The sequence below is a fragment of the Pseudomonas sp. Ors-4-3C genome (assembly GCF_055755035.1).
In genome coordinates this window covers 5,953,130-6,183,815 of sequence record NZ_CM146900.1, presented here as the reverse complement: position 1 = coordinate 6,183,815, position 230,686 = coordinate 5,953,130, and the positions used below count along the sequence as shown (strand labels likewise).

At 61.4% G+C, this 230,686-nt stretch carries 189 protein-coding genes, 2 tRNA genes, 3 pseudogenes and 1 riboswitch (1 of these 195 only partly in view); of the genes and pseudogenes, 85 read left to right on the top strand and 109 right to left on the bottom strand.

Features of this window, described 5'->3' with window-relative positions:
* Window positions 1-99: 99 nt before the first annotated feature.
* The 9 genes from ACVHNU_RS27925 to amaB all read right to left on the bottom strand — a co-directional run bounded on the left by ACVHNU_RS27925 (window position 100) and on the right by amaB (window position 11,252).
* Window positions 100-1,005, bottom strand: a complete 906-nt coding sequence (locus ACVHNU_RS27925; RefSeq protein ID WP_473018691.1) for a cation diffusion facilitator family transporter — start codon at window positions 1,003-1,005, stop codon at window positions 100-102.
* 174 nt (window positions 1,006-1,179) lie between these two features.
* Window positions 1,180-1,944, bottom strand: coding sequence for an SDR family oxidoreductase (locus ACVHNU_RS27920; RefSeq protein WP_226499913.1), 765 nt, complete (start codon window positions 1,942-1,944; stop codon window positions 1,180-1,182).
* 837 nt (window positions 1,945-2,781) lie between these two features.
* Window positions 2,782-3,498 carry an ABC transporter ATP-binding protein gene (locus ACVHNU_RS27915; RefSeq protein ID WP_047600666.1) on the bottom strand — a complete coding sequence of 239 codons (717 nt, stop codon included), beginning with the start codon at window positions 3,496-3,498 and terminating at the stop codon, window positions 2,782-2,784.
* Window positions 3,495-4,367 (bottom strand): ABC transporter ATP-binding protein, encoded by an 873-nt coding sequence (locus ACVHNU_RS27910; protein WP_473018690.1) that lies wholly within the window; start codon window positions 4,365-4,367, stop codon window positions 3,495-3,497. Before ACVHNU_RS27910 ends, ACVHNU_RS27915 begins: the two co-directional genes overlap by 4 nt.
* Entirely contained in the window at window positions 4,364-5,665 is a 1,302-nt protein-coding gene (gene livM, locus ACVHNU_RS27905) for a high-affinity branched-chain amino acid ABC transporter permease LivM (protein ID WP_473018689.1), read from the bottom strand. Before livM ends, ACVHNU_RS27910 begins: the two co-directional genes overlap by 4 nt.
* Before the next feature lie 3 nt (window positions 5,666-5,668).
* The gene (locus ACVHNU_RS27900; protein ID WP_003221160.1) at window positions 5,669-6,583 is read right to left on the bottom strand and encodes an ABC transporter permease subunit; all 915 of its coding nucleotides are present in this window, start codon (window positions 6,581-6,583) and stop codon (window positions 5,669-5,671) included.
* 238 nt (window positions 6,584-6,821) lie between these two features.
* On the bottom strand, window positions 6,822-7,955 hold the full coding sequence (locus ACVHNU_RS27895; RefSeq protein WP_003221158.1) for a branched-chain amino acid ABC transporter substrate-binding protein: 1,134 nt from the start codon (window positions 7,953-7,955) through the stop codon (window positions 6,822-6,824).
* A 368-nt stretch (window positions 7,956-8,323) separates the two neighbouring features.
* Entirely contained in the window at window positions 8,324-9,607 is a 1,284-nt protein-coding gene (gene amaA / locus ACVHNU_RS27890) for an L-pipecolate oxidase (protein ID WP_003221156.1), read from the bottom strand.
* A 154-nt stretch (window positions 9,608-9,761) separates the two neighbouring features.
* The gene (gene amaB, locus ACVHNU_RS27885) at window positions 9,762-11,252 is read right to left on the bottom strand and encodes an L-piperidine-6-carboxylate dehydrogenase (RefSeq protein WP_123589212.1); all 1,491 of its coding nucleotides are present in this window, start codon (window positions 11,250-11,252) and stop codon (window positions 9,762-9,764) included.
* A gap of 165 nt (window positions 11,253-11,417) precedes the next feature.
* Here amaB and ACVHNU_RS27880 point away from each other — a divergent pair, with 165 nt between their 5' ends.
* The 3 genes from ACVHNU_RS27880 (at window position 11,418) to nadE (ending at window position 14,534) form a co-directional block, all read left to right on the top strand.
* Complete coding sequence (locus ACVHNU_RS27880) at window positions 11,418-12,329, top strand: LysR family transcriptional regulator (protein WP_098966954.1); 912 nt, start codon at window positions 11,418-11,420, stop codon at window positions 12,327-12,329.
* 149 nt (window positions 12,330-12,478) lie between these two features.
* A complete protein-coding gene (pncB, locus tag ACVHNU_RS27875) occupies window positions 12,479-13,702 on the top strand; it encodes a nicotinate phosphoribosyltransferase (protein WP_003221154.1) in 1,224 nt (407 codons plus the stop codon).
* 4 nt (window positions 13,703-13,706) lie between these two features.
* Complete coding sequence (gene nadE / locus ACVHNU_RS27870) at window positions 13,707-14,534, top strand: ammonia-dependent NAD(+) synthetase (RefSeq protein ID WP_047290995.1); 828 nt, start codon at window positions 13,707-13,709, stop codon at window positions 14,532-14,534.
* Window positions 14,535-14,732: 198 nt separating this feature from the next.
* On the opposite strand, the gene azu is transcribed toward nadE, so the two are convergent.
* Entirely contained in the window at window positions 14,733-15,179 is a 447-nt protein-coding gene (azu, locus tag ACVHNU_RS27865; RefSeq protein ID WP_098966950.1) for an azurin, read from the bottom strand.
* A 340-nt stretch (window positions 15,180-15,519) separates the two neighbouring features.
* Here azu and ACVHNU_RS27860 point away from each other — a divergent pair, with 340 nt between their 5' ends.
* Together ACVHNU_RS27860 and ACVHNU_RS27855 are read left to right on the top strand one after the other, a co-directional pair.
* Window positions 15,520-16,107, top strand: a complete 588-nt coding sequence (locus ACVHNU_RS27860; protein ID WP_003221147.1) for an LOG family protein — start codon at window positions 15,520-15,522, stop codon at window positions 16,105-16,107.
* A 68-nt stretch (window positions 16,108-16,175) separates the two neighbouring features.
* Window positions 16,176-16,364, top strand: coding sequence for a hypothetical protein (locus tag ACVHNU_RS27855; RefSeq protein ID WP_097089877.1), 189 nt, complete (start codon window positions 16,176-16,178; stop codon window positions 16,362-16,364).
* A 154-nt stretch (window positions 16,365-16,518) separates the two neighbouring features.
* Here the strand turns inward: ACVHNU_RS27855 and ACVHNU_RS27850 are convergent, their stop codons facing one another.
* The 11 genes from ACVHNU_RS27850 to rnr form a co-directional block, all read right to left on the bottom strand.
* On the bottom strand, window positions 16,519-17,409 hold the full coding sequence (locus ACVHNU_RS27850; RefSeq protein WP_045122270.1) for a transglutaminase family protein: 891 nt from the start codon (window positions 17,407-17,409) through the stop codon (window positions 16,519-16,521).
* Complete coding sequence (locus ACVHNU_RS27845) at window positions 17,409-19,895, bottom strand: circularly permuted type 2 ATP-grasp protein (RefSeq protein WP_473018688.1); 2,487 nt, start codon at window positions 19,893-19,895, stop codon at window positions 17,409-17,411. The genes ACVHNU_RS27850 and ACVHNU_RS27845 overlap by 1 nt, the downstream gene beginning before the upstream one ends.
* An 88-nt stretch (window positions 19,896-19,983) precedes the next feature.
* A complete protein-coding gene (locus ACVHNU_RS27840) occupies window positions 19,984-23,259 on the bottom strand; it encodes a transglutaminase family protein (protein ID WP_473018687.1) in 3,276 nt (1,091 codons plus the stop codon).
* 338 nt (window positions 23,260-23,597) lie between these two features.
* Window positions 23,598-25,901 carry a YgiQ family radical SAM protein gene (locus ACVHNU_RS27835; RefSeq protein ID WP_473018686.1) on the bottom strand — a complete coding sequence of 768 codons (2,304 nt, stop codon included), beginning with the start codon at window positions 25,899-25,901 and terminating at the stop codon, window positions 23,598-23,600.
* Between the two features lie 203 nt (window positions 25,902-26,104).
* Window positions 26,105-27,502, bottom strand: coding sequence for a replicative DNA helicase (dnaB, locus tag ACVHNU_RS27830; RefSeq protein ID WP_047600693.1), 1,398 nt, complete (start codon window positions 27,500-27,502; stop codon window positions 26,105-26,107).
* A 120-nt stretch (window positions 27,503-27,622) separates the two neighbouring features.
* Window positions 27,623-28,069 carry a 50S ribosomal protein L9 gene (gene rplI, locus ACVHNU_RS27825; RefSeq protein WP_003221136.1) on the bottom strand — a complete coding sequence of 149 codons (447 nt, stop codon included), beginning with the start codon at window positions 28,067-28,069 and terminating at the stop codon, window positions 27,623-27,625.
* Window positions 28,070-28,088: 19 nt separating this feature from the next.
* Complete coding sequence (locus ACVHNU_RS27820; RefSeq protein ID WP_003221135.1) at window positions 28,089-28,982, bottom strand: hypothetical protein; 894 nt, start codon at window positions 28,980-28,982, stop codon at window positions 28,089-28,091.
* A 36-nt stretch (window positions 28,983-29,018) separates the two neighbouring features.
* The gene (rpsR, locus tag ACVHNU_RS27815; protein WP_002551829.1) at window positions 29,019-29,249 is read right to left on the bottom strand and encodes a 30S ribosomal protein S18; all 231 of its coding nucleotides are present in this window, start codon (window positions 29,247-29,249) and stop codon (window positions 29,019-29,021) included.
* Between the two features lie 28 nt (window positions 29,250-29,277).
* Window positions 29,278-29,700 (bottom strand): 30S ribosomal protein S6, encoded by a 423-nt coding sequence (gene rpsF, locus ACVHNU_RS27810; RefSeq protein ID WP_003221133.1) that lies wholly within the window; start codon window positions 29,698-29,700, stop codon window positions 29,278-29,280.
* Between the two features lie 309 nt (window positions 29,701-30,009).
* Window positions 30,010-30,774, bottom strand: a complete 765-nt coding sequence (gene rlmB / locus ACVHNU_RS27805) for a 23S rRNA (guanosine(2251)-2'-O)-methyltransferase RlmB (RefSeq protein WP_003221131.1) — start codon at window positions 30,772-30,774, stop codon at window positions 30,010-30,012.
* Window positions 30,771-33,404, bottom strand: coding sequence for a ribonuclease R (rnr, locus tag ACVHNU_RS27800; RefSeq protein WP_473018685.1), 2,634 nt, complete (start codon window positions 33,402-33,404; stop codon window positions 30,771-30,773). Before rnr ends, rlmB begins: the two co-directional genes overlap by 4 nt.
* 225 nt (window positions 33,405-33,629) lie before the next feature.
* Here rnr and ACVHNU_RS27795 point away from each other — a divergent pair.
* From ACVHNU_RS27795 to ACVHNU_RS27780, 4 genes are all read left to right on the top strand, one after another.
* Window positions 33,630-33,716, top strand: a tRNA-Leu gene (locus tag ACVHNU_RS27795).
* Between the two features lie 181 nt (window positions 33,717-33,897).
* A tRNA-Leu gene (locus ACVHNU_RS27790) sits at window positions 33,898-33,984 on the top strand.
* 311 nt (window positions 33,985-34,295) lie between these two features.
* Window positions 34,296-35,306 (top strand): iron ABC transporter substrate-binding protein, encoded by a 1,011-nt coding sequence (locus ACVHNU_RS27785; RefSeq protein WP_473018684.1) that lies wholly within the window; start codon window positions 34,296-34,298, stop codon window positions 35,304-35,306.
* Window positions 35,306-36,871, top strand: a complete 1,566-nt coding sequence (locus ACVHNU_RS27780; RefSeq protein ID WP_201135940.1) for an ABC transporter permease — start codon at window positions 35,306-35,308, stop codon at window positions 36,869-36,871. Before ACVHNU_RS27785 ends, ACVHNU_RS27780 begins: the two co-directional genes overlap by 1 nt.
* 100 nt (window positions 36,872-36,971) lie before the next feature.
* On the opposite strand, the gene ACVHNU_RS27775 is transcribed toward ACVHNU_RS27780, so the two are convergent.
* The 12 genes from ACVHNU_RS27775 to ACVHNU_RS27720 form a co-directional block, all read right to left on the bottom strand.
* Window positions 36,972-38,906 carry a methyl-accepting chemotaxis protein gene (locus tag ACVHNU_RS27775; protein ID WP_003221124.1) on the bottom strand — a complete coding sequence of 645 codons (1,935 nt, stop codon included), beginning with the start codon at window positions 38,904-38,906 and terminating at the stop codon, window positions 36,972-36,974.
* Window positions 38,907-39,045: 139 nt separating this feature from the next.
* The gene (locus ACVHNU_RS27770) at window positions 39,046-40,335 is read right to left on the bottom strand and encodes an adenylosuccinate synthase (protein ID WP_003221122.1); all 1,290 of its coding nucleotides are present in this window, start codon (window positions 40,333-40,335) and stop codon (window positions 39,046-39,048) included.
* 54 nt (window positions 40,336-40,389) lie between these two features.
* A complete protein-coding gene (locus ACVHNU_RS27765; protein ID WP_473018683.1) occupies window positions 40,390-41,577 on the bottom strand; it encodes an ATP phosphoribosyltransferase regulatory subunit in 1,188 nt (395 codons plus the stop codon).
* A 312-nt stretch (window positions 41,578-41,889) separates the two neighbouring features.
* Window positions 41,890-42,759 (bottom strand): protease modulator HflC, encoded by an 870-nt coding sequence (gene hflC / locus ACVHNU_RS27760; protein ID WP_003221118.1) that lies wholly within the window; start codon window positions 42,757-42,759, stop codon window positions 41,890-41,892.
* Window positions 42,759-43,934, bottom strand: coding sequence for an FtsH protease activity modulator HflK (gene hflK / locus ACVHNU_RS27755; RefSeq protein WP_003221116.1), 1,176 nt, complete (start codon window positions 43,932-43,934; stop codon window positions 42,759-42,761). Before hflK ends, hflC begins: the two co-directional genes overlap by 1 nt.
* 96 nt (window positions 43,935-44,030) lie before the next feature.
* On the bottom strand, window positions 44,031-45,332 hold the full coding sequence (gene hflX / locus ACVHNU_RS27750; protein WP_003221114.1) for a ribosome rescue GTPase HflX: 1,302 nt from the start codon (window positions 45,330-45,332) through the stop codon (window positions 44,031-44,033).
* 12 nt (window positions 45,333-45,344) lie between these two features.
* Window positions 45,345-45,605: an RNA chaperone Hfq gene (gene hfq / locus ACVHNU_RS27745; RefSeq protein ID WP_003221112.1), complete on the bottom strand. Its 261-nt coding sequence runs from the start codon at window positions 45,603-45,605 to the stop codon at window positions 45,345-45,347.
* 94 nt (window positions 45,606-45,699) lie between these two features.
* Entirely contained in the window at window positions 45,700-46,671 is a 972-nt protein-coding gene (gene miaA / locus ACVHNU_RS27740) for a tRNA (adenosine(37)-N6)-dimethylallyltransferase MiaA (protein ID WP_201135941.1), read from the bottom strand.
* On the bottom strand, window positions 46,671-48,572 hold the full coding sequence (gene mutL, locus ACVHNU_RS27735; protein ID WP_473020107.1) for a DNA mismatch repair endonuclease MutL: 1,902 nt from the start codon (window positions 48,570-48,572) through the stop codon (window positions 46,671-46,673). The genes miaA and mutL overlap by 1 nt, the downstream gene beginning before the upstream one ends.
* 5 nt (window positions 48,573-48,577) lie before the next feature.
* Window positions 48,578-49,957 carry an N-acetylmuramoyl-L-alanine amidase gene (locus ACVHNU_RS27730; protein ID WP_400508169.1) on the bottom strand — a complete coding sequence of 460 codons (1,380 nt, stop codon included), beginning with the start codon at window positions 49,955-49,957 and terminating at the stop codon, window positions 48,578-48,580.
* Window positions 49,958-50,008: 51 nt separating this feature from the next.
* The gene (gene tsaE / locus ACVHNU_RS27725) at window positions 50,009-50,479 is read right to left on the bottom strand and encodes a tRNA (adenosine(37)-N6)-threonylcarbamoyltransferase complex ATPase subunit type 1 TsaE (RefSeq protein ID WP_103485508.1); all 471 of its coding nucleotides are present in this window, start codon (window positions 50,477-50,479) and stop codon (window positions 50,009-50,011) included.
* Window positions 50,467-51,966, bottom strand: a complete 1,500-nt coding sequence (locus tag ACVHNU_RS27720; protein ID WP_473018682.1) for an NAD(P)H-hydrate dehydratase — start codon at window positions 51,964-51,966, stop codon at window positions 50,467-50,469. Before ACVHNU_RS27720 ends, tsaE begins: the two co-directional genes overlap by 13 nt.
* A 63-nt stretch (window positions 51,967-52,029) precedes the next feature.
* Here ACVHNU_RS27720 and queG point away from each other — a divergent pair, with 63 nt between their 5' ends.
* Entirely contained in the window at window positions 52,030-53,100 is a 1,071-nt protein-coding gene (gene queG, locus ACVHNU_RS27715; protein WP_473018681.1) for a tRNA epoxyqueuosine(34) reductase QueG, read from the top strand.
* A gap of 117 nt (window positions 53,101-53,217) precedes the next feature.
* Here the strand turns inward: queG and ACVHNU_RS27710 are convergent, their stop codons facing one another.
* Both ACVHNU_RS27710 and orn read right to left on the bottom strand, forming a co-directional pair.
* A complete protein-coding gene (locus ACVHNU_RS27710; RefSeq protein WP_003221099.1) occupies window positions 53,218-53,829 on the bottom strand; it encodes a trimeric intracellular cation channel family protein in 612 nt (203 codons plus the stop codon).
* Window positions 53,830-54,033: 204 nt separating this feature from the next.
* On the bottom strand, window positions 54,034-54,576 hold the full coding sequence (gene orn / locus ACVHNU_RS27705) for an oligoribonuclease (RefSeq protein ID WP_003221098.1): 543 nt from the start codon (window positions 54,574-54,576) through the stop codon (window positions 54,034-54,036).
* A 107-nt stretch (window positions 54,577-54,683) separates the two neighbouring features.
* Here orn and rsgA point away from each other — a divergent pair, with 107 nt between their 5' ends.
* The 4 genes from rsgA (at window position 54,684) to ACVHNU_RS27685 (ending at window position 57,788) form a co-directional block, all read left to right on the top strand.
* The gene (gene rsgA / locus ACVHNU_RS27700) at window positions 54,684-55,715 is read left to right on the top strand and encodes a small ribosomal subunit biogenesis GTPase RsgA (protein ID WP_003221096.1); all 1,032 of its coding nucleotides are present in this window, start codon (window positions 54,684-54,686) and stop codon (window positions 55,713-55,715) included.
* A 212-nt stretch (window positions 55,716-55,927) separates the two neighbouring features.
* A complete protein-coding gene (locus ACVHNU_RS27695; RefSeq protein ID WP_003221095.1) occupies window positions 55,928-56,335 on the top strand; it encodes a TIR domain-containing protein in 408 nt (135 codons plus the stop codon).
* A 2-nt stretch (window positions 56,336-56,337) separates the two neighbouring features.
* A complete protein-coding gene (locus tag ACVHNU_RS27690) occupies window positions 56,338-57,297 on the top strand; it encodes a caspase family protein (protein ID WP_003221094.1) in 960 nt (319 codons plus the stop codon).
* Complete coding sequence (locus ACVHNU_RS27685; protein ID WP_473018680.1) at window positions 57,297-57,788, top strand: toll/interleukin-1 receptor domain-containing protein; 492 nt, start codon at window positions 57,297-57,299, stop codon at window positions 57,786-57,788. Before ACVHNU_RS27690 ends, ACVHNU_RS27685 begins: the two co-directional genes overlap by 1 nt.
* A 52-nt stretch (window positions 57,789-57,840) precedes the next feature.
* Here ACVHNU_RS27685 and motB read toward each other — a convergent pair whose 3' ends face one another.
* Together motB and motA are read right to left on the bottom strand one after the other, a co-directional pair.
* Window positions 57,841-58,917, bottom strand: a complete 1,077-nt coding sequence (gene motB / locus ACVHNU_RS27680) for a flagellar motor protein MotB (RefSeq protein WP_473018679.1) — start codon at window positions 58,915-58,917, stop codon at window positions 57,841-57,843.
* A 3-nt stretch (window positions 58,918-58,920) separates the two neighbouring features.
* Window positions 58,921-59,772: a flagellar motor stator protein MotA gene (gene motA, locus ACVHNU_RS27675; protein ID WP_007952169.1), complete on the bottom strand. Its 852-nt coding sequence runs from the start codon at window positions 59,770-59,772 to the stop codon at window positions 58,921-58,923.
* A gap of 166 nt (window positions 59,773-59,938) precedes the next feature.
* On the opposite strand from motA, the gene ACVHNU_RS27670 reads away from it, so the two are divergent.
* Genes ACVHNU_RS27670 through asd form a run of 3 tightly spaced genes read left to right on the top strand, consistent with a single transcriptional unit; the run spans window position 59,939 to window position 63,213 of the window.
* Window positions 59,939-61,477: an HDOD domain-containing protein gene (locus tag ACVHNU_RS27670; RefSeq protein WP_473018678.1), complete on the top strand. Its 1,539-nt coding sequence runs from the start codon at window positions 59,939-59,941 to the stop codon at window positions 61,475-61,477.
* Between the two features lie 42 nt (window positions 61,478-61,519).
* A complete protein-coding gene (gene rhdA, locus ACVHNU_RS27665) occupies window positions 61,520-62,353 on the top strand; it encodes a thiosulfate sulfurtransferase (protein WP_103485521.1) in 834 nt (277 codons plus the stop codon).
* The gene (gene asd, locus ACVHNU_RS27660) at window positions 62,353-63,213 is read left to right on the top strand and encodes an archaetidylserine decarboxylase (protein ID WP_003221083.1); all 861 of its coding nucleotides are present in this window, start codon (window positions 62,353-62,355) and stop codon (window positions 63,211-63,213) included. The genes rhdA and asd overlap by 1 nt, the downstream gene beginning before the upstream one ends.
* Before the next feature lie 60 nt (window positions 63,214-63,273).
* Here the strand turns inward: asd and ACVHNU_RS27655 are convergent, their stop codons facing one another.
* The gene (locus ACVHNU_RS27655; RefSeq protein WP_103485522.1) at window positions 63,274-63,675 is read right to left on the bottom strand and encodes a lectin OAA family protein; all 402 of its coding nucleotides are present in this window, start codon (window positions 63,673-63,675) and stop codon (window positions 63,274-63,276) included.
* 220 nt (window positions 63,676-63,895) lie between these two features.
* On the opposite strand from ACVHNU_RS27655, the gene ACVHNU_RS27650 reads away from it, so the two are divergent.
* Window positions 63,896-65,650 (top strand): molecular chaperone, encoded by a 1,755-nt coding sequence (locus tag ACVHNU_RS27650; protein WP_473018677.1) that lies wholly within the window; start codon window positions 63,896-63,898, stop codon window positions 65,648-65,650.
* Window positions 65,651-65,786: 136 nt separating this feature from the next.
* Here the strand turns inward: ACVHNU_RS27650 and serB are convergent, their stop codons facing one another.
* Complete coding sequence (serB, locus tag ACVHNU_RS27645) at window positions 65,787-67,001, bottom strand: phosphoserine phosphatase SerB (RefSeq protein WP_400497650.1); 1,215 nt, start codon at window positions 66,999-67,001, stop codon at window positions 65,787-65,789.
* 134 nt (window positions 67,002-67,135) lie between these two features.
* Between serB and ACVHNU_RS27640 the strand changes: the two genes are divergently transcribed.
* The gene (locus ACVHNU_RS27640) at window positions 67,136-68,653 is read left to right on the top strand and encodes an AhpA/YtjB family protein (protein ID WP_003221078.1); all 1,518 of its coding nucleotides are present in this window, start codon (window positions 67,136-67,138) and stop codon (window positions 68,651-68,653) included.
* A 252-nt stretch (window positions 68,654-68,905) separates the two neighbouring features.
* Here ACVHNU_RS27640 and ACVHNU_RS27635 read toward each other — a convergent pair whose 3' ends face one another.
* From ACVHNU_RS27635 to ACVHNU_RS27595, 9 genes are all read right to left on the bottom strand, one after another.
* A complete protein-coding gene (locus tag ACVHNU_RS27635; protein ID WP_003221076.1) occupies window positions 68,906-69,616 on the bottom strand; it encodes a PqiC family protein in 711 nt (236 codons plus the stop codon).
* 186 nt (window positions 69,617-69,802) lie between these two features.
* Entirely contained in the window at window positions 69,803-72,067 is a 2,265-nt protein-coding gene (gene parC, locus ACVHNU_RS27630) for a DNA topoisomerase IV subunit A (protein ID WP_003221074.1), read from the bottom strand.
* 7 nt (window positions 72,068-72,074) lie between these two features.
* Window positions 72,075-72,599 (bottom strand): retropepsin-like aspartic protease family protein, encoded by a 525-nt coding sequence (locus ACVHNU_RS27625; protein WP_103485526.1) that lies wholly within the window; start codon window positions 72,597-72,599, stop codon window positions 72,075-72,077.
* Entirely contained in the window at window positions 72,596-73,585 is a 990-nt protein-coding gene (locus ACVHNU_RS27620) for an esterase-like activity of phytase family protein (RefSeq protein ID WP_145596081.1), read from the bottom strand. Before ACVHNU_RS27620 ends, ACVHNU_RS27625 begins: the two co-directional genes overlap by 4 nt.
* Window positions 73,585-75,492 (bottom strand): DNA topoisomerase IV subunit B, encoded by a 1,908-nt coding sequence (gene parE, locus ACVHNU_RS27615; protein ID WP_003221068.1) that lies wholly within the window; start codon window positions 75,490-75,492, stop codon window positions 73,585-73,587. The genes ACVHNU_RS27620 and parE overlap by 1 nt, the downstream gene beginning before the upstream one ends.
* Before the next feature lie 42 nt (window positions 75,493-75,534).
* A complete protein-coding gene (locus ACVHNU_RS27610; RefSeq protein WP_003221066.1) occupies window positions 75,535-76,143 on the bottom strand; it encodes a YqiA/YcfP family alpha/beta fold hydrolase in 609 nt (202 codons plus the stop codon).
* Between the two features lie 241 nt (window positions 76,144-76,384).
* Complete coding sequence (gene cpdA / locus ACVHNU_RS27605; RefSeq protein ID WP_473018676.1) at window positions 76,385-77,200, bottom strand: 3',5'-cyclic-AMP phosphodiesterase; 816 nt, start codon at window positions 77,198-77,200, stop codon at window positions 76,385-76,387.
* Window positions 77,201-77,299: 99 nt separating this feature from the next.
* A complete protein-coding gene (locus ACVHNU_RS27600) occupies window positions 77,300-77,752 on the bottom strand; it encodes a DUF1249 domain-containing protein (protein WP_003221062.1) in 453 nt (150 codons plus the stop codon).
* Window positions 77,743-78,360 (bottom strand): NUDIX domain-containing protein, encoded by a 618-nt coding sequence (locus ACVHNU_RS27595; protein ID WP_103485530.1) that lies wholly within the window; start codon window positions 78,358-78,360, stop codon window positions 77,743-77,745. Before ACVHNU_RS27595 ends, ACVHNU_RS27600 begins: the two co-directional genes overlap by 10 nt.
* A gap of 228 nt (window positions 78,361-78,588) precedes the next feature.
* Between ACVHNU_RS27595 and ACVHNU_RS27590 the strand changes: the two genes are divergently transcribed.
* Window positions 78,589-79,335, top strand: coding sequence for an RsiV family protein (locus tag ACVHNU_RS27590; protein ID WP_003221058.1), 747 nt, complete (start codon window positions 78,589-78,591; stop codon window positions 79,333-79,335).
* On the opposite strand, the gene cytX is transcribed toward ACVHNU_RS27590, so the two are convergent.
* Window positions 79,304-80,596, bottom strand: a complete 1,293-nt coding sequence (gene cytX, locus ACVHNU_RS27585) for a putative hydroxymethylpyrimidine transporter CytX (protein ID WP_103485531.1) — start codon at window positions 80,594-80,596, stop codon at window positions 79,304-79,306. The two genes, ACVHNU_RS27590 and cytX, sit on opposite strands and share 32 nt — an antisense overlap.
* Window positions 80,597-80,784: 188 nt before the next feature.
* Window positions 80,785-82,674 carry a phosphomethylpyrimidine synthase ThiC gene (gene thiC, locus ACVHNU_RS27580; RefSeq protein ID WP_003221055.1) on the bottom strand — a complete coding sequence of 630 codons (1,890 nt, stop codon included), beginning with the start codon at window positions 82,672-82,674 and terminating at the stop codon, window positions 80,785-80,787.
* Between the two features lie 145 nt (window positions 82,675-82,819).
* Window positions 82,820-82,925: riboswitch (TPP riboswitch) on the bottom strand.
* 206 nt (window positions 82,926-83,131) lie between these two features.
* On the opposite strand from thiC, the gene ACVHNU_RS27575 reads away from it, so the two are divergent.
* The gene (locus ACVHNU_RS27575) at window positions 83,132-84,565 is read left to right on the top strand and encodes a TolC family outer membrane protein (RefSeq protein ID WP_473018675.1); all 1,434 of its coding nucleotides are present in this window, start codon (window positions 83,132-83,134) and stop codon (window positions 84,563-84,565) included.
* Window positions 84,566-84,712: 147 nt separating this feature from the next.
* On the opposite strand, the gene waaA is transcribed toward ACVHNU_RS27575, so the two are convergent.
* Together waaA and ACVHNU_RS27565 are read right to left on the bottom strand one after the other, a co-directional pair.
* Complete coding sequence (waaA, locus tag ACVHNU_RS27570; RefSeq protein WP_473018674.1) at window positions 84,713-85,987, bottom strand: lipid IV(A) 3-deoxy-D-manno-octulosonic acid transferase; 1,275 nt, start codon at window positions 85,985-85,987, stop codon at window positions 84,713-84,715.
* A gap of 11 nt (window positions 85,988-85,998) precedes the next feature.
* Window positions 85,999-86,901, bottom strand: a complete 903-nt coding sequence (locus ACVHNU_RS27565) for a LysR family transcriptional regulator (protein WP_045122268.1) — start codon at window positions 86,899-86,901, stop codon at window positions 85,999-86,001.
* A gap of 102 nt (window positions 86,902-87,003) precedes the next feature.
* On the opposite strand from ACVHNU_RS27565, the gene ACVHNU_RS27560 reads away from it, so the two are divergent.
* The 4 genes from ACVHNU_RS27560 to ACVHNU_RS27545 all read left to right on the top strand — a co-directional run bounded on the left by ACVHNU_RS27560 (window position 87,004) and on the right by ACVHNU_RS27545 (window position 90,523).
* On the top strand, window positions 87,004-87,336 hold the full coding sequence (locus ACVHNU_RS27560; RefSeq protein WP_003221050.1) for a DMT family transporter: 333 nt from the start codon (window positions 87,004-87,006) through the stop codon (window positions 87,334-87,336).
* Window positions 87,337-87,541: 205 nt separating this feature from the next.
* A complete protein-coding gene (locus ACVHNU_RS27555) occupies window positions 87,542-88,717 on the top strand; it encodes an NAD(P)/FAD-dependent oxidoreductase (protein WP_226499885.1) in 1,176 nt (391 codons plus the stop codon).
* The gene (locus ACVHNU_RS27550) at window positions 88,714-89,526 is read left to right on the top strand and encodes an aldo/keto reductase (RefSeq protein ID WP_473018673.1); all 813 of its coding nucleotides are present in this window, start codon (window positions 88,714-88,716) and stop codon (window positions 89,524-89,526) included. Before ACVHNU_RS27555 ends, ACVHNU_RS27550 begins: the two co-directional genes overlap by 4 nt.
* A 31-nt stretch (window positions 89,527-89,557) precedes the next feature.
* Entirely contained in the window at window positions 89,558-90,523 is a 966-nt protein-coding gene (locus ACVHNU_RS27545) for a metal ABC transporter ATPase (RefSeq protein ID WP_473018672.1), read from the top strand.
* Between the two features lie 3 nt (window positions 90,524-90,526).
* Here ACVHNU_RS27545 and ACVHNU_RS27540 read toward each other — a convergent pair whose 3' ends face one another.
* The 5 genes from ACVHNU_RS27540 to msbA all read right to left on the bottom strand — a co-directional run bounded on the left by ACVHNU_RS27540 (window position 90,527) and on the right by msbA (window position 96,707).
* Window positions 90,527-91,327 carry a hypothetical protein gene (locus tag ACVHNU_RS27540; protein WP_103521892.1) on the bottom strand — a complete coding sequence of 267 codons (801 nt, stop codon included), beginning with the start codon at window positions 91,325-91,327 and terminating at the stop codon, window positions 90,527-90,529.
* A 58-nt stretch (window positions 91,328-91,385) separates the two neighbouring features.
* On the bottom strand, window positions 91,386-92,087 hold the full coding sequence (locus ACVHNU_RS27535) for a hypothetical protein (protein WP_473020106.1): 702 nt from the start codon (window positions 92,085-92,087) through the stop codon (window positions 91,386-91,388).
* Between the two features lie 3 nt (window positions 92,088-92,090).
* The gene (locus ACVHNU_RS27530; protein WP_473018671.1) at window positions 92,091-93,065 is read right to left on the bottom strand and encodes a glycosyltransferase; all 975 of its coding nucleotides are present in this window, start codon (window positions 93,063-93,065) and stop codon (window positions 92,091-92,093) included.
* 127 nt (window positions 93,066-93,192) lie between these two features.
* Window positions 93,193-94,614: a bifunctional D-glycero-beta-D-manno-heptose-7-phosphate kinase/D-glycero-beta-D-manno-heptose 1-phosphate adenylyltransferase HldE gene (gene hldE, locus ACVHNU_RS27525; RefSeq protein WP_473018670.1), complete on the bottom strand. Its 1,422-nt coding sequence runs from the start codon at window positions 94,612-94,614 to the stop codon at window positions 93,193-93,195.
* A gap of 290 nt (window positions 94,615-94,904) precedes the next feature.
* Window positions 94,905-96,707 carry a lipid A export permease/ATP-binding protein MsbA gene (gene msbA, locus ACVHNU_RS27520; protein ID WP_103485539.1) on the bottom strand — a complete coding sequence of 601 codons (1,803 nt, stop codon included), beginning with the start codon at window positions 96,705-96,707 and terminating at the stop codon, window positions 94,905-94,907.
* Window positions 96,708-96,861: 154 nt separating this feature from the next.
* On the opposite strand from msbA, the gene ACVHNU_RS27515 reads away from it, so the two are divergent.
* Window positions 96,862-98,727 (top strand): O-antigen ligase family protein, encoded by a 1,866-nt coding sequence (locus ACVHNU_RS27515; RefSeq protein ID WP_473018669.1) that lies wholly within the window; start codon window positions 96,862-96,864, stop codon window positions 98,725-98,727.
* A 69-nt stretch (window positions 98,728-98,796) separates the two neighbouring features.
* Here the strand turns inward: ACVHNU_RS27515 and ACVHNU_RS27510 are convergent, their stop codons facing one another.
* From ACVHNU_RS27510 to ACVHNU_RS27430, 17 genes and pseudogenes are all read right to left on the bottom strand, one after another.
* Window positions 98,797-99,681, bottom strand: a complete 885-nt coding sequence (locus ACVHNU_RS27510) for a glycosyltransferase (RefSeq protein WP_103485595.1) — start codon at window positions 99,679-99,681, stop codon at window positions 98,797-98,799.
* 14 nt (window positions 99,682-99,695) lie between these two features.
* Window positions 99,696-100,850, bottom strand: a complete 1,155-nt coding sequence (locus ACVHNU_RS27505) for a glycosyltransferase family 4 protein (protein ID WP_103485541.1) — start codon at window positions 100,848-100,850, stop codon at window positions 99,696-99,698.
* Entirely contained in the window at window positions 100,847-102,283 is a 1,437-nt protein-coding gene (locus ACVHNU_RS27500) for a PIG-L deacetylase family protein (RefSeq protein ID WP_473018668.1), read from the bottom strand. The genes ACVHNU_RS27505 and ACVHNU_RS27500 overlap by 4 nt, the downstream gene beginning before the upstream one ends.
* A gap of 8 nt (window positions 102,284-102,291) precedes the next feature.
* Complete coding sequence (locus ACVHNU_RS27495) at window positions 102,292-103,188, bottom strand: antimicrobial resistance protein Mig-14 (RefSeq protein WP_473018667.1); 897 nt, start codon at window positions 103,186-103,188, stop codon at window positions 102,292-102,294.
* Window positions 103,188-104,318: a glycosyltransferase gene (locus ACVHNU_RS27490; RefSeq protein ID WP_473018666.1), complete on the bottom strand. Its 1,131-nt coding sequence runs from the start codon at window positions 104,316-104,318 to the stop codon at window positions 103,188-103,190. The genes ACVHNU_RS27495 and ACVHNU_RS27490 overlap by 1 nt, the downstream gene beginning before the upstream one ends.
* Complete coding sequence (locus ACVHNU_RS27485) at window positions 104,302-106,059, bottom strand: carbamoyltransferase family protein (RefSeq protein ID WP_003221021.1); 1,758 nt, start codon at window positions 106,057-106,059, stop codon at window positions 104,302-104,304. Before ACVHNU_RS27485 ends, ACVHNU_RS27490 begins: the two co-directional genes overlap by 17 nt.
* 225 nt (window positions 106,060-106,284) lie before the next feature.
* Window positions 106,285-106,444, bottom strand: a pseudogene (locus ACVHNU_RS27480) (DUF3800 domain-containing protein); the annotation flags it as partial.
* Window positions 106,445-106,572: 128 nt separating this feature from the next.
* A complete protein-coding gene (locus tag ACVHNU_RS27475) occupies window positions 106,573-106,908 on the bottom strand; it encodes a YceK/YidQ family lipoprotein (protein WP_103485545.1) in 336 nt (111 codons plus the stop codon).
* 213 nt (window positions 106,909-107,121) lie between these two features.
* On the bottom strand, window positions 107,122-108,573 hold the full coding sequence (locus ACVHNU_RS27470) for a lipopolysaccharide kinase InaA family protein (RefSeq protein WP_473018665.1): 1,452 nt from the start codon (window positions 108,571-108,573) through the stop codon (window positions 107,122-107,124).
* The gene (locus ACVHNU_RS27465) at window positions 108,573-109,325 is read right to left on the bottom strand and encodes a lipopolysaccharide kinase InaA family protein (protein ID WP_473018664.1); all 753 of its coding nucleotides are present in this window, start codon (window positions 109,323-109,325) and stop codon (window positions 108,573-108,575) included. The genes ACVHNU_RS27470 and ACVHNU_RS27465 overlap by 1 nt, the downstream gene beginning before the upstream one ends.
* Complete coding sequence (locus ACVHNU_RS27460) at window positions 109,322-110,056, bottom strand: lipopolysaccharide kinase InaA family protein (RefSeq protein ID WP_003221011.1); 735 nt, start codon at window positions 110,054-110,056, stop codon at window positions 109,322-109,324. The genes ACVHNU_RS27465 and ACVHNU_RS27460 overlap by 4 nt, the downstream gene beginning before the upstream one ends.
* Complete coding sequence (rfaP, locus tag ACVHNU_RS27455) at window positions 110,056-110,862, bottom strand: lipopolysaccharide core heptose(I) kinase RfaP (protein WP_003221007.1); 807 nt, start codon at window positions 110,860-110,862, stop codon at window positions 110,056-110,058. Before rfaP ends, ACVHNU_RS27460 begins: the two co-directional genes overlap by 1 nt.
* Window positions 110,863-111,984: a glycosyltransferase family 4 protein gene (locus ACVHNU_RS27450; protein ID WP_473018663.1), complete on the bottom strand. Its 1,122-nt coding sequence runs from the start codon at window positions 111,982-111,984 to the stop codon at window positions 110,863-110,865. It lies immediately after the preceding gene.
* Window positions 111,984-113,045 (bottom strand): lipopolysaccharide heptosyltransferase I, encoded by a 1,062-nt coding sequence (waaC, locus tag ACVHNU_RS27445; RefSeq protein WP_103485549.1) that lies wholly within the window; start codon window positions 113,043-113,045, stop codon window positions 111,984-111,986. The genes ACVHNU_RS27450 and waaC overlap by 1 nt, the downstream gene beginning before the upstream one ends.
* A gap of 1 nt (window position 113,046) precedes the next feature.
* Window positions 113,047-114,081 carry a lipopolysaccharide heptosyltransferase II gene (gene waaF / locus ACVHNU_RS27440; RefSeq protein WP_103485550.1) on the bottom strand — a complete coding sequence of 345 codons (1,035 nt, stop codon included), beginning with the start codon at window positions 114,079-114,081 and terminating at the stop codon, window positions 113,047-113,049.
* Window positions 114,082-114,376: 295 nt separating this feature from the next.
* Entirely contained in the window at window positions 114,377-117,316 is a 2,940-nt protein-coding gene (gene glnE, locus ACVHNU_RS27435) for a bifunctional [glutamate--ammonia ligase]-adenylyl-L-tyrosine phosphorylase/[glutamate--ammonia-ligase] adenylyltransferase (protein WP_473018662.1), read from the bottom strand.
* Entirely contained in the window at window positions 117,313-117,438 is a 126-nt protein-coding gene (locus ACVHNU_RS27430; protein WP_256198919.1) for a hypothetical protein, read from the bottom strand. Before ACVHNU_RS27430 ends, glnE begins: the two co-directional genes overlap by 4 nt.
* Window positions 117,439-117,700: 262 nt before the next feature.
* On the opposite strand from ACVHNU_RS27430, the gene aceE reads away from it, so the two are divergent.
* The 5 genes from aceE to msrA all read left to right on the top strand — a co-directional run bounded on the left by aceE (window position 117,701) and on the right by msrA (window position 127,794).
* On the top strand, window positions 117,701-120,346 hold the full coding sequence (aceE, locus tag ACVHNU_RS27425) for a pyruvate dehydrogenase (acetyl-transferring), homodimeric type (RefSeq protein WP_003220999.1): 2,646 nt from the start codon (window positions 117,701-117,703) through the stop codon (window positions 120,344-120,346).
* A gap of 11 nt (window positions 120,347-120,357) precedes the next feature.
* Complete coding sequence (gene aceF / locus ACVHNU_RS27420; RefSeq protein ID WP_473018661.1) at window positions 120,358-122,316, top strand: dihydrolipoyllysine-residue acetyltransferase; 1,959 nt, start codon at window positions 120,358-120,360, stop codon at window positions 122,314-122,316.
* 273 nt (window positions 122,317-122,589) lie between these two features.
* Entirely contained in the window at window positions 122,590-123,987 is a 1,398-nt protein-coding gene (locus tag ACVHNU_RS27415; RefSeq protein ID WP_473018660.1) for an alkaline phosphatase D family protein, read from the top strand.
* A gap of 239 nt (window positions 123,988-124,226) precedes the next feature.
* Window positions 124,227-126,923 carry a putative bifunctional diguanylate cyclase/phosphodiesterase gene (locus tag ACVHNU_RS27410; protein WP_473018659.1) on the top strand — a complete coding sequence of 899 codons (2,697 nt, stop codon included), beginning with the start codon at window positions 124,227-124,229 and terminating at the stop codon, window positions 126,921-126,923.
* Window positions 126,924-127,128: 205 nt separating this feature from the next.
* Complete coding sequence (msrA, locus tag ACVHNU_RS27405) at window positions 127,129-127,794, top strand: peptide-methionine (S)-S-oxide reductase MsrA (protein WP_003220990.1); 666 nt, start codon at window positions 127,129-127,131, stop codon at window positions 127,792-127,794.
* 126 nt (window positions 127,795-127,920) lie between these two features.
* Here the strand turns inward: msrA and ACVHNU_RS27400 are convergent, their stop codons facing one another.
* Complete coding sequence (locus ACVHNU_RS27400) at window positions 127,921-128,760, bottom strand: 23S rRNA (adenine(2030)-N(6))-methyltransferase RlmJ (RefSeq protein ID WP_003220988.1); 840 nt, start codon at window positions 128,758-128,760, stop codon at window positions 127,921-127,923.
* Between the two features lie 330 nt (window positions 128,761-129,090).
* On the opposite strand from ACVHNU_RS27400, the gene ACVHNU_RS27395 reads away from it, so the two are divergent.
* Window positions 129,091-129,504, top strand: a complete 414-nt coding sequence (locus ACVHNU_RS27395) for a hypothetical protein (protein WP_003220987.1) — start codon at window positions 129,091-129,093, stop codon at window positions 129,502-129,504.
* Between the two features lie 98 nt (window positions 129,505-129,602).
* Here the strand turns inward: ACVHNU_RS27395 and ACVHNU_RS27390 are convergent, their stop codons facing one another.
* The 4 genes from ACVHNU_RS27390 to putP form a co-directional block, all read right to left on the bottom strand.
* Window positions 129,603-129,923, bottom strand: a complete 321-nt coding sequence (locus tag ACVHNU_RS27390; protein ID WP_262141294.1) for a hypothetical protein — start codon at window positions 129,921-129,923, stop codon at window positions 129,603-129,605.
* A 326-nt stretch (window positions 129,924-130,249) separates the two neighbouring features.
* Window positions 130,250-130,954: a DUF4123 domain-containing protein gene (locus tag ACVHNU_RS27385; RefSeq protein ID WP_473018658.1), complete on the bottom strand. Its 705-nt coding sequence runs from the start codon at window positions 130,952-130,954 to the stop codon at window positions 130,250-130,252.
* Window positions 130,944-132,959 carry a type VI secretion system Vgr family protein gene (locus ACVHNU_RS27380; protein ID WP_473018657.1) on the bottom strand — a complete coding sequence of 672 codons (2,016 nt, stop codon included), beginning with the start codon at window positions 132,957-132,959 and terminating at the stop codon, window positions 130,944-130,946. Before ACVHNU_RS27380 ends, ACVHNU_RS27385 begins: the two co-directional genes overlap by 11 nt.
* A gap of 351 nt (window positions 132,960-133,310) precedes the next feature.
* Window positions 133,311-134,795, bottom strand: a complete 1,485-nt coding sequence (gene putP / locus ACVHNU_RS27375; RefSeq protein WP_003220979.1) for a sodium/proline symporter PutP — start codon at window positions 134,793-134,795, stop codon at window positions 133,311-133,313.
* A gap of 456 nt (window positions 134,796-135,251) precedes the next feature.
* Between putP and putA the strand changes: the two genes are divergently transcribed.
* Both putA and ACVHNU_RS27365 read left to right on the top strand, forming a co-directional pair.
* Window positions 135,252-139,205 carry a trifunctional transcriptional regulator/proline dehydrogenase/L-glutamate gamma-semialdehyde dehydrogenase gene (gene putA / locus ACVHNU_RS27370; protein ID WP_473018656.1) on the top strand — a complete coding sequence of 1,318 codons (3,954 nt, stop codon included), beginning with the start codon at window positions 135,252-135,254 and terminating at the stop codon, window positions 139,203-139,205.
* Between the two features lie 260 nt (window positions 139,206-139,465).
* Window positions 139,466-141,268 (top strand): acyl-CoA dehydrogenase, encoded by a 1,803-nt coding sequence (locus ACVHNU_RS27365; RefSeq protein WP_473018655.1) that lies wholly within the window; start codon window positions 139,466-139,468, stop codon window positions 141,266-141,268.
* Window positions 141,269-141,410: 142 nt separating this feature from the next.
* Here the strand turns inward: ACVHNU_RS27365 and ACVHNU_RS27360 are convergent, their stop codons facing one another.
* The 3 genes from ACVHNU_RS27360 to ACVHNU_RS27350 all read right to left on the bottom strand — a co-directional run bounded on the left by ACVHNU_RS27360 (window position 141,411) and on the right by ACVHNU_RS27350 (window position 143,977).
* Window positions 141,411-143,348 (bottom strand): methyl-accepting chemotaxis protein, encoded by a 1,938-nt coding sequence (locus ACVHNU_RS27360; protein ID WP_473018654.1) that lies wholly within the window; start codon window positions 143,346-143,348, stop codon window positions 141,411-141,413.
* Between the two features lie 99 nt (window positions 143,349-143,447).
* Window positions 143,448-143,750, bottom strand: a complete 303-nt coding sequence (locus tag ACVHNU_RS27355) for a cell division protein ZapA (protein ID WP_003220971.1) — start codon at window positions 143,748-143,750, stop codon at window positions 143,448-143,450.
* Window positions 143,747-143,977 carry a hypothetical protein gene (locus ACVHNU_RS27350; RefSeq protein ID WP_003220969.1) on the bottom strand — a complete coding sequence of 77 codons (231 nt, stop codon included), beginning with the start codon at window positions 143,975-143,977 and terminating at the stop codon, window positions 143,747-143,749. The genes ACVHNU_RS27355 and ACVHNU_RS27350 overlap by 4 nt, the downstream gene beginning before the upstream one ends.
* 248 nt (window positions 143,978-144,225) lie before the next feature.
* On the opposite strand from ACVHNU_RS27350, the pseudogene ACVHNU_RS27345 reads away from it, so the two are divergent.
* The 5 genes and pseudogenes from ACVHNU_RS27345 to selO form a co-directional block, all read left to right on the top strand.
* Window positions 144,226-144,978: pseudogene (locus ACVHNU_RS27345) on the top strand (MCP four helix bundle domain-containing protein); the annotation flags it as partial.
* A 30-nt stretch (window positions 144,979-145,008) separates the two neighbouring features.
* The gene (locus ACVHNU_RS27340; RefSeq protein ID WP_371917813.1) at window positions 145,009-145,881 is read left to right on the top strand and encodes a methyl-accepting chemotaxis protein; all 873 of its coding nucleotides are present in this window, start codon (window positions 145,009-145,011) and stop codon (window positions 145,879-145,881) included.
* Window positions 145,882-146,203: 322 nt separating this feature from the next.
* Window positions 146,204-147,946 (top strand): potassium/proton antiporter, encoded by a 1,743-nt coding sequence (locus ACVHNU_RS27335; RefSeq protein ID WP_003220963.1) that lies wholly within the window; start codon window positions 146,204-146,206, stop codon window positions 147,944-147,946.
* 34 nt (window positions 147,947-147,980) lie between these two features.
* Window positions 147,981-151,334 carry a mechanosensitive channel MscK gene (mscK, locus tag ACVHNU_RS27330; RefSeq protein WP_473018653.1) on the top strand — a complete coding sequence of 1,118 codons (3,354 nt, stop codon included), beginning with the start codon at window positions 147,981-147,983 and terminating at the stop codon, window positions 151,332-151,334.
* Between the two features lie 48 nt (window positions 151,335-151,382).
* On the top strand, window positions 151,383-152,846 hold the full coding sequence (selO, locus tag ACVHNU_RS27325; RefSeq protein ID WP_473018652.1) for a protein adenylyltransferase SelO: 1,464 nt from the start codon (window positions 151,383-151,385) through the stop codon (window positions 152,844-152,846).
* Window positions 152,847-152,852: 6 nt separating this feature from the next.
* Here the strand turns inward: selO and ACVHNU_RS27320 are convergent, their stop codons facing one another.
* Window positions 152,853-153,200, bottom strand: a complete 348-nt coding sequence (locus tag ACVHNU_RS27320; protein ID WP_473020105.1) for a helix-turn-helix domain-containing protein — start codon at window positions 153,198-153,200, stop codon at window positions 152,853-152,855.
* 372 nt (window positions 153,201-153,572) lie between these two features.
* Here ACVHNU_RS27320 and trxC point away from each other — a divergent pair, with 372 nt between their 5' ends.
* Window positions 153,573-154,007, top strand: coding sequence for a thioredoxin TrxC (gene trxC / locus ACVHNU_RS27315; RefSeq protein ID WP_473018651.1), 435 nt, complete (start codon window positions 153,573-153,575; stop codon window positions 154,005-154,007).
* Window positions 154,008-154,120: 113 nt separating this feature from the next.
* Here the strand turns inward: trxC and ACVHNU_RS27310 are convergent, their stop codons facing one another.
* Window positions 154,121-154,891: a ParA family protein gene (locus tag ACVHNU_RS27310; protein WP_103485568.1), complete on the bottom strand. Its 771-nt coding sequence runs from the start codon at window positions 154,889-154,891 to the stop codon at window positions 154,121-154,123.
* 351 nt (window positions 154,892-155,242) lie between these two features.
* On the opposite strand from ACVHNU_RS27310, the gene ACVHNU_RS27305 reads away from it, so the two are divergent.
* From ACVHNU_RS27305 to ACVHNU_RS27200, 22 genes are all read left to right on the top strand, one after another.
* Window positions 155,243-155,971 (top strand): beta-ketoacyl synthase chain length factor, encoded by a 729-nt coding sequence (locus ACVHNU_RS27305; protein WP_473018650.1) that lies wholly within the window; start codon window positions 155,243-155,245, stop codon window positions 155,969-155,971.
* Entirely contained in the window at window positions 155,947-156,753 is an 807-nt protein-coding gene (locus tag ACVHNU_RS27300) for a lysophospholipid acyltransferase family protein (RefSeq protein WP_103521131.1), read from the top strand. Before ACVHNU_RS27305 ends, ACVHNU_RS27300 begins: the two co-directional genes overlap by 25 nt.
* Window positions 156,737-157,012 (top strand): phosphopantetheine-binding protein, encoded by a 276-nt coding sequence (locus tag ACVHNU_RS27295; protein ID WP_003220949.1) that lies wholly within the window; start codon window positions 156,737-156,739, stop codon window positions 157,010-157,012. The genes ACVHNU_RS27300 and ACVHNU_RS27295 overlap by 17 nt, the downstream gene beginning before the upstream one ends.
* A gap of 9 nt (window positions 157,013-157,021) precedes the next feature.
* Window positions 157,022-157,276, top strand: a complete 255-nt coding sequence (locus tag ACVHNU_RS27290) for an acyl carrier protein (RefSeq protein ID WP_003220947.1) — start codon at window positions 157,022-157,024, stop codon at window positions 157,274-157,276.
* A complete protein-coding gene (locus ACVHNU_RS27285) occupies window positions 157,273-157,818 on the top strand; it encodes a COG4648 family protein (RefSeq protein WP_473018649.1) in 546 nt (181 codons plus the stop codon). The genes ACVHNU_RS27290 and ACVHNU_RS27285 overlap by 4 nt, the downstream gene beginning before the upstream one ends.
* Window positions 157,815-159,494: an ApeI family dehydratase gene (locus ACVHNU_RS27280; RefSeq protein ID WP_473018648.1), complete on the top strand. Its 1,680-nt coding sequence runs from the start codon at window positions 157,815-157,817 to the stop codon at window positions 159,492-159,494. The genes ACVHNU_RS27285 and ACVHNU_RS27280 overlap by 4 nt, the downstream gene beginning before the upstream one ends.
* A 128-nt stretch (window positions 159,495-159,622) precedes the next feature.
* Entirely contained in the window at window positions 159,623-160,357 is a 735-nt protein-coding gene (locus ACVHNU_RS27275) for a glycosyltransferase family 2 protein (protein WP_226499861.1), read from the top strand.
* Entirely contained in the window at window positions 160,354-161,301 is a 948-nt protein-coding gene (locus tag ACVHNU_RS27270) for an LpxL/LpxP family acyltransferase (protein ID WP_473018647.1), read from the top strand. Before ACVHNU_RS27275 ends, ACVHNU_RS27270 begins: the two co-directional genes overlap by 4 nt.
* Window positions 161,282-162,826, top strand: coding sequence for an HAL/PAL/TAL family ammonia-lyase (locus tag ACVHNU_RS27265; protein ID WP_473018646.1), 1,545 nt, complete (start codon window positions 161,282-161,284; stop codon window positions 162,824-162,826). The genes ACVHNU_RS27270 and ACVHNU_RS27265 overlap by 20 nt, the downstream gene beginning before the upstream one ends.
* Window positions 162,819-163,244 carry an acyl-CoA thioesterase gene (locus ACVHNU_RS27260; protein ID WP_041074875.1) on the top strand — a complete coding sequence of 142 codons (426 nt, stop codon included), beginning with the start codon at window positions 162,819-162,821 and terminating at the stop codon, window positions 163,242-163,244. The genes ACVHNU_RS27265 and ACVHNU_RS27260 overlap by 8 nt, the downstream gene beginning before the upstream one ends.
* Complete coding sequence (locus ACVHNU_RS27255) at window positions 163,241-163,843, top strand: outer membrane lipoprotein carrier protein LolA (RefSeq protein WP_473018645.1); 603 nt, start codon at window positions 163,241-163,243, stop codon at window positions 163,841-163,843. The genes ACVHNU_RS27260 and ACVHNU_RS27255 overlap by 4 nt, the downstream gene beginning before the upstream one ends.
* Window positions 163,827-166,166, top strand: a complete 2,340-nt coding sequence (locus tag ACVHNU_RS27250) for an MMPL family transporter (protein WP_473018644.1) — start codon at window positions 163,827-163,829, stop codon at window positions 166,164-166,166. Before ACVHNU_RS27255 ends, ACVHNU_RS27250 begins: the two co-directional genes overlap by 17 nt.
* Entirely contained in the window at window positions 166,166-167,326 is a 1,161-nt protein-coding gene (locus ACVHNU_RS27245) for a cation:proton antiporter (protein WP_473020104.1), read from the top strand. Before ACVHNU_RS27250 ends, ACVHNU_RS27245 begins: the two co-directional genes overlap by 1 nt.
* Window positions 167,313-168,560, top strand: a complete 1,248-nt coding sequence (locus ACVHNU_RS27240; RefSeq protein ID WP_473018643.1) for an NAD(P)/FAD-dependent oxidoreductase — start codon at window positions 167,313-167,315, stop codon at window positions 168,558-168,560. Before ACVHNU_RS27245 ends, ACVHNU_RS27240 begins: the two co-directional genes overlap by 14 nt.
* Window positions 168,557-169,282 carry a class I SAM-dependent methyltransferase gene (locus tag ACVHNU_RS27235; RefSeq protein WP_262141279.1) on the top strand — a complete coding sequence of 242 codons (726 nt, stop codon included), beginning with the start codon at window positions 168,557-168,559 and terminating at the stop codon, window positions 169,280-169,282. Before ACVHNU_RS27240 ends, ACVHNU_RS27235 begins: the two co-directional genes overlap by 4 nt.
* Complete coding sequence (locus ACVHNU_RS27230; protein WP_473018642.1) at window positions 169,282-169,872, top strand: hypothetical protein; 591 nt, start codon at window positions 169,282-169,284, stop codon at window positions 169,870-169,872. Before ACVHNU_RS27235 ends, ACVHNU_RS27230 begins: the two co-directional genes overlap by 1 nt.
* Window positions 169,869-171,065, top strand: a complete 1,197-nt coding sequence (locus ACVHNU_RS27225; protein ID WP_473018641.1) for a beta-ketoacyl-[acyl-carrier-protein] synthase family protein — start codon at window positions 169,869-169,871, stop codon at window positions 171,063-171,065. Before ACVHNU_RS27230 ends, ACVHNU_RS27225 begins: the two co-directional genes overlap by 4 nt.
* Window positions 171,062-171,526 carry a hotdog family protein gene (locus ACVHNU_RS27220; RefSeq protein ID WP_103485583.1) on the top strand — a complete coding sequence of 155 codons (465 nt, stop codon included), beginning with the start codon at window positions 171,062-171,064 and terminating at the stop codon, window positions 171,524-171,526. The genes ACVHNU_RS27225 and ACVHNU_RS27220 overlap by 4 nt, the downstream gene beginning before the upstream one ends.
* Complete coding sequence (fabG, locus tag ACVHNU_RS27215; RefSeq protein ID WP_473018640.1) at window positions 171,519-172,247, top strand: 3-oxoacyl-ACP reductase FabG; 729 nt, start codon at window positions 171,519-171,521, stop codon at window positions 172,245-172,247. The genes ACVHNU_RS27220 and fabG overlap by 8 nt, the downstream gene beginning before the upstream one ends.
* Window positions 172,247-173,473 (top strand): beta-ketoacyl-ACP synthase, encoded by a 1,227-nt coding sequence (locus ACVHNU_RS27210; RefSeq protein ID WP_473018639.1) that lies wholly within the window; start codon window positions 172,247-172,249, stop codon window positions 173,471-173,473. The genes fabG and ACVHNU_RS27210 overlap by 1 nt, the downstream gene beginning before the upstream one ends.
* Window positions 173,474-173,502: 29 nt before the next feature.
* Window positions 173,503-173,946, top strand: a complete 444-nt coding sequence (locus ACVHNU_RS27205) for an excinuclease (RefSeq protein ID WP_103485585.1) — start codon at window positions 173,503-173,505, stop codon at window positions 173,944-173,946.
* 149 nt (window positions 173,947-174,095) lie between these two features.
* Window positions 174,096-174,533, top strand: coding sequence for a hypothetical protein (locus tag ACVHNU_RS27200; protein ID WP_003220915.1), 438 nt, complete (start codon window positions 174,096-174,098; stop codon window positions 174,531-174,533).
* Window positions 174,534-174,636: 103 nt separating this feature from the next.
* Here the strand turns inward: ACVHNU_RS27200 and ACVHNU_RS27195 are convergent, their stop codons facing one another.
* Complete coding sequence (locus ACVHNU_RS27195; protein WP_473018638.1) at window positions 174,637-175,539, bottom strand: LysR family transcriptional regulator; 903 nt, start codon at window positions 175,537-175,539, stop codon at window positions 174,637-174,639.
* Between the two features lie 139 nt (window positions 175,540-175,678).
* Between ACVHNU_RS27195 and ACVHNU_RS27190 the strand changes: the two genes are divergently transcribed.
* Window positions 175,679-176,932 (top strand): MFS transporter, encoded by a 1,254-nt coding sequence (locus tag ACVHNU_RS27190; protein ID WP_473020103.1) that lies wholly within the window; start codon window positions 175,679-175,681, stop codon window positions 176,930-176,932.
* Between the two features lie 176 nt (window positions 176,933-177,108).
* Here the strand turns inward: ACVHNU_RS27190 and hemE are convergent, their stop codons facing one another.
* From hemE to ACVHNU_RS27135, 11 genes are all read right to left on the bottom strand, one after another.
* On the bottom strand, window positions 177,109-178,176 hold the full coding sequence (hemE, locus tag ACVHNU_RS27185; protein WP_007968321.1) for a uroporphyrinogen decarboxylase: 1,068 nt from the start codon (window positions 178,174-178,176) through the stop codon (window positions 177,109-177,111).
* Between the two features lie 242 nt (window positions 178,177-178,418).
* Window positions 178,419-179,837 (bottom strand): FAD-dependent oxidoreductase, encoded by a 1,419-nt coding sequence (locus tag ACVHNU_RS27180; protein ID WP_003220910.1) that lies wholly within the window; start codon window positions 179,835-179,837, stop codon window positions 178,419-178,421.
* A gap of 33 nt (window positions 179,838-179,870) precedes the next feature.
* The gene (gene gltB / locus ACVHNU_RS27175; protein ID WP_003220908.1) at window positions 179,871-184,316 is read right to left on the bottom strand and encodes a glutamate synthase large subunit; all 4,446 of its coding nucleotides are present in this window, start codon (window positions 184,314-184,316) and stop codon (window positions 179,871-179,873) included.
* Window positions 184,317-184,665: 349 nt separating this feature from the next.
* Window positions 184,666-186,255, bottom strand: a complete 1,590-nt coding sequence (locus tag ACVHNU_RS27170) for an AAA family ATPase (RefSeq protein WP_473018637.1) — start codon at window positions 186,253-186,255, stop codon at window positions 184,666-184,668.
* Between the two features lie 10 nt (window positions 186,256-186,265).
* Window positions 186,266-187,366 carry a 3-dehydroquinate synthase gene (gene aroB / locus ACVHNU_RS27165; RefSeq protein WP_027611317.1) on the bottom strand — a complete coding sequence of 367 codons (1,101 nt, stop codon included), beginning with the start codon at window positions 187,364-187,366 and terminating at the stop codon, window positions 186,266-186,268.
* Between the two features lie 151 nt (window positions 187,367-187,517).
* Window positions 187,518-188,036, bottom strand: coding sequence for a shikimate kinase AroK (gene aroK / locus ACVHNU_RS27160; protein WP_045122260.1), 519 nt, complete (start codon window positions 188,034-188,036; stop codon window positions 187,518-187,520).
* 4 nt (window positions 188,037-188,040) lie between these two features.
* Window positions 188,041-190,113, bottom strand: a complete 2,073-nt coding sequence (locus ACVHNU_RS27155; RefSeq protein ID WP_473018636.1) for a type IV pilus secretin PilQ — start codon at window positions 190,111-190,113, stop codon at window positions 188,041-188,043.
* A gap of 13 nt (window positions 190,114-190,126) precedes the next feature.
* Entirely contained in the window at window positions 190,127-190,654 is a 528-nt protein-coding gene (locus ACVHNU_RS27150) for a pilus assembly protein PilP (protein WP_400509497.1), read from the bottom strand.
* Window positions 190,651-191,274, bottom strand: coding sequence for a type 4a pilus biogenesis protein PilO (gene pilO / locus ACVHNU_RS27145; RefSeq protein WP_473018635.1), 624 nt, complete (start codon window positions 191,272-191,274; stop codon window positions 190,651-190,653). The genes ACVHNU_RS27150 and pilO overlap by 4 nt, the downstream gene beginning before the upstream one ends.
* Window positions 191,271-191,837 (bottom strand): PilN domain-containing protein, encoded by a 567-nt coding sequence (locus tag ACVHNU_RS27140; RefSeq protein ID WP_003220894.1) that lies wholly within the window; start codon window positions 191,835-191,837, stop codon window positions 191,271-191,273. Before ACVHNU_RS27140 ends, pilO begins: the two co-directional genes overlap by 4 nt.
* Window positions 191,837-192,901, bottom strand: coding sequence for a pilus assembly protein PilM (locus ACVHNU_RS27135; RefSeq protein ID WP_003220893.1), 1,065 nt, complete (start codon window positions 192,899-192,901; stop codon window positions 191,837-191,839). The genes ACVHNU_RS27140 and ACVHNU_RS27135 overlap by 1 nt, the downstream gene beginning before the upstream one ends.
* Before the next feature lie 219 nt (window positions 192,902-193,120).
* On the opposite strand from ACVHNU_RS27135, the gene ACVHNU_RS27130 reads away from it, so the two are divergent.
* Window positions 193,121-195,565 carry a penicillin-binding protein 1A gene (locus ACVHNU_RS27130; RefSeq protein ID WP_410017538.1) on the top strand — a complete coding sequence of 815 codons (2,445 nt, stop codon included), beginning with the start codon at window positions 193,121-193,123 and terminating at the stop codon, window positions 195,563-195,565.
* A gap of 262 nt (window positions 195,566-195,827) precedes the next feature.
* Here the strand turns inward: ACVHNU_RS27130 and ACVHNU_RS27125 are convergent, their stop codons facing one another.
* The 3 genes from ACVHNU_RS27125 to rpmE all read right to left on the bottom strand — a co-directional run bounded on the left by ACVHNU_RS27125 (window position 195,828) and on the right by rpmE (window position 198,322).
* A complete protein-coding gene (locus ACVHNU_RS27125) occupies window positions 195,828-197,096 on the bottom strand; it encodes a malic enzyme-like NAD(P)-binding protein (RefSeq protein WP_003220889.1) in 1,269 nt (422 codons plus the stop codon).
* A gap of 183 nt (window positions 197,097-197,279) precedes the next feature.
* Entirely contained in the window at window positions 197,280-198,062 is a 783-nt protein-coding gene (locus tag ACVHNU_RS27120; protein WP_473018634.1) for a thermonuclease family protein, read from the bottom strand.
* 41 nt (window positions 198,063-198,103) lie between these two features.
* Window positions 198,104-198,322, bottom strand: a complete 219-nt coding sequence (rpmE, locus tag ACVHNU_RS27115) for a 50S ribosomal protein L31 (RefSeq protein ID WP_003220885.1) — start codon at window positions 198,320-198,322, stop codon at window positions 198,104-198,106.
* Between the two features lie 225 nt (window positions 198,323-198,547).
* Here rpmE and ACVHNU_RS27110 point away from each other — a divergent pair, with 225 nt between their 5' ends.
* The 10 genes from ACVHNU_RS27110 (at window position 198,548) to ACVHNU_RS27065 (ending at window position 211,649) form a co-directional block, all read left to right on the top strand.
* The gene (locus tag ACVHNU_RS27110) at window positions 198,548-200,767 is read left to right on the top strand and encodes a primosomal protein N' (protein ID WP_400498844.1); all 2,220 of its coding nucleotides are present in this window, start codon (window positions 198,548-198,550) and stop codon (window positions 200,765-200,767) included.
* A 262-nt stretch (window positions 200,768-201,029) separates the two neighbouring features.
* A complete protein-coding gene (gene argS / locus ACVHNU_RS27105; protein WP_003220880.1) occupies window positions 201,030-202,766 on the top strand; it encodes an arginine--tRNA ligase in 1,737 nt (578 codons plus the stop codon).
* Between the two features lies 1 nt (window position 202,767).
* A complete protein-coding gene (locus ACVHNU_RS27100; protein ID WP_473018633.1) occupies window positions 202,768-203,475 on the top strand; it encodes an SPOR domain-containing protein in 708 nt (235 codons plus the stop codon).
* Window positions 203,476-203,779: 304 nt separating this feature from the next.
* Entirely contained in the window at window positions 203,780-204,316 is a 537-nt protein-coding gene (gene hslV / locus ACVHNU_RS27095) for an ATP-dependent protease subunit HslV (RefSeq protein WP_003220875.1), read from the top strand.
* Window positions 204,317-204,365: 49 nt separating this feature from the next.
* Window positions 204,366-205,700, top strand: coding sequence for an ATP-dependent protease ATPase subunit HslU (hslU, locus tag ACVHNU_RS27090; protein ID WP_003220872.1), 1,335 nt, complete (start codon window positions 204,366-204,368; stop codon window positions 205,698-205,700).
* A gap of 153 nt (window positions 205,701-205,853) precedes the next feature.
* Window positions 205,854-206,231 (top strand): gamma-butyrobetaine hydroxylase family protein, encoded by a 378-nt coding sequence (locus ACVHNU_RS27085; protein ID WP_003220870.1) that lies wholly within the window; start codon window positions 205,854-205,856, stop codon window positions 206,229-206,231.
* A gap of 257 nt (window positions 206,232-206,488) precedes the next feature.
* The gene (phaC, locus tag ACVHNU_RS27080) at window positions 206,489-208,168 is read left to right on the top strand and encodes a class II poly(R)-hydroxyalkanoic acid synthase (protein WP_201136004.1); all 1,680 of its coding nucleotides are present in this window, start codon (window positions 206,489-206,491) and stop codon (window positions 208,166-208,168) included.
* Window positions 208,169-208,321: 153 nt separating this feature from the next.
* Window positions 208,322-209,176, top strand: a complete 855-nt coding sequence (gene phaZ / locus ACVHNU_RS27075; RefSeq protein WP_003220867.1) for a poly(3-hydroxyalkanoate) depolymerase — start codon at window positions 208,322-208,324, stop codon at window positions 209,174-209,176.
* 139 nt (window positions 209,177-209,315) lie between these two features.
* Window positions 209,316-210,998 carry a class II poly(R)-hydroxyalkanoic acid synthase gene (phaC, locus tag ACVHNU_RS27070; RefSeq protein ID WP_103486231.1) on the top strand — a complete coding sequence of 561 codons (1,683 nt, stop codon included), beginning with the start codon at window positions 209,316-209,318 and terminating at the stop codon, window positions 210,996-210,998.
* 30 nt (window positions 210,999-211,028) lie between these two features.
* Window positions 211,029-211,649: a TetR/AcrR family transcriptional regulator gene (locus ACVHNU_RS27065; RefSeq protein ID WP_103520650.1), complete on the top strand. Its 621-nt coding sequence runs from the start codon at window positions 211,029-211,031 to the stop codon at window positions 211,647-211,649.
* 255 nt (window positions 211,650-211,904) lie between these two features.
* Here the strand turns inward: ACVHNU_RS27065 and ACVHNU_RS27060 are convergent, their stop codons facing one another.
* From ACVHNU_RS27060 to ACVHNU_RS27050, 3 genes are all read right to left on the bottom strand, one after another.
* Window positions 211,905-212,801 carry a phasin family protein gene (locus ACVHNU_RS27060; RefSeq protein WP_473018632.1) on the bottom strand — a complete coding sequence of 299 codons (897 nt, stop codon included), beginning with the start codon at window positions 212,799-212,801 and terminating at the stop codon, window positions 211,905-211,907.
* Window positions 212,802-212,811: 10 nt separating this feature from the next.
* A complete protein-coding gene (locus ACVHNU_RS27055; protein ID WP_003220861.1) occupies window positions 212,812-213,234 on the bottom strand; it encodes a phasin family protein in 423 nt (140 codons plus the stop codon).
* Between the two features lie 243 nt (window positions 213,235-213,477).
* Complete coding sequence (locus tag ACVHNU_RS27050; protein WP_473018631.1) at window positions 213,478-213,753, bottom strand: polyhydroxyalkanoic acid system family protein; 276 nt, start codon at window positions 213,751-213,753, stop codon at window positions 213,478-213,480.
* 154 nt (window positions 213,754-213,907) lie between these two features.
* On the opposite strand from ACVHNU_RS27050, the gene ubiE reads away from it, so the two are divergent.
* From ubiE to ACVHNU_RS26995, 11 genes and pseudogenes are all read left to right on the top strand, one after another.
* Window positions 213,908-214,678 carry a bifunctional demethylmenaquinone methyltransferase/2-methoxy-6-polyprenyl-1,4-benzoquinol methylase UbiE gene (gene ubiE, locus ACVHNU_RS27045; protein WP_003220857.1) on the top strand — a complete coding sequence of 257 codons (771 nt, stop codon included), beginning with the start codon at window positions 213,908-213,910 and terminating at the stop codon, window positions 214,676-214,678.
* Entirely contained in the window at window positions 214,678-215,301 is a 624-nt protein-coding gene (locus ACVHNU_RS27040) for a ubiquinone biosynthesis accessory factor UbiJ (RefSeq protein WP_003220855.1), read from the top strand. The genes ubiE and ACVHNU_RS27040 overlap by 1 nt, the downstream gene beginning before the upstream one ends.
* Window positions 215,298-216,902: a ubiquinone biosynthesis regulatory protein kinase UbiB gene (gene ubiB, locus ACVHNU_RS27035; RefSeq protein ID WP_134785240.1), complete on the top strand. Its 1,605-nt coding sequence runs from the start codon at window positions 215,298-215,300 to the stop codon at window positions 216,900-216,902. The genes ACVHNU_RS27040 and ubiB overlap by 4 nt, the downstream gene beginning before the upstream one ends.
* Window positions 216,903-216,982: 80 nt before the next feature.
* Window positions 216,983-217,384 (top strand): phosphoribosyl-AMP cyclohydrolase, encoded by a 402-nt coding sequence (gene hisI / locus ACVHNU_RS27030; RefSeq protein ID WP_003220851.1) that lies wholly within the window; start codon window positions 216,983-216,985, stop codon window positions 217,382-217,384.
* Complete coding sequence (locus tag ACVHNU_RS27025) at window positions 217,377-217,709, top strand: phosphoribosyl-ATP diphosphatase (protein ID WP_007909355.1); 333 nt, start codon at window positions 217,377-217,379, stop codon at window positions 217,707-217,709. The genes hisI and ACVHNU_RS27025 overlap by 8 nt, the downstream gene beginning before the upstream one ends.
* Window positions 217,710-217,734: 25 nt before the next feature.
* Window positions 217,735-218,016, top strand: coding sequence for a twin-arginine translocase TatA/TatE family subunit (locus ACVHNU_RS27020; protein ID WP_003220847.1), 282 nt, complete (start codon window positions 217,735-217,737; stop codon window positions 218,014-218,016).
* 9 nt (window positions 218,017-218,025) lie between these two features.
* The gene (tatB, locus tag ACVHNU_RS27015) at window positions 218,026-218,466 is read left to right on the top strand and encodes a Sec-independent protein translocase protein TatB (protein WP_103486605.1); all 441 of its coding nucleotides are present in this window, start codon (window positions 218,026-218,028) and stop codon (window positions 218,464-218,466) included.
* Complete coding sequence (gene tatC / locus ACVHNU_RS27010; RefSeq protein ID WP_003220842.1) at window positions 218,463-219,254, top strand: twin-arginine translocase subunit TatC; 792 nt, start codon at window positions 218,463-218,465, stop codon at window positions 219,252-219,254. The genes tatB and tatC overlap by 4 nt, the downstream gene beginning before the upstream one ends.
* Window positions 219,251-219,958, top strand: coding sequence for a 16S rRNA (uracil(1498)-N(3))-methyltransferase (locus ACVHNU_RS27005; RefSeq protein WP_473018630.1), 708 nt, complete (start codon window positions 219,251-219,253; stop codon window positions 219,956-219,958). The genes tatC and ACVHNU_RS27005 overlap by 4 nt, the downstream gene beginning before the upstream one ends.
* Before the next feature lie 209 nt (window positions 219,959-220,167).
* A pseudogene (locus tag ACVHNU_RS27000) lies at window positions 220,168-221,229 on the top strand (methyl-accepting chemotaxis protein); the annotation flags it as partial.
* The gene (locus ACVHNU_RS26995; protein WP_410017552.1) at window positions 221,212-222,084 is read left to right on the top strand and encodes a methyl-accepting chemotaxis protein; all 873 of its coding nucleotides are present in this window, start codon (window positions 221,212-221,214) and stop codon (window positions 222,082-222,084) included. The pseudogene ACVHNU_RS27000 and the gene ACVHNU_RS26995, both read left to right, overlap by 18 nt.
* A 147-nt stretch (window positions 222,085-222,231) precedes the next feature.
* On the opposite strand, the gene ACVHNU_RS26990 is transcribed toward ACVHNU_RS26995, so the two are convergent.
* The 7 genes from ACVHNU_RS26990 to pip form a co-directional block, all read right to left on the bottom strand.
* Window positions 222,232-222,966, bottom strand: a complete 735-nt coding sequence (locus ACVHNU_RS26990) for an amino acid ABC transporter ATP-binding protein (protein ID WP_103520646.1) — start codon at window positions 222,964-222,966, stop codon at window positions 222,232-222,234.
* Window positions 222,959-223,918, bottom strand: a complete 960-nt coding sequence (locus tag ACVHNU_RS26985) for an amino acid ABC transporter permease (protein ID WP_103485248.1) — start codon at window positions 223,916-223,918, stop codon at window positions 222,959-222,961. Before ACVHNU_RS26985 ends, ACVHNU_RS26990 begins: the two co-directional genes overlap by 8 nt.
* Before the next feature lie 132 nt (window positions 223,919-224,050).
* The gene (locus ACVHNU_RS26980) at window positions 224,051-224,848 is read right to left on the bottom strand and encodes a transporter substrate-binding domain-containing protein (protein ID WP_400508931.1); all 798 of its coding nucleotides are present in this window, start codon (window positions 224,846-224,848) and stop codon (window positions 224,051-224,053) included.
* 173 nt (window positions 224,849-225,021) lie between these two features.
* The gene (gene mdoH, locus ACVHNU_RS26975; RefSeq protein ID WP_473018629.1) at window positions 225,022-227,592 is read right to left on the bottom strand and encodes a glucans biosynthesis glucosyltransferase MdoH; all 2,571 of its coding nucleotides are present in this window, start codon (window positions 227,590-227,592) and stop codon (window positions 225,022-225,024) included.
* Window positions 227,585-229,369: a glucan biosynthesis protein G gene (locus ACVHNU_RS26970; RefSeq protein ID WP_198286788.1), complete on the bottom strand. Its 1,785-nt coding sequence runs from the start codon at window positions 229,367-229,369 to the stop codon at window positions 227,585-227,587. Before ACVHNU_RS26970 ends, mdoH begins: the two co-directional genes overlap by 8 nt.
* 307 nt (window positions 229,370-229,676) lie before the next feature.
* Entirely contained in the window at window positions 229,677-230,114 is a 438-nt protein-coding gene (gene dtd, locus ACVHNU_RS26965; RefSeq protein WP_003220826.1) for a D-aminoacyl-tRNA deacylase, read from the bottom strand.
* Window positions 230,111-230,686: the 3' portion of a prolyl aminopeptidase gene (gene pip, locus ACVHNU_RS26960; protein ID WP_003220824.1), read on the bottom strand. The gene runs 396 nt beyond the window's last position; the window shows 576 of its 972 coding nt (coding positions 397-972); the start codon falls outside the window, past its right edge — the gene reads right to left on this strand; its stop codon occupies window positions 230,111-230,113. The genes dtd and pip overlap by 4 nt, the downstream gene beginning before the upstream one ends.

Genomic DNA, 230,686 nt, shown 5'->3' with positions numbered 1-230,686 from the left:
AGCCCGCTCCCACATGGGAATTTCGCCGAACACATAATCTGTGAACAGCTCGGATCCCTGTGGGAGCGGGCTTGCTCGCGAATAGCCGTTACACGGTCTCTAGGCAATCCACTTCTTGTCGCCCGTGAAGCTGATGGTCAACCAGCGCGCCGCATCCGGCTCGCCGAGCTGCGCCGAGATTTCCTCACGCAACGCATCCAGCTGCCCCACGCTCTGCAGCCGGTAATCCGCCGGCAACACCACATGAATCTCGATGAACCGCGCCCGCCCGTGCTTCTGCACGTAGGTCACGTAATCGTCGAAACCATGCGCAACCTTTGCCGCCTCCATCACTTGGCGCACCTGATCATCCAGGGTGTCCGGGGCAATACCCAGCACATCGCGCAACGCCGGGCCGAGGATCTTGAACGCCGGTGGCAACATGGTCAGCGCCAGGACGATCAGGATCAGCGGGTCGACAAACTTCGCCCACTCGTCAAAGCCCTGGGCCTTGAGCAGCAACGCGGCGAGAAAACTGATCAACAGGCCGACCGAGAGCATCGCGTCCACCAGCCAGCTGATGTTGTCGAACTGGATCAGGCTGGACTTGAGCTTGCGATTGCGCCGACGGACGTAGAAGAAGTAGGCGAACTCGACGACGGTGAACACCGCCGCATAAATGATCACCAGCCCCAGTTCGATCTCGCGGCCGCCGTTGATGATGCCGAACACACCGTTGAGAAAGGCATAGATCGCGATCAACAGCAGAAAACTGCCTTCGATCAGCAGCACCATCGGCTCCAGATGCCAGAAACCGAACTGGAAGCGGTGATTGCTCTCTTTGGCGATCAGCCGGGCGGTGATCAGCATCAGCACTTTGATGAACGTTGCGATCAGCGAGAAAAAACCATCGAAAAGGATGGATTGGGAACCTGAAACAAAACCGGTAGCGATCCCGGCAATCGACACCGCGAACATCAGGATGGTCGATTGTTTGAGCAGTGACTGCTCACCTCGGTTACTCACTTTAACTCCTCGAAAACCTTGAAAACCGCAGGGTGCGGTGGGGTTGTTGCGAGGAGAGTTTACCTTATCGGTATTTATTGCCTGTGACGGCCCCTTCGCGAGCAAGCTCGCTCCCACATGAGACCGCGATCAAATGTGGGAGCGAGCTTGCTCGCGAATGGCCTCAACGCGGTGTCAGGCCTTGTTACGCTCGATCGCAAACCCGGCCCAGGTCTGGCTCACCGGCATCAGCTCCAGGCTGTTGATGTTGATGTGTGCTGGCGCGTTGAGTACCCAGAAGATGGTCTCGGCGATGTCTTGCGGCTGGATCGGCTCGGCCCCGGCGTAGGTCGCGTTGTAGCGTTCCTGGTCACCGGCAAAGCGCACCAGCGAGAACTCGCTTTCGCACAGGCCGGGCTCGATGTTGCTGACGCGCACGCCAGTGCCCTGCAGGTCGCAGCGCAGGTTCAGCGAGAACTGCTTGACGAACGCCTTGGTCGCGCCATACACGTGGCTGCCCGGGTACGGGTAGTTTCCGGCGATGGAGCCAAGGTTGACGATACCGGCGCCACGGCCGTGGGCGATCAACCGTGGCAACAGCAGACGGGTGCTGTACATCAGGCCTTTGACGTTGGTATCGACCATGGTGTCCCAGTCGTCGAGGTCGCATTTGGGCGCCGGATCGACGCCCAGCGCCAGCCCGGCGTTGTTGATCAGGCCACGCAGCTTGGCGAACGACGGCGGCAGATTGGCAATTGCCTCTTCCATCGCCTTGCGGTCACGCACGTCGAGCACCAGACCATGCACTTCGGTCTGCTTCGACAGATCTGCGCACAGCGCATTGAGGCGTTCCTCACGACGACCGGTCAGCACCAGTTTCCAGCCAGCCTCGGCAAAACGACGGGCACAGGCTTCACCAAAACCGGACGTCGCGCCGGTAATAAACAGGGTGTTGGACATCGTGTTCTCCTTGCATCGACCGCCGTGCGGTCATTGGAATGGACAATCAGCAGGCAGCATGCCCGGCCCCGCTTTAACCGGCAACCACCGAATCCTGCTCATTAATTGATCAATGGCCGCCACGCCATATGCACCGTGGCCTGTAGCCATGTGCACGCATGTTATCCACAGCCCCTTCCACAGTTTCCGGGGGCAAGTGAAAAAGCGTAAAGCCGCGCCACACAAGGCTTTGCGGGCGAAATAGAAAGTTTTTTGCTTGACCCTGATCTGGCAGTTGTGCCGGTGATGGCATTCTGCACGACTGCACGGTCACAGCAGTGTTTGCGCGAGGCCAGTAATCACGGTGCTCCGCGCGGTCTTTCCAGAGTTTAATCACAGACTTATCCACAAGCTTGCGCACATGGAATTGCCGATTCTGCAGCGGCCATAAAAAGGTTGACAAAGGCGTCTATCGTTATCGCAAAAGCACCTGATCAAAAAATAATCACCACGCTACAAGCCACGGTTCCAATGGCCTGCAGACAGCTACACCCACGTTATTCACAGCTAGCTCCACAGCAAACGGGGACAAGTCGAAACTGTGGAAAAACAGCCATTTGCAGCGTCTATATGTCGCGCTTTGGCAGGTGTGGGAATTTGTTTTCCACAATTCTGTAAATCGCGCAAAACCCTGTAGGAGTGAGCCTGCTCGCGATAGCGGTGTATCAGCCACCTCGGATGCGGAATGTAGGACCGCTATCGCGAGCAGGCTCACTCCTACAGGGGTTTTGTGCTGGACTTGAGATGTAAAAAGCCCCGGGACTTTCGTCGCGGGGCTTGTGGACAACTCAAGCAGAATCAGTGCCCGCCCAGATAAGCGTTGCGCACCTCCTCATTCACCAGCAGCTCCTTACCAGTGCCAGTCAGGCGAATCTCGCCGTTGACCATTACATACGCCCGATCCGACAGCTTCAACGCATGGTTGGCGTTCTGCTCGACGAGGAAAATGGTCATGCCGGTTTTCGCCAGTTCCCGCAGGGTGGCGAAGATCTGTTTCACCACGATCGGCGCCAGGCCCAGGCTCGGTTCATCGAGCAACAACAGCTTCGGCCGGCTCATCAGCGCACGGGCGATGGCGAGCATTTGCTGCTCGCCGCCGGACATGGTCATCGCCCGCTGAGTGCGGCGTTCTTCGAGCCGTGGGAACAGCTCGAACATGCGCTGCATGTCCTCCTTGGCGTACTTGTCGCCAATCGGGATGGTGCCCATCAGCAGGTTCTCCTCGACGGTCATGTCGGGGAACACCCGCCGCCCTTCCGGCGACTGCGCGATGCCGTTGGAGGCGATGTAGTGCGAGGACTTGTGGGTGATGTCGACGCCTTGATAGAGGATCTGCCCGCCCGCCGCGCGCGGCTGGCCGAAGATCGACATCAGCAGCGTCGATTTACCCGCGCCGTTGGAGCCGATCAGGCTGACGGTCTCGCCTTCGTTGATCTGCAGCGACACGCCTTTGAGGGCTTGGATCGGGCCGTAGAACACGTCCAGGTCTTTCAGTTCGAGGATCGGTTTGCTCATACCAGTTCCTCTTCGTCGGCGCCCAGGTAGGCGGCAATCACTTTTGGATCATGGCGGATCGCGTCAGGCCCGCCTTCGGCGATGACCACGCCGTGATCCAGCACCACGATGTGGTCGGAAATGCTCATGACCATGCCCATGTCGTGTTCGATCAGCACCACGGTCAGATCATGCTCGTCGCGCAGCAGCCGGATCATCGCGCTCAGCGCTTCGGTTTCCTGAGGGTTGAGGCCGGCGGCCGGTTCGTCGAGGCAAATGATCTGCGGCCGCGTGCACATGGCCCGGGCGATTTCCAGACGGCGTTGCTGACCGTAGGACAGTTCACCGGCCAGACGGTTGGCGCAGTCCACCAGATCGACCACTTCCAACCAGTAGAACGCGCAGTCCAGCGCATCGCTTTCGGCCTTGCGGTAACCCTTGGTGTTGAGGATGCCGGCGAGCATGTTGCGGTTGACCCACATGTGCTGCGCCACCAACAGGTTTTCCAGTACCGACATTTCCTTGAACAGGCGAATGTTCTGGAACGTCCGGGCCAGGCCGGCGCGGTTCACCAGGTGCGTACCGCCGAACATCTTGTAGTACAGGCGACTGAGGAAGCTTTTCGGCGACACGAAATCAGTCGGCTTGAACGATTCGCCCAGCAGCCGGATGACGTTGGTCTGCTTGCCGCGCACGTTGAGTTCGATCTTGCCGCCGGAGGCCTTGTAGAACCCGGTCAGGCAGTTGAACACCGTGGTCTTGCCGGCGCCGTTGGGGCCGATCAGGGCGAAGATCGAGTTGCGTTTGACCTTGAGGCTGACATCGCTCAAGGCCTTGATGCCACCGAAGTGCATCATCAGTTTTTCCACAGAGAGTACGACTTCACTCATGGCGCAGTCCTCTCATAGTGAATGGCACCTTTGCGTGGAGTGACCCCGGTACGGCTGATGCGGATCAGCCCGCGTGGTCGCCAGATCATCATCAACACCATCAGGATGCCGAACAGCAGCACGCGGTATTCAGCGAAGCCGCGCAGCAGTTCCGGAGCAACCGTCAACACGAATGCCGCGATCACCACGCCGATGGTCGAACCCATGCCGCCGAGCACGACGATGGCGAGGATCAGTGCCGATTCGAAGAAGGTGAACGAGGTCGGGTTGACGAAGCCCTGGTAGGTGGCGAAAAACACCCCGGCCAGGCCTGCGGTCGATGCACCGATGGTGAACGCCGAGAGCTTGACCAACACGTGGTTCAGGCCCATCGAGCGGCAGGCGATTTCATCTTCGCGCAGGGCTTCCCAGGCGCGGCCCACCGGCATTTTCACCAGACGATGCTTGATATACAGCACGGCCAGTACCACCAGGAACAACACAGCGTAGATGAAGTAATACTTCACGTCCGGGTTGTAGGCGATGCCGAAAAACTCATGGAACGGCACCCCGCCATCCTTGGCCCGTTTGCCAAATTCCAGGCCGAAGAACGTCGGCAGTGGCGCCGGCATCCCGTTCGGACCGCCGGTCAGCGACAGCCAGTTGTTGAGGATCAGGCGGATGATTTCACCGAAGCCCAGGGTCACGATCGCCAGATAGTCACCGTGCAGACGCAACACCGGGAAACCGAGGATGCAGCCGGCCAGGCCCGCGGTGATCGCCGCCAGTGGCAGCACGGTCCAGAAGCCCAGCCCGAGGTATTGATAACCGAGCGCCAGACCGTAGGCGCCGATGGCGTAGAACGCCACGTAACCGAGGTCGAGCAGGCCGGCCAGACCGACCACGATGTTCAGCCCCAGCCCCAGCAGCACGTAGATCAACCCGAGGATGACCACGCCCAGCAGGTACGAGTTGGAGACAAACGGCACGATGACCGCGAGCACAATCAGCAGCGGGATGATCCAGCGCAGCGAGGATTTATGATCGGCAGGCAGCACGTGTACACCGGAACCGGTGCTCTCGAATCCGTCGAGAATCTTCAGGCCCTTGGGCGTCTGCAGAAACAGACTCAAGGCAAAACGGCCGATCATCACAATGCCGATAAGCCACGCGACGCGGGTCGGCTCAAGATTGAAGCTGTAGCCTTCGAGCACGACGCCGACAATCGGGCCGAACACGATCAGGGCAATGAGGCCGGCCAGAATCGCCTCAACCAGACTTTTTTTGATATCGATGGATTTTTGGGTGGTTGAAGACATCGCTTACACCTTCGACACAAGAGGACGGCCCAACAGACCCTGAGGCCGGAAGACCAGAACAAGTACGAGCAGCGAGAAGCTGAACACGTCTTTGTAGTCGGAGTTGACCAGGCCCGAGAACAGCGACTCGGAGATCCCGAGAATGATCCCGCCGAGCATCGCGCCGGGCAGTGAGCCGATCCCGCCAAGCACGGCGGCGGTGAACGCCTTGATGCCGATGACGAAGCCTGCGTAGAAGTCGAACGTGCCGTAGTTCATGGTGATCAGCACGCCGGCCAGGGCCGCCATCGCTGCACCGATGATGAACACGTAGGAAATCACCCGGTCGGTGTTGATCCCGAGAATCGAAGCCATCTTGCGGTCTTGCTGGGTGGCGCGGCACATGCGGCCGAGCTTGGTGTACTTGATCACGTAGGTCAGCAGGCCCATGCCGACGAACGCGGCGACCAGAATGAACACCTTGGTGTAGGTGAGCTGGACGAAACCTGTGCCGACGTCGATGCGCCAGGCACCAGTGAGCAGCGTCGGAACACCCTGTTGGCGGGCGCCCTGGCTGATCTGGGCATAGTTTTGCAGGATCAGGGAGATGCCGATGGCACTGATCAGTGGTGCCAGTCGGGTGGAGTTGCGCAGAGGTTTGTAGGCGACGCGTTCGATTACCCAGCCATAGACGCCGGTGACGACGATGGTGAAAACCAGCGTGCCGAGCATCAACAGCGGGAAGGATTCGATACCGAAGTAAGCCAGCAGAGCCAGACTGATTGCCGCCAGGTAAGCGGAAATCATGTAAACCTCGCCGTGGGCGAAGTTGATCATGCCGATGATGCCGTAGACCATTGTGTAGCCGATGGCGATCAGGCCATAGACCGACCCGAGGGTCAGGCCGTTGACCAGTTGCTGCAGGAAAATACCATCCATAACGCAATCTCACGCAATGAGAACCTGCCCACCTGTGAGCGGGCGGTTCCTCTAGGAAAAATACAGATTTACGTCGGAGCAATGCAGACACGTTCCCCCAACACCATCGCCTCCTGTGGGAGCGGGCTTGCTCGCGAATGCGGTGTATCAGCTACCGTTGATGGCGACTGACACCCCGCATTCGCGAGCAAGCCCGCTCCCACAGGGGTTCATGGTGTTCGGATGATCGCGTCAGCCCTTACTTCTGTTTTTCCAGCTGATGGTATTTGCCGCTCGCGTCCCACTGGTAAACCACGTAGTCGGACACTTTCAGGTCGCCTTTCTTGTCCCAGGACTTCTCGCCCATGACGGTTTTCACCGGGTTGGCCTTCAGCCACTCGGCTGCTTTTTCGCCACTGTTGGACTTGGCGCCATTGAAACCGGCCGCCAGGGCCTGAATCGAAGCGTAGGCGTACAGGGTGTAGCCTTCAGGCTCGGTCCCGGCCTTGCGGAACTGCTCGACCACGGCCTTGCTTTCCGGCAGCAGGCGCGGGTCGGCGCCGAAGGTCATCAGCACGCCGTCAACGTATTGCGGGCCGCCGGCGGTGGTCACCAGTTCGTCGGTGACGATGCCGTCGTCAGACATGAACTTCACATCTTTCAGGCCTTCGGTGCGCAGTTGCTTGACCAGTGGGCCGGCTTCCGGGTGCAGACCGCCGAAGTACACGACGTCGGCGCCAGCGGCGCGGATCTTGGTGACCAGGGCGCTGAAGTCTTTCTCGCCACGGGTCAGGCCTTCGTAGATCACCGGGGTCACGCCGCGCTTGATCAACTGAGCCTTGGTCGCATCGGCCAGACCTTGACCGTAGGTGTCCTTGTCGTGGATCACCGCGACTTTCTTGCCCTTGAGCACGTCGACGATGTAGTCGCCAGCGACAATGCCTTGCTGGTCGTCACGCCCGCACATACGGAACATCGCGCTCAGACCGCGCTCGGTCACCTGCGGGTTGGTGGAACCCGGGGTGATCGCGATAACGCCGGCTTCGTCGTAGATTTCCGAGGCTGGAATGGTGGAGGAAGAGCAGAAGTGACCGACCACGCCGGCGACTTTCTGGTTCACCAGGTCCTTGGCAACCGTCACCGCCTGCTTCGGTTCACAGGCGTCATCGCCCTTGACCAGTACGATTTTCTCGCCGTTGACGCCGCCCGCCGCGTTGACCGCGTCCGCCGCTGCCTGTGCACCCTTCATGTACTGCTCGCCAAATGCCGCGTTGGCGCCAGTCATTGGACCCGCTACACCGATTTTCACATCAGCTTGAGCAAACGCAGAAACACCCAACGCAGTAGCCACTGCGAGGGCCAGAAAGCCTTTCTTGTAAAACGTCTGGGACATGAGGTGGTGCTCCAAGGTTTTTTTTAGTTGGCACTGCGACTTCACTTCACTGAATGCTCTGAGCAAGCGCCGTGCCATCGGTTTTTTATTCTTCAAAAAGTCGCTGCTTTCTTGTTATTTCGACTGTTTCGTTCCCATTTTCATTGGGCGTGCAACCGTCTAAACCGCGGAAGGTGAAACCTTTTTAAATCTGAGGCGCAACCCGCTTGCGCCATCATTGCAACCGCGGCACCAAACGACGTGCAACCAGCCTGTAACAGCTCGCGTCACCGAACTGCACACTGCTGGTGCGGGACTGCTACAACCCGCACCATTACAGGCTAGTCGCTGCATCGAAAAGCGCCGCTTCCGGCAACATATTTCAACACTCAAATCACGATGCGCAGGCACTGGCCCGCGTGATACAGCGAGAACCCGGCCTCGTACAGGCAACTGCGCAGGCCGACACCGGCCAGGGGCTGCATCGGTGCGAAGGGGATCGGCAGGGCTTGAGGATTTCCGTTACACAGGTAGTCGGCGAAGGCTTTGCCGACCACAGTGCCGGTGGTCACGCCACGGCCGTTGTAACCGGTGACGGCCACCAGTCCGGGTGCCGGCTCGAACAGCCGCATCAAATGATCGGGGGTGAAGGCGATGCGCCCGGTCCAGGTGCATTCCCATTCCACCGGTTTCAGGTTGGGGAAGTAGTGTTGCTGCACCCGGTCAGCCCAGGCTTTGAGGAACCACGTCGGTTTCTGATTGCCGTTGCCCAGGCTGCCGAGCAACAACCGGCCATCCTTGTCACGACGGATGCTGCTCAGGACCTGCCGCGTGTCCCACGAGCCCTGCCCGCCGGGGAGAATGTCATGGGCCGCGTCTTCGGTCAGCGGCACCGAAGCGACCTGATAGTAGTAACCGGGGAAGAAATTGCGCTTGAGTTCGGTCCAGTCGCCTTCGGTGTAGGCGTTGGAGGCGATCACCACTTGCTCGGCGAGCACCGAACCGTGCTCGGTCTGCACTGACCATTGCTGGCCCATGCGCTCGAGACGGGTCACTGGCGAGTGATCGAACATCTGCCCGCCCAGCCCCTTCACCGCGTTGGCCAGGCCGGTGACATAGGCCATCGGGTTGAGCGTGCCGGCACGCCGATCGAGCAGCGCCGCAGCAATCTTCTGCGTACCGGTGGCTTGCTCGCAGGCCTTGCCGGTGAGTAGTTCAACCGGCGCCCCGCGGCGCTTCCATTGTTGCTCGCGACTGCGCAGATCCGCTTCGCCCTTGGCGTTGTGCGCCATGTGCAGGGTGCCTTCGCGGCGCAACTGGCAATCGATGTTGTATTTATCCACAAGGCTGAACACCAGCGCTGGCGCCGCCCCGAGCATGCGGTTGAGCTGACTGCCGACCGCTTCGCCGAATCCGGCCTCGATCTCGTCCGGCGGGATCCACATGCCGGCGTTGACCAGCCCGACGTTGCGTCCGGAGCCGCCATGCCCGGCGCGATGCGCTTCGAGCACACAGACGCTTTTGCCCTTCTCCAACAGATGCAGCGCCGCCGACAACCCGGTAAACCCGGCGCCGATCACGCAGACATCGACTTTGACCTCGCCCCGTAGCGCGGTGTTATCCGGGCGCTGAGGCGTGAGTTTTTCCCACAGACATTCTTCGCGTAACGGCATTGCCAGACTCCAACAGAAACCTGCCAAACACACTGCTGATCCTGTGGGAGCGGGCTTGCTCGCGAAAGCGGTGTTTCAGCCAACATCTGTGTCGACTGACCCACCGCTTTCGCGAGCAAGCCCGCTCCCACAGGGGATCTGCTTCATTCCAAACTCAGTCGAAGGTGATGCCCTGCGCCAGCGGCAACTCCAGCGAGTAGTTCACGGTGTTGGTCTGGCGGCGCATGTACGCGCGCCAGGCGTCGGAGCCCGACTCACGACCGCCACCGGTCTCCTTCTCGCCACCAAACGCGCCGCCGATTTCCGCGCCGCTCGGGCCGATGTTGACGTTGGCGATGCCGCAGTCGCTGCCGACCGCCGACATGAACTGCTCCGCCTCGCGCACGTCGGTGGTGAAGATGCACGACGACAGGCCTTGCGGCACCGCATTGTTCAAGCGCAGCGCTTCCTGGAAGTCGCTGTAGCCGACCACGTAGAGGATCGGCGCAAAGGTTTCGCTGCAGACCACGTCGCTCTGCTCCGGCATTTCGACGATGGCCGGCGACACGTAGTAGGCGTTGGGGAACTGCTCTTCCAGCTGACGCTTGCCGCCGAACACCCGGCCACCCTCGCTCAGCGCCTGCTCCAGCGCGTCCTGCATGTTTTCGAAGCTGTGTTTGTCGATCAGCGGGCCGACCAGATTGCCTTCCAGCGGATGGCCGATGCGCACTTTGGCGTACGCGGCCTTGAGGCGGGTGACGATTTCTTCCTTCACCGACTCATGGGCGATCAGGCGACGCAGGGTGGTGCAACGCTGCCCGGCGGTGCCGACCGCACTGAACAGAATGGCGCGCACGGCCATGTCCAGATCGGCGCTCGGGCCGAGGATCATCGCGTTGTTGCCGCCCAGTTCGAGAATGCTGCGGGCGAAACGCGCGGCGACTTTCGGCGCCACTTCGCGGCCCATGCGGGTGCTGCCGGTGGCGCTGATCAGCGCCACACGCGGGTCATCCACCAGCGCTTCGCCGGCATCACGGCCACCGATGATCACCTGGCACAGGTGCGCCGGCGCATCGCTGAAATTCTTCACCACACGGTCGAACAGCGCCTGACAGGCCAGTGCGGTCAGCGGAGTTTTCTCAGACGGTTTCCACACCACCGGGTTGCCGCAGACCAGCGCCAGCGTGGTGTTCCACGCCCACACCGCGACCGGGAAGTTGAACGCACTGATCACACCGACCACGCCCAGCGGATGCCAGGTTTCACGCATGTGGTGGCCCGGACGTTCGGAAGCGATGGTCAAGCCGTACAACTGACGGGACAGACCGACGGCGAAATCGCAGATGTCGATCATCTCCTGCACTTCACCAAGGCCTTCCTGAGTAATCTTGCCCGCCTCCCACGACACCAGTTCGCCGAGATCAGCCTTGTACTCGCGCAGCACTTCGCCGAACTGACGCACCAGCTCGCCGCGGCGCGGCGCCGGCACCTTGCGCCATTGCTCGAAAGCATGATCTGCGCGACTGATGTGCTGCTCGACTTCGGCCGGGCCTTCCCAGTTCACGGCGGCGATGCGGCTGCCGTCGATGGGCGAATGCACCGGCACTTTGCCGTTCTGGTACAGGGCCGGGTTCACACCAAGACGATCAAGCAATGCGGCAACCATGGGTCACTCCTCAAGCGAAAAACTGAATGTGTGCGGACGCATTGTCGCGACCGGGCAGGCCTTTAGTTGTAGCGTCAGTACGGCGAGGCAACAAACGACCTTTACGCGAGATATCATTCCGTTTATTCATGCTGAGCATAGAAAGACAAGAAAAAGGGATCACCCATGCTGAACAAACGCCACTTGCCGTCGATCACCGCGTTGCAGTGCTTCGAAGCCGTGACCCGGCACCTGAGCTTCACCCGGGCCGCCGAAGAACTGAACCTGACCCAGAGCGCCGTCAGCAAACAGGTCGCGCAGCTTGAGGAGTTGTTGCAGCACTTGTTGTTCCGCCGGGTGCGTCGGCGTTTGCAGATGACCCCGGCCGGAGATTTGTACCTGGTGGAAGTCCGAAAAATCCTCACCCAGGTGGAAATGTCCACGCATTACCTGCGTTCCTACGGCGGCGAGACCGAAGTCCTGCGCGTCTCGACGCCTTCGACCTTCGGCGCACGCTGGCTGGTACCGCGCCTGAAAGGCTGGCGTCTGCGCCATCCGTCGATCCATCTCGACTTGTGCAACGAGCAGGAGGCCGACGATTTGCTACAGGGGCGCAGCGATCTGGCGTTCTATTTCGGCCAGGGCTCACGCCCCGGCACCGAGTGCCTGAAGCTGTTCGGCGAAGAGCTGGTGCCGGTCTGCGCACCCGGCAGCCTGCCGGATCAGCCGTTCACCGACCCGACGCAACTGACCGATCTGGTGCTGCTGCAAAATGCCTCGCGCCCACAGGCCTGGCACGACTGGTTCGACAGTCAGGGTTACCACACCGAACACAGCTACCACGGGCCGCGCTTCGAAACCTTTTATATGTGCATCCGCGCTGCTCAGGTCGGCTGCGGCGTCGCGCTGCTGCCACGGTTTCTGGTGGAAGAGGAATTGGCCGACGGCAAACTGGTCATTCCCTGGCAGCATGCAATGCCCAGTTCCGACGCTTACTACCTGGCCTACCCGGAGCATGCGGCGGAAGTGCCGAAGGTGCGGGATTTTGTGAAGTGGATGCTGGAGCAGATTGATAGCCCGGACCTGACGCCGATATAGAGTTTTCAACAACCCTGTGGGAGCAAGCCCGCTCCCACAGGTGATCTCGGCGCTCTTAAAAAATGCTGGCAATCCCCACCGCTGATATGCGCCACTAGCGTCATTGATTGATCCCGCGCATCCGCGCGGTGCACCTGGAGACCCCGTTTATGAGCGAGAGTGTGTTTGCCGATCGCATCGTGCAGAACCTGCTCGACACCGACTTCTACAAACTGACGATGATGCAGGCGGTGCTGCACAACTACCCCAACGTCGAAGTCGAATGGGAGTTTCGTTGCCGTAACAGCGAGGATCTGCGCCCGTATCTGGCCGAGATTCGTTACCAGATCGAGCGCCTGGCCGAACTGAGCCTGAGCGCCGACCAGTTGAGTTTTCTCGAGCGCATCACCTTCCTGAAACCGGATTTCCTGCGCTTTCTCGGCCTGTTCCGCTTCAACCTGCGCTACCTGCACACCGGGATCGAGAACGGCGAACTGTTCATCCGTCTGCGCGGTCCGTGGCTGCACGTGATTCTCTACGAAGTGCCGCTGCTGGCGATCGTCAGCGAAGTGCGCAACCGCTATCGCTACCGGGAAATCGAACTGGTACAGGCGCGCGAACAGCTGTATCGCAAGTTCGACTGGCTCAGCGCCAACGCCTCGGCCGACGAACTGGCGCAATTGCAGGTCGCCGACTTCGGCACCCGCCGGCGCTTTTCGTACCGCGTGCAGGAAGAAGTGGTCAACGTGCTCAAGCACGATTTCCCCGGGCGCTTTGTCGGCACCAGCAACGTGCACCTGTCCCGCGAGCTGGACATGAAACCGCTGGGCACCATGGCCCATGAATGGATCATGGCCCACCAACAACTCGGCCCACGCTTGATCGACAGCCAGATCGCCGCCCTCGACTGCTGGGTGCGCGAGTACCGGGGTTTGCTGGGGATTGCGCTCACCGACTGCATCACCACCGACGCGTTCCTCGGCGATTTCGACCTGTTCTTCGCCAAGCTCTTCGACGGTCTACGCCACGATTCCGGGGATCCGGTGCAGTGGGGCGAAAAATGCATCGCCCACTACCATAAGCTCGGCATCGACCCGATGAGCAAGACCCTGGTGTTCTCCGACAGCCTGACCCTGCCCAAGTCGCTGGAGATCTTCCGCGCGCTGCACGGGCGGATCAACGTCAGCTTTGGCATCGGCACCAACCTGACCTGTGACATTCCGGGTGTCGAACCGATGAGCATCGTGCTTAAAATGACCGCCTGCAACGGCCAGCCGGTGGCGAAGATCTCCGACGAGCCCGGCAAGACCCACTGCAAAGACCCGAATTTCGTCGCCTATTTGCGACATGTGTTCCAGGTTCCTGCCGATTCCAGTCTATCTAGCAAGGAGTGAATTCATGCAAGCCGTACAGCGTGAGATTGCTGAACAGCTCAAGGTGCAACCGCCATTCGCCGGGCATCAGGCCCTCGAAGCGGAAGTCGCCCGGCGCATCACCTTTATCCAGGATTGCCTGGTCAATTCCGGACTCAAGACCCTGGTGCTGGGCATCAGCGGCGGCGTCGATTCGCTGACCGCCGGCCTGCTGGCCCAGCGCGCCATGCGTGAGCTGCGCGAACGCACCGGCGACAACGCCTACAAGTTCATTGCCGTGCGCCTGCCGTACGAAACCCAGTTCGACGAGCACGACGCCCAGGCGTCGGTGGACTTCATCGCTCCGGACGAACGCCACACGGTGAACATCGGCCCGGCGGTCAAATCGCTGGCCAGTGAAGTCGCGGCGTTCGAAGGCAAACACGCGGTGTCGGTAGATTTCGTGCTCGGCAACACCAAGGCGCGGATGCGCATGGTCGCCCAGTACACCATCGCCGGCGCGGCGCACGGTCTGGTGATCGGCACCGACCATGCGGCGGAAGCGGTGATGGGTTTCTTCACCAAGTTCGGTGACGGCGCCTGCGACCTGGCGCCACTCAGCGGTCTGGTGAAAAACCAGGTCCGGGCGATTGCCCGCAGCTTCGGCGCACCGGAATCGCTGGTGGAAAAAGTGCCGACCGCGGATCTGGAAGACCTGTCGCCGGGCAAACCGGACGAAGCCTCCCACGGCGTGACCTACGCCGAGATCGACGCCTTCTTGCACGGCGAGCCGGTGCGTCAGGAAGCGTTCGACATCATCGTCAACACCTACAACAAGACCCATCACAAGCGGGTCATGCCGTTCGCACCTTGATCGGCGACCGAATGAAAAAGCCCGCTGAGGAGCGATCCTCAGCGGGCTTTTCTTTGGCCAGTTCACCTGTCGATGCTGATGGCCTCTTCGCGAGCAAGCCCGCTCCCACAGTGTCCCGGTTGTTCACAGAATGTGTGACCGACACAAACCCTGTGGGAGCGGGCTTGCTCGCGAAGAACGATAACGCGGTGAGCCTGCTTACTTCACAGCAATGGTGCCTTTCATCATCGAGATGTGGCCCGGGAAGGAGCAGAAGAAGCCGTAATCGGTACCGGCAGTCAGCTTCGATACATCAATGGTCAGCGTGTCTTTCTCGCCGGCACCGATGATCTTGGTGTGAGCGATCACGCGCTCGTCGCCGTCTTTCAGGTAGTTCTTGTCGATGCCAGCGGCCAGGCCGTCGGTGGCGATCGGCTGCATGTCAGCGGTTTTGCTGACCACCAGGTTATGACCCATGACGTTCTTCGGCAGGCTGCCGGAGTGAGTCAGTTCGACGGTGAAGGTCTTGCAGCTCTTGTCGATCACGATCTCCTTGGTGTTGAAGGACATCTGGTCGGTGGAATCAACGGTGGTTTTGCACTCGGCAGCCATCAATTGGCTGCTGGCCAGCGCCAGCAGGGATACCGCAACAACTTTGGAAAACATGGTGAATCTCCAAGGCAGGGTTAACAAAAACACTAATGGTGGAAAGACTGCCTGAAATCTTCGCAAGTTCCTATGACTTGAGTCAAAAATTGTATACAACTTTCAGGCTATGACACTCATCGAAACAATCTACCGGCCAGAATCCACGGCCGGGCCTATGATCGGCGCATCTACTGAAACGGAGTGCCTGTCATGTTCTTTAACGGTCTGTTGTGCAGTTTGCTCGCCGCCTACGCCTGTGGCGCCAGCGGTACCTTTGAATCGCCAGAACGCGAAGCTTAGTCCTTGGATCAAGGCGTGCCAGCCATTACCCTGTGACGGATTGACCCAGGAGGAAGGCATGTCTCTCAAATCCGTTTGTGTATTTTGCGGTGCCAACGCCGGCACTGATCCGGCTTACACCGAAGCCGCCCAAGCCCTTGGCCGGGCACTCGCCGAGCGCCAACTGACGCTGGTTTACGGTGGGGGTGCCGTGGGCCTGATGGGCCTGGTGGCGGACGCCGCACTGGCCGCCGGCGGCGAAGTGATCGGGATCATTCCGCAAAGCCTGATGGACAAGGAGATCGGTCACAAAAGCCTGACGCGTCTCGAAGTGGTCGATGGCATGCACGCGCGCAAGGCCCGCATGGCTGAACTGAGCGATGCGTTCATCGCGTTGCCCGGCGGCCTCGGCACGCTGGAAGAGCTGTTCGAAGTCTGGACCTGGGGCCAGCTCGGTTACCACGGCAAGCCGCTGGGGCTGCTTGAGGTGAACGGTTTTTACAGCAAACTCACCGCTTTTCTTGACCATATCGTCGGCGAAGGCTTCGTTCGCGCCCCACACCGTGACATGCTGCAAGTGAGCGAATCAGCACAAACGCTGCTCGACGCCCTGGATAACTGGAAGCCGACCGTCACGCCCAAGTGGGTCGACCAAAAACCCGGCTAACCGCCAGGCACCGATACAGGGCAGAATACGCGCCGCTCAACCTCACCTTCGACCCCAGAGGATCGCCCATGGCCAAACCCAATTACTCCTTCGCCAAACGTCAACGAGACCTGGAAAAGGAAAAGAAGAAAGAGGAAAAGCTTCAGCGCAAGAAACAGCAGGCTGAAGAAGCGGCACTGAACCCTGACGGTGAAGTGGCGACTGACAACGATGATGAAGTTGTTGATGCACCGAAAGACCAGGCGCCTGACGCCTGAGCTGATTGCTGATTCGCTCCCAGAGGGAGCGATCTGTGGCGAGGGAGCTTGCTCCCGCTGGGTTGCGCAGCGACCCCAAATTGTTTTGCAACTGCTTCGCAGTCGAGCGGGAGCAAGCTCCCTCGCCACAAAAGCTCCCCACTCTCGATTGTCTTCATTCCAATGGCATCACCGTGACCCGCACTTCCGGATCATGCGAACCGCCCCCCAGAATCACCCCGCGCAACGGCGACACATCGGAAAAATCCCGGCCCCACGCCAGGGTGATGTGCTCCAGCGCCGGCTGCACGTTGTTGGTCGGATCGAAATCCACCCACCCCAGTACCGGACAAAATACTGACACCCAGGCATGCGACGCATCGGCGCCAATCAGCCGTGGCTGCCCCGGTGGCGGCTGGGTCAGCAGATAACCACTGATGTAACGCGCCGCCAGCCCCCGTGAACGCACGCAGGCAAGCATCAGGTGGGCGAAGTCCTGACACACGCCGCGTCGGCGCTCCAGCACCTCGACCAGCGGCGTCGCCACTTGCGTCGCCTCGGCGTCGAAGGTGAATTCGCTGAAAATCTTCTGCATCAACGCCTGCACGCCCAGCAACAAGGGCCTGCCCGGTGGAAAACAGCTTTCGGAAAACTCGACGAAACTGCGTTTCAAATGCACGTAGGGTGACTGAAAGCGATAGCGACAAGCCTCCAGCATTTCAGCAGACAACGGCAGGCTGCTGTAGGTCAGCGCGTTGCGCGTCTGCTCCCACGCCGGGGACAGATCGAAATCCGCCAGCGGCCGCGCCAGCACCTCAACCGTGAGCCGCGCGTTGACCTGCAATTCATCATGCGGGCGCTCAAAGGCCAGCCGGGTCAGCGGATTGCCGAACACATCCAGTTCATCCCGCCGCGTGGTCGGCTCCGGGCTGATCAGCAATTGCTGCTCGGTGCAGCGCTGCCATGTGCACTCGCGCGGCCACAGGTGCGCCAATTGCTGTGCCAGGGAAACCGGGCTGTCGTAGTGGTAACAGGTGTCGTGAAAGATCTGGTAATGCGCGCTCATCAGACGGACACCGTACGCTGGCTGACATCATCGACATGGGCAAAGTGGCGCAGCGCCAGACGATCGGACACCTGACCGCTGGCCTCGGCAATCTCTTGCAGCAGATCCGCCAGACCATCGAGCGCGGCACGCACGCTGTTCTCCCCGAACAGCGGATTCTCCAGACAGCCCAGATCGAACCGCGCCAGACGCTCGACCAATTGCGGCAACCCCGCCTCGCGAGGCACGCCGAAATCATCATTCAGGCGCTTGAGTGTGCGGGTCACCAGTTTCAACTGGAACAGCACCGCGTGCGGGTTCTGCTCATCCAGCAGCAACAGGTCGAGCACCGGAATCAACTGCGCCACCGCCAGATACCGCGAACGGTAGGTGATGCTGCTGTTGCCCAGTTCCAGCAGCCATTCCAGCCCCGCCTGATCGAACGCCCCGGCGCCGCGCAGAAATGCGGCCAGACTGCGGCTGAGAAACTGCAACCGTTCGATCCGCCGACCGATCATCAGAAAGCGCCAGCCTTCGTCGCGGGTCATGTCGTCGAGCGCGAAACCCGAAAGCGCCGCCAGCGACATCACCAGCCGGTTGAGGAAATCCAGCAACTCGCCGAAGTCCGGCTCCTCGGTGTCCAGTTCCAGCGCCTCGCGTTGCAACTCGACCAACGCCTGCCAGTTCTCCCGCGAGAGCTTGCCGCGCACCTGCGAGGCCGCCCACTGCAGGCGCTGCAGGTTGGAGCGCAGACTGAACGACCAGTCCTCGCCGAGCAGCGCCGCCAGCAGCCGCTCCGGCAACTCACCCTCCTCCGGCAGCAACATCAGCCGCTCGCCCAGCTCCACGGCGGCCTGCAAGGCTTGCGGATCGTCGCCATCGACATAACGCGCGAGCATGATTCGCAGCAGTCGCGCACTGTCGTCGCAACGCTCGCAGTAGCGGCCGAACCAGAACAGGTTCTCCACCACCCGCGAGGGCAGGTAAGGGTCGCGGCGCACCAGATCGTGTACGCCGACGTTGCGCTGGGTTTTCCACTGTTCGCCGCTGGGCGCACGCTCGCCCAGCACCCAGGTGTCCTTGCTCGCTCCGCCACGTTGCATCGACACCACTTCGGCATCGGCCTCGGCGGCGACCCGGGTCAGCCCACCGGGCAATACGCGATAGCCGTCACCACTGGCCACCGCGTACACGCGCATGCCGATCGCTCGCGGTTGCAGTTGACCGTCTTCGGCCTGCCAGATCGGCGCCTGGGACAGCTGCGCCAACTCTTGCGCGACATACGCGTACGGCCGCGCCTGCATGCGCTCGGCAAGTGCCTGGCGCTGTTGTTCACTCAGATCGCGGCCGAATACCGGCGCGAAGCTTTGCGAGGGGAATGCCGGTTTGATCAGCAGCTCGGGAAGCTTTTCCAGCGCCTGCGCCAGCACCGGCGCCTCGCCGCACCACCAGGTGGCGATAGACGGCAGGAGCAGTTCTTCGCCGAACAGGTACTGATTGATCTTCGGTAAAAATCCGAGCAATCCCGGTGATTCCAGCACGCCGCTGCCCAAGGCGTTGGCCACCAGCACCCGGCCCTGACGCACCGCTTCCAGCAGACCAGGCACACCAAGTGCCGAATCGGTGCGCAGCTCCAGCGGATCGCAGAAGTCATCGTCGAGCCGGCGCATGATCGCGTGCACCCGGCGCAGACCACTGAGGGTTTTCAGGTACACCGTGGCATCGCGCACGGTGAGGTCGCCGCCCTCCACCAACGGATAACCGAGCTGGCGTGCCAGATAAAGGTGTTCGAAGTAACTTTCGTTGAAGCGCCCGGGCGTCAGCAACACCACCAGCGGCGCGTCGTCGGCACACGGCGCCTGACGCGCGAGGGTTTCCTGCAGGGTGCGGAAGAAGCCGGCCAGGTGCTGCACTTTCAGATCGCGGTACAACTCGGGAAACGCCCGCGAAACGATGGTGCGGTTTTCCAGCGCATAACCCGCGCCCGACGGCGCCTGGGTACGATCCGCCGTGACCCACCAGCGTCCGTCCGGCGTGCGCGCCAGGTCCACGGCGTACAGATGCAGAAAGGCCCCTTCAGGCGGAGCAATGCCCTGACAGGGCCAGAGAAAATTGTTGTGGCCGAACACCAGCTCCGCCGGTAACAGCCCTTCGCTGATCAACCGCTGCGGCCCGTACAGATCAGCCAGCACCGCATTGAGCAACCGTGCACGCTGGGCAATCCCCGCCGACAGTTGCTGCCACTCATCAGCAGCGATCACGTGCGGCAGCAGGTCCAGCTCCCACGGGCGGTCGGCGCCCTTGGGATCGGCATAGACGTTGTAGGTCACGCCGTTTTCCTGAATCTGCCGGGCCAGCAGCGCCTGCCGCTGCACCAGTTGCGCCGGGGTGCTGCGCTGCAATTGATCGAACAGCCGCCGCCAATGCGGGCGCACTTCCCCGCTGTCATTCAGCAGTTCGTGATAAGTGCCCGCGGTCAGCGGGTAGCGGTCTAGCAGGTCAGGCATGGAAAGCTCGGCAGACAGCAGGGAACGGTCAGACTAACGCAGGCACATGACGTGCGGATATACGAAAAATCCGCATGTCGTGCAGGACTTAGAAACGTCGCAAATCGAGCGTCATCGGCAGCTCGTCGGAGATTGTCAGGTTAGGTATCGGAAGTTTCCCCGGCGTGTGTCCGATGCGGAAAAACCGCGCCATGCGCCGGCTCTCCGCTTCGTTGGCATTGACCGGCAAGGTCTCGTAATTACGCCCGCCCGGGTGTGCAACGTGGTACTGGCAACCGCCCAGCGAACGTTGCATCCAGGTATCGAGCAAATCGAACACCAGCGGCGCGTGCACCGGAATGGTCGGTTGCAGACAGTTGGCCGGTTGCCAGGCCCGAAAGCGCACACCCGCGACGAACTCACCGATGCGCCCGGTCGGTTGCAGCGGCACCGGAATACCGTTGCAGGTCAGCAGATAACGCTGCGGCGGCAGACCGCTGAGTTTGATCTGCAAACGCTCCAGCGACGAATCGACATAACGCACCGTGCCGCCCGCCGTGCCCTCCTCGCCCAGCACATGCCAAGGCTCCAGCGCCTGACGCAGTTCCATCTCGATGCCACTGACCGCGTAATCGCCGACCTTGGGAAAGCGGAACTGCAGATGCGCGGCGAACCACTCGGCGCGCAATGGATAACCGGCGTTGTTCAGTTCGACGATGACGTCGGCAAAATCCTGCTCGATAAAGTGCGGCAGCATGAAGCGGTCGTGTAGCTCGGTGCCCCAGCGCGCCAACTTCGGCGGCGCATACGGCTCACGCCAGAAGCGTGCCACCAGTGCCCGCAACAGCAACTGCTGGGCAAGGCTCATGCGCGCGTGCGGCGGCATTTCGAAAGCGCGCAGCTCCAGCAGGCCGAGACGCCCGGTGGCGCCGTCCGGCGAATACAGTTTGTCGATGCAGAACTCGGCACGATGGGTGTTGCCGGTGACGTCGATCAGCAGATTGCGCAGCAGTCGATCCACCAGCCACGGCGCGCACGCTTCGCCCGGTTCTGGCATCTGCGCAAAGGCGATTTCCAGTTCGTACAAGGCGTCGTTGCGGGCTTCATCGACCCGCGGCGCCTGAGAGGTCGGGCCGATGAACAAGCCGGAAAACAGGTAGGACAGCGACGGATGGTTGTGCCAGTAGCTGATCAGGCTGCGCAGCAGGTCCGGGCGGCGCAGGAACGGTGAGTCCGCCGGGGTCGCGCCACCAAGGACGAAATGGTTGCCGCCGCCGGTGCCGGTGTGGCGGCCGTCGATCATGAATTTCTCGGTGGTCAGCCGCGTCTGTCGCGCCTCTTCATAAAGAAACTCGGTGCGCTCGACCAGTTCGTCCCAGGTCGCGGAAGGCTGCACGTTGACCTCGATCACGCCCGGATCCGGGGTGATGCGGAAATTGCTCAGGCGCGGATCACTCGGCGGCTCGTAACCTTCCAGCAATACCGGGCAATGCAGCTCTTCGGCGGTGGCTTCGATGGCCGCCACCAGCTCCAGATAGTCCTCGACCCGCTCCAGCGGCGGCATGAACAGATACAGACGCCCTTCACGGGCCTCTGCACAGAATGCGGTGCGGGTCAGCCAGTCGGCGGACTCGTCGATCTTCGGCGCACGTTCGGCGGCTGCGGCGGGTTCGGCATGGCTGTTGAGCTGCGCGATATCCGGCAGCTCGGGGAAGTCCTGATTCGGATCGCTGGGATGAATGAACGGGTACTCCGCCGCCTTAACCCACGGCTGCGAGGCGAGCGGCAAGCGGTAACCCAGCGGTGAATCCCCCGGCACCAGTCGGCAATGCTCGTCGCGCAGATACCAGCGCCCGCTCTGCCATTGATCACCCTTGGCGGTACGCGCCAGCGGCAGCACCTGGCCGATCACTTTATCCAGGCCCTGAGCGAAAACCTTGCGCAGTCGCGCACGCTCCAGTGGCTCTTCCAGTCGCGAATCTTCAGCACTGACGTTGCTCGGCAATGCGCCCTCACGCCAGAGGTAATAGAAATGGTCTTCGTAGGCTGGAAACACGAAACGTGCGGGCAGTTTCAGGCGTTCGGCAACACTCGCCAGAAAACGCCCGGCCAGTTCGCCATTGGCGCCATAGTCCTGCTGCTCGTCGGCGATCAGCGCGTTGTTGTGCCAGATCGGCACGCCGTCGCGGCGCCAATAGCAGTTGAGTGACCAGCGCGGCAATGGCTCGCCGGGATACCACTTGCCCTGACCGAAATGCACCAGACCTTTCGGCGCATAGTGCTGGCGCATGCGCTGGAACAGTTCGGCGGAGAGTCGGCGCTTGTCCGGGCCCAGTGCGGCGGTGTTCCATTCGGCACCGTCCGGATCGTCGATGGAGACGAAGGTCGGCTCGCCGCCCATGGTCAGGCGCACATCGCCTTCCAGCAGATCGGCATCGATCTGTCGGCCCAGCGCCTGAATCGCCAGCCACTGCTCATCGGTGTAGGGTTTGGTGACCCGTGGCGCTTCCCAGATCCGCTCCACCGACATTTCGTGGCTGAACTGGCACTCGCACGGTTCCACCAGGCCACTGATCGGCGCCGCCGAGGACGGATCGGGACTGCAGGCCAGCGGGATATGCCCTTCACCGGCGAACAGCCCGGACGTGGCATCCAGACCGATCCAGCCAGCGCCGGGCAAGTACACCTCGCACCACGCGTGCAGATCAGTGAAGTCCACTTCGGTACCGGACGGGCCGTCGAGGCTCTTCACGTCAGCGGTCAGTTGAATCAGATAACCGGAGACGAACCGCGCGGCCAGCCCGAGGTTGCGCAGCAACTGCACCAGCAGCCACGCCGAGTCACGGCAGGAACCGGACGCATGTTCGAGGGTGTGTTCCGGGGTTTGCACGCCCGGTTCCATGCGGATCAGGTAGCGGATGTCTTCGCTGAGACGCTGGTTGAGCATCACCAGGAAATCCACGGCGGGCTGCGGCGTGCGGTCGATCCCGTCCAGATAGGCTTTGAAGGCGGGCGTCAGCGGCAGGGTTTCGAGGTACGGCGCCAGCTCCTTACGCTCATCGGCCGCGTAGGTGAAGGGGATTTTCTCGGCGTAGGGTTCGAGGAAGAAATCGAACGGGTTGAACACCGCCATCTCGGCCAGCAGGTCGACTTCGATGCGCAACTCGTCGGTTTTCTCGGGGAACACCAGACGCGCGAGGTAGTTGCCCTGCGGGTCTTGCTGCCAGTTGATGAAATGCTGCTCGGGCGAGACCTTCAGCGCATACGAGAGGATCCGCGTGCGGCTGTGGGCGGCCGGGCGCAGGCGAACGATCTGCGGGCCGAGTTCGACAGCGCGGTCGTAGCGGTAATGCGTGACGTGATGCAATGCGACATGAATCGACACGGCGTGCCTCCTGCGAGCCTAAGCGTATTCGAAAGCGCGCAAGACTTATGCCATGCAGAGGCTTGGGCGCTTTCCCGGAATGCTCAGGGCAGTACAGCACCAAAATCGGGCGATGCGGGGAAATGGATTGAGGAAGTTGCGCCGAAATGTGGCGGCAGTGGTAGATGCGGCGCCTGAGATGACGCCTTCGCGAGCAAGCCCGCTCCCACAGGAGACCGCATTCCAACTGTGGGAGCGGGCTTGCTCGCGAAGGGGCCAGTCGATTCAGCGCACTTCCTGAGCCCTGAAATGCAAAACGCCAACCCGAAGGTTGGCGTTCTGTTGAAACAAAAAGCGACTTAGCGCGGAACGACGGGCTTGCGAGCCGGCTTCGGCCCCTTGCCCTTGGCCGCTTCCTTGCGTTCCTTGGCCGCCTGCTGGTTGCGGGCGAACGCCGCAGCCTTGGCTTGTTCACGCTTGTCCCAAGGATTGCCACCGTCGCTGGCACGCGGCGGCAGGCCGTTGTGCTGGGTGAGAATCTTGGTGGTCTTCTCTTTCGCGACCTTGTGGCTGCCGGCCGGCGTCGAGTTCTTGCGACGGGCGCTCTGGTAGCTGTCGGTAGCCGGTTGATGCAGCGGAATCAACTGATCCTTGCCCGGACCGATCAGATCACCACGGCCCATGCGGATCAGCGCTTCACGCAGCATCGGCCAGCCTTTAGGGTCGTGATAACGCAAGAACGCCTTGTGCAGACGACGCTGCTCTTCGCTCTTGACGATGGTCACACCGTCGCTCTTGTAGGTGACCTTGCGCAGCGGGTTCTTGCCCGAGTGGTACATCGCGGTGGCGGTGGCCATCGGCGACGGGTAGAACGCCTGCACCTGGTCGGCACGGAAGCCGTTGCCCTTGAGCCACAGCGCCAGGTTCATCATGTCTTCGTCGGTAGTGCCCGGGTGCGCGGCGATGAAGTACGGGATCAGGTACTGCTCTTTGCCTGCTTCCTTGGTGTACTTCTCGAACATGCGCTTGAACTTGTCATAGCTGCCAATGCCCGGTTTCATCATCTGGTTGAGCGGACCTTCCTCGGTGTGTTCCGGGGCGATCTTCAGGTAGCCACCGACGTGGTGGGTCACCAGCTCTTTGACGTACTCCGGCGACTCGACCGCGAGGTCGTAACGCAGGCCGGAGGCGATCAGGATCTTCTTCACACCCGGCAAGGCACGGGCACTGCGGTACAGCTGAATCAGCGACGAGTGGTCGGTGTTCAGGTTCGGGCAGATGCCCGGGAACACGCAGGACGGCTTGCGGCACGCGGATTCGATTTCCGGGCTCTTGCAGGCGATGCGGTACATGTTCGCGGTCGGGCCGCCGAGGTCGGAGATGACGCCAGTGAAGCCCGGGACCTTGTCGCGGATCTCTTCGATTTCGCGAATGATCGACTCTTCGGATCGGTTCTGGATGATCCGGCCTTCGTGCTCGGTGATCGAGCAGAAGGTGCAACCGCCGAAGCAGCCGCGCATGATGTTCACCGAGAAACGGATCATGTCGTAGGCCGGGATCTTCTCCTTGCCGTACGCCGGGTGCGGAACCCGGGCATAAGGCATGCCGAACACGTAGTCCATTTCTTCAGTGGTCATCGGAATCGGTGGCGGGTTAAACCAGACGTCGACCTCGCCATGCTTCTGCACCAGCGCGCGGGCGTTACCCGGGTTGGTTTCCAGATGCAGCACGCGGTTGGCGTGGGCGTACAGGACCGGGTCGTTACGCACCTTTTCCATCGACGGCAGGCGGATCACGGTCTTGTCGCGGGTCATGCGCGGGCTGGCCAGGATCTGTACGACCTTGGCTTCCTCGGGATCATCCACCGGTCCCTTTTCTTGCTCGATGGCGCAAGCCTGGGTGTCCTGGGTGTTGACGTACGGGTTGATGATCTTGTCGACCTTGCCCGGACGGTCGATGCGCGTGGAATCGACTTCGTACCAGCCCTGCGGCGTGTCACGACGGATGAATGCGGTGCCGCGCACGTCGGTGATGTCTTCGATCTTGTGCCCGTAGGACAGACGCTGGGCCACTTCGACGATGGCGCGCTCGGCGTTGCCGTACAGCAGAATGTCGGCGCTGGCGTCGATCAGGATCGAGTTGCGTACACGATCCTGCCAGTAGTCGTAGTGGGCGATGCGGCGCAGCGAAGCTTCGATGCCGCCGAGGACGATCGGCACGTGCTTGTAGGCTTCCTTGCAGCGCTGGCTGTAGACCAGGCTCGCGCGATCCGGACGTTTGCCCGCCATGCCACCCGGGGTGTAGGCGTCGTCGGAACGGATTTTCTTGTCCGCGGTGTAGCGGTTGATCATCGAGTCCATGTTGCCGGCCGCGACGCCGAAGAACAGGTTCGGCTCACCGAGCTTCATGAAGTCGTCTTTGGACTGCCAGTTCGGCTGGGCAATGATCCCGACGCGGAAGCCCTGGGACTCCAGCAGCCGGCCGATGATCGCCATGCCGAACGACGGGTGATCGACGTAGGCATCACCAGTGACGATGATGATGTCGCAGGAATCCCAGCCGAGCTGATCCATCTCCTCCCTGCTCATCGGCAGGAATGGCGCTGGCCCGAAACATTCGGCCCAGTACTTTGGATAGTCAAATAACGGCTTGGCTGCGTGCATGTCGATAACCGGTGTTGGCTTTCATTGAATTTCGCGGGCGCGGAATATAGCACAAATTTTGACCAATTCCGACGGCTGTGGTCGGAAATTGTGCTTTACCTGTGGCGAGGGAACTTGCTCCCGATCGGCTGCGCAGCAGTCGAATTTTGGGGGCTGCTGCGCAACCCGGCGGGAGCAAGCTCCCTCGCCACAAGTGCTCGACGTTACTCGTCGTCGTCGAAGTTGTAACTGCCCGGCGCGAGGTTTTCGAAGCGGGTGTACTTACCGATAAAGGCCAGGCGGATAAAGCCGATCGGGCCGTTCCGCTGCTTGCCGATGATGATTTCGGCGATGCCCTTGTGCTCGGTCTCCGGGTGATACACCTCGTCTCGGTACACGAACATGATGACGTCGGCGTCCTGCTCGATCGCTCCGGATTCCCGCAAGTCGGAGTTCACCGGACGCTTGTTGGGACGTTGTTCTAGGGAACGGTTGAGCTGCGACAGCGCCACCACCGGGCAGTTGAATTCCTTGGCCAGGGCTTTCAGGGATCGGGAGATCTCAGAAATCTCGTTGGTCCGGTTGTCACCGCTGGAACCCGGAATCTGCATCAACTGCAGGTAGTCGATCATGATCAGGCCGACGTCGCCGTGCTCGCGCACCAGACGTCGGGTTCGCGCACGCATTTCCGACGGGCTGATGCCGGCCGTGTCATCGATGAACAGCTTGCGGTCGTTGAGCAGGTTGACCGCCGAGGTCAGGCGCGGCCAGTCGTCGTCTTCCAGTTGGCCGGAACGCACCTTGGTCTGGTCGATCCGGCCCAGGGACGAGAGCATACGCATGATCAGCGATTCGCCTGGCATCTCGAGGGAGTACACCAGTACGGCCTTGTCGCTGCGCAGTACGGCGTTTTCCACCAGGTTCATGGCGAAGGTGGTTTTACCCATAGACGGACGGCCGGCGACGATGATCAGGTCGGACGGCTGCAGGCCGCTGGTCTTCTCGTCGAGGTCGGTATAACCGGTGGACAGGCCGGTGATCGCGTCGGCGGTGTTGAACAGGGTGTCGATGCGGTCGATGGCCTTGGTCAACAGTTCGTTGACCCCCACCGGGCCGCCGGTCTTCGGCCGCGCCTCGGCAATCTGGAAGATCTGCCGTTCGGCCTCGTCAAGGATCTCTTCGGCGGTACGGCCTTCGGGGTTGAACGCGGCGTCGGCAATTTCGGTGCTGATACCGATCAACTGGCGCAACGTCGCGCGCTGGCGAACGATCTGCGCATAGGCCTTGATGTTGGCGACGGACGGCGTGTTTTTTGCCAGTTCGCCGAGGTAACCGAGGCCGCCGACCTGGGACGTCTGACCTTCCTTGTCCAGTTGCTCGGCAAGGGTCACGACGTCGATCGGCATGTTCTGATCGGCCAGTTTGGCGATCGCACGGAAGATCAGACGGTGGTCATGTCGGTAGAAATCGCCGTCGGAGACTTGATCGAGCACGCGTTCCCAGGCGTTGTTGTCCAGCATCAGACCACCGAGTACGGCCTGTTCGGCCTCGATGGAATGCGGCGGCACTTTCAGCGCGGCGGTTTGCAGATCGTATTGCTCGGGAGCGGTGATTTCGTTCATGGCCACTTGGAGTCAGGTTTGAAAACGGGATTACCAGAAAGACAAAGGGCACGACCTGTAAACAGGATCGTGCCCGATGTTACCGGCAAGCACCCGAGGGTGCCAGCCGACAAGTATTGCTTAAGCTGCTACCACGACAACGCGTACGGTGGCTTCAACTTCGGCGTGCAGGTGCACAGCCACGTCGAATTCACCCACGTTGCGGATGGTGCCGTTCGGCAGACGAACTTCGCTCTTCTGCACTTCAACGCCGGAAGCGGTCAGTGCGTCAGCGATGTCGTGAGTACCGATCGAACCGAACAGCTTGCCTTCGTCGCCAGCGGTGGCAGTGATGGTCACTTCCAGCTCGGCCAGTTGGGCAGCACGGCTTTCAGCCGATGCTTTACGGTCTGCGGCAGCTTTTTCCAGCTCAGCACGACGCTCTTCGAACGCAGCCAGGTTGGCAGCGGTCGCAGCGGTAGCTTTGCCGAAAGGCAGCAGGTAGTTACGGCCGTAACCGGCCTTAACGTTTACTTTGTCGCCCAGGTTGCCCAGGTTGGCGATTTTTTCCAGAAGGATCAGTTGCATGTGGAAATCCTCTTAACTTTTAACCTTCACCGTTCGCGTTATCGGTGTCTTTCGACACGTGACGACCGCGAAAATCAATCAGGCTGTCGACAATGGCCAGAACCACGAGCAACGGATAGAGCAGCTGCATGAACAACAGCAGCGTGACGTACAACCCCACCAGCCAGAAACCGGCCAGTCGCTTCTGCCCGACCAGCCCGTGAATCAGGGCGAGTCCGGCGAACACCAGCGGTACACTGCACAACGGCGTCAACATGGCCATCTGTGCACCGAGATTCGGGCCCAGAAGCATCAACGCCAGCAGCAACATCGCCGGCCCCAGCGGGATCCGGATGGCGCGAAACTCGCGACCAAAACCACCCGGGTTGTACAACAACGCCTGCCAATGCCGCCCGACAATCAGGCTCAGCACGCTGACGATCTGCAACAGAGCCGCAATCAGTCCGGTCAGGACTGGTGCAATCAGGGACGCGAAGCGCGCTTGCTCATCGACCGACAATTGCTTGTAGGTTTCACCAAGAAGCGCCGGCATGACCTTTATCAAGGCCTGCGCGAGCATCTCGATCTGGGCCGCAAACGCTGCCCCGAGCACCACTGAAAACACCACTCCAATCACTACGCTGACCAGCAGCGTGCGGACCCAGGATTCGCTTGCGCGCAACACCAACGCAAGCCCCGAAGACCCTAGCAGCACCAGAAGTGCCCGTGGATCATCGGCATACAGCCACCAGATCAATGCCGGCAGCAGCCCCAGGGACAGAACGCCAATGGCGTCCGTCAGTCCGCGCCGCAGAAGCACCAGGCTCCCGGCGGCAGCACCCAACCAATACAACAACGGCAATGTTGCACACCCGGCCACTACGAGAGTGGCCTGCATGCGGCCGCGCATGATGAACTCAGCTATGGCACGCATGCATTCAATCCTTTGCTACTTGTCGACTGCCCGGTCTCAGCGGCCGTGGCTGTCGGTGTAGGCCAGCAGGGCCAGGAAGCGGGCGCGCTTGATAGCGGTGGCCAGCTGACGCTGATAACGAGCTTTGGTACCGGTGATGCGGCTTGGAACGATTTTGCCGGTCTCGGATACGTAGGCTTTCAGAGTGTTGAGATCTTTGTAATCGATCTCTTTCACGTCTTCAGCGGTGAAGCGGCAGAATTTACGACGACGGAAGAAACGTGCCATTTGATAGGCTCCTTAAAAGGTCCGTGGATTACTCGTCAGCGTTATCGCTGTTGTCGCTGTCATCACCCTCAACGCCATCAGCGTCGGAGTGCTCAGGACGGTCGCGACGCTCACGGCGCTCACTGCGGTTTTCTTCAGCCTTGAGCATCTCGGACTGGCCGGTAACGGCTTCGTCGCGACGGATGACCAGGTTACGGATCACTGCATCGTTGTAGCGGAAGTTGTCTTCCAGCTCGGCCAGGGCCTTGCCAGTGCACTCAACGTTCAGCATCACGTAGTGAGCCTTGTGAACATTGTTGATTGCGTAGGCCAGTTGACGACGGCCCCAGTCTTCCAGACGGTGGATTTTGCCGCCGTCTTCTTCGATCAGCTTGGTGTAACGCTCAACCATGCCGCCGACTTGCTCGCTCTGGTCAGGGTGGACCAGAAAGATGATTTCGTAATGACGCATGAATGCTCCTTACGGGTTGTAGCCTGCCGCTCAAAAACGGTCAGACAAGGAGTGAATGACACTTATGGACTTGCTGGCGCGGGGCACATGCGTGCCTGCCGTCACAGCAAGGGGCGCAATTGTAGAGAAGGGACTGCAGAGGTGCAAGGCAATTGGTGATTATTTGAACAATCACCATTTCTTCGCCTTCGCACAAAACACTGTGGGAGTGGGCTTGCTCGCGAATGCGTTTCATCAGGCAACATTATTGTTGTCTGACACACCGCTTTCGCGAGCAAGCCCGCTCCCACTGTTTGTTTGCGTACAGCCTTATTTCTTGGCTGCAGCCTTGGCCTTGGCACCGCGTTGACGCTGCGCTTCGAACAGGCACACGCCGGTCGCCACGGACACGTTGAGGCTGCTGACGCTACCGGCCATTGGCAGGTTTACCAGATAGTCGCAGTGCTCGCGGGTCAGGCGACGCATGCCCTTGCCTTCGGCGCCCATGATCAAGATGGTCGGGCCGGTCAGGTCCTGGTCATAAATGCTGACCTCGGCCTCACCCGCCGTGCCGACCACCCACAGACCGCGTTGCTGAAGCTTTTCCAGGGTGCGCGCGAGGTTGGTCACCGCCACCAGCGGAATCACTTCCGCCGCGCCGCAGGCCACTTTACGCACCACCGGCGTCAGGGTTGCCGACTTGTCCTTGGGCACGATCACCGCCAGCGCGCCGGCAGCATCCGCCGAACGCAGGCAGGCACCGAGGTTGTGCGGGTCGGTCACGCCGTCGAGCACCAGCAACAGCGGTGCGCCTTCGGTGCGGTCGAGCAGCTCGTCGAGCATCGCCTCGCCCCAGACCTGACTCGGACTGACGTCCGCCACCACGCCCTGGTGCACGCCTTCAACCCAGGCGTCCATTTCGCGGCGCTCGGCCTGACCGATCTGCACACGATTTTCGTTGGCCAGTTCGATCAGGGTCTGCACACGCGGATCGTTGCGGCTTTCAGCCAGCCAGATCTGCTTGACGCGTTTCGGGTGGTGACGCAACAACGCTTCTACCGCGTGAACGCCGTAGATTTTTTCCAACTGACTCATGACTTCGCCTTCGGTTTACGCGACCCGCCACTTTTGGCTGGAGCCGAACCCGCTTTCGGCGGGCCTTTACGGTGTTTGCTCGGTTTGGCTGGCTTGCCGCCGACAGCCTTGTCAGGCGCCGACCGTCCGGTCTTTCCCCCAGACGCCGCTTTACCACCGCTTTTGGCGTCGGCCAGCAAGGCCTTCTTCATTTCACGGCTTTTGCGCAGCTCGGCGTTTTTCGCCACGGCATCGCTCGGGCGATAAGCCTCGGCAGCCTTTTCCTTGGCTGGACGACGGCTGGCGGTTTTCGCCGGAGCCTTCTCTTCCACAGCCTTGGTCGCTGCCGGAGCGGTGCTTTCGCTGCCGCGCATCTTGCGACCAATCGGTGCGCTGATGGTTTTTTCAGCCATCTCGAAGTCGATCTTGCGCTCGTCGAGGTCGACGCGCATCACGCGCACTTCAACGGTATCGCCGAGACGGAAGCTGCGACCGGTGCGCTCGCCCGCCAGGCGGTGATGCACAGGATCGAAGTGGTAGTAATCGCCCGGCAGCGCGGTGACGTGCACCAGGCCTTCGACGTAGATGTCGGTCAGCTCGACGAACAGGCCAAAACCGGTCACCGCAGTGATCACGCCCGGGAACGACTCGCCGACGCGATCCTTCATGAACTCGCACTTGAGCCAGTTCACCACGTCGCGGGTGGCTTCGTCGGCACGGCGCTCGCTCATCGAGCACTGCTCGCCGAGTTGTTCCAGCGCCGCTTCGTCGTACGGATAGATGCGCGCCTTCGGAATGGTCATCGCCCCGGCACGACGAACGTGCGGAGTGTCCTGTTTCGAATGGATCACGCTGCGGATGGCGCGGTGCGTGAGCAGGTCCGGGTAACGACGGATCGGCGAAGTGAAGTGGGTATAGGCTTCGTAGTTCAGGCCGAAGTGGCCTTCGTTCTGGGCGCTGTACACCGCCTGACTCAGGGAGCGCAGCATCACGGTCTGGATCAGATGGAAATCCGGACGGTCCTTGATGCTCGCCAACAGGGCCTGATAGTCCTTCGGCGACGGGCCATCCTTGCCTTTGTGCAGAGACAGGCCGAGTTCGCCGAGGAACGCGCGCAGTTTTTCCAGACGCTCCGGTGGCGGGCCGTCGTGGACGCGGTACAGCGCAGGGATTTCGTGCTTCTTGAGGAATTCGGCGGTGGCCACGTTGGCCGCCAGCATGCATTCCTCGATCAGCTTGTGCGCATCGTTACGGGTGGTCGGACGGATTTCGGCAATCTTGCGCTCGGAACCGAAGATGATTCGGGTTTCCTGCGTTTCGAAATCGATCGCGCCACGCACGTGACGGGCAGCCAGCAACACTTTGTACAGCGCATAGAGCTGCTTGAGGTGCGGCACCACGTCGGTGTATTCGCCGCGAAGCTTGCGCGCTTCGGTGGCTTTCGGGGTTTCCAGCATCGCGCTGACCTTGTTGTAGGTCAGGCGGGCGTGGGAGTGAATGACCGCTTCATAGAAGCAGTAGTCGGTCATTTCGCCGGACTTGGAGATGGTCATCTCGCAAACCATGGCCAGACGATCGACGTGCGGGTTCAGCGAGCACAGTCCGTTGGACAGCTGCTCAGGCAGCATCGGCACCACGCGCTCGGGGAAATACACCGAGTTGCCGCGCACCTGGGCTTCGTTGTCCAGCGCCGAACCGATCTTCACGTAGCTGGAAACGTCGGCAATCGCCACGTACAACTTCCAGCCACCGGAGAACAGGCGCAGCTTGCCGGGCTTGGCTTCGCAGTAGACCGCGTCGTCAAAGTCGCGGGCATCTTCGCCGTCGATGGTGACAAACGGCAGATGGCGCAGGTCGACACGCTTCTCTTTGTCTTTTTCTTCGACTTCAGGCTTGAGCTTGGCGGCTTCTTTCAGCACGGCTTCAGGCCAGACGTGCGGAATGTCGTAGGTACGCAGCGCGACATCGATTTCCATGCCCGGCGCCATGTAGTTGCCGACCACTTCGACCACATCGCCTTGCGGCTGGAAGCGCGGCGTCGGCCAGTGGGTGATCTTCACCTCGACGAACTGACCGATCTGCGCGTTGGCGTTGCGGCCCGGGGTGACCAGCACTTCCTGCTGGATCTTCGGGTTGTCGGCAACGACGAAACCGATACCGCCCTCTTCGAAGTAGCGACCGACGATCGTTTCGTGGGCACGGGACACCACCTCGACGATAACGCCTTCACGGCGCCCGCGACGATCAAGACCGGAAACACGGGCCAGCGCGCGGTCACCATCGAACACCAGACGCATCTGCGCCGGGCTCATGAACAGGTCATCGCTACCGTCGTCCGGCACCAGGAAACCGAAACCGTCACGGTGACCGCTGATGCGGCCGAGGATCAGGTCGAGCTTATCCACTGGCGCATAGGTGCCACGGCGGGTGTAGATCAATTGAGCGTCGCGCTCCATGGCGCGCAGACGGCGGCGCAGGGCTTCGATCTGGTCTTCGGTGGTCAGACCAAACTCTTCGACCAGTTGCTCACGGGCAGCAGGCGAACCCCGATCAGCAAGGTGCTGAAGGATCAGTTCGCGGCTGGGAATAGGGTTTTCATATTTTTCCGCTTCACGAGCGGCCTCGGGATCGAGGGACTGCCAATCGGCCATTAGAGAGTTTTCACCTTGTCTATATGCGGGTTAGTTTGGCATAGGCGCCATCAAACGGGAAATTTCCGACTCTATAAGGCCCTTCTATAGGCTTGTATCGACGCCTGAAAGCCCTTTTGAACACCGCCGGTAAAAAAATTCATTTTTTTTGCTGACAGGGGTTTACAGTTAAAAAGGCGCTCCGTATAGTGCGCGCCATCGACGACGTACACACGTTGACGAGATGCCCAGGTGGTGAAATTGGTAGACACGCCAGCTTCAGGTGCTGGTGACCTTACGGTCGTGGAAGTTCGAGTCTTCTCCTGGGCACCAATTTCGAGTTTGAGACTAGATCAGTTTCAAGGCTCACACAAAAACCCGCGAAAGCGGGTTTTTTGCATTCTAAGCAACCGATTTGTTAAAACCGATTAACTAAAATTAAATCAGGGGTTTACAGATCAAAAAGCGCTCCGTATAGTGCGCCACATCAACAGCGGCAACGCTCGCGATGAATGCCCAGATGGTGAAATTGGTAGACACGCCAGCTTCAGGTGCTGGTGACCTTACGGTCGTGGAAGTTCGAGTCTTCTTCTGGGCACCAATTCAAACTCAAGGTCACGATCTTGAGTTTCCCAAAAACCCGCGAAAGCGGGTTTTTGCGTTTCTGCCTTCCAGAAATTCTAAACGCCTCACTCGACATTCGATTGCACCTGTGTAGGAGCTGCCGAAGGCTGCGATCTTTGCTTTTGCTTTAAAAAACAAGATCAAAAGATCGCAGCCTTCGGCAGCTCCTACAAGGGCATTCAATCCGCACTTATCAGAGCCTGCCGCAGCCCGCAAGGCGCACTTGAGAAACAATATCGTTTATCATTGTTGCAAGTTTTTGCAATGCGACAGTGAGGAACCCTGCGAATGATGTTTCGAAATACCCTGCGCCGCGGCTTGACCTTAACCCTGCTCGGCCTGGCACTCGCCACTCCCCTCACCCAGGCAGCCGATGCGGTTTCCCTGACGCTCTACAACGGTCAACACAAGGAAGTCGGCGATGCGATCGCCAAGGCCTTCGAGGCCAAGACCGGTATCCACGTCAATGTACGCAAGGGCAGCAGCAACCAGCTCGCCAGCCAGGTCATCGAAGAAGGCGACCGCTCCCCCGCCGACGTGATCTACACCGAAGAATCCCCGCCACTGAACAACCTCGGCGAGCAAGGTCTGCTGGCCAAGACCGACGACGCCACGCTGGCCGTGCTACCCAAGCAATACGTCGCCGGCAACGGCACCTGGATCGGTGTCACCGCCCGGGTTCGTGTAGTCGCCTACAACCCGAAACTGGTCGATGAGAAAGACCTGCCGAAGTCGGTGATGGAATTCTCCGATCCGAAATGGCAAGGCAAAGTCGGTTTCGTACCAACCAGCGGCGCCTTCCAGGAACAGGCTGTGGCGATCATCAAGATGCACGGTCGCGACGCCGCTGAGGAATGGCTGACCGGCCTGCGCGCTTTCGGCAAGACCTACAGCAACAACATGGTCGCCCTCAAAGCCGTGGAAAACGGCGAAGTCGCCACGGTGCTGGTGAACAACTATTACTGGTTCGCCCTGCAACGCGAGAAAGGCAAACTCGACTCGAAACTGCATTACTTCACCGGCGGCGACGTCGGCGGGCTGATCACTGTTTCCAGCGCTGCCGTCCTCAAATCCAGCAAACATCCAAAAGAAGCTCAGCAATTCCTCGCCTACATGGCCAGCGAGGAAGGCCAGCGCGTGATCACCCAGACCACCGCCGAATACCCACTGCACAAAGGCATGGAATCGGATCGCGGGCTCAAGCCGTTCAGCGAACTGCAAGCGCCGAACGTGACCCCGGCCGATCTGGGCAACGCCGAAGAAGCCTTGGACCTGGAACGTGAAGTTGGCCTGAACTGATGGCCACATCGTTATCCGCCCCCGCCGCGCGCGGGGGTTATGTGCCACGACGCAAGCGGCCGTCGATCTGGCTGGTGCTGCCGGTTTTATTGCTGGTGGTCATGAGCCTGTTGCCTCTGGCCTATGTCGGCCTGAAAGCCTGGCAGGCCGGTTGGGCCGAAGCGCTGCACCTGTTGTGGCGCCCTTACGTGTTCGGTCTGCTGCGCAACACCTTGGCGCTGATGGTCGGCGTAACGCTGACTTGCGGCGTGATCGGCCTGTCACTGGCATGGCTGCTGGAGCGCAGCAATCTACCGGGACGACGCCTGTGGGGGGTGATTCTGTGCTTGCCATTCGCGGTGCCGGCGTTCGTCAGCAGCTTCACCTGGGTGTCGTTGAGCGCGCAGTTCGAAGGTCTTGGCGGGGCGATTCTGGTGATGAGCCTGTCGAAGTACCCGCTGATCTTTCTGCCGGTCGCGGCGACTCTTCGCAACCTTGATCCGTCCCTTGAAGAATCGGCCCGCACCTTGGGACAGAATCGCTGGGGCGTGTTTTTCCGCGTCACCCTGCCGCTGCTCTGGCCGTCGCTGCTGGCCGGCTCGCTGTTGATTGCCCTGCACATGCTGGTCGAGTTCGGCGCGCTGTCGATCATCGGCCTGCAAACCTTCACCACGGCGATCTACCAGCAATTCGAACTGGAATTTAGCAACGCCAACGCCGCGATGCTCTCGGCGGTTTTGCTCGCGCTGTGCCTGATGCTGTTGTGGCTGGAGCTGCGGGTGCGCGGCAAGGGTCGGCATGTGCGCACAGGCCAAGGCGCGGCGCGTCAGGCCGAACAAGTGCGTCTCGGGCCATGGGCCGTTGTCGGTCAGCTGTATTGTCTGCTGCTGGCGATCGTCGGCAGCGGGATTCCGCTGGGCATGCTCGCGTACTGGCTGGCGGTTGGCTCATCGGCGGCCTTCCCGGTCGCAGCGATCACCGAGGCCCTGCTGTCTTCGCTAGCCTTGTCGCTCGGTGGCGCAGCGCTGTGCTTGCTGCTGGCGGTGCCGGTCGGGCTGCTGGTGGTGCGCTACAAGGGTCGACTGGCGATCTGGGCCGAGCGCTTGCCGTATCTGCTCCACGCCTTGCCGGGTCTGGTGATTGCACTGACGCTGGTGTATTTCGCCCTGCATTACGTGCCGGCGCTGTACCAGACCTCGGCATTACTGCTGATCGCTTATGCGTTGCTGTTTCTGCCGTTGGCGCAGGCACCGATTCGTACGGCACTGAACAAGGCTGCGCCGCAGCTGGAAGAAGCGGCACGCACGCTGGGGGCGTCGTCGTTCACCGCGTTTTGCCGAGTGACCCTGCCGATCATCTTCCCGGCACTGGGTGCGGCGTTTGCGCTGGTGTTTCTGGACGCAATGAAGGAACTGACGGCGACGTTGCTACTGAGCCCGACCGGGCTTAACACGCTGGCGACCGAAGTCTGGGCGCATACCGCGAACGTCGAGTTTGCGGCGGCAGCGCCTTATGCGGCGTTGTTGATCGTGGTGTCCGGGTTGCCGGTGTATCTGCTGACGACGCGGATGTATCTGAGCCGCTGACACCGCTTTCGCGAGCAGGTTCGCTCCCACATTTTGACCGAGTCCCACCAGAGGAATGCGATCGAATGTGGGAGCGAGCCTGCTCGCGAAGGGGGCAACATCAGGCCCTGAACTGCCCCAGACTCGCCTTCAACTGCGCCGCCAAACCATCCAGCACCTTGCCACTGGCCGTGGTTTCCACCACCGCCTGCGCCGCTTTCTCGGCCTGGGCATGAATCGTTTCGACCCGCCCACGCACTGCCTGCGCGCCCTGCGCCTGATGCGCCGCCGCCTGCGTCGCCAGACCAATCGCCGCATGCACCTGCTCGACCGAGGCCTGCACCGACTGCTGCAGCCGCGCACTGTCGCGCAACACCAGCAAACCCTCGCTGGCCTGACGCCCGGCCTGTCCGATCGCTTCAACCGCCTCACGCGCGCCCTGCTGCAACGCGACGATGTGCGCCTGAATGTCGCCGGTCGAGCTTTGTGTCTTGCTCGCCAAGGCGCGCACTTCATCCGCGACCACGGCAAAACCGCGCCCGGTCTCGCCGGCCCGCGCCGCCTCGATCGCCGCGTTAAGCGCCAGCAGGTTGGTCTGTTCGGCGATGCCGTGAATCACCGTCAGTACCACTTCGATCTGTTCGCTCTGCTGCGCCAGTCGCTCGATGACTTTCGCCCCGGTATCGACCTGTCCGGCCAGCGCCTCGATCAGGCTGCCGACTTTCGCCGAGGTACGAGTGTTTTCATCGGTGGCCTGGCGAATATCCACCACCTGTTTCAACGCCGCCTGCATGGCATGGCTTTCCGATTGCGCTTCGTCAGCCATTTGCGACAGCGCGCGCAGGCTTTCCGCCACTTCATCACGCTGCATCCCCGCCGCCGCATCGGCACCGGCATTGCGCAGGGTCATGGCGCCGATTTCCACGCCGGTACGCTGGGCCACGTCGCCCGCCTCACGCACAATCGGCTGCAACTTATCCACAAAGCGATTGACCGCCGAGGCCATGTCGCCGATCTCGTCTTTGCTGTTGATCTGCACGCGCTTGGTCAGATCGCCCTCGCCCGCCGCCAGATCATCCATCGCCGCGTTGAGCATCTTCAGGCGGTTGACTACCCGATGACCGAGCACCACCGCCAGCAACAGCAGTACGCCAAATCCAACCAGCGCCAGGCCCATGCCGATCCGCCAGCGTAGCGTCCCCGCGGCATCCTGCACGGTGCTCGCGGTATTAGCCTTCATCTCGGCAGCCGTGGACTGCGCCGACTGCAGGCGGGCGCGCATGGCCGTGGCGCTGTCAGCAGCCGCCCCCTTCAGGCTGTCGCCAACCAGTTGATCACTGCTGGCAATCAGCGCCGAGAAACGTTTGTCGAGCGCCGCCAGATCAGTTTCCACCGACGCCGTCGAGACGCCCATCAGCACCTTGCCGATTTCCACACCATTGGGGTTGATCGAGGCCTCGAGATAGTAGACCGACGGATCGTTCTTCGCCGCATCCAGCACTTTATCGAGCGCACGCTCGCCCTGGCCTTTTTCCAGCAAGGCCTTGTTGATCGGGTTTTCGCGATTGAGATAACGCGTCAGGTGCTGACCGGTGGCGTCGTCGTAGACCACGAACAGCACGTTGGGATTGCGCTGGGCGCGCCGGGCGAACTCGGAGAGGGTCGGTACGTCGTTATCCCACATGGCACGGGGCGCGACCGAGGCGAGCAACTGGGCCATGTCGTTGGCCGAGTCCTTGAGGTCTTTTTCCAGAGTCGTACGCAGCTGCGCCTGCTCCTCTTCCAGACGCGAAGACAGACCCGCAGTAAGTCGCTGACGAGTACTGGCGGACAAGGCGTCGAGGCTCGACGTGACTTCACGCCCTGCCTGCTCCAGCTCACCCGAAAGCTTCTGGCTGTCTGCGCCCAGGCGAGTGCCGAGATCGGCTTCCAGCGCCGTGACGGTGCTTCGTGTCAGGGCGACCGCCACCAGCACTTGCACCAAAAGGGCGATACCAAGGGTAACGAACACGGGCCGCAACAAACGGCTTTGTAACAGTGAGAGAACGGCCGACACTGTGAATCCCTCTACTTCTGACGCCATTAATTTGATGGCACTCTTGTAGGAAGATTTACAGCAAAGGTCATGCCGTCCAACAGGCATAAACGACAAAGGCCCCGATTAAGGGGCCTTTGTTTTTTACATCAACGACTTATCAAGCGAACGGATGACGCAGAACGATGGTTTCGTTGCGATCCGGGCCCGTCGAAATAATGTCGATCGGCGCGCCGATCAGCTCTTCAACGCGTTTGATGTAGGCACGAGCGTTAGCTGGCAGCTCTTCCAGGGTTTTGGCACCCACGGTCGATTCGGTCCAGCCCGGCACTTCTTCGTACACAGGCTGCAGGCCCACGTAGCTGTCAGCGTCGGTCGGCGCCACGGCGTTGCCTTGCGCGTCCTTGTAGCCGGTGCAGATGTTGATGGTTTCCAGGCCATCGAGGACGTCCAGCTTGGTCAGGCAGATGCCCGAGATGCTGTTCACATCGATAGCGCGACGCAGGATAACGGCGTCGAACCAGCCGCAACGACGGGCACGGCCGGTGGTAGCGCCGAACTCGTGACCTTGCTTGGCCAGGTGCGCACCCACGTCGTCGAACAGCTCAGTCGGGAATGGCCCCGAACCGACGCGAGTGGTGTAAGCCTTGGTGATGCCCAGGATGTAGTCCAGGAACATCGGGCCAACGCCCGAACCGGTGGCCACGCCACCTGCGGTGGTGTTGGAGCTGGTCACGTACGGGTAGGTACCGTGGTCGATGTCGAGCAACGAACCCTGGGCGCCTTCGAACATGATGTCTTTGCCGGCGCGACGCAGGTCGTGCAGCTCGGCAGTCACGTCCAGCATCAGCGGCTTGAGCAGCTCGGCGTATTCCTTGCACTCGGCCAAGGTCTTTTCGAACTCGATGGCCGGCTCTTTGTAGTAACCCACCAGCATGAAGTTGTGGTAATCCACCAGTTCACGCAGCTTGTCTTCGAAGCGCGGCATGTTGAGCAGGTCGCCCACGCGCAGGCCACGACGTGCAACCTTGTCTTCGTAAGCCGGGCCGATGCCGCGACCGGTGGTACCGATCTTCAGCTCGCCACGGGCTTTTTCACGGGCCTGGTCCAGCGCCACGTGGAAGGACAGGATCAGCGGGCAGGACGGGCTGATACGCAGGCGCTCGCGCACCGGTACGCCTTTCTCTTCCAGCTTGGTGATCTCACGCAGCAGGGCGTCAGGTGCAACCACCACGCCGTTGCCGATCAGGCACTGCACGCCCTCGCGCAGCACGCCCGACGGGATCAGGTGCAAGACGGTTTTTTCGCCGTCGATCACCAGGGTGTGGCCAGCGTTGTGGCCACCTTGGTAGCGCACTACGGCGGCAGCATGTTCGGTCAGCAGATCAACGATCTTGCCTTTGCCCTCATCACCCCATTGGGTGCCCAGGACTACGACATTCTTACCCATAACACTTGTCCTCATTCGCGCAAACTTGGTGCCGGCGATGGCCGGCAGGAAAACTCAAGAAGCCAGTGGCGATACTTGCCAAAGCCCGTTCTGCTGAATCAATTGCCGGTCGCAGTCCGCATCACGGGCGGCGGCCAAAGGCTGTCCAGGCAACGCCTGAACGACACGCTGACCCTCACTGCGCAACTGGCAAACCTGCTGCCAGAGTGCCGCATCCGTACTGTCAGGCATCCAGATACCGCCAGACGGTAGCTCGATCTCAGCACGCCCCAGGGTCACCAGGGTTTTCAAATCGGTAGAGAAGCCGGTCGCCGGACGGGCACGACCGAAGTCGGCGCCGATGTCGTCGTAACGACCGCCCTGAGCGATGGACTGGCCCACGCCCGGGACAAACACCGCGAACACCACACCGGTGTGGTAGTGGTAGCCGCGCAGCTCGCCCAGGTCGAAGTACAGCGGCAGCTCCGGGAAACGCGTCGCCAGACGATTGGCGATCTCCAGCAAATCTTCCAGCGCGGCCAGCACCGGAGCCGGCGCATTGGCCAGACGCTCACGGGCGGCAGTCAGCACTTCACGGCCGCCACACAGATCGACCAGCGCCCGCAGCATGCCGGACAGATCGGCCGGCAGGCCTTCGGTCAAGGTAATGACCTCGTCGATGGCCTTGCGTTGCAGCGCATCGAACAACTGCTGCTCGACTTCACCGGACAGACCGGCGGCACGCGCCAGGCCACGATAGATGCCGACATGACCAAGGTCCATGTGCACGTCCGGCACATCGGCCAGTTGCAGCATGGCCAGCATCAGGCTGATCACTTCAACGTCGCTGCTCGGGCTGGCATCGCCGTACAGCTCGGCACCCAATTGGATCGGGCTGCGCGAGGACGACAGTGCACGCGGCTGGGCATGCAGCACGCTGCCGGCATAGCACAGACGGCTCGGGCCTTCGCGACGCAGGGTGTGCGCATCGATGCGCGCCACCTGCGGCGTGATGTCGGCACGGAAACCCATCTGCCGGCCCGACTGCGGGTCGATGACCTTGAAGGTACGCAGATCCAGATCCTGGCCCGCACCGGTCAGCAGGGATTCCAGGTACTCGATATGGGGAGTCACGACAAACTCGTAACCCCAGCTCTGGAACAGATCCAACACCTGACGACGCGCGACTTCAATGCGCGCAGCTTCCGGTGGCAGTACTTCTTCGATGCCATCTGGCAGCAGCCAGCGGTCTACCGTTGCCATTACGCCATTCCCCTTTGATCCGGGCGGCCAGCCTGCGGGCGAGCCTTGAGTGAAGCAGAAAATGACCGACTCGTTCAAAACGCACGCGCATGAACGACGCGGCGAAAGGCCTGTTACCGGCTTCGCCCATCACCTTCCTCGAAATACTCTCGGGCCATTCAACCCGATGCCTGCAAAAAAAACAGCAATCAAACGTGCAGACGCAAAAAAGCCGGGAATTTCCCGGCTGCCGCATCATACACACGTTTTCCCAAAGGATCACCCCGCCCGAGGTTTTAGCCGCCGGGCGGAGTGATTCAGGTCAACGTCGTATCAAGGCTTGGACTTTTCCAGATAACGGAAGAAGTCGCTGCTTGGGTCGAGAACCATGACGTCGGTTTTGTTCGCGAAGCTTTCACGGTAGGCACGCAGGCTACGGTAGAAACCGTAGAACTCCTGATCCTGACCGTAGGCCTTGGAGTAGATCGCAGCGGCCTGGGCATCGCCATCACCGCGAATCTCTTCGGATTCACGATAGGCTTCAGCCAGCAGCACGCGGCGTTGACGATCGGCGTCGGCACGGATGCCTTCGGCCAGCTCGTTACCCTTGGCGCGGTGCTCGCGAGCTTCACGCTCACGCTCGGTGCTCATACGTTCGAACACGCTGCGGTTCACTTCCTTCGGCAGATCGATGGCCTTGACCCGGACATCGACCACTTCGATACCCAGCTCTTTTTCTGCCATCGAGTTCAGCGACGCGGTGATGTCAGCCATCAACGCATCACGCTCACCCGACACCACTTCGTGCAGGGTGCGCTTGCCGAACTGGTCACGCAAGCCCGATTCCAGGCGACGGGACAGACGCTCATCGGCGATTTGCTTGAGGCCGGAAGTCGCGGTGTAGAAGCGCTCGGCATCTTTCACGCGCCACTTGGCGTAGGCATCGACCATCACGGCTTTCTTTTCCAGGGTCAGGAAGCGCTGTGTCGGTGCATCCAGCGTCATCAGACGTGCGTCGAATTTACGCACCTGGTTAACGTAAGGCACCTTCACATGCAGACCTGGCTGAACATCGGCCTGAACCACACGACCAAATTGCAGCAACACCGCACGCTCGGTCTGAGCCACGATGTAGAAGCAGTTCCAGCCCACCAGCACCACAACAACGCCAACGATCAGGGCGATCAGCGATTTATTGCTCATCAGCGGGTCTCCCTTGTGCGTGTCTGCGGCAGATCAGTGACATGCGGCGCGACATCCGTGTTGTTGCTGGCAGCGGCCGAACCGGTCACCGGTGCATTGCTGCCCGAACTGTTCTGAATCATTTTGTCCAGCGGCAGATAAAGCAAGTTGCTCTGGCCGTTCTTGTTGCCGGTCACGAGTACCTTGCTGGTGTTGCTGAAGACTTCCTGCATGGTGTCCAGGTACAGACGCTGGCGGGTGACTTCAGGTGCCTTGCGATACTCGGCCACCAGTTTGGTGAAGCGGTCAGCCTCACCCTTGGCGCGCGAGACTGTCTCGTCGCGGTAACCGTTGGCATCCTCGAGGATGCGCTGGGCCTGACCACGGGCTTCCGGCACGACGCCGTTGGCGTAGGTTTCAGCCTGGTTGCGCGAACGCTGCTCGTCTTCACGGGCGCGGATCACGTCGTCGAAGGCTTCCTGCACTTCACGCGGGGCTGCCGCGTTCTGTACGTTGACCTGAGTGACGGTGATACCGGTGCGATAGGTATCGAGGAAGCGTTGCAGACGCTCCTTGATTTCGCTGGCCATCAATTCACGACCTTCGGTGAGCACCTGGTCCATGGCGGTCGAACCCACCACGTGACGCAGGGCGCTGTCGGTCGCATGCTGCAGGCTGATTTCCGGCTGATCGACGTTCAGCACGAAGTCCTGCAGGTTGCTGATCTTGTACTGCACGGTCAGCGGCACTTCGACGATGTTCTCGTCTTCGGTCAGCATCTGGCCCTGCTTGGTGTAGGCACGCTCACGCGTGACGTTCTCCATGTACTTCTTGTCGATCGGCGGGAAGTAGATGTTCAGGCCGGGGCCGACCGTCTCGTAGTACTTGCCGAAGCGCAGCACCACGGCTTGCTCCTGCTCGTCGACCACATAGACCGCGCTGTACAGCCAGACAGCCGCCAGCACGACGAGGCCGATGCCGAGCAGACCGCCGAAGCCGCCACCACTCCTGCCCGAACCACCGCCGTCATCACCACCGCGTTTCTTACCACCACCGAACAACCCGTTCAGGCTTTCCTGCAGCTTTCGGAAGGCCTCGTCGAGATCCGGTGGCCCCTTGCGGTCGCCGTTATTGCGGCGCTTGCCACCCCAAGGATCCTGATTATTCGAGTTGCCACCCGGCTCATTCCAAGCCATAGCGCTCTCCATCTGATAAAGCAAAGACGCACCCACGGCGCGCCGACCAATGCTACAGAATGCCTGCCGTCGCGGCACAACCGCTTTGCCAGGCTTTTATTGCAAAGTGTGTTGCTCGATAAATTCCATCGGCTGCAATCCTTCGCGGCTTACCAGTCGATTCAACTCGACCCGGGGCAAACGAACGGCCAGCAGGCAGATGCCTTCTTCGTCATGCTCTTCTTTCTGTACCGCACCGAGTTCGAAGAACTGCGCACGCAGTCGAGCGAACCGTTGTGGCAAGCGCAATGTCCCCACAAACAAATCACTGCCCAGCAACTCGGCAATGGCCTGCTCAAGCAATTCCAGACCCGTGCCATCACGCGCCGACAGCCAGACCCGCTGCGGTTTGCCATCGGCATCACGCTGGATCTGTGGCTCAACGCCTTCAAGCAAATCGAGTTTGTTGTATACCTCGAGGATCGGCAAGTCCTGGGCTCCGATCTCGCCCAGCACCACCATCACCTGCTCGATCTGCAACATGCGATCCGGTTCGGCCGCATCGATCACGTGCAACAGCAGGTCGGAGTTGCTCGACTCTTCGAGCGTAGACCGAAATGCCTCGACCAGCTTGTGCGGCAAGTGCCGAATGAACCCTACCGTATCCGCCAGAACGATCGGCCCCAGGTCGTCCAGTTCCAGACGGCGCAGGGTCGGGTCCAGCGTGGCGAACAACTGGTCGGCCGCGTACACCTCGGATTTGGTCACGTTATTGAACAGCGTGGATTTGCCGGCGTTGGTATAGCCCACCAGAGAAACGGTAGGGATATCCGCACGGGAGCGGCCGCGTCGCGATTGCTCGCGCTGGCTGCGTACTTTTTCCAGACGACCCTTGATCTGACGCAGGCGAACCCGCAGCAGACGCCGGTCGGTTTCGAGCTGGGTTTCACCCGGACCACGCATGCCGATACCGCCACCCTGACGCTCAAGGTGAGTCCAGCCGCGAACCAGCCGGGTGCTCATGTGGTCAAGCTGGGCCAGTTCGACCTGGAGCTTGCCTTCATGGGTACGGGCGCGCTGGGCGAAGATATCGAGGATCAGGCCGGTACGGTCGATCACGCGACACTCGAAAACACGTTCGAGGTTACGTTCCTGACTGGGCGTGAGAATGTGATTGAAAATCACCAGATCGGCCTTTTCGGCATGGACCAGGTCGCGTAATTCCTCGACCTTGCCGCTGCCAATCAGGAATTTGGCGGTTGGCCGATGACGCGGTACGTTAAAAAACGCAACGGTCTCGGCGCCCGCCGAATTAGCCAATTCCTGAAACTCCTGCGGATCTTCGCGCGCCTCAGGGTCCTGACCTTCCAAGTGAACGAGAATGACTCGCTCACCACCACCGTGGCGCTCAAAGAACAAAGGAGACTCCTATCAGGCGTTACCTGGCTCAGCGTCACCTGCATCGGATTCGGTTGCGCTAGGCAGACGAATTGGACGTACTGGCACGACTGTAGAGATAGCGTGTTTGTAAACCATCTGGCTCACGGTGTTTTTCAGCAGGATAACGAACTGGTCGAACGACTCGATCGTGCCTTGCAGTTTGATACCGTTGACCAGGTAGATGGAAACCCCAACTTTCTCTTTACGTAAAGTATTCAAGTAAGGGTCTTGTAGCGAATGCCCTTTTGACATGTGCCGCACTCCTTTAAGGATTCAATAATAAAAATAGGTAATTCAGATGGCTTTGGCCGCCACACCCCCAAGGATAGACGGCAATTGCAAGGACTCAGCTCAATATGGAGATGGTCCCAAGGTATTTCAAGGCGCGTGGCAGATTGTCGCAATCAAGACTGTCCAGCCAGTGCAGTTCTTCCCAGCTGCGCAGCCAGGTGAACTGGCGCTTGGCCAATTGACGCGTGGCAATGATGCCGCGTTCCTGCATTTCAGCTAACGACAGCTTGCCATCCAGGTAGTCCCAGACTTGGCGGTAGCCTACCGCACGTATAGACGGCAACCCGGAATGCAGGTCACTTCTTTTACGCAGGGCTACGACCTCGTCGATGAACCCCTGTTCCAGCATATTTGTGAATCTTTGTTTAATGCGCTCGTGCAGTACCTGACGATTTGCCGGAGCAATGGCCAAGTTCGCGACAGTATAGGGCAATTGTTGCTGTCCCGAAGCGGCTGCTTCAGTACTTTGCGCAGATTGTTGCTGACGCAGGGCAGTCATGCTCTGACCGCTGACCCGATAAACCTCCAGCGCACGACTCAGGCGCTGCGGATCGTTCGGGTGAATGCGTGCCGCCGACACCGGATCGATGAGCGCCAGTTGATCGTGCAGGGCTTGCCAGCCAAGGCGTGCAGCCTCTTCTTCGATCTGCGCACGAACCTCGGGATCCGCTGCCGGCATGTCCGCCAGGCCTTCGACCAAAGCCTTGTAATAGAGCATGGTGCCGCCGACCAGCAGCGGAATTTTCCCGCGCGCGGTGATTTCAGCCATGGCTTGCAGGGCATCGCGGCGGAAATCCGCAGCCGAATAGGCTTCGGCTGGATCGAGAATATCGATCAGCCGGTGCGGAAATTCGGCCAGCAGTTCTTTCGAGGGCTTGGCGGTGCCGATGTCCATGCCGCGATAGACCAGCGCCGAATCGACGCTGATCAGTTCGCACGGCAGCACCTTGGTCAGCTCGATGGCCAGGTCGGTCTTGCCCGCAGCAGTCGGGCCCATCAGGAAAATCGCTGGAGGAAGCTGGCTCATCAACGACCGCGCAGGAACAGTTTGTCCAGATCGTCCAGGCCCAGTTGGGTCCAGGTCGGTCGGCCATGGTTGCATTGACCGCTGCGCTCGGTGTTTTCCATGTCGCGCAGCAGGCCGTTCATTTCCGGCAGGGCCAGGCGCCGGTTGGCGCGGATCGCGCCGTGGCAGGCCATGGTACCGAGCAGTTCGTTCAGGTGTGCCTGAATCCGGTCGCTGGTGCCGTACTCCATCAGGTCCGACAACACGTCACCCACCAGCCGATTGGCCTCGGCCTGTTTGAGCAGGGCCGGGATCTGGCGGATCGCCAATGTCTCAGGGCCCAGACGCTGCAGTTCGAAGCCCAGTTTCTGGAACCATGCGGCATGTTCTTCGGCGCAGTCGGCTTCACGCTGACTGACCGCCAGCGACTCCGGCACCAGCAGCGGCTGGCCGCTCAGGCCTTCACTGGCCATGGCGATTTTCAGGCGTTCGTACATGATCCGCTCGTGCGCGGCATGCATGTCCACCAGCACCAGCCCCTGAGCGTTCTCGGACAGGATGTAGATACCCTTGAGCTGCGCCAGCGCGTAACCCAGCGGCGGAATATCTTCTTGACCGGCCGGCAGCGCGTTGGCGTTGGCCTCGGGCAGCGGCGCGAAGAACTCGCGGTAAGCAGCTTGCGCCTCGGCGGCTGGCGGCATCGCCGACTGCGGACGTGGCGTGTACTGATACTGGTAAGCGCCGCCAGCGCTGGCGCCCGACGAGGTGCTGAACACCGGTTGCGCCTGCGGCTGCTCCAGCAGCGCGTTGGCCGCCAGACGCATTTCGCCCTGCGGGCCGAATTCACCGGCCTCGATGCCGGTTGGACGGACAACAGCAGTGGTGACCGAACCGGCCAGTTGATCTTCCGGACGCACATCGCCCAATGCGCGGTGCAACGTGCCGTAAAGGAAGTCATGCACCATGCGCCCGTCACGGAAACGCACTTCGTGCTTGGTCGGGTGCACGTTGACGTCCACCGCTGCTGGATCGACCTCGAAAAACAGCGCGAAGGTCGGATGGCGACCGTTGAACAGCACATCGCGATAAGCCTGACGCACCGCGTGCGCCACCAGTTTGTCGCGCACCGCCCGGCCGTTCACAAAGAAATACTGCAAGTCCGCCTGGCTGCGGTTGAAGGTCGGCAACCCGACCCAGCCCCACAGGTGCAGACCGTTGCGCTCGATCTCGATCGGCAGCGCCTGCTCAAGGAAGCCCGAACCACAAATCGCCGCCACCCGCCGGGCGCGGGCCGCATCATCGTGGGCCTCGTGCAGACTGAGGATGGTCTTGCCGTTGTGGCGCAGATGGAAGGCCACGTCGAAGCGCGCCAGCGCCAGACGCTTGATCACTTCCTGCAGATGATCGAATTCGGTTTTTTCGGTCTTGAGAAACTTGCGCCGCGCCGGCGTGTTGAAGAACAGGTCGCGCACTTCCACCGAAGTGCCGACCGGATGCGCTGCCGGCTGAACGCGAGGCGCCATGTCACGGCCTTCGGTCTCGACCTGCCAGGCTTGATCGGCGTCGCGGGTGCGCGAGGTCAGAGTCAGGCGTGCCACGGAGCTGATCGATGCCAGCGCTTCACCACGGAAGCCCAGGCTCATCACTTGTTCGAGGTCTTCGAGATTGCGGATCTTGCTGGTGGCGTGACGGGCCAGGGCCAGCGGCAGGTCGTCGGCGGAAATGCCACTGCCGTCGTCACGCACCCGCAGCAGCTTGACGCCGCCCTGCTCGACATCGACGTCGATGCGCTTGGCACCAGAGTCGAGACTGTTTTCCAGCAATTCCTTGATCACCGAAGCCGGGCGCTCGACCACCTCACCGGCGGCGATCTGGTTCGCCAGCCGCGGGCTGAGCAGTTCGATGCGTGCGGCGTTCAACACCTGGTTCATTCTTTGGACGCCAGTTCGGTGCCAGGAATGGTCAGATGCTGACCGACCTTCAGCTCATCGCTGCTGAGATTGTTGGCACTGCGCAGCGTGGCGGGCGACACCTGATAACGCACGGCGATCATCGCCAGCGTCTCACCCGGACTCACGCGGTGATCGCGCGGGCCTTGGGCGATCTTGCCGGAGTCACGCAGCCAGGCAATGTAGGTGCCCGGTGGCGGGTTCTGCTGGAAGAACTGCCGCACACCGCTGCTGATCGAACGCGCCAGCGCCTGCTGATGGCTTGATGCAGAGAGCTTGTTCGCTTCGTTGGCGTTGGAGATGAAGCCGGTTTCGACCAGAATCGACGGGATGTCCGGCGATTTCAGCACCATGAACCCGGCCTGCTCCACGCGTTGTTTGTGCAACGGGGTCACGCGGCCAATGTTGGTCAGGACTTTCTGGCCGACGTTGAGGCTGGAAGTCAGCGACGCGGTCATCGACAGGTCGAGCAACACGCCGGCGAGCATGCGGTCCTTGTCGTCGAGGCTGACGTTGCCGGCACCACCGATCAGGTCGGAACGGTTTTCGCTGTCGGCCAGCCAACGGGCGGTTTCCGACGTTGCGCCGCGATCGGACAGGGCAAACACCGAGGCGCCGAAGGCTGCCGCAGACGGCGCGGCGTCGGCGTGGATCGACACGAACAGGTCGGCGCCCTTCTTGCGGGCGATTTCGGTACGGCCGCGCAACGGGATGAAGTAATCGCCGGTCCGGGTCAGCTCGGCACGGAAACCTTTCATGCCGTTGACCTGACGCTGCAGTTCGCGGGCGATCTGCAGTACCACATCTTTCTCACGCTGACCGCGCGAGCCGGACGCACCCGGATCTTCGCCGCCGTGGCCGGCGTCGATCACCACAATGATGTCGCGTTTGCCGGCCGGGGCCGGTGGCAGTTTGATCGCCGGTTCCGAAGGCGTCACCGGCACTGCCGGCACGGTCGCAACCGAAGGCGTCGGAGCTGGCGGCGGGGCGGCATCGGCGGCATTGTCGAACAGGTCGACCACCAGACGGTTGCCATATTGCGCGTTCGGCGCCAGCGAGAAACTTTTCGGGGTGACGGCTTTTTTCAGGTCGATGACCACCCGCAGGTCAGTCGGCGTACGCTGGGCCGAGCGCATCGCGGTGATCGGCGTGTTGGCGGTCGAAACTTTCAACGGCGCACCCAGAGTGGCGCCATTGATGTCGATCACCAGTCGATCCGGTGCGGTCAGGGTGAAGACACTGTGCTGCACCGGGCCGCTCAGGTCGAAGACCAGTCGCGTATTGTCCGGCGCCCGCCACAGGCGCACGCTGTTGACCTTTGTGTCGGCCACAGCGTTGACGGCCACTGCCATCAACATCAGTCCTGCGGCAGCCACCAACGCGCGAAAGCGCATACCTAACCCCATCATTTAATTGGATTCCAATGCCAAAGCGGCACACCAGGACTCACCACGCGCGCCCTGGGACAAAATTTTCAGCGAACGGCCGCTGTCTTGCGGGGTAATGGTAATGGTCAGGTCAGGCTTTGGCAAAAAGCCTGCACCTTTATCGGGCCACTCGATCAGGCACAGGGCATCGTCTTCGAAATAATCGCGGATACCGAGAAACTCCAGCTCCTCCGGATCGACCAGACGGTACAGGTCGAAGTGAAAGGCACGGACGTCGCCGATCTCGTAGGGCTCAACCAGAGTGAAGGTCGGACTTTTTACTGCGCCGACATGCCCAAGCCCACGAATGATGCCCCGCGACAGGGTGGTTTTACCCATGCCCAGATTGCCTTCGAGAAAAATCAGGCCATGGCCCTGAGTAACGCGGGCGATCCGTGCGCCAAAGTCGCTCATGGCCTGTTCATCGGCCAGGTACAGGGTTACTTCAGACACGGTGCATGCTCCTCCAACAACTGACGAATGGCTGGAATCAGATCACTGGCCGCCAGCCCACGGCCGAATTTACCTAGTTGCGCGCCGGCATTGGCGTGCAGCCAGACTGCGAGGCAGGCGGCATCGTAGCCGTCCATGCCCTGCGCCAGCAGCGCCCCGGTCAACCCGGCGAGCACATCGCCAAGGCCGGCAGTGGCCATGGCCGGATGGCCCTGATGACACAACGCCAGACGCCCATCGGGATGGGCGATCAGGCTGCCGGCGCCTTTCAGCACGACGACGGCTGAGTATTTTTTGCACAACGCCCGCGCGGCGGCCGGGCGATCTGCCTGCACCTCAGCGGTACTGACGCCCAACAGGCGCGCCGCCTCGCCCGGATGCGGAGTGATCACGCAATTCCCGGGCAGGCTGACAAAACCGCTCGCCAGCAGATTCAACGCGTCGGCGTCCCATACCTGCGGCAGCGGCGCATTGGCGGCAGCGGACAACAGCGCCCGGCCCCAACTCGCCTGTCCGAGACCCGGACCAACCACCAGCACCGAGACCTTTTCCAGCAGCCCCATCAACTGATTGGCCGACGATGTGCCGAGCGCCATGACTTCCGGCATCCGCGTCAGCGCGGCCGGGACATGTTCCGGACGGGTCGCCAGCGACACCATGCCGGCGCCGCTGCGCAAGGCCGCTTCGCTACTGAGCAGAATCGCCCCGCCAAAACCCTGATCGCCGCCGATCAACAGCAAATGCCCGAAGCGCCCTTTGTGCGCAGTGGGCGCACGCGGAGCCAGTCGCGGAAGATTAGCCGTCGTGAGACGCAGGACGCTGACAGGAATGTCACGGTAGATGTCGGCAGCGGCTTGCAGATCGTTAAACACCAGCGCTCCGACCTGATCCGCCGCATCACCGGTGAACAGGCCAAGCTTCAAGCCAATAAAGGTCACGGTAAGGTCGGCGTGAACCGCAACGCCAAGGACATGCCCGGTATCGGCAGACAGCCCCGAAGGAATATCCACCGCCGCCACCGGCAGGCCACTGGCATTGATCGCCTTGATCGCAGTGGCATACGGCTCGCGCACATCGCCGGCCAGCCCGGTGCCGAGCAAGGCATCGACGATAATGCCGCGCAGCTCGAATTGCGCGGTCCAGCCCTGCACGGCGACGCCATCGCTCAGTGCCTGCGCACAAGCCTGCGCAGCGTCGCCCTGCAAGCGTTGCGGATCACCGACGGCCAGCACCCGCACCGCCCAACCGGCCCGGTGCGCCAGCGCGGCGATCAGAAAACCATCACCAGCATTGTTGCCATGCCCGGCCAGCACGGTCATTTCGTTCGCCGACGGCCATTGCCGCACCAATGCTCGCCAGGTCGCGTGCGCGGCGCGCTGCATCAATTCGAAGCCCGGGGTGCCCGCAGCGATCAGCCGCGCGTCGAGTGCTCGCACCTGTGCAGCGCCATACAGCGCGTCGGGTAATTCATCTTTCGTGTGCGGCATGCGTCTTCGGGCTCCGATGTCTGGCAGAATTATACGCACCTCAGCTCCGGTTTCTCTCGCCTCATGTCCGCCATCACCACAGATCTTCCCGCCCTCGCCCAATCGATCAAGGATTGGGGCCGCGAGCTGGGCTTCCAGCAAGTCGGCATCAGCGGTCTGGACCTGGCCGAGCATGAGCAGCACCTGGAGCGCTGGCTCGCCGCCGGCTACCACGGCGAAATGGATTACATGGGCGCCCACGGCAGCAAACGCTCGCATCCGGAGGAGCTGGTTCCGGGTACGTTGCGCGTGGTTTCGCTGCGTATGGACTACCTGCCCGGCGACACGCAAATGGCGCAAATGCTCGCGCAACCGGAGAAGGCCTACGTTTCGCGTTATGCCTTGGGCCGCGATTACCACAAATTGATCCGTAAACGTGTGCAGCAATTGGCCGACAAGATTCAGGCCGAGATCGGCCCGTTCGGTTTCCGTGCCTTCGTCGACAGCGCCCCGGTGCTGGAAAAAGCCATCGCCGAGCAGGCCGGGCTGGGCTGGATCGGCAAAAACACCCTGGTACTGAACCGCAAGGCCGGCAGCTATTTCTTCCTGAGCGAACTGTTCGTCGATCTGCCGCTGCCGGTGGACGAACCGCACAACACCGAGCATTGCGGGCGCTGCACCGCGTGCCTGGACATCTGCCCGACCAACGCCTTCGTCGGCCCGTATGTGCTGGACGCCCGACGCTGCATCTCGTACCTGACCATCGAACTGAAAAACGCCATTCCCGAGAACTTGCGCCCGTTGATCGGCAACCGCGTGTTCGGCTGCGACGACTGCCAGATCGTCTGCCCATGGAACCGCTTCGCCCGGCCATCCGGGGAAAGCGACTTCAAGCCGCGGCACAACCTGGACAACGCCGAACTGGCGGAGCTGTTCATGTGGGACGAGGACAAGTTTCTCAGCAGCACCGAAGGTTCGCCGCTGCGCCGCGCCGGTTACGAGCGCTGGCTGCGCAATCTGGCGGTCGGGCTGGGCAACGCGCCGTCGAGCATTCCGGTGCTGGAGGCCTTGAAGGCGCGCCGTGATTACCCGTCCGATCTAGTCCGCGAACACGTCGAGTGGGCGCTGAGACAGCACGCTGAACGCACTACTTAAATGGGGTATTTCAGAACAAAATACCCTCTTTAGACTTTATTTTTTACCCCCATTTAGAAGCGCGGCATCTATTCAACATTCCCGACAGAAGATTTCCACGCGATCGCCAGCGTGACGTCAAGGTGCGTCGTTGTAGACGAACTTGGGCATTTCCCAGTGGAACCGAATCGCCAGCAGCCGCAGCAGAAAGCCGCCGAACAAGGTGATCAGGATCGCCTGCTCGCTCGGCACATTCAGATACAGACAGAGCATGTAGCACCACGCGGCGGCGAACGAGACGCTGGCGTACAGTTCGCGGCGGAAGATCAGCGGGATGTCGTTGCAGAAGATGTCGCGCAGGATGCCGCCGAATACCCCGGTGATCACGCCGCTGACCGAGGCCACCAGCATGCCGTGGCCCATTTCCAGAGCGGTCATGCAGCCGATCAGGGTGAACGCCACCAGACCGACCGCATCGAGCACCAGAAACAGTGAGCGCAGGTGACGCATCCAGCGGGCGGTGAACACGGTAAGCATCGCGGCGGCCGAGGTCAGCACCAGGTATTCCGGGTGTTTGACCCATGTCAGCGGATAGTGCCCGAGCAACACGTCACGCACTGAACCGCCACCCAGCGCGGTGACGCAGGCGATCAGCACCACACCAAACCAGTCCATGCCGCGCCGTCCGGCAGACAACGCGCCAGTCATGGCTTCAGCGGTAATGGCGATCAGATAGAGCATCAGCAACATGGCGGCGGTCCTGGCAGGAAGGCGCGCAGTCTAGCCATTTCAGCGCCGCACCAGAAGGGGGCGCGCTCCGGGATGCATTTCTGACTTGAATCTTACGGGACTCTGATGCCCTCTTCGCGAGCAAGCCCGCTCCCACAGGGGGAACGCATTCCAAATTGTGGGAGCGGGCTTGCTCGCGAAGACGTCAGGGCAGACACCCCTCAATCAGAACTTGATGAAATGCTTGCGGTAGTGCTGCAGCTCGGCGATCGATTCGCGGATGTCGTCCAGTGCCAAGTGAGTGCTGCCCTTCTTGAAGCTGTCGCGCACGTCCGGTGCCCAGCGTGCGGCCAGCTCTTTGAGCGTCGACACGTCGAGGTTGCGGTAGTGGAAGTAGCTTTCCAGCGCCTTCATGTGGGTATAAAGGAAGCGGCGGTCCTGGCAGATACTGTTGCCGCAGATCGGCGACTTGCCCTTCGGTACCCATTTCTCGAGGAAAGCGATGGTTTCGGCCTCGGCCTCGGCCATGCTGATACGGCTGTCACGCACACGCTGGGTCAGGCCCGAGTTGCCGTGGGTGCGGGTGTTCCACTCGTCCATGCGGGCGAGCACTTCGTCACTGTGGTGAATGGCGATCACCGGGCCTTCGGCCAGGGTGTTCAGGTCACTGTCGGTGACGATGGTGGCCATTTCGATGATGACGTCGTTTTCCGGATCCAGACCGGTCATTTCCAGGTCGATCCAGATCAGGTTCTGCGGGTTTTGCATATTCGGGCTCCTAGGCAATGCTGCGCAGTTTAGCCTAGGCCGGTGCCCGGGCGTGCTAAACTCGCGGCCGTTTTACCTAATCGCTGCATTCTTCAGACGGAACACCCATGGCCAAACGCCAACTCAATCGTCGTCAAAACTGGCGCATCGAAAAGATTCAAGGCGAGCGCGCCGCGCGCGCCGCCAAACGCGAGTCCTCGGCGGTCGAAGCCCTCGAGGGCGGCGACCTGGGCCCCGAGCAACACGGCCTGGTGATCGCCCACTTCGGTGTGCAGGTCGAAGTCGAGGCCGTGGACGGCGAACAGGCCGGCCAGGTTTTCCGTTGCCACCTGCGCGCCAATCTGCCGGCACTGGTGACCGGTGATCGGGTGGTCTGGCGCGCCGGCAACCAGGGCATCGGGGTGATCGTCGCGCAACTGCCGCGCAGCACCGAACTCTGCCGCCCGGACAGCCGTGGCCAGCTCAAGCCAGTCGCTGCCAACGTCGACATGATCGTCATCGTCTTCGCACCGCTGCCCGAACCGCACGCCAACCTGATCGACCGCTACCTGGTCGCCGCCGAACACGCCGGCATCCGCCCGTTGCTGCTGCTGAACAAGTTCGACCTGATCGACGAGCAGAACGCCCCGGCGCTCAACGCGCTGCTGGCGGTGTACCGCACGCTGGGTTATCCGGTGCTGGAAGTCTCCGCGCATCACGGCAACGGCATGGAACAGTTGCAGAAGCAGCTCGACGGCCGCATCAGCGTGTTCGTCGGCCAGTCCGGGGTCGGCAAGTCGTCGCTGGTCAACAGCCTGTTGCCGGAAGTCGAAACCCGTGTCGGCCCGCTGTCGGAGTTGTCCGGTCAGGGCACGCACACCACGACCACCGCGCGCCTGTTCCACTTCCCTGGCGGCGGTGAGCTGATCGACTCCCCGGGTATCCGTGAGTTCGGCCTGGGCCACGTCAGCCGCGCCGACGTCGAAGCCGGCTTCATCGAGTTCAACGACCTGCTCGGCACCTGCCGCTTCCGCGACTGCAAGCACGATCGCGAACCGGGTTGCGCCCTGCTCAAGGCCCTGGAAGATGGCCGCGTGCAGCAGCAACGGATGAACAGCTACCGCTCGATCATCGCCAGCCTGCCGGAAAACGGCTACTAAACATCTGCACCGGCAGCCCCTCGTCCGAGGGCTGCCGGATGTCGGACCACGCCTGACACATCCCCCGACCGTTTAAACGTCAGACCTTTCTGACAGGCCTGCTCGCGCCTGCCTGCAGGACCTTTCTCTTTCCGCGCGCAGACCTTGCGGGCACTTTAGAGATGCCTAAATTGGGTTGTTCCTTCGCACCTTCGCGACCTTCGAGGAACCCCATGCAGACCTACCATTTGTTCATCAGCCATTCGTGGAACTACGCCCACGCCCACGACAATCTGGTGCGCCTGCTCGGCGCCAAGGCAGATTTCAGCTTCAAGAATTTTTCCGTGCCGCCGCACAACCCGATCATGGGCGCGCAGACCGACAAGCAGCTCGAGGAAGCCATCGAAAACAAGATTCGTCCGTGCTCGGCGGTGCTGATCATGGCCGGGATGTATTCGACCTACAGCAAGTGGATCAACAAGGAAATCGAGATCGCCAAACGCATGGGCAAAGTGATCATCGCGATCAAGCCGTTCGGCGCCGAGCGTATTTCCACGGTGGTACGTGAGGCGGCACACGCCGAGTGCGCGTGGAACACCAACAGCATCATCGGTGCGATCCGTCAGCACACGGCGGTGTAAACATGCGCAAGGGACTGTTTATCGGCATCAACCACTACTCGCACGTTTCACCCTTGAGCGGTTGCTGCAACGACGCCATGGCCATGGCGTCCGTGCTGAAAACCGACGCCAACGGTGACCCCAACTTCAAAAACGTGGTGCTGACTTCGGCTGAAGACGACCTCGGCCGAGGCAAGCTCGAAGACCAGATTCGCGAGCTGTTCTCCGGCGACTGCAACGTCGCCCTGCTGTACTTCGCCGGGCACGGCGGCTTCGACAGCGACAACGATGAAGGCATGCTCCTGCCGCAGGACTATCGCAGCGCCAAGGACGGCATCCGCATCAGCGACATTCTCAACTGGGCCGCCAAAGCCACGAAAATCAAAAACAAAGTGATCATCCTCGACTGCTGCCAGAGCGGCGCGGCCGGCGAAGTGCGCGCCTTGCGCAGCGAAAGCAGCGTGGTCGGCGAAGGCATGACCATCCTGACCGCCTGCAAAAAGGAAGAGCCGGCCCTGGAAGGTGCGCAACACGGCGTGTTCACCGGTTTACTGTTGCAGGCCCTGCACGGCGGTGCGGCGAACATCCTCGGCAAGATCACCCCGGGCAGCCTGTATTCCTTCGTCGACAACGCACTCGACGCCTGGGAGCAGCGCCCGGTGTTCAAGACCAACGTCTCGCAGTTCATCTCCCTGCGCGAAGTCTCGCCGCTGATCCCCAAGGAGATCCTGCGCAAACTGCCGGAATGGTTTGCCGAAGCCGAATCGACGTTCCGCCTCGCCCCCAGCTACGAACCCACCGAGGCCACATTCGACCCGGAGCACGGCGAGGTCTTCGCCCAACTGCAAAAGTGCAACCGCCACAGCCTGATCGAACCGGTCGACGCCGAACACATGTATTACGCGGCCATTCACTCCACTGGCTGCCGTCTCACGGCGCTCGGCGCCTATTACCGCGAACTCGCCATAAAAGGACACTTCTGATGCCCGTATTCATCAGCTACCGCCACATGGATCGCCCGCAGGCCATAGCGATCAATGCCCAATTGATGCAGGCCAACATCAAGACCTACCTCGACGTGCTCGACCCGGAATCGCAGACCACCGACGACATCACCGGGGTCATCACGCGCAACATCACCGAATGCACGCACCTGCTGGCGGTGGTGTCGGAGAAAACCGCGTTGTCGTGGTGGGTGCCATTCGAAATCGGCGAAGCGACGATCAGCAATCGGCGGATCTGCTCGTTCCGCACCGGGCAGGCGCAACTGCCGGAATACCTGGACAAGTGGCCGAAGCTGAGCACGCCCACGGATGTCGATTTCTTCATCGAGGCCTATCGCAGCGAAGGCACGATCAAACGCTCGATGACGCTCGACTCGGTGACCGGCAATCAATCGACGCGCAGTGCGAACAAGATCAATGCCGAGATGTTCCATGAGGGGCTGAAGAACCGGATTCGTCGCGGGTTCTGAGGTCAATCGACAGCCACAAAAAAGCCGACATCGCTGTCGGCTTTTTTGTCGGTCACTGCTTCGGCGCGGGGGCCGGTGCGGCGGCTGGTGGAGCCGCCGGCGCGGGCGCCGCAGTCCCCGGCGCGGCCGGTTTTGGTGCGGCGTCATCGAACAGGTTCAGGCGTTCACGCAACTCGTGCGCCGGCACTGGTTGCTGATCTGCCGGCAGCGCGTTCGGATCGACCGGCGTTGCCGGAGCGGCGCCGTTCTGGCCTTCGGCGGCGGGCTTGGCCGGTTCGGCACCTTGCGAGCCTTCGATGGCGGCCTGGGCCTTCTTGGTCAGGACCACGATGTCGATGCGGCGGTTGACAGGGTTGAACGGATCTTCCTTGTCGAACAGCGCCGACGAGGCATAACCCACCACCCGCGCCACTTGCCCGTCCGGATAGCTGCCGGCAACCAGTGCACGCCGCGCGGCGTTGGCACGGTTGGCCGAGAGTTCCCAGTTGCCGAAATCGCCGGTGCCGGTGTACGGCTTGGCGTCGGTATGGCCACTGATGCTGATCTTGTTCGGCACCGCTTTGATGGTGTCGGCCATGGCCAGCAGGATGTCTTCGAAGTAAGGTTTCAGGCGTGCGGAACCTGAGTCGAACATCGGCCGGTTCTCGGCGTCCATGATCTGGATACGCAAGCCGTTCGGGGTGATCTCGAACAGGATCTGGTCCTTGAACTTCTGCAGTTGCGGGTTCTCGTTGACCTTGTTCTGCAGTTCTTGCAGCAACAGTTCCAGGCGCTCTTTCTCGACCTGCTCGGCCATGCCTTCGACCTGCTCGGTGTCGACCGTGACCTTGTCCGGTTGCGGCTGCGACTTTACCTCAGGGTTGAGGGTGTTTTCCGGCGCCAGGGTCGGCGTGCCGCCCAGATCGATGATGTACGGCGTACCGCTTTCGGAGAAGCCGACCGGATCCTTGAAGTAACCGGCGATGGCGATCTTCTGCTCAGGCGTTGCGGTGGACAGCAGCCACAACACCAGGAAGAACGCCATCATCGCCGTGGCGAAGTCGGCGAAGGCGATTTTCCACGCCCCGCCGTGGTGCCCACCGGCTATGCGCTTGACGCGCTTGATGATTATCGGCTGATTATTTTCCATGGCTTAACGACCGCGAACGGCTTGTTCCAGCTCGGCAAAGCTTGGACGGTGCGCCGGGTACAGAACCTTGCGCCCGAACTCCACGGCCAGCGATGGCGGCATGCCGGAAGCCGAAGCCACCAGCGAGGCCTTGATGGCTTCGTAGACGTTCAGTTCTTCCTTGGCATCGTGCGCCAGGGAATGCGCCAACGGACCGAAGAAACCGTAGGCCGCGAGAATACCGAAGAAGGTACCGACCAGTGCCGCACCCACGTGCAGGCCGATGGATTTCTGATCGCCCTCACCCAGCGAAGCCATGGTCACCACGATACCCAGTACCGCCGCGACGATACCGAAACCGGGCATGGCGTCGGCGATGCCGTTTACCGCATGGGACGGGTGCTCGAGGTCTTCCTTGAGGCTGTAGAGCTCCATGTCGAACAGACCTTCCAGCTCATGCGGAGCCATGTTGCCGGAGGACATGATGCGCAGGTAATCGCAGATGAACGCGGTCATGCGCTCGTCTTTGAGCACGGCCGGGTACTTGGCGAAGATCGGGCTCGCGGCAGCGTCTTCGATGTCGCCTTCGATGGCCATCATGCCTTCGCGGCGGCTCTTGTTGAGGATCTCGTAGATCAGGCCGAGCACTTCCAGATAGAACGTGTGGCTGAAGCGCGAACTGAACATGCTCAGGGATTTCTTGAGCACGTGCATCGTCATGTAACCGGGGTTGGCCTGCAGGAATGCACCGAGGGCCGCACCACCGATGATCATCACCTCGAAGGGCTGGATCAGGGCGGCAATTTTGCCGTGGGAGAGCACGTATCCGCCGAGCACGCTCGCGAATACGACGATGATGCCGATAATTTTAGCCATAGGTAGGAAAGTACTTACTGAGTCGGGTTCAAGGTCATATTCGGAAGTTAAAAAATCTCTTCTTCTACTTATCGGCAAAACTGCGCCAGACTATAGCCAGTTCAGGCGAAAAGCCAATTTAGCCCATGCCGGGCGCGTCTACAGTCAGTGAAGATCTCGTCCAGACATGGCTAATGAAACGAACGTCCCACATGTAAAACCGACCACGCTCGAGGGCTGGGTCAAGCTGCTCGATGGCGTGCGCCTGCCCGTGCCGCAAGAGGCCCACGACAAGGTTTGCCGGGCGATCCGCGACAACCGCAGCTCGCTGCGCGACATCGCCGACCTGATGCAGGACAGCCCCGCGCTGGCCTTGAGCATCATCCGTGAGGCCAATCGTCACACCCTCGGCACGATGACCGCACCGGCGGAAAATCTCGAGGTGGCGATCAACCGTCTGGGCCTTGCGCGTACCGAAGAATTGCTCGCGCGTCTTCCCGTCGAACCGCAGATGCAGATCCCCAAGGCGCTGCGCCAACTGCAGATGATCAGCCAGCACGCCACGCAACAGGCCAACGGTTTTTTCGCCAGTCGCCTCGCGCGCCTGTGGCAGGACATTCATTGGGGCAGCCTGTTGTTTCTCTCGCCGTTATGGCCGCTGGCGCTGACGTTTCCAGAATTGCTCGAAGAGTGGGAAGTGCGGGTTATCCACAAAGGCGAATCGGCCCCGATCGTCGAGAAGCAACTGTTTGGCGTGCGCCTGCTGAAGATCGCCGAGGCGCTGGTCCAGGTCTGGCACCTGCCGATCTGGGTGCAGCAAGGCTATAAACTGCTGCTCAGCGAACAGCGCGAACTGGTGAAAGTCCTGCGCATCGCCCGCGACAGCGAGCATCCGCTGCGCCAGCAGAATCGCCTCGACGACGATCCGACCCTGCGCCGCTGGCTCAACCAGCCGGCCAACACCGTGTTGCTGGCCAACGGCCTGGCGCTGTCGGCGCAACAGGCCTGGGACAGTCCGCACAGCGAGCGCTGGCAGTACCTGACCAGCCTCTATCTGCAAATCTCGATGGACGAGGTGCAGCAGCAGTTGCACCAGCAAGCGGCCAACAGTGCGCGCCAGCATGCAATGCCCGATCTGTGGCACCCGGCCGTTTCATTATTATGGCCGTGGGGCACCCATCGGTTGCCGGCCGGGATGCTGCCGGCGGCCGCGCCGAGTGCCGAGGATCTGACTCAATGGCGCCGGCAATGCGCCGAACTGCTGGCCGAGCCGAGCCGCTTCACCAATGCCATGAGCCTGACCGTCGCCGCGCGTGATGCGCTGGTCGCCAGTGGCATGCGCCGGGTGATGATTTTGATGGCCGACCGCACGCAATCGAATCTGCGGGTGCACCAGACCTTCGGTTTGCCGAAGGAAGCCGCCGCGCTGAATTTTGTCGTCAGCCAGAGCAAAGTTCTGCAACGGTTGCTCGCGCAGCAGGCACAGGTGCGGATCAACCCCGAGAACAACGCGCAATTCTCCGCGCTGCTGCCGCAAGGCCTGCGCACACTGTTTCGCGGCGAACACCTGTTCCTGCGCTCGCTGGTCAATAACGGCCGGGTGATCATGATCGTCGTCGCCGACCAGGGCGGTGGGCCGTTCGCCGACATCAGCGTGCAGGCTTTCGCCAAAACCGCGCAGTGCATCGAAAAGGCCCTGCACAGCTTTAGCAGCCGTGGCCGATGAGGCTGCGCTACAATCCCCCCCTTTGTGCTCTGGAGACCTCACATGTCTGACTTCTCTGGCTTGCCGCTCGTCATCGAACCGAGCGACCTGCTCCCTCGGCTGGATGCCAGCGAACTGATTCTGGTGGACCTGACCAGTGCCGCCCGCTATACCGAGGGCCATCTGCCAGGCGCACGCTTTGTCGATCCGAAGCGCACCCAGCTCGGCCAGCCGCCGGCGCCGGGATTGCTGCCAGCCAAGGCCGATCTGGAAGCCCTGTTCGGTGAACTGGGCCATCGCCAGGACGCGGTCTACGTGGTCTATGACGACGAAGGCGGTGGCTGGGCCGGACGCTTCATCTGGTTGCTCGACGTGATCGGTCACGACAAGTACCACTACCTCGACGGCGGTCTGCCGGCGTGGCTGGAAGCGGGCATGCCGATGTCGATCCAGGTTCCGCCTGCGGTGGGCGGCCCGGTGGCGCTGACCCTGCACGACGAGCCGACGGCCACCCGCGAATACCTGCAAAGCCGTCTCGGCGCCGCCGATCTGGCGATCTGGGATGCGCGCGGGCCGCTGGAATATTCGGGCGAGAAGGTGCTGGCGGCCAAGGCCGGACACATCCCCGGTGCGGTGAACTTCGAGTGGACCGCCGGCATGGACAAGGCGCGTCAGTTGCGGATTCGCACGGATATGCCGCAGATCCTCGACGACCTCGGGATCACCAAGGACAAAGAAATCATTACCCACTGCCAGACCCATCACCGGTCGGGCTTCACTTATCTGGTGGCCAAATCCCTCGGTTATCCGCGGGTCAAGGGCTACGCCGGTTCCTGGGGCGAATGGGGCAACCACCCTGATACGCCTGTCGAGATTCAAGGTTCTAAGGACAACTAATGAAAGAGCGTCTGTTTATCCTCAGCCAGTACCTGCTGCCTCATCACTTGCTGTCGCGCCTGGCCGGTTGCGTTGCCGAGTGCCGCGTGCGCTGGTTCAAGAATGCCTTCACCCAGTGGTTCGCCAAGCGTTATCAAGTGGACATGTCGCAAGCACTGGTTGAAGACCTGACCGCCTACGAGCACTTCAACGCGTTCTTCACCCGTGCCCTGAAGGACGGCGCGCGGCCACTGGACCAGACCCCGGGCGCAATCCTCAGCCCGGCCGACGGTGCAGTCAGCCAGCTCGGCCCGATCGAACACGGTCGCGTGTTCCAGGCCAAGGGCCACAGCTTCAGCGTGCTGGAACTGCTCGGCGGTGACGCCGCCAATGCCGCGCCATTCATGGGCGGCGACTTCGCCACCATTTACCTGTCGCCGAAGGACTACCACCGCGTGCACATGCCGCTGGCCGGCACTCTGCGCGAAATGGTCTACATCCCGGGCCGGATCTTCTCGGTCAACCAGACCACTGCCGAAAACGTCCCGGAACTGTTCGCCCGCAACGAGCGCGTGGCGTGCATCTTCGACACCGAGCGCGGGCCGATGGCCGTGGTACTGGTCGGCGCGATGATCGTCGCGTCGATCGAAACCGTATGGGCCGGTCTGGTCACCCCACCGAAGCGCGAACTGAAAACCTTCCGCTACGACGAAGCCGCCCGTGCGCCGATTCATCTGGAAAAAGGCGCGGAGCTGGGTCGCTTCAAACTGGGTTCGACGGCGATCGTGCTGTTTGGCCCGGATCAGGTGAAGTGGGCCGAAGAACTGGTGGCGGGTTCGCCAGTGCAGATGGGCCAGGCCCTGGCCCTGCCGACTGCCTGAGCCGGCTGATCCGCCCTTTCACACGTCTGTGAAGGGGCGGACACGACCTGGGAGGCGCCGTTACTCTATCTGCCCACGGAAGCCGATCGGCCCTTCGTTGGCGTAGGTATTGGTGCCACTGAGGTTTTTCCCTCCATCGCTGGAAGTGACGCTCAACGCGACCACGTCCTGATTGTCCCGACCACCGATCACCCACTTGCCGCCCGGATGCCATGGGGCATCATTGCCACCCCACTGGTTCTCGACGTTGTATTGATTCTGACCGGTGCGCTGCGCCTTGAAGCCAATCGGGCCTTCGCCGGCGTAAGTCATGGTGCCGGTGAAGCTTTTGCCGCCATCGCTCGACTTGATCTCGATGGCGACGACTTTCTGGTTGTCCCGCCCGCCCAACACCCAGGTTCCACCCGGATGCCACGGTGCCGAACTGCCGCCCCATTGATTTGCCACTGCATATTTAGACATGAACCTCATCTCCTTGAAGTTTCGGGAGACCTGCCCGAGGTTGACGGCAGGCCGTGCAACCGTGCGTTTCCGATCGCACGCCTGAGAGCCTAGTAGGGCTTGTCGAATGGCATCCGGCCAGCAGACCAGCGGTCAAAAAGCCTGCCGCCATCCGGCGAAACGGATCACAGCTGCTAGAGTTCTCGGAGTTGCCTATTTCGCCGCTGGAGCCAGTCACGGCATGAGTGAGTCACGCCCCCAACCCTCCCTGCGCGCCCCGATCCCGACGCAAACGCGCCTGTCGTTCTGCGAAGCCACCCCGCGCGACCTCAAGCGCTGGATCGCCGGCCTGCCCAAGGCCAACATCGGCGAAACCGCTCGCCAGTTGTACCAGGGCCTGGGCGAACTCAACCAATTGCTTACCCCCAGCGACAATCGCCTGCACCTCCTGGAGCTGCTGCGCCCCGAGGTGTATTTCGTTTGCCAGCATCTGGAGCGGCACTTCCTGCATCAGGCGATCATGCTCGATGACCGTTCGCGCAAGATCAGCAATCTGTGCCAGGCGCTGCAAAGTCAGCTGGCCATCGGCTACAAGCAGATCGTTTTGCGCATTGTCCCCAAGTATCACAAGGATCGTGCGGCGCTGGTCAGTCAGGCGCTGCAACGGGCAGCGCATGCACTCAAGGGGCAACTGCTGCGCGCGACGCAGCTGTATAGCCCGCCGCCGGAGCATCTGTGGTTCGAGTTGCATCAGCTGTATCGCTGCGCTTGCGCATTGCAGTTGCATCAGCGCCGGGTGCCCGACGATCTGGCGAGCCTGAGCAGCGAACTGAGCCTGGAACAGACCTATATCGCCGCGTTGCTGCTGGGCAGCGCCCGTTGCAATCAATTGCGTCAGAACCAGATCGCCCGACTGGGCGAAGTGCTGGAACCGTGGAGCGCCCTGCTCAAGCTGCATCCCGGCAGACCGGACGATGGACTGTTCGCCATCAGCGCCGAACTGGACGCCGGTCCGCGTTACCGCAGCATGTTTCGCAAAGAACAACAGGGCGTACTGCAGGGCTTTGATCCGCAACCGCTGGTGAACGTGATCGAAGCGCATTTACTGCAGCAAGAGACGTCGACACCGCTGCCCGTCCCGACAGGACTAAGCCTCGATACCCTGCAGCATTTGCACGCGAGTTGGGGACATACCGCCGAGCGCAGCTTTCAGCGCACCATCGGTCAGGGCAGCCTGAGCGTGTGCGTGGGCATGAGCGCCCTGCACTTTTATCTGGGCGGCGAGCGCACTTTCAGCGAACTGCTGAAACATCCCGGCGCCCGCGCGGCGAACTTCAGCCGCGCCGTGGTTCAGGGCGAAAAGGACAGCTGGAGCCAGGCCTTCGACGCCGCCCCGCTGAGCGCGGCTGAGGAATTGCTGCCGTACGAGGAAATCCAGTACGAGCACTTGGGCGACGATGAAAGCAACGCCAGCAGCACTCCACACTACCCGACCTACACGTTAGCGGTGATCAACCACAGTCCCGGCGGCTATTGCCTGATGTGGCCGAGTGACGTGCCCGCCGAGTTGCAGGCCGGGGAAATGGTCGGTATTCAGGACAGCTCGAATCAGGGCTGGAGCATTGCGGTGGTGCGCTGGATTCGCCAGGTACGCGGCAGCGGGCCGCAAATGGGCATCGAGCTGGTGGCGCCACACGCCGAACCCTGTGGCTTGCAACTGGTGCGTTCGCGGGACGATCACAGCCACTATTTGCGCGGCCTGTTGCTGCCCGAGATCAGCGCCATCGACCTGCCCGCGACCTTGCTCGCCCCGCGCCTGCCGTTTCAGGAAGGCAATAAAGTGCTGATCAACACCCACGGCGAAGAACACCGCGCCGGGCTGGATCGACGGGTGGCGAGTACGCACAGTTTCAATCAGTTTGCCTATCGCTCGCTGGAAGCCGCGCAGAATGGCGGGGGCGAGGAGAATTTCGACTCGTTGTGGAAATCGCTGTGAAGCTTTAAAGAAACTGTGGCGAGGGAGCTTGCTCCCGCTGGACTGCGCAGCAGTCCCACTCTCTTGAGTTAAAGAGCGGGGCCGCTTCGCGCCCCAGCGGGAGCAAGCTCCCTCGCCACAGGGGGCCGTTTCAGGCTCAGAGTTGCCCGTCGCGATCGCGAAAGCCCAGCAGATACAGCACGCCATCCAGCCCAAGGGTGGAAATCGCCTGCTTGGCCGACTGCTTGACCAGCGGCTTGGCGCGGAACGCTACACCCAGGCCGGCAATCGCCAGCATTGGCAGGTCATTCGCGCCATCGCCGACAGCGATGGTCTGCTCCAGACACAAGCCTTCCTTGTGCGCCAGTTCCTTCAGCAGATCTGCTTTACGCTGCGCATCGACAATCGGCTCGATGGCCACGCCGGTGCACTTGCCGTCGACCACTTCCAGTTCGTTGGCGAACACGTAGTCGATGCCGAGTTTGGCCTGCAACTGTTTGGCGAAGTAAGTGAAGCCGCCGGACAGGATCGCGGTCTTGTAGCCCAGGCGCTTGAGTTCGGCGAACAGGGTTTCCGCGCCTTCGGTCAGGCGCAGCGAAGCACCGATCGAGTCCAGCACGCTGACATCCAGGCCCTTGAGCAGCGCCAGGCGCTCCTTGAAGCTGGCGCGGAAATCCAGTTCGCCGGCCATCGCGCGCTCGGTGATGGCCGAGACTTGCTCGCCGACACCGGCGGCCTTGGCCAGTTCGTCGATGACTTCGGCTTCGATCAGGGTCGAGTCCATGTCGAACACCGCCAGACGCCGGTTGCGACGGAACAGCGAATCTTCCTGGAAGGCGATGTCGACATTCAGTTCCTGAGCAACGCTGAGAAATTCGGCACGCAGGGCCTGCGAATCAGCCGCTTCGCCACGCACGGAGAACTCGATGCAGCCCTTGCCCTTGTCGGCCGGCGTGTCCAGTGGCATGCGACCCGACAAACGGTCGATATGATCGATATTCAGACCATATTTGGCAGTGATCGAACTGACAGCCTGCAACTGACCGGCGGTCACTTTGCGGGTCAACAGGGTGACGATGTGGCGTTTTTTGCCCTGATTGCCCACCCACTGCTGGTAATCCTCTTCGGACACCGGGGTGAAGCGCACCTGCTGCTCAAGCTCGTAGCCCTTGAACAGAATGTCCTTGAGCACGGCTTTGCCTTGCTCGGAGTCGGGAATTTCAACCAGGATGCCGAACGACAGGGTGTCGTGGATCACCGCCTGACCGATGTCGAGAATGTTCACACCACCCTGGGCCAGAACGCCGGTAATGGCCGCAGTCAGACCCGGACGGTCGACTCCCGTGATGTTAATCAGGACGATTTCGCGCAACGCGCACCCCCGCAACTGGAAAAAAACCGCATTCTACCCACTTTCAGTGACCATCGGGCACCGCGAGCGCTTTGCCGGTCTAGGGCCTGTCGCTATACTGCGCGTCAACTTCACGGACAAAAGAGCCGAGCTCAGTGAACCGGCCCACGCCAGTTAAAACCGATAACTTCTTCCTGCTGATCTTCCGTGCACTGCGCCACCGCCGTGTGCCGATTGCATTGCGCATTGCCAGCCATAACGTGATCCTGGTCGCTCTGGCCCTGGTGATCTATGCCGGGGTGATGGGCTTGCAGTTCAAGCAGGCCATGCACGAGCAGGCCGATGCGCTGGGCGAAAGCCTGACCACGCAGACCGCCACCTCTGCCACTGAACTGTTGGTGTCCAACGACATCCTCAGCCTCAACGTGCTGCTCAACAACCTGACCAAGAACAAGCTGGTGGCACACGCCGCTATCTATAGCGTGGACAACCGCATCCTCGCCGAATCCGGTCAGCGCCCCAAGCACAGCCTGCTGGGCGAAGCCGAGGGCATGTACGAGAGCAAGATCACCTTCCAGGACGTGACTGCCGGGCAACTGCGCATCAGCCTGGACATGGATCAGTTCCAGCAGCCGATGACCATCAGCCTGCAAAGCATGGGTATTCTCAGCGCGATTCTGCTGGCCCTGTCGCTGGCCCTGAGCCTGCGCATGGGTCGCTACCTGTCGACGCCGCTGCTGCAATTGCGCGTCTGGCTGCGCAACATCGACGAATACACCCCGGCCACCGACCGTCAGGACGAGATCGGTGATCTGGCGCGTCAGCTGCACGCCAACTTCGCTCCGGAACCTGCGCCAAAACCCGAGCCCGAGCCGGAACCCGAGTTCGAGGAAGAGGATGAGCCAGAGTTTGAGGTACGCAATCTGCGTGACCCGAGCTTTGACGAAACCCGCCCGATGGCCGCGCAAAAGCCTGCGCCGCGCCACGTGGTCAGCACCGTTGAAGACGATGATGACGACGAAGACCCGTTTGCCGATCTGCGCGACGAGTCGCTGACCGAAGCCGCTCCAGCGGCCCCGCGTCAGGCGACCCCGAGCGTGCCGCAACACAGCGCGGTGCTGGCGATCCAGTTGGGTTCGCAAGAGCAATTGCGGCGCCTGCCGCGTGCCCGTCTGGAAGAGTTGCTGGAGCGCTATCGCGACTGCCTCGACCAGGCCGCTTCGCTGTATCAGGGCGAAATCGAAACCCTGAACGATGGCAGCACACTGATGCTGTTCCACACCGAAGACAGCGGTGATGACTACCTGACCAACGCCATCTGCTGCGGCGAGTTGCTGCGGGCGCTGGGTCATCAGTTGCAGATCGAAGTCGCCGACAGCGGCATCACCCTGCAATTGCAACTGGGCCTGACCCTGGGCGATGACCTGTTCGGTCTGAGCCAGATCGACCTGCTGCTGACCGATTCGGCTCAGGATGCCCTGGCCCTGTCGCAACACAGCCGCAACCTGCTGCTGGTCGAGCGCAAGATCGGTGATGATGCGCTGATTCGCCAGCGTGCGCGGATCCGCCCGATCGCCAGCCCTGAGGGGGCCTGCTGTGTCGAGCGGTTGATGGAGCCTTATCCGTCGATGCTGGAGCGGCAACTGGCGCGGATGCATGAGCGCCGGGCGTAAGCCTTAGGCCAGATGCACAGAAGCCCGCAGACGAGTGATTGTCTGCGGGCTTTTTTGTTGCCTGTACCGGCCCTTTCGCGAGCAAGCTCGCTCCCACAGTGGACGGTTGCTGCCACAGACCTTGTGAACACCTACAAGACCTGTGGGAGCGAGCTTGCTCGCGAAGAGGCCCGCACTGACGGCAAAGATTTCCAGCCCCCAGACACGACAAAGCCCGCACAAGGCGGGCTTTGGGTTTGACTCGATTCAGCCTTAGAAGCGGAACACTTCCATATCGGTGCGAATCGGCGAAGCCATCGGAATCTTCGGTTGCTTATCGGCATCCGCCGCCGGCGCTGCCGGTTTTGGCGCCGCTTTACGCGGAGCTTCGGCCACTGGTGGCTGGTTGGCCAATGGCTTGAGCGCCACCGACAACTGCTCGGCCAGACGCTGCAGCAGAATGCCCTGCGCCTGAACCTGCGAAGCCGTAGTCCCGGCGTGCAGCTCTTGCAGATGAACGATGCGGTTATCGCGCACCTGACCACGACGGTCGATCAGACGCCATTGGGCATCGAGGATCGCCGGTTGCTTCTCACCGGAGTCCAGACGCGTGATGGTCAGCAATACCTGCACATCCGGGGTAAAGCCCAACGTGGCCGGTGCCAGCACCACACGCTGGCTGTCAAGATGACCGGCCACCTGACGCATCAGCAATTGATCGATATCCGACGAAAGGCTGCCGGCCCAGCGACCGTCGGTCGAGGCTTGCAGGCTGCCGTCCGGCTGACGTTGCAGCAGGGTTTCACGTTGCAGGTAGTCGGCCACGACTACCGGACCCAACAAAACCGCCATGCCTGCGCTTTGCGCAGGCTGAACCGGACTTCCACTGTCCAGTTGATACAGCGACACCGGCTGGTGAACGCTGCAGCCCGCCAGGCCCAAAACGCCAGCGAGCAGGAAAATAAGGGGGCGCAGAGCAGTCATCATCCCGTCCAGGTGGCCGCCACAAGGCTGACCACAGTGAAAATACTCAATAAATATGAAGAACGCTCGGCCACGCCGGCGTTTGGAAAGGCCATATCATCCGTGAATATGCGTTCCGACTCCAGCGCCAAAGCGTCGATCTACGCGTTAAATCGCAGATCGAGCTCTCTAGGATGGCGTTCTCGCCTAATTGAGGTTTTCGACGAGCAGCGCATCTACTCGCTGGAAGCCACGTGGCAGCTTATTGCCACGACGTCCGCGCTCACCCTTGTAGTGTTCGAGGTCGTCGGCCTTCAGCGACAGAGTCCGCTTGCCGGCCTGCAGCACCAAGGTGGCGCCTTCCGGAAGCACGGCGATGTCCGTGACATATTCTTCGCGACTGGCCACGCGCTCACCGGAAATCCCGATGATCTTGTTACCTTTGCCCTTGCCCAGTTGTGGCAGATCGCTGATTTTGAAAATCAGCAGGCGCCCCTCGGTCGTGACCGAGGCCAGCCAGTTCTGTTCACGATCGGCGACCGGACGCGGCGCGATGACTTTGGCGTTGTTCGGCAGGCTCAACAAAGCTTTACCAGCCTTGTTCTTGGCTTGCAGGTCTTCGCCTTTGACCACGAAACCGTAACCGGCGTCAGAGGCGATCACGTACAGCGCATCGTCTTCCGGCATCAGCACGCATTCGAAGGTCGCGCCCGGTGGCGGGGTCAGGCGGCCGGTCAACGGCTCGCCCTGGCCCCGGGCCGATGGCAAGGTGTGTGCGGCCACCGAGTAACTGCGGCCGGTGGAGTCGATAAACACCGCAAACTGGTTGGAACGTCCCGCCGCCGAGGTCTTGAAGCCGTCGCCAGCCTTGTACGACAGACCGGTGGCGTCGATGTCATGCCCCTTGGCCGAGCGAATCCAGCCTTTTTCCGACAGGACAACGGTGACTTTCTCGTTCGGCAGCAGATCGTGCTCGGTCAGCGCTTTGGCTTCAGCGCGCTCGACGATTGGCGAACGACGGTCATCGCCGTAAGTTTCCGCGTCTTTCAGCAGCTCGGTGCGCACCAGCTTCTTCAGCTTGGCTTCGCTGCCCAGCAGGGCTTGCAGCTTGGCCTGTTCCTTGAGCAGTTCGTCCTGCTCGTCGCGCAGTTTCATCTCTTCCAGTCGCGCCAACTGCCGCAGACGGGTGTCGAGGATGTAGTCAGCCTGAATCTCGCTGAGGGCGAAACGCTCGATCAGTTTGGCTTTCGGGTGTTCCTCGGTGCGGATGATGTGGATCACTTCATCCAGGTTGAGGTAGGCGATCAACAAACCGTCCAACAGGTGCAGACGACGTTCGACCTTGTCGAGGCGGAATTGCAGGCGGCGACGCACAGTCAGCACGCGGAACTCCAGCCATTCGACCAGCAATGCCCGCAGGTTTTTCAGCTGCGGTTTGCCGTCCAGACCGATGATGTTGACGTTGACCCGGTAGGTCGACTCCAGCTCGGTGCTGGCGAACAGGTGCTGCATCAGCGCTTCGTGATCGACGCGGCTGTTGACCGGAATGATCACGATACGGCACGGGTTTTCGTGGTCGGATTCGTCACGCAGGTCGGCGATCTGCGGCGCTTTCGACGGTTTGGCCTGCATCAGCGCGGCGATCTGCTCCAGCACTTTCGCCCCGGAGACCTGGTGCGGCAGCGCGGTGACGATGATGTCGCCGTCCTCGACGTGGTACACGGCGCGCATGCGCACCGAGCCCTTGCCGGTTTCGTACATTTTCAGCAGGTCGGCGCGCGGGGTGATGATTTCCGCTTCGGTCGGATAGTCCGGGCCTTGAATGTGCTCGCAGAGCTGTTCGACCGTGGCCTTCGGCTCATCGAGCAGACGCACGCAAGCGGTGGCGACTTCGCGCAGGTTGTGCGGCGGTACATCGGTGGCCATACCGACAGCGATGCCGGTGGTGCCGTTGAGCAGGATGTTCGGCAAACGTGCCGGCAGAACCAAAGGTTCCTGCAGGGTGCCGTCGAAGTTCGGCCCCCAGTCAGCGGTGCCCTGGCCCAGTTCGCTGAGCAGCACTTCGGAATAACGCGACAGACGGGCTTCGGTGTAACGCATGGCCGCGAAGGACTTCGGATCGTCCGGCGCACCCCAGTTGCCCTGGCCGTCGACCAGCGTGTAGCGATAGCTGAACGGCTGGGCCATCAGCACCATCGCTTCGTAGCACGCCGAATCGCCGTGCGGGTGGAACTTGCCGAGCACGTCACCGACGGTACGCGCCGATTTCTTGTGCTTGGAATCGGCGTCCAGCCCCAGTTCGCTCATGGCGTAGACAATACGCCGCTGTACCGGTTTCAGGCCGTCGCCGATATGCGGCAGAGCACGGTCCATGATCACGTACATGGAGTAGTTGAGGTAGGCATTTTCGGTGAAGTCAGCCAGCGAGCGGCGTTCTACACCGTCCAGGCTGAGATCAAGGGAGTCGCTCATGCGGGCCTCATCGGTTCGTTGTCTGGCGCAGCAGCATGGTGCCACCGCGCTGGGTAAATTCAAGTTTGTTCAGGGCGCTCATGCCGAGCAGCACCTGATCGCCATGCAGCCCCGGCGCGACCAGTGCGCGGACATCCCGCAGCACGATGTCGCCCAGTTGCAGGCGGTCGATTTTTGTACGATAGCCCTGGCTCAGGCCGTTGGCCGTGCTCAGGGTCACACCGAAACCCTCTTCCAGTTTCAAACGCTTGGCCAGATCCGCCGGGATCGCCACATCGGTCGCGCCGGTGTCGAGCATGAACTCCACCGGTTCCCCGTTGATCTGGCCGCTGGCGACAAAATGCCCTTGGGCGTTGCCGGCCAGTTGCACTTCGATCACCCCGTCATGCTGCTCGGACGTGACCACGACGTTCGGATTCTGCTGCCGTTCTTCCCACTGGCCGAAAAACCGCGTAGCCAGAAACAGCCCCGCGCACCAGGCCAGAATCATCAACACCCGACCGGCGCGCTTGCCCGGCGGTTGCTGACTCACGGCTTGGCGCTCCAGCCACCTTCAGGCGCGGCGAAGCGCCAGACGATCGGCCGAACCTCACCGTCGGCCCGCGGGCCGAAATTATTGTCGACGCCGACCCACGCCCCCTCCGCATCAACGATCAGCGCCTCTTCCAACCCGAAGTTTTGCGAGTAACGGCGGTTGGCCTGCAACAGTTCAGCGGCGTACGACCAGCAGCGCTCGACCTTGGCAGTCTGCGCGTCGCGCCGACAAATCTGGAAGGCGTTGCGTTCAAGGGTAAACAATTTGCCGTTGAACAACGAAAGGTCGGAAAAGTCGCGGTCGACCGCTTTGGCGTGCGGGAACTGCGGCGGCTGCATCTCCTTGCCGCCCTCGCTGAGCAGCACGCAACGACCGTCGCAATCCCACACTGTCTGCTGACGCTTGATCAGCAGCAAGCCGCGGTTTTGCCGTTCGCCGGCCAGCCACATCTGATCGCCCGCCGGGTTGATCGCCAGACCTTCGAAGATCGCATTGAAATGCAGGAGCATGCCACTGGCCCGCGCTTCGCGAACCATCATCGGCGAAATCTTCAGCCAGTTGACCGGGCCGCTGACGGGCACCTGCAAGACCGCCGCGTGCCCCTCGCTGACGATGTAGCGATTGCCAGTGCTGTCGCAACTGATGCCTTCGAAATCCAGGTCGCCACCGCGCACGAACGACGCGGCCCAATTGCGCGAGCGCAACCCCCACGGCAAACCGGTCTCCGGCACTGGCGGCACGTCGATATGCAAGGCTTCGGCCTGCCAGACCTGATCGGCGGTATTGAGCCGGTAGATCTGATCATCATCACGGTCCGACACCGCCCACAACTCGCTGCCACACATGGCCAGCCCCGACAGGTTGCCGCCGCGCATGCCGTCGACCGGGTGTTCGGAGAGCACACGCAGCTCCTGCAGCGGTTCGGCCGACACGCTCATCGCACTCAGCAGCAAGGCACCCGCCAAGGCCCAGCCAAACCGCATCAGGCCAGCACCTCGGCGAGGTTGCCCTTGGATTCGAGCCAGGTCTTGCGGTCACCGGCGCGTTTCTTCGCCAGCAGCATGTCCATCATTTCCGAGGTTTCGGCGAAATCGTCGCCCAGCGTCAACTGCACCAGACGCCGGGTGTTCGGGTCCATGGTGGTTTCACGCAGTTGCGGCGGGTTCATTTCACCCAGACCTTTGAATCGGGTGACCTGCGGTTTGCCGCGTTTCTTCTCGGCCACCAGACGGTCGAGAATCCCGTCGCGCTCGGCTTCGTCGAGGGCGTAGTAGATCTCTTTGCCGAGGTCGATGCGGTACAGCGGCGGCATCGCCACGTAGACGTGACCGGCATCCACCAGCGGGCGGAAGTGCTGGACGAACAACGCGCACAGCAGCGTGGCGATGTGCAGACCGTCGGAGTCGGCGTCGGCGAGGATGCAGATTTTGCCGTAGCGCAGCTGGCTCATGTCTGCGGCGCCCGGATCGACCCCGATCGCTACGGCGATGTTGTGCACTTCCTGGCTGGCGAGCACTTCGCTGCCGTCGACTTCCCAGGTGTTGAGGATCTTGCCGCGCAACGGCAGGATCGCCTGGAATTCCTTGTCCCGCGCTTGCTTGGCGGAACCACCGGCGGAATCACCTTCGACCAGGAACAGCTCGGAACGCATCGGGTCCTGACCCGCGCAGTCAGCCAGTTTGCCCGGCAGCGCCGGCCCCTGGGTGACGCGCTTACGCTCGACCTTTTTGCTCGCCTTGAGGCGGCGACCGGCGTTGTTGATCGCCAGTTCGGCCAGCGCCAGACCGGTTTCCGGGTTGGCGTTGAGCCACAGACTGAACGCGTCCTTGACCACACCGGAGACAAACGCCGCCGCTTCACGGGACGACAGGCGCTCTTTGGTCTGGCCGGAGAATTGCGGTTCCTGCATCTTCATCGACAGCACGAAAGCGATGCGCTCCCAGACGTCTTCCGGCGCCAGCTTCACGCCGCGCGGCAGCAGGCTGCGGAATTCGCAGAACTCGCGCATCGCATCGAGCAGGCCCTGACGCAGACCGTTGACGTGGGTACCGCCCTGCGCCGTCGGGATCAGGTTGACGTAGCTTTCCTGCACCGCATCGCCACCTTCCGGCAGCCACAACAGCGCCCAATCGACCGCTTCCTTGTTACCGGCCAGGCTGCCGCAGAACGGCTCGTCCGGCAGGCGTTCGAATTCGCTGACCGCGTCCACCAGGTAGGAGCGCAGACCGTCTTCGTAATGCCACTCGACTTTCTCGCCGGTGCCTTTGTCTTCGAAGCTGACCAGCAGCCCCGGGCACAGCACAGCCTTGGCCTTGAGCACGTGCTTGAGGCGGCTGATGGAGAATTTCGGTGAATCGAAGTATTTCGGATCCGGCGCGAAGTACACGCTGGTCCCGGTGTTGCGCTTGCCGACGGTGCCGACGATTTCCAGTTCGGTGGCTTTGAAGCCATCGGCGAAGGTCATCTGGTATTCGTTGCCGTCACGTTTTACCCGTACCCGGACTTCGGTCGACAAGGCGTTGACCACGGAAATACCCACCCCGTGCAGACCGCCGGAGAACTGGTAGTTCTTGTTGGAAAACTTGCCGCCCGCATGCAGCTTGGTGAGGATCAGCTCGACCCCCGACACACCCTCTTCCGGGTGGATGTCGACCGGCATGCCGCGACCGTCGTCGCTGACTTCCAGCGAGTGATCGGCGTGCAGAATGACCTGCACCGATTTGGCGTGGCCGGCCAGGGCTTCGTCGACACTGTTGTCGATGACTTCCTGGGCGAGGTGGTTCGGCCGACTGGTGTCGGTGTACATGCCGGGGCGTTTACGCACCGGGTCGAGGCCCGAGAGGACTTCGATGGCGTCGGCGTTATAAGAGCTAGCGCTGGGAGTGGCCATAGGGTCTCGTCGTCAGTGATTCAATGAAAAAGGGGCAAGACTTCACAGTGCGGTGAAATCGATTGCCTGATACAAATCGGCGCCAATGCCGGCAAAACTCAGCAACGCCGGCAACTGCCCGGCAAAACCCTGGAAACCATGGTCGCCGCCGGCCTGAATGCGCAGAGCACAGGCCCGGTAATACTGCTGGGCGAGGCGATAATCCAGTGTTTCATCGCCGGTCTGCAACCACACCTGATAACGCTGTGCATCCACGGGCGCCGGCACTTCCAGCTCGGCCAGGGCCGTCACATGGTCGCGGGTCAATTCCCAGGTCTCATCGGTATACAGGTTTTTCTGCGTGCCCAGGTATCCGTCGAACATCCGGTGCGGGCTGACCGCCGGGTTGACCAGCAGGGCTTTCAAGCCGTGGCGCTCAGCCAGGTGAGTCGCATAGTAGCCGCCGAGCGAGCTTCCCACCAGCAACGGCCGGCCCAGCTCGGCAATCGCCTGCTGCAACTGACCGATGGCTTCTCGCGGGTGGTGATGCAGCGCCGGGACACGCAATTGGTCGCTCAAACCCAGCCGCTCCATTACCTCGACCAGCTGACAGGCCTTTTTCGAAGCCGGGGCGCTGTTGAAACCGTGGATATAGAGGATCGAACCGGACATTTGAGCTCCCTGGGTGTCGGCGAAAGATAGCGGAGTTTACAGGGAGAAAGCCCCTCACCCTAGCCCTCTCCCGGAGGGAGAGGGGACTGAATGGGGGATATTCAAGAGCTACACCGACTTGAGCGAGTTTCAGCGAATCCATAATCGACACATTCTTTCAGGTCGATGGATAACGCCAGACACCTCGGTCAGCTCCCTCTCCCTCCGGGAGAGGGCTGGGGTGAGGGGCTCTTGATCGAAATCAGTAGCCTTCGGAGCCGTAATCGACGGTGAATTCGAAGTCGGTAACGCGCTCGACGCCGGTTTCCAGCCGTCCATCCGGCAACAGCCGCAACCAGCGATATCCCGGCGCCTGCTCGCCCACCTTGAAGTCTTCACTCCCCGGTTCGAACTGAATGCAGGTCGAAGGCGAGGCCATCAGCCGAACGCCGTTGCGCTCGCGGTCGAATTCCTGATGCACATGCCCCCACAGCACTGCGCGGGCCTGCGGAAAACGATCCAGCACCGCGAAAAACGCTTCCGGGTTACGCAAGCCGATCGGCTCCGCCCACGCGCAACCGATCGGCACCGGATGATGGTGGAAACACACCAGATGATGGCGCTGCGGGGCTTCGCTCAGCGAACGTGCGAGCAACTGCAACTGATCGTCCTGCAGATAACCCGGCACAGAACCCGGCACCGCCGAATCGAGCAAGGTCACCCGCCAGTTACCGATGTCCACCACCGATTCCAGCAACGCGCTTTGCTCCGCGGCCTCGGCCATGATTCGCGGCTCATCGTGATTGCCGGGAATCCAGCGCGCCGGCGCACTGATCTGCCGCGTCAGGTCACGAAACTGTCGATACGACTCGAGGGTGCCGTCCTGGGAAATATCCCCCGTGGCCAGCAGCAGATCAATCTGTGGCTGCTGACCCAGCGCCAGCTCGATGACTTTTTGCAGGCTTTCGCGGGTATTCATGCCCAGCAGTGTGCCGTCCGCCTCGGCGAACAGATGACTGTCGGATAACTGCACCAGCAACGCCGGATCGGCGGTGGTCAATGTGGATACGCTCGGCAAGGCGTTCTCCCAGGGCAAAAGCACGGAATCGGTTGAATGGCGCAATTATGCTGGGGGATGACACAAAGAGGAAACCGACGAACCGGACGCAGTTCACAACTAGCGTACGACTTCGTACTCATGCCCCAGGGCCAGACAATGGCTCAGCCATTCCCCCAGGAACAGATTGAGCTGGGCCTTTTCATCCGGCTGATGCATCGCGGCGTTCGGGTAAGGATAGATGCCGCGAAAGCGTCGTGCATGTTCAGCGCTGATGACCTCGGCCATGCGCGCGTCGTGGTAGACCTGCACTTCCAGCTGCGGCACCGGCAGCCACGGCAGACTGTGTTCCTGACGCACCTGCAAGGTGGTGGTGTACGGACAGGTCTGCAGCACTTCGAGGGCCAGCACGCCGAGCATCTGCTCGCCCTGGGTCACGGCGATGCGCCGCGCCTCGGGTTCGTTGCGCATGTCCGGCACCAGTCGCATCAGGCGCGCGTAGTTGGCCTCGCAGGCAGCTTGCAGCCCCGCGAGGTCGACTCGATAACGATCGCGCAGCTTGTTTACGACCATAACCCCCTCACTTCGGCGCGGTTCAGCGCCAGCCATTGCAAGGCGATGATGCTCGCCGCGTTGGCAATGCGTCCGTCACGGACGGCCTGCAAGGCATCTTCGAACGCCCAGACCGTGACGCGGATATCTTCTGCTTCTTCCTCCAGCCCATGCAGGCCGCCCACGCCGTCGGTGCTGCAGTGCCCCAGGTACAAATGCACGAATTCATTGCTGCCGCCCGGCGACGGAAAATACTTGGTCATCGGCCACAAGGACTTGATGTCCAGTCCAGCTTCCTCCTGCGCCTCGCGGTGAGCAACTTCTTCCGGCACTTCAGCCTTGTCGATCAGACCGGCGACCAGTTCGACCAGCCACGGGTTGTCGGTCTTGCCCATGGCGCCGACGCGAAACTGCTCGAGCAGCACCACTTCATCGCGCTGCGGATCGTAGGGCAGCAGGCACACGGCATCGTGACGCACGAAGACTTCGCGGTTGATCTCGCGGCTCATGCCGCCGGCGAACAGCTCATGGCGCAGGTGCAAACGGTCGAGCTTGTAGAAGCCCTCGTAGCAGCGCTCGCGCTTTACAACATCGACGGTGGCCGGAGTGGCGTTGGCAAAATCAGTCATGAGCATCCTCTCTACTGCAAATCCGATTCGAGGTTGCTTTGGGTGACTGGCAACCTCGACTTCGCGCCATCCTAACGCGCCCGCGATGATTGATGCAGCCCCTTTACCGTCAGCGGGATGGACGGTGGAGGCGAAACCCACTCTAATTAGCTTAGTGGCGAACTGACTGCCTCGACGAGAGTCGAAGCGGATAACTTTTTGCCTTCCTCTGTTTCACAAAGGACGCCCATGTCGCTCTTCAAAATTGCCTCCGTGGCCGCCATCGCCCTGACTCTTGGCGCATGCTCGAGCCTGTTCCAGCCCAGCTACCGCACGCCGCTGGAAACCACCCGCGATGCGTCGGAAACCCTGAAACCCGGCTGTTCCGGCCCGGACTGCCCACTGGTAAACATCGATACCCTGCGTTTCCCGGCTGAGCCGGCACTGGATGGCATCATTGAAAAGCGTCTGCTGCAAATGACCCGCAGCGAGCCAAATGCGCCGGTGGCACCAACGCTGGCCGCCTATCGTGATCAGTTCCTGCGCACCGCCGACCCACACTACGGCAGCTATTTGCAGGCCAAGGTACGTGAGCAGCATGACGGCTTGGTGATCATCGAGTTGTCGAGCTACCTCGACACCGGTGGCGCTCATGACACACCGGGGCGCGGCTTCATCAACTATTCGCGTCAGCAGCACAAAGTGCTGAGCCTGTCGGACATGTTGCTGCCGGGTCAGGAAGAAATGTTCTGGAAAGCCGCACAGGTGGTGCACAACAGCTGGCTGATCAACACCAGGCTCGATCAGGAACCGGAGTTCGTGAAGAATTGGCCATTCGTGAAAACCCCGAACGTGGCCCTGACAACCGGCGGCGTGGTGCTCAAGTACAACGTGAGCACCATCGCGCCTTACGCGCTGGGCCTGATCGAAATGACGATCCCTTACGCGCGCCTGAACGGCATTCTCAAACCCGAGCTGTTTCCGGGCCGTAGCTGAAGGCTCGGCCGAGCACCAGCTGTAGCAGCCCTGCCAGCACCAGCGCCGGCAGGGTCGCGCCGACATCCGGATACAGATTCGCCAGCAAGTGGTAGGTGCTGATACCGCCCAGCCACGCCAACAGCGCCGGCCAGCGCAACGCGGCCGCAGCGACCTGGCCCCGGCGCTTGCGCAGGATGAAGTGATCGACCAGTACCACGCCGAACAGCGGCGCGAACACCGAGCCGATCAGCAGCAGGAAGTTCTGGTACTGCGCCAGTGGCGCCAGCAGCGCGATCAGGGTGCAGAGCACGCCGATGGCCAAGGCCAGATGCTCGACTTTCAAGCGCAACAGAATCCCGCTCGACACCGCCGCCGAGTGAATGTCGGCGAAGGCGTTTTCCGACTCGTCCAACAGAATCAGCAACAGCGGAATCCCCAGGCCAGCACCGGCCAAAGCCAACAGTAACGCGTTGACTTCACCGCTCGGCGCGAACGCCAGGGTGTAGGCCACGCCGAGGCTCATCAACCAGAAATTGCCGATGAAGAAACCGATGGCGGTGCCGCCAAATACGTTCTTCGCGCGCTTGCCGAAACGCGAGTAATCGGCGATCAGCGGCAGCCACGACAGCGGCATCGCGATAGCAATGTCGAAGCCCACGGCGAAGGGCATCGAACCGTCCCCGGTACGCGCCCAAAGCGCAGCCAGATCGGCCTTGGCGAACAGGTTCCAGGTCAGCCAGATGCAGGCCGCGAGGATCAGCCATATGCCCCATTTACGCAGGATCTTGCGCACGAACGTCAGCGGCCCGCTGACGGCGAGCAGGGTCGCCAGCGCACCAAAGCACAAGGTCCAGAGCATCGGGCTGGCCCACAGCGAACCTTCGCTGAACGCACGGGTGCCGAGCAGGCTGGCGGCGTCACGCATGACGATGATTTCGAACGAGCCCCAACCGATCAGTTGCAGCAGGTTGAGCAGCGCCGGCAGGCCCGCGCCTTTGCTGCCGAGGCTGAGTTTCAGCGCGGCCATCGACGACAGGCCGGTGTCGCTGCCGATCACCCCGACTGCTGCCAGCAATAGCACGCCGACCAGGGTGCCGAGGAAGATCGCCAGCAGTGAACCGGACAGGCCGAGACCGGGCGCCAGCAAGGCACCGGTCTGCAACACCATCAGGCCGATGCCGAGGGAAAACCACAGGGAAAACAGATCGCGACCGCCGAATACCCGCTTGTCGGCGGGTACGGCGAGGTCGGGGGAATAAGTGCTGGGTTGAATGCTCAAGGGTGTTATCTCGGAGGAGTATTTTTGTCATTGAGATCCTTGGCGCCTGTTCTGACGCCTTCGCGAGCAAGCCCGCTCCCACACTGGATCTCCCGTGAACACAAGTTTTGTGAACAACTGGATTCAGAATGTGGGAGCGGGCTTGCTCGCGAAGAGGCCAGCACAGACACCGCAGACTTCAGGTCAGATCAAACCTTCTTGTACAGCTGACTGCCTTCCTTCTTGAACCGCTCGGCCTGTTCCGCGAGGCCTTGGGCGACATCCACGTCGACCGCGTCGATCCGCTGGTTGGCCGCGTACTCGCGGACTTCCTGAGTGATCTTCATCGAGCAGAATTTCGGCCCGCACATCGAACAGAAGTGCGCGACCTTGGCCGAGTCCTTCGGCAGGGTTTCATCGTGATACGAACGGGCAGTGTCCGGGTCGAGACCGAGGTTGAACTGGTCTTCCCAACGGAATTCGAAACGCGCCTTGCTCAAGGCGTTGTCACGAATCTGCGCGCCCGGATGGCCCTTGGCAAGGTCGGCGGCATGGGCGGCGATCTTGTAGGTGATGATCCCGGTTTTCACGTCATCCTTGTTCGGCAGGCCGAGGTGTTCCTTCGGCGTCACGTAGCAGAGCATCGCGCAACCGAACCAGCCGATCATCGCCGCACCGATACCCGAGGTGATGTGGTCGTAACCCGGAGCGATGTCGGTGGTCAGCGGGCCGAGGGTGTAGAACGGCGCCTCGTCGCAGCACTCCAGCTGCTTGTCCATGTTCTCTTTGATCAACTGCATCGGCACATGGCCCGGGCCTTCGATCATGCACTGCACGTCGTGTTTCCAGGCGATCTTGGTCAACTCGCCGAGGGTCTCCAGTTCGCCGAATTGCGCTTCGTCGTTGGCGTCGGCAATCGAGCCCGGACGCAGGCCATCGCCCAGCGAGAAGCTGACGTCGTAGGCCTTCATGATTTCGCAGATTTCGTCGAAGTGGGTGTAGAGGAAGTTCTCTTTGTGGTGCGCCAGGCACCACTTGGCCATGATCGAACCACCACGGGAAACGATGCCGGTCACACGCTTGGCGGTCAGCGGCACGTAGCGCAACAGCACGCCGGCGTGGATGGTGAAGTAGTCGACGCCCTGCTCGGCCTGTTCGATCAGCGTGTCGCGGAACAGCTCCCAGGTCAGGTCTTCAGCCACTCCGTTGACCTTCTCCAGCGCTTGATAGATCGGCACGGTACCGATCGGCACCGGCGAGTTGCGGATGATCCACTCGCGGGTTTCGTGGATGTGTTTGCCGGTGGACAGGTCCATCACGGTGTCCGACCCCCAGCGAATGCCCCAGGTCAGTTTCGCCACTTCTTCTTCGATGGACGAACCCAGCGCGCTGTTGCCGATGTTGCCGTTGATCTTCACCAGGAAGTTACGGCCGATGATCATCGGCTCCAGCTCGACGTGGTTGATGTTGGCCGGAATGATCGCGCGGCCACGGGCGATTTCTTCACGGACGAATTCAGCGGTGATTTCTTTCGGGATGCTCGCACCGAAGCTGTGACCGGCGTGTTGCTGAGTCAACAGGCCCGCGGCGCGGGCCTCTTGCAGCTTCATGTTTTCGCGGATGGCGACGTATTCCATCTCGGCGGTGATGATGCCTTTGCGCGCGTAGTGCATCTGGCTGACGTTGGCCCCGGCCTTGGCCCGGCGCGGGTTGTTGACGTGAGCGAAACGCAGTTTGGTCAGCTCCGGGTCAGCGAGGCGTTCCTGACCGAAGTTCGAACTCAAGCCTGGCAGACGCTCGGTGTCACCACGGTCGTCGATCCACGCCGAACGCACGTCGCCCAGACCTTTGCGCACATCGATCACCACGTTCGGATCGGTGTACGGACCCGAGGTGTCATACACGGTGACCGGCGCATTGATTTCGCCGCCGAAGTCAGTCGGGGTCACATCCAGGGTGATTTCGCGCATCGGCACGCGGATGTCCGGGCGCGAGCCCTGAACGTAGACTTTCTGCGAACGAGTGAAGGGTTGAACGGACTGTTCATCGACCTTGGCCGAGTCACTCAGGTTGATCGCGTTTTTTGATTTTGTCGTCATCACGGGCTCTCCAGACAGCATCCAGCAGTGGATTGTCGGAGCAGAACCTGAAAGGCACGGACGCACCAGGACTGGTGCTGTGCATCGTCGTCGAGCGTTCGATTGTCGAACAATTTCCCGGACGAAGCACAAGAGGACTCGCCGGGTGACGAGAAATCTTGTTCCCTACGCAGGCGCTAACCTGATCAGGTTCAACGGGATCCGAAATTATTCGATCTCAGCCTCATAGCAAGGCACCCCGACAAGAACCCGGCCAGTCTAGACACAACCGGCAAAGAACGCCAACACCGCAGCAAACACCTTGATGAATGGCGTAATTAGCGGGACTTGCAGGATTGTTGCCGCACGTTTGCACAACTACACTCGCTGTGCCTTGCGCGCCTTGACGCTGCCGGGGCCGCGCCGTAGCCTTGGCGCGCACATTATTTTCATAATATTTTTTGCTAGGGATCGCCTCATGCTGCGCAAACTTTCACTGGCTCTTGCCGTGTCTTGTGCGTCCAACGCAATGGCCTGGGCAGCAGAAGCGCCCTTGTCGACCAAGACCGATCTGGTCAGCGTCTATCAGGAAGCGGTCGACAACAACGCCGATCTGGCCGCCGCCCGCGCCCAGTACGGTGCACAGAAAGAAGTGGTGCCACAGGCCCGCGCAGGGTTGCTTCCCAACTTGTCTGGTGGCGCCGAAGTGGCGGACGTGCGCACCTCGATCGACCAGCCTTCGGCCATTGCCAATCGCAGCGCGCATTCCTATCAGGCGACCCTGGCCCAGCCATTGTTCCGCGCTGATCGCTGGTTCCAGTACCAGGCCGCCAAGGACGTCAACGAACAGGCCGCCCTGCAACTCTCGGCCACCGAGCAGAACCTGATTCTGCAATCGGCCGAAAGCTACTTCAACGTGCTGCGCAGTCAGGACAACCTGGCTTCGACCAAGGCTGAAGAAGCCGCGTTCAAGCGTCAGCTCGATCAGTCCAACGAGCGCTTCGACGTCGGCCTGTCGGACAAGACCGACGTACTGCAATCGCAAGCCAGCTACGACACCGCGCGCGCCAACCGGATCGTTGCGCAGCGTCAGGTGGATGATGCGTTCGAAGCGCTGATCACTCTGACCAACCGCCAGTACAACTCGATTCAGGGCATCGTTCACACGCTGCCGATCCTGCCGCCGACGCCAAACGACGCCAAGGCCTGGGTCGACACCGCAGGCAAACAGAACCTCAATCTGCTGGCGAGCAACTTTGCGGTCAGCTCCGCCGAACAGACCCTCAAACAGCGCAAGGCCGGTCACCTGCCGACCCTCGATGCCGTGGCCATATACGAAAAGGGTGACAACGACGCCCTCGGCTTCGCCAACCCGAACGCCTTCGGTACTCCGTACGGTGGCAATGTCGAGCAAAGCACCCTGGCCCTGCAACTGAACATTCCGATCTACAGCGGCGGGCTGACCAGCTCGCAAGTGCGCCAGTCCTATGCGCAGCTGGATCAGAGTGAGCAACAGCGCGAATCCCTGCGCCGGCAAGTGGTGGAAAACACCCGCAACCTGCATCGCGCGGTGAACACGGATGTCGAGCAGGTGCAGGCGCGCCGCCAGTCGATCATCTCCAACCAGAGTGCGGTGGAAGCCACGGAAATCGGTTATCAGGTGGGTACGCGCAACATCGTCGACGTGCTCGATGCGCAGCGTCAGCTGTACACCTCGGTGCGCAACTACAACAACACCCGCTACGACTACATCCTCGACAACCTGCGTTTGAAGCAGGCAGCGGGAACGTTGAATCCGGGTGACTTGCAGGACCTGGCGCGCTATCTGAAGCCCGACTACAACCCGGACAAGGACTTCCTCCCGCCGGATCTGGCCAAGGCAGCCGAAGCACAGCTCAAGGCGCGCCCGTAAACAGCAAACAAGATACCTGTGGCGAGGGAGCTTGCTCCCGCTCGGCTGCGCAGCAGTCGTAAACCTGGCAACTCGATGTATCAGGTCTTGGGGCAGCTGCGCTGCCCAACGGGAGCAAGCTCCCTCGCCACAGGGGTTGAGTGCAAATCAGCGAATCAACCTGCCCAGCCCATCCAGCAACCGCTGCAACGCCCCCTGATTACGGCGCATCACCGCCAGCCCGGCCTCGGCCATGCGTTGCGCATCGCGGGGTAATTCGAACAGGCGCTGCACTGCCACCGCCAGCCCTTCGGCATCATCCACTTCGGCCAACGCCCCGGCTTCGCGCAATTGCGCGGCGATGTCGAGGAAGTTGAACAGATGCGGGCCACTGATCACCGGTTTGGCCAGTGCCGCCGGCTCCAGCAGATTGTGCCCACCGTTCGGTACCAGGCTGCCGCCAACGAAAGCGCTGTCAGCCAACGCGTAGAGAAACAGCAACTCGCCCATGGTGTCGCCGAGCAGCACTGAAGTGTTCGCCTCGACATTGGCACCACTCGAACGGCGCACCGTGGCAAAGCCTTCACGCTGGCACAGCTCGAACACCGAGTTGAAGCGTTCGGGATGGCGCGGCACCAGAATCAGCAGCGCATTCGGGTAGTTCGCCAACAGCCGACGATGGGCGTCGAGCACGACCTCGTCTTCGCCTTCGTGGGTGCTGGCGGCGATCCATACCGGGCGTTCCAGCGCTTGCCACTGTCCGCGCAGCTCAGCGGCACGTTGCAGCAGTTGCGGGTCGATGGTCAGATCGAACTTGATCGAACCGGTGACTTCAACCGTCTGCGGGCGCGCGCCGAGATCGCGGAAGCGCTGGGCTTCAGCCTCGGTCTGCACCGCAAAAAAACTCATTTCAGCGAGCATCGGCGCGGTCAGTTTGCTGAAACGGCCATAACCTTTGGCCGAGCGCTCGGACAATCGCCCGTTGGCCAATGCCACTGGAATCCCGCGTTTGGCGCACTGATGAATGTGGTTGGGCCACAGTTCGGTTTCCATGATCACCGCCAGTTTCGGTTTGGCGTGATCAAGAAAACGCGCCGCTGCGCACGGCAAGTCATAGGGCAGATAGCAATGCTGGATGCGCGGTTCGTTGGCGAACAGTGCCTGAATCCGTTCCGATCCGGTCGGGGTCATGCAGGTCACGGTGATCGGCAGCTGTGGATAACGTTGCAGCAAGGCGCGAATCATCGGCGCAGCGGCGATGCTTTCGCCCACCGACACTGCGTGCACCCAGATCCCGCCGGGTTGCAGTGGTGGCATCCCGTAGGAGAAGCGCTCGCCAATCCGTTTGGCATACGCCGGGGCCTTGCGCGAGCGCAGCCACAGCCGAATCGCCACCAATGGCAGCCCCAGGTAAAACAGCGCGGTGTAGAGAGTTCTATTCATGGCGGCGGAGTTTATCGACTTTTGTCGCCAATCGCCCGCAAGTGCACGGCAAAACGTTCGGCCAGCCAGCGCGCCGCAGGCCCCAGGGGTTCATCCCGGCGCCAGACCAGTTCCACCACCAAGGCCGGCGGGGTCCATTCGCTGTCCAGTTCAACCATCAAACCCTGATAGGCCGAGTACTGCACCACATGCCGGGGCAGCCACGCCCAACCGAGATCGCGCACCAGCCATTCGGCCATCACGTAGAAACTGTCGGCGCGCCACACTTGCGGGCTGGCCGGTTCGTTGCCGGGGTAGACGCTGGTCTGCGTCGACATCAGCAATTGCCGATGCTGCGCCAGTTGCTGGCAGGTGACGTAGGACTGCGTCGCCAGCGGATGGTTGATGCCGCAGACGGTGACCATTTCTACCCGGCCCAGTACCCGTCGTTCCAGCGCTTCGGGGATTTCATCGTGATAGAACAGCAGGCCCAGATCGGCACGACGCTCGACCAGTTTGCGTGCGACTTCACCCTGGGCGGCGCTGGTCAGTTGCACTTCGAGACTGGGAAATTGCTCGGCCAGCGCATCGAAGCTTTCCACCAGTGCCTGATACGGCATGGCTTCATCCTGCGCCACGCGCAACTGCGCTTCCTGGCCGCGCATCATCGCCATCGCCCGACCGTTCAGACGCGCGCATTGGCGCAACACTTCGCGTGCCTCTTCGAGCAGTGCTTCCCCCGCTTCGGTGAGCCGGGGCTGGCGACCACTGCTACGCTCGAACAGGCTGACACCCAAATCGTCCTCCAACATGGCGATGGCGCTGCTGATCGCCGACTGCGCCTTGCGCTGCTGGCGCGCCACGGCGGAGAACGAGCGTTGCTCGGCGACGCTGACGAAGGCGCGCAGTTGATCGAGATTCCACTGGGTATTCATGCGGCGGCCCATCTTGAAAACAGATAGGTAATGACTTTACCCCATCTGGCGAGCGACTAGAATGCCGCCTCAGCAAGCAACGTTTTACATGAGGATCTACACATGAACGCCTACGCCTTCCTGGCTATCGCCATCTGCGCCGAAGTGATCGCCACCGTTTCGATGAAAGCGGTCAAAGGCTTGAGCACCCCGCTGCCGCTGATCTTGGTCATTGTCGGCTACGGGATCGCTTTCTGGATGCTGACTCTGGTGGTGCGCACCGTGCCAGTGGGTGTTGCCTACGCCGTGTGGGCCGGTATGGGCATCGTGATGGTCAGCGTCGCGGCGCTGTTCATTTATGGGCAAAAGCTGGATGTGCCGGCGATGCTCGGAATGGCGTTGATCGTGCTCGGTGTGGTGGTCATCCAGTTGTTCTCGAAAACTGCCGGTCACTGATTTGCAGTAACGCACATCCCCTGTGGGAGCGGGCTTGCTCGCGAATGCGGTTTATCAGACAACATTTCTGTTAACTGACACAGCGCATTCGCGAGCAAGCCCGCTCCCACATCTGGTTTTGCATCTGCCCTGTTGATCATCGACAAATCCCCCTCTTTCCCGAGTCTGTATACTGCGCCCTCGTCTTGAACACTGAGGTCGCTGCATGCCATCCGTTATTTCCACCGACGTTCTGATTGTCGGCGCTGGTGTCGCCGGCCTCTGGCTGAATGCGCGTCTGCGCCGCCAGGGTTTTTCGACCGTGCTGGTGGAAAGCGCCAGCCTCGGCGGCGGGCAGAGTGTGAAGTCCCAGGGCATCATCCACGGCGGCGCCAAGTATGCGTTGCACGGTGCGCTGACCGGTGCCTCGGAAGCCATCGCCGACATGCCGCGCCGCTGGCGTGAAGCGCTGGCCGGCAACGGCGAGCTGGATCTGTCCGGCGTGCGCCTGCTGTCCGAAGCGCATTACCTTTGGTCACCCGGCACCCTCGCCGGCAATCTCACCAGTTTCTTCGCCAGTAAAGCCGTGCGTGGCCGGGTCGATCAGGTCAAGGGCGAGCAACTGCCGCCCGCGTTGCAAGACAAACGCTTCAAGGGCAAGGTCTACCGCCTCGCCGAGTTGGTGGTCGACGTGCCAAGCCTGATTCAGCGCCTGGCCGATCTGGCCGGTGACGGTCTGCTCGCCGGACAAACCATCGAGCCGCTGCTGGAAGCGGGTGTACTGGTCGGCCTGAAGGTCGACGGCCGCGAGATTCGCGCCCAGCGCATCGTCCTCAGTGCCGGTGCCGGTACCGCCCGATTGCTGGAAGACCTGGGCCTGACCCAACCGGCGATGCAACGCCGGCCGCTACACATGATCATCGCCAAGGGCCCGAGCCTGAAGCCGTTGTACGCCCATTGTCTGGGCGGTGGCACCAAGCCGCGCATCACCGTCACCACTCACCCGGCTGCTGATGGCAACTGGGTCTGGTACCTGGGCGGCGACATTGCCGAAAGCGATGGCGTGGCCCGCGAGCCGGCCGAGCAGATCGCCACCGCGCAGAAAGAACTTGGCCAGTTGCTGCCATGGATCGACCTGAGCCAGGTGCAATGGGCGACCTTGCGCGTGGATCGCGCCGAGCCGCTGCAAACCGGCTTGAGCCGTCCGGACAACGCCTTCCTCGCCGAGCAGGGTCGCCTGCTGGTGGGCTGGCCGACCAAACTGGCACTGGCGCCAGACTTCGCCGACCGCGTTATTGCCTCGCTGCAGCGCGACGGCATCCAGCCGCAACCGACCGAGCCGTTGCCGGCATTGCCAAAACCACCGATGGGCGTACCGGCCTGGGAGCAATTGTTGCCATGAGCGTCCCTACCCTGCACGAACTGCATCGTCCACTGGGCAGCACCGGTCTGATGGTTTCACCGCTGGGCCTGGGCACGGTCAAACTCGGCCGCGACCAAGGGGTGAAATACCCCAACGGCTTTCAGATCCCCGACGATGACGCGGCACGCATGCTGCTCAATCAGGCCAAAGGGCTGGGCATCAACCTGATCGACACCGCGCCGGCCTACGGGCGCAGCGAAGAACGCCTCGGCCCGCTGTTGCGCGGCCAGCGGCAGGACTGGGTGATCGTCAGCAAGGTCGGCGAAGAGTTTGCCGACGGCCTGTCGCGCCATGACTTCAGCGCCGCACACACACGGATGTCGGTCGAGCGCAGCCTGCAACGTCTTGAAACCGATTTTATCGACCTGGTGCTGGTGCACTCCGACGGCAACGACATGGCGATCCTTGAGCACGAAGAGGTCTACGCCACACTCGCCGCAATGAAGGCCGAGGGCAAGATTCGCGGCTTCGGCTTCTCCGGCAAAACGGTCGAGGGCGGCCTCAAGGCGCTGGAGCAAGGGGACTGCGCGATGGTCACCTACAATCTGAACGAACAGAACGAGAAGGCAGTCATTGACTATGCTGCTGCCCACGGCAAAGCCATTCTGGTGAAAAAAGCCCTGGCCAGCGGCCATGTGTGCCTGAGTCCGGGCGTGGATCCGGTGCGCGCCAGCTTCGAGTTGTTGTTCCAACAGCCCGGTGTGGCCAGTGCTATTGTCGGGACGATCAATCCGCTGCACCTCGCCCATAACGTTGCGACCGTTGCCCAGGTCCTTCGTGGTCACTGACGCCGCCCCGCGGCCTTAAGCAGGAGCCGACATGCCGCGCACGCTCATCAGAAAGAACCCGAGCAACTTCAAGACACTGCCGCTGTTCGTCGAGGCCACGCCCGAAGGCCTGACGTATCAGAGCGTCGGCATGCCGCTGAATTTCGCCCAGACCCTGCAACGGCGCAAACCGGTGAGCGTGGCGGATGCCGAGCGCTTCGCGGTGGAGCTGGCCAACCTCGGGGTCTCGGTGCGCCTGACCCTGCATTGGCAGAATCGCGATTACTGGGTGCTGGTGCGCCAGCGTCGGCAGGATCGTGGCGATGTGGTGCTCAAGCTGATTTCCGGTTACGTGCCTGCTCAAGAACTGAACATCCCGTTGCACACGGCGATTCAGGAAATCGCCGAAGAGTGTCTGCTGGAAACCCCGGAAGGCTGGCTCGGCGGACGCTTCAACGACACCTGGCTACCCGCACCCTACTCGTCCGCCCTGCATTACCGCGAGGCCCTGCCGTTTCGCCTGACGCCGCAATCCGGTTCGGCGCGGCCGGTGCGCTGCGCCAATCTGCAATTGCTCGAACGGCCACGGGCCTACGTGCATCTGCCGACCGCATCGCTGCAACTGATCTATGACTTGCGCCTGGAGGTGCCCAAGGAAGTCAAATCCTTGAGCCTGTTTCACGTCGATGAACGACTGGAAGGCGATCAGCTTGTCGCGCGACTCGACCGCAAGCGCCCCGATCTGTACCTGATGCCGTTGCAGGACGGCGAACCGCTGGCCGAGCTGTATACCTTGAAGAAAGGTCAGTTGTCTCCGGCAGGTACACGCGGTCTGTATCTGGCCGAAAGCTTTGCCAGACAGGATGGCTGGCTGGTGCGGGACGAGCGGATTCGCTGGAAGGACTGGCTCGTGGCGCAGGGGCTGGCGACGCCAAAAGCACCCCGCACCAGTCTCAGACAATTGAGCCTCAAGGCATTGAAGCTGGTCGGTCTGGTCAAACGTCGCCAGAGCAAATAGCGTTTAGCGTCGACGGTCCATGAACGTGCGCAACGTGGCGAACCAGTGAAAGTAGCGATTCTCGCGTTTGCCCATGCCCCGCTTGGGCGAAAACGACTCCTCGGCAAACGCACCATTGATCCGCACGCGTGACGCCTGGGTCGGCAGCGTGCAGACCCTGGCATCTGCCCGCTGCATGGCAAACTTGAGCAGGCGCTCGGAATGCAGCTTCCTGCCCGTCTCCTTGCAGAAGTCGAAGATGCGCTCGATTCTTTTGCCATATGCCCTGTAAGTGTCGCGCCCACAGACGGCAAAGCGGTCGTTCAGTCCGCCCCACCACTGCCAGTCAGGTATGTAGACGTTATGTCGACGGGCATCGGGCTGATTGAACATGTAGGCCGGCAACGGCGTGTGAAAGAAATTGTCCGGGCGCACGAACACCACGAAATCCGGGTTGAACGCCTCAATCATCGTGGTCACGGTGTGCAGCGAATTGAGCTGATAAATCAGGTTGCGCAGCGAGGCGTAGTCGTCATTCCAAGTGTCGCCGAGGGTTTTTACCCGTTCGAAATCCCAGCGCTCCAGCACGCCGTCGGTGGCGGTGATGCCGCCCTTCATCGACTCGAAAGGTCGATAGTTGTCAGCCGCAAGCTCACCCTGCTCGCCGGACCTTGCGTTGCTGACCTCGCCAACCTGATACAGATGGTAGAAACACTGCACATTGCAGTCGGCTGGCAATTGCGCCAGAACGTTTTGCTCGATGGAAGGGAAACAGATGTCCGAGTTCCTTGGAATCCCGAAAAACGCCACCGCAATGTTCAACACTCGACCACACCTTTTATAAGTAAAACCAACCGCGAGCCCGTTGCGAATGTCGCATTGTTTAGCGACGGCGGAACCACCGCTGCCACCAGGGACGCGGCAACAGCGGCACGGTGATCACGTCTGATTGCAGCAGCCATTGCCGCTCATAGTCCCAGGCATGGCCGCTCCACAGTTTGCCCGCTTCATTGGAGAAACCGAGCGTCATGAGCTGGTAGTTGTAATCGCCCTGCCCGCGCAACCAGTCCAGCAGCACCAGCGCATTGAATCCCGTGGACGGCCCTACAAAGCGCTTGCCGCCTGGACGCTCCACCGGATAATTCCACAAGGGCGGCAGCGGAATACGCTCCCAGAAAAGGGCGACGCCCGGGATCGGACACATCGCCCCGGTGGCGCCCACCAGCAGGGTGAAACACCGTCCACCCTGCTCGATCAGGCGCTGCACCTCCGGGCCGGGAGGGAGGCCGAAGAAGTAAGCGTCCGGCGCATTGAAACCATGAACAAACAGGTTGACGCTCTGCGGGTTGAGCAAAGACGCTTTGACGCAGGTATTGAAACTGACCACCACATCATCGGCGTTGATGGCCAATCGGTCGACGTCGGCCTGGGTGATGGCTGGGTTGTTGGCAATAAGTAGCACCCGTGGTGCTCGACGCAGACAGTCGATCAAGGCGTGCGGCAATGCCTGAGTCACTGATTGATGGCCGCCTGGCAGTGCATCCAGCGCCATGGGCGCAACGGTTCGTGACGCTTGATGCTCCATCATTTAACCCGGCACCTTCATCCCATAGCGTAACTTGACCCATAGCCGCGAGAATGCCGAGGGTGGTTGCCACGGACGCATTTCGCGCTGGATTTCGGCAGCGAGGGTTCGCCCGACACGGGCAAAGGAGTAGCGGTCTTCGGCAAATGCCTGGCCATTGCGGGCAATGCGATCGGCGAGCTGCGGATTGCTTTGCAGGAGCCGGATCTTCTCCACGGCCTCGTCTTCGCTGCGATAGAACACCGTGTTGTGCATGTCCTCGAAGCCCAGCAGACGGTCCTCTTCTCCCTGACTCCACGCCAGCAGCACACAACCGCACGCCATTGCCTCGAAGTTCTTGATCATGAACTCATTCATGCCGATGTCGGCACTGACGAAGATCCTGATGCGATTGAGCGTTTCCAGGTATTCAGTGCCGGAATTGGTGCGTGTCACCAGCAACCCGGTGCGCTGCGAAAGCGATTCCAGCAGTGCTTTGCGCAGTGCGTACTCGGTGCTTTTCAGACTGCCGAGAAAACCCAGTGGAATGTCGCGCTCGGTGCCGGTATTACGCAGCATCTGCTCGTCATAGCCCTTGGATACAAACACCGTATCAATGCCTTCTGCCTGCATCTTGCGGGCGACCACCGCCCCGGACACCAACGCCCGGCACGCGGGAAGTCGCTTGTACAGCCGTGAATACACGCCGCGGTACTTACTCTGGGGCATGTAGTTCTGGTACGCGTCGTGTTCGAGGAAGATCAGGCCGGGAATGCATTTGAGCACCCGCAACTGACGCACGACGCGTTTGACTCGCGTGAAAATCACAACACGATCGAAAGTCTGATACTCCACAGATGCCAGGAACGGTCCCAGGTTCATCTGCTGCTGCTTGCTCAAACGGTAGACGACGCATTCATCGCAGTTCTGCTGCACGATTTCGTACAACCGGTCCAGAATGACTCGCTGCTCGTCCATAACCAGGAGCATGACTTTCATAAATTAAATTACCGGGTGACAAAAGCTGGCGCGCGCAACGGTATTTGGCCCCAGCTTTGATGGAACGAATGAATCCCCATGACAACGTGCGCTCCCGCACGATTCAAAACACTCATGACTCTTCACATCAACGGCTGCGAATCTTTTCGACAATCGCCGTAGTCGAACTGTTTTCCACCAGCCCGAGTACTTTTACGGTGCCGCCGTAAGCACTTACGATGTCGGCACCGACCACTTGGTCGATTCCGTAATCCCCACCTTTGACCAGTACGTCCGGCTTGACCTCGCGCAACAGGTTTTCCGGGGTACCTTCCGGGAAGCTGATAACCCAGTCGACGGCGCCCAGACCAGCGAGTACCGCCATGCGCCGGTCAACGCTGTTGATCGGCCGCCCTGGCCCTTTCAGCCGGCTGACCGAGGCGTCATCGTTGACTGCTACGATCAGGCGATCGCCCTGAGCCCGCGCCTGCTCCAGATAAGTCACGTGACCCGCATGGAGAATATCGAAACACCCGTTGGTAAAGACGATTTTCTCGTTATGCGCCCGAGCGTCGTCGACTGCCAGCAGCAACTGTTCAATACCCAGTACACCGCGTTCGGAACCTTCTTCGCGCTGAATCGCGCGGCGCAGCTCCGGCGCACTGATCGCCGCCGTACCCAGTTTGCCAACGACAATACCCGCCGCCAGGTTGGCCAGCGCGACCGCGTGAGGCAGTTCTTCACCGGCAGCAATCGCCGCCGCCAGGGTGGAAATCACCGTATCACCAGCGCCGGTCACATCGAACACCTCACGGGCGCGAGCCGGCAAGTGTAGCGCCGGATGATCAGGGCGCAACAATGTCATCCCGTGCTCACCACGGGTCACCAGAAGTGCACCTAACTCCAGGTCGTGCATCAGGGCTGCGCCCTTGCTCACCAGTTCGTGCTCATCGACGCAACCGCCAACGATGGCTTCGAATTCGCTGAGGTTCGGCGTTATCAGACTGGCGCCACGGTAGATCGAAAAATCCTTGCCCTTGGGATCGGCCAGCACCGGAATGCCTTTGGCACGAGCCGCCTGAATCAGGGCTTGATGGTTCTTCAGCGCGCCTTTGCCGTAGTCCGACAGCACCAGCACCTTGATGCCTTCGAGCAGATCGTCGACCTGCGAGGCCAAGGCCAGTGCATCGGTGGCAAACGGTTCTTCGAAGTCGATACGCAGCAATTGCTGGTGCCGGCTCATGACCCGCAGCTTGACGATGGTCGGCTGATGCGCAATGCGCTGGAACAGGGCACGCACGCCCGCGCCCTTGAGACTATTGCTCAGGCTGTCGGCGGCTTCGTCATCACCAGTCACACCGACCAGTGACGCCGGCGCACCCAGCGCGGCAATGTTCAAGGCAACGTTGGCAGCACCGCCCGGGCGGTCTTCGATTTGCTCGACTTTTACGACCGGAACCGGTGCCTCAGGGGAAATCCGTGAGGTTCCACCATGCCAGTAACGGTCGAGCATGACATCGCCGACCACCAAGACTGGGGCTTGATCGAATCGCGGCATGGACAACTTCATGGAGCAACCCACATACAAAATGAACAGGGGCGCGATATTAACACAGGGTTGGCGCAGGCTTGTGTGCAGGCTGCAACAGTATGAAACAGCTATAGACCTTGCTGGCTCTTTTGAACACTTGCCGGCCCTCGACAAGCGTCAAAGTTCTTCGAGGAGCCCAAGTCAGCGCGGCGCGCGGAATTTATTCGGTCTGGACAAGGAAGATGAAAATCTCGATACCAGATAAAACGGGAGACCAGTATTCCGGGCAAAGCCCCGAACAATGATCTCCCGCCAGATTTGAAGTGGGTTCAGGCGATATCTTCGGCCGGAGCGTCGAGCCCCATGGCGTTCAGACGAGCGTAATAACCGTTTTGTGCCAGCAGCTCGTCGTGGGTGCCGCGTTCGACGATTCGCCCCTGATCCATGACCAGAATCAGATCGGCTTTCTCGATGGTCGAGAGACGGTGCGCAATCACCAGTGTGGTGCGCCCCTTCATGACTTGGTCCAGTGCCGCCTGAATGTGCCGCTCGGATTCGGTGTCGAGTGCCGAGGTGGCTTCGTCGAGAATCAGCAGCGGCGCGTTTTTGAGCAGTGCACGGGCAATAGCCAGACGCTGGCGCTGACCACCGGACAGCAGCACGCCGTTCTCGCCGACCTGAGTGTCGAGGCCTTCGGGCAGTTGCGATATGAAATCCATCGCGTAGGCATCACGCGCGGCTTTCTCGATGTCTTCGCGCGGCGCACCAGCCAGATCGCCATAGGCAATGTTGTTGGCCACGGTGTCGCTGAACAACGTCACGTGCTGCGTGACCTGGGCAATATGACGGCGCAGGTTCAGCAACTTGTACTGTTCGACTTCCACACCATCGATAAGGATTTCGCCTTTGTTGTGGTGGTAGAAGCGAGGAATCAGGTTGGCCAGCGTCGACTTGCCGCTGCCCGAACGACCGACCAGTGCCACCATCTGCCCTGGCTGGACCGAGAAGCTGATATCGTCCAGCACCTGACGTTCGGTGCCAGGATAGGTGAAGCTCAGATTGCGCACATCCAGGCGACCGGTGACCGAGTCGCGCTCGACGGTACCGGTATCGACTTCCGGCTCGACATCCAGTTGTTCGAAGATGCTCTCGGCACCGGCCACGCCTTTCTGGATGGTCGAGCTGACTTCGGACAATTGACGAATCGGCTTGGGCAACAGGCCCGCGAGGGTAATGTAGGCAACCATGTCGCCGGCCGAAGCATCGCCGCGCAAATACAGCACGAGGAACATCAACACGGCCATCGCGGTGTAGATCACCAGTTGCAGCATCGGCGTGTAGATGGCACCGGTGCGGGTCATGCGCAGTTGCTTGTCGGTGTTGCTCTGGCTGGCCTTGAGGAAGCGTTTTTCCTCGTAGACTTCGCCGCCGAAGCTGCGGACTACACGATAGCCCTGAATGGTTTCCGAGGCCACGTGCGTGACGTCGCCCATGGCCAATTGGATCTTCTTGCTCTGCTTGCGGAATTTCTTGCTGGCGGTTCGCACCATCACGGCGATCAGCGGCAGGATCGCCACCATCACCAGGGTCAGCTTCCAGTTCATGAACAGCAGCGAGGCAAACAGGAAGATCACCGTCATGCCTTCACGGATTACGACCTTGATCGCATCGGTTGCCGCCCCCGTGACCATGGTCACGTTGAAAGTGATGCGCGAAATCAGGTGACCGGAGTTATGTTTGTCGAAGTAGCGGTTGGGCAGTACGAGCAGGTTGTTGAACAACTGCACCCGCAAGTCATGCACCAGGCCGAGGGAAACCTTGGCCAGAAAATAGTTGCCCAGATAAGATCCCAGCCCTTGCCATGCGGCGATCAGGATGATCAGCAGCGGCACGGCCTGCAGCAGTTGCAGGTCACGCAGGTACGGCACCGAGGGGAACAGCACCGCTTCAGGGTTGGACAGGCCGTCGACAAAATACTTGAGGATGTAGCCAAGCATCGGCTGGGTCGAAGCGAAAATCAGAAAGCCGACGATGCTGATCAGGAACAGACTGATGTACGGCCGGACATAGCCGAGCAGGCGGAAGTAGATTTTCAAGCTCGATGGGCTTGCGGCGGGACTGGAGTCGGTCATATCACGCGAAAGTCGATAAAAAGGACGCTGACTTTAGCACAGCTTCTTCTGGGTTCTGGCAATCGGCGAAAGGCTGTTATTGTTAAGCATCTTTTTCAGCATCAAATAGCCATCACTCGAATGGTCGATCAACTTCAGGATTGAATCTCACAGCATGCAACTTCGCAGCTTCAGCAGTACGTCCAATCGAATCTTCGATTTCATTTGCCTTTGGATTCTTCCAGTTGGCTATCTTTTGCTCCTGTGCGCATTGTTCTTTTTGCCCGGACGCAGCTCACTGCACAAAATCTATTACGGCCTGTTCAGCATTCCAGCGCTGTTTGCGCTGTGCCTGCGCCCAAGGGAGCTGAAGGAACTGCTGCGCGAGCCCATCATCATTGCCGTCCTCATATTCGTCGCCTGGGCGCTGCTCAGTGTGGTCTGGGGCCCCGAAGGCGAATCCTTCGGCGGCACAATCAAACCGCCGTTGCACACGTTGATGCTGTTTGCCGGGAGCTATCTGCTGGTGCGCTATCGCAGCGACATCCTGCAACCCTTGATGTTCGCCGCCGCACTGGTCGCACTGATTGCGACGATCTTTTTTCTGTTCACGTTCGCCCGGGAGTATGCACCGGGCATGCGCCTGATCGGTGGCGGCGCATTCGATAACCCGCTGCTCAGCTCGCACTTGTTCGGGTTCTTCTGCACTTACTGGCTGGCCGTGACCATGACCTGCAAGCGCCGCCAGTTAATGTGGCTGAGCGTCCCGGCGATGGCGATCATGTTCATGGCGGTGATCGGCACCGGCTCGCGCACCCCGCTGGTCGCCCTGACCCTGGCAGCGTTGTGGCTGTGCTTCATCTGCTGGAATCGGCGCTCGCTGGGCATGCTGGTGGCGCTGCTGGTCAGCGGTGTTGCCGTGGTGACCGTGTTCTCACACATGATCCTGGAACGTGGCGATTCCTTCCGGCTCGAAATCTGGCAAAAAGTGCTGCACATGATTGCCGAGCATCCGTGGATCGGTCATGGCTACAGCGCCGAACTGAGCGTCGACCCAGGCATCGGGGTGAACTTTGAGGAGCCGCACAGTTTTGTCCTGGGCGTTCTTTATTACGTCGGCATCCTCGGCTTGCTGCCCTGGCTGTTCTTTCTGGCCTGGGGGCTGCTGAGCAGTTGGCGTCAGCGTGTGCAGCCGCTGCTGATCCTTGCTTCGACCTGGCTGGTGTTCGGCATCGGTGCCGGCCTGACCGAAGGGGGCGGGATCATCTCGCGGCCCAAGGAACACTGGTTCCTGCTGTGGATCCCGCTGGCCCTGATCGCCGCCTTGAGCATCAACCAGCGCGCCCGGCGCCTGCTGACATTGCCCGTGCAGACACTCTCGACAACCGAGCTTCAGCGGCTGGGTGTGGACGCCCAAGTGATCGAAGAGGATGGCCTGGGGCCCAAGGTCCTGCGCCTGAATGACGGTACCTTTCTCAAGCTGTTCCGACGCCGGCGCTGGTACACCTCAGGCAGTTTCAATCCGTACTCCGAACGCTTCGCCGTCAATAGCGAACAGTTGCGCCAGAGGGGGATTCCCACCCCGCAGGTACTCAATCTGTATCGACTGGAGGACCGCAGCAGCGCTGTGCACTACGCGCCATTGCCGGGGCATACCCTGCGCCAGGTACTGCAGAGCATCACCGCGCCGGCCGTTCGCCAGGCATTGGTGGAACGCTTCGGCAGGTTCATGGCACAACTGCATGACAAGGGCGTGTACTTCCGCTCCCTGCATCTGGGCAACGTGCTGGTGCTGGAGGACGGAGAGTTCGGCTTGATCGATCTGGCGGACCTGTACGTCTACCCGAGCGCCTTGAGCAACTCGCTACGCCAGCGCAATTTACGCCACATGCAACGCTACACCGTGGACAAGCGCTGGTTGTTCGAGGATCACCTTGATGCGCTGCTGACGGGTTATGCCGTGACGGCATCGCCATCCGCTGTGGATAAATTGCGCAGGCAAGTACTGGCCGGCGACCCAGCGACCCCTGCACTGAAATAGTCGTTGGCTGGTCGTGTTCCGAACAGCCGAACACGACCTAAGCCGCTCGCCAATGGCGAGCGGCGAGGCTCAGCTTTTTTCCAGGGGAGAAAAGTACATCCGCGCCAGACCGCGCCAGGTTTTCTTGTTCCAGGCCTTGAACGGAATCTGCGCCAGCAGCTCTCTGGCGAATTGGCGATCGCGGTTGGAGACTTTGAGGAACATCGAGCTGAGAAACCGGTAGCGCACGAAGTCGTACAGCGGATGCTCGCTGAACAATGCGTAGGTGCGCAGGATGTTTTCAGTCATGAAGCGGTTGTTCTTGTACGAGTTGGTGGCGTGCTTGCGGTAGCGCGCCATCACCACATTCAAACCGTCGATGAAGTACCCGGCGTGGGTCACCTTCAGCTCGATGTACAGGTCTTCAAGACGAATCGTCGGATCGAACCCACCCACCTTGTCCAGCGCTTCGCGGCGGATCATCAGGGTCGGCGCCGGCGGATACGGCTTGCGCTCCAGGAACATGTCATCGAAATCGAGGCGGCGAAAAGGCACATCGCGACGCTGACGCTTTTCTGGATAAAGGCTACCGTCAGCGTGCATCAGCTCGATATTGCCGGCACAGATCCCGACCTCGGGCTTGCCGTCCATGTGTGCAACCTGAATGGCGATCCGCTCCGGATACATGATGTCGTCGGAGCCGAACGGCACGATCAGGCTGCCCTTTGCACGGGCGATAGCGCCGTTGAGGGTATTGGTCAGGCCCTGATTCTGTTGCACACGAAAATCGAAACCGTATTGCGCCTGCAACGCGCTGATGCGCTCGACGCTGTCGTCCTTCGAACCGTCATCGATCACCAGCAGCTCAATGTTCTTATAGCTCTGGTTGAGGACGCTGAGGATGCTTTCCTCGATGTACGGACCATGGTTGTACGAGGCGATGATCACCGTGACGAGGGGTTGAGCTTCGCTCATGTGTTTTTCAGCGCTCACGGCTGTTCCTTGCGGGCCTGTTCGAGGCCAGAGTCGATCAGGTCCAGGTATTCCTGACGGAACACTTCGATGTCGTGTTGTTCCTGCAGATAACGGTAGGCCTGTTCGCCCTTGGCCTTGAGTTCATCGTCCGACAGCGCGAGATAGGTATCCAGCGCGGCGACCAGACTCGGTACGTCCTTGGGCGTGATCGCCAGACCACCGGCACCTTCGATCAGCGGCAACATCGCCGGCACGTTCGAGGCAATCACCGGCAGGTGCCCGCTCATGCCTTCAAGCAACGCCAGGCCCAGACCTTCAGCCAGCGATGGCATGGTCCAGATGTCGAACGCGCGCACGTATTGCAGAGCGTTTTCCTTGAAGCCCAGCAGGTGTGCTCGACCGCTCAGGCCCAGTTGCTCGATCTCGGCCGCCAGCGGCGCTTGCAGGCGTCCGGCACCGATGATTGCCAGTTGAGTGTTCGGGTATTTGTCCTTCAGTGCGGCGAAGGCCTGCAACAGATAGGTGTGCCCCTTGACCGACACCAGCCGCCCCAATGCGCCGATCAATCGGACATTCGGGTCGAGGCCCAACAACTCGCGAGCTTTTTCGCGGCTGTGTTGCAAGCCCTCGGCCTGCTCGATGTCGATAGCATTGGTGATGGCGTAGGTGTTCTGGTCGGTGAAGCCGCAGTCGCAATCGAGCAGGTACTGTTTGACCGCCGGCGACACACCGACGAAGCGCCAGTGCCGATCGATCAGACGCTGGGTCTGCCGACGCCGGTAGAAGCGATCGTATTCGCCGAAACCGTGGGAGATGCCAATGCACAGCGGCACCTTCAACCAGCGGTTGAGCGCGAGCATCATGTTCACCGGTTTGAAGCGATTGCAGATCACCACGTCGAACTTTTCCCGGCGACAGAACTTGTACAACTGCCACATCGCCCGCAGGCGCATGCCCTTGAGCGACTTGTCGGAAAACTCGAAGTACACCGAATGGTCGGCGCGGCTCACCGGCTCGCCCGGTCCCGGTTTGCCGCGCAGGAAAGCGGCGGTAATCTCATAGCGCTCGCTCGGCAATGCCTTGACGATCTGTTCGGCGAGGTCGGCAAAGTCATGGGCTTTGACGTTGTAGTCGGGTTGCAGCTGCAACACCTTGAACCGTTGACTCATGACTCTCCCCGCTGGACGCCTGTCTCACCGTGCTTCAGTAGCCAGAACAACTCCTGGCGCCTGACGGCTTTTCGAAAAAATTCGTTTTCGCCGTATACCGACGAGGCCCGACCGGCCAACACGCGCTGGATCACCCGGCGCAGGCGACGCTTGAACGGTGCCGGCGGCTGCAAGTCATGCATCATGCCCAGCGCCATGGCCTTGTCGCGTTGCAACTCGATGGACAGCGGCAGGCACAGCGGCTGCATCGGCACTGCCGAATCGAAGGCCGGCGGCAAAGCGATGCCCTGCCCGGTGCTGCCCATCGGCCAACGGTCGTTGTCATGCAGATGGTTGGCGTAGCCGAGCAGCGTCGGCTGCCAGTCGAGACCGTGCAGCGCCTGCAACACCGCTTGCTGGGCGCAGAGGTGATCGGGATGCGGATCGAGGGTCGGGTGCGGCAGCACGATCACCTCCGGACGTGCGCGCAGCAGCACTTCACGCAGGTCGGCCAGCAGGTTGTTCCAGGTCGGCGCGCCATCGGCATCGCCGGGCAAGGTGAACGGATTCAAATGGCGAAACAGTCGCGTGTCGCTCAAGTCCGCTTCGCGCGAAGCCACCACCTGATTCGGTGCGGCCTGCATCGCTGCCAGTTGCAGGCAGAAGTAACCGAGCTGCACGCAATGTTCCTGCGGCACCCCGGCCCAACGCGGTACGGCGAGGCTGTCCCAGGCGCGCAGCCGGCCCTTGAGCCGTGCCGCCTCGACCTTGCTCATGCCCATCTGTTGATAGTGTTCGGCTTCGATCTCGCCAGCGGTCAGGGTGACAATCCAGGCTTCGTCGGCCTGGCTGTACAAGCCATAAGCCGCCAGTTCGGCATCGTCGGCGTGCGGGGCAATCACCATCACCCGCTGACGGCGGTAATCCGGCTGCTCCAGCGCCCACAGCACCGGCTCGCCGGACACCCGGCAGAAGCGCCCGCGCAAGCGCAACTGACCTTGCGCCAAGGCTTGAGCCTGACCGCTGAGGTTCAGGTAACGCAGGCCATTGACCCCGCGCTCGAAGGTTTGTGCATCAGGATGCGTCCCGCCGAGCAGTTCGACGCGTGGATCGAGAAAACGTCCCAGCCAAGTGCTTTTGACCTTTATCGCGAGGATCAACGTCGCTTCGTCGACCAGCATCACGCCTTCGTCCAGACGCAATTGCTCGCCGCTCAAATGCACCTTCGGCTGCGGTGTGAACGGCGGAAAGCTGTACTGGTAATCGTCTTTCGGCGAATAGAACAGGTGATCGGCAAACCACGCCTCATGGGCGACCCAGCCAACCACTGCAAGCACCAACGGCAACCACCACGCCACCAGCACCCCGAGCACGATCAACACGATCAGGGCGATCAGCAAGGTGATGCGTTTATTGCGACGATGACGCTTGAGCAGTTGCTGTTTGCGGCTCATGGGCTGACTCATACGGTGAACACCGGCACAGGATTGCACCAGCGATCCTTGTATTCACGGTCGGCGCGACCGAAGGAGAAACGCAGCGGCTTGTTCAGCGCGCGGGCATGCTCCCAGGCGCTTTGCGTATTGAGAAAGCTCAACACGCTGCCGGGGCTGAATTCACGGGTTTCGGGGTCAACGCCGCCGTTGATGTACTCGACGCTGATCCACTCCGGCGCTTCGACGCGGTACACCAGTTGAATGGCGATCGGCGCATCGTTGAGGAAAATCACCGAGCCGATCAACAGCTCGCGCAGCAGCTCGATGACTTCGGCCATGCGCGCCGCGCCGGTGGCCGGGAAGCCCCAGCGGCGCTGGAACAGATCACAGTAGATCGCCGCCAGTTCGGCGCTGGAGAACTCGCCGACCGGGCGCACCACACCGCCCGCCTCTTCCAGCAGGCGCAGTTCGCGGCGCTGGTTGTAGCGAAACTTCTTCGACAGTTCTTCGGGGGTGCGGGCCATGGCCAGTTGCTCGGCCTGCAACTTCATGCCGCTGAAACGGTTTTCGTTGAGCGCCGACAGATAGCGTGCGCGATGGCGCAACGGCGCCTGGGCATCGGCGGCGGCCGGCAGGATCAGCTCGGCATTGCCGAGGTCGAACAGGCCTTTCTTGCCGTTGCGCTTGAGCACGTCTTTGGACAACGCCAGATCGCGGCCCCAGGTCGGGATCGCCGCTTTGACGTCACCGCCCTGCTCCCAGGCCAGATAGCGCACCGGGATGCCGGCCAGATCGGCCAGACGCTCGACCACCATAGGATGCGTCGCGACGCTGCCGCCAAAACGCTGCCAGGCGGTGGCATAGGTGGAGGCGTCAACGGGCGACCAGCCACGTTCGCGCCAGCCTTGAAATCGGTTGAGCATCAGCCCCTCGGTGCCAGATCGGTAACTTGCGGCAGACGCCAGAAGGTGTCGCGCACCGCACGGTCGGAGAAACGCTCACGCAGTCGATCGAGCATCAGCTCGGCACACTGCCGGCGCTGCTGATCATCCATACCGGCCAAATGCTGCAGACCTTGCGCAAGGTGTTCGGCATCACCCAGCGGGAACAGAATGCCCACGCCCTCGACCACTTCCTTGGCCCCGGCACTCGCCGTGGCGAGCAACGGCACGCCAGCAGCCATGGCTTCGAGCAGCACCATGCCGAACGGTTCGTGATCGGAGCTCAGCGCAAACACATCGAAAGCCCGGAAGTAATTGCGCGCGTCCGGCACCTGACCGAGAAACAGCACGCGATCACCGATACCCAACTCGCGAGCCAGTTCCTTGAGGTCCTGTTCCAGACGACCCTTGCCGAGAATCACCAATTGACTGTTGCCCGGCAGACCGGGCAACGCCGCGGCAAAACCGTGCAGCAGCGTGGCCTGATCCTTGTCCGGGTGCAGCCGCCCGACGTTGCCGACAATGAACGCATCCGCCGCCAGCCCGAGGGTCTCGCGCGCTTCGCGGGCCGACACCTGACTGGCCTGCAAGGCTTGCACATCGATGCGGTTGTACAGGGTCTGAATGCGAGTGGACGGCCATTTCGGCAGGCAACGACGCATGTCGTCGCGCACCGCATCGGACACGCCGAGCAGGCTCAGGCGCTTGCGGAAAATATGCGCGAACAGCCTGCGCGTGCCGCGTTTGTAATCGTCAAACGCGTGATGCACGCCAATCACCGGCAGCGAAGTGCCAAGCAAGGCGATGTAGATCGGCTTGAAGCGATGGGCGATGCAGAAACTGAAATTGCGTGAAGCGGCGATCTTGCGCAGATCGCCGATGGCGCCCAGCTTCAGGCCACGAATGGCCTTGGAGCTGTATTCCATGAACAACACTTCATCGGAAGCACACGCGGCGGCCACCTCGCTATCGGCGACCCCGGTCAGAAAGACCGTGGTCACCCGATAACCGGTGCCCGCGAACAGGCTGGCATACTGCCGTGCGCAGTCGAGGAACGGCCCGTCATAGCCGTGACAGAACTGCAGCACATGGCGTTCAGCCGAGCGTGTCATAAGCGTTTGCGCCCTCTTTGACCACCAGAATATCTTCCATGATCAGATACTGTAGATCCGAACCGAAGAACATGTTCAGGGCGTCGGTCGGCGAGCAGATCATCGGTTCACCGCGACGGTTCAGCGAGGTGTTCAGCGACACGCCGTTGCCGGTGAGGTTTTCCAGCGCCTTCATCATGTCGTAGTAGCGCGGGTTGTATTCGCGCTTCAGGACCTGGGCACGGGAAGTACCGTCTTCGTGAACGACTTCCGGCACGCGGGTCTTCCACTCTTCCGCCACTTCGAAGGTGAAGGTCATGAACGGCGCCGGGTGATCGATCTTGATCATCTGCGGTGCAACGGTGTCGAGCATCGACGGGCAGAAAGGCCTCCAGCGCTCGCGGAACTTGATCTGGTGGTTGATGCGGTCAGCCACACCGGCCACGCTCGGGCAACCGATGATCGAACGACCACCGAGCGCACGCGGGCCGAACTCCATGCGGCCCTGGAACCAGGCCACCGGGTTGCCATCGACCATGATTTTGGCGATCTGCTCCGGCATGTTGTCGAGCTTGCGCCAGGTCGGCTTGTTCTCGTGACGGGCGCACGCGGCGATCACGTCTTCGTTGCTGTACGACGGGCCGAGGTAGACGTGTTCCATCTTCTCGACCGGCACGCCACGGGCGTGAGACACATAGGCCGCTGCGCCCACCGCGGTGCCGGCATCGCCGGACGCCGGTTGCACGAACAGTTCCTTGATGTCATCGCGGGCGATGATTTTCTGGTTCAGCTTGACGTTCAGCGCGCAGCCACCGGCGAAGGCCAGTTTGCCGGTTTCCTTGAGCACGTCGCCCAGGTAGTAGTCGATCATCTGCAGCGCCAGTTTCTCGAACAGCGCTTGCATGCTCGCGGCGTAGTGGATGTACGGCTCGTCGGCGATGTCGCCTTCGCGCTTCGGACCCAGCCACTCGATCAGCTTCGGCGAGAAGTAGAAGCCCTTGCCCTTCTCTTTGTAGCGACGCAGGCCGATCACGTTGGCGTAGTCGGTGTTGATCACCAGCTCGCCGTTCTCGAACGAGGCCAGGCGCGAGAAGTCGTATTTGCTGGCGTCGCCGTACGGCGCCATGCCCATGACCTTGAACTCGCCGTCGAGCATCTCGAAACCGAGGAACTCGGTGATCGCGCCGTACAGGCCGCCGAGGGAGTCCGGATCGAAGAATTCCTTGATCTTGTGGATCTTGCCGTTTTCGCCGTAACCGAAGAAGGTCGTGGCGTACTCGCCCTTGCCGTCGATGCCGAGGATTGCGGTTTTCTCTTTGAAACCCGAGCAGTGATAGGCGCTGGAAGCGTGAGCCAGGTGGTGCTCGACCGGCTCGATCTTGATCTTCTTCGGATCAAAACCCAGCTGCTCCAGGCACCAGACGATCTTGTTGCGATAGCGCTTGTAGCGACGGTTGCCCATCAGGATCGCATCGAGGGCGCGATCCGGCGCGTACCAGTAGCGCTTGGCGTAGTGCCAGCGGGCCTTGCCGAACAGGCTGATCGGGGCGAACGGAATTGCCACCACGTCAACGTCGGACGGCTTGATACCGGCCTGTTCCAGGCAGAACTTCGCCGATTCGTAGGGCATGCGGTTCTTTGCATGCTTATCGCGGACGAAGCGCTCTTCTTCAGCCGCCGCCACCAGCTTACCGTCGATGTACAAGGCGGCTGAAGGGTCATGGCTAAGGGCGCCGGACAGGCCAAGAATCGTCAATGCCACAGGGTCTAGCCTCTTTAGTCTGCATTCAGGCGCGATGCGCCTTGAAAATTGATGTGCCCTCGCACCGGGCGAGAGACAGCTAAAGGGCGGGATTATAGCGTAAAAGCGCCGACAAGCCTCTAGCGGAACTGGCCGGCCTTTGCGTTGACACTCCCGAGCCTCTCAACATAGACTTCCGTGCAAATGGGCTGGGGGATCCCGGTCGGCGCTAATGCCTCGGTGAGATCACCGGGGCTTTTCGCTTTCTGGGGGAGGGAAAACCTTCAACCCCCCAGTTCTCGAAACCTTTCCCAACTTTATTCCGCCCACCGCTGCAATAGAACTTGCGCCTTAGCACGTCAAAGGCTCGATTTTCCTGACCTGCTCGCAAAATGCTCATGCCAATGTGATCGCCACTCTCATCAACATAGATGACGAAGTCGCTGTATTTCCCTGACGGGTTTGAAAGCACCGCCGCTTCATTAAGTGCATTCGACTCACGCTGGTTTTCAAAAAGAGAAAACTGCAAAACAGCTACCCGCGATCCGATCGCCAATAGATGCCGATATTGCCATCCACGACCTGTTGATAAATCGTATACGGCAACACCACCGTATCCAGCACACCGGACAACGGCAGGTCCAGCAGCACGAACGGCACCAGGACGCCGGAGGGGTCAGGGGGCGCGTGGAGTACGCAGAAGTCGAACGCCAGACCGCTGTAGATTCGCGGAATCGATTGGCAGTAGGTTTTCTGTTTGCGCATGTCGCGGGCGACGTCGGCGTCCATTTGCATTACCGAGGCGGCGGTGCCGCAGCCGGATAAAAGCCATGCGCAGGTGCTCAGTGTTACGGCGTTTTTGATGGTCAAGATTTGCCCTCCGAAGTGGTCAGGGCAAGCTAGCATCGGGGCTGGAGCGGGCACAGTTCATGGCTTCCGGAGAAGCTGTAGGACAAATCAGTGGAGTTTGTCCGTCATTGCTCAAGAGCAGATTTTTGAGGTTTTAAAGCCTTATCGCGAGCAGGCTCACTCCTACAAGGGAATGCATTTCCATGTGGGGGTGAGCTTGCTGGCGAAGGCGGCTCAGGCCGCGCTGGAGAGATCTTTGGGCAACCGTTGATCGATCACCCGATACAACGCGCTGCTCTCGGGCCAGTTGCGCATGAACCGCGCCCGATCTCGCGCATAGGCCGGCGCGAAACTGCTGGCAGAGGTGTGCTGACACATTGAGTCCAGATCGATCAACGCCCAGCGATCTTCCTGCCAGAACAGGTTATGCCCCTTGAAGTCGCCATGACTGATGCGTTCGGCGAGCAACCGTGCGAACAGTTGATCCAGGGCCTGCAACTCGGACTCCGGCGCCGCACCGCTTTCAACATACGGCGCGAAGCGCTCGATGATGTCCGGGCCCGGCAGAAACTCGGTCACCAGATAGGCGCGGCTGCGCAGCCACAGAAAACGCTTTTCCAGCACCGCCAGCGGCTTCGGCGTAGCGATGCCGAGGAACGCCAGGCGATTGCCTTCGCGCCATGAATGCCAGGCGCGGCTCGGGCGCCAGAAACGCTTGAGCCAGTGCGCAAAGCCCTTGATGTTGTAGCGTTTGATCACCAGCGTGCGCCCGGCCACCTCGACCTTGCCGACGCTTGCCGCACCACCGGTCTTGTACAGATGGCCCTGATCAAGCAGCTCATCAGCCTGCTCCAGCACCGGCAGCATCGCCGCCTCTTCCTCGCGACGGATGGCCCGCAAACCAAACGCACCGCGCTGCACACTGAACAGCGTGCACTCGCGGCCGACCTTGATCAGGTAATCCTTCAGGCGCCAGGCGCGCACCTTGGCGATCTGCTTCTGCAACGCTTCCAGCGGCAGCGCATGCTCGCTGTTGCTCAGCAGGTAATACACCAGCAATTCTTCGGTGAACGGCTCCAGTGACTTGGGCAACTGGGCGAAAAACACCCCGAGGTTTTCCAGCACTTTCTGCCGCGACAACGGCTGGCCAGCGGTCTCGGCGCAGATCCCGGCGCCATCGATCAGGTACAACTGACTGCCATGGCGCAGCAGATTGTCCAGGTGCAGGTCTTCCTGCCACAGGCCTTTGCCATGCAGTTGACCGATAGCGCCCAGCGCTTCGGCCAGAACCGCCGATTGCTCGTCCGCCAGCAGCGGCAGCGATTCGACTTGCTGCCAGGCATCACCGAGGCTTTCGGCACCTTCGAGAAACTCGAACAGCAGCCAGCCACCCTCGCCGTCCTTCAAACCATCAGCCAGCAACAGCGGCGTGGTCAGGCCCTGTTCGGCGAGCAACTTGACGCCCGCCAACTCGCGCTGAAAATGCCGCGCAGCCTTGCTGCCTACCAGCAATTTGGCCAGCACCGGCCGGCCGCGCCACACCCCGGCACCGACATAGCGCTGCCCCGGCAAAACCCGCAGCAGGCTCAGCAACTGCAAATCCGCAGGACCGGCCGCGTCGGCGAGAGTGACCGTCAGCGGCAGATTTGGCGTACGTCCGCTGTGCCTGAGGTCGGACAACTGCATCAGCGGGTCTCCTTGTGGCTGCGGCGCGCGGTCAGCCGCGAAACCCAACTGTCCACCAGCGAACTGTCCGCTCCTTGATCGAGATACGCCGCGAGCAATTCACGCTGTTGCGCCGCCCCCCACTGCACGGCACGACGCAGCAGCGGCTCCAGATCCTTGACCCGATCACGCATGCCAAACAGCAGCGGACGGGTCTTTTCCAGATCGATCAACTGCGCCCGATAGCCATCGCCGTCGGCCTGCAAAAAGATATGTTTGGGGTAGAAACAACCGTGTACCTGACGCACACCGTGCAGATGCCGCGCGAGTTGGCCACAGGCCTTGAGAATGGCCGATTGCTGCGTCGCGCTCAGGGACGCCCAGCGTTGCAACAGCGAATCGAGGTCATCCCAGCCATCGAGGGCGCGGGTCAGCAGGATCGCCCGGACGTCGCCCTTGACCTTGCGCTCACCGAAGAACGCTGCCTGTAGCGCCGGAATCCCCAGCTTGTTGTAGCGGCTGATATTGCGGAACTCGCGGGCGAAACTCGGCTCGCCGAACGGCGCGTGCAAGGTGCGGGTCAGGTAGTTGCTCTGGCGCTTGAGGTAGTAAGTCTGCCCTTCCAGCTCCAGACGAAACACGCTGCTCCAGCCACCGCCATCGGTGTTGGGTTCGTCCACGGCTTCGAGCTGTTTGGCCCAGAGCGCGTCGAAAGTGCCGAGGCCATGACGCTCAAGCAGCGCCCGGTCTTCAGCGGCCAGGAAATCAGTCATTCACGTCCCTCGAAAAATCTCACCACGTGGCGAATCCGTTTCTTGTCGGCGGCGTTGAGCCGATCACGTCCGCGGTATTGCAGGTAGAAACGCAGGCGCTGGGTATTCGACAGGTGATATTTGGCCACCTTGTCGAGGCAGGCCAGATCCTTGGTGATCCGGTATTTAAGCCAGAAGCCGCGCCAGAAATCGCCGTTCGGGCAGTCGATCAGAAACACCTGTTCCTGATCGTCGATCAGTAGGTTGCGCCACTTCAGGTCGTTGTGGGTAAAACGGTGATCGTGCATGGTCCGGGTGTAACCGGCCAGTTGCCGGCTGATGCCATCCACCCACAGGCGATCCTTGAGTTTCGGATCGTTGCGCTCGGCCAGCGCCGAGAGGTCTTCGGTGTGCGGCAGCTCGCGGGTGATCATCGCGCCACGGGCATAGGCCGCGCCACGTCGCTCCAGGCCCCAGGCCACCACTTCGGCGGTGGGAATGCCCCACTTGGCGAAACGCTTGAGGTTCTGCCACTCCATCTTCACCCGTGGCTTGCCCAGGTAACGGCGCAAGCCTTTGCCGGCACCGACGTAGCGTTTGACGTAGTAGTTGACGCCGTTGCGTTGCACGCGGATGACTTCGGACAGCGGATCACGGGTCAGGCGCTCGCCCTGCAGGGCAAACACCGCTTCGAGGCTGCCGAAATCTTCAGTCAGTTCGCCGTATTGCGGTTCAAGCGTCCAACCCGCCATCAGAGCGCATCCCCGTAACGCTGTTTGCGCGCATAGAGCTTGTTGGCCTTGCCTTCGAGCCAGCTCAGCAGCGGCGCTTCTTCCGCCAGGATCTGCCGCAGCGGTTGCTGGAAGTAGCCCTTGAGGAAGCGCAGCTTGTCACGACGGGTCAGGCCGATGTCCAGTGCCGAAAAATACAGCGCCGCCAGATCCTTGTTGCGCCAGCGCTGAGTAATTCTGGGGCGGGTCTGGGCGCGGTGCAGATCGATCACCGAGAGTTTGAAATCATCCGGGGTGATCGGCTTGTCGGTGTGCAGCAGAAAGTGGCAGATGTAGCAGTCGCGGTGGTTGACCCCGGCGCGGTGCATCATGCCGGTCATGCGTGCCACTTCAGCGATCAGCGCGCGCTTGAGTTTCGGCTGCGGCGGGTTCTTGACCCAATCGATGCTGAAATCTTCGAGGCTGATGGTCGGCGCCAGCTCTTCGGTGACAATGAACGAATGCTGATCCGCCGGGTTGCTGCCCTTCTCGCCGTAAGCCACGGCGGTCATGGTCGGCACGCCGACTTCCTGCAGACGTTGGATCGCCTGCCACTCCTGACCCGCGCCGAGCACCGGCAGCTTGGCGGTCAGCAGGTTCTTGAAGATCTCGCCCCAGCCGATGCCTCGGTGGATCTTGACGAAAAATCCGTTGCCGTCGACTTCCGTGCGCAGCGTGCGGCGAGCTTCCAGCTCGCGGTAGACCTCGCCCTGCAAGCCTTCGACTTCGGCGAACGGGTCGCGCCCGGCCCAAAGGCTCTTGAACGGTTCAGCCAGCATCAACTTCATTTAAGCGTGCTCCGCCAGAATCACATCGGCCGCGTGCTGCGGCATGCTGTAGAGGTCGGCCGTCTCGGCGAAGGCCAGACCATTGCGGCTCCAGGCCTCGCGTGCAGAGGCGTCGCCCAACATCTCAGTCAGGTATTGCGTCAGTTGCGCCTGATCGAACGGCTCGTCCAGTACTCGCCCGGCATCTGCCTCGGCAATGTAATGGGCGTAACCGCAAACCGCGCTGACCAGCACCGGCAAACCGGCGACCAGCGCTTCGAGCAGCACCGTACCGGTGTTTTCGTTGTACGCCGGGTGGATCAACAGGTCGGCGCCGAGCAGGAACCGCGGAATATCGCTGCGCCCCTTGAGGAACGTCACGTTGTCGCCCAGGCCCAAAGTGGCACTCTGCATCTGGAACAATTTGGGGTCATCCTGGCCGATTACAAACAGCCGGGTGCGCTTCTTCAGCTCGGCGGGCAGTGCGGCCAGCGCCTTGAGGCTGCGATCGACACCCTTGGTCTTGAACCCGGAGCCGATCTGCACCAGCAGCAATTCGTCGTCCGTGAGGTTGAATTCGGCGCGGAAACCGGCGCGAATCTCGTCGGCATCCGCCGGCCGGCGACGATCCTGGGCGATGCCCGGCGGCAGCAGGTGGAAGCGTTCAAGCGGCGTGCCGTAGTGTTTGATGAACAGCGGCTGCTGCACTTCGGAAATCATCAGCACTTCGGTTTTCGCGTCTTTGGCGAACACCGCGCGCTCGTACTCGGCGAAGTGCCGGTAGCGGCCCCAGCGGCGGTACAGCGAATGGCGCAGGTTTTGCGCCTTGTCTTCGAAGCAGCCGTCGGCGGCGTAGTAGACGTCCAGCCCCGGCATCTTGTTGAAGCCGATCAGGCGGTCCACCGGACGCTTGGCCAGATCAGCCTCCATCCACGCGCTGAGTTTCTCGTTGCGCCGATGGTTGAAGAACGCCTTGACCGGCGCCACCAGCACTTCAAACCCGGGCGGCACGTCGCCTTCCCAGATCAGCGTGTAGACACGAATCTGGTGGCCGCGCTTCTGGCATTCGAGGGCGATGCGCATGAAGTCGCGCTGCAAGCCTCCGAACGGAAAATATTTGTACAGGACAAAAGCCAATTGCATCAGCGCAGCTCCTCAGCCATTAACAACGTGCTCAGTCGGCTGGCGACACGCTCGGGATTCAGACGCGTGAAGCACAGGGGCTGCTCGCGTTTCAGGTCAAACTGACGGGCATCCTGCGCGGTCGGTTGATACGTACATTTCTTTTGCAGGCAAGGGGCGCAGGGGAAATCACTGGCCATGTGAATCTGCACCTTGCCGTAAGCGCCGGTCAGGCCCGGATTGGTCGGGCCGAACAGCGAAATCGTTGGCACATCCAGCGCAGCTGCGAGGTGACCCAGACCGGTGTCCACCGCCACGCAGGCCTGGGCGCCGGCCAGCACTTTGCCGACCCCGGCCAGATTCAGCTTCGGCAACACTTCGGCGTGCTTGAAGCCAGCGGCGATGCGCTCGGCGCGGGCCTTCTCCAGCGGGTTGCCCCACGGCAGTTTGACCCCGACGCCCAGATAGCCAACGCGTTCGGTCAGCTCGCGCCAGTAGGCTTCCGGCCAGTGCTTGGTGTCCCACGTGGTGCCGTGCAGGAACACCACGAAGGCGCTCTTGCGCGGCAATTCCACCAGTCGCTCGACGTTGAGGCCGTAATCGCCCAGACCTTTGGGCAGGTCATAACCGAGGGCGATAGCGAACAACTGGCGCACCCGCTCAACGGCGTGCTGCCCACGGGCCACCGCCAGTTTGCGGTCGTAGAAACGTGCGGCGATCGGCTCGCGCGCCGAGCCTTTGTCGAGGCCGGCCACCGGGGCTTTGACGTAGCGCGTCAGCCAGGCGCTTTTCAGCAGGCCCTGAGCGTCGATCACCAGATCGTATTTATGGGCGCGCACGCTTTGCTTGAAGCGCTTCCACTCGCCGCTCTTGATCGTCTGCCAGAGGTTCTTGCGCCAGCGGCGGATCGCCACCGGAATCACTTTGCCGACGGCCGGGTGCCAGGTCGGAATCTCGGCAAAGCCCTCTTCCACCACCCAGTCGAACTTGATCCCGGGAATGGCCCGGGCTGCGTCGGTCAGCGCCGGCAACGCGTGAATCACGTCGCCCAGCGATGAAGTCTTGATCAGCAATACGCGCAACTTAATGAACCTCGACCACAGTGCCCTGCAATTTCTGCAAGGCATCGTTGACCGCGTCCGGCATCAGCTGGCGCAGGCAGTTGTAATGGCCGAATCGGCAGGTACGGTCGAAACACGGGCTGCAATCAAGACCCAGCCGAACGATTTCGACGTGCTCGGCCAGCGGCGGGGTGAAACCCGGCGAAGTGGAGCCGTAGACCGCCACCAGTGGACGGTTCAGTGCTGCCGCTACGTGCATCAGGCCGGAGTCGTTGGACACCACCGAATCGGCGCAGGACAGCAGGTCGATGGCCTCGGCCAGCGAGGTACCGCCGCTGAGGTTGACCGATTCCTCACGCAGCCCGGGAATCAACCGCGCACGAATGTCTTCGCCCACCGCGTGGTCGTTTTTCGAGCCGAACAGCCACACCTGCCAGCCTTCGCGAATCCGCGCTTCGGCGACCTTGGCGTAATGCTCGGACGGCCAGCGCTTGGATTCGCCGAACTCGGCGCCGGGGCACAGGGCCAACACTGGGCGATCGAGGGTCAGGCCGAATTTGGCCAGTGCCGCTTCGCGGGTCACCGGATCGATTTGCAGGCTCGGACGCGGATAAGGTTTCGGCAGCTCGGCGTTCGGCTCGTAAGCCAGGGCCATGAAGCGCTCGATCATCAGCGGATAACGTTCTTTATCCAACGTGCGCACGTCATTGAGCAGGCCGTAGCGGAACTCGCCGCGCCAGCCAGTGCGCTGCTTGATGCCGGCGAAAAACGGCACCAGCGCCGACTTCAGCGAGTTCGGCAGCAGGATCGCCTGATCGTACTGACCGGCCAGGGACTTGCCGATTCGCCGGCGCGTGGCCAATTCCAGCACGCCATGGCCGAGCGGAAAGCTCAAGGCCTTGCGCACTTCGGGCATGCGCTCAAGGATCGGCCGGCTCCACTCGGGGGCCAGCACGTCGATTTCGCATTGCGGGTGGCGCTGCTTGAGACACTGAAACAGTGTCTGCGCCATCACCATGTCACCGACCCAACTGGGCCCAACGATCAGAATATTCATGTGGTTTCCATAAACGAACCGGGGAGGCCAATGCCTCCCCGCCTCGAGAATCCAGCACCCACCAGCACTGGCTGGAGGGTCATTTGGACGAGCCGGTAAAGACTCGTCAGATCAATTCGTACATTCAGCATAAACCTCTGTGGCGAGGGAGCTTGCTCCCGCTGGGCTGCGTAGCGGCCCCAAAACGTCACATCACTTTATACCTGACACACCGCGCCGCCTGACTGACGACTGCTTCGCAGCCGAGCGGGAGCAAGCTCCCTCGCCACAAGGGCTCGCCTCCATGCTCGATGGATCAGCTTAGCCCCAACTCTTTCCAGATCCGCAATACCTGCCGGCGCTCCTCGACAAACTGGTCGCCTGCAATCACCCCGGCGTCCTTCTGCAAGGCCTGTCGGTGGGCGGCGGAGCGGTAGGCTTTATAGGCCTCACGCAACAGGCTGGCATCTTCGGCAGGCATCAGCCCTTCGTGTTCCAGCTCTTCCAGAATGCGGATGTTATCGGTCCAGCGCAGCAATGGCGGGTGGCTGTGCGACCACGCCAGGGCCGCGTATTGCACCATAAATTCAATATCGACGATACCTCCGGCGTCCTGCTTGAGGTCGAACGGCGCTGTGGCCTCGAAGGCATTTGCCGCCGTGCCGGCCGCTGTGCTCTTGCTGCCGAGGTTATCGCGCATCTTGGCGCGCATCTCGCTGACTTCCTGCTGCAGCTTCGCCAGATCCCGCGCCTTGCCCAAAACCTGCGCGCGGACTTTCTCGAAGGCCTGACCGACATCCTGACTGCCGACCAGCACCCGCGCCCGCACCAGAGCCTGATGTTCCCAGGTCCAGGCTTCATTTTCCTGATAGCGCTCGAAAGCACCGAGCGAACTGACCAACAGCCCCGACGCGCCGGACGGGCGCAAACGCATGTCCACTTCATACAGCTGACCGGAGTTGGTCTGCGCCGTCAGCAGGTGAATGATCCGCTGCCCCAGCCGGGTGAAGAACTGCGCGCCATCGATTGGCTTCGGCCCATCGGTTTCCGCCTGCGGATCGCCGTCATGGATGAACACCAGATCCAGATCCGAACCATGCCCCAGTTCCAGCCCGCCGACTTTCCCGTAACCGACAATGATGAAGCCGGGATCGCACAGGGTGCCATCAGTGCGCAGCGGCGTGCCGTACTTGGCCACCGTCTGACGCCAGGCCAACGCCAGCACTTGCTCGAGAATCGCCTCGGCCAGCCAGGTCAGGTAATCGCTGACTTTCATCAACGGCAGGCTGCCGGCGATTTCCGACGCGGCGACGCGCAAGCGGTGCGCCAGTTTGAAGTGACGCAGGGCTTCCATCTGCTGTTCGAGGTCGTCTTCGGGAATCCGCGTCAGGCGTTCGCGCAACTCGGCGGCCAACTCCGGCGCCAGGGGCGGCTTGAACAGCCGGCCTTCGTTGAGCAACTCGTCGAGCAGCAGCGGGAAACGGGTGATCTGTTCGGCAATCCACGGACTGGCCGCACACAGCGTGAGCAAACGCCGCAGGGCGCCGGGATTTTCCGTCAGCAACACTAAATAAGCCGAACGTCGGGCGACCGCTTCGACCAGCGGAAGCACCCGCTCCAGCACCAGATCCGGGTTGTCATGCTCCACCGCCTGGGCCAGCAGGCGCGGGATAAACGCATCAAGACGCTCGCGACCCAGCCGCTGCATCGCGCGCAATTGCGGACTGCCACGCAGGCTCGCCAGCGCTTTCAGGGCCTTGGTCGCATCGGCGAAACCGCCCTCTTCGAGCTGCCGGCAAGCGGCCTCTTCATCCTGCGCCTCTTCCCACAGCGGCAACCACTCACCGCCGACCACCACTTCGCAGTCGGCGCCCTCTTCTTCATCGGGATCGGCGATCACCTGCGCAAAGTGCCAGGCCACGCGACCGCGCCAGAACATCAGTTTTTCGTGGAAGGCCTGCCAATCGGCAAAACCGAGCATGAACGCGATACGCGCCTGATCCTGAGCGCCGTCCGGCAACATCTGGGTCTGGCGGTCGGCAATCGCCTGGATCGCGTGCTCGGTGTAGCGCAGGAATTCATAGCCTTCGCGCAGTTCGCCGATCACCGCCGGCGGCAAGTAACCCTGCCCTTCCAGCGTGCTCAGCACCTTTAATAGAGGACGCTGTTGCAGGCTCAAATCGCGCCCGCCGTGGATCAACTGAAAGGCCTGAGCGATGAACTCGACTTCGCGAATCCCGCCGGAGCCGAGCTTGATGTTGTCGGCCATGCCCTTGCGCCGCACTTCCTGCTGGATCAACTGCTTCATGGTGCGCAGCGCTTCGATCGCCGAGAAGTCCAGATAACGCCGGTAAACGAACGGGCGCAGCATGTCGAGCAACTGAGCGCCGGCGGTTTGATCACCGGCCACCACCCGCGCCTTGATCATCGCGTAGCGTTCCCAGTCGCGGCCCTGGTCCTGGTAATACTGCTCCAGCGCATTGAAGCTCAGCACCAGCGCGCCGGACGAACCGTACGGGCGCAGGCGCATGTCGACGCGGAACACGAACCCGTCAACCGTCATCGGGTCGAGGGCCTTGATCAGGCGCTGACCGAGACGGATGAAGAATTCCTGATTATCCAGCGCGCGTTTCACGCCGACGGTTTCGCCGCCCTCGGGGTAGGCGAAGATCAGGTCGATGTCCGACGACAGGTTCAGCTCGACCGCGCCAAGCTTGCCCATGCCGAGGATGACCATCTGCTGCGGCAGACCGCTGCGTCGACCGGTCGGCGTACCGAACTGCTGGCAATGGCGGCTGTACAGCCATTGGTAGGCTTGATCGATGGTGGCGTCGGCCATGTCCGACAGGTCGCGGCAGGTCTGTACCAGATCGGCCTGGCGGTTCAGGTCACGCCAGATGATCCGCACTTGATGGCGGGCACGCTGGCGACGCAGGACGCGACCGAGTTCGTCTTCGCTTTGCGCGGTGTTCACAGCGGCAGCAATCTGCGCACACAATTCCCCCGGTGCGAACGGCCGGTCGAGTTCACCGGACTGCACCAGCGACAGCAACATCAAAGGGTCACGAACGCTCTGTTCAATGACGAAATCGCTGGCGGCACTGACGCGGGCGAATTGCGCCCAGCGTTCCGGCGTCCAGTTGGAGAAGCCATGATCGTCTTCCAGCGCGGCGACGGCCGTACGGAACGACTGCTCGGATCGAGTGACCAACGGCAGGAGAATGGCGGGGAGTTCGGCAAGCATGGGCAGGGTCATGGTCTATCCTTGATCGGCGTGTAAATGGCCGCTTGTAGTGTTTGATGAAAACCCGCTACGCGAAGGACTGTCGAACAAAAGTTAGAAATAGCTGAAATTTCTTCTTCTTTGGCATCCAGCATCAAACTTTCACCTTTTTCGGATGGTAATCGACCAAGCTTAACGATTATTCTCACAACGCAGTCGGAGGCCACAAGCCTTTCCTCTGTAGTTTTACTACTCGTCTATACAGGCGAAAGGCTGAAATGCTCAAAGATTTGTAGTAAAACTACACGCCGCCGGAACAACCTGTCGGCAATCCAAGAATTTTAAATCGTCTGCCCACAAGGCCAGTCGCAAACTCAGGCAACCGATTCTGGAAGCCTTTCCGCCCTGGAGCAAGCCATGCAAGACCTCGATCCCGTCGAAACCCAGGAATGGCTGGACGCCCTGGAATCGGTTCTCGACAAAGAAGGCGAAGACCGTGCTCACTATCTGATGACCCGTATGGGTGAACTGGCGACCCGCAGCGGTTCGCAGCTCCCTTACGCCATCACCACGCCTTACCGCAACACCATCCCGGTAACCCACGAAGCACGCATGCCTGGCGACCTGTTCATGGAACGCCGCATTCGCTCGCTGGTGCGCTGGAACGCGATGGCCATGGTAATGCGTACGAACCTGAAAGATTCTGACCTGGGTGGTCACATCTCCAGCTTCGCTTCCAGCGCGACCCTGTATGACATCGGCTTCAACTACTTCTTCCAGGCCCCGACCGACGAACACGGCGGCGACCTGATCTACTTCCAGGGCCACACCTCGCCAGGCGTTTACGCCCGTGCGTTCATGGAAGGCCGCATCACCGAAGACCAGATGAACAACTTCCGCCAGGAAGTCGACGGTCAGGGCCTGTCGTCCTACCCGCACCCTTGGCTGATGCCTGACTTCTGGCAGTTCCCGACCGTATCCATGGGTCTGGGTCCGATCCAGGCGATCTACCAGGCACGCTTCATGAAGTACCTGGAACACCGCGGTTTCATTCAGCCGGGCAAACAGAAAGTCTGGTGCTTCCTGGGCGACGGCGAGTGCGACGAGCCGGAATCCCTGGGCGCGATCTCCCTGGCCGGCCGCGAGAAGCTGGACAACCTGATCTTCGTCATCAACTGCAACCTGCAGCGCCTCGACGGCCCGGTTCGCGGCAACGGCAAGATCATCCAGGAACTCGAAGGCGTGTTCCGCGGTGCTCAGTGGAACGTGACCAAAGTCATCTGGGGCCGTTTCTGGGACCCACTGCTGGCCAAGGACGTCGACGGCATCCTGCAACGTCGCATGGACGAAGTCATCGACGGCGAGTACCAGAACTACAAAGCCAAAGACGGCGCGTTCGTTCGCGAGCACTTCTTCAACACGCCTGAACTCAAGGCGATGGTTGCCGATCTGTCCGACGACGAGATCTGGAAACTCAACCGTGGCGGCCACGACCCGTACAAGGTCTATGCGGCGTACCACGAAGCGGTCAACCACAAAGAACAACCAACCGTCATCCTGGCCAAGACCATCAAGGGTTATGGCACCGGTGCCGGCGAAGCGAAAAACACTGCGCACAACACCAAGAAAGTCGACGTCGACAGCCTGAAGTTGTTCCGCGACCGCTTCGACATCCCGGTCAAGGACGAAGAGCTGGAGAACCTGCCGTTCTTCAAGCCAGAGCCAAACAGCGCCGAAGCCCGCTACCTGAGCGAGCGCCGTGCTGCACTGGGCGGTTTCGTACCTCAGCGCCGCGCGCAGAGCTTCAGCGTACCGACCCCGGACCTGGACACCCTGAAAGCCATCCTCGATGGTTCGGGCGACCGTGAAATTTCCACCACCATGGCCTTCGTGCGGATCCTCGCGCAACTGGTCAAGGACAAGGAAATCGGCCCGCGCATCGTGCCGATCATCCCGGACGAAGCCCGTACCTTCGGTATGGAAGGCATGTTCCGTCAGCTGGGCATCTACTCCTCCGTCGGCCAGCTCTACGAGCCAGTCGATAAAGACCAGGTGATGTTCTACAAGGAAGACCAGAAAGGTCAGATCCTTGAAGAAGGCATCAACGAAGCGGGCGCCATGAGTTCCTTCATCGCCGCCGGTACTTCGTACTCCAGCCACAACCAGCCGATGCTGCCGTTCTACATCTTCTACTCGATGTTCGGCTTCCAGCGTATCGGTGACCTGGCCTGGGCCGCCGGCGACAGCCGTACCCGTGGCTTCCTGATCGGCGGCACCGCCGGCCGTACCACCCTGAACGGTGAAGGCCTGCAGCACGAAGACGGTCACAGCCACCTGCTGGCCGCGACCATCCCGAACTGCCGCACCTACGATCCAACCTACGGCTACGAGCTGGCGGTGATCATTCAGGACGGCATGAAGAAGATGACCGAAGAGCAACAGGACATCTTCTACTACATCACCGTGATGAACGAGTCGTACCAGCAGCCAGCCATGCCGGCCGGTGCCGAAGAAGGCATCAAGAAAGGCATGTACCTGCTCGAAGAAGACACCCGCGATGCAGCGCATCACGTACAGCTGATGGGCTCCGGCACCATCCTGCGTGAAGTGCGTGAAGCGGCGAAGATTCTGCGTGAAGAGTTCAACATCGGCGCTGACGTATGGAGCGTCACCAGCTTCAACGAACTGCGTCGCGACGGCCTGGCCGTAGAGCGCAGCAACCGTCTGAAGCCTGGCCAGAAGCCTAAGCAGAGCTACGTTGAAGAGTGCCTGAGCGGCCGTAAGGGTCCGGTCATCGCTTCTACCGACTACATGAAGCTGTTCGCCGAGCAGATCCGTCAGTGGGTACCGTCCAAGGAATTCAAAGTCCTGGGCACCGACGGTTTCGGCCGCAGCGACAGCCGCAAGAAACTGCGTCATTTCTTCGAAGTCGACCGTCATTTCGTGGTGTTGGCAGCCCTGGAAGCACTGGCTGACCGTGGTGATATCGAACCTAAAGTCGTGGCTGAGGCCATCGTCAAGTTCGGCATCGACCCGGAAAAACGCAACCCACTGGACTGCTGAGGAGACATTTTGTGAGCGAACTCATTCGCGTACCTGACATCGGCAGCGGTGAAGGTGAAGTAATTGAACTGTTTGTGAAGGTCGGCGACCGTATCGAAGCCGACCAGAGCATCCTGACCCTGGAATCGGACAAGGCCAGCATGGAAGTGCCGGCCCCGAAAGCCGGCGTCATCAAGAGCCTGAAAGTGAAGCTGGGCGACCGTCTGAAGGAAGGCGACGAACTGCTCGAGCTGGAAGTCGAGGGCGCCGCTGCTGCGGCCCCTGCGCCTGCTGCTGCCCCGGCGGCAAAAGCTGAAGCCAAACCGGCTGCCGCCCCTGCTGCTGCCGCGCCAGCCGCTGCGCCTGCTGCCGCTTCGGTGCAGCAAGTGCACGTGCCGGACATCGGTTCGTCGGGCAAGGCCCAGATCATCGAGATCCAGGTCAAGGTCGGCGACAAGGTCGAGGCTGATCAATCGCTGATCACCCTCGAATCCGACAAGGCGAGCATGGAAATCCCGTCGCCTGCCGCAGGCGTGGTCAAGGCCATCAGCGTCAAGCTCAACGACGAAGTCGGCACCGGCGACCTGATCCTCGATCTGGAAGTGGCGGGTGCTGCGGCCCCTGCTGCGGCCGCTCCGGCTCAGGCTGCTGCGCCAGCCGCTGCCGCTGCGCCTGCTCCTGCAGCAGCCCCGGCTGCTCCAGTTGCCGACAGCGTTCAGGACATCCACGTTCCGGACATCGGTTCGGCCGGCAAGGCCAAGATCATCGAAGTGTTGGTCAAGGCTGGCGACAGCGTTGAAGCCGACCAGTCGCTGATCACCCTCGAATCCGACAAGGCAAGCATGGAAATCCCATCGCCTGCCGCCGGCGTGGTGGAAAGCGTTTCGATCAAGCTGGACGACGAAGTCGGCACCGGCGACCTGATCCTCAAGCTGAAAGTCAAAGGCGCAGCGCCTGCTGCTGCCCCGGCTCCAGCTGCCGCTGCTGCAAGTGCTCCGGCACCTGCCGCTGCTGCTCCGGCTGCCGCTGCACCTGCGGCTGCCGCTCCGGCTGCTGCTCCGGCCAAGCCTGGTGCCAAAGTTCACGCCGGCCCGGCCGTGCGTCAACTGGCCCGTGAGTTCGGCGTTGAGCTGAGCGCTGTAGGCGCCAGCGGTCCGCACGGTCGCATCCTCAAGGAAGACGTGCAGGTTTACGTCAAGGCGATGATGCAGAAGGCCAAGGAAGCGCCGGCTGCTGGCGGCGCAACCGGTGGCGCGGGCATCCCGCCGATCCCGGTCGTGGACTTCAGCCGCTTCGGTGAAATCGAAGAAGTGCCGATGACCCGCCTGATGCAGGTCGGCGCTGCCAACCTGCACCGCAGCTGGCTGAACGTGCCGCACGTGACGCAATTCGACTCGGCGGATATCACTGAGCTGGAAGCGTTCCGCGTTGCGCAGAAAGCCGTCGCAGAGAAGGCCGGCGTCAAGCTGACCATCCTGCCGCTGCTGCTCAAGACCTGTGCGCACCTGCTCAAGGAACTGCCGGACTTCAACAGTTCGCTGGCGCCAAGCGGCAAGGCGATCATTCGCAAGAAGTACGTCAACATCGGTTTCGCGGTCGACACTCCAGATGGCCTGCTGGTACCGGTCATCAAGAACGTCGACCAGAAGAGCCTGCTGCAACTGGCTGCAGAAGCTGCTTCGCTGGCTGAAAAAGCCCGCACCAAGAAGCTCTCTTCGGACGAGATGCAAGGCGCCTGCTTCACCATTTCCAGCCTCGGCCACATTGGCGGCACCGGCTTCACGCCGATCGTCAACGCGCCGGAAGTGGCGATCCTCGGTGTTTCCAAGGCAACCATCCAGCCAGTCTGGGACGGCAAAGCCTTCCAGCCGAAACTGATGCTGCCACTGTCGCTGTCCTACGATCACCGTGTGATCAACGGCGCCGCTGCTGCACGCTTCACCCAGCGTCTGGGCAGCCTGTTGGGCGACATCCGCACCATCCTGCTGTAAAGCGTTCGGCCCTCCGGCAACGGAGGGCCGATTGCGTCCCACGTTTTCGAGCGCCACACGCTCGTACCTCAACCCCGTCAGTTTGACGGGGCTTTTTTTGCCCAGAGAAAAGTACAGCGCCTCTTCCTACAAGTTCGGTTTACTTGAACTACGAACGCAGTCCACTTCGCCTCGATATTTTTCGTCGACCGCCAACTAATCTTTGCCTCCCGATCAAATAAGCAACTTCCTGCGTTATTTATCAAAACCAGACTTACTCGAATGGATTCGAATATGTTCAAACCAACTATCGGCCCGATTATCGGCCACACCACAACTAATCATGCCCGCATTTTCATGCGCGCAGACAATCAAGGCAACGCACCGGTATTTGCCGCCATTCGCCATCGGACTGCAGGAACACAACAGTGGTCAGCAGGCACTTTCGCCGAACCCAGCGCACTGCGCGACATGACCGAAGTGTTCACCCTCAATAACTTGAGCAGCGACACCGAATATGAATACCAGACCGGCTGGTTCAGCCCGATGAATCCGGTACATACCGTGGACAGTGTCGCCGAGCTGCCGCTGCAGTGGCCCCGGGAAATCTATCGCCTGCGCACCCGCTCCAGCAAAGCCCTGCAGCCAAGGGCCTATATCGTCGGCTCCTGCCGTTACTTGCGCATGACCGCCGGCATCCCGTCGCTGCCGCACCTGGGTGACCGGATCTTTGCTTCCATCAACCAGTTGATCGAAGGCGCGCAACCACCGATCAGTGCCACGTTAATGACGGGCGATCAGATTTATGTCGATGACCTCAATCTGTTCGCACCCGATCGTGAATATAAGGAAATCCTCAGCAAGTACCGTGCGGCATTCTCTCAACCCAACATTCAGCGTTTGATGTCCGGCACATCGACTTACATGATCCTGGATGATCACGAAATCGAAGACAACTGGCCGGCGAACGCCAGCAAGTCAGATCAAGTGTTATATCGCAATGCCATGGCCGCCTATGAAATCTATCAAGCCAGCCACGGCCCTGCGCATGAACTTACAACTAACAAAGAGGTGAACCGCGTAAAGCTCGAGCACTACTGGTATCAATTCAGTGACGGTGACATCGAATGGTTCGTGACCGACAGCCGCACTCGACGCAACTTGTCAGCCGATGATCGCCGCATACTGGATGAGGCGCAGGAACAGGCGCTGCTCAAGTGGCTGATCAACAGCCCGGCGCGAGTGAAATTCGTGGTGACCAGCGTAATGTTCTACCCGGATCGCAAACTGCATGGTGACGATGCCTGGAAAGCCTTCCCGGAGCAGCGCTTGCGGCTGCTGGAAACCATCCGCACCCGACGCATCAAGAATGTCGTGTTTGTCTCGGGCGACGTGCATGGCTCGCTGACCTCGCGCCTGACCCACAGCGAAGACCCGGACTTCGAAGTGCACACCATCGTTTCCTCGCCGTTTTGCAACAGCAAGCTGTTGCCCTATGCCAAGGCGTCGACGTTCATCCTCGATCAACCGCTGGCGCGCACGGCGGCAGGCGATTATCAACATGAATTGACCAGCACAGTGGTCAGCGAAGACAACTTCGCCCATGTGGTGGTTGAGGCCGGAAAAATTCAGGTCAATTACCATGATCGCGACGGCAAACGCCTGCAATCGATCGAAATCAACCTGCGCTGAAGCCCTGAACAAAATGCCGTTTCCGCGCGCGAAGCGCTCTGGAACGGCACTCGCGGCGCACATCCGTATTACTTTTTGCCGCGCGCTGGAGAAATGCCCTGCGCGGCCGACATATTCTTATAGCACTTGGCCTTCATCTCTCTTGTCAGTCGGTGCCGCAATGATGCAACCTTGCCGCAGGCAACAGTAAAGAGGGCGCGAGCCCGGCGCGTTCAGCATATTTCCAAGCGAGTTCCTTCATGAAGAGCCAACCCGATGCCGCCAGCCGTATGGCGGTCGAGGTAGTGACGCAGCTGCCTGTGCCCTCGCGGCTCGGCATGCTGCGTTTCGAGCGCTTGAATGAAGCGAGCTGGGCGATGCTGTTTCTCGACCCCAACTGCGAACGCCAGTTCGGCCAGCCGGCCGTCGAATTGTGTGCGTTGGTCGGCTCGCCTTACGCCAGCCTGATGGAACCCGAAGCGCGCTATCAGCTGCACGACACCATTCAGCAACAACTGCGCGACAGCCCGCATTATCTGGTGCGCTACACCCTGCACACCGCCGCTGGTGCGCTGAGCATCCTTGAGCTGGGCGAGGCCTATAAGCAGCACAATCGGCACTTGCTGCGCGGTTATCTGCTGGCGGTCGATGATGTGTTCGACGGCGCGCCAGCGGTGCCCTGCGTCGACCTCGAAACCCAGAATTCGCGCCTGCAGATCGCTTTGGAACTGAACCAGCGCGCCCAGCAGGAACAACTGCAGCACCTGGAGCGGGTACGCGCCCAGCAGGATCTGATTCTGCTGCTGGCTCGCCAGCGCTACAGCAGCCACAACTCGCTGCAGGAAGCCGCCGAGCTGATCACCCGCAGCGCCTGCGATATCTATGAGATCGACTGTGCCAGCCTGTGGAATCTCGAAGGCAGCCTGCTGGTGCCGATTTCGGCGTATCACCGCGCGACGCAGGAATACATCCTGCCGGAGGTGATCGACATCAGCGGTTTCCCCGATTACATGGAAGCCCTGCACGGCAGCCGCGCCATCGACGCGCACAATGCGATGCGCGACCCGCGCACCCGCGAGATGGCCGAAGCCCTGCGCCCGCGTGACGTTAACGCGATGCTCGACGCCAGCATCCGGGTCGATGGCCAAGTGGTCGGCGTGCTGTGTCTGGAGCAGACCGGCGTCACCCGCGCCTGGCAGTCCGATGAAATTGCCTTTGCCGGTGAACTGGCCGACCAGTTCGCCCAGGTCATCAACAACCATAACCGGCGTACCGCCACCAGCGCGCTGCACCTGTTCCAGCGCGCAGTCGAACAAAGTGCCAACGCCTTTCTGCTGGTCAATTGCGACGGCGTGGTCGAGTACGTCAACCCGAGCTTCACCGCGATCACCCAGTACTCCACCGAAGAAGTTCACGGCCAGCGCCTGTCGGAGCTGCCGGCCCTGGAAAACCTCAGTGAACTGCTGTTCGACGCGCCGTCGGCGCTGGCCAAGAGCAACAGCTGGCAGGGCGAATTCAAGAGCCGGCGCAAGAACCTCGAACCGTACTGGGGCCAGTTGTCGATCTCCAAGGTGTATGGCGACAACCGCGAACTGACGCACTACATCGGCATCTACGAAGACATCACCCAGACCAAACTGGCGCAGCAGCGCATCGAGCGTCTGGCGTACACCGACAACCTGACCAACCTCGGCAACCGCCCGGCGTTTATCCGCAATCTGGATGAACGCTTCGCCCGCGATAGCGATACCCCGATCAGCCTGCTGCTGGTGGACATCGACAACTTCAAGCGGATCAACGACAGCCTCGGTCACCAGACCGGCGACAAGTTGCTGATCAGCCTCGCCCGCCGCTTGCGCAACAGCCTGAGCCCGAGCGGCAGCCTCGCGCGGTTCGCCAGTAACGAATTTGCGGTGCTGCTCGATGACACCGACCTCGCCACCGGCCAGCAGATCGCCAACCAGTTGCTGGCGACCCTCGACAAGCCGATGTTCGTCGACAACCAGTTGATCAGCGTCACCGGCTCGGTGGGCCTGGCCTGCGCGCCGCTGCATGGCCGCGATCCGCAAACCCTGATGCGCAACGCCGGCCTCGCCCTGCACAAGGCCAAGGCCAATGGCAAACACCAGGTTCAGGTGTTCACCGAAGCGCTGAACGCCGAAGCCAGTTACAAACTGTTCGTCGAGAACAACTTGCGCCGCGCCCTGACCCAAAACGAGCTGGACGTGTTCTACCAGCCCAAACTGTGCCTGCGCAGCGGTCGCCTGCTGGGCATGGAAGCGCTGCTGCGCTGGAATCACCCGGAACGCGGCATGATTCGCCCGGACCAGTTCATCAGCGTCGCCGAAGAAACCGGCCTGATCATCCCGATCGGCAAGTGGATCGCCCGCCAGGCCTGCCGCATGAGCAAGGCCCTGACCGCCGCCGGCCTGGGCAATCTGCAAGTGGCGATCAACCTGTCACCGAAGCAGTTCTCCGATCCGGATCTGGTCGCGTCCATCGCCAACATCCTCAAGGAAGAAGCGCTGCCGGCCAATCTGCTCGAACTGGAGCTGACCGAAGGCCTGTTGCTGGAAGCCACCGAAGACACTCACTTGCAGCTCGATCAGCTCAAGCGTCTGGGCCTGACCCTGGCCATGGACGACTTCGGCACCGGTTACTCGTCGCTCAGCTACCTGAAGAAATTCCCGATCGACATCATCAAGATCGATCGCAGCTTCATCCACGAAATCCCCGACAACCAGGACGACATGGAAATCACCTCCGCGGTGATCGCCATGGCCCACAACCTGAAGCTCAAAGTCGTGGCCGAAGGCATCGAGACCGCCGAACAACTGGCGTTCCTGCGTCGCCACCGCTGCGACGTCGGCCAGGGCTACCTGTTCGACCGGCCGATCCCCGGCGCGGAACTGATCCAGGCGCTCAAGCGCTACCCGCGCGGCCCACTCTGCCTCTAGCCCCCACCGATGTCCCTGTCGATGAACTCCCCTTGTGGGAGCGGGCTTGCTCGCGAATGCGGTTTGTCAGGCAATGTTGATGTCGACTGACACACCGCATTCGCGAGCAAGCCCGCTCCCACATTTGAATAGTGCGAAATCCGGCATCATTCGGCACACTGACGGTCTGACTTTTTACATCCCATCCTGACTGAGAGGAACGATCATGGTTCTGCGCTCGGAAATTCTGGTGAACAAAAACGTGCTACCGACCAAAGAACAAGCGCTGCCCGGCCGCGAAACCGCGATGACCCTGCCTGAAAAGCATTTCGTCTTCGAAGAAACTCCCTTGCTCGGTCCATTCTTTCAGGACGTCGACTTTGCGATCTTCGGTCTGGGTTGCTTCTGGGGGGCGGAACGCCGTTTCTGGCAGCGCGAAGGCGTGGTCAGCACCGTGGTTGGCTACGCCGGCGGCTACACGCCGAACCCGACCTACGAAGAAGTCTGCTCGGGCCTGACCGGCCACGCCGAAGTGGTGCTGGTGGTGTATGACAAGGCCAAAGTCAGCTACGAAGAGCTGCTGGCGATGTTCTGGGAACTGCATAACCCGACGCAGGGCATGCGTCAGGGCAACGACATCGGCACCCAATACCGCTCGGTGATCTACGCCACTTCGCCTGAGCAACTGGATGCGGCGCTGAAGAGCAAAGCGGTGTATCAGGCTGAACTGTCGAAGGCTGGCCTGGGCGAAATCAGCACCGAGATCGAGCAGGCGCCGACCGTGTACTTCGCTGAGGCGTATCACCAGCAGTATCTGGCGAAGAACCCTGAAGGCTACTGCGGGATTGGCGGCACCGGCGTGTGCATGCCACCGAGCCTGGCGGGTAACTAAACCCTTAAAGCAAAAGATCGCAGCCTTCGGCAGCTCCTACAGGTCCGTGATTGTCCGCACATAAGTGGACGACACTGAATCCTGTAGGAGCTGCCGAAGGCTGCGATCTTTTGCTCTTGCCGTTGATCAGCTCTCGGCGATCAACCAATCCATCTGCCACCCGCCCTGGGTCTGCCCAAGCTTCTTCGACAACCACGGCAACAGCTCACGCAATTCTTCCTCCAGCCCCCACGGCGGATTGGCAATCGCCATCCCCGAGCCGTTGAGGCTGTTCGGCGTATCCAGCGGGTGCACCAGCAGTTCCACGCGCAGCAACTTCGGCGCGCCGGTACCGGCCAGATCCTGATAAAAACGGCGCAACGCACGCTGATCCTTCACCGGATACCAGATCGCCGCCACGGTTTGGCGCATCCGGCCAATCGCTTCTTTCAGCGACGCCGCACACTTTTGCATCTCGTCGAGCTGCTCGAACGGCGGATCAATCAACATCACCGCACGCTTCTCCTGCACCGGCAACATCGCCCGCGCCACATGCCAGCCCTCGCCCAGATGCACCTTGACCCGACGGTCGCCGGCCATGTTCTCTTTGAGCTGCACGCCATCTTCCGGGTGTTTCTCGTTGAGCATCACCCGATCCTGCGGCCGGGTCAGACGCCGCGCCAGCTCCGGCGAACCCGGGTAGTAGCGCAACTGGCCATCCGGGTTCATCTCGTGCAGCACCTTCATGTAGTCGGCGGTCAGCGCCGGCAGATCCGGCTGATCCCACAAACGCGCGATGCCTTCCAGGTACTCGCCGGTACGGTTGGCCTGATCACCCTGCAGGTCATACAGACCGATGCCGGCGTGCGTATCGAGATAGGCAAACGGCTGCTCCTTGCGCGACATCAGCGCGATGAGGCGGGTCAAGGTCAGGTGTTTGAACACATCGGCGTGATTGCCGGCATGGAAGGCGTGACGATAATTCATGGCTGCTCCTGCGAGGGCCGTGAAGTTTACCTTTTACCGGGCGGCAAGTCAGGGGTTGGCGGCCGAGCGGACAAAAGCCGGCCCTCACCCTAACCCTCTCCCGGAGGGAGAGGGGACTGACGGTGGTGATCTTGCGAGTTACATCGACCTGAATGATCAGCGTGATCTCAGGCTTGGCCAACTGACGTTCACCACCGAAGGCGCAGGTCGGCGTACATCACTCAGACAACTCGGTCAGTCCCCTCTCCCTCTGGGAGAGGGCTAGGGTGAGGGGCTTTGCTTTTATGGCGTTAAACTGGCGAACCATGAACGACAGGAAGTCAAAAACTCATGCAATATCTGATCATCTGCTTATTCAGCCTGCTTAGCCCATACCTCGCCCTTGCCGACGAAACTCACATTGAACAGGCACGCCAGTCACTAAAAAACTACGGACTGAGCCACTGCATTCTGAAGCCATTCAACGAACGCTCCGCGCTGGAAAAAGACATCGCACTGTCCGCCAATGCCTATTCGTTCATGGGCAAAGGCATGCATACCATTTTGCAAAATGAAGACACGCTCCAGGTGCTGCACGATCCCTACAAAGAAACCCGAAACTACGTGTTGGCGGCTTACGAGCAGAAACCTTCAAACAGTAAATACTCGAATGAAAAAGTAGTGTTTTTTGGGTGCATGAAGGTCTACAACTCCGAGGCATTCGACCGCTTTATCAAAACTCAGGATGCGTATATCGCTGATTGAGCCAAAGTCCAAAGATCGCAGCCTTCGGCAGCTCCTACACAGGATTGGCGTCCCCCCCCTGTAGGAGCTGCCGAAGGCTGCGATCTTTTGCTCTTTTTTCAGGCCGGCATCGCGCTCAAGCGTTTGCCGATGACATCCAGCACATCGCAACCGTCACGCAGTGGAATGGCGCAGAGCATGGCGAAGTCGCTGAGGATGATCGAGTCGCATTCGACCGAGCCGCGCATGCACATGTTTTCCAGCACTTGAATCACGGCGCGGATGCGGTGGTTGGCCGCGTCCATTAGGATGTCGAGGGGGACTTGGGTATCGACGAACAGGGTGGGCATGTCGCTGCAGTTGCCGGTCAGGGCCATGAAGCGGTTGTCGGGATGGGGGATGATTTTTTCGTAGGGTGGGTCGGGTTTAAGCATCGTCATATTTTCTACCATGGATGTGAAAATGAACTGCCTCGCTCCTTCCTACGGGATCGGGTGGCAGCTGTGCGCGGGAGTAGGAACCGACCCATGGAATTCGGCCACGCCAAAGCGTGCCCCGCACACAGCCGCCGCTAAAGATATTGCTGGCACAAGTTACATGTCGCAATTAAATCAACAGCGCTGATGCACCATAGGTAACGGGTTCCTACACCCTGTCACCACTCTCGCGGTGACAACGAAAAGACTATCCCTGCTACCCAACGCCCACCAGTTCATGAAATCCGCCGCAACTCGCGGGAAATTTCCGAAGCCTTCGCCCAGAAATTTCACTCTGCTTCGTCTTGCAAATACGCCAATAACGCCGATTGCGACGATTCTTCCGACGCTGAAACCTGAAAAAACTGCCGAACCTTGCAGCGCAACACAGCCTCGGGAAACGCCTCATGCAGCGCCGGATGCTCCTCGCTCAGCCACTGCAGCGCATTGCCGATCCGTACTGCATTCCCTGCTAAAGCCAGCACTGACTCAGGCACTTTCCACCAGGGAAACACCCGCCCTGAAACCTGCGCCCTGCCCCCGATATCCACGGCCTGTCCATTGATCAAGCCGCGCGAGATCACTGGCATCAACTGCGCCGATTGCACTTCATCGGACTGCAGGATCGGCAACAAAAACCGCCCATCCCAGAAGCGAAAAAACACCGCTTTGCCGTCCGGCATCAGCACCTGAGTCAGGCTGCAAAAATGCTCGACCAGCACTTCCAGGCTCGCGGAAGACACCGCCAGCCAACCCCAATCGCGAGATTCGGTAGAGGCCACCCAATCGAGAAACTCACTGTCCGCCGCGACAATTCCCACGAAGGGCATCACCGCGTCCCACTCGGCGTAGATCGTGTCAGCCCAGATCGGGCTCGGTGCAACCAACGGAGGCCTGGCGTCGCTGGCATTACTCAAGACCGCGAACAGTTGTTCCGAAGATTTCAGCGGTTCACGCGCCAGCCACTCTGAAGGCGTGAGGCACTCAGGCAGCACAGGCACCGTCCTTGCAGCGCTCGCACTCTTCGCAGAATGGTGCATCACCTTTAAAGCTCATGATTTGCGCAGCAGTGAGCATGGCCGCTGGTGCGGCTGCGAGTTTTGCCGGCAATCCCGGCACTCCCGGCGCTGCACTCATCGCCGCCATTGGCGCCCCACCCACAACAATTGGCACGCTACTGAAAATCCCGCCGGGGCCGATGCTGATCCACTGCCCGCCGGCCTGAATCGTCGCGCTCGCGCCGCCGTCGATCACCACTTGCTGGCCGGCACTGAGGTGGACTTGTCCGCTGGCACTGGTGGCCTGATTGCTCACGCGAATATGCCGATCACCGACCACCGTCAGGTGATCATCCTGTTTCACTTCGGTCTGGCGCTGACCGTGGGTAATGCGCTGCTCGTCAGCCTTGAGTTCATGGCTGGCAAGTCCGGTGACGACGATGCTGCGCTGGTTGTCGACCTGAACCTGTTGGTCGTGCAGTACATGCTGAGTCCAGTTGCGCTGGGCGCGCAGGTAGATTTCTTCGGCGCCCTTTTTGTCCTCGATGCGCAGCTCGTTGTAACCGCCGCCACCGGGGCTGCTCTGGCTGCGGAAGATGCTGCGGGTCTGGTCGGCGGGCAAGTCCAGCGGCAGCGGAGTTGCCGCGTTTGGCAGGCAACCCATCACCAACGGTTTGTCGGCATCAGCGTCGATGAAACCGACCAGCACTTCCATGCCGACCCTTGGGATCAGCACGCTGCCGTAATGGTCATGCGCCCAACCCGTGGCGACGCGCAGCCAGCAACTGGAATGTTCGTTGAGCTCGCCATCACGATCCCAGGCCAGTTGCACCTTGACCCGGCCGTACTCGTCGCAGTGGATTTCCGTGTCTTGCGGCCCGGTGACCACGGCCGGTTGATAGCCGTGCATGCGCGGCTTTTCCGGCCCCAACGCCGGGCGAAAGAACACCTCCCACGGCGTGGCAAGAAAGGTATTACGGTAACCCTGGAATGTTTCCCCATCGCTGGTCACCGATTCCTCCAGCACTTGCGGCTGTCGGCCATGGTGCTCGATGGCGGTGAGCAGCCACAGGTCATTCCAGTCCTGGCGCGGATGCTCGCTCAGTTGCAGGAAATGTCCGCAAACCAGTGCGGATACGTCGCTGATGCCCTCAGCCTGACGGTAGTCGGCGACATGCCTTTCCAGCGTACGTTGCGCCAGTTGCCTGCCGGTTTCTCGATCGTTGAATTGGCCGGGAAAGTGATAGTCCTCGAGCACCGGGCGCTGCTCACTGTCGCTGCGGCTTTGCAGTTGCAGTCGCGGCTTTTCGAAGTTGTAGTCGCGCCGGGTGACCACGCTGGTGCGGGTTTCCACCCTAACATTGAAGCGCTGGATGGCCGGCGCGCCGGCGGACATGCCGCTTCCCGGCAGGTACAGCGTCGGCTCGGCCAGGCGCGGGAACACCGTTTGATCGTCGCCGAACACCAGCACATGTCCATCCGGGCTGTGCTGAAAGTGGTAATGAATACCGACCTCGGCACACAGCCGCTGAATGAACGCCAGATCGCTCTCGGCGTACTGCACACAATATTCACGCACCGGGTAATCGCTGCCGAGGCGGAACTCGAAGGCATCGCGCAGGATTGCGTGATCCTTGAGGATCTGCGCGACGATCTGCGGAACCGTCTGATGCTGAAAAATCCGCTGGTTGATGCGGTGACCGAGGTAGGTCAGACGCGGCACCAGGCTCAGGTGATAGCGCGTCAGACGTTTCCCGGAATCGCCCTGCCCGACCCGATAAATCTGACCGTGAATGCCACTGCCATCGGCATCGAAGCCAAGAAACGCCTGACAGTGCAGCAGACTTTCGAGATCCAGATCGGGGCGCTCACTGACCAGCTCCAGCTCGAAACGAAAGGGTTGGCTGATGGCTTCCTTGCCCGTGAACTCAAGGACTTTGAGGTCATGCTGGGCGCCTTCGAGGGTCAACGTAAAACGCGGTTGATTGGCAGGCGCGAACATCCGATGTCTCTCTGCAGAATGAGGGCGGGCGATTCTGCATGAGGGGCAAGGGGTGTTGGTTGGGTGACGGGAAAATCAGATTTGCCCTACTTTTTCTGGCGAAAAAGCCTTCGCAAATCGGTGTATCCGACTACAGACAACCCTCTCAAAATCACCACCGAACAACTGTGGGAGCGGGCTTGCTCGCGAAAGGGCCGTGTCAGTCGACATTGATTTCATTCGACACACCGCATTCGCGAGCAAGCCCGCTCCCACAGGGGATCTATGCTGAGTCAGGATTGCAGGCAAAAAAAAACGGCCCGCCTCCTTGTAGGAAGCGGGCCGTTTTCCTGTGAGCCGCAGCTCAGTGCATCACTTGTTCAGGTGGAAATCCTTTTCCGCGGCCTGGAAGCGCTGCACCATGCCAGCGGTCGGCGCGCCGAGCTTGCTGACGATGTAGATCGCCAGACTGGCGAAGATGAAGCCCGGGATGATTTCGTACAGCCCCATCACCTCGAAATGCTTCCACACCACCACGGTGATGGCGCCGACCAGAATGCCGGCCAGCGCGCCGTTGCGGGTCATGTCTTTCCAGATCACCGAGATCAGCACCACTGGACCGAACGCGGCACCGAAACCGGCCCAGGCGTAGGACACCAGGCCCAGCACGCGGTTTTCCGGGTTGGCGGCCATGGCGATAGCAATCAGCGCCACCAGCAACACCATCGCGCGGCCGACCCAGACCAGTTCAACCTGGGAAGCGGATTTGCGCAGGAAGGTTTTGTAGAAGTCTTCGGTGAGGGCGCTCGAGCACACCAGCAGCTGGCAGCTCAAGGTGCTCATCACAGCCGCAAGAATCGCCGACAGCAAAACACCGGCAACCCACGGGTTGAAGAGGATTTTCGCCAGTTCGATGAACACCCGCTCGTGGTTCTCGGTCACGGGACCGGCCACTTCCGGGTGCGCCGAGAAGTAGGCGATGCCGAAGAAGCCCACGGCGACGGTGCCGCCCAGGCACAGGATCATCCAGGTCATGGAGATGCGACGGGCGTTGGCAATCGACTTCACCGAGTCAGCCGCCATGAAACGCGCAAGGATGTGCGGCTGACCGAAGTAACCCAGACCCCAGCCCATCAGCGAGATGATGCCGATGAAGGTGGTGCCCTTGAGCATGTCGAAGTTGCTTGGATCCTGGGCTTCGATGGCCAGGAACGTGGTATCGACGCCGCCGGTGGCCAGCAGCACGATGATCGGCGTCAGCAGCAGCGCGAAAATCATCAACGTGGCTTGTACGGTATCGGTCCAGCTCACCGCGAGGAAACCGCCGACGAAGGTGTAGGCAATCGTCGCCGCAGCACCGGCCCACAGCGCCGTCTCGTAGGACATGCCGAAGGTGCTTTCGAACAGACGGGCGCCGGCCACGATGCCGGATGCGCAGTAAATGGTGAAGAACACCAGAATCACGATCGCCGAGATGATGCGCAGCAGACCGCTTTTGTCTTCGAAACGGCTGGAGAAGTAGTCCGGCAGGGTCAGGGCATCGCCGTTGTGCTCGGTCTGCACGCGCAGACGGCCGGCGACAAACAGCCAGTTCAGGTAGGCGCCGACGATCAGGCCGATGGCGATCCAGCTTTCCGACAGACCGGACATGTAGATGGCACCCGGCAGGCCCATCAGCAACCAGCCGCTCATGTCGGAAGCACCGGCGGACAGAGCCGTCACGACGCTGCCCAGGCTGCGGCCGCCAAGAATGTAGTCAGAGAGGTTGTTGGTGGAGCGATAGGCCATGAAGCCGATCAGCACCATTGCTGCGATGTAGATCACGAAGGTGATCAGTGTTGGATTGCTTACGCTCATTAAGTTACGCCCTGGCTTTGTTTTTATGTTGCAGCGGTGATTGATCGTCCACAAACGACGACGTTTGGCAGACGAAACGGGATCCCGCGCATTTAGGACTGATGTTTCCCCAGGAAAGCCACCAGCCGATGCACCGGGTATTCCCGGTTGCACCTTGGGCGCGAATGCTATGCAACAAAGCAAAAAAGGTGCAACCAGTTTCTTGAGAATTAGTTGCACCTAGTGAGATTTGGCGGCGAAACCGGAGTTTTTGCTTACTTTTAGCGCAGTCATGACGCTTGGCTAGAAGCAAAAGCACCATGCCAGAGCAGCATTTTCATAGCGGAAATAAATTCCTGATGAGCTGCCGATTATTCCGACAAAAAAGGGTTGCACCGGGTTGCACCTCCTCCGGCGCACGGCTAATCTTGCCGCCAGCTGATGCCACGCAACTGTGGCAACCATGAGGATAAAAATATGGCTACCACCACCCTTGGGGTCAAACTCGATGACCCGACCCGCGAGCGCCTGAAGGCTGCCGCAACCTCGATTGATCGCACCCCGCACTGGCTGATCAAGCAGGCAATTTTCAATTACCTGGAAAAACTCGAGGGTGGTGCAACCCTGACCGAGCTGAACGGTTTGACCACCAAGGACGCCGACGACGCCGGTGAAGTCCAGAACGATCACGCCCACCAGTGCTTCCTCGAATTCGCTGAAAGCATCCTGCCGCAATCGGTACTGCGCGCTTCGATCACCGCCGCTTACCGTCGCCCGGAGCCGGAAGTGGTGCCAATGCTGATCGAGCAGGCGCGCCTGCCGGCACCGATGGCCGAAGCCACCAACAAACTCGCCGCGTCGATTGCGGAAAAACTGCGTAACCAGAAAAGTGCCGGCGGTCGTGCAGGCATTGTTCAGGGCCTGCTGCAGGAGTTTTCCTTGTCGTCCCAGGAAGGCGTGGCCCTGATGTGCCTGGCCGAAGCGCTGCTGCGCATCCCGGACAAGGGCACTCGCGATGCACTGATCCGCGACAAGATCAGCACCGGCAACTGGCAGCCGCACCTGGGCAACAGCCCGTCGTTGTTCGTCAACGCCGCGACCTGGGGTCTGCTGCTGACCGGCAAGCTTGTTTCCACGCACAACGAAGCCGGCCTGACTTCGTCGCTGAGCCGGATCATCGGCAAGAGCGGCGAGCCGATGATCCGCAAGGGCGTCGACATGGCCATGCGCCTGATGGGCGAGCAGTTCGTCACCGGCGAAACCATCGCCGAAGCACTGGCCAACGCGAGCAAGTTCGAAGCCAAGGGCTTCCGTTATTCCTACGACATGCTCGGTGAAGCGGCGCTGACCGAACACGACGCGCAGAAGTACCTGGCGTCGTACGAACAAGCCATCCACTCGATCGGCAAAGCCTCCCACGGTCGTGGGATTTATGAAGGCCCGGGCATTTCCATCAAGCTCTCGGCCCTGCACCCGCGTTACAGCCGTGCACAGTACGAGCGCGTGATGGATGAGCTGTACCCGCGCCTGCTGTCGCTGACTCTGCTGGCCAAGCAATACGATATCGGTCTGAACATCGACGCCGAAGAAGCCGACCGCCTGGAGCTGTCGCTGGATCTGCTCGAGCGCCTGTGCTTCGAGCCGCAACTGACCGGCTGGAACGGCATCGGTTTCGTGATTCAGGCTTATCAGAAGCGTTGCCCGTACGTGATCGACTACGTGATCGATCTGGCCCGCCGCAGCCGTCATCGCCTGATGATCCGTCTGGTGAAAGGCGCGTACTGGGACAGCGAAATCAAGCGCGCCCAGGTCGAAGGCCTGGAAGGCTATCCGGTCTACACCCGCAAGGTGTACACCGACGTTTCCTACATTGCCTGCGCCCGCAAACTGCTGGCGGTGCCGGAAGTCATCTACCCGCAGTTCGCCACGCACAACGCCCACACCCTGTCGGCGATTTATCACATTGCAGGTCAGAACTATTACCCGGGCCAGTACGAATTCCAGTGCCTGCACGGCATGGGCGAACCGCTTTACGAGCAGGTTGTCGGCAAAGTGTCCGAAGGCAAGCTGAACCGTCCGTGCCGCGTGTACGCACCGGTCGGTACTCACGAAACCCTGCTGGCGTACCTGGTACGTCGTCTGCTGGAAAACGGCGCCAACACTTCGTTCGTCAACCGCATCGCCGACCAGTCGATTTCGATTCAGGAACTGGTGGCCGATCCGGTGGCCCAGATCGAGCAGATGGCGACCGTGGAAGGTGGTTTCGGCCTGCCGCACCCACGCATTCCGCTGCCGCGTGACCTGTATGGCTCCGAGCGCGCCAACTCCAGCGGCATCGACATGGCCAACGAACATCGTCTGGCCTCGCTGTCCTGCGCCCTGCTCGCCACCGCGCACAACGACTGGAAAGCCGCGCCGATGCTCGGTTGCGCTTCCAGCAACGAAGCGCCGGCACCGGTGCTGAACCCGGCAGATCACCGCGATGTGGTCGGTCACGTGCAGGAAGCCACCGTCGAAGATGTCAACAACGCGATCCAGTGCGCCCTTAACGCCGCACCGATCTGGCAGGCCACCCCGCCGGCCGAGCGCGCGGCGATTCTGGAGCGTGCCGCTGATCTGATGGAAGGCGAGATCCAGCCACTGATGGGCCTGCTGGCCCGTGAAGCCGGCAAGACCTTCGCCAACGCCATTGCTGAAGTGCGTGAAGCGGTCGACTTCCTGCGTTACTACGCAGTGCAGGCGCGCAACGATTTCAGCAATGACGCCCACCGCCCACTGGGCCCGGTGGTGTGCATCAGCCCGTGGAACTTCCCGCTGGCCATCTTCAGTGGTCAGGTCGCTGCCGCACTGGCCGCAGGTAACCCGGTCCTGGCCAAACCGGCAGAGCAGACTCCGCTGGTCGCCGCGCAAGCCGTGCGCCTGCTGCTGGAAGCCGGGATTCCCGAAGGCGTGCTGCAACTGCTGCCGGGTCGCGGTGAAACCGTTGGTGCCGGTCTGGTCGGTGATGAGCGCGTCAAAGGCGTGATGTTCACCGGCTCCACCGAAGTTGCGCGTCTGCTGCAACGCAACATCGCGGGTCGCCTCGACAGCCAGGGCCGTCCGATTCCGCTGATCGCCGAAACCGGCGGACAGAACGCGATGATCGTCGACTCCTCGGCACTGACCGAACAAGTGGTGATCGACGTGGTGTCCTCGGCCTTCGACAGCGCCGGTCAGCGTTGCTCGGCACTGCGCGTACTGTGCTTGCAGGAAGATTCCGCAGACCGCGTCATCGAAATGCTCAAAGGCGCGATGGCGGAAAGCCGTCTCGGCAACCCTGAGCGTCTGTCCGTGGACATTGGCCCGGTGATCGACGCCGAAGCCAAGGCCGGTATCGACAAGCACATCCAGGCCATGCGCGACAAAGGTCGCAGCGTGTACCAGGTGGCTATCGCCGACAGCGAAGAAGTCAAACGCGGCACCTTCGTCATGCCGACCCTGATCGAACTGGAAAGCTTCGACGAGCTGCAACGGGAGATCTTCGGACCGGTGCTGCACGTGGTGCGCTACAAGCGCAAGGACATCGACCAGTTGATCGGCCAGATCAATGCGTCCGGTTATGGCCTGACCCTCGGCGTACACACCCGCATCGACGAGACCATCGCCAAGGTGATCGACAACGTCAACGCCGGTAACGTCTACGTCAACCGCAACATCGTCGGTGCCGTGGTCGGCGTGCAACCATTCGGCGGCGAAGGCCTGTCGGGGACTGGCCCGAAAGCCGGTGGTCCGCTGTACTTGTACCGCTTGCTGTCGACCCGTCCTACTGACGCGATCGAACAATCCTTCGCTCGCGGTGATGCAGCCGTCGCCCCGGACGTGCGTCTGCGTGATGCCATGAGCAAACCGCTGAACGCCTTCAAGGCCTGGGCCGAGAGCAACCAGTACGCCGAACTGAGCACCCTGTGCGTGCAGTACGCCGCGCAATCGCAAAGCGGCATCACCCGCGTGCTGGCCGGCCCGACCGGCGAGAAGAACAGCTACGCGATCCTGCCGCGTGAACACGTGCTATGCCTGGCGGACGTCGAAGGCGATCTGCTGACCCAACTGGCGGCGGTATTGGCTGTCGGCGGTTCGGCGGTATGGCCGGAGTCCGACATCAGCAAGGCCCTGTTCGCACGCCTGCCGAAGGAAGTTCAGACGCGGATCAAACGGGTTGCCGACTGGCACAAGGATGAAGTGGTGTTTGATGCGGTGCTGCATCACGGCCATTCCGACCAGTTGCGTGGTGTCTGCCAGCAGATTGCCAAACGTGCCGGTGCGATCGTTGGCGTTCAGGGCTTGTCCCAGGGCGAGACCAATATCGCACTGGAGCGTCTGGTGATCGAGCGGGCGTTGAGCGTTAACACCGCGGCGGCGGGGGGTAATGCGAGCTTGATGACTATCGGTTAAACCCGAGAAGTCAGGCAACCGCAATGGTTGCCTGACAATCAAATCCCAATGTGGGAGCGGGCTTGCTCGCGAAGGCGTTGTGTCAGTCGACATCTCCAGTGACTGATCCACCGCATTCGCGAGCAAGCCCGCTCCCACAGTTGTTTTGGGGAGGTTGTTAAGTCGGTGCTCGGCCCTGACATCACCGCCATCAATCATCCTGTTCAGCCTTTATCAGCAAGCCTAGACTCGGCCCAACCCCAATTTTCAGGTAGGCCGCCATGTCCGAGACGCTGCTCAGTTCCCGCAATCTGGCTTTCGAGCTGTACGAAGTCCTCGATGCCGAGGGCCTGACCCGGCGTGAGCGCTTTGCCGAGCACAACCGCGAGACCTTTGACGCGGCCATCGGCACCGCGCGCAGCATCGCCGAGAAATACTTCGCGCCGCACAACCGCAAGGGCGACGAGAACGAGCCGCGCTACGAGAACGGCCAGGCGATTCTGATTCCCGAAGTCAAACCGGCGGTGGACGCGTTCCTCGAGGCGGGTTTCCTCAATGCCGCGCGAAGCTTCGAAGCCGGCGGCATGCAACTGCCGACGCTGCTGTCGCAAGCCTGCTTTGCGCACTTTCAATCAGCGAACGCGGCGACTACTTCCTACCCGTTCCTGACCATGGGCGCGGCCAACCTGATCGAAAGTTTTGGCAGCGACGAGCAGAAACAGCGTTTCCTGCAACCGATGATCGACGGCCGCTTCTTCGGCACCATGGCCCTGACCGAACCGCACGCCGGCTCGTCGCTGTCGGATATTCGTACCCGCGCCGAGCCGGCGTCCGACGGCACTTATCGGCTCAAGGGCAACAAGATCTTCATTTCCGGCGGCGATCACCCGCTGTCGGAAAACATCGTACACATGGTCCTGGCCAAGCTGCCGGACGCGCCGCCGGGGGTGAAGGGGATTTCGCTGTTCATCGTGCCGAAGTTTCTGGTCAACGATGACGGCAGCCTCGGCCAGCGCAACGATGTGCTGCTGGCTGGGTTGTTCCACAAGATGGGCTGGCGCGGCACCACTTCCACCGCGCTGAACTTCGGCGATAACGGCGAGTGCGTCGGCTATCTGGTGGGCAAGCCGCACCATGGCTTGAGCTACATGTTCCAAATGATGAACGAGGCGCGGATTGGCGTTGGCATGGGTGCGGTGATGCTCGGCTACGCCGGTTACCTGTACTCGCTGGAATACGCCCGCGAACGCCCGCAAGGCCGAGTGCCGGACAGCAAGGATCCGAGCACCGCACCGGTAGCGATCATTCAGCACGCGGACGTCAGACGCATGCTGCTGACGCAAAAATCCTACGTCGAAGGGGCCTTTGACCTCGGTCTGTACGCGGCACGGCTGTTCGATGACACCACAACACTGGAGAACGAAGCCGAGCGCAAACAGGCGCATGAGCTGCTGGACTTGCTGACGCCGATCGTCAAATCCTGGCCGTCGGAGTTTTGCCTGAAGGCCAACGAACTGGCGATCCAGATTCTCGGCGGCCATGGCTACACCCGCGAATACCCGGTCGAGCAGTATTACCGCGACAACCGCCTGAACCCGATCCACGAAGGCACCCACGGCATTCAGTCGCTGGACTTGCTCGGGCGCAAACTGGCGCAGAACGGCGGAGCCGGGCTCAAGCAACTGATCCGCCTGATCGCCAACACCGCCGAGCGCGCGACCGCGTATGAATCGCTGACCGCACTGCGTGAGCCACTTGAGAAACTCGTGGTGCGCCTGCAAGCGGTGACCATCGGCCTGCTGACCGATCTGGCGCAGGGCAAGGTCAACAGCAGCCTGGCGAATTCGGCGCTGTACCTGAAAGTATTCGGGCACACGGTGATTGGCTGGCGCTGGCTGGAACAGGCGATTCGCGCCGAGGAAGGCTTGGCCAAGGGCAATGCGGCAGATGCCGACTTCTATAAGGGCAAGTTGCAGGCGGCGCGGTACTTCCTGACATGGGAAGTGCCGGGTTGCCAGCATGAGCTGGCGTTGCTGGAGGTGCGGGATGATACGTGTCTGGCGATGCAGGATGGGTGGTTCTGATCCGGATTTTTTGTCGCTGCTGATGCCGTCTTCGCGGGCAAGCCCGCTCCCACAGGGTCCTGTGGCGTTCACATATTAAGTGACCTGTCACAAGACCTGTGGGAGCGGGCTTGCCCGCGAAGAGGCCCGAACTGACAACACATCAGCTCAGCTTGAACCCACCCATCTGCCGCGCCAGATCATCCGCCAGCTTCTGCAACATCTGACAATCCTCGCGACACGCTCGAACCTCACCCGCCGTGGCCCGGGCCAGATCGGAAATCCCCTGCACATTGCGGTTGATCTCCTCGGTCACTGCCGACTGCTCTTCCGTGGCCGTGGCCACTTGATGGTTCATGTCGCTGATACGCTCGACCTGCCCGGTAATCGCGGTCAACGACGCGCCGGTACGCTGGCTCGATTCAACCCCGGTGCCGGTCGCCGCTTGCCCGGTGCGCATCGATGACACCGCGTTTTCTGCGCCTTGTTTGAGGCTGCCGATCATCTGCTGAATCTCGTCGGTGGACGCCTGCGTTCTGCGCGCCAAGGTGCGCACTTCATCCGCCACCACGGCGAACCCACGGCCCATATCACCCGCGCGCGCCGCTTCAATCGCCGCGTTGAGCGCCAGCAAGTTGGTCTGCTCGGACACGCCGCGAATCACCGCCAGCACCGAGTCGATCGACGCCACCTGATGCGCCAGCTCACCCACCGCGCCGGCCGCCAGGCCAATCTCGTCGGACATGCTTTCGATATGGCGGATCGAGCCACCGACCACTTCCCGCGCCTGCATTGCTTCATCGCGAGCAGTTTGTGAAGCCAGCGCGGCGTTGCCGGCGTTCTGCGCGATTTCCTGCACGGTCAGGCCCATCTCGTGCACCGCCGTGGCGACCATGTCGGTCATTTCCTGCTGACGGCCGGAGCGTTCGGCGGTGTTCTCGACGACTTTCGCTACTTGTCCCACGGCGGTGCGCAGGCGCTCGCTGGTGGTCAGCACTTCGCCGATCATCCCGCGCTGGCTGTCGAGAAAGCGGTTGAAGCCGCGCGCGAGATCGCCCAGTTCATCGGCGCGGCTGGAATCTAACCGATGGGTCAAATCTCCACCGCCGCTACCGATTGCTACCAGCGCGGCTGTTACCTGACGAATCGGTCGCACCAACCCTTGGGCCAGCCACACCACCAGCGCCAGGCACACCAGTGCCACCGCCAGACCGATGCCGCCGCTCATCCACATCGCCTTGCGGGCTTCGGCGTAGATCTGCGCCTGCGGCACTTCGGCCACCAGCGTCCAGCCCAGATCGCGCAGCGGCAGGCTGAAGGCGAGGAAGTCTTCGCCATCGCGCTGGAAGGAACTGTTAGCGGCAACTTTTTGACCCATGACCGCTTGCGCCGCCGACGCACCGATCTGCTCCGTGAGGGTGCGCTTGCCACTGAACTGCGCCTCGGGATGGACCTGGATCAAACCGTCGGAACGCACGAGATAGACCTTGCCGCGCTCGCCAAAGCTGAAGTTGTGGATCAGCTCCGACAGCTCTTTCATGCTCAGACCCAGCCCCGCGACGCCGACCACTTTGCCGGCCTGCTCGACCTTCAAGTCGATGAACAGCGCCAATTCTCCGGTGGCGCCATCGTTATCGATGTTCAGAGTGCGCGGCTGGTTGCTGTCGAGGAAGGCATAGAACCAGGCATCGGCCGGTTTGGCCCGGCTGAGGGTGCGATCCAGGCCTTTTTCGGTGATGTAGTGGTTGGAGTCGGTGCCGATGATCAACGCGGTGAAAGCTTTATGTTCGGCGCGGATGCCTTCCAGATACTGCGCGAAGGCTGCCGTTTTGCTGCTGTCTTCACCCGAGGCCAGCCAGTCGCGCACCATGCTGTTGCTGGCGATGTCTTTGGCGGCGGTCAGCGGTTGGACGAGGATGCGTTCGATGTCGTTGCGCGTCGCTTCGATGCTCGACGGCAGCGCTTGTTCGACCAGATAGCTCTGGGCGAGGCGGTTGACCACCAGGGTATAAATGCCAACCACGATCAGGATGCTGACCAGCAGGGCGGTGCCCATGCTGAGAATCAGCTGCCATTGAATACTGCGTCGCCACAACTGCATGGAGCACCCCCAAAGAATAAGTGGCCGAAACAATGCAACAGCCGTGCCGATTGTATACAACCTGATCGACAATCTATTCTTTGGTTGTGCGCAACCCCATCAGCCCTGATTGATGGTCTTGGCGATGGTTTCGACCGTGGCGCTGACTTGCTCTTGGTAACGGTCGAGTTCTTCCTGATGCTGCTTCTTCATTTCGATCTGCTGCGAGCACAGGTTCATGGCGGCCAGCACCAGCAAGCGGTCACCGATCAGCGTCGGGTATTTGCGTTTGGTGTCGGCCAGTGCAGCCTTGAGCATCAGTGCGGCATCCAGCAGGGTCTGTTCTTCCCCGGCCGGTGCCTTGATCGAATAGTCCTCCCCGAGAATGGAGATGACTTTTACCCCTGCGGTGCCGTGGTTCATGCGCTGACAGGACCTGCGTTGACGCGATCAACCAGGGCCTGGATGCGCGCTGCGGTGGCGCCGTGCTTCTCTTCCTGTTCCATCAGGCTCAGTTGCAGGCTTTCGTTTTCATCCTTGGCCTGGGCCAGTTCCGTGGACAGGGTCTGGTTGGTTTGCGTGAGGGTCTGGTTCTGTTGCACCAGGTCGCTGACGAGCTGTTCCAATTGGCTGAGGGATGCTTCCAACATTTTGATCTTCCAAGCGTTTTTCAAAGGGCGCGTACGATAAAGAAAAGTCACTGCGGATGCCAGGGTTATACCGGCGCAAGGCCTTGATTTTCCTGGCGGCAGACCGTTCTCGCGAGTTTAAAAGACTGTGATCTGCCGATCTGGTTCCTGCACTTCGTCGCTCAGCCCCATATGCGACAAATACGCACAGTGCCTCAAGACTTTAGTCGTATGACCGATAAGTCATCCATACAGCAGTCTCAGCCCGCATGGATGCGGCCCTTTTTGGTATCCGCGCCATGTCCCTTCGCAACATGAATATCGCCCCCCGGGCGTTCACCGGCTTCGCCCTGATTGGCGGCCTGATGCTGATTCTCGGCGTGTTCGCCCTGAACCAGATGAGCAAAATCCGCGGCGCCGCCGAGGACATCACCAACAGCAGTGTGCCGAGCATCAAGAACCTCGACGAGTTCACGCAGTTGACCTTGCGCCTGCGGGTGCTCTCGTATCGCTTGCTGGTCAACCGCGAGCCGGACGTGCAACAGAAGACCATGGAACTGCTGGACACCCGCAACCAGCAGATCCGCGCCGCCCAATCGGCCTATGAGCCGTTGATCAGCGGCCCGCAGGAACGCGCGGCCTACGACCAATACGTGCAGCTGCTGGGCCAGTACCGCCAGATCGAAGACCGGATGAAAACCCTGTCGCGCAACAATCAAGTGGACGAGTTGCGCAACCTGCTCAACACCGAGTTGCTGAACAACTCCGAAGCGATGAACACCGTGCTCAACCGCCTGATGCAGATCAACGGCGAGCAGATCAGCCAGACCAATCAAGAGGCGGTCGACCAGTATTCCTCGGCGTTCAATCTGGTGGTCACCCTGCTGGTCATCGCCACCGGTCTGACTTTCCTGTTCGCCTGGCTGCTGACCGTCAGCATCACCAAGCCGATCTCCAAAGCGCTGGACGCGGCGGAAACCATCGCCGAAGGCAACCTGACCCAGCCGATCCACGTCGACGGCACCGACGAAGCCGGACGTCTGTTGGCCGCCATGGCCAAGATGCAATCGAAGTTGCGCGACACCTTGCAGCGCATCTCCGGCTCGGCCACGCAACTGGCTTCCGCTGCTGAAGAGTTGAACAGCGTCACAGACGAAAGCGCCCGTGGCCTGACCCAGCAGAACAACGAAATCGAACAGGCCGCCACCGCTGTCAACGAAATGACCAGCGCCGTGGAAGAAGTCGCACGCAATGCGGTGAGCACTTCGGAAGCCTCGAAGAACGCCACCACCTCGGCCGGCGATGGCCGTGACCTGGTACAGGAAACCGTCAGCGCCATCGAACGCATGAGCGCCGATGTGCAGAGCACCGCGACTCTGATCGGCGATCTGGCGAATGAATCCCGCGACATCGGCAAGGTGCTGGATGTGATTCGTGGTCTGGCGGATCAGACCAACCTGCTGGCCCTGAACGCGGCGATTGAAGCGGCGCGTGCCGGTGAAGCCGGGCGTGGTTTTGCCGTGGTGGCGGACGAGGTTCGTGCCCTGGCACATCGCACCCAGCAGTCGACCAGCGAAATCGAACGCATGATCGGCAGCATCCAGAGCGGCACCGAACACGCCGTGGACTCGATGCGCAACAGCACCGAACGTGCCGAATCGACGCTAAACATCGCCCGTGGTGCCGGGATGTCGCTGGACACCATCAACACCGCGATCGTCGAGATCAACGAGCGCAACCTGGTGATCGCCAGCGCCGCCGAAGAGCAGGCACAAGTGGCCCGCGAAGTCGATCGCAACCTGGTGAACATCCGCGACCTCTCGGTGCAATCGGCCACCGGCGCGAATCAGACCAGTGCGGCGAGCAACGAGCTGTCGCGCCTGGCGCTGGATCTGAACAATATGGTTGGGCGCTTCAGCCTGTAAATTTTCAGATCAAGGTCAAAAGCCCCTCACCCCAGCCCTCTCCCAGAGGGAGAGGGGGAAAGGGAGCACATTGGGGGCTTTGCAGATTTTGAGTTCGGCTCGATATTGCAGGTCGGTGTAACTTGAACAAACCCCGCGGTCGGTCCCCTCTCCCTCCGGGAAAGGGCTAGGGTGAGGGTAGCGATCCCCAGCCGAACCCATACCTCAAATCCCATAGCGTAAAAAGCTTTTTGACAGCATCACATTTCAACAGGTTAGAATCGCTGGCACGCAGACTGCATGGTCAGTTTGTGCCCGTCTTTACGCTTCTGGAGTACTGCCTTTGAATGCGACGACCATCAACAGCCTGTTCTTGATCGGCGCGTTGCTGGTAGGTGCGAGCATTCTTGTCAGCTCACTTTCCTCCCGTCTCGGCATCCCCATTCTGGTGATCATCCTCGCGGTCGGCATGACCGCAGGGGTCGATGGCGGCGGGATCATTTTCGATAACTACCCGACGGCCTATCTGGTCGGCAACCTCGCACTGGCGGTGATCCTGCTCGACGGTGGCTTGCGTACCCGGGTTTCGAGTTTCCGCGTGGCCTTGTGGCCGGCGCTGTCGCTGGCGACGGTCGGGGTGTTGATCACCACCGGGCTGACCGGCATGGCCGCCGCGTGGCTGTTCGACCTGAACCTGATTCAGGGCCTGCTGATCGGCGCCATCGTCGGCTCCACGGACGCCGCCGCGGTGTTCTCGCTGCTCGGCGGCAAAGGCCTCAACGAACGGGTGACCGCCAGCCTGGAAATCGAATCCGGCAGCAACGACCCGATGGCGGTGTTCCTCACCGTGACCCTGATCGACATGCTCGCCAGCGGCCAGACCGGCCTGCACTGGAGCCTGCTCGGGCATCTGGTGCGCGAGTTCGGCATCGGTGGCGTGATCGGTCTGGGTGGTGGCTGGCTGATGCTGCAACTGGTCAACCGGATCAACCTCGCCACCGGCCTGTACCCGATTCTGGTGATCGCCGGCGGTCTGGTGGTGTTCGCCCTGACCAACGCCCTGCACGGCAGCGGCTTCCTCGCGGTGTACCTGTGCGGTCTGGTGATCGGCAACCGCCCGGTGCGCAGCCGTCACGGCATCCTGCACATGCTCGACGGCATGGCATGGCTGGCGCAGATCGGCATGTTCCTCGTGCTGGGGCTGCTGGTCACCCCGCATGACTTGCTGCCCATCGCCCTGCCCGCGCTGGGTCTGGCGCTGTGGATGATTCTGTTCGCCCGGCCACTGTCGGTGCTGGTCGGCCTGCTGCCGTTCAAGGCGTTCCATGGCCGCGAGAAAGCGTTTATTTCCTGGGTCGGTCTGCGCGGCGCGGTACCGATCATTCTCGCGGTGTTCCCGTTGATGGCCGGGCTGCCGAATGCGCAGCTGTACTTCAACCTCGCGTTCTTCATCGTGCTGGTGTCGCTGCTGGTGCAGGGCACGAGCCTGCCGTGGGTGGCCAAACTGCTCAAGGTGACGGTGCCGCCGGAGCCTGCGCCGATCTCCCGTTCAGCGCTGGAAGTGCACATCACCAGCGAGTGGGAGCTGTTCGTTTACAAGCTCGGCGCCGAAAAATGGTGCATCGGTTCGCCCCTGCGCGAGCTGAAAATGCCCGAAGGTACCCGCATCGCCGCGCTGTTTCGTGGCCAGCAACTGCTCCATCCGTCGGGTAGTACGGTGCTGGAAGTCGATGATTTGCTGTGTGTGATCGGCCATGAACACAACCTTCCGGCCCTCGGCAAACTGTTCAGCCAGGCGCCTCAACGTGGTCTGGATCTGCGCTTCTTCGGTGACTTCGTACTCGAAGGAGACGCCCAGCTTAAAGCGGTTGCAGCGCTTTACGGGTTGCCGGCCGAGGGCATCGATCCGGACATGACGCTGGGTGCGTTCATTGCCCAGAAGGTCGGTGGTGCACCGATCGTTGGCGACCAGGTGGAGTGGAACAACACCCACTGGACGGTTGCGGTCATGGACGGGAACAAGATCGGCAAAGTGGGCGTCAGATTCCCCGAAGGAAGTCGCCCGGGTCCCGGTCTCTTCCTCTAAACTGCGTCCACTATCACTTGCTTGACCGGTCTCTATGCCTACCCTGCGCTCTTTCTTTTTCGCGGCCCTGCTGGGCCTGAGTCTTTCCGTCGGCCCGCTGTATGCCGCCGAACCACCGTCCAGCGAAGCCGTGCAGGCCAGCCTGGACAAACTGGCCGACAGCAAACTGCCGGATGCCGATAAAAAGACCCTGCAGACGGTCCTGCAAAATACCCTCAATCAGCTCAACAACCGGCGTGACTACGACCAGAAGCTGATCGACCTCAAGCAACAACTGGCCTCCGCCCCGCGGCAGACCATCGAGAACACCCGCGAACTGGCACGCCTCAAGGCCACGGCGGTGGTGCCGATGGCGCAGCGCTTCCCCAGGGAGTCGATCCCGCAGCTGGAGCAGATCCTCACGGATCGCTCGACCCAGCAAAGCGATCTGCAAAAAGCGCTGGCTGATGCCAACAGCCTGATCATCACCGCCCAGACCCGTCCCGAGCGCGCCCAAGCGGAAATCTCCGCCAGCCAGACGCGCATCCAGCAGATCAACACCATCCTCAAGTCCGGCAAGGACAGCGGCAAGACCGTCAGCGCCGAACAACGCGACCAGTTGAACGCCGAACTGGCCGCGCTGAACGCGCTGATCCCGCTGCGCCGTCAGGAACTGGCGGGCAACAGCCAGTTGCAGGATCTGGGCAACAGCCAGCACGATTTGCTCTCGGAGAAATCCGACCGTCTCGACCGCGAGATCCAGGAACTGCAGACCCTGATCAACCAGAAACGTCTGGCGCAGTCGCAGGAAACCGTTACCCAGCAATCGATCGAGGCGCAGAAGGCCGGCGGCAGCAGCCTGCTCGCCAGCGAAAGCGCGGCCAACCTCAAGCTTTCGGACTACTTGCTCAAAAGCACTGACCGCCTCAACGAAGTCACCCAGCAGAACCTGCAGACCAAACAGCAACTCGACAGCCTGACCCAGAGCGACTCGGCCCTCGACGAGCAGATCAACGTGCTCAAGGGCAGCCTGTTGCTGTCGAAGATTCTCTATAAGCAGAAACAGGCGTTGCCACGACTCAAGGTCGACCGCGACCTGGCGGACCAGATCGCCGACATTCGCCTGTATCAGTTCGAAGTCAGCCAGCAGCGCGAACTGCTGAGCAACCCGGCGACCTACGTCGACAATCTGCTCTCCACCCAGCCGCCGGAGCAAGTCACCCCGCAGCTGCGCAGGAGCCTGCTGGAGCTGGCCAATACCCGCGCCGATCTGCTGGAGCGCCTGAACCGCGAACTGAGCGCGGTGCTCAACGAATCGATCACCCTGCAGCTCAATCAGAAACAACTGCTGAGCACCGCGCAAAGCCTGCGCGCGACCCTTGATGAGCAGATGTTCTGGATTCCCAGCAACAAGCCGCTGGACGCCGAATGGCTGCGCGGCGTGCCGGAGCGTCTGCAACGTCAGGTAGACACCCTGCCGTGGGCCTCAAGCCTGAGCGAACTGACCGACGGTCTGACCCAGCGTCCACTGCTGTTCCTGCCGCTGGCCCTTCTGATCGGCGCGCTGCTATGGCGGCGCAAACATCTGTATGCGCGGCTGAACAAGGTTCACCAGGACATCGGTCACTTCAAGCGCGACAGCCAGTGGCACACGCCGCAGGCGATCCTGATCAACATTCTGCTGGCGATGCCGGTAGCCTTGGGTCTGGGCCTGTGCGGTCTGGCCCTGCAAATCGACGCCCGCGGGCAAAACGCCAACATGGGCGCGGCGCTGCTGCAAATGGGCCAGGCGTGGCTGGTGTTCTACACCGCCTACCGGATTCTCGCGCCGGGCGGCGTGGCCGAGTTGCACTTTCGCTGGGAAAAACCGCAGGTCGAATTCCTTCAAGGCTGGGTACGTCGCCTGGGTCTGGTGGTCATGGCACTGGTGGCCGTCGTGGCCGTCGCCGAGCTGCAACCGGCGGCGCTGGCAGACGACGTACTGGGCATGCCGGTGGTGCTGACCTGCTATGCGCTGATGGCATGGCTGCTCAGCCGCCTGTTGATCAGCAGTCCGGCCCATGAAAACGCTTCGCTGTTCCGCAAGGCCGTGGGCATCATGTTCACCCTGCTGCCGATCGCCCTGTTCGTCGCGGTGTGCTTCGGCTACTACTACACCGCGCTGAAACTCAGCGACCGGCTGATCAACACGCTGTACCTGCTGATGTTCTGGCTGGTGATCGAAGCCACGTTCGTGCGTGGTCTGGCGGTTGCCGCACGCCGTCTGGCTTACCAGCGCGCCCTGGCCAAACGCCAGGCCGCGAAAGAGGCCGGCGACGGCGAAGCGGTGATCGAAGAGCCGACCCTGGACATCGAAAAGGTCAACGAACAGTCGCTGCGTCTGATCCGTCTGGCGCTGCTCGGTGGCTTCATCGCCGCGCTGTACTGGGTCTGGGCCGACCTGATCTCCGTGTTCTCGTACCTCGACAACATCACCCTCTACGAATACACCAGCGGCACCGGCGCCAACATGAGCATGGTGCCGATCAGCATCGGCGACATGCTCGGTGCGCTGATCATCATCGGCATTACCTTCGCGCTGGCGCGCAACTTGCCGGGTCTGCTCGAAGTATTAGTGCTGTCGAAACTCAATCTGGCGCAGGGCAGCGCCTATGCGACCACGACGCTGCTGTCTTACGTGATCGCCGGCGTCGGTTTTGTCTCCACGCTGTCGACCCTCGGCGTCAGTTGGGACAAGTTGCAGTGGCTGGTGGCGGCGCTGTCGGTCGGCCTCGGTTTCGGCATGCAGGAGATCTTCGCTAACTTCATCTCCGGCATCATGATCCTGTTCGAACGCCCGGTGCGGATCGGCGACACCATTACCATCGGCAACCTGTCCGGCACGGTGAGCAAGATCCGCATCCGCGCCACGACCATCACCGACTTCGACCGCAAGGACATCATTGTCCCGAACAAGACGTTCATCACCGGGCAACTGATCAACTGGTCGCTGACCGACACCATCACCCGCGTCACCCTGAAACTCGGCGTGGATTACGGCTCCGATCTGGATCTGGTCAAGGAACTGCTGCTCAAGGCCGCCCGGGAAAACCCGCGCGTCCTCAAGGAACCCGAGCCGCACGTGTACTTCCTCAACTTCGGCGAAAGCACCCTCGACCACGAATTGCGCATGCACGTGCGCGACCTCGGTGACCGCAACCCGGTGATCGACGAAGTGAACCGCTTCATCAACCGCGAGTTCAAGAAGCAGCACATCAACATCTCGTTCCGCCAGATGGAGGTGTATCTGAAAAACCTTCACGGCCAGGAATACAAGTTGGTGCCGGTCGAGGACGACAGCAAAACCATCGTACCGATCAGCGGCGAGCAAAAGCCGCTGCAAGAGCCGCCGCCGGCCAAACTCGACTAACCGGTCTAATCCCAGCAGAATGCTCGGACATTCTGCTGGAGCAGGCCCTTGAAAGCCCTCGACGAACTGACCTTCGACAATCGCTTCGCTCGCCTGGGCGACGCGTTCTCCGCCCACGTGCTGCCCGAACCGATCGACAACCCGCGTCTGGTCGTCGCCAGCCCGGCGGCCCTGGCCTTGCTCGATCTCGAGCCGGCGACGGCTGACACTCAGGAATTCGCCGAACTGTTCGGCGGCCATAAGTTATGGGCGGATGCCGAGCCACGGGCGATGGTCTATTCCGGGCACCAGTTCGGTGGCTACACGCCGCAACTGGGCGATGGTCGCGGCTTACTGCTGGGCGAGGTTTACAACAACGCTGGCGAGCACTGGGACCTGCATTTGAAGGGCGCCGGGCAGACGCCGTTTTCGCGCATGGGCGATGGCCGCGCGGTATTGCGTTCGTCGATCCGTGAATTCCTCGCCTCCGAAGCGCTGCACGCGCTGAACATCCCGTCTTCGCGCGCCGCCTGCGTGATTGGCTCCGACACTCCGGTGTGGCGCGAAAAGCAGGAGCGCGCGGCGATGGTGCTGCGTCTCGCGCCGAGCCATGTGCGCTTCGGCCACTTCGAATACTTCTACTACACCAAGCGTCCCGAGCAGCAGAAACAGCTCGGTGAGCACGTACTGGCGATGCACTATCCCGAATGCCTGGAGCAGCCGGAGCCGTATCTGGCGATGTTCCGCGAGATCGTCGAGCGCAATGCCGAACTGATCGCCAAGTGGCAGGCCTACGGCTTCTGTCACGGCGTGATGAACACCGACAACATGTCGATCCTCGGCATCACCTTCGACTTCGGCCCGTTCGCCTTCCTTGACGATTTCGACGCCAACTTCATCTGCAACCACTCCGATGATCAGGGCCGCTACTCGTTCAGCAATCAGGTGCCGATCGGCCAGTGGAACCTCAGTGCCCTGGCCCAGGCCCTGACGCCGTTCATCAGCGTCGAAGCCCTGCGCGAAACCCTCGGTTTGTACCTGCCGTTGTTCCAGGCGCACTACCTCGACCTGATGCGCCGCCGCCTCGGTTTCACCAGCGCCGAAGACGACGACCAGAAACTGCTCGAAGACCTGCTGCAACTGATGCAAAACAGCGGCGTCGACTACACCTTGTTTTTCCGCCGCCTCGGCGACCAGTCCGCAGAGCAAGCCGTCGCCCGCCTGCGCGATGACTTCGTCGACATCAAAGGCTTCGATGCCTGGGGCGAGCGCTACGTGGCCCGGGTTGCCCGCGATGGCGAGAGCGACCAGGCGCAACGCCGCACACGGATGCACGCGGTCAATCCGCTGTACATCCTGCGCAACTACCTGGCACAAAAAGCCATCGACGCCGCCGAACAAGGCGACTACTCCGAGGTTCGCCGGCTGCATGCGGTGCTGAGCAAACCGTTCGACGAACAGCCAGGGATGGAGGGTTATGCCGAGCGGCCGCCGGAGTGGGGCAAGCATCTGGAGATCAGTTGTTCGTCTTGAGGCAGACTAGATGAACACCTCTACAGGCACCTTGAAGTAGTCGGCCAACCAGCGAATTTGCCGCAGGTTCAATTTGCGCTTGCCGTTCAGAATTTCTGAAACAACGGATTGAGTACCCACACCCGGCAGATCGCTTTGAGTCAGACCATGTTCGCGCATCATGTAGCCGAGGACCTCTTCTCCGCTCGCATCGGCCATCGGATGGTGTGTGCGATCCCACTCGGCAATCCAGTCACTGATGATGTCCAGCAGACTCGCGAGTGGGTGCGAGCCATCATCACCGGTTATCTCAAGGATCTCGTCGACGGCCTGAACCAAGGCGTCGTAGTCATCTTCATTTTCTGGCCGACGCAGAGGACGAGGAAAGAAATCCGGATTTTGGTCAGCACCGGAATCTAGCCAAACATTCTCGAAACCAACAAAGTCCCCGGCAAGCGAGTAAATCGCGCGGACATTTAAGTCTTTAACAAACTCGGATCCTTCTAAAAGCTGTGAGAGCGAAAGACGTTTACCCGTTGTGAAGGCCATAGGGATGGAGTCCAAGAGTTATTCCATTCATGTCGGCACAAGATATCAATTGGATCAAATACGGATAATCAGACTCGGCCCCGACGCGCTTAGGTCCTTTCCTTAAGTGACGATGGTAATGACCTACAGACCAATTCCTTGATAATCGCGACTTTGCCTCCAGATCAGACTTATAGACTTCCTGCCCGAGAGCCCATCATGTCTGAACCACTCCTTATCCCCTGCCCCGCCTGCAACGGCCTCAACCGCATCCCCGCCGAACGCCTGGGCGATCAGCCGAAGTGCGGGCGCTGCAAATCCGCGGTGCTGTTAAGCAAGCCGTTCGAACTCAAGCAAGGCGACTACGCCAGCCAGATCAAAGGTGATCTGCCGTTGTTGGTGGATGTGTGGGCGGACTGGTGTGGGCCGTGCAAGTCGTTTGCACCGGTGTTCGAGCAGGCGGCGGCGCAGTTGGCGGCCAAGTGCCGGTTGGCCAAGCTCGACAGCGAGGCCAATCAACAGTTGTCGGCGCAGTTGGGGATTCGTTCGATTCCGAGCCTGATTCTGTTCAAGAACGGTCGGGAAGTGGCACGCCAGAGCGGGGCATTTCCGTTGCCGCAGTTGATGGCGTGGCTGCGTAGCCAGGGCATCTGACCCTCCAGAGAACCCAATGTGGGAGCGAGCCTGCTCGCGAAGGCGTCCGTTCAGTCAACAGAGATGTTGAATGTGCTGGCCTCTTCGCGAGCAGGCTCGCTCTCACAGGAAAATCAGTGGTCTTCGAGCAGGTTGTGCAGCTCAACGAACTGCTGCGTCAGTTTGTGCCGTGGGTCGAGGTGGATCAGCGGGGTGCTGGCCTGGTGCGACTCGCGCATGCGCACCGAGCTGTTCAGGTACACCGGCAGCACCGGCAAGCCCTCGGCAATCAGCTCATCGAGTATCTGCTGCGGCAGGCTGGCCCGGGCCTGGAACTGGTTGACCACGATGCCTTCGACTTCCAGCCCTTCGTTGTGGTCTTCCTTCAACTCTCCGATTTCCGCTAGCAGGCCGTACAGCGCCTGACGCGAGAAGCTGTCGCAATCGAAGGGAATCAGCACACGATCAGCGGCAATCAGTGCCGATACCGCGTAAAAGTTCAGCGCGGGAGGGGTGTCGAGATAAATCCGGTCGTATTCGCCATCCAGCTCATCGAGCAATTTGCGCAGCTTGTTGATCTTGTGCTTGGCCTCAAGCTTGGGCTGCAGATCGGCCAGTTCAGCGGTGGCGGTGATGATGTGCAGGTTGTCGAACGGGGTTTCGTAGATGTCGGCCTGGTTTTTCTTCGAGAACGGCCCCGAAGACAGGGTCTGCTTGAAGAAGTCGGCAATGCCCATCGGTATGTCATTCCCGGTGAGCCCCGTCAGATACTGAGTGGAGTTGGCCTGGGCATCGAGGTCGACCAATAGCGTGCGATAGCCCTCGCTGGCACTCACCGCCGCCAGATTGCAGGCAATGCTGGATTTGCCCACTCCACCTTTCTGATTGAACACCACGCGCCGCATGACAAAACCTCCGTGTATCAAAGAATGACCGAGTGTAGTTGCCTGTGCGTGCGCTTCGCTACCTTCAACGACGCGGACTACAGAGTCAGGCGCAAAAATCAGCGGGAACAGAGGGCAAAAACCTCCCGTGTGCGCTGATAGGCCCGACAGACAAATCCCCCACGATCCGGATAATGGCCAAGTGACAGTTTTTCTGCGAACCACTCAGTACATTTCGTTGAGCAAAACGTAACCAACATTTGCTACACACTCGTCGCACCGGGATAATGCGCGCCACCCGGCGCCAAGCGCCACGTCAGGTCAGCCGCGGCTTTGGCGACTCAAAGCGTCATAAAAGCCCGCAGGGGCGGGATGAACTCCGTGATCAACTTCAACATCGCCCAATGGCGCGCGTGGGCCCCGGGGCTCGACAGCGTGGACGCGTGGCAGGCCTGGAGCCGACAACCGGTCGTGCTCCCGGGCAGCGATGTCGCGCCCGATGTGTCGTTTCTGCCGGCGATGCAGCGCCGTCGGCTCAGCCGCCTGGCGCGCATGGCGTTCAGTGTCGGCTGGCCGCTGGCCGACGGACGGGAGAACCTGCCGCTGGTGTTTGTTTCGCGCCACGGCGAAACCCCGCGTACCTTCGAGATCCTCAGTGATCTGGCCAAGGACGAGCCGTTGTCACCAACCCAGTTCAGCCTGTCGGTGCACAACGCAATCATCGGTCTGTGGTCGATCATGCGCGGCGAAATCAGCGAAATGACCGCCCTCGCGGCGGCGGGCGATGGCCTGGAACACGGCATCCTCGAAGCCGCTGCCCTGCTCGACGAAGGCGCTCCGGCGGTGCTGCTGATCATCACCGAAGAGCAGCCGCCCCAGGCCTATTCGCAGTGGATCGACGACGTCCCGTTCCCTTATGCGCTGGGCCTGCTGCTCACTCCCGGTACCGACTGGCGGCTGACCCTGAACAGCGGCCCGGAGGCACTGTCCAAAACGCAATGGCCACACGCGCTCAATCTGTTGCGCACCCTGCTCGGCCAGCAATCCCATTGCCAACATGCCTGGAAAAATCGTGTATGGACCTGGCAACGCAACCCGTGACCGCGAAGAACCGCGACGCCTATTACTGGCGCTTGCTGGCCACCGCCGCCAGTTTCGCTCTGTTCGGGCTGGGCGGGCTGTGCCTGCGCCTGCTGGTGTTCCCGTTGCTCGGCTATTTGCCGGGAGACGCGCTCAAGCATCGCCAGCGCGCGCGGCAGACCGTCAGTCGGTTGTTCTGGTTTTTCGTGCGGTTCATGGCCCGCACCGGCGTCCTGACCTACGACATTCAAGGGGCGGAACGCCTCGGCCGGCCGGGGCAGATGATCATCGCCAACCACCCGTCGCTGATCGACGTGGTGTTCCTGATCGGCCTGGTGCGCCAGGCCAATTGCGTGGTGAAGAAAAGCCTGTGGGAAAACCCCTTCACCCGCGGCCCGCTGCGCAGCACCGAATACATCAGCAATGACGGCAGCATGGACATGCTCGATGCCGCGGCCGAATCCCTGCAAAACGGCCAGACCCTGATCATTTTCCCCGAGGGCACGCGCACCCAACCCGGTCAGGCGCCAGCCTTTCATCGGGGGGCGGCGGCGATTGCCCTGCGCGGTGCGAAAATCCTTACGCCAGTGGTCATCAAGGTCAATCCGACCACCCTGACCAAGGCCGAACCGTGGTATCGCATCCCTCACCGCCGCGTGCACTTCAGTTTTCGTATCGGGGCCGATATAGATCCACAGACTTTCGCCACGCAAGGCCCTGCACCGCAGGCCTCGCGCAAGCTCAATGATTATTTGCACTCTTACTACATTAAGGAGCTCGCCGAAGATGAGCGATCTGAATAACCCTGGCCTGGTGCGCGACATCAAACTGCTGATCATCGACGCCCTGGGCCTTGAAGACATCAGCGTCGACGACATCGGCGACGAACAGACGCTGTTCGGCGAAGGCCTGGGCCTGGATTCCGTCGACGCACTGGAACTGGGTCTGGCGATCCAGAAAAAGTACGGCATCAAAATCGACGCCGACGCCAAAGACACCCGTAACCACTTCACCAACGTGGCAAGCCTTGCGGCATTCGTCACGGCAAAAAAGGCAGCTTGAGACCGGACCATGCAAACTCGTGACGACATTTTCAACACCCTGCGCGATGCCTTGGTCGAGCTGTTCGAACTGGATCCGGCGCGGATCAGCCTGGAGTCCAACCTGTATCAGGATCTGGAAATCGACAGCATCGACGCGGTCGACCTGATCGATCACATCAAACGCCAGACCGGCAAAAAAATCGCCGCCGAAGAATTCAAATCGGTGCGCACTGTCGGTGACGTGGTCGAGGCGGTCTACCGTCTGGTTCAACCGGCCGCATGAGCCGATTGATCGGCCTCGGCCTGCTGTTGGCGGGGCTGCTGTACCCCTTTGCGGTGTATTTCGGCATGGAGCACTTCGCCCCGTGGCAGTTCGGACTGCTGCTGGGCGGCCTGTGGCTGGCGCGCGCACTGACCGGCGAGCGCAAGCCCGGCAGCCGCTGGATGGCCTGTGTGGCGATCGTGTTCTGCCTGCTGCTGGCGCTGTTCGACAGTCCGCTGTTGCTGCGCTGGTATCCGGTGTTGATCAGCGGCTTCATGCTGGTGCTGTTCAGCCTGAGTCTGAAATACGGGCCGCCGATGGTCGAGCGTCTGGCGCGACTGCGCGAGCCGCACCTGCCGCCCGAGGCGATCCGCTACACCCGCCAGGTCACCATGGCCTGGAGCGTGTTTTTCTTCTGCAACGGTTTGTGCGCCGCGCTCCTGACCCTGTGGGCGCCGCTGCATTGGTGGATGTTGTACACCGGCCTGATCTCCTACGGATTGATCGGCCTGATGTTTGCCATTGAATGGCTGATACGACAACGGGTAAGAGGCCGTAAATGAACTGGATAAAACTTGAGCAACTGTTGCTCAAGGCCCTGCCGGAGCGCGCGATCAGCGCCGCCCCGGCGCTCGACCACACACAACTGCGCGAGCAGGCGCTGAGCGTTGCCGCCGGCCTGCAGGCACGCGGCGTGCAGCGCATGGCGGTACATCTGGAAGATGCCGCTGACCTCGCCATCGCCCTGCTCGGAGCCTGGCGCGCCGGCGTCGCCGTCCTGCTGCCCTCCGACCTGCAAGCGCAGACCCGCCAGCGCTGGTCGAGTGAGGTCGATCTGTGGTTGAGCGATCACCCCGATGATGCTCACTTTAGCGATCTGCTGCAGCCTGCCTTGACCGGCGCCGAACTCGATCTCGAGCAGTGCCGCCTGAGCCTGTGCACCTCCGGCTCCAGCGGTGAACCCAAGCGCATCGACAAGACCCTGCGCCAACTGGCCAACGAGGTCGAAGCACTGGAGCAACTGTGGGGCGCGGATCTCGGTGAAGCCTGGATCATCGGCAGCGTCGCCACCCAGCACATCTACGGTTTGTTGTTCCGGGTGCTGTGGCCGCTGTGCGCCGGACGTCCGTTCGGGCGCAAGCAACTGGCATTCTCGGAAGACCTGCAGCGCGCCAGCCGCGAACACCCGGCCTTCGCCTGGGTCGCCAGCCCGGCGCTGCTCAAACGCATGGGCGACAACCTCGACTGGCCGGCCCTGAGTGCCGTGCGCCGGGTGTTTTCCTCCGGCGGTGCGTTACCGGCAGACGCAGCACAGAGTCTGCAGCAACGCCTGCACCAGTGGCCGACGGAAATCCTCGGCAGCTCGGAAACCGGTGGCATCGCCTGGCGTCAGGGCGCCAGCCTGTGGCAGCCCTTCGCCGGGGTTGAACTGAGTCAGGACAGCGACGGCGCCCTGCTGATCGCTTCCCCCTATTTGCCCGCCGGGCATGTCGAACACACCGCCGACGCCGCGCGCATCGCTGCCGACGGGCGTTTCGAACTGCTCGGGCGGCTGGACCGCATCGTCAAACTCGAAGAGAAACGTATCTCCCTGCCGATGCTGGAACAGGCGCTGATCGCCCACGACTGGGTCGCCGAAGCACGCCTGGGCGTGGTTCAGGAAAACCGCGCGGTGCTGGGTGCCTTGCTGGTGCTCAGCGACGCGGGCCTGTTTGCCTTGCGTGAACAGGGCCGTCGCAGCCTGACCGAAGCCCTGCGCAAACACCTGAGCCAGCATTGCGAAGCCCTGGCCTTGCCCCGGCGCTGGCGTCTGGTGCGGCAACTGCCGCTGAACAGCCAGGGCAAGCTGCCGCAGGCCGACATCGAAGCGCTGTTGCTGGCGCCACGGCCGAAAGCCCCGGAAGTGCTGGAACAGGTCGAGACCGACGGCGAGTGGAGCCTGCAATTGAGTGTTCCGCCGGACCTGGCCTACTTCAGCGGTCACTTCCCCAAGGCCCCGGTGCTGCCCGGCGTGGTGCAAGTCGAATGGGCTCTGAAACTCGGCCGACACCTGCTGAACCTGCCCGGCAAATTTGCCGGCATGGAAGTGCTGAAATTCCAGCAACTGGTGCGCCCGGGCGATGAAGTCCAGCTACACCTGCGTTTCGATCCCGAACGCGGCAAGCTGTATTTCGCCTACCGCAACGACACCGCGACCTGCTCCAGCGGGCGAATCCTGCTAGGAGCCGCCGATGCATAACCTGTGGCGAGGGAGCTTGCTCCCGCTGGGCTGCGAAGCGGCCCCAAACTCGGATCACGAAAAACTGCGAGCGAGTGCTGCGCACTCGAGCGGGAGCAAGCTCCCTCGCCACAGTGGGGATGTGGTCAATGCATAACCCTTGCGCCGTGATTCCGGTCTACAACCATGAAACCGCGATTGGCACCGTGGTCGATGCCCTGCTCGCCCAAGGCCTGCCGTGCATTCTGGTGGATGACGCCAGCACCCCGTCCTGCGCGCGAGTGCTGGATGCGCTGGCCGAACGCGACCACGTGCATCTGGTGCGCCTGACCCTCAATCAGGGCAAGGGCGGCGCGGTGATGACCGGCCTGCGCGAAGCGGCGCGGCTGGGCTTCACTCATGCCTTGCAGGTTGATGCCGATGGCCAGCACGACCTGCACGACGTCGCCCGTTTCGTCGAGGAATCCCGCGCCCACCCGGACGCGATGATCTGCGGTTATCCGCTGTTTGACGAGAGCGTGCCCAAGGGCCGTTTGTACGCGCGTTATCTGACCCACGTGATGGTCTGGATCAACACGCTGTCGCTGCAGATTCGCGATTCGATGTGCGGCTTTCGCGTCTATCCGCTGGCCCCGACGCTGGCGCTGATCGACTCGGCGCGGGTCGGCAAGCGTATGGATTTCGACTCCGACATCCTCGTGCGCCTGTCGTGGCGCAACCAGCCGATGCGCTGGCTGCAGACCAGCGTGCATTACCCGCTGGACGGCGTCTCACACTTCCGCCTGTTCCATGACAACGCGCTGATTTCCAGCATGCACACCCGATTGTTCTTCGGCATGCTGCTGCGCCTGCCGGTCATCCTCTGGCGCCGGTGGCGAGCATGAGCGTCGAGACCGACAAGAAGCACTGGGCCGACCGCGAAGAGCGCGGCAGCTTCCTGCTGATGAAATTCACCGCGTTCGCCGCCAAAGTGCTTGGCCGGCGCCTGCTCAGTCCGCTGCTGTACGGCATCGTCCTGTACTTCTTCCTGTTCGGCCGCACCGCGCGCAACAGTGCCTGGCAATACCAGCAACGGATGGCTGACTGGAGCAACCGCGCCGAATTGCGCCCGAGTTACTGGCGGGTGTTCCGCCAGTTCATGACGTTCGCCGATTCGCTGCTCGACAAGCTCGACGTGTGGAACGGCAAGATCCGTATCGAGCAGATCGAAATCATCGACCCGGCGCTGCTGCGCAATCAGTTGCGCGGCAGTCGCGGGCAACTGCTGGTCGGCGCGCATCTGGGTAACCTCGAAGTGTGCCGGGCGCTGGCGGAGATCGGCGAAAAGGTCACCATGAACGTGTTGGTGCACACCAAGCACGCCGAGCAGTTCAACCGCTTGCTGGGTGAAGCCGGGGCGACCAATCTGCGCCTGATTCAGGTCAGCGAACTGGACCCGGTGATCATGCTGCAACTGCACGAACGCCTGGAGCGCGGCGAATGGCTGGCGATTGCTGGCGACCGCGTGCCGTTGCACGGCGGGCGCAGCGTCAGCGTGGACTTTCTCGGCCACCCGGCAGCGTTTCCGCAAGGCCCGTGGCTGCTGGCCGGTTTGCTCAAATGCCCGGTCAATCTGCTGATGTGCCTGAAACAGCCGGACGGCCACTATCGCCTGACTCTCGAACCGTTCGCCGACAGCGTGACGTGGACGCGCCGCGAGCGCGAGCAGGTCATTCATCAGTGGGCCACCCGCTACGCGCAGCGCCTGAGTCACTATTGCCTCGAAGCCCCGCACCAATGGTTCAACTTTTACCCTTTCTGGAAGACCGATGACGACGCCAACCCATGAGCCGGTAACCTTCGGCGAACGCCCTTTGCGCATCGAAGACGTGCTGGCCCTGGCCAACCGTCAGGCGCCCGTGCAGTTGCAGAGCGACGCCGCCTACCGCGAGCGCATCGCCAAAGGCGCGCGGTTTCTCGATTCGCTGCTGGACAAGGAAGGCGTGATCTACGGCGTGACCACCGGTTACGGCGACTCCTGCGTGGTCGCGGTGCCGCTGCATCACGTCGAGGCACTGCCGCGTCATCTCTACACCTTCCACGGCTGCGGCCTCGGCAAACTGCTCGACCCGCAAGCCACCCGCGCGGTGCTGGCGGCGCGCTTGCAGTCGCTGTGCCACGGCGTGTCCGGAGTGCGCATCGAACTGCTGGAGCGCCTGCACGCCTTCCTTGAACACGACATCCTGCCGCTGATCCCCGAAGAAGGTTCGGTCGGTGCCAGCGGCGATCTGACGCCGCTGTCCTACGTCGCCGCCACCCTGTCCGGCGAGCGCGAAGTGTTGTTCCGTGGCGAACGCCGGCAAGCGGCCGACGTGCATCGCGAACTGGGCTGGACGCCATTGGTGCTGCGTCCGAAAGAAGCGCTGGCCTTGATGAACGGCACGGCGGTGATGACTGGTCTCGCCTGCCTCGCCTTCGCCCGGGCCGACTATCTGCTGCAACTGGCCACGCGCATCACCGCGCTCAACGTGGTCGCGCTGCAAGGCAATCCGGAACACTTCGACGAGCGTCTGTTCGCCGCCAAGCCGCATCCGGGGCAGATGCAAGTCGCCGCATGGCTGCGCAAGGATCTGGCGATCGACGCGCCGACCGCGCCGCTGCATCGCCTGCAGGATCGCTACTCGCTGCGCTGCGCCCCACACGTGCTCGGGGTGCTGGCCGACAGCCTGAACTGGCTGCGTTCGTTCATCGAGACCGAACTCAACAGCGCCAACGACAACCCGATCATCGACGCCGACGCCGAGCGCGTGCTGCACGGCGGGCACTTCTACGGCGGGCACATCGCGTTCGCCATGGACAGTCTGAAAAATCTGGTGGCCAACGTTGCCGACCTGCTCGACCGGCAGCTCGCGTTGCTGGTCGACGAGCGCTACAACCATGGTTTGCCAAGCAACCTGTCCGGCGCCCCGGCGGATCGCGCCATGATCAATCACGGCTTCAAGGCCGTGCAGATCGGCACCAGTGCCTGGACCGCTGAAGCCCTGAAAAACACCATGCCGGCCAGCGTGTTCTCACGCTCCACCGAGTGCCATAACCAGGACAAGGTGAGCATGGGCACCATCGCCGCCCGCGACGCGATCCGCGTGCTGGAGCTGACCGAACAAGTCGCCGCCGCCACGTTGCTCGCGGCCAATCAGGGCGTCTGGCTGCGCGGTCGCGATGAAGACGCACGCGCGCTGCCACCTTCGCTGGCCGCCATGCACGAAGAGCTGGCCAAGGACTTCCCGCCAGTCATCGAAGACCGCGCGCTGGAAGGCGAACTGCGCCTGTGCCTGCAACGCATCGCCGAGCAACACTGGAGGCTGCATGCGTAGCGCCGGAGTGCTGCACGCCGACACGGAAATCCTCGTGCCGTTCTTTGACGTCGACACCATGCATGTGGTCTGGCACGGGCACTACGTCAAATACCTGGAAGTGGCGCGCTGCGCGCTGCTCGACCAGATCGGCCACAACTACACGCAGATGTCCGAGTCGGGTTACGCGTGGCCGATCATCGACCTGCAACTGCGTTATGTACGTGGCGCGGTGTTCGGCCAGCGCTTGAACGTACGCGCCAGTCTGGTGGAGTGGGAGAACCGTTTGAAGATCAATTATCTGATCACCGACCTGCAGACCGGCGAACGCCTGACCCGTGCCAGCTCGGTGCAGGTGGCGGTCGAGATCAGCAGCCGCGAGATGCAACTGGCCTCACCCAAAGTGTTCACCGAAGCGGTGGAAAGGATGCTGCGATGAACCTGTTCTGCAAATGCCTTGGCGCGATGGCGCTGCTCGCCGTGTCGACGCTGGCCAACGCCTTCGACCTGCAACAGCTCAGCGAACAACTGGCGAAACCGGAAGTGATCCACGGCCAGTTCATTCAGGAAAAACATCTGCGCGCCCTGCCTCAACCGTTGATCAGCAAGGGCAACTTCGTCCTGGCGAAAAATCACGGCCTGCTCTGGCTGCTCAAGACCCCGCTGCAACAGGATTACCGCATCACCGCCAACGGCATCGCGCGACGCGATGGCAACACTTGGCAACTGCTGCCTAACAAGAGCGCCGGGGCCGAGCAGAACCGCTTGTTCCTCGCCGTGCTGCAAGGTGACAGCAGCGGCCTGCAACGGGATTTCGAGCTGGCCCTGAGCGGCGACGCACAGCAGTGGAAACTGACCCTGACCCCGCGTTCGCTGCTGCTCAAGCAAGTGTTCAAGCAGATCAATATCGATGGCGGTGAACTGGTGCAGACCATCGAACTGCTGGAAACCCAGGGCGACAGCACCGTGCTGCGCATGAAAGACAGCAGCGCCGGTCAACCGTTGAGCGACACGGAGCAACATGACTTTGCCGAGTGAACGCAGGCTGCCGTGGCTGTTTCTGATCCTGCTGCTGGCAGTCATCGCGCTGGCCGGATGGCAGTGGCGCGACGGTGCGCCGCTGTCGGCCAACCTCATGGAGCTGGTGCCCGGGACCAACCCTGACGCCCTCGAACTGCGCGCCGAACAGCGCATGCAGGAGCCGCTCAATCGGGAAATGCTGGTGTTGGTCGGTCACACTGATCGCCAGCAAGCGGTGGCCATGGCGCAAACCCTCGGCGAGCAATGGCAGGCCAGCGGTCTGTTCGAAAAGGTCCAGTGGAACCTGCAGGCGGATCTGCCAGCGCTGCGCACGCAATTGCTGCAAGGGCGGCTGGCGATGCTATCGGCGGATGATCGGCAACTGTTGACCGAGCATCCCGACGCCTTCATTCAGCAACGGGTGCAGGCACTGTTCGACCCGTTCAACGGTTTCACCCTGGTGCCGAGCCAGGACGACTGGCTGGGTCTCACCGGGCGTATCCAGAACAGCCAGCCGAAGCACGGCGCGGTGCAACTGGACATCGGCAGCGGCGCACTGGTCGCCGATGCCGACGGCAAGAGCTGGGTGCTGCTGCGCGCGCGCACCACCGGCAATGCCTTCGACATGAACCTGCCGCTGAAAGTCGCCGATCTGCTGCAGCACAGTCGTGAGCAGGCGGCGAAAGCCGACGTGCAACTGTTGGCCGCCAGTGGTCTGCTGTACGCCGCCAACGGTCAGCAACAAGCCACCCGCGAAATGACCTGGGTCGGCGGCGGCGCCACCCTCGGTATTCTGCTGTTGCTGCTGCTGGTGTTTCGCCGCTGGCGAGTGCTGCTGGCGTTCGTGCCGGTGCTGGTGGGCATGCTGTTCGGCGCGGTGGCTTGCGTGGCGCTGTTCGGCCACATGCATGTGATGACCCTGGTGCTCGGCTCCAGCCTGATCGGCGTGGCCGTGGATTATCCGCTGCACTATCTGTCGAAAAGCTGGAGCCTCAAGCCGTGGCGCAGCTGGCCAGCCCTGCGCCTGACACTCTCCGGGCTGACGCTGAGCCTGATCACCAGCGCCATCGGTTATCTGGCGCTGGCCTGGACGCCCTTCCCGGCGCTGACGCAAATCGCGGTGTTCTCCGCCGCCGGTTTGCTCGGGGCGTATCTGTCGGCGGTGTGCCTGCTGCCGGCCCTACTGAAAAATGTTGAACTGGTCCCGGCGCAATGGCCGCTGCGTCTGGCCGAGCGTCTGGTGCAACTGCGCGAAACTCTGCTCGAACACGTGCGCACCCCGGTGCTGCTGGCGCTGTTGGTCGCGTTCTGCGTTGGCGGTCTGGTGCAGTTGCAAAGCAAGAACGACATCCGCCAGTGGGTCGGTGCGCCACAACGCCTGACCGATGAAGCGCAGACCATCGCACGCATCACCGGCTATCAGCCGACCAGCCAGTTCTTCCTCGTGCGCGCCGCCAATCAGCAGCAACTGCTGGAGCGTCAGGCCGCGTTAAGCGAACGCCTGCAGCAACTGGTCAACCTCGACAAACTGCAAGGCTATCTGGCCCTCGATCAACTGCTCAGTCCGCCGAGCCAGCAACAGCAGGTTCGCGAAGCACTGAGCAAACTGCCGCAATACTGGCAGCCACTGCTCGACCTCGGCGTACCGCTCGCGGCGTTGCAAACCGAACTGCAACAGTTGCAGAGCCTGCCCGCCGAGGACATCGACGCGGCACTCGCCGGGCCGCTGGGCGAGCCTTACCGCACGCTGTGGCTCGGGCCGACCGCTGACGGCGTGGCGGCGATGACCAGCCTGCAAGGCCTGAACAATCCGTCACTGCTGCGGGTGCAGGCCCTGGACTTGCCGGGCGTGATGCTGGTGGATCGTCTCGGCGAATTGAACAACGTATTCGCCGCGACCCAGATCAGCGCCGCCGAACTGAAACTCGCCTCCTGTGTGTTGATCGTGCTGGTGCTGATCGTGCCGTTCGGTTTCGGCGGCGCCTTGCGCATCGTCGCCCTGCCGCTGCTGGCGGCGCTGTGCAGCCTCGCCAGCCTCGGCTGGCTCGGTCAGCCGCTGACCCTGTTCAGCCTGTTCGGCCTGCTGCTGGTGACGGCGATCAGCGTCGATTACGCGATCCTCATGCGTGAGCAGGTCGGCGGTGCGGCTGTCAGCTTGCTGGGCACCTTGCTGGCGGCGCTGACGACCTGGTTGTCGTTCGGTCTGCTGGCGGTGTCGAGCACGCCGGCGGTGAGCAATTTCGGCCTGGCGGTGAGCCTGGGGCTGGCGTTCAGTTTCATTCTGGCGCCGTGGGCCGGACGTCACGTCCACAGCGCCGGCGTCGTGGAGCCAGCAACGTGATGGTCGTCGGTTTCTGGCTGCTGGCCATGGCGCTGTTCGCTGTGGTGACCCGTGTCGGTCGGCATTTCGGCCTGATCCCGATCGTCAGCCAGTTGCTGCTGGCCAGCTTCGGATTGCCGCTGCTGATGTACTTCTGGATCGAACCGGGCTGGCAGCTCAGCGGTGCCGAACTGATTGCGCCGGGGTGGCTGAAAGACCTCTACAGCCTGAGTTTCGCGCTGTTGCTCGGGCACATTCTCAGTGATGTGATCGACCTGCGTCTGGACCGCCAGAGCGTGAAAATCGCCGTGCCGAGTTTTGCCGTGCCGTTCGCCTGCGGTCTGGCCGCCGCCTGCTGGCTGCTGCCGGCGCAACCGTGGCTGAACTCGCTGGCGATCGGTCTGGTGTTCGCGATTACCGCGATCCCGGTGCTGTACCTGTACCTGCGCCACATCGATTACCCGCCCGCCGCCACCCGGCGTCTGGTGCAGACCGCAATCCTCATCGATCTGACCTGCTGGACGCTGTTCGGCCTGGCTCAGGGCAGTCTGCATCTGAGCAACCTGTTGCTGCCGCTGGGTCTGGCCTGCGTGCCGGCGCTGTTGCATCTGTTGCGCGTGCGTCGCCCGCTGACCTACAGCCTCGGCTTCTTTGCGCTGCTGGTGCTGGCCGAGCACTACAAACTCAACGCGCTGATTTTCGGCATCGGTTATCTGCTGTGCATGGCCTTGCTGAAGGTGCCGTTGGTGCTGCCATTGCCGGCGCGGTGGATGAGCCGTTTGCAGACATGGATCGCGATCCCGCTGATCCTCACCTTCGGCATCGTGCAGATCGACGTGCACAGCGCCCTCGCCAGCCTCGGCGCGGTGCAATGGGCGGCGCTGCTGCTGTTGCCGATTGCCAGTAAACTGCTCGGCAACTGGCTCGGCCTGGGCTGGGCCGGCGCTTCCTTCCAAGGCGCGAGCCGCTGGCGCGAAAGCGTACTGCTGAACATTCGCGGCCTGAGCGAAATCGTCTTTCTCAACCTGTTGCTGCAACAACAGCTCATCAGTCCGGCGCTGTACTTCGCGCTGATGCTGATGGGCCTGATCGCGACGCTGTTGCCGGCCCTGATCGGCCTGCATCGCGCGCCCCTGAATCTGCAACACCCATTGCCCCGGAGCTCACGTGCCAATCGTTGAAATGGAATCCCGTCAGGTCGTGATTATCGGTGCCGGACCGTCCGGGGCCATCGCCGCCGCGCTGCTCAAGCGCAAGGGCCACGATGTGCTGGTGATCGAGCGCCAGCACTTTCCGCGTTTTTCCATCGGCGAGAGCCTGCTCAGCCATTGCCTGGATTTCGTCGAAGAGGCCGGCATGCTCGACGCCGTCAACGCCGCCGGGTTCCAGCGCAAGACCGGTGCCGCCTTCGCCTGGGGCGAGCGCTACAGTGCCTTCGATTTCAGCGACACCTTCACCGCAGGCAAGCCAACCACATTCCAGGTGCAACGTGCCGACTTCGACAAGCTGTTGGCCGATCAGGCTGAATTGCAGGGTGCCGAAATCCGCTATGGCGATGCCATCGTCCGCGTCGATTTCGACCGGGCCCGACCGCAGCTCGACGTGCTGCGCGAGGACGGCAGCGAGTACCGCGTCGAAGCGGATTTTGTGTTGGACGCCAGCGGTTACGGGCGCGTGCTGTCGCGTATGCTCGATCTGGAAGCACCCTCGAATTTCCCGGTGCGCCAGGCAGTGTTCACCCACGTTGAAGATCACATCGACAACCCGGCCTTCGACCGCGAGAAAATCCTCGTCACCACCCACCCTGAGCACCGCGACATCTGGTTCTGGACGATCCCGTTCAGTAACGGTCGCTGCTCGGTGGGCGTGGTCGCTGCCGCCGAACACTTCCAGGGGCGCGACAGCGATCTGGATGCCTGCCTGCGCGGCTTCATCGGCGAAACCCCGAGCCTCGCCGGTGTATTGAACAACGCGGTGTGGGACACCCCGGCGCGCACCCTCGGTGGTTATGCGGCGAATGTGAAAACCCTGCACGGCCCGGGCTTCGCCCTGCTTGGCAACGCCGCAGAATTTCTCGACCCGGTGTTCTCTTCCGGCGTGACCATCGCCATGCGTTCGGCGAGCATGGCTGCGGCGGTCTTGCACCGGCAGTTGCAGGGCGAAATCGTCGACTGGCAGCGCGAGTTCGCCGAACCGCTCAAGCGCGGGGTCGACACCTTCCGCTGCTACGTCGAGGGCTGGTACGCCGGCACCTTTCAGGACGTGATTTTTTACCAAGACAGTCAGGCGGAGATTCGCCGGATGATCTGCTCGATCCTCGCCGGTTATGCCTGGGATGAACGCAACCCGTTCGTCAGCGAAGCACGCCGCCGGTTGAAGATGATTTCCGAACTCTGTGCAAAGGACGCCCCATGAATTACTTGAGCGACAGCTACGTCGAGGAAACCCGCTTCGGTTTCTGGTTCCTGCGCAGTCACACCTGGCAGCACCACGTGCTACGCGTGGCGATCAACGATTTGCGCGGATTGTTCAGCGAGTCGCTGCCGGCCCATCCGGTGCTGCTGGATGCCGGCTGCGGTCAGGGCAAATCGTTCCGCCATCTGCACCAGACCTTCGCCCCACAGCGTCTGATCGGCGTCGACGCCGATCCGCACAGCCTGCAACTGAGCGCCGAAGAAGCGGCGCGGCAGGGCTTCGACGTGGAGCTTATCGGTAGCGATTGCGCGACGCTCAACATCGCCGATGCCAGTGTCGACCTGCTGTTCTGCCACCAGACCTTTCATCATCTGGTCGAACAGGAAAAAGCCCTCGCCGAGTTCTACCGCGTACTGAAGCCGGGCGGTTATCTGCTGTTCGCCGAGTCCACCGAGGCTTACATTGATACTTGGGTGATTCGCTGGCTGTTCCGCCATCCGATGCATGTGCAGAAGAGCGCGGCACAGTACCTGGAGATGATTCGCCAACAGGGTTTCGAGTTTGGCGAGCGCAATGTCTCGTACCCGTATCTGTGGTGGAGCCGTTCGAAGGACTTTGGCTTGCTGGAGCGATTCGGATTGCGCCGGCCGAAGCCGGTTGGCGAGCGCGAGGAAACCTTGGTGAATGTCGTCGCCCGAAAACCACTGGCAGAGGCTTCCTGATGCAACACTTAACCTGTGGGAGCGGGCTTGCTCGCGAAAGCGGTGAGTCAGTTGGCATTGATGTCGGATGTGCCGACGCCTTCGCGAGCAAGCCCACTCCCACAGGGGTTGTGGTGTGGCTGGTATTGTTGCTAACGGCCCTGCTAAGTGGATGCGCCAACCAGGCCCCGCTGCCCGCGAGCAACCCGACGCTGCCGTTACCGCTGCAATTGCACATCGAGCGCCAGCAAGCCGATCAACGTCAGGACTGGCTATTGGTGATCCAGCGCGAAGGTCCCGGCATCCGCTGGTCGATGATGGACCCGCTGGGCATCCCCCAGGCGCGTCAGCAGCTGATCGATGGACACTGGCAGGCCGACGGGCTGCTGCCGCCCAATCCGGAAGCCCGGGAGCTGTTTGCCGCGTTGCTGTTCGCCCTGACCCCCTCCGGCGAACTGGCGCGCAATTACCCCGCCGCGCAGCAACAGGGCGAGCAACGCACGCTGGCGCCGCGCTGGGCGATCCGTTATGCACAACCGTTGAGCTTCGAATTGAATCTGCCCCAAGGCCCGCACTATCGGGTTTCTCCCCTCGGTGAACCGACGCCATGACTGCCTACCTCAATGCCCTCGGCGTGATCTGCGCACTGGGCCGCGACAAGCACCAGGTCGCGCACAACCTGTTTGCCGGTGACTGCTCGGGCATGCGCCACGAGTCAGGCTGGGTGGCCGGACGTGAGTTGCCGGTGGCGGCGGTGCACGCTGAGCTGGCGGCGATTCCGGCCGAACTGGCCGACCAGAGCAGCCGCAACAATCAACTGCTGCTGGAAGCCGCGCTGCAGATTCGCGAGGACATCGACCGGGCGATCCAGACCTATGGTCGCGCGCGCATCGGCGTGGTGCTCGGCACCAGCACCTCGGGGATCGACGAGGCCAGCCGCGGTCTGGCGCACTATCTTCGCGAGCAGCAGTTCCCTGCCGAGTACGACTATCGGCAACAGGAACTCGGCGCCCCGGCGAACTTTCTCGCCGACTGGCTGCAACTCAGCGGTCCGGCCTATGTGATTTCCACCGCCTGCACGTCCAGTGCGCGGGCGTTGATGAGCGCGCAGCGTCTGCTCGATCTGGGCCTGTGCGATGCGGTGCTGTGCGGCGGGGTCGACAGCCTGTGCAAACTGACGCTCAACGGTTTCAGCGCACTGGAAGCGGTGTCCGACGAGCGCTGCAATCCGTTCTCGGCCAACCGCAATGGCATCAACATCGGCGAAGCGGCGGTGCTGTTCCTGATGAGCAAGCAGCGCAGCGACGGCCCGGCCATTGCCCTGCTCGGCAGCGGCGCCAGCTCCGACGCGCACCATATTTCCGCGCCGGAACCGAGCGGTCGCGGCGCCCTGCAAGCGATGCAGAAAGCCCTGAGCCGCGCACAGCTGCAAGCGACGCAAATCAGCTACCTGAACCTGCATGGCACGGCGACCCAGCACAACGATGCGATGGAAAGTCTGGCCGTCGCCACGCTGTTCCCCGACGGCGTGGCTTGCTCGTCGACCAAGCCGATGACCGGCCACACCCTCGGTGCGGCCGGCGCCCTCGAAGCGGCGTTCTGCTGGCTGAGCCTGAGCGCCGACAACCCGCAGCAAGCCTTGCCGCCACACGTCTGGGATGCCCAGCCCGACCCCGACTTGCCGGCGCTGAAGTGGGTGACCGCGAGCGAGCGCCTGTCGTCCATTGCACCCCGCTACCTGATGAGCAACTCGTTTGCCTTCGGCGGCAACAACGTCAGCCTGATTATCGGAGACGCCCCATGAACGACTGGCCGCTCGCCGAACTGCTGCCCCACGCTGGCGACATGATTCTGATCGACCGCATCCTCAGCTTCGACGAGGAGCAGATCCACACCCGCCTCACGGTCAAGCCCGACGGCCTGTTCAACCTGCCCGACGGCAGCCTGCCGGCGTGGGTCGGCATCGAGTTGATGGCGCAGAGCGTCGCCGCGTTCGCCGGTTGTCATGCTCGCTTGAAGGGCAAACCGGTCGAGCTCGGCTTCCTCCTCGGCACCCGCAAGTTCGAGTGCAACGTCGAGGCGTTTCCGGCCGGCAGCGAACTGACCATCCACGGCATCCGTTCGCTGGAAGACGACAACGGCATGGGGGTTTTCGAATGCCACATCAATGCCCCCGGCATCGAGGCCAGCGCCCGCCTGAACGTGTTCCGCCCGCCGCAGCCCAGCCAATACCTTGAACAAAACAGAGAGTCGAACGATGACTGAATCCGTACTGGTCACCGGCTCCAGCCGTGGCATCGGCCGCGCCATTGCCTTGCGCCTGGCGCAGGCCGGGCACGACATCGTCCTGCATTGCCGCAGCGGCGTGGCTGAAGCCCAAGCGGTGAAAGCCGAAGTCGAAGCGCTGGGCCGTCAGGCGCGCATCCTGCAATTCGACGTCGCCGACCGCGAAACCTGCAAGACCATTCTCGAAGCCGACGTCGAAACCCACGGCGCCTATTACGGCGTGGTGCTCAACGCCGGTCTGACCCGTGATGGCGCTTTTCCGGCGCTGAGCGATGACGATTGGGACGTGGTGCTGCGCACCAACCTCGACGGTTTCTACAACGTCCTGCACCCGGTGATGATGCCGATGATCCGTCGTCGCGCCGCTGGTCGGATCGTCTGCATCACCTCAGTGTCGGGATTGATCGGCAACCGAGGTCAGGTCAACTACAGCGCCTCCAAGGCCGGGGTGATCGGTGCGGCGAAAGCGTTGGCGATCGAACTGGGCAAGCGCAAAATCACCGTTAACTGCGTCGCACCGGGCCTGATCGACACGGCGATGCTCGACGAAAACGTGCCGGTGGAAGAGCTGATGAAAATGATCCCCGCACAACGCATGGGCACCCCGCAAGAGGTGGCCGCTGCGGTTAATTTCCTGATGTCGGCGGAAGCCTCGTACATCACCCGCCAGGTCCTGGCGGTCAACGGAGGCTTGTGCTGATGAAGCGCGTCGTCGTCACCGGCATGGCCGGCATCACCTCGCTGGGCAGCGACTGGCAGACCATCGCCGGCAACTTCGCGGCCAACCGCAGCGGCATCCGCCGCATGGACGAGTGGGACCGCTTCAGCGAACTCAACACCCGTCTGGCCGGGCCGATCGATGATTTTGTCGTACCGCCGCACTGGACCCGCAAGCAACTGCGCAGCATGGGCCGGGTGTCACGGCTGGCGGTGGGCGCGGCGGAACAGGCGCTGGCCGACGCCGGCCTGCTCGGCGACGAATCGATCAAGGACGGGCGCATGGGTGTGGCCTGCGGCTCATCCACCGGCAGCACCGACGAGATCAAGGCCTTCGGCAACATGCTGCTCAACTCGGTGGCCGAAGGCCTCAACGCCAACTCCTACGTGCGGATGATGCCGCACACCACCGCGGCCAACATCAGCATTTTCTTCGGCCTCACCGGGCGGCTGATCCCGACGTCCAGCGCTTGCACCAGCGGCAGTCAAGGCATTGGCTACGCCTACGAGGCGATCAAGTTCGGACGGCTGCCACTGATGCTCGCCGGCGGTGCCGAAGAGCTGTGCCCGACTGAAGCCATGGTCTTCGACGCGCTGTACGCCACCAGCCTGAAAAACGATGCGCCACAGACCAGCCCACGTCCTTACGACAAGGGCCGCGACGGTCTGGTGATCGGCGAAGGTGGCGGCATGCTGGTGCTCGAAGAGCTGGAGCATGCCCTCGCCCGGGGTGCGCGGATCCACGCGGAAATCGTCGGTTTCGGCAGCAACGCCGACGGCCAGCACACCACCCGCCCCGAGCAGATCACCATGCGCCGGGCAATGGAACTGGCGCTGGAAGACGCCGGACTGACGCCGGATGCCATCGGTTACGTCAACGGTCACGGTACTGCTACTGAACAGGGCGACATTGCCGAAACACTGGCGACCAGCAGTCTGTTCGGCGAACACATGCCGATCAGCTCGCAGAAGAGTTTCCTCGGCCACACGCTGGGGGCCTGCGGCGCGCTGGAGTCGTGGTTCAGCATCGAAATGCTCAATCGCGACCTGTACGTGCACACGCTCAACCTCGACGAGGTCGACCCGCACTGCGGCAAGCTTGATTACCTGCGCGGCGAATTCCGCCAGATGCATCACGAGTACGTGATGAACAACAATTTCGCTTTTGGTGGCGTCAACACCTCGTTGATTTTCCGTCGCTGGCCTTAACCGAATCAATCCAGGTCAAGGAGACCTCCATGCGTTTCAACAAACTCGCCATCACCGCCCTGCTGCTTTGCGCCCTGCCGGCAGTCAGCCAGGCCCGGGATACACAGGTCATGCTGCCGTTCGACAAAGCGGTTGCCGAAGCCACCCGCAGCGGCAAGATCGACGGCAGCGTAAAGTTCTACCTGGCCGGCACCACCCCGCCCGGTAAAGTCACCGTTCTGAGCAGCGGCGCCGTGACCAACAAAAAGACCAACGCCTTCAACAAGACCGATCAGGAAGCCTGCGAATGGGTCGTGCAATCGGCCATCATCAGCCTGCACCAGGCCGCCAAAAGCGCCGGCGCCAACGCCGTGACCAACATCGTCAGCTTCTACAAGAGCAACGAGCACAAAGACGCGAAGAACTACGAATGCCACGCCGGCGCGATCATGGCCGGTGTTGCGTTGAAGGGGGATCTGGCGACGGTTCAGTAATTGCCAGAAACGACAAAGGGCGCCTTTCGGCGCCCTCTTCATTTTCAGCATCTACACTCGCTCTGGCAGGTTGCCGCGTCATGCCTGCCGGAACGGCGAGCCCATCGTTCGAACACTCGCGGTTCTCTTTCACCGTCAAGGAGATGACCATGCAAGTGAAAGCCCTGATCGCCGCCACGCTCCTCGGGCTATTGCCCAGCGCCAGCCACGCCACCAATTTGATGTACATGCCGTTCGAAACCGTGCTCTCGGATGCGATTCGCGCCGGGCGGCTGGATGGCAGTGTGAAGTTCTACCTGATCGGCAATGGGCCGCAGGGCACCCAGCAGTTGTTGCGCCGCGATGTGGTCAGCGATTTACGCACCAACGGCTTCAACAAGAGCGATCACGATTCCTGCGAGTGGGTGCTGCAGTCAAACCTGATCAAGTTGCAGGCCGATGCCAAGCGGGTCGGGGCGAATGCGGTGGTCAATATCGTCAGTTATTACGACCAGCATGTGCGCAAGGATTTGAATACCTATGAGTGCCGGGCCGGGGTGTTTGTGACGCGGGTGGCGTTGAAGGGGGATTTGGTGCGGTTGCCCTGAGAAATGTGTTGTTTGGGCGGGCGTCTTCGCGAGCAAGCCCGCTCCCACAGGGGAACTTATTCCAGGGTGGGAGCGGGCTTGCTCGCGAAGACGCCGGCAGGCATCACACTGATGAAGGCTCTACCTTGCGTGTAAGCAATTCGACGAACGCCTTGGCCATCGGCGATTTCTGATCCTTGCGCTGCACCAGCCACACTGCCGACACCGCCTCCGGATCGAGCAATGGCCGGTAGACCACGCCGTCGATACGCATCCGCTGATACGACGCCGGCAACACCGAAACCCCCAGCCCCGCGGCGACCAGACCAATGATGGTCATCGCCTCCCCGGCCTCTTGGGCGAAGTGCGGGCTGAACCCGGCATCACGGGCCAGACTGAGCAGTTGCGCATACAGCCCGCTGCCGTAGCTGCGCGGAAAGAACACGAACGGCTCCAGCGCCAGCGCCGAGAGGAATAGCCCTTCCTCGCTGCCCTGCGCCAGCGGATGTTTGGAACCGAGCACCGCCACCAGCGGCTCACGCATCAGCTCCACCACACTCAGCGAGTCCGGCAGACCCAGTGGACGCATGATGCCGACCTCGATCGACTCATCCACCAGCCCTTCGGCGACTTGCGTGCTGCTCATCTCCCGCAGGTTCAGGTGCACCGCCGGGAAACGCTGGCGAAAGGCAAAAATCGCCTGGGGAATGGTCGAGTTGAACGGCGCCGACGAGGTGAAGCCAATCTTCAATTCGCCAAGTTCGCCGAGTTGCGCACGCCGGGCAACGTCCGCCGCTTTGTCGACCTGCGCCAGCACCAGCCGCGCCTCCTCCAGGAACAATCGGCCGGCCTCGCTCAGCTCGACCCGACGATTGGTGCGTTCGAACAACCGCGCGCCGACCTCTTGCTCCAGCGCCTGAATCTGCTGACTCAGCGGCGGCTGGGAGATCCCCAGCACCTGGGCGGCGCGGCCGAAATGCAGTTCTTCGGCGACAGCGATGAAGTAGCGCAGATGACGCAATTCCATGGAAACCCCATTAGGTCGTTAAAGCTATCAAACAGGTCGAACAATATATTGGATAGAAACATTAGCCAGCTATATGATTTTTTCATTGCCTGCCCGGCCGTGCCCTCCGAGGTCTGAAGTGAAAACAGTTGTCGCCCCCCTGGCCCATGAAGTCCCGCCTGCCGCAGCCGACGATGTGATCGCCGAGTTGCAGGAGATCTACATCGAAAAAGGCACGCCGATGTTCATGCGCACGGTGCTGGCGCTGTTCAGCGGCGGCTTCGCGACCTTCGCCCTGTTGTACTGCGTGCAGCCGATGATGCCGCTGCTGTCCCACGAGTATTCGATCAATGCCGCGCAAAGCAGCCTGATTCTGTCGGTGGCGACCGGCATGCTGGCCTTCGGTCTATTGATCACCGGACCGATTTCCGACCGGATCGGGCGTAAACCGGTGATGGTCGCAGCGCTATTCGCCGCCGCGCTGTGCACCATCGCCAGCTCGATGATGCCGAGCTGGCACGGCGTGCTGATCATGCGCGCGTTGATCGGGCTGTCGCTGAGCGGTCTGGCGGCCGTGGCGATGACTTACCTCAGCGAAGAAATCCACCCGCAGCACATCGGCCTGGCGATGGGCCTGTACATCGGCGGCAACGCGATTGGCGGGATGAGCGGCCGCTTGATCACCGGGGTGCTGATCGACTTCGTCAGCTGGCACACCGCAATGCTGGTGATCGGCGGTCTGGCGCTGATTGCGGCGGCGGTGTTCTGGAAAATCCTTCCCGAGTCGCGCAACTTCCGCTCGCGCTCGCTGCACCCGCGCAGCCTGCTCGACGGCTTCACCATGCACTTTCGCGATGCCGGTCTGCCGCTGCTGTTTCTTGAAGCGTTCGTGCTGATGGGGGCGTTCGTCACCCTGTTCAACTACATCGGCTATCGCCTGCTGGCCGCGCCGTATAACCTCGATCAGGTGTTCGTCGGCTTGCTGTCGGTGGTGTATCTGTCGGGCATCTACAGTTCGGCGAAGATCGGTTCGCTGGCGGACAAACTGGGGCGGCGCAAAGTGCTGTGGGCAACCATTGCCCTGATGTTCGCTGGCCTTGCGCTGACGATGTTCACCCCGCTGTTGCTGGTAATCGTCGGCATGCTGATCTTCACCTTCGGCTTCTTCGGCGCGCACTCGGTGGCGAGCAGCTGGATCGGGCGCCGGGCGCTCAAAGCCAAGGGCCAGGCGTCGTCGTTGTACCTGTTCAGTTATTACGCAGGCTCCAGCATTGCCGGCACGGCGGGCGGGGTGTTCTGGCATTTGGGCGGCTGGAACGGGATTGGGTTGTTCATTGGCGCGTTGTTGCTGGTGGCGCTGGGGGTGGCGTTGAAGCTGGCGAAGTTGCCGCCGCTCGGCGGAGTCAAAGCCTGACGCAAATCCCTGTAGGAGTGAGCCTGCTCGCGATAGCGGTGTGTCAGCCAACACATCTGGCGACTGACTTACCGCTATCGCGAGCAGGCTCACTCCTACAATTGATCCGCGTCCGACGTTGGATTGTGGAAAGAAAAACGCCCGGCATAAGCCGGGCGTTTTCTATTGGGCGTCGATCACTCGTGATACTGCGCCGACAACTCATGCACCGCGCGCAGGAACGCGCCCGCATGTTCCGGATCGACCTCAGGGGTGATGCCGTGGCCGAGGTTGAATACGTGGCCGCTGCCTTTGCCGTAGCTGGCCAGAATGCGCCCGACTTCGGTGCGGATCGCTTCCGGTTTGGCGTAGAGCACGGTCGGGTCCATGTTGCCTTGCAGGGCTACCTTGTCGCCGACGCGGGCGCGGGCGTTGCCGATGTCGCAGGTCCAGTCCAGACCCAATGCGTCGGCGCCGGCTTCGGCGATGCTTTCCAGCCACAGGCCGCCGTTCTTGGTGAAGAGGATCACCGGCACCTTGCGACCGTCGTGCTCGCGGATCAGGCCGCTGACGATTTTCTTCATGTAGGCCAGGGAGAACTCCTGGTACGCCGCGGCCGACAGGTTGCCGCCCCAGGTATCGAAGATCTGCACCGCTTGCGCGCCGGCCTGGATCTGGCCGTTAAGGTACGAGGTCACCGACTGCGCCAGCTTATCCAGCAGCAGGTGCATGGCTTGCGGGTTGTCGTAGAGCATCGCCTTGGTCTTGCGGAAGTCTTTCGACGAGCCGCCTTCAACCATGTAGGTGGCGAGGGTCCACGGGCTGCCAGAGAAACCGATCAGTGGCACACGGCCGTTCAACTCGCGGCGAATGGTGCTGACCGCGTCCATCACGTAGCCGAGGTCTTTGTGTGGATCAGGGATCGGCAACGCTTCGATGTCCGCCAGGGTGCTGACGACTTTCTTGAAGCGCGGGCCTTCACCGGTCTCGAAGTACAGGCCCTGGCCCATGGCATCGGGGATGGTGAGGATGTCGGAAAACAGGATCGCCGCGTCCAGTTGCGGGTAGCGGTCGAGCGGTTGCAACGTGACTTCGCAAGCGAATTCCGGATTCATGCACAGGCTCATGAAATCACCGGCCTGGGCACGGCTGGCGCGGTATTCAGGCAGGTAGCGGCCGGCCTGGCGCATCATCCACACCGGGGTGACGTCTACAGGTTGCTTGAGCAGGGCGCGGAGGAAACGGTCGTTCTTCAGGGCAGTCATGTCGGCATCCGGAAAAAAAGTGAGGGCATTTTCTCAGAGCGCGACGCAAAAGGCACGGATGCAGGTCAGCCTTTTGTCTATCGGGTCAATTTATTGCGCTGTATTGAGCGCACAGAAACCAATGTGGGAGCGGGCTTGCTCGCGAAAGCGGTGGGTCAGGCAACAAATCTGTCGACTGACACTCCCTCTTCGCGAGCAAGCCCGCTGCCACATTTTTGAGCGCATTTCAGGCTGAAATGTAATCAGACGCCCAGGTAATCAAGGATCCCTTCGGCAGCATTGCGGCCTTCAAAGATCGCCGTCACCACCAGGTCGGAACCGCGCACCATGTCGCCACCGGCGAAGATTTTCGGGTTGCTGGTCTGGTGCTTGTACTGACCCTGCTCAGGCGCGACGACGCGGCCCTGGCTGTCGGTCTGGATTTCGAACTGTTCGAACCACGGCGCCGGGCTTGGACGGAAACCGAACGCGATGACCACGGCGTCGGCCGGGATGATCTCTTCGGAGCCCGGGATCGGCTCGGGGCTGCGGCGGCCACGGGCGTCCGGTTCGCCGAGACGGGTCTCGACCACCTTCACGCCTTCGACCTTGTCTTCACCGACGATCGCGATTGGCTGGCGGTTGTAGAGGAATTTCACGCCTTCTTCCTTGGCGTTCTTCACCTCTTTGCGCGAGCCGGGCATGTTCGCTTCGTCACGACGATAAGCACAGGTCACTGACTTGGCGCCCTGACGGATCGAGGTGCGGTTGCAGTCCATCGCCGTGTCGCCACCACCGAGTACCACGACCTTCTTGCCTTTCATGTCGACGAAATCTTCCGGCGACTTTTCAAAGCCCAGGTTGCGGTTGACGTTGGCAATCAGGAAGTCCAGCGCGTCGTAGACGCCCGGCAGGTCCTCACCGGCAAAGCCGCCCTTCATGTAGGTGTAGGTGCCCATGCCCATGAACACGGCATCGTATTCGGCGAGCAGTTGTTCCATGGTCACGTCCTTGCCGACCTCGGTGTTGAGGCGGAACTCGATGCCCATGCCGGTGAAGACTTCGCGACGATTGCTCAGCACGCTCTTCTCAAGCTTGAACTCAGGGATACCGAAGGTCAGCAGACCGCCGATTTCCGGGTTCTTGTCGAACACCACCGGGGTCACGCCGCCACGCACCAGCACGTCGGCACAACCCAGCCCCGCCGGGCCGGCACCGATGATCGCGACACGCTTGCCGGTCGGTTTGACCTTGGACATGTCCGGGCGCCAGCCCATGGCGAACGCGGTGTCGGTGATGTACTTCTCGACCGAACCGATGGTCACCGCGCCGAAACCGTCGTTGAGGGTGCAGGCACCCTCGCACAGCCGATCCTGCGGGCACACCCGGCCGCAGACTTCCGGCAGGGTATTGGTCTGGTGCGACAGCTCGGCGGCCTGGAGGATGTTGCCCTCGGCCACCAGCTTCAGCCAGTTGGGAATGAAGTTGTGCACCGGGCACTTCCATTCGCAATACGGGTTGCCGCAACCCAGGCAGCGGTGGGCCTGGTCGGCCGACTGCTGGGGTTTGAACGGTTCGTAGATCTCGACGAACTCTTTCTTGCGTTGACGCAACAGTTTCTTCTTCGGATCCTTGCGCCCGACATCGATGAACTGGAAGTCGTTATTCAGACGTTCAGCCATTGTTAAAACCTCATCAAACTCTTCAGGCGCATATCACTGCGGGTTGGCACGAGTGCTGGAAAGCAACGATTTCAGGTTGGCAGCCTTAGGCTTCACCAGCCAGAAACGGCGCAGGTAGTCATCAAGGTTTTCGGCGAGTTCACGACCCCACTCGCTCTCGGTTTCCTTGACGTACTCGTTCAGCACGTTCTGCAAGTGGCTGCGGTAGGCTTCCATCGCCTCGCCGCTGATCCGCTGGATTTCCACCAGTTCGTGGTTGACCCGGTCAACGAAGGTGTTGTCCTGGTCGAGCACGTAGGCGAAACCACCGGTCATGCCAGAGCCGAAGTTGTAACCGGTCTTGCCCAGGACGCAGACGAAACCACCGGTCATGTACTCGCAGCAGTGATCGCCAGTGCCTTCCACGACCGTGTGGGCACCGGAGTTACGCACAGCGAAACGCTCGCCCGCGGTGCCGGCGGCGAACAACTTGCCGCCGGTGGCGCCGTACAGGCAGGTGTTGCCGATGATGGCGCTGTTCTGAGTCTGATAGACGCTGCCCTTCGGCGGGACGATGACCAGTTTGCCGCCAGTCATGCCTTTGCCGACGTAGTCATTGGCGTCGCCTTCCAGGTACATGTGCAGACCGCCGGCGTTCCACACGCCGAAGCTCTGACCGGCCGTGCCTTTGAAGCGGAAGGTGATCGGCGCGTTGGCCATGCCCTGATTGCCGTGCTTGCGCGCGATTTCGCCGGAGATCCGCGCACCGATCGAACGGTCGCAGTTGCAGATGTCCAGTTCGAACTCGGCACCGCTGAGGTCGTTGATCGCCGAGGTCGCCATGTCGACCATTTTCTCGGCCAGCAGGCCCTGGTCGAACGGCGGGTTGCGCTCAACGCCGCAGAATTGCGGTTTGTCCGCCGGGATGTGATCGCTGCCCAGCAGCGGGGTCAGATCCAGATGGTGTTGCTTGGCGGTCTGGCCTTCGAGGATTTCCAGCAGATCGGTACGGCCGATCAGCTCTTCGAGGGAGCGCACGCCGAGCTTGGCCAGCCACTCACGGGTTTCTTCGGCGACGTAGGTGAAGAAGTTCACCACCATGTCGACGGTCCCGATGTAGTGATCCTTGCGCAGCTTCTCGTTCTGCGTCGCAACACCGGTGGCGCAGTTGTTCAGGTGGCAGATGCGCAGGTATTTGCAACCGAGGGCGATCATCGGCGCCGTACCGAAGCCGAAGCTTTCGGCGCCGAGGATCGCTGCCTTGATCACGTCGAGGCCGGTTTTCAGGCCACCGTCGGTCTGCACCCGGACTTTGCCGCGCAGGTCGTTGCCGCGCAGGGTCTGGTGGGTTTCAGCGAGGCCGAGTTCCCACGGCGCGCCGGCGTATTTGATCGAGGTCAGCGGCGAAGCACCGGTACCACCGTCGTAGCCGGAGATGGTGATCAAGTCCGCATAGGCCTTGGCCACACCGGCAGCGATGGTGCCGACGCCGGCTTCTGCTACCAGCTTCACCGAAACCAGTGCCTTCGGGTTGACCTGTTTCAGGTCAAAGATCAGTTGCGACAAGTCTTCGATCGAGTAGATGTCGTGGTGCGGCGGTGGCGAAATCAGGGTCACGCCCGGCACTGCGTAACGCAGCTTGGCGATCAGCCCGTTGACCTTACCGCCCGGCAGTTGCCCGCCCTCGCCCGGCTTGGCGCCCTGAGCGACCTTGATCTGCAGCACTTCGGCGTTGACCAGGTATTCCGGGGTTACACCGAAACGGCCGGTCGCGACCTGCTTGATTTTCGAGCTCTTGATCGTGCCGTAGCGCGCCGGGTCTTCGCCGCCTTCGCCGGAGTTGGAACGCGCACCGAGGCGGTTCATGGCTTCGGCCAGGGCTTCGTGAGCTTCCGGCGACAGTGCGCCCAGCGAGATACCGGCGGAGTCGAAGCGCTTGAGCACCGATTCCAGCGGCTCGATTTCACTGATGTCCAGCGGCTTGTCGAGGGTCTTGACCTTGAACAGGTCGCGAATCATCGACACCGGACGGTTGTCCACCAGCGAGGTGTATTCCTTGAACTTGGCGTAGTCGCCCTGCTGCACGGCGGCTTGCAGGGTGTTGACCACGTCCGGGTTGTACGCGTGATATTCGCCGCCGTGAACGAACTTCAGCAGACCGCCCTGCTGGATCGGCTTGCGTGGACTCCAGGCTTCGGTGGCGAGTGCTTTCTGCTCGGCTTCGATGTCGACGAAACGCGCACCCTTGATGCGGCTCGGCACGCCCCGGAAGCTCAGCTCGCACACTTCTTCGGACAGGCCGATGGCTTCGAACAGCTGCGCACCGCGGTACGAGGCGATGGTCGAGATGCCCATCTTCGACAGGATCTTCAGCAAGCCCTTGGTGATGCCCTTGCGATAGTTCTTGAACACCTCATAGAGGTCGCCCAGCACTTCACCGGTACGGATCAGGTCACCCAGCACTTCGTAGGCCAGGAACGGATAGACCGCCGAGGCGCCGAAACCGATCAGCACCGCAAAGTGATGCGGATCGCGTGCGGTCGCGGTTTCCACAAGGATGTTGGAATCGCAGCGCAGGCCTTTTTCGGTCAGGCGGTGGTGCACCGCGCCGGTGGCCAGCGAAGCGTGGATCGGCAGTTTGCCCGGCGCGATATGACGGTCGCTCAGAACGATCTGGGTACGCCCGGCACGCACGGCTTCTTCAGCCTGATCGGCGACGTTGCGGATCGCCGCTTCGAGGCCGACGCTTTCGTCGTAGTTGAGGTCGATGATCTGCCGCTCGAAACCCGGGCGGTCGAGGTTCATCAGCGAGCGCCACTTGGCCGGCGAGATCACTGGCGAGCTGAGGATCACGCGCGAGGCGTGTTCCGGCGATTCCTGGAAGATGTTGCGCTCGGCACCGAGGCAGATTTCCAGCGACATCACGATCGCTTCACGCAGCGGGTCGATCGGCGGATTGGTGACCTGCGCGAACTGCTGGCGGAAATAGTCGTACGGCGTGCGCACACGCTGCGACAGCACGGCCATCGGCGTGTCGTCGCCCATCGAACCGACGGCTTCGTAGCCCTGTTCGCCGAGCGGACGCAGCACCTGATCACGCTCTTCGAACGTGACCTGATACATCTTCATGTATTGCTTGAGCTGATCGACGTCGTAGAACGCCGAACCGTGGTCGTTGTCTTCCATGGTCGCCTGGATGCGCAGGGCGTTCTTGCGCAGCCATTGCTTGTACGGATGACGGGACTTCAGACGGTTGTCGATCGCGTCGGTGTCGAGGATCTGCCCGGTTTCGGTGTCCACAGCGAGGATCTGGCCCGGGCCGACACGGCCCTTGGCGATCACGTCTTCTGGCTGGTAGTTCCAGACGCCGATTTCCGAAGCAACGGTGATGAAACCGTTGGTGGTGGTGACCCAGCGCGCCGGACGCAGACCGTTACGGTCGAGCAGGCACACCGCGTAACGACCATCGGTCATCACCACGCCGGCCGGGCCGTCCCACGGCTCCATGTGCATCGAGTTGTACTCGTAGAACGCACGCAGATCCGGGTCCATGGTTTCAACGTTCTGCCACGCAGGCGGAATGATCATCCGCACGCCACGGAACAGGTCGATGCCACCGGTGACCATCAGTTCGAGCATGTTGTCCATGCTCGAGGAGTCGGAACCGACACGGTTGACCAGCGGGCCGAGCTCTTCCAGATCCATCAGATCGTTGGTGAACTTGGTCCGACGGGCCTGCGCCCAGTTACGGTTACCGGTAATGGTGTTGATCTCGCCGTTGTGGGCGAGGAAGCGGAATGGCTGAGCCAGCGGCCATTTCGGCAGGGTGTTGGTGGAAAAGCGCTGGTGGAACACGCAGATCGCGGTTTGCAGGCGCTGGTCACCGAGGTCCGGATAGAACGCGGCCAGGTCGGCCGGCATCATCAGGCCTTTATAGATGATGGTCTTGTGCGAAAAGCTGCAGATGTAGTGGTCGGTATCGGCGGCGTTGGCCACCGACGAGCGACGACGGGCGCTGAACAGCTTGACCGCCATGTCCTGATCGCTCAGGCCTTCACCGCCGATGTACACCTGCTCGATCTGCGGCAGGCGCTCAAGGGCCAGGCGGCCGAGGACGCTGGTGTCGATCGGCACTTTGCGCCAGCCGATCAGTTGCAGGCCTTCAGCGAGAATCTCGCGGTTCATGTTCTCGCGAGCGGCTTCGGCCTTGGCCGGATCCTGGTTGAAGAAGACCATGCCCACGGCATATTGCTTGGGCAGCTCGACGCTGAAGTTTTCCTGGGCGATCGCCCGCAGGAACGCGTCAGGCTTTTGAATCAGCAGACCGCAACCGTCACCGGTCTTGCCGTCGGCATTAATCCCACCGCGGTGGGTCATGCAGGTCAGGGCCTCGATGGCCGTTTGCAAAAGGGTATGACTGGGCTCGCCCTGCATATGGGCTATCAGGCCGAAACCGCAGTTATCCTTGAATTCATCTGGTTGGTACAGACCTGCTTTCATAGACACTTTCTCACCAGGCTGCCTCTTTTCGAGGCAAATTTCTTTTCAATTCAACCACTTGCTGACCGCGCCGAACGTACGCCGGCTTTGCGGGGGCAAAAGGGTGGTCATTGTACACAGCGACACAGACGCTCACAAATTTGACGACGAAATGTCGCAAATCTATGTCGCATTTGTGAAAGGTTTAAAGCGATCTGCTGTGCTAGTCAAAACTTTTTTAATTCTGACTGCAACGACTCAAAGACTACTGTGACGCAGACACCACAAGGCACGCGACCTGGAAGGAAGCGCGCACTCGTAGAAATTTTGAGGTGCTTGGAGAGGCGGCCTGGGTAAGGCCGCCGAATCTTCAGCGAGTTGTTGCCAGTTCCTGTTGGACGCTGACGACAGTGCGAGGCCAAGGTTTACCAGCCTGAACCTTCGCTGGCAAGGCCTTGATGGCAGAAACGGCTGCATCACGATTGGCGAAGTTGCCGTAGGTGATCACGTAGAGAGGCTTGCCGTTGAGGACTTTCTTGAAATAACGGTACTCGCCGCCCTGCTCCTTGACGAAGTTCTGCGCGGTCGCTTCGGAGCTGGTGCCGAGGATCTGCACCACGTAATTGCTGGTCGGCTGACCGGCGTACCAGCTGCCACCGGCAGCCTTGGCCACGGTAACCGGCTTCTCGGCCGGTTTGGCGGCCGCAACAGGCTTGGCCGGAACCGGAGCAGGTTTGGCCGCTGGCGCTGCCGGAGCAGGCTTGGCGGTGGCGACCTGAGTCGGTGCCGGGGTCGGCTTGGCGGCTGGCACCGGAACCGGGGTTGGCGCCGGGCCGGCCGGGACACCTGCCGGTGGTGCGGAAGTCGTTACGGTCGGCGGCGTCGCGCTGGAACCTTCGACCGGCACGCCATCGTCGCCTTCGGTGATGCCGCCAGCGGCCTCAGCCAACGGGCCGCGCATCACCGGTTGCGAGTTGCCGACCAGTGGCAGCGGCATCGGCTGGGTATTGCCGGCGAACTCGACGTTCGGCGCGCCACCCTTGGCGCCCTGGCCCAATGGCAGTTGTGCCTGTTCGTTGGCGGGTGCGCCAGTGGTTGGCGCCTTGTTGCGACCCGGCATCAGCCAGGCGGCGGCGACCGCGACCACAACGACGGCGGAAATCGCCAATACGTGTTTCTTCGGCATGTTGAACCCCATACTTGGACGCTTGACCGCAGAGCGGCTGGCAATCATGACTTCGATCAGTGCATCGCGAGCGACCTGGTTGATGTTGCCAGGCCAACCCTCGGCGCTTTCGTGAATCTCAGAGATCTGATCCGCGGTGAAAAGTTCGACACCCCGGCCCGCACCTTCGAGCCGTTGGTCGAGATATTCGCGGGTCTCTTCTTCGGTGTACGGCTGCAGTTCGATGACGTGGAAGCGCTCTTCCTCGAGGTGCAAGGCCTCCAGTTGCGCGATCAGCGACGATTCACCGAACAGGAACACGTGTGGACGACCTTCCGGTGCACCGGCACCCAGCGCCATCAGCGCTTCTAGCGCAGATTCGTCAAGCTGCTCGGCATCATCCACCAGCAGATAGACTTCCTGCCCGGTCAGTGCCAGTTGCACCACTTGCGCCAGAATCGCGCCGACCTCGGCCTGCGCCACGTCCAGCGCCTGAGCAACCTGACGCAGCACGCCGGCCGCATCGCCGGCCCCACGGGCCGACACTACAACGCTTTGCACCGATTGCTTGTTGGTGCTGGCCACCAGCGCCTGGCGCAGCAGGGTCTTGCCGCTGCCTTGCGGACCGGTGACCACCAGCAGCAACTGGCTGTAACGCGCCAGGTGGTGCAGTTGCCCCAGCACCGGCTTGCGCTGGGCCGGGAAGAATTTGAAGCCCGGCACCCGCGGCGCGAAAGGGTCGTGACTTAACTGGAAATGGCCGAGGAACGCCTCGTCGGCATGCAAACTAGTCATCGGAATCTTATTAACCTTTAAGCTGAGCCAGAGCGCGGTAATCCGCTCCCAGCGTGGCCTGTAGAACCTCTTTCGGATAATCGGCGGTCACCACCGCTTCGCCCATCCGGCGCAGCAGCACCAGGCGCAGACGACCGTCGATCACTTTTTTATCAATTGCCATATGTTCGAGAAAATCGGCTTCGGTCATTTCTTCCGGCGGGATCACCGGCAGACCGGCACGCTGGAACAGCCGAATGCCGCGATCACGTTCCTGCTCGCTGATCCAGCCCAGACGCGCGGACATTTCCAGCGCCATCACCGTACCTGCGGCGACCGCCTCACCATGCAACCAGACACCATAGCCCATGTGGGTCTCGATGGCGTGGCCGAAGGTATGACCGAGATTGAGCGTGGCGCGCACGCCGGTTTCCTTCTCATCGGCACCGACCACTGCAGCCTTGGCCGCGCAGGAGCGCTCGATGGCATAGGTCAGGGCCTTCTGGTCCAGCGCGCGCAAGGCGTCGACGTTGTCTTCGAGCCAGGTCAGGAACGGCTCGTCGCAGATCAGACCGTACTTGATGACTTCGGCCAGACCGGCGGACAGCTCACGCTCTGGCAGGGTTTTCAGGGACGCGGTATCGATCAGCACCACGTTCGGCTGATAGAACGCGCCGACCATGTTCTTGCCCAACGGGTGGTTGATGCCGGTCTTGCCGCCCACCGACGAATCGACCTGGGACAGCAGCGTGGTAGGAATCTGGATGAAGTCAACGCCGCGCTGGTAGCAAGCGGCGGCGAAACCGGCCATGTCACCGATGACCCCGCCGCCGAGGGCGATGATCGTGGTGCGGCGGTCATGACGGGCGGTCAGCAAGCCGTCGAAGATCAGTTGCAGGGTTTCCCAGTTCTTGAAGGCTTCGCCGTCCGGCAGCACCACCGAGATCACCGAGAACTGCGCCAGGCTGCGGGTCAGACGTTCGAGATAGAGCGGCGCCACGGTCTCGTTGGAGATGATTGCCACCTGCCGCCCGTGGATATGCGGCGCCAGCAACTCAGGCTGATCCAACAAACCTTCGCCAATATGAATCGGGTAGCTGCGCTCGCCTAGATCGACCTTGAGTGTCTGCATGTGTCCCCACAGTGAAGATGGAAGCAGGCGTCCTGCCCTGAATTATTGGTTGTCTGCAGCCTATAGCGGGTATGACGCCGCTCGCACGCCATCCGCCACAACCTCGGCGGCTCTGACAGGACGCCGAGGATAGCGCATTTCGGGCGATGCTTTAACGGGGTGGAAGCTGCGCCAGACGGTCGAGAATGTCGAGCACCACCATACGCGGTGGCCGCTCGTCGGTTTCCACCACCAGATCGGCGATTTCCCGATAGAGCGGATCGCGGATCGCCAGCAGGTCACGCAGGGTTTTCGCCGGATCGGCGGTGCGCAGCAAAGGACGATTGCGGTCGCGCGACGTGCGCCCGACCTGCTGCTCGACGGAGGCGTGCAGATACACCACCCGCCCGCCCTCGTGCAGGGCCTTGCGGTTGGCATCGCGCATCACCGCGCCGCCGCCAGTCGCCAGCACCACGCCGTCGAAAGCGCACAGCTCGGCGATCATCGCCTGCTCACGGTCGCGAAAGCCGGGTTCGCCTTCCTTGTCGAAGATCCACGGGATATTGGCGCCCGTGCGCAGTTCAATTTCCTTGTCGGAATCTTTGAACGGCAGGCGCAGCTCTTTGGCCAGCAACCGGCCGATGGTGCTTTTTCCAGCGCCCATCGGTCCTACAAGAATCAAATTTCGCACAGAATCAACGACTCACAGCAATCGCCTGGTTATTCATGATACGCGGAGTGAGAAATACCAGCAGCTCGGATTTTTTCTCCGAAACCACATCACGCCGGAAAAGGCGGCCAAGATACGGCACATCGCCAAGAAATGGCACCTTATCTACGACCTTGCTTTGAGTATTTGAGAAAACACCGCCAATCACGATGGTCTCGCCGTCGTTCACCAGCACCTTGGCGTTGACCTCGTTCTTCTTGATCGGCGGGACATCCTGCACTTTGTTCAGGTAGTCCGGTTCGTCCTTGGTGACCTTGACCTCCATGATGATGCGGTTGTCAGGGGTGATCTGTGGCGTCACTTCCAGCGACAGCGAAGCCTCCTTGAACGACACCGATGTCGCGCCGCTGGAGCTGGCTTCCTGATACGGAATCTCGGTGCCCTTGAGGATCTTTGCGGTCTCTTTGTCGGAGGTGACTACTTTGGGCTGCGAGACAATTTCACCGTTGCCGGTCTTCTCCATGGCGGTCAGCTCAAGATCGAGCAGCACGTTGTCGGTGATGAAGGCGATGCCGATCCCCGAGGTATTACCGATCGTCCCCATGTCGACGAACGGCGAATTGGTGCTGGTGCTTCCCGGTGTGCCAATGGTGGTAGAGGTGCCATTGCTGACCCCGGAGGTGTTCCAGTTGCCCTTGTTCTGGATCGAACCGCCCCAGCGCACGCCCAGACTCTTGTCGTAATCGACGTTGGCCTCGACGATCCGCGCCTCGATCATCACCTGGCGCACCGGAATATCCAGTTGCGCCACGATCCGCCGCAGTTCGTCGAGGCGATCCTGGGTCTGGTAGGCAATGATGTTGTTGGTGCGCTCATCGACGGTAATCGAGCCACGCTCGTCAATTTTCGCCTCGGCGCTGGTCACCGACTGGAACAGCTTGGCGATGTCCGCCGCCTTGGCGTAGTTCACTTGCAGCAGTTCGCGGCGCAGCGGTGCCAGTTCGGCGATCTGTTTCTGCGACTCCAGCTCCTGGCGTTCGCGGGCAGCGATTTCGTCGGCCGGCGCCACCAGCAGCACGTTGCCGATCTTGCGTTTATCCAGCCCCTTGGTTTTCAGCACCAGGTCCAGCGCCTGATCCCACGGCACGTTTTGCAGACGCAAGGTGATCCCGCCCTGCACCGTATCGCTGGCCACCAGGTTGAGGTTGGTGAAATCGGCGATCAGTTGCAGCACCGAGCGCACATCGATGTCCTGAAAATTCAGCGAGAGTTTTTCGCCACTGTAGGCCTGGCGCTCGGCATTGCGTTTTTGCAGGTCATCGACCGTCATCGGGCGAATGCTGACGGTCAGTTTGTTATCGGTCTGGTAGGTGGAATAGTCGAACGTGCCGCTGGGTTCGACGGTAATGACCGCACGATCACCGGTGGCGGCGGCGTTGACGAACTGCACAGGCGTGGCGAAGTCCTTGACGTCGAGGCGCACCCGCAGCCTGTCGGGCAACTGGGTGCGGGCAAAACTGAGGATGATCTTGCCGTCATGCTCTTGGATATCCGGGGCGATGGTCGGGTCCGACAGATCAATGACCACGTTGCCCTCGCCCGCAGTGCCACGCTGGAAGTCGACGCCACGAATGGTCTTGGCAACGGGTGCGTAAGCCTTCGCCGGAGCCGCGACCGGTCGTGGCGCAGCAGCGGCTGGGCGCGGTGCAGCAGGCTTGGCGCCCTGCCCGACCACCACGAACAGATTGTTACCCTCGACCCGCGAGGTGTAGGGCGTCAGTTGCGTCAGGTTGATGATCAGGCGTGTCCGGTCGTTGGCCTCGACCACTGTCGCGGTGCGCGCATTGCCGCTGCCCAGATCGCGGGTCTTGCTCGCCAGCTGGCTGGCGACACCCGGCAGATCCAGCGCGATTCGCGCCGGTGATTCGGTGGTGTAGCCCTTGGGCTGCGGTGGTGGGCCGTCGAACGACAGCTTCAACTCGATGCGGTCACCCGGTAACGCCGCCACATCCAGCGCCTTGAGACTGGCCGCCTGAACCATCGGTGACAGCAGCGCTATCCATAGCGAAAAACCGAGGGTGGAAAAAATCCTGTTCATTGTTCGACTTCCACTATGAGTGCTCTTTCAAAGGAATGGTGCGCGGACGTTCCAGCCAGGCGCCTTCGCCGTCGGGCACGATCTCGACCACATCGACCTGCGTAGCGCTGATCGCCACGATGCGCCCGTCGTTGCGCCCCAGATAGTCGCCGACCTTCAGCCGATGCACACCGCCGGCCCCACGCAGCAGGGCAAAGGAGCCGGAGGCATTGGAGATGGTGCCGACCATTTCAAACTGCTCGATGTTGAAACCTTCGAGGTATTGCTTGACCCGGTTGGGGTCGGGTTTGACATTGCGCGAGCCGCGCTGCTGCCCGGCCAGATCGACCCGCACCTGACGCGAGAACGGGCTGCGCAGGTTGGCCGCGCTGTAGGTAAACGTGGGGTAGGAATGGAACATCGGCGTCGGCTCGATCTTGCCCGCCGGGCGCAGACGCACTTCGTTCATGTAAGCGTCGAGGTCGCTGAATTCGTCACTGCTGCCGCAACCACTGAGGCCGAGCACCAGCACTGACAGGGCGAAATAACGGATCGGGGTCATTTGTCCAACCCCTTGTCGTTATAGCGGTAGGTCTTGGCGAGGATGCTCATGCGCAGCTTCGTCCCGCCTTCGGGGTTGGCCGGCGCCAGTTCGAAATCGTGCAACGTGACGATCCGTGGCAACCCGGCGACGCCACTGACGAAAGTGGCGAGGTCGTGGTAAGCCCCGGTGACGGTGATCTGGATCGGCAACTCGATGTAGAACGGCTGGGTCACCTCCGGCAGCAGCTTGATCTCTTCGAATTCGAGGCCACTGCCCAAACCCGTGCGGGTGATGTCTTCCAGCAGCCCCGGCACTTCGGTGTCGCTGGGCAACTGCCGCAGGAGCACGCCGAAGGAGTTTTCCATCTCCTTCATCTGCTGGGTGTACAGCTCCAGGTTGGCGGCCATGTGCGCCTTGCTGGCGAACTGCTCCTTCAAGGTGTCTTCTTCCTGATGCTTGGCTTCCAGCTGGTTTTCCATGTCGCTGATGAAAAAGTTATAGCCAAGCGCCAACACCAGCACCGCCAGCAACGCTCCCGCGATGGTTTTCACCGCGGCCGGCCAGGAACCGATGTTGCTGGTATCCAGATCGTTGAAGTCGATATTGCGCAGACTTTGCAGCCATTCGGACGGATTCATTTGTCGCCCTCCGTCACGGCTGGCTGGGTCTGACGAACGGTCAGCTGAAAGACGTTGGCCTGATCCACCTGACCGGCGGTCGTCGCCTTCACCTCGTTGAGGCTCGGCGCGTCAAACCAGTCGGAGGCATCCAGATTGCGCATCAGCTCCGAAACCCGATTATTGGACTCGGCCGCGCCATTGATGGTCAGCGTCTTGCCCACCAGTTTCACGCTGGTGAAATACACGCCGTCCGGCAGCGTGCGGGCCAGTTGATCGAAGATCCGTCCACTGATCTGCCGGTTGCCCTGCAAGTCCTGGATGATGCGCATGCGCTCGACCAGTTGCTGGCGCCGGGCCTTGAGTTCGCTGATCTGCTTGATCCGTTCGTCGACCACCGCTATCTGCTTGCCGATGTAGGCATTGCGCGCGGCTTGCCGCTCGATGGCGGCATCGAAGATCTGATCGGCAATGAACACCGCACCCACCGAACCGACGAAGACCCCGATCAGGATCAGCAGGAAGCGCTTGCGCCGCTCTTCGCGGCGCTCCTCGCGCCAGGGGAGAAGGTTGATCCGCGCCATCAGTCGAAACTCCTGAGCGCGAGCCCGCAGGCAATCATCAGGGCTGGCGCGTCACTGGCCAGGGCCCCGGCGTTGACCTTGCTGCTCAAGGCCATGTCGGCAAACGGGTTGGCGACCTGGGTCGGGGTGCCCAGGCGCTGCTCGATCAGGCGATCCAGCCCTGGCACCGATGCCGTGCCACCGGCCAGCAGAATGTGATCGACTGCGTTGTACTGCCCGGAGGCGAAGAAAAACTGCAACGAGCGCGACACCTGCTGTACCAGCGCATCCCGGAACGGCTGCAAGACCTCGCTGATATAGTCATCCGGCAGACCGCCCTGCTTTTTCGCCAGCCCGGCCTGCTCGACGGTGAGGCCGTAGCGGCGCTGAATCTCCTCGGTCAGTTGGCGGCCACCGAACAGTTGCTCGCGGGTATAGATGATGCGGCCATTGTGCAGGACGCTGAGAGTGGTCATGGTCGCGCCGATGTCCACCACGGCCACCGTCAGGCGTTCCTGCGAGGCGGCCAGTTGAGTGGCGAGCAGGCCGAACGAGCGCTCCAGCGCATAGGCCTCGACATCGACCACTCGCGCCGTCAGCCCGGCCAGCGCCAGCGCCGCCTCGCGCACTTCGACGTTTTCCTTGCGACAGGCGGCCAGCAGCACGTTGACCCGCTCCGGGTTGCGCGGCGAAACGCCCTGGACTTCGAAGTCGATGGCGACTTCGTCCAGTGGATAGGGAATGTATTGGTCGGCTTCGATCTTGAGCTGGTTTTCCAGCTCGTCATCGGTCAGCCCGGCGTCCATCTCGATGATTTTGGTGATCACCGCAGAGCCGGCCACCGCCACCGCCACGCTCTTGAGCCCGGTGCGCGCCTTGACCAGTACCCGAGACAAGGCATTGCCCACGCCTTCGAGCTCGGCGATATTCTTTTCGACCACGGCGTTGGGCGGCAGAGGCTCCACCGCGTAGGCCTCGACCCGGTAGCGGTCGCCCTGGCGGCTAAGCTCCAGCAGCTTCACCGAAGTGGAGCTGATGTCGATCCCCAGTAACGTATTGGTCTTTTTATTGAAGAGTCCCAGCACTACCAATTCCCTATGACTTTCCGTGAGTTACGGACTCTGTAATACACATTGCGTTCCTTCACCGCGCCTTGACAGAAGCGCAAATGACGCCCCCAGCAGAAAAGTGCTTATAATGCCCAGCGTTTTTTTCCGCTTTTTACTGCCGGCGCGGGTTGTTCTGTGTGTTCCCGGAACCCTGTCGCCAAATTCATTCTTTGCCCTGGATGTCCAAAAGCCTTGATTCGTCTGCTGAAATTTTTCGGTTGGTCCATCGTCGCCGTTTTCTGCGGACTGCTTTTAGGTCTCAGCGGCGCGTTTCTTTACCTTAGTCCGGGTTTGCCCTCTGTGGAGGCGCTGCGAAGCATTCAGTTGCAGATTCCATTGCGGGTCTACAGCAGCGATAACAAATTGATCGCAGAATTTGGCGAAATGCGCCGGACTCCGATCCGTTTCGCCGACATTCCCCCCAATTTCATTAATGCGTTACTAAGTGCTGAAGACGACAATTTCGCCAACCACTATGGCGTCGATCCAAGCAGCCTGATGCGTGCCGCGACCCAATTGGTCAAAAGCGGACACATTCAGTCCGGCGGCAGCACCATCACCATGCAGGTGGCGAAGAACTTCTTCCTGACCAGCGAGCGCAGCTTTTCGCGCAAAACCACAGAAATTCTTCTGGCCCTGCAGATCGAGCGACAGTTGACCAAGGACGAGATCCTTGAGCTGTACGTGAACAAGATTTATCTGGGTAACCGCGCCTATGGCATCGAGGCGGCGGCGCAGGTGTATTACGGCAAGTCGATCCGCGACGTCAGCCTGGCGCAGATGGCGATGATCGCCGGCCTGCCAAAAGCCCCGTCGCGCTTCAACCCGCTGGCCAACCCGGCGCGCAGCAAGGAACGTCGCGACTGGATCCTCGGCCGCATGTACAAGCTCGGGAAGATTTCCGAGGCTGATTACACCGCCGCGATCAACGAGCCACTGAACGCCAGCTATCACGTGCCGACCCCGGAAGTGAACGCACCGTACATCGCCGAAATGGCCCGTGCCGAAATGGTCGGCCGCTATGGCAGCGACGCCTATACCGAAGGTTTCCGCGTCACCACCACGGTGCCGAGCAACCTGCAGGAAATGGCCAACACCGCGCTGCACGAAGGCTTGATGACTTACGACCAGCGTCATGGCTACCGTGGCCCCGAGTCGCGCCTGCCGGGCAAGACCCACGAAGCCTGGGCCACCGAGCTGACCAAGCAGCGCACTATCAGCAGTCTAGAGCCGGCGATCGTCACCCAGGTCGACAAGAACGGCCTGCAAGTGCTGACCCGTAGCGGCGAAGAACACGTTGCCTGGGACACCATGAAATGGGCGCGTCCGTTCCTCAATACCAACAGCATGGGCGCCGCACCGCGCCAGCCGTCGGATGTGGCACAGGTCGGCGATCTGATTCGCGTGCAGCGTCAGCCGAACAATTCGCTGAAATTCAGCCAGATTCCGCAGGCGCAAGGCGCGCTGGTGTCGCTGGACCCGCAGAACGGCGCGATCCGCTCGCTGGTCGGCGGCTTCGCTTTCGAGCAGAGCAACTACAACCGCGCCCTGCAGGCCAAGCGTCAGCCGGGTTCGAGCTTCAAGCCGTTCGTCTACAGCGCTGCGCTGGACAGCGGTTACACCGCCGCGACCCTGGTCAACGACGCGCCGATCGTGTTCGTCGACGAGTACCTGGATAAAGTCTGGCGGCCGAAGAACGACACCAACACCTTCCTCGGCCCGATCCGTCTGCGCGAGGCGCTGTACAAGTCGCGTAACCTGGTGTCGATCCGCCTGCTGCAGGCGATGGGCGTCGGCAAGACCATCGACTACATCACCCGCTTCGGCTTCAACAAGCAGGACCTGCCGCCGAACCTGTCGCTGGCGCTGGGCACCGCGACCCTGACGCCGATGGAGATCGCTACCGGCTGGAGCACCTTCGCCAACGGCGGCTACAAGATCACCCCGTACATCATCGACAAGATCGAAAGCCGCAACGGCGACACGCTGTTCGTCGCCAACCCGCCGACCGTGCCACAGGGTGGCTCGGCGACCGATGGCTTTGCCGCCCCGGCGTCGCAGCCGATCACCGTCAACGCCGCACCGGTTCCGGGTGAAGCCCCGGGCGCCGCAGCAGCGCCACAAGCACCGGCAGTAGCCGAGCGGATCGTCGATGGTCGCACCACGTACATCCTCAACAGCATGCTGCAGGACGTGATCAAGCTCGGCACCGGGCGCCGTGCACTGGCCATGGGCCGCAGCGACATCGCGGGCAAGACCGGTACCACCAACGACTCCAAGGATGCATGGTTCTCCGGCTACAACGGCGATTATGTGACCACCGTGTGGACCGGTTTCGACCAGCCGGAAAGCCTCGGTCGCCGTGAGTTCGGCGGCACCGTGGCGCTGCCGATCTGGATGAACTACATGTCGGCTGCGCTGAAGGACAAGCCGCCGCACGTGCAGCCTGAGCCGGAAGGCATCCTCAGCCTGCGGGTAGACCCGGTCAGCGGTCGCGCGGCCACGCCGAGCACGCCGGGTGCCTACTTCGAGCTGTTCAAGTCGGAAGACACGCCGCCATCCGTGAATGAGCTGGGCAATGGCGCGGCGCCAGGCAGTCCGCTGCCGGCGGATGAGCAGGCGCCGATCGACCTGTTCTGATCCAGCATCATTGAAAAGCCCCGCCTTCGAGAGAAGAGCGGGGCTTTTTTATGGCTGCGATTTTATGTTGTCTGGGCCGGCCTCTTCGCGAGCAAGCCCGCTCCCACAGTGCCCGGGTTGTAGCCAGCATTTGCGCACACCACAAAACCTGTGGGAGCGGGCTTGCTCGCGAAGAGGCACTGAAGAACACCACAAATCACACAGGCACAAAAAAGCCCCGACTCTCACAAGCCGGGGCTTCTGGTTGAAGCGTTACAACGACTTAGCCGTTGAACACGTCATCCACGCTTTTCAGCGGGTAGTTCTTCGGATACGGCAGGGTGGCCACACCGGTCTCGATCGCGGCTTTGGCCACAGCATCGGAGATCAGGGTGATCAGGCGCTTGTCCATTGGCTTCGGAATGATGTATTCACGGCCGAATTCCAGCGGCGCACCACCGTAGGCATCGCACACGTCCTGTGGCACTGGCAGTTTGGCCAGTTCACGCAGGGCGTTGGCCGCTGCCACTTTCATTTCTTCGTTGATGCGCTTGGCGCGAACGTCCAGGGCACCGCGGAAGATGAACGGGAAGCCCAGCACGTTGTTGACCTGGTTCGGGTAGTCGGAACGACCGGTGGCCATGATCACGTCGCTGCGGGTGGCGTGCGCCAGTTCCGGGGAAATTTCCGGATCCGGGTTCGAGCAGGCGAAGACGATCGGGTTGGCCGCCATCGACAGCAGGCCTTCAGCGCTCAGCAGGTTCGGGCCGGACAGACCGACGAACACGTCAGCGCCTTTCAGAGCGTCAGCCAGGCTGCGCTTGTCGGTGGCGTGAGCGAATACCGCTTTGTACTGGTTCAGGTCGTCACGGCCGGAGTGGATCACACCGGTACGGTCAACCATGAAGATGTTTTCGATTTTCGCGCCCATGCTCACCAGCAACTTCATGCAGGAGATGGCCGCAGCGCCGGCGCCGAGGCAGACGATCTTGGCTTCCGGCAGGGTTTTGCCGGCGATTTCCAGGGCGTTGATCATGCCCGCAGCGGTCACGATCGCGGTGCCGTGCTGGTCATCGTGGAATACCGGAATGTCGCACTGCTCGATCAGAGCACGTTCGATCTCGAAGCACTCAGGTGCCTTGATGTCTTCCAGGTTGATGCCACCAAAGGTGATGGAAATGCGTTTAACGGTGTCGATGAAGGCTTGCGGGCTTTCGGAGTCGACTTCGATGTCGAACACGTCGATACCGGCGAAGCGCTTGAACAGTACGCCTTTACCTTCCATGACCGGCTTGGAAGCCAGTGGACCGAGATTACCCAGACCCAGAATCGCGGTGCCATCGGAAATGACTGCAACCAGGTTGCCCTTGCCGGTGTATTTGTAGGCCAGTTCAGGATCGCGGGCGATCTCACGCACTGGTTCAGCTACGCCGGGGCTGTAGGCCAGCGACAGGTCGCGGGCGGTAGCAGTGGCCTTGGTGAGCTCGACACTCAGCTTCCCTGGACGAGGATTGGCATGATATTCGAGAGCGGCAGTTTTCAGATCAGACATTTTGGCATTCCGCTTTTTACTGTTGGACAGACTGGTCAGCGAGGATACGCGCCTCGCAAAGTCCCCACAAGACTGAGCAGTCACCCCTGTCAAGCGCCCTGTCCTACGACTTTGGGCCAAGAGCCACGGCGCACAAGGGCTTGACTGTTCACAATCGACAGAAAAAATGTCTACAATTTTTCTTCAGCGGGTGCCTTGCAGCATCGATGGATCGGTCAGCGGCAGCAGCCAACGTGGTTGACCCGGTTGCAAGCCGCCACGGCGCGAGCGATCCACGACCCAGCCGCGAGCCTCGACCTGCCTGCCTTTCAGCGCCTGCAATCGGGCACTGTCGAATTGTCCGAGCAGATTGGGCGCAACGCGCAGTACAACCGAGTCCTGCAACTCGATCCAGATTCCGCCGCGATTGCGCTGAACCTTGCTCACACGCCCACTGACCACGGCGAAACCCGAGTGCTGAATCTGCTCCGCTTTCAGTACAGGCGACTGGCGCCAGACGCCGCGCCCAGCGGTGCGCGCGCTCTGCTCAGCGGCTTGCTGACAGGCAACAAGATCGACGTTCGGTGCAACGACCACCTGAAAACCCAGGCCGTCGGCGAGCATTTGCGCTTCAAGATTGCTACCGCTGGCACTGTAAACATGCGCGAGGGTACGGCCGTATTGGTCTTTGGCCTGCTTGCCGGTGAGCAGACCGACCCGACCGCCGCTGTCCGCCACCAGTGTTTCGAGGCGTTTACGCGCCGCCACGGCGAATGGCTCGTCGCTGCGACCGTGCCTGCCCAGTTCGGGCGTGTTGAGACCGATCATCCGCACACTGCGCCCGTCGCTCAGGCGCAGGGTATCGCCATCGACCACGCGTTGGACCGCAACGCTGCTCAGCCCCTTCGGAGCGGGACAGAAGGCCTGGGCGCCAGACAGCCAAATCGCGGACACAAAAAAGGCGCCCGCAAGGGACGCCTTTTTCATCAGCCCGGAAAAGCCATTGAGGTTTTCCAGAATGATTGGCCTTAGGCCTTTTTCGCGCCGAAAGCACCGAAACGGTCGGCAAAGCGCTGAACGCGGCCGCCAGTATCCAGAGTCTTCTGCTTACCGGTGTAGAACGGGTGGCATTCGTTGCAAACGTCGATCGGCAGAGCTTTGCCATGAGTCGAACGAGTTACGAATTTGTTACCGCAGCTGCAGGTAACATCGATTTCTACGTAGTTTGGATGAATATCGGCTTTCATGGTGTATTCCTCAGGCTAGCGTGCCGCCACCCAACACTATTGTTGAATACCGCACGTAATTAGGCCGCGGATTCTACCAGACAATGTCAATCGCGCAAGCTGTCCCTCAGACCGACCGTCTGCTAGGCTCCCGGCCTTGAACACATTCTCCTGTGGGAGCGGGCTTGCTCGCTCCCACAATTGATCTGCGCTCGCCCTTCTTTTGTGTTGATAGAGACCCCCCGCGTGCCCGACGCCATTCTGCGCCTCGCCCTGCCTTCGCCCCTGCGCCGCCTGTTCGACTATCGGGCACCGGCCGGTGTGCTGCGCGCCCAGTTGCAGCCGGGCATGCGCCTGCGGGTGCCGTTCGGGCGCAGGGAGATGATCGGGATTCTGGTCGAGATCACCGACACCAGCGAAGTGCCGGCAGAAAAGCTCAAACCGGCGCTGGCCCTGCTCGATGCCACCCCGCCGCTGCCTCCCGCATTGTTCAAGCTGTGCCTGTGGACCTCCCAGTATTACCAGCACAGCCTCGGCGATACCTTGAGCTGGGCGCTGCCGGTCCTGCTGCGTCAGGGCGAACTGGCCGAGGCCCGTCAGGAACGCTTCTGGTCGGTCGCCCCCGGCGCCAGCCTCGATGATCCTCGCATCGCCCGCGCCCCGCGCCAGCGTGAAGCCCTGGCAACACTGGCCCAGCACCCGCACGGCGTCGCCCATCAGTTGTTGAGCAAACTGATGCTGAGCAAGGACAGCCTCGACCTGCTGCTGGCCAAGGGCCTGGTGCAAGTGGAGATCCGGCGCCACGCCCCCGGCGTGCGCCATGAACACTGGCTGGCCCAGCCGGAGTTGCCGCTGAACACCGAACAACGCGCCGCTTACGAAGCGATCCGCGCCGGGTTCGACAGTTATCACGCCTTTCTGCTGGCCGGGGTCACCGGCAGCGGCAAGACCGAAGTCTATTTACAGCTGATCCGCGAAACCCTCGAAGCCGGCAAGCAGGCACTGGTGCTGATCCCCGAGATCAACCTCGGCCCGCAGACTCTGGCGCGTTTCGAGCAGCGCTTCAACGCACGCATCGCCCTGCTGCACTCGGCGGTCAACGACCGCGAGCGCCTCGACGCCTGGCTCGCTGCCCGCGACGGCGAGGCCGACATTATTATCGGCACCCGCTCGGCGCTGTTCACCCCGATGAAAAATCCGGGACTGATCATCATCGACGAAGAGCACGACGGTTCTTATAAACAGCAGGAAGGTTTGCGCTACCACGCCCGGGATCTGGCCCTGGTGCGCGCGCGGCAGGAAAACATCCCGATCGTCCTCGGTTCGGCCACGCCTTCGCTGGAAAGCCTGCACAACGCTTACACCGGTCGTTATGGCCTGCTGCGCCTCAACGAGCGGGCCGGCGGCGCCAAGCAGCCACGCTTCCTGCGGCTGGACGTGAAAAGCCGTCCGCTGGACAGCGGCATTTCCGGGCCGATGCAACAAGCCATCGGCCAGACCCTCGCCGCCGGCCAACAGGTGCTGGTGTTCCTCAACCGCCGCGGCTTTGCGCCGACGCTGCTGTGCCACGACTGTGGCTGGATGTCCGAGTGTTCGCGCTGCGATGCGCGGATGACTGTGCACCAGCGCTATGGCGAGCTGCGCTGCCACCACTGCGGCTATGTCGAACGCACGCCGCGCCAGTGCCCCAAGTGCAACAAGGTCGATCTGCGGCCGGTGGGCGCCGGCACCGAGCGTGCGGAGGAGCGGTTGGCGATTCTGTTCCCGGACTACCCGGTGCTGCGGGTCGACCGCGACAGCACTTCGCGCAAGGACGCGATGAATCAACTGTTCGCGACGATTCAGAAGGGTCAGCCATGCATTCTGGTCGGCACGCAGATGTTGGCCAAGGGACACCACTTCCCGCGGGTCACGCTGGTGTCGATTCTAGATGCCGACGGCGGACTGTTCTCCGGCGACTTCCGCGCCAGCGAGCGCATGGCGCAGTTGATCGTGCAAGTAGCCGGGCGCGCCGGGCGGGCGGAAGAGCCGGGCAAGGTGATCATCCAGACGCACCTGGCCGACCATCCTTTATTGGTGCAACTGACCGAGCAGGGCTACTTCGCCTTTGCCGAGCAAGCCTTGAGCGAGCGCCGCGCCGCCGGACTGCCGCCGTTTGCGCATCTGGCGCTGTTGCGCGCCGAAGCGCACAAGCCGGGACAGGCCGAGGGGTTTCTCGACGAGGCGTGCAGCGCGGCCGAGCGCTTGCTGGTCGAACAGAATCTGACCGGCATCGAACTGCTCGGGCCGGTACCGGCACCGATGGAGCGGCGTGCCGGTCGGTATCGGGCGCAGCTATTGTTGCAGGCTACAGCGCGGGCGCCGCTGCATCGGTTGCTCAGCAGCTGGTTGCTGGTGCTGGAGCAGATGCCGAGCGGGCGGGCGGTGCGCTGGTCGCTGGATGTCGATCCCGTGGATCTATATTGACGCTGACCTGTGGCGAGGGAGCTTGCTCCCGCTGGGGCGCGAAGCGGCCCCAAAACCGCAATGCCAGACAAACCGAGTCAGCCGGTTTTACGACTGCTGCGCAGCCGAGCGGGAGCAAGCTCCCTCGCCACAGGGTAATTTGTCACCACATATCCATAAGCTGCCTGCTAAGGTTGGCAAGCCCGTCTTCGCAACGGATAATGCCCAGTTTTTCCACCCGCGCATCGATGCGCCGCCGCGCTTGCGGTCGAAAGAGAAGACCATGAAAGACACCATTCGCCAGCTGATCCAACAAGCCCTCACCCAACTCGTCAACGAAGGTGTGTTGCCTGAAGGCCTGTCGCCGGCGATTCAGGTGGAGAACGCCCGTGACAAGACCCACGGCGACTTCGCCAGCAACATTGCCATGATGCTGGCCAAACCTGCGGGCATGAAGCCGCGCGATCTGGCGGAAAAAATCATCGCCGCGCTGCCGGCCGACGAGAACGTCACCAAGGCCGAAATCGCCGGCCCAGGCTTCATCAATTTCTTCCAGAACACCCAGGCCCTGGCCAGCCGCCTCGACGCCGCCCTGGCTGACGCTCACGTGGGCGTGCGCAAGGCCGGTCCGGCACAGCGCACCGTGGTCGACCTGTCGGCACCGAACCTGGCCAAAGAGATGCACGTCGGCCACTTGCGCTCGACCATCATCGGCGACGGCGTGGCCCGTGTTCTCGAGTTCCTTGGCGACGAAGTGATCCGCCAGAACCACGTTGGCGACTGGGGCACCCAGTTCGGCATGCTGATGGCTTACCTGCAGGAGAACCCGATCACCAGCGACGAGCTGTCCGACCTGGAAAACTTCTACCGCGCCGCCAAGCAGCGTTTCGACGAGTCCGAAGAATTCGCCGACCGCGCCCGTGGTCTGGTGGTCAAGCTGCAGGCTGGCGATGCCGAATGCCTGGCGCTGTGGACCCGGTTCAAGGACATCTCGCTGTCGCACTGCCAGAAGATCTACGAACTGCTCAACGTCAAACTGACCATGGCCGACGTGATGGGCGAAAGCGCCTACAACGACGACCTGATCAACGTGGTCAACGACCTGAAAGCTGCCGGCATGCTGGTCGAGAGCAACGGCGCCCAGTGCGTGTTCCTCGACGAGTTCAAGAACGCCGACGGCGACCCGCTGCCGGTGATCATCGTCAAGGCTGACGGCGGTTACCTGTACGCCACCACTGACCTGGCAGCCGTGCGCTACCGCAGTGGCAAGCTCAAGGCTGATCGCGCGCTGTACTTCGTCGACCAGCGTCAGGCCCTGCACTTCCAGCAAGTGTTTGCCGTGGCACGCAAGGCCGGTTTCGTGACCCATCCGATGGAAATGGAACACATGGGCTTCGGCACCATGAACGGCGCCGACGGCCGTCCGTTCAAGACCCGTGATGGCGGCACCGTGAAGCTCATCGACCTGCTGACCGAAGCACAGGAACGCGCCTACAACCTGGTCAAAGAGAAGAACCCGACACTGGCCGAAGACGAACTGCGCAACATCGCCAAGGTTGTCGGCATCGGTGCGGTGAAATACGCCGACCTGTCCAAGCACCGCACCAGCGACTACAGCTTCAACTTCGACCTGATGCTCAACTTCGAAGGCAACACCGCGCCGTACCTGCTGTACGCCTACACCCGTGTGGCCGGTGTGTTCCGCAAACTGGGCAAGGACTTCAGCGAAGTCGATGGCCAGATCGTCCTCGAAGCGGCGCACGAACAAGAGCTGGCGGCGAAACTGGCGCAGTTCGGCGAAGTGCTGAACAACGTCGCGGAAAAAGGCACCCCGCACATCCTCTGCACCTACCTGTATGACGTCGCCGGTCTGTTCTCCAGCTTCTACGAGAACTGCCCGATCCTCGCCGCCGAAACGCCGGCCCGGATGCAGAGCCGTCTGCGTCTGGCCGCGCTGACCGGTCGTACTCTCAAGCAAGGCCTGGAACTGTTGGGCCTGGAAACTCTGGAGCGCATGTAAGTTGGCTGCCAAGAAAAAACCTGCACCCAAGCGTGGCGCCAGCCGTTACCAAGCTCCTGCAAAGCAACCGATTCCGGGCTGGCTGTGGATGGCCATCGGCCTGACGGTCGGTGCGTTCATCGTGTTCCTGATGAAACTGGAGCCGGGCAAGGGCAGCGACACGGTCAAGCGCGAGAAGATCGAGCAAGCGCAACAGCAGAAAGCCACGAAAATCGCCGAGGCCAACAAGACCCCGCCGAGCCCGACACAACCGGTGAAGCCGAAGTACGACTTCTACACCCTGCTGCCGGAATCGGAAGTGATTGTGCCGCCGGATGCCGTGCCGGAGAAAACCCTGCCGACGCCACAAGTGCCGACCACGCCGGTAACCCCGGCGGAAGCGGCGAAGATCGATACCGCGCGGGCGCAGGCTGCGCTGTCGGGCATTACCCCGCCGCCAGCGCCACCGGTGGCGGAAGCGGCGCCGGTGACCAAGTTCTTCCTCCAGGCCGGTTCGTTCCGCAAAGAGGCGGACGCGGACAAGGTACGGGCGCAGATCATTCTGCTCGGCCAGGCCGTTTCGGTTGAATCGGGCACGGTGAAGGATGAAACCTGGTACCGCGTATTGGTCGGCCCGTTCAGCAACCGCGAACAGTTGACGACTGCGCAGAAACAACTGGCGGGCAGCGGCTTCAGCAACCTGTTGTTACAACAACGCCAGAGCCGCTGACCTCACGCCGAACGTAAATCGTTCGGCGGACTTTGTGGCGAGGGAGCTTGCTCCCGCTGGGGTGCGAAGCGCCCCCAAAGCCTGTAAATCCGGTGCATCAGACAGTCCGGGATTGTAGATTTTGCGACTGCTGCGCAGCCGAGCGGGACGGTGCGACGATTCGACAAGCTCCCTCGCCACAGAGTTTTTCACTCTCCCACGACACCGCTCGTCCCCTCACCCGCGCTATGGTTGAAATCCTCTCCAGCACCCCCATATGAATGGGCATAAGGCATTTTCGCCCCGCTGCGTGGAGACTCTTCCCTTGACCACCATCGTTTCAGTCCGCCGCCACGGCAAAGTCGTCATGGGCGGCGACGGCCAGGTTTCTCTCGGCAACACCGTGATGAAAGGCAACGCGAAAAAAGTTCGCCGCCTGTACCACGGCCAGGTCATCGCCGGTTTCGCCGGTGCCACCGCCGACGCCTTCACCCTGTTCGAACGTTTCGAAGGCCAGCTCGAGAAACATCAGGGCCACCTGATCCGCGCCGCTGTCGAACTCGCCAAAGAATGGCGCACCGACCGCTCCCTGAGCCGCCTCGAAGCCATGCTCGCGGTCGCCAACAAGGACGCGTCCCTGATCATCACCGGCAACGGTGACGTGGTCGAACCCGAGAATGGCCTGATCGCCATGGGTTCCGGCGGTGGCTATGCACAGGCTGCAGCCAGCGCACTGTTGAAAAAGACCGACCTGTCGGCCCGTGAAATCGTCGAAACCGCACTGGGCATCGCTGCCGACATCTGCGTATTCACCAACCACACTCAGACCATTGAGGAGCAGGATCTCGCTGAAGAAGCCTGATACGGCCCCTGTGCCACGGCTTTTTTCTGCTTGAGGACCGCCAATTACTATGTCCATGACTCCCCGCGAAATCGTCCACGAACTCAACCGCCATATCATCGGCCAGGACGATGCCAAGCGCGCCGTCGCGATTGCCCTGCGCAACCGCTGGCGCCGCATGCAGCTGCCTGAAGAGCTGCGCGTTGAAGTGACCCCGAAAAACATTCTGATGATCGGCCCGACCGGTGTCGGTAAAACCGAGATCGCCCGTCGCCTGGCGAAACTGGCCAACGCGCCGTTCATCAAGGTCGAAGCGACCAAATTCACCGAGGTCGGCTACGTCGGCCGTGACGTTGAATCGATCATCCGTGATCTGGCCGACGCTGCGATCAAGATGCTCCGCGAGCAGGAAATGACCCGCGTACGCCACCGCGCCGAAGACGCTGCCGAGGACCGCATCCTCGACGCGCTGCTGCCACCGGCACGCATGGGCTTCAGCAACGAGGAGCCGGCTCAGGATTCCAACACGCGCCAACTGTTCCGCAAGCGCCTGCGCGAAGGGCAACTGGACGACAAGGAAATCGAAATCGAAGTCGCCGAAATGGCCGGCATCGAGATCGCCACGCCGCCTGGCATGGAAGAAATGACCAACCAGTTGCAGTCCCTGTTCGCCAACATGGGCAAGGGCAAGAAGAAAGCTCGCAAGCTCAAGGTCAAGGAAGCGCTGAAACTGGTGCGCGACGAAGAGGCCGGGCGTCTGGTCAATGAAGAAGAGTTGAAGGCCAAGGCGCTGGAAGCGGTCGAGCAGCACGGTATCGTGTTCATCGACGAAATCGACAAGGTCGCCAAGCGCGGCAATGTCGGCGGCGCCGATGTGTCCCGTGAAGGCGTACAGCGCGACCTGCTGCCGCTGATCGAGGGCTGCACCGTCAACACCAAGCTGGGCATGGTCAAGACTGACCACATCCTGTTCATCGCTTCCGGTGCGTTCCACCTGAGCAAGCCGAGTGATCTGGTGCCCGAGCTGCAAGGCCGTCTGCCGATCCGCGTCGAACTCAAGGCCCTGAGCCCGGAAGACTTCGAACGCATCCTCAGCGAGCCGCACGCTTCGCTCACCGAGCAATACTGCGCACTGCTGAAAACCGAAGGCCTGAACATCCAGTTCCAGCCGGAAGGCATCAAGCGTCTGGCGGAGATCGCCTGGCAGGTCAACGAGAAGACCGAGAACATCGGTGCCCGTCGTCTGCACACGCTGCTCGAGCGTCTGCTGGAAGAGGTGTCGTTCAGCGCCGGCGACCTGGCCAGCGCGCATGACGACAAGCCGATCCTGATCGACGCTGCGTACGTCAACAGCCACCTGGGCGAATTGGCGCAGAACGAAGACCTGTCCCGTTATATCCTGTAAGCCATACTTACAGCGGTAGCGGACCCTGTGGGAGCGGGCTTGCTCGCGAAGAGGCCGTGCCAGTCGACAGCAATGTCGGCTGACACACCGCATTCGCGAGCAAGCCCGCTCCCACATTTGAATCAGGGTCGCCCACACAACGGACGCCAGACCATGACCTCAATCCCCACCGACATCAAACTGCACAAAGCCTCGAAAACCCTGACGCTCAAATACGCGTCCGGCGAGGAGTACACCCTGCCCGCCGAATTCCTGCGCGTGCATTCCCCTTCCGCCGAGGTCCAGGGCCACGGCAAACCGATCCTGCAATTCGGCAAGCTCAATGTCGGCCTCAGCGGCCTGGAACCGGCCGGTCAGTACGCACTGAAACTGACCTTCGACGACGGTCACGACAGCGGCTTGTTCACCTGGGAATACCTCTACGAGCTGGGGCGACGTCATGACGCACTCTGGGCCGATTATCTGGCCGAGCTCAAAGCCGCCGGGAAAACCCGCGATCCGGATCAGTCGATCGTCAAGCTGATGCTCTAGTCCGAGGCTCTTGCTGTTTAGAGGGCATTTTCTAAATTCATCTGTTTGAATGCGCTGCTGTGTGGCCGAGGATCGGCCTGCTTGCGAAAAAAATTAAACTCGGGTAACCAATGGAGCTGGCAAGTTCCCTGCAGTGCTCTACGACTGTAAAGCAGCTATGCAGAATTAACGGTCACCCGAGCAGTAGTACCTGGCATTGGCTGTGGAACTGCACAGCAGAAACCGGGTACTCGTCTCAGGACAATGGAGCGTCGTAGATGAGTAACAAGAATAACGATGACCTGAAGTACCAAGCCTCGGAAAACACCCTGGGGCTTAATCCCGTCGTTGGGCTGCGCGGAAAGGATCTGCTGGCCTCTGCTCGAATGGTGCTGACCCAGGCCATCAAACAACCGATCCATAGCGTCAAGCACGTGACCCATTTCGGTCTTGAACTGAAGAACGTGCTGTTCGGCAAATCCGAACTGCAACCGGCCAGCGATGACCGTCGCTTCGCTGATCCGGCGTGGAGTCAGAACCCGCTCTACAAACGTTATCTGCAAACTTACCTGGCGTGGCGCAAGGAGCTCCATTCCTGGATCGACGACAGCAGCCTGTCACCCAAAGACATCGCGCGCGGCCACTTCGTGATCAACCTGATGACCGAAGCCATGGCCCCGACCAACACCGCCGCCAACCCGGCGGCAGTCAAACGCTTCTTCGAGACCGGCGGCAAAAGCCTGCTCGACGGCCTCTCGCATCTGGCCAAGGATCTGGTACACAACGGCGGCATGCCGAGCCAGGTCAACATGGGCGCGTTCGAGGTCGGCAAGAGCCTCGGCGTGACCGAAGGCGCGGTGGTGTTTCGCAACGACGTGCTGGAGCTGATCCAGTACAAGCCGATCACCGAGCAGGTCCACGAGCGGCCATTGCTCGTCGTGCCGCCACAGATCAACAAGTTCTACGTTTTCGATTTGAGCCCGGACAAGAGTCTGGCGCGCTTCTGCCTGCGCAATAACGTGCAGACCTTCATCGTCAGCTGGCGCAACCCGACCAAGGCTCAGCGCGAATGGGGCCTGTCGACCTACATCGATGCGCTGAAGGAAGCAGTCGACGTGGTCACCGCAATCACCGGCAGCAAAGACATCAACATGCTCGGCGCCTGCTCCGGCGGCATCACCTGCACTGCCCTGCTCGGCCACTATGCCGCGCTCGGCGAGAAGAAGGTCAACGCCCTGACCCTGCTGGTCAGCGTGCTCGATACCACGCTGGACAGCGACGTCGCCCTGTTCGTCGACGAGCAGACCCTCGAGACCGCCAAGCGTCACTCGTACCAGGCCGGTGTGCTTGAAGGCAAGGACATGGCCAAGGTCTTCGCGTGGATGCGCCCGAACGATCTGATCTGGAACTACTGGGTCAACAATTACCTGCTCGGCAACGAGCCGCCGGTGTTCGACATCCTGTTCTGGAACAACGACACCACCCGGTTGCCGGCGGCGTTCCACGGCGACCTGATCGAGATGTTCAAAAACAACCCACTGATTCGCCCCAATGCACTGGAAGTGTGCGGCACGCCGATCGACCTCAAGCAGGTCACCGCTGACATCTTCTCGCTGGCCGGCACCAACGACCACATCACCCCGTGGAAGTCCTGCTACAAGTCGGCGCAACTGTTTGGCGGCAAGGTCGAGTTCGTGCTGTCGAGCAGCGGGCACATCCAGAGCATCCTGAACCCGCCGGGCAACCCGAAATCGCGCTACATGACCAGCGAAGGCATGGCCGCCAATGCCGATGACTGGCAAGAGAACTCGACCAAGCACACCGATTCCTGGTGGCTGTACTGGCAGGCGTGGCAGGCCGAGCGCTCGGGCAATCTGAAAAAGGCTCCACTGAAACTGGGCAACAAGGCGTATCCCGCAGGCGAGGCTTCGCCGGGCACTTATGTTCATGAGCGGTAACTGACGCACCTCATCCCCCTGTGGGAGCGGGCTTGCTCGCGAAAGCGGTTGATCAGCCAACAATATTGGCGACTGACACGACGCCTTCGCGAGCAAGCCCGCTCCCACAAGGGATTGGAGGTGATATTGAGATTGACCCACAGGGCCTGAAGCATGCCGCAACCGTTCATTTTCCGTACCGTCGATCTGGATGGGCAGACCCTCCGCACCGCGGTACGCCCCGGCAAGCCTCATTTGACGCCCTTGCTGATTTTCAACGGCATCGGCGCCAACCTGGAGTTGGTGTTTCCGTTTGTCGCGGCGCTGGACCCGGATCTGGAAGTGATCGCCTTCGACGTGCCCGGTGTCGGCGGCTCGTCGACGCCGAACCGGCCGTATCGCTTTCCCGGGTTGGCGAAGCTGACCTCGCGGATGCTCGACTACCTCGACTACGGCCAGGTCAATGTGATCGGCGTGTCCTGGGGTGGTGCACTGGCGCAGCAATTCGCCCACGACTACCCGGAACGCTGCAAGAAACTGGTGCTGGCGGCGACCGCGGCCGGTGCCTTCATGGTGCCGGGCAAACCGAAAGTGCTGTGGATGATGGCCAGCCCGCGACGCTACATCCAGCCATCCCACGTGATCCGCATTGCGCCGTTGATCTACGGCGGCTCATTCCGTCGCGACCCGACGCTGGCTGCCAGCCATGCAGCGAAAGTACGTTCGGCGGGCAAGCTCGGTTACTACTGGCAACTGTTCGCCGGCCTCGGCTGGACCAGCATTCATTGGCTGCACAAGATCCATCAGCCGACCCTGGTGCTGGCCGGTGACGACGACCCGCTGATCCCGTTGATCAATATGCGCATGCTCGCCTGGCGGATTCCCAACGCCCAATTGCACATCATCGACGACGGTCATCTGTTCCTGATCACCCGCGCCGAAGCGGTGGCGCCGATCATCATGAAATTCCTCCAGGAGGAGCGTCAGCGAGCGGTCATGCATCCGCAACCCTCGCCGCTGGGCGGATAAATCACGGCGGCAGGCTTTATGCAGGGTTTTGAACAACGTGCGCGGCAGGACGCCGCGCAGGCAGCAACCCGTAACAGCGACTATGGTGTTCTGGTTCGGTGAGTTTGTTTTTGACCTGAAGACGAAGGAGTGTTGAGTCATGCGCGACAAACCTGCGACGGGCGTAGTGCCCAGTCCCGCCGTGTTCATCAATGCACAAAGTGCAATGACCGGGCTGCGTGGCCGTGACCTGCTCTCGACGCTGCGCAGTGTCGCAGCCCACGGTCTGCGCAACCCGATCCACAGTGCCAAACATGCGCTGAAACTCGGCGGCCAGCTCGGTCGCGTGCTGCTCGGTGAAACCCTGCATCCGACCAACCCGCAGGACGCGCGGTTCGCCGACCCGGCGTGGAGCCTCAATCCGTTCTACCGGCGCAGCCTGCAGGCGTATCTGGCCTGGCAGAAACAGGTCAAGAGCTGGATCGATGAAAGCAGCATGAGCGAGGACGACCGCGCCCGCGCGCACTTCGCGTTCACCCTGCTCAACGATGCCGTCGCGCCCTCCAATACCTTGCTCAACCCGCTGGCGGTCAAGGAGCTGTTCAATTCCGGCGGCCAGAGTCTGGTGCGCGGCCTGAGTCATCTGTTCGATGATCTGCTGCACAACGATGGTCTGCCGCGGCAGGTCACCAAACAGGCTTTCGAAGTTGGCAAGACCGTCGCGACCACCCCCGGTGCCGTGGTGTTTCGCAACGAGCTGCTGGAGCTGATCCAGTACAAGCCGATGAGCGAAAAACAGTACGCCAAGCCGTTGCTGGTGGTGCCGCCGCAAATCAACAAGTACTACATTTTCGACCTCAGCCCGCAGAACAGCTTTGTCCAGTACGCGCTGAAAAACGGCCTGCAGACCTTCATGATCAGTTGGCGCAACCCGGACGTACGCCACCGGGAATGGGGCCTCTCGACCTACGTCGAAGCGGTGGAAGAAGCGATGAACATCTGCCGGGCGATCACCGGCGCACGGGAGGTCAACCTGATGGGCGCCTGCGCCGGTGGCCTGACCATTGCCGCGCTGCAGGGGCATCTGCAGGCCAAACGGCAGCTGCGACGGATCTCCAGTGCGACCTATCTGGTCAGCTTGCTCGACAGCGAGATCGAAACCCCGACCACCCTGTTCGCCGACGAACAGACCATCGAAGCCGCCAAGCGCCGTTCCTATCAGAGAGGCGTGCTGGACGGTCGCGACATGGCCAAGGTGTTCGCCTGGATGCGGCCCAACGATTTGATCTGGAGCTACTTCGTCAACAACTACCTGTTGGGCAAGGAGCCTCCAGCCTTCGACATCCTCTACTGGAACAACGACAACACGCGCCTGCCCGCCGCATTCCACGGTGACCTGCTGGACTTCTTCAAGCACAACCCGCTGACCCACCCGGGTGGCCTGGAAGTCTGCGGCACGCCGATCGATCTGCAGAAAGTCACCGTCGACAGCTTCAGCGTGGCCGGCATGAACGACCACATCACGCCATGGGACGCGGTGTATCGCTCGACGTTGCTGCTCGGCGGCGAGCGGCGCTTCGTGCTGTCCAACAGCGGCCACGTGCAAAGCATTCTCAACCCGCCCAGCAACCCAAAAGCCAATTACGTCGAGAACGGCAAGCTCAGCAGCGATCCGCGCGCCTGGTATTACGACGCCAAACGCGTTGACGGCAGTTGGTGGCCGCAGTGGCTGGAATGGATTCAGCAGCGCTCCGGCACGCAGCACGAAACCACGTTTACCCTCGGCAACCCGAACTATCCACCGATGGAGGCAGCACCCGGCACCTACGTGCATGTGCGCTGACGCTTAACCGAACTTTTCTAAGAAGACTGGATGAAAACCCGCGACCGGATTCTCGAATGTGCTCTGCAGTTGTTCAATGAGAAAGGCGAACCGAACGTCTCCACCATGGAAGTTGCCAATGAGATGGGGATCAGCCCCGGCAACCTCTACTACCACTTCCACGGCAAGGAGCCGCTGATTCTCGGCCTGTTCGAACGCTTCCAAAATGAACTGGCGCCGCTGCTCGATCCTCCATCGGATGCCGAGTTGGCGCCGGAGGATTACTGGCTGTTCCTGCACTTGATCGTCGAGCGCCTGGCGCAATACCGGTTTCTGTTCCAGGACCTGTCGAACCTCGCCGGGCGCCTGCCAAAACTGGCCAAGGGCATCCGCAATCTGCTCAACGCCCTCAAGCGCACGCTCGCGTCATTGCTGGCTCGCCTGAAGGCGTCGGGGCAATTGGTCAGTGATACCCAGGCGTTGGGGCAACTGGTGGAGCAGATCACCATGACCCTGCTGTTCTCGCTGGACTATCAGCGGATTCTTGATCGCGAGGGTGAGGTCAAACTGGTGGTGTACCAGATCATGATGCTGGTGGCGCCGCATCTGCTGCCGCCGGTGAAAGTGGCGACGGAGCGGATGGCCCTTCAATACCTCGAAGATCACGAATGAAATCAAGAGCCCCTCACCCTAACCCTCTCCCAGAGGGAGAGGGGACTGACCTTATTGTCTTACGCGATACGGCGACCTGAAAAATCCAGTCGATTATGGATTCAATACGACACTTTCAGGTCGGTGTAAGGCTGAAGCATCCCCGAATCGGCCCCCTCTCCCTCGGGGAGAGGGCTGGGGTGAGGGTAAGCTTTTAAAAGCACAAACAAAAACGCCCGACCTTCACAGGCCGGACGTTTTTTTTGCCCTGAAAAATCAGGACTGACTGGTTGGCGTCGACGGTGTCGATGCAGCAGTCGGAGTTGCTACCGGGGTCGGTGCAGCGGCGGAGTTCGACGCGCTGGTCGGGGTTGCCGGGGTAGCTGGCTTGGCTGCCGGAGCGGCCGGTTTTGGCGCAGCGGCTTTCGGCGCGGCCGGTTTTTTCACTGCCGGTTTTTTCGCCGCAGCCGGTTTGGCCGCTGGCTTGGCAGCAGGTTTGGCCGCTGCGGTTTTCGCCGCTGGCTTGGCTGCGGCTTTGGTGGCAGGTTTCGCAGCAGCTTTGGCAGCAACCGGTTTCGCGGCGGCCTTGGCGGCTGGTTTGGCAGCGGCCGTTTTAGCGGCGGGCTTGGCGGCAGCGGTTTTTGCCGCAGGCTTGGCGGCTGGTTTCGCAGTCGCTTTGGCCAGTGGCTTGGCAGCTGTTTTGGCTGCTGTTTTGGCTGCCGGTTTGGCCGCTGCGGTTTTCGCCGCGACCGGTTGGGTTTTCAGACCGGTGAGTTTCTCGATCTGCTTGGTCAGGGTTTCGACCTTGCTGTGCAGCGCTTTGACTTCATTGCGGCTAGGCACACCCAGGCGCGAAATGGCGCTGTTCAGGCGCTTGTCGAAAGCCCCTTCCAGCTCGTCCCACTTGCCCAGTGCGCGATCTTTCACGCCGCTGATGCGCGACTTGGCCGAAGAAGCAGAGTCCTTGGCGGCATCGACTTTCTTGCCGACTGCAGACTTGGTGAGCTTCTCGGCTTTCTCGCCGTCTTTGACCAGTGACTCGAAGAGCTTGCTGCCGTCAGTGTCGATCTTCGAGTACACGCCTAAACCAGCCAGCCAGATTTTGCGGGAGTAGTCTTCGACTTTCCCAATCCACGAGCTGCCTTCTTTATCGGTGTTCTTTTTACCAGCCATCCCGTTCTCCTTAAGATTTACGCGCGACGCGTTCGAGCAATGCCGTCAGCTCATCGAGCTTAGCAGAGAGTGTCTCAACGTCATGTTTAGACGGAATGCCGATACGATTCAAGGCGCTTGCCACGCGGGAGTCGAACGCCTTCTCGACCTTGTCGAGCTGAACTTCGACGCGACCTTTGAACGAGCTGACTTCACCCTTGGCTTCATCGATCTCGGCATTGGCGGCTTCGAGCTTTTCGGTGACAACCTTTTTGCCTTTCTTTTCAACAGTTTGACCAGCCTTGATCAACTCCTGAAAGTAGTCGCTGCCCTCTTGGCCAACCTTGGCGTAGGCACCCAGGCCTGCCAGCCAGATCTTGCGGGCATAGGATTTGACGTCGCTCAGGGTAGAAGTCGAAGCGTCGATTTTTTTCTTCAGAATTACTTTGGCCATGGTGCACCTCACGCGCAGAAGGTTTGAGGAACTGCCCGCAAAGGTGTCGGGCTCAGGCACAAAGTAGGGAGAAAAATTAGAAACGGCACCCTAACAACTGACATAAAAGTCCGGGAGCACCACAAAACAAATGTAGGAGTGAGCCTGCTCGCGATAGCGTCGTGTCAGTCAAAGAATTATTGGCTGACACGACGCTATCGCGAGCAGGCTCACTCCTACAGGGGACCGTATTTCAGGCAGAAATCAGACCAGCGCTTTGTCCAGCGCCTTCTCGATCTCGGCTTTGATCATGCCGCTCATGGCCGACATCACGATGCCCAGCTCCACGTCGACGCGGATCGAATCGTCAGCCACATGCACCGCGCCTTTCACGCCCGAGCGCTTGAGGTTCAGGGTGTCGCCCGACCACTGCGGCTCCAGGCCATATTGATCGGAGAGTTTCTGCGCCAGCTTGTCGGCCTTCTCGCGGGCGGCTTCCTTGCCCAGGCTGTGGGCACGCTCAACACTGATTTTGGCCATTGAATGACTCCTGCTTGATGAATAGGTGACGGTAAATCTTGACCGCGTCTGCGGCAAATCGTCCCGAAGGTTGCCCATCTTACCTTTAGCCATTCCAAGACAAAGCATGGCTTGGGGATTAGAATGTCGCGCATTCTCTTTTGGTGACAGCGATATGACTGATCAGCGCAAAGGCAGCGATGCCGAACCCACCACTCACTTCGGCTTCAAAAACGTTCCGGAAAGCCAGAAAGCGGAAAAAGTCGCTGAGGTGTTCCACTCCGTAGCCGCGAAATACGACCTGATGAACGACCTTCTGTCGGGCGGCATGCACCGTCTGTGGAAGCGTTTCGCGATCGAACTGTCCGGTGTGCGCAGCGGTAACCGCGTGCTCGACATCGCCGGCGGCACCGGTGACCTGACCAAGAAATTCTCGCACCTGGTTGGCCCTACCGGTCAGGTGGTATTGGCCGACATCAACGAATCCATGCTCAAGGTCGGTCGTGACCGCCTGCTGGATCTGGGTGTGTCGGGCAACGTCGAATTCGTGCAGGCGGACGCGGAAAAACTGCCGTTCCCGGACAACCATTTCGACTGCGTGACCATCGCCTTCGGCCTGCGCAACGTGACGCACAAGGAAGACGCCCTGCGCTCGATGCTGCGCGTGCTCAAGCCCGGCGGCCGCCTGCTGGTGCTGGAGTTCTCCAAGCCGACCAACGCGCTGATGTCCAAGGCCTACGACGCTTACTCGTTCGCGTTCATGCCGCTGATGGGCAAGCTGATCACCAACGACTCGGAAAGCTATCGCTACCTGGCCGAATCGATCCGCATGCACCCGAATCAGGAAACCCTGAAGTCGATGATGGTCGACGCCGGTTTCGACCGCGTGACCTATCACAACATGACCGCAGGCATCGTCGCCCTGCACCGCGGCATCAAGCCCTGATGCTGCTCACCGGGCTGCTCGCCAGCGTCGAACTCGGCCTCAACCGGGTGCTGCGTCTCGACAGCACGGCGCTGCCGCGGCTGGCGCATCTGACTGGCAAAGTGATTGCCGTCGATTGCCGCAGCCCGGCACTGCAACTGTTCATCCTGCCCAGCGATGAGGGCCTGATGCTCGCCTCGCACTGGGAAACCGGCGTCGACTGCACCCTGCGCGCCCCCGCTTCAAGCCTGGTGAAACTGGCCGTGAGCAAAGACAAGACCGCGGTGCTGCACGCCCCGGAAGTCGAGCTCGACGGTGACAGCGGCGTGCTGCTGGAGCTGGCCGGCGTGCTGCAGGACCTCGAGCTGGACTGGGAGTACGAACTCTCACGCTGGCTCGGCCCGGTCGCCACGCAACTGATCGGTGGCCACCTGCGCAGCCGCGCACGCTGGTATCAACAAGGATTTGCCAGCCTCAACCAGAACCTCGCCGAATACCTCGCCGAAGAATCGCGCACCCTGGTCGGGCAGCGCGAAGCCGAAGCGCGGTTCAGCGAACTGGACCGGATCAAACTTGATCTGGAACGTCTCGAGGCGCGTTTCGAGCGCCTTTCCCGATCCCTCGACCCAAGCGATAACGCATGAAGCTGCTTGCCGTCCGCCGTCTGTTGCGCATCCAGCGCGTCGTGATCCGCTACCGCCTCGATGACCTGCTGTTCGAGCTGCCGCTGCCCTGGTTTCTCCTGGCGCTGCGTTACGTGCTGCCGTGGCGCTGGTTCCCGCGCAAGCCGCTGGAGCTGAGCCGTGGCGCGCGTCTGCGTCTGGCGCTGCAGGATCTGGGGCCGATCTTCATCAAGTTCGGGCAGATTCTCTCGACCCGCCGCGACCTGCTGCCGGAAGACATCGCCGATGAGCTGATGCTGCTGCAGGACCGCGTGCCGCCGTTCGATTCACAGCTGTCGATCAAGCTGATCGAAGAACAGCTGGGCAAGAAAATCAGCGAAGTGTTCAGCCGTTTCGACGTCGAACCGCTGGCATCGGCCTCGGTGGCGCAGGTGCACGCCGCGCAGCTGAAAACCGGTGAAGAAGTGGTGGTCAAGGTGATCCGCCCGGGCCTGAAACCGGTGATCGCCCAGGATCTGGCGTGGCTGTTCATCCTCGCCCGCGCCGCCGAAAAGGTCTCCGCCGACGCCCGCCTGCTGCACCCGGTGGACGTGGTGCAGGACTACGAAAAAACCATCTACGACGAACTCGACCTGCTGCGCGAGGCGGCCAACGCCAGCCAGCTCAAGCGCAACTTCGAAGGCTCGCCGCTGCTCTACGTGCCGCAAGTCTATTGGGACTGGTGCCGGCCGAAAGTGCTGGTGATGGAGCGCATCTACGGGATTCAGGTGACGGATCTGGCGACCCTCGCCGACCAGCGCACCGACATGAAAATGCTCGCCGAGCGCGGCGTGGAGATCTTCTTCACCCAGGTGTTCCGCGACAGTTTCTTCCACGCCGACATGCACCCGGGCAACATCTTCGTCAGCACCGTCAACCCGTGGAGCCCGCAGTACATCGCAATCGACTGCGGCATCGTCGGCAGCCTGACCCCGGAAGACCAGGATTACCTGGCGCGCAATCTGTTCGCCTTCTTCAAGCGCGACTACCGCCGCGTGGCGCAGTTGCACATCGATTCGGGCTGGGTGCCGGCGGAAACCAAACTCAACGAATTCGAAGCGGCGATCCGCACCGTGTGCGAGCCGATCTTCGAAAAACCGTTAAAAGATATTTCATTTGGCCAGGTGCTGATGCGCCTGTTCCAGACCGCGCGGCGCTTCAACATGGAAGTCCAGCCGCAGCTGGTGCTGCTGCAAAAGACCCTGCTGAACATCGAAGGCCTGGGTCGTCAGCTGTATCCGGATCTGGATCTGTGGAACACCGCGCAGCCGTTCCTGGAGCGCTGGATGCGCGAGCGCGTCAGCCCGAAAGCCTTGCTCGGCAACGTGCAGAGCCAGTTCGAACAGCTGCCGCACCTGGCCAACATGGCCCGCGACCTGCTCGAACGCATGTCGCAACCGCACGCCTACGACCCGCCGCCACCGTGGCACAAACGCAAGGACGACTGGTTCCTGCGCCTGCTCGGTTGCGCGCATCTGGCGGGCGGGACGATCCTCGCCGCCGGCGGCCCGTTGCACGAACTGGGGCATTGGCCGGCGGGCATCATGGTGGCAGTCGGCTTGTATCTGGTCGTTCGCCGATAGCCAGTTTGCTGATCGGCTGGCACACTGTTTCAACGCCTGAACCCGACTATCGAAGTGGGGGTTCGCTGTCGGAGTCGAAGATGAAAAACTGGCTGGACGAGATCAAGTGGGACGCGGATGGCCTGGTGCCGGCGATTGCCCAGGATCACAAGACCGGACGCGTGCTGATGATGGCCTGGATGAACCGCGAAGCGCTGGAACTGACCGCTGCGGAAAACCGTGCAATCTACTGGTCACGTTCCCGTGGCAAGCTGTGGCGCAAGGGCGAAGAGTCCGGCCACGTACAGACCCTGCATGAAATGCGCCTGGACTGTGATGCCGATGTGATCATCCTGATGGTCGAACAGATCGGCGACATCGCTTGCCATACCGGCCGTCAAAGCTGCTTTTACCGCGTCTACGAAAACGGCGACTGGAAGACAGTCGACCCGGTTCTGAAAGACCCGCACGCTATCTACTCCGCAGGACACAAACATGAGTGACACCCTGACTCGCCTGGCCGAAGTGCTCGAAGAGCGCAAAGGCGCAGCGGCCGACAGCTCATATGTAGCTAGTCTGTATCACAAGGGCCTGAACAAGATTCTGGAGAAAGTCGGCGAAGAGTCGGTCGAAACCATTATTGCCGCCAAGGACGCCGCCATCAGCGGTGACTGCAGCGATGTGATCTACGAGACTGCCGACCTGTGGTTCCACAGCATGGTCATGCTCGCCCAACTGGGGCAGCATCCGCAGGCCGTGCTGGATGAACTGGATCGTCGCTTCGGTCTGTCCGGACACGTCGAGAAAGCCTCGCGTCCGTCCGCCTGAACAATTTTTAGAGAGGAACAGCAACATGGGCATTTTTGACTGGAAACACTGGATCGTCATTCTGGTAGTCGTGGTGCTGGTGTTCGGCACCAAGAAACTGAAAAACCTCGGCACCGACGTCGGCGAGTCGATCAAGGGCTTCCGTAAAGCCATGAACGATGACGAAAAACCGGCCGCCGATCCGACCGTAACGCCTGCGCAGCCCGTTCCACCGGTGCAGCCGCAGGCCACCGCTCAGGCCAACCCGCCGCACACCATCGACGTGCAGGCGCAGAAAGTCGAAGAGCCGATCCGCAAAGACGTGTGAGACTGACAAATGTTTGGTATCAGCTTCTCTGAACTGCTGCTCGTCGGCCTCGTCGCCCTGCTGGTGCTGGGCCCCGAGCGTCTGCCGGGCGCTGCGCGCACCGCCGGCCTGTGGGTCGGGCGGCTGAAGCGCAGCTTCAACGCGATCAAACAGGAAGTTGAACGTGAAATCGGTGCCGACGAAATCCGTCGGCAACTGCACAACGAGCACATTCTGTCGCTGGAGCAGGAGGCGCGGAAGATTTTCACGCCGGTTCAGCAGGAGCCGACGCCGGTTGAGCATGTGGGTGAGCAGACGATTCATGCGCCAGCCGCGCCCGCTGCACCTGCCGTAGCGACAACCGAACCTGTGCCCGTCGCGGCGCCAACTCCGGTTGAACACGTAGCTCCAAACGCCGCGCCGATCACACCAGCGCCTCACGACTCCACACTGCCGCCGCGAGCCCCATGAGCGATCTCCCCGAAAACGACCAGCACATGCCGCTGGTATCGCATCTGACCGAGTTGCGCACCCGCCTGCTGCGTTGTGTGGCGGCGGTGTTCATCATCTTCGCCGGGTTGTTCGCGTTCACCCAGCAGATCTACACCTTCGTCTCGACGCCGCTGCGCCAGTACCTGCCGGTCGGCGCGACGATGATCGCCACGGATGTGTCGTCGCCGTTCCTAACGCCGCTGAAGCTGACGATGATGGTCTCGCTGTTCCTCGCGATTCCGGTGATCCTGCACCAGATCTGGGGCTTCATCGCGCCGGGCCTGTACAAGCATGAGAAACGCATCGCGGTGCCGCTGCTGGTGTCCAGCATCCTGCTGTTCTACACCGGCATGGCGTTCGCCTATTACTTCGTGTTCCCGCTGATCTTCAAGTTCTTCGCCGCCGCCACCCCGGCCGGCGTGGAAATGATGACCGACATCACCAGTTACCTCGACTTCGTGATGACGCTGTTCTTCGCCTTCGGCGTCGCATTCGAGATCCCGGTAGCCGTGGTGCTGCTGGTGTGGATCGGCGTGGTCGACGTCAAATACCTGAAGAAGATTCGCCCGTACGTGATCATCGGCTGCTTCGTGGTCGGCATGATCCTTACGCCGCCGGACATCTTCTCGCAGACCCTGCTGGCGGTACCGATGTGGATGCTGTTTGAAATCGGCATTCTGTTCGGCAGCCTGGTCAGCAAGCGCGAACGCCCGGACGAAAATCCGGCCGACGATCACAACGACCAGCCGCCAGCGACCCAGGCATGAACCTGCTGTTGCTCGAAGAGGCCGACTTCATCGCGGCCGACCGCGTCGTGCTGCGTGACCGGCGCCTGACCCACATGCAGGAAGTGCATCGCTCGGAAGTCGGCGACAGCCTGCGGGTCGGGCGTATCAATGGCCTGATGGGCTCGGCCGAACTGCTGCGCCTTGAGGCCGGCGAAGCGGAATTGCGCGTCAGCCTCGATCAGTCACCGCCGGCCAAGCTGCCGCTGACCCTGGTCCTGGCCCTGCCGCGCCCGAAAATGCTGCGTCGAGTGTTCCAGACCGTGGCTACCATGGGTGTGGCGAAGGTGATTCTGGTCAACAGCTATCGGGTCGAGAAGAGCTTCTGGCAGACGCCGTTTCTCGAGCCGGAAGCGATTCGCGAGAATCTGATCCTCGGTCTCGAACAGGCCCGCGATACCGTGCTGCCGGAAATCATCATCGAGAAGCGCTTCAAGCCGTTCGTCGAAGACCGCCTGCCAGCGATCAGCGAAGGCACCCTCGGTCTGGTCGGCCATCCCGGCAACTATCCGCCGTGCCCGCGTGCGTTGAGCGAACCGGTGACGCTGGCGATCGGCCCCGAGGGTGGCTGGATCCCCTACGAAATCGACCTGTTGGGCAAGTCCGGCCTGCAACCGGTGCAACTGGGCGAGCGCATCCTGCGCGTCGAAACCGCCGTCACCGCCCTGCTCGCCCGCCTGTTCTGATACCTGTACCGCCTCCCCTGTAGGAGCTGCCGCAGGCTGCGATCTTTTGATTTTGTTTTTTAACAGCAAGATCAAAAGATCGCAGCCTCGTTGCACTCGTCAGCTCCTACAGGAATTCGGGGCTGGCAGACAAATCGGGTTACAGATTACCACCCCCCAGCCGATACAGTCTCCATAAGTCCAATTAGTGGTCCGAGGGGAGTCGTCGCATGTACCGTTGGTTAGCCGAGAATCTTGGAAACGTCAGCGTCAAACGCAAGCTGGGGATCGGTTTCGGCCTGGTGCTGTTGCTGACGCTATTGATCACCTTCACCGGCTGGACCGGTATGAACGGCATCATCAGTCGCGGCGACAAGCTCGGGTTTATCTCCAGTCTCAACGAGCTGACCAAGGATCTGCGTCTGGCGCGTCTGGACTACGAAATGCGCCGGGGCGAACAAGGTCCAGGGGCGGTCAACGACTTGCTCGGCAAACTCGAAAGTGGTCTGCAAACTGCGCGTGGCGAGATTGAACAACCGGCTGACGCAGCGAAGGTCGACCAGCAACTGGCCGCCGTCGCCGAATACAAGCGCGCCTTCAACGACTTGATCCAGGCCGGCGCCAACCGCGAAGACGCCCGCAGCAAACTCGGCGCCACCGCCGACAACGCCGTGGCCAAGGTCGCCGAGGTGGAGAAGTCCATGTTGCAGGGCGACAGCGTCGCCCAGTTCAACGCGGTCATCGACCTGAGCAAACTGATCCAGCAGGCGCGCTTCCAGGTGCGCGGCTACACCTACAGCGGCAAGACCGAAGCCGAGCAGCCTGCACTCGACGCCATCGACAATGCCCTGAAAAACCTCGAAGCCCTGCCGGCCAAATTGCCTGAGCAGCACATCGCCAACCTGCAACAGGCCACCGACTCGCTCAAGGCTTACCGCGCAGCCGTCAGCCAGTTCCGCGACTCGCAGGTCGCCAGTGCCAAGGCGCTGGCCCGCATGTCGACGCAGGGTGACCTGCTGTCCGACGTCAGCAAACAACTCACCGACTCTCAGACTATCGTGCGCGACACGGATGCCGCAGCAGCCAAAAACCAGTTGATCATCGCCACCTTGCTGGCCGTGGCCTTCGGCCTGCTGGCGGCGTGGGCGATCACTCGGCAGATCATCATTCCACTGAACCAGACCCTGAAAGTCGCCGAACGTGTGGCTGCCGGCGACCTGACCCATAACCTGGTGTCGCAACGCCGCGACGAACTCGGCCAGTTGCAACGTTCGATGCAGAGCATGACCCAAGGCCTGCGCGACCTGATCGGTGGCATCAGCGACGGCGTTACGCAGATCGCCAGCGCCGCCGAAGAGCTGTCGGCGGTGACCGAGCAGACCAGCGCCGGGGTCAACAATCAGAAGATCGAGACCGATCAGGTCGCCACCGCCATGAACGAAATGGCTGCCACCGTGCAGGAAGTCGCGCGCAACGCCGAGGAAGCTTCCGAAGCCGCCGTGGCCGCCGATCAACAGGCCCGCGAAGGCGACAAAGTGGTGGGTGAAGCGATCGCGCAGATCGAGCGTTTGGCCGCTGAAGTCGGTCATTCGACCGAAGCCATGGGCGAACTCAAACGCGAGAGCGACAAGATCGGCAGCGTGCTCGACGTAATCAAATCGGTGGCCCAGCAAACCAACCTGCTGGCGCTCAACGCCGCGATCGAAGCGGCGCGTGCCGGTGAGGCCGGGCGTGGTTTTGCGGTGGTCGCCGACGAAGTCCGCAGCCTCGCCCAACGCACGCAGAAGTCCACCGAAGAGATCGAGGAACTGATCGTCGGCCTGCAGAACGGCACCCAGCAAGTGGCAACGATCATGGACAACAGCCGCAGCCTGACCGACAGCAGCGTCGAACTGACCCGCCGTGCCGGCGGTTCGCTGGAAAGCATCACCCGCACCGTCTCGGCGATTCAGGCGATGAACCAGCAGATTGCAGCGGCAGCCGAGCAGCAGAGTGCCGTGGCCGAGGAGATCAACCGTAGCGTGCTGAACGTGCGAGATGTGTCGGATCAGACGTCGGCGGCGAGTGAAGAGACCGCGGCGTCGAGTGTTGAGCTGGCGCGGCTGGGGACGCATCTGCAGATGCTGGTGGGGCGGTTCAAGGTTTGAGGTGATCCGAAAACCTCGGTTCATTCAGAATCGAGGTGATGCTTTCGCGAGCAGGCTCGCTCCCACATTGAACCGCGTCCGCCTGGACAACTCGGTCAACTGTGGGAGCGGGCTTGCTCGCGAAGGCGCCAGATCAGGCGCTGAAAATTACAGGACCTGCCGCAGGAAAGCCTGCGCCCGTGGATCCTTCGGTGCATCGAAGAACTCGGCTGGGGAAGCATCTTCCAGCAGTTTGCCGTGATCGAAGAACAGCACCCGATCCGCCACTTCCCGGGCGAAACCCATTTCGTGGGTCACGCAAACCATGGTCATGCCTTCAACGGCCAGGTTCTTCATCACATCCAGCACTTCACCGACCATTTCCGGGTCGAGGGCCGATGTCGGTTCGTCGAACAACATCACTTTCGGGTCCATCGCCAGCGCCCGGGCAATTGCCACGCGCTGTTGCTGACCGCCGGACAGGCGTGACGGGTATTCCCGCGCCTTCTGCGCAATACCGACCTTTTCCAGCAACGCGAGGGCCTTGGCCTCGCTTTCCTTTTGCCCGCGCTTGCGCACGACTTTCTGCGCCAGGCAGAGGTTTTCCAGCACGGTCATGTGCGGGAACAGGTTGAAGTGCTGAAAGACCATGCCGACTTCGCGGCGGTAAGCGTTGACGTCGGTTTTCGGGTCGGCCAGTTGCAGGCCATCGATGCTCACCGAGCCCGAGTCGAATTCTTCCAGGCCATTGAGGCAGCGCAGGAAGGTCGACTTGCCGGAACCGGACGGGCCGATCACCACCAGCACTTCGCCCTTGGCCACCGTGGTGCTGACGTTATCCACAGCCCGGACTACCTGGCCACGGGTGTCGAAGACTTTTACCAGATCGCGGACTTCAATCACTTTGCGCGAGCCTCCGCTCAAGCCGGCTGGCGATTTTCGACAGCGGCAGGTTGATCAACAGGTACAGGCCGGCGACGCAGAACAGGATCTCGAACGGCGAAAACGAGGTAGTGATGACTTCGCGACCGCTTTTCAGCAGCTCGGTAATCGCAATCACCGACACCAGCGAGGTGTCTTTCACCAGACTGATGAACTGTCCGGCCAGCGGTGGGAGCACGCGTTTGAACGCTTGCGGCAGTACCACGTGGCGCATCGACTGGCCGGCGCTCAGACCCAGCGAACGCGCCGCTTCGTTCTGGCCACGGGCAATCGACTGCACGCCGGAACGGATGATCTCGGCCACGTACGCGCCAGTGAACAGCGACAGCGCGGCGATCCCGGCGAACTCGCGGGACAGGTTCATCACCGTGCCGATGAAGAAGTAGAAAATGAAAATCTGCACCAGCAGCGGCGTGCCGCGCACCAGTTCGACGTAGATGCTCGACAGGTCGCGCAGGGTCGGGTTGTTCGACAGGCGGCACAGCCCGGTGACCAGACCGATCAGCAGACCGAGTACTCCAGACACCACCGACAGCCACAGCGTGGTCCAAAGGCCCCACAACAGCGGCCCTGCCGCCCAATGTCGGGTCACGCCCACGACGTCACCTTCCGCCACATCGTCGCCCTGAGCGAATTGCAGGCTGTTCTCGTCGACGGTCAGATGCTGCTCGTCACCGGCGTCGTTGCGCAGGGTGACCTGCGCGCTGCCGCCCTTGCGCACCAGTTCGGTGACGGTGGAAATATCGGTGGCACGCTGGGATTCTTCGGCCTGATAGGCGAAGTACTGCGGCACGCGATTCCAGCGCCATTCGTAGGACATCAGCGACGTGGCGTAATACAACGCGCCCGCCAGGCCGACCAGCACCAGCACGGTCAGGACGTGCCAGGGCCATTGGGCTTTTTTCTGTTTCATTGCAGGTTCCGGATTTTGTGTTGCCTGGCAGGCCCTCTTCGCGAGCAAGCCCGCTCCCACATTTGGACTGCATTTCAAATGTGGGAGCGGGCTTGCTCGCGAATGGGGCGACTCGGTCTGACTGACCCAGTGTTATTCCATGTCCTTGAGCCACTCGGTGCTCTTGAACCACTTGTCATGGATGCGATCGTAGGTGCCGTCTTCGTGGATTTGGTGCAGGAAGTTGTTGATGAAGTTGATGCTATCGTAATCACCCTTCTTCAGGCCGAAGGCCAGCGGCTCGTAGGTGAACGGCTTGTCGAGGAACACCAGTTTGCCGGCGCCGACCTTGTTCACCGCGACCACGTTGTACGGCGCGTCATAGATGAACGCGTCGGCCTTGCCGTTGACCACGTCGAGCACGGCTTCCTGCTCGTTGTCGTAGCCGTGGTACCTGGCTTTGGCGATCAGCTTCTTGGCGACCATCTCACCGGTGGTGCCGAGCTTGGAGGTGATGCGGTAGTCGGCGGTGTTCAGGTCTTTATAGGACTTGATCGTGCCTTCCAGCTCCTTGCGGATCAGCAGGGTCTGGCCGACGACGATGAACGGTTCGCTGAAATTCAGGCGCAGGTTGCGTTCCTGAGTCAGGGTCATGCCGCTGCCGATCATGTCGAACTTGTCGGTCATCAGGGCCGGGATGATCCCGTCGTAACCGGTGGACACCAGCTCGAGCTTGACGCCCATGGCCTTGGACATGGCTTTGAGGATGTCGACTTCGAAGCCGATGATCTCGCCGCGCTTGTTGGTCATTTCGAACGGCATGTAAGTCGGATCCATACCGACTTTCAACGTGCCGCGCTTGACCGCGTCATCGATTGCGCCGGCGTGCGCCGCATTGACTGCAACCAGTGCCGTGACGCCGACCAGCAGCATCGACAGATACTTCTTCATCTTCAAGTCCCCAAAACCATTGCATGTGCGGCGCGAAAACCAGCAGTGATGGGCAAAAATGCCCGGGTGCGCCAATTCGGGGACGGATGCTAACGCACTCGTTCTTTTGCACAAGAGTTAATGGACGATTTGTTTAACAATAAAAAAGCCCCGCTGGATGGCGGGGCTTCTTATCAGGCCGGCTGAGCCTGCATGCTCAGCGGTCGCAACGGCAACAGCGGTGCATGCGGATCGGCTTTCACCGAGGCCCGCCAGGCATCCAGCCACTCGTTGTGGCCTTCGGCCCAGACCAGTTCGTGCAGACGCGCCAGCGCCACCGGATCGCTCAGCAATTGCAGGCGATCATGGTTGCTCAGTGCCGCCGGACCCGCCTTCAGGGCGTGACGCACACGCTCCTGACGCAGCAACTCGATCGGCTCGGCCTGACCGTGACGGGCCGTCGCCAGCGAGCACGCCAGGGCGTTCTGCTGCGGATCGACCACCGCGCGGACGAAGCCGTCGTTCAGTGCATGCCAACGGTTCTCGTGGGTGTACTGGTCGGTCGCCAGCAGTGCCTGCGGCGGATTGTATTCCTCGGGGATCAGGAACAGGCTCTCGTCACGGGACTTGAGGCCCAGACCGACACGGCTGGAAATCACCGACACCGGGATCGACAGCATCAGCGAACCGACGATTGGCACCAACCACCACAGGAAGCTCGGGTTCAGCCAGATCACCAGCAGTGCCCAGCAGAAACCCAGCAGGGTCTGCGGGCCATGGCGCTTGATCGCCTCGCTCCACGGCGTGGAGTCATCGTCACGTTGCGGCGAGTTCCAGGTCGCGGCCCAGCCGAGGAACGCGGCGAGCACAAAACGGGTGTGGAAAATCATCCGCACCGGCGCCAGCAGCATGGAGAACAGCATCTCCAGCAGCATCGACAGGGTCACCTTGAACTTGCCGCCGAACTCTTTCGCGCCTTTGGCCCAGATCAGGATGATGCTCAGCAGTTTCGGCAGGAACAGCAGCACGATGGTGGTCGAGAACAGCGCGATCGCCTTGTCCGGGTGCCATTGTGGCCACAACGGATAGAGCTGACGCGGTTCGAGGAAATACTGCGGCTCCATCAGCGTGTTCACCGCCAGCAGCGCGGTCGACAGCACCAGGAAAAAGAACCACAACGGCGCCGACAGGTACGACATCACGCCGGTCAGGAACACCGCACGGTGCACCGGGTGCATGCCCTTGACCAGGAACAGGCGGAAGTTCATCAGGTTACCGTGGCACCAGCGACGGTCACGCTTGAGTTCATCGAGCAGGTTTGGCGGCAACTCTTCGTAACTGCCCGGCAGGTCGTAGGCAATCCACACGCCCCAACCGGCACGACGCATCAGCGCGGCTTCGACGAAGTCGTGAGACAGGATCGCACCAGAGAACGCACCTTTACCCGGCAACGGCGCCAGGGCGCAGTGGTCGATGAACGGCTTCATGCGGATGATCGCGTTGTGACCCCAGTAGTGGGATTCACCCAACTGCCAGAAGTGCAGACCGGCGGTGAACAGCGGACCATAAACGCGGGTGGCGAACTGCTGCATACGCGCATACAGCGTGTCCATGCCCGACGCACGCGGCGCGGTCTGGATGATCCCGGCGTCCGGCGTGGCTTCCATCAGGCGTACCAGACTGGTCAGGCACTCCCCGCTCATCACCGAGTCGGCGTCGAGCACGACCATGTACTTGTAGTCACCGCCCCAGCGACGGCAGAAGTCGTCGAGGTTGCCGCTCTTGCGTTTCACACGACGGCGACGGCGGCGATAGAAGATCTTGCCGAAGCCTTTGGCTTCACGGCAGACATCCAGCCAGGCCTGTTGCTCGGCAACGCAGATATCGGTGTCGTTACTGTCGCTGAGGACGAAGAAGTCGAAGCGATCCAGATCACCGGTGGCCGCGACCGATTCGAACGTGGCGCGCAGACCGGCGAATACCCGCGGCACGTCTTCGTTGCAGATCGGCATCACCAGCGCAGTACGGGCGTCTTTCGGAATCGGCTCGTTGCCCGCGCTTTTGCCGGAGATACGGTATTTATCGTGACCGGTGAGCAACTCGAGGAAGCCCATCAGCGCGGTCCAGAAACCGGCCGAGACCCAGCAGAACAGAATCCCGAACAGAATCAGGATGCTGGTTTGCAGTGCGTACGGCAGCACTTGCGTGGCGGTTTGCAGCAGCGGCTGGTGCAGGACTTCGTCCAGATCGACGAACGACCAGCCCTGGTACGGCATGATGCCTTTCATGTACCAGCCGGCAACGATGGTCTGACCGAGCATCAGCAGCAACAGAATGTAGCGACGGATCGAACCGACGGTGCGCCAGCGCGCAGCCGGCAGAACGCGCTCGTCTTTCGGCGGCTTCGGCGGATTGGTGCGCCCGGTCAGGCGGCGCCAGCCACGCACCAGAATATTGGTGCGCCACGGCTCCGGCACGACCTTCGTGCGGCGAATCGGCGGCGTGGCTTTCAGGCTGACCCGGCCACTGGCGTCCAGCACCAGCATTTCCGCCTCTTCGAGTTCTTCGGCGGTGCTCAGGGTCAGACGCTTGCCCACCGAAGCCTGGGCGGCTTCGGCAGGGGCGTCGAACGTCGACGACGACAGGCGTTGGTGCAGTTCGCTGAAGGACTGGCAGCCCGCGAGTTCCGCGCGCTGCTCGTCGGTCATCGGCAGATGCGCCAGATACTCGGACAGAGTCTCCGGCTGTACTTGAGAATTACTCATCGGCAGGCAACTGATAGCTCCAGGTCTCGGTCAGGACTTCTTCAGTCGGTGCCGATTCCGGTGTGGCTGGGGCCGCGTTTGCAGCGGTTGGCTGCTTGGCGTCTTTGTTGGCCTTGTCCTTGGCATCTGCGGTTGGCTTGGCGTCGGCCTGTTTGGCTTCGGCGGCCTTGGCTTCCTTGTCTTCCTTCTCTTGTTGCTTGGCCGCGACCTTGTCAGCCTTGGCCACCGACGAGTTCGACGCCGGTACCGAAGACTTGGCCAGATCAGCGGTCACGACTGGCTGTACCAGTGCGGCGCGCATCTCGGTGGCCTTGCTCGCGTCCTTGATCTTCATCCGCAGAGTCAGGCGCCAGCCCTTGGTTTCCGGGTTGTAGCGCACGCTGTTCTCGACCAGTTCGGCGTTATCGCCAACGCTGACCTGACTGCGCACGTCGGCATCCGGGGCCAGAGCCGCCAGCGATGGACCTTCGAAGTCGACCAGGTAAGCGACGCTGCCGTCCGGCTGACGAATCAGGTTCGACTGTTTGACGTCGCCGGTCGAACGCAGGGTCTGCTTGACCCAGGCGCTGTCGGGGGCGTGAATCGCCGCTTCGTCCATTGTCCAGTGCATGCGGTAGGCGAAGTCCAGCGGCTTGCCTGGCTCCGGCATGGTTTCCGGACTCCAGAAGGCAACGATGTTGTCGTTGGTTTCGTCGGCAGTCGGAATTTCTACCAGATCAACGGTGCCCTTGCCCCACTCGCCCTTCGGCTCGATCCAGGCGCTTGGGCGCTTGTCGTAGCGATCGTCGAGGTCTTCGTAGTGGCTGAAGTCACGGCCGCGCTGCAGCAGGCCGAAACCACGCGGGTTCTCGACACTGAAGTTGCTCACGGACAGGTGTTTCGGGTTGTTCAGCGGACGCCAGATCCACTCGCCGTTGCCGGCATGAATCGACAGACCGCTGGAGTCGTGCAGTTCACGACGGTAATTGAGGACTTTCGACGGCTGGTTGGCGCCGAACAGGAACATGCTGGTCAACGGCGCGATGCCCAGTTTGCCGACCTTGTCACGCAGGAACATCTGCGCTTTGACGTCGACAATGGTGTCGCTGCCCGGGCGCACGATCAGGCGGTAGGCACCGGTGGCACGCGGCGAATCAAGCAGGGCAAAGATCACCAGGTGCTTGTCGCCCGGCTTCGGCTGTTGAATCCAGAACTCGCGGAAACGCGGGAATTCTTCGCCCGACGGCAGCGCGGTATCGATCGCCAGGCCACGGGCCGACAGACCGTAGGTGTGACCTTTGCCAACGACGCGGAAGTAGCTCGCGCCGAGCATGGTCATGATTTCGTCTTGCTTGTCGGCCTTGTTGATCGGGTACAGCACACGGAAACCGGCGTAGCCCAGTTGCTCAGTGGCCTTCGGATCGAACTTGAGGTCGCCGAAATCGAAGCGGGTCGGATCGTATTTGATCTCTTCGACGGTGTTCGCCGTGATTTCGTTGATTTTCACCGGCGTATCGAAGTGCATGCCCTGGTGGTAGAAGGACAGCTTGAATGGAGTCTTCTGATCGGCCCACTCCGCTTTTTCGGTGAGGAAGCGGATTTTCTGGTAGTCCGCGAACTTCATATCACGGAATTCGTTCGGCAGGTTGCTGCGCGGGGCTTCGAACTTCTGCCCGGCCAGCTCTTTAGCCTTGGCCGATACATCGTCAAGATTGAACGCCCAAAGCTGGCCGGCGCTGAGCAGGCACAGGAGCGCCGAACCCGCTACCAGGGCACTTCGCATGCGTTTGGCAGACATTTTTGCTGCATTACAGGGACTAACAATCACGAGCAACCCTCGCCGAAAACAGATCAAAAAACCAACGGCCAGCTATCTATATGCCAGGTTGGCGAGCATTGTTCCGACTCCGCTAGGGCAAAATGATTCCCCAATCGGATCCAGACAAGTCTCTACCTAAGTCAAAAATGGAACAGCGAACGCTGATCCCCATAGCGCGCGATTATCTAGTAGCCCGCGTGACAACGCATCAGGGGTAACAAAGTATTTATCGCGAAAAACGCCTGTTTTCAGTCGAAAAGCCCTTGAAAAGATGTTTCAAGCGCTTTCATGTCTGTAACAGGAAGGTTACCGGGCCATCGTTGACCAGGTGCACCTGCATATCCGCGCCGAATCTACCTGATGCCACAGTGCCATGCATCTGTTTCGCTTTGCTTAATAGATAGTCGAACAATTCCTCGCCCAATGCCGGAGGGGCCGCGGTCGAGAAACTCGGGCGCAACCCGCTCTTGGTGTCGGCAGCCAGGGTGAACTGAGAGACCAGCAGCAACCCGCCACCTACATCCGCCAGGGACAGATTCATCTTGCCCTCGGCGTCACTGAATACCCGATAGTTAAGCAGCTTATGCAGAAGTTTGTCGGCACTGGTACGCGTGTCGTCGGGTTCGACCGCCACCAGCACCAGCAAACCCTGATCCACCGCACCGACTATCTCTCCGGCGACTTCGACTCGCGCACCGCGCACGCGCTGTAAAAGCCCCTTCATGCTTCTTCGGGCGGCAGGTCGAGCAGGCGACGGGCCATGTTGCTCGCGGCACGCACCAGCGCATCGGTGATGCCCGGTTCGGAGGCGGCGTGACCGGCGTCGCGAATCACCTGCAGCTCGCTGTTCGGCCACGCCTGATGCAGCTCCCAGGCGTTGTCCAGCGGACAGATCACGTCGTAACGACCGTGAATGATCACCCCCGGCAGATGGGCAATCTTGCCCATGTCGCGAATCAGTTGATTCGGCTCGAGGAACGCATTGTTGGTGAAGTAGTGACACTCGATCCGCGCGATCGACAGGGCGCGCTGCGGCTCAGAGAAACGGTCGACCACCAGCGGGTTCGGCCGCAGGGTCGCGGTGCGCCCTTCCCACGTCGACCAAGCCTTGGCCGCGTGCATCTGGGCGATCTGATCGTTACCGACCAGACGCTTGTGGAAGGCGCTGAGCAGATCGTCGCGCTCGTCCAGCGGGATCGGCGCGATGTAGTCCTGCCAGTAATCGGGGAACAGACGGCTGGCACCGGCCTGATAGAACCACTCGATTTCCTGCGGGCGGCAGAGGAAGATCCCTCG

Bases quoted from the DNA above. Each gene is read 5' to 3' on its own strand.
- ACVHNU_RS27920 (WP_226499913.1), bottom strand. From the start codon at position 1,944: ATGTCCAACACCCTGTTTATTACCGGCGCGACGTCCGGTTTTGGTGAA.
- ACVHNU_RS27915 (WP_047600666.1), bottom strand. From the start codon at position 3,498: ATGAGCAAACCGATCCTCGAACTGAAAGACCTGGACGTGTTCTACGGC.
- ACVHNU_RS27910 (WP_473018690.1), bottom strand. From the start codon at position 4,367: ATGAGTGAAGTCGTACTCTCTGTGGAAAAACTGATGATGCACTTCGGT.
- livM (WP_473018689.1), bottom strand. From the start codon at position 5,665: ATGTCTTCAACCACCCAAAAATCCATCGATATCAAAAAAAGTCTGGTT.
- ACVHNU_RS27900 (WP_003221160.1), bottom strand. From the start codon at position 6,583: ATGGATGGTATTTTCCTGCAGCAACTGGTCAACGGCCTGACCCTCGGG.
- ACVHNU_RS27895 (WP_003221158.1), bottom strand. From the start codon at position 7,955: ATGTCCCAGACGTTTTACAAGAAAGGCTTTCTGGCCCTCGCAGTGGCT.
- amaA (WP_003221156.1), bottom strand. From the start codon at position 9,607: ATGCCGTTACGCGAAGAATGTCTGTGGGAAAAACTCACGCCTCAGCGC.
- amaB (WP_123589212.1), bottom strand. From the start codon at position 11,252: ATGGTTGCCGCATTGCTTGATCGTCTTGGTGTGAACCCGGCCCTGTAC.
- ACVHNU_RS27880 (WP_098966954.1), top strand. From the start codon at position 11,418: ATGCTGAACAAACGCCACTTGCCGTCGATCACCGCGTTGCAGTGCTTC.
- pncB (WP_003221154.1), top strand. From the start codon at position 12,479: ATGAGCGAGAGTGTGTTTGCCGATCGCATCGTGCAGAACCTGCTCGAC.
- nadE (WP_047290995.1), top strand. From the start codon at position 13,707: ATGCAAGCCGTACAGCGTGAGATTGCTGAACAGCTCAAGGTGCAACCG.
- azu (WP_098966950.1), bottom strand. From the start codon at position 15,179: ATGTTTTCCAAAGTTGTTGCGGTATCCCTGCTGGCGCTGGCCAGCAGC.
- ACVHNU_RS27860 (WP_003221147.1), top strand. From the start codon at position 15,520: ATGTCTCTCAAATCCGTTTGTGTATTTTGCGGTGCCAACGCCGGCACT.
- ACVHNU_RS27855 (WP_097089877.1), top strand. From the start codon at position 16,176: ATGGCCAAACCCAATTACTCCTTCGCCAAACGTCAACGAGACCTGGAA.
- ACVHNU_RS27850 (WP_045122270.1), bottom strand. From the start codon at position 17,409: ATGAGCGCGCATTACCAGATCTTTCACGACACCTGTTACCACTACGAC.
- ACVHNU_RS27845 (WP_473018688.1), bottom strand. From the start codon at position 19,895: ATGCCTGACCTGCTAGACCGCTACCCGCTGACCGCGGGCACTTATCAC.
- ACVHNU_RS27835 (WP_473018686.1), bottom strand. From the start codon at position 25,901: ATGCACGCAGCCAAGCCGTTATTTGACTATCCAAAGTACTGGGCCGAA.
- dnaB (WP_047600693.1), bottom strand. From the start codon at position 27,502: ATGAACGAAATCACCGCTCCCGAGCAATACGATCTGCAAACCGCCGCG.
- rplI (WP_003221136.1), bottom strand. From the start codon at position 28,069: ATGCAACTGATCCTTCTGGAAAAAATCGCCAACCTGGGCAACCTGGGC.
- ACVHNU_RS27820 (WP_003221135.1), bottom strand. From the start codon at position 28,982: ATGCGTGCCATAGCTGAGTTCATCATGCGCGGCCGCATGCAGGCCACT.
- rpsR (WP_002551829.1), bottom strand. From the start codon at position 29,249: ATGGCACGTTTCTTCCGTCGTCGTAAATTCTGCCGCTTCACCGCTGAA.
- rpsF (WP_003221133.1), bottom strand. From the start codon at position 29,700: ATGCGTCATTACGAAATCATCTTTCTGGTCCACCCTGACCAGAGCGAG.
- rlmB (WP_003221131.1), bottom strand. From the start codon at position 30,774: ATGAGTCAGTTGGAAAAAATCTACGGCGTTCACGCGGTAGAAGCGTTG.
- rnr (WP_473018685.1), bottom strand. From the start codon at position 33,404: ATGGCCGATTGGCAGTCCCTCGATCCCGAGGCCGCTCGTGAAGCGGAA.
- ACVHNU_RS27785 (WP_473018684.1), top strand. From the start codon at position 34,296: ATGATGTTTCGAAATACCCTGCGCCGCGGCTTGACCTTAACCCTGCTC.
- ACVHNU_RS27780 (WP_201135940.1), top strand. From the start codon at position 35,306: ATGGCCACATCGTTATCCGCCCCCGCCGCGCGCGGGGGTTATGTGCCA.
- ACVHNU_RS27770 (WP_003221122.1), bottom strand. From the start codon at position 40,335: ATGGGTAAGAATGTCGTAGTCCTGGGCACCCAATGGGGTGATGAGGGC.
- ACVHNU_RS27765 (WP_473018683.1), bottom strand. From the start codon at position 41,577: ATGGCAACGGTAGACCGCTGGCTGCTGCCAGATGGCATCGAAGAAGTA.
- hflC (WP_003221118.1), bottom strand. From the start codon at position 42,759: ATGAGCAATAAATCGCTGATCGCCCTGATCGTTGGCGTTGTTGTGGTG.
- hflK (WP_003221116.1), bottom strand. From the start codon at position 43,934: ATGGCTTGGAATGAGCCGGGTGGCAACTCGAATAATCAGGATCCTTGG.
- hfq (WP_003221112.1), bottom strand. From the start codon at position 45,605: ATGTCAAAAGGGCATTCGCTACAAGACCCTTACTTGAATACTTTACGT.
- miaA (WP_201135941.1), bottom strand. From the start codon at position 46,671: ATGAGCCAGCTTCCTCCAGCGATTTTCCTGATGGGCCCGACTGCTGCG.
- ACVHNU_RS27730 (WP_400508169.1), bottom strand. From the start codon at position 49,957: ATGTTGATGGCAGTGGCCGTCAACGCTGTGGCCGACACAAAGGTCAAC.
- ACVHNU_RS27720 (WP_473018682.1), bottom strand. From the start codon at position 51,966: ATGCCGCACACGAAAGATGAATTACCCGACGCGCTGTATGGCGCTGCA.
- queG (WP_473018681.1), top strand. From the start codon at position 52,030: ATGTCCGCCATCACCACAGATCTTCCCGCCCTCGCCCAATCGATCAAG.
- ACVHNU_RS27710 (WP_003221099.1), bottom strand. From the start codon at position 53,829: ATGTTGCTGATGCTCTATCTGATCGCCATTACCGCTGAAGCCATGACT.
- orn (WP_003221098.1), bottom strand. From the start codon at position 54,576: ATGCAAAACCCGCAGAACCTGATCTGGATCGACCTGGAAATGACCGGT.
- rsgA (WP_003221096.1), top strand. From the start codon at position 54,684: ATGGCCAAACGCCAACTCAATCGTCGTCAAAACTGGCGCATCGAAAAG.
- ACVHNU_RS27695 (WP_003221095.1), top strand. From the start codon at position 55,928: ATGCAGACCTACCATTTGTTCATCAGCCATTCGTGGAACTACGCCCAC.
- ACVHNU_RS27690 (WP_003221094.1), top strand. From the start codon at position 56,338: ATGCGCAAGGGACTGTTTATCGGCATCAACCACTACTCGCACGTTTCA.
- ACVHNU_RS27685 (WP_473018680.1), top strand. From the start codon at position 57,297: ATGCCCGTATTCATCAGCTACCGCCACATGGATCGCCCGCAGGCCATA.
- motB (WP_473018679.1), bottom strand. From the start codon at position 58,917: ATGGAAAATAATCAGCCGATAATCATCAAGCGCGTCAAGCGCATAGCC.
- motA (WP_007952169.1), bottom strand. From the start codon at position 59,772: ATGGCTAAAATTATCGGCATCATCGTCGTATTCGCGAGCGTGCTCGGC.
- ACVHNU_RS27670 (WP_473018678.1), top strand. From the start codon at position 59,939: ATGGCTAATGAAACGAACGTCCCACATGTAAAACCGACCACGCTCGAG.
- rhdA (WP_103485521.1), top strand. From the start codon at position 61,520: ATGTCTGACTTCTCTGGCTTGCCGCTCGTCATCGAACCGAGCGACCTG.
- asd (WP_003221083.1), top strand. From the start codon at position 62,353: ATGAAAGAGCGTCTGTTTATCCTCAGCCAGTACCTGCTGCCTCATCAC.
- ACVHNU_RS27655 (WP_103485522.1), bottom strand. From the start codon at position 63,675: ATGTCTAAATATGCAGTGGCAAATCAATGGGGCGGCAGTTCGGCACCG.
- ACVHNU_RS27650 (WP_473018677.1), top strand. From the start codon at position 63,896: ATGAGTGAGTCACGCCCCCAACCCTCCCTGCGCGCCCCGATCCCGACG.
- ACVHNU_RS27635 (WP_003221076.1), bottom strand. From the start codon at position 69,616: ATGACTGCTCTGCGCCCCCTTATTTTCCTGCTCGCTGGCGTTTTGGGC.
- parC (WP_003221074.1), bottom strand. From the start codon at position 72,067: ATGAGCGACTCCCTTGATCTCAGCCTGGACGGTGTAGAACGCCGCTCG.
- ACVHNU_RS27620 (WP_145596081.1), bottom strand. From the start codon at position 73,585: ATGCGGTTTGGCTGGGCCTTGGCGGGTGCCTTGCTGCTGAGTGCGATG.
- parE (WP_003221068.1), bottom strand. From the start codon at position 75,492: ATGGCCACTCCCAGCGCTAGCTCTTATAACGCCGACGCCATCGAAGTC.
- ACVHNU_RS27610 (WP_003221066.1), bottom strand. From the start codon at position 76,143: ATGTCCGGTTCGATCCTCTATATCCACGGTTTCAACAGCGCCCCGGCT.
- ACVHNU_RS27600 (WP_003221062.1), bottom strand. From the start codon at position 77,752: ATGGTCGTAAACAAGCTGCGCGATCGTTATCGAGTCGACCTCGCGGGG.
- ACVHNU_RS27595 (WP_103485530.1), bottom strand. From the start codon at position 78,360: ATGACTGATTTTGCCAACGCCACTCCGGCCACCGTCGATGTTGTAAAG.
- ACVHNU_RS27590 (WP_003221058.1), top strand. From the start codon at position 78,589: ATGTCGCTCTTCAAAATTGCCTCCGTGGCCGCCATCGCCCTGACTCTT.
- thiC (WP_003221055.1), bottom strand. From the start codon at position 82,674: ATGACGACAAAATCAAAAAACGCGATCAACCTGAGTGACTCGGCCAAG.
- ACVHNU_RS27575 (WP_473018675.1), top strand. From the start codon at position 83,132: ATGCTGCGCAAACTTTCACTGGCTCTTGCCGTGTCTTGTGCGTCCAAC.
- waaA (WP_473018674.1), bottom strand. From the start codon at position 85,987: ATGAATAGAACTCTCTACACCGCGCTGTTTTACCTGGGGCTGCCATTG.
- ACVHNU_RS27565 (WP_045122268.1), bottom strand. From the start codon at position 86,901: ATGAATACCCAGTGGAATCTCGATCAACTGCGCGCCTTCGTCAGCGTC.
- ACVHNU_RS27560 (WP_003221050.1), top strand. From the start codon at position 87,004: ATGAACGCCTACGCCTTCCTGGCTATCGCCATCTGCGCCGAAGTGATC.
- ACVHNU_RS27555 (WP_226499885.1), top strand. From the start codon at position 87,542: ATGCCATCCGTTATTTCCACCGACGTTCTGATTGTCGGCGCTGGTGTC.
- ACVHNU_RS27550 (WP_473018673.1), top strand. From the start codon at position 88,714: ATGAGCGTCCCTACCCTGCACGAACTGCATCGTCCACTGGGCAGCACC.
- ACVHNU_RS27545 (WP_473018672.1), top strand. From the start codon at position 89,558: ATGCCGCGCACGCTCATCAGAAAGAACCCGAGCAACTTCAAGACACTG.
- ACVHNU_RS27535 (WP_473020106.1), bottom strand. From the start codon at position 92,087: ATGGAGCATCAAGCGTCACGAACCGTTGCGCCCATGGCGCTGGATGCA.
- ACVHNU_RS27530 (WP_473018671.1), bottom strand. From the start codon at position 93,065: ATGAAAGTCATGCTCCTGGTTATGGACGAGCAGCGAGTCATTCTGGAC.
- hldE (WP_473018670.1), bottom strand. From the start codon at position 94,614: ATGAAGTTGTCCATGCCGCGATTCGATCAAGCCCCAGTCTTGGTGGTC.
- msbA (WP_103485539.1), bottom strand. From the start codon at position 96,707: ATGACCGACTCCAGTCCCGCCGCAAGCCCATCGAGCTTGAAAATCTAC.
- ACVHNU_RS27515 (WP_473018669.1), top strand. From the start codon at position 96,862: ATGCAACTTCGCAGCTTCAGCAGTACGTCCAATCGAATCTTCGATTTC.
- ACVHNU_RS27510 (WP_103485595.1), bottom strand. From the start codon at position 99,681: ATGAGCGAAGCTCAACCCCTCGTCACGGTGATCATCGCCTCGTACAAC.
- ACVHNU_RS27505 (WP_103485541.1), bottom strand. From the start codon at position 100,850: ATGAGTCAACGGTTCAAGGTGTTGCAGCTGCAACCCGACTACAACGTC.
- ACVHNU_RS27500 (WP_473018668.1), bottom strand. From the start codon at position 102,283: ATGAGCCGCAAACAGCAACTGCTCAAGCGTCATCGTCGCAATAAACGC.
- ACVHNU_RS27495 (WP_473018667.1), bottom strand. From the start codon at position 103,188: ATGCTCAACCGATTTCAAGGCTGGCGCGAACGTGGCTGGTCGCCCGTT.
- ACVHNU_RS27490 (WP_473018666.1), bottom strand. From the start codon at position 104,318: ATGACACGCTCGGCTGAACGCCATGTGCTGCAGTTCTGTCACGGCTAT.
- ACVHNU_RS27470 (WP_473018665.1), bottom strand. From the start codon at position 108,573: ATGCAGTTGTCCGACCTCAGGCACAGCGGACGTACGCCAAATCTGCCG.
- ACVHNU_RS27465 (WP_473018664.1), bottom strand. From the start codon at position 109,325: ATGACTGATTTCCTGGCCGCTGAAGACCGGGCGCTGCTTGAGCGTCAT.
- ACVHNU_RS27460 (WP_003221011.1), bottom strand. From the start codon at position 110,056: ATGGCGGGTTGGACGCTTGAACCGCAATACGGCGAACTGACTGAAGAT.
- rfaP (WP_003221007.1), bottom strand. From the start codon at position 110,862: ATGAAGTTGATGCTGGCTGAACCGTTCAAGAGCCTTTGGGCCGGGCGC.
- ACVHNU_RS27450 (WP_473018663.1), bottom strand. From the start codon at position 111,984: ATGCAATTGGCTTTTGTCCTGTACAAATATTTTCCGTTCGGAGGCTTG.
- waaF (WP_103485550.1), bottom strand. From the start codon at position 114,081: ATGAATATTCTGATCGTTGGGCCCAGTTGGGTCGGTGACATGGTGATG.
- glnE (WP_473018662.1), bottom strand. From the start codon at position 117,316: ATGACCCTGCCCATGCTTGCCGAACTCCCCGCCATTCTCCTGCCGTTG.
- ACVHNU_RS27430 (WP_256198919.1), bottom strand. From the start codon at position 117,438: ATGCTGGATGCCAAAGAAGAAGAAATTTCAGCTATTTCTAACTTTTGT.
- aceE (WP_003220999.1), top strand. From the start codon at position 117,701: ATGCAAGACCTCGATCCCGTCGAAACCCAGGAATGGCTGGACGCCCTG.
- ACVHNU_RS27415 (WP_473018660.1), top strand. From the start codon at position 122,590: ATGTTCAAACCAACTATCGGCCCGATTATCGGCCACACCACAACTAAT.
- ACVHNU_RS27410 (WP_473018659.1), top strand. From the start codon at position 124,227: ATGAAGAGCCAACCCGATGCCGCCAGCCGTATGGCGGTCGAGGTAGTG.
- msrA (WP_003220990.1), top strand. From the start codon at position 127,129: ATGGTTCTGCGCTCGGAAATTCTGGTGAACAAAAACGTGCTACCGACC.
- ACVHNU_RS27400 (WP_003220988.1), bottom strand. From the start codon at position 128,760: ATGAATTATCGTCACGCCTTCCATGCCGGCAATCACGCCGATGTGTTC.
- ACVHNU_RS27395 (WP_003220987.1), top strand. From the start codon at position 129,091: ATGCAATATCTGATCATCTGCTTATTCAGCCTGCTTAGCCCATACCTC.
- ACVHNU_RS27390 (WP_262141294.1), bottom strand. From the start codon at position 129,923: ATGACGATGCTTAAACCCGACCCACCCTACGAAAAAATCATCCCCCAT.
- ACVHNU_RS27380 (WP_473018657.1), bottom strand. From the start codon at position 132,959: ATGTTCGCGCCTGCCAATCAACCGCGTTTTACGTTGACCCTCGAAGGC.
- putP (WP_003220979.1), bottom strand. From the start codon at position 134,795: ATGAGCGTAAGCAATCCAACACTGATCACCTTCGTGATCTACATCGCA.
- putA (WP_473018656.1), top strand. From the start codon at position 135,252: ATGGCTACCACCACCCTTGGGGTCAAACTCGATGACCCGACCCGCGAG.
- ACVHNU_RS27365 (WP_473018655.1), top strand. From the start codon at position 139,466: ATGTCCGAGACGCTGCTCAGTTCCCGCAATCTGGCTTTCGAGCTGTAC.
- ACVHNU_RS27360 (WP_473018654.1), bottom strand. From the start codon at position 143,348: ATGCAGTTGTGGCGACGCAGTATTCAATGGCAGCTGATTCTCAGCATG.
- ACVHNU_RS27355 (WP_003220971.1), bottom strand. From the start codon at position 143,750: ATGAACCACGGCACCGCAGGGGTAAAAGTCATCTCCATTCTCGGGGAG.
- ACVHNU_RS27350 (WP_003220969.1), bottom strand. From the start codon at position 143,977: ATGTTGGAAGCATCCCTCAGCCAATTGGAACAGCTCGTCAGCGACCTG.
- ACVHNU_RS27340 (WP_371917813.1), top strand. From the start codon at position 145,009: ATGGCCAAGATGCAATCGAAGTTGCGCGACACCTTGCAGCGCATCTCC.
- mscK (WP_473018653.1), top strand. From the start codon at position 147,981: ATGCCTACCCTGCGCTCTTTCTTTTTCGCGGCCCTGCTGGGCCTGAGT.
- trxC (WP_473018651.1), top strand. From the start codon at position 153,573: ATGTCTGAACCACTCCTTATCCCCTGCCCCGCCTGCAACGGCCTCAAC.
- ACVHNU_RS27310 (WP_103485568.1), bottom strand. From the start codon at position 154,891: ATGCGGCGCGTGGTGTTCAATCAGAAAGGTGGAGTGGGCAAATCCAGC.
- ACVHNU_RS27305 (WP_473018650.1), top strand. From the start codon at position 155,243: ATGAACTCCGTGATCAACTTCAACATCGCCCAATGGCGCGCGTGGGCC.
- ACVHNU_RS27300 (WP_103521131.1), top strand. From the start codon at position 155,947: ATGGACCTGGCAACGCAACCCGTGACCGCGAAGAACCGCGACGCCTAT.
- ACVHNU_RS27295 (WP_003220949.1), top strand. From the start codon at position 156,737: ATGAGCGATCTGAATAACCCTGGCCTGGTGCGCGACATCAAACTGCTG.
- ACVHNU_RS27290 (WP_003220947.1), top strand. From the start codon at position 157,022: ATGCAAACTCGTGACGACATTTTCAACACCCTGCGCGATGCCTTGGTC.
- ACVHNU_RS27285 (WP_473018649.1), top strand. From the start codon at position 157,273: ATGAGCCGATTGATCGGCCTCGGCCTGCTGTTGGCGGGGCTGCTGTAC.
- ACVHNU_RS27280 (WP_473018648.1), top strand. From the start codon at position 157,815: ATGAACTGGATAAAACTTGAGCAACTGTTGCTCAAGGCCCTGCCGGAG.
- ACVHNU_RS27275 (WP_226499861.1), top strand. From the start codon at position 159,623: ATGCATAACCCTTGCGCCGTGATTCCGGTCTACAACCATGAAACCGCG.
- ACVHNU_RS27270 (WP_473018647.1), top strand. From the start codon at position 160,354: ATGAGCGTCGAGACCGACAAGAAGCACTGGGCCGACCGCGAAGAGCGC.
- ACVHNU_RS27265 (WP_473018646.1), top strand. From the start codon at position 161,282: ATGACGACGCCAACCCATGAGCCGGTAACCTTCGGCGAACGCCCTTTG.
- ACVHNU_RS27260 (WP_041074875.1), top strand. From the start codon at position 162,819: ATGCGTAGCGCCGGAGTGCTGCACGCCGACACGGAAATCCTCGTGCCG.
- ACVHNU_RS27255 (WP_473018645.1), top strand. From the start codon at position 163,241: ATGAACCTGTTCTGCAAATGCCTTGGCGCGATGGCGCTGCTCGCCGTG.
- ACVHNU_RS27250 (WP_473018644.1), top strand. From the start codon at position 163,827: ATGACTTTGCCGAGTGAACGCAGGCTGCCGTGGCTGTTTCTGATCCTG.
- ACVHNU_RS27245 (WP_473020104.1), top strand. From the start codon at position 166,166: ATGGTCGTCGGTTTCTGGCTGCTGGCCATGGCGCTGTTCGCTGTGGTG.
- ACVHNU_RS27235 (WP_262141279.1), top strand. From the start codon at position 168,557: ATGAATTACTTGAGCGACAGCTACGTCGAGGAAACCCGCTTCGGTTTC.
- ACVHNU_RS27230 (WP_473018642.1), top strand. From the start codon at position 169,282: ATGCAACACTTAACCTGTGGGAGCGGGCTTGCTCGCGAAAGCGGTGAG.
- ACVHNU_RS27225 (WP_473018641.1), top strand. From the start codon at position 169,869: ATGACTGCCTACCTCAATGCCCTCGGCGTGATCTGCGCACTGGGCCGC.
- ACVHNU_RS27220 (WP_103485583.1), top strand. From the start codon at position 171,062: ATGAACGACTGGCCGCTCGCCGAACTGCTGCCCCACGCTGGCGACATG.
- fabG (WP_473018640.1), top strand. From the start codon at position 171,519: ATGACTGAATCCGTACTGGTCACCGGCTCCAGCCGTGGCATCGGCCGC.
- ACVHNU_RS27210 (WP_473018639.1), top strand. From the start codon at position 172,247: ATGAAGCGCGTCGTCGTCACCGGCATGGCCGGCATCACCTCGCTGGGC.
- ACVHNU_RS27205 (WP_103485585.1), top strand. From the start codon at position 173,503: ATGCGTTTCAACAAACTCGCCATCACCGCCCTGCTGCTTTGCGCCCTG.
- ACVHNU_RS27200 (WP_003220915.1), top strand. From the start codon at position 174,096: ATGCAAGTGAAAGCCCTGATCGCCGCCACGCTCCTCGGGCTATTGCCC.
- ACVHNU_RS27195 (WP_473018638.1), bottom strand. From the start codon at position 175,539: ATGGAATTGCGTCATCTGCGCTACTTCATCGCTGTCGCCGAAGAACTG.
- hemE (WP_007968321.1), bottom strand. From the start codon at position 178,176: ATGACTGCCCTGAAGAACGACCGTTTCCTCCGCGCCCTGCTCAAGCAA.
- ACVHNU_RS27180 (WP_003220910.1), bottom strand. From the start codon at position 179,837: ATGGCTGAACGTCTGAATAACGACTTCCAGTTCATCGATGTCGGGCGC.
- gltB (WP_003220908.1), bottom strand. From the start codon at position 184,316: ATGAAAGCAGGTCTGTACCAACCAGATGAATTCAAGGATAACTGCGGT.
- ACVHNU_RS27170 (WP_473018637.1), bottom strand. From the start codon at position 186,255: ATGACTAGTTTGCATGCCGACGAGGCGTTCCTCGGCCATTTCCAGTTA.
- aroB (WP_027611317.1), bottom strand. From the start codon at position 187,366: ATGCAGACACTCAAGGTCGATCTAGGCGAGCGCAGCTACCCGATTCAT.
- ACVHNU_RS27155 (WP_473018636.1), bottom strand. From the start codon at position 190,113: ATGAACAGGATTTTTTCCACCCTCGGTTTTTCGCTATGGATAGCGCTG.
- ACVHNU_RS27150 (WP_400509497.1), bottom strand. From the start codon at position 190,654: ATGACCCCGATCCGTTATTTCGCCCTGTCAGTGCTGGTGCTCGGCCTC.
- pilO (WP_473018635.1), bottom strand. From the start codon at position 191,274: ATGAATCCGTCCGAATGGCTGCAAAGTCTGCGCAATATCGACTTCAAC.
- ACVHNU_RS27140 (WP_003220894.1), bottom strand. From the start codon at position 191,837: ATGGCGCGGATCAACCTTCTCCCCTGGCGCGAGGAGCGCCGCGAAGAG.
- ACVHNU_RS27125 (WP_003220889.1), bottom strand. From the start codon at position 197,096: ATGTCTGATCTGAAAACTGCCGCTCTCGAATATCATGCCAATCCTCGT.
- ACVHNU_RS27120 (WP_473018634.1), bottom strand. From the start codon at position 198,062: ATGAAAAAGGCGTCCCTTGCGGGCGCCTTTTTTGTGTCCGCGATTTGG.
- rpmE (WP_003220885.1), bottom strand. From the start codon at position 198,322: ATGAAAGCCGATATTCATCCAAACTACGTAGAAATCGATGTTACCTGC.
- argS (WP_003220880.1), top strand. From the start codon at position 201,030: ATGAAAGACACCATTCGCCAGCTGATCCAACAAGCCCTCACCCAACTC.
- hslU (WP_003220872.1), top strand. From the start codon at position 204,366: ATGTCCATGACTCCCCGCGAAATCGTCCACGAACTCAACCGCCATATC.
- ACVHNU_RS27085 (WP_003220870.1), top strand. From the start codon at position 205,854: ATGACCTCAATCCCCACCGACATCAAACTGCACAAAGCCTCGAAAACC.
- phaC (WP_201136004.1), top strand. From the start codon at position 206,489: ATGAGTAACAAGAATAACGATGACCTGAAGTACCAAGCCTCGGAAAAC.
- phaZ (WP_003220867.1), top strand. From the start codon at position 208,322: ATGCCGCAACCGTTCATTTTCCGTACCGTCGATCTGGATGGGCAGACC.
- phaC (WP_103486231.1), top strand. From the start codon at position 209,316: ATGCGCGACAAACCTGCGACGGGCGTAGTGCCCAGTCCCGCCGTGTTC.
- ACVHNU_RS27065 (WP_103520650.1), top strand. From the start codon at position 211,029: ATGAAAACCCGCGACCGGATTCTCGAATGTGCTCTGCAGTTGTTCAAT.
- ACVHNU_RS27060 (WP_473018632.1), bottom strand. From the start codon at position 212,801: ATGGCTGGTAAAAAGAACACCGATAAAGAAGGCAGCTCGTGGATTGGG.
- ACVHNU_RS27055 (WP_003220861.1), bottom strand. From the start codon at position 213,234: ATGGCCAAAGTAATTCTGAAGAAAAAAATCGACGCTTCGACTTCTACC.
- ACVHNU_RS27050 (WP_473018631.1), bottom strand. From the start codon at position 213,753: ATGGCCAAAATCAGTGTTGAGCGTGCCCACAGCCTGGGCAAGGAAGCC.
- ubiE (WP_003220857.1), top strand. From the start codon at position 213,908: ATGACTGATCAGCGCAAAGGCAGCGATGCCGAACCCACCACTCACTTC.
- ACVHNU_RS27040 (WP_003220855.1), top strand. From the start codon at position 214,678: ATGCTGCTCACCGGGCTGCTCGCCAGCGTCGAACTCGGCCTCAACCGG.
- ubiB (WP_134785240.1), top strand. From the start codon at position 215,298: ATGAAGCTGCTTGCCGTCCGCCGTCTGTTGCGCATCCAGCGCGTCGTG.
- hisI (WP_003220851.1), top strand. From the start codon at position 216,983: ATGAAAAACTGGCTGGACGAGATCAAGTGGGACGCGGATGGCCTGGTG.
- ACVHNU_RS27025 (WP_007909355.1), top strand. From the start codon at position 217,377: ATGAGTGACACCCTGACTCGCCTGGCCGAAGTGCTCGAAGAGCGCAAA.
- ACVHNU_RS27020 (WP_003220847.1), top strand. From the start codon at position 217,735: ATGGGCATTTTTGACTGGAAACACTGGATCGTCATTCTGGTAGTCGTG.
- tatB (WP_103486605.1), top strand. From the start codon at position 218,026: ATGTTTGGTATCAGCTTCTCTGAACTGCTGCTCGTCGGCCTCGTCGCC.
- tatC (WP_003220842.1), top strand. From the start codon at position 218,463: ATGAGCGATCTCCCCGAAAACGACCAGCACATGCCGCTGGTATCGCAT.
- ACVHNU_RS27005 (WP_473018630.1), top strand. From the start codon at position 219,251: ATGAACCTGCTGTTGCTCGAAGAGGCCGACTTCATCGCGGCCGACCGC.
- ACVHNU_RS26995 (WP_410017552.1), top strand. From the start codon at position 221,212: ATGCAGAGCATGACCCAAGGCCTGCGCGACCTGATCGGTGGCATCAGC.
- ACVHNU_RS26985 (WP_103485248.1), bottom strand. From the start codon at position 223,918: ATGAAACAGAAAAAAGCCCAATGGCCCTGGCACGTCCTGACCGTGCTG.
- ACVHNU_RS26980 (WP_400508931.1), bottom strand. From the start codon at position 224,848: ATGAAGAAGTATCTGTCGATGCTGCTGGTCGGCGTCACGGCACTGGTT.
- mdoH (WP_473018629.1), bottom strand. From the start codon at position 227,592: ATGAGTAATTCTCAAGTACAGCCGGAGACTCTGTCCGAGTATCTGGCG.
- ACVHNU_RS26970 (WP_198286788.1), bottom strand. From the start codon at position 229,369: ATGTCTGCCAAACGCATGCGAAGTGCCCTGGTAGCGGGTTCGGCGCTC.
- dtd (WP_003220826.1), bottom strand. From the start codon at position 230,114: ATGAAGGGGCTTTTACAGCGCGTGCGCGGTGCGCGAGTCGAAGTCGCC.